Annotated in this window: 206 protein-coding genes and 2 pseudogenes (2 of these 208 running past the window's edge); 152 read left to right on the top strand and 56 right to left on the bottom strand. The window is 50.3% G+C overall.

All coding sequences use genetic code 11. The features are described 5' to 3' along the window. The 7 genes in view from ACRQU7_RS16395 to ACRQU7_RS16365 are tightly spaced (at most 59 nt apart) and all read right to left on the bottom strand, a layout consistent with a single transcriptional unit that may run on beyond the window. Positions 1-723, bottom strand: partial view of an electron transfer flavoprotein subunit beta/FixA family protein gene (locus ACRQU7_RS16395; RefSeq protein ID WP_444641910.1) — the 5' portion only. The gene continues 78 nt to the left of window position 1, outside the view; the window shows 723 of its 801 coding nt (coding positions 1-723); its start codon is at positions 721-723; its stop codon lies beyond the left edge, outside the window. A 22-nt stretch (positions 724-745) separates the two neighbouring features. Continuing rightward, positions 746-2035: an SLC13 family permease gene (locus ACRQU7_RS16390; RefSeq protein ID WP_444641908.1), complete on the bottom strand. Its 1290-nt coding sequence runs from the start codon at positions 2033-2035 to the stop codon at positions 746-748. A gap of 30 nt (positions 2036-2065) precedes the next feature. After that, on the bottom strand, positions 2066-3034 hold the full coding sequence (locus tag ACRQU7_RS16385; RefSeq protein ID WP_444641906.1) for an NAD(P)H-dependent flavin oxidoreductase: 969 nt from the start codon (positions 3032-3034) through the stop codon (positions 2066-2068). A gap of 21 nt (positions 3035-3055) precedes the next feature. Then, a complete protein-coding gene (locus ACRQU7_RS16380; protein WP_444641904.1) occupies positions 3056-4522 on the bottom strand; it encodes an SLC13 family permease in 1467 nt (488 codons plus the stop codon). Between the two features lie 59 nt (positions 4523-4581). Further along, complete coding sequence (locus tag ACRQU7_RS16375) at positions 4582-5730, bottom strand: acyl-CoA dehydrogenase family protein (RefSeq protein WP_444641902.1); 1149 nt, start codon at positions 5728-5730, stop codon at positions 4582-4584. Between the two features lie 15 nt (positions 5731-5745). Continuing rightward, positions 5746-6948 (bottom strand): CaiB/BaiF CoA transferase family protein, encoded by a 1203-nt coding sequence (locus ACRQU7_RS16370; RefSeq protein ID WP_444641900.1) that lies wholly within the window; start codon positions 6946-6948, stop codon positions 5746-5748. A gap of 52 nt (positions 6949-7000) precedes the next feature. Continuing rightward, positions 7001-7801 (bottom strand): enoyl-CoA hydratase/isomerase family protein, encoded by an 801-nt coding sequence (locus ACRQU7_RS16365; RefSeq protein ID WP_444641898.1) that lies wholly within the window; start codon positions 7799-7801, stop codon positions 7001-7003. 230 nt (positions 7802-8031) lie between these two features. Here ACRQU7_RS16365 and ACRQU7_RS16360 point away from each other — a divergent pair, with 230 nt between their 5' ends. Next, positions 8032-8937, top strand: coding sequence for a LysR family transcriptional regulator (locus tag ACRQU7_RS16360; protein WP_141826299.1), 906 nt, complete (start codon positions 8032-8034; stop codon positions 8935-8937). Between the two features lie 391 nt (positions 8938-9328). Here ACRQU7_RS16360 and ACRQU7_RS16355 read toward each other — a convergent pair whose 3' ends face one another. From ACRQU7_RS16355 to ACRQU7_RS16345, 3 genes are all read right to left on the bottom strand, one after another. Next, positions 9329-10459, bottom strand: a complete 1131-nt coding sequence (locus ACRQU7_RS16355) for a glycerate kinase family protein (RefSeq protein ID WP_444641895.1) — start codon at positions 10457-10459, stop codon at positions 9329-9331. Positions 10460-10743: 284 nt separating this feature from the next. Beyond that, on the bottom strand, positions 10744-12099 hold the full coding sequence (locus ACRQU7_RS16350) for an enolase C-terminal domain-like protein (RefSeq protein ID WP_444641893.1): 1356 nt from the start codon (positions 12097-12099) through the stop codon (positions 10744-10746). Between the two features lie 163 nt (positions 12100-12262). Then, a complete protein-coding gene (locus ACRQU7_RS16345; RefSeq protein WP_444641891.1) occupies positions 12263-13486 on the bottom strand; it encodes a mandelate racemase/muconate lactonizing enzyme family protein in 1224 nt (407 codons plus the stop codon). 486 nt (positions 13487-13972) lie between these two features. Here ACRQU7_RS16345 and garR point away from each other — a divergent pair, with 486 nt between their 5' ends. The 12 genes from garR to ACRQU7_RS16285 all read left to right on the top strand — a co-directional run bounded on the left by garR (position 13973) and on the right by ACRQU7_RS16285 (position 29760). Further along, positions 13973-14860 carry a 2-hydroxy-3-oxopropionate reductase gene (gene garR, locus ACRQU7_RS16340; RefSeq protein ID WP_038325795.1) on the top strand — a complete coding sequence of 296 codons (888 nt, stop codon included), beginning with the start codon at positions 13973-13975 and terminating at the stop codon, positions 14858-14860. Positions 14861-14928: 68 nt separating this feature from the next. Next, positions 14929-15843, top strand: coding sequence for a dihydrodipicolinate synthase family protein (locus tag ACRQU7_RS16335; RefSeq protein WP_141826281.1), 915 nt, complete (start codon positions 14929-14931; stop codon positions 15841-15843). Positions 15844-16027: 184 nt separating this feature from the next. Beyond that, positions 16028-17368: a GntP family permease gene (locus ACRQU7_RS16330; protein WP_444641889.1), complete on the top strand. Its 1341-nt coding sequence runs from the start codon at positions 16028-16030 to the stop codon at positions 17366-17368. Between the two features lie 206 nt (positions 17369-17574). Then, on the top strand, positions 17575-18750 hold the full coding sequence (locus tag ACRQU7_RS16325) for an enolase C-terminal domain-like protein (RefSeq protein WP_444641887.1): 1176 nt from the start codon (positions 17575-17577) through the stop codon (positions 18748-18750). Positions 18751-18765: 15 nt separating this feature from the next. Continuing rightward, complete coding sequence (locus ACRQU7_RS16320; protein WP_444641885.1) at positions 18766-20049, top strand: DUF362 domain-containing protein; 1284 nt, start codon at positions 18766-18768, stop codon at positions 20047-20049. Between the two features lie 59 nt (positions 20050-20108). After that, positions 20109-21422, top strand: coding sequence for a hypothetical protein (locus ACRQU7_RS16315; RefSeq protein ID WP_444641883.1), 1314 nt, complete (start codon positions 20109-20111; stop codon positions 21420-21422). 94 nt (positions 21423-21516) lie between these two features. Continuing rightward, entirely contained in the window at positions 21517-22971 is a 1455-nt protein-coding gene (locus tag ACRQU7_RS16310) for an NAD(P)/FAD-dependent oxidoreductase (protein ID WP_444641881.1), read from the top strand. Next, entirely contained in the window at positions 22971-24212 is a 1242-nt protein-coding gene (locus ACRQU7_RS16305; RefSeq protein WP_444641879.1) for an NAD(P)/FAD-dependent oxidoreductase, read from the top strand. The genes ACRQU7_RS16310 and ACRQU7_RS16305 overlap by 1 nt, the downstream gene beginning before the upstream one ends. Then, on the top strand, positions 24206-24568 hold the full coding sequence (locus ACRQU7_RS16300; protein ID WP_444641877.1) for a DUF1667 domain-containing protein: 363 nt from the start codon (positions 24206-24208) through the stop codon (positions 24566-24568). The genes ACRQU7_RS16305 and ACRQU7_RS16300 overlap by 7 nt, the downstream gene beginning before the upstream one ends. 50 nt (positions 24569-24618) lie before the next feature. Then, positions 24619-25947, top strand: a complete 1329-nt coding sequence (locus tag ACRQU7_RS16295) for an enolase C-terminal domain-like protein (RefSeq protein ID WP_444641875.1) — start codon at positions 24619-24621, stop codon at positions 25945-25947. Between the two features lie 182 nt (positions 25948-26129). After that, positions 26130-27647 carry a galactarate dehydratase gene (gene garD / locus ACRQU7_RS16290; protein ID WP_444641873.1) on the top strand — a complete coding sequence of 506 codons (1518 nt, stop codon included), beginning with the start codon at positions 26130-26132 and terminating at the stop codon, positions 27645-27647. Between the two features lie 169 nt (positions 27648-27816). Then, complete coding sequence (locus tag ACRQU7_RS16285; RefSeq protein WP_444641871.1) at positions 27817-29760, top strand: sigma 54-interacting transcriptional regulator; 1944 nt, start codon at positions 27817-27819, stop codon at positions 29758-29760. A 68-nt stretch (positions 29761-29828) separates the two neighbouring features. Here the strand turns inward: ACRQU7_RS16285 and ACRQU7_RS16280 are convergent, their stop codons facing one another. Then, the gene (locus tag ACRQU7_RS16280; protein ID WP_141826271.1) at positions 29829-30392 is read right to left on the bottom strand and encodes a TetR/AcrR family transcriptional regulator; all 564 of its coding nucleotides are present in this window, start codon (positions 30390-30392) and stop codon (positions 29829-29831) included. A gap of 177 nt (positions 30393-30569) precedes the next feature. On the opposite strand from ACRQU7_RS16280, the gene ACRQU7_RS16275 reads away from it, so the two are divergent. After that, positions 30570-32441 (top strand): heavy metal translocating P-type ATPase, encoded by a 1872-nt coding sequence (locus tag ACRQU7_RS16275; protein WP_444641868.1) that lies wholly within the window; start codon positions 30570-30572, stop codon positions 32439-32441. Between the two features lie 161 nt (positions 32442-32602). Here the strand turns inward: ACRQU7_RS16275 and ACRQU7_RS16270 are convergent, their stop codons facing one another. The 3 genes from ACRQU7_RS16270 to ACRQU7_RS16260 form a co-directional block, all read right to left on the bottom strand. Then, positions 32603-33805, bottom strand: a complete 1203-nt coding sequence (locus tag ACRQU7_RS16270) for an alpha/beta hydrolase family protein (RefSeq protein ID WP_444641866.1) — start codon at positions 33803-33805, stop codon at positions 32603-32605. After that, positions 33802-34404: a TetR family transcriptional regulator gene (locus ACRQU7_RS16265; protein WP_444641864.1), complete on the bottom strand. Its 603-nt coding sequence runs from the start codon at positions 34402-34404 to the stop codon at positions 33802-33804. Before ACRQU7_RS16265 ends, ACRQU7_RS16270 begins: the two co-directional genes overlap by 4 nt. A gap of 333 nt (positions 34405-34737) precedes the next feature. After that, positions 34738-35376, bottom strand: a complete 639-nt coding sequence (locus tag ACRQU7_RS16260; protein ID WP_444641862.1) for a YczE/YyaS/YitT family protein — start codon at positions 35374-35376, stop codon at positions 34738-34740. Positions 35377-35721: 345 nt separating this feature from the next. Between ACRQU7_RS16260 and ACRQU7_RS16255 the strand changes: the two genes are divergently transcribed. The 6 genes from ACRQU7_RS16255 (at position 35722) to udp (ending at position 41130) form a co-directional block, all read left to right on the top strand. After that, entirely contained in the window at positions 35722-36732 is a 1011-nt protein-coding gene (locus ACRQU7_RS16255) for a LacI family DNA-binding transcriptional regulator (RefSeq protein WP_444641860.1), read from the top strand. Positions 36733-36954: 222 nt separating this feature from the next. Then, positions 36955-37575: an ECF transporter S component gene (locus tag ACRQU7_RS16250; protein WP_141826263.1), complete on the top strand. Its 621-nt coding sequence runs from the start codon at positions 36955-36957 to the stop codon at positions 37573-37575. 81 nt (positions 37576-37656) lie between these two features. Further along, a complete protein-coding gene (locus ACRQU7_RS16245; protein ID WP_038325772.1) occupies positions 37657-38448 on the top strand; it encodes an energy-coupling factor transporter transmembrane component T family protein in 792 nt (263 codons plus the stop codon). After that, the gene (locus ACRQU7_RS16240) at positions 38436-39299 is read left to right on the top strand and encodes an ABC transporter ATP-binding protein (RefSeq protein ID WP_038325770.1); all 864 of its coding nucleotides are present in this window, start codon (positions 38436-38438) and stop codon (positions 39297-39299) included. Before ACRQU7_RS16245 ends, ACRQU7_RS16240 begins: the two co-directional genes overlap by 13 nt. Continuing rightward, positions 39299-40123 (top strand): energy-coupling factor ABC transporter ATP-binding protein, encoded by an 825-nt coding sequence (locus ACRQU7_RS16235; RefSeq protein ID WP_444641857.1) that lies wholly within the window; start codon positions 39299-39301, stop codon positions 40121-40123. The genes ACRQU7_RS16240 and ACRQU7_RS16235 overlap by 1 nt, the downstream gene beginning before the upstream one ends. A 236-nt stretch (positions 40124-40359) precedes the next feature. Then, positions 40360-41130 (top strand): uridine phosphorylase, encoded by a 771-nt coding sequence (udp, locus tag ACRQU7_RS16230; RefSeq protein ID WP_444641855.1) that lies wholly within the window; start codon positions 40360-40362, stop codon positions 41128-41130. Between the two features lie 73 nt (positions 41131-41203). Here the strand turns inward: udp and ACRQU7_RS16225 are convergent, their stop codons facing one another. Beyond that, on the bottom strand, positions 41204-42382 hold the full coding sequence (locus tag ACRQU7_RS16225; RefSeq protein WP_444645619.1) for a phosphopentomutase: 1179 nt from the start codon (positions 42380-42382) through the stop codon (positions 41204-41206). Between the two features lie 185 nt (positions 42383-42567). Between ACRQU7_RS16225 and ACRQU7_RS16220 the strand changes: the two genes are divergently transcribed. From ACRQU7_RS16220 to ACRQU7_RS16195, 6 genes are all read left to right on the top strand, one after another. Further along, the gene (locus ACRQU7_RS16220; RefSeq protein ID WP_444641853.1) at positions 42568-43338 is read left to right on the top strand and encodes a Crp/Fnr family transcriptional regulator; all 771 of its coding nucleotides are present in this window, start codon (positions 42568-42570) and stop codon (positions 43336-43338) included. Further along, positions 43338-44834, top strand: a complete 1497-nt coding sequence (locus ACRQU7_RS16215; protein WP_444641851.1) for a YjjI family glycine radical enzyme — start codon at positions 43338-43340, stop codon at positions 44832-44834. Before ACRQU7_RS16220 ends, ACRQU7_RS16215 begins: the two co-directional genes overlap by 1 nt. Further along, positions 44834-45670, top strand: a complete 837-nt coding sequence (locus tag ACRQU7_RS16210) for a YjjW family glycine radical enzyme activase (RefSeq protein ID WP_444641849.1) — start codon at positions 44834-44836, stop codon at positions 45668-45670. Before ACRQU7_RS16215 ends, ACRQU7_RS16210 begins: the two co-directional genes overlap by 1 nt. A gap of 739 nt (positions 45671-46409) precedes the next feature. Beyond that, entirely contained in the window at positions 46410-48143 is a 1734-nt protein-coding gene (locus ACRQU7_RS16205; protein WP_444641847.1) for a UGSC family (seleno)protein, read from the top strand. A gap of 2 nt (positions 48144-48145) precedes the next feature. Then, the gene (locus ACRQU7_RS16200; protein ID WP_444641845.1) at positions 48146-49603 is read left to right on the top strand and encodes an FAD-dependent oxidoreductase; all 1458 of its coding nucleotides are present in this window, start codon (positions 48146-48148) and stop codon (positions 49601-49603) included. A 92-nt stretch (positions 49604-49695) separates the two neighbouring features. Continuing rightward, positions 49696-50643: an AEC family transporter gene (locus ACRQU7_RS16195; RefSeq protein WP_444641843.1), complete on the top strand. Its 948-nt coding sequence runs from the start codon at positions 49696-49698 to the stop codon at positions 50641-50643. On the opposite strand, the gene ACRQU7_RS16190 is transcribed toward ACRQU7_RS16195, so the two are convergent. Then, positions 50608-52191, bottom strand: a complete 1584-nt coding sequence (locus ACRQU7_RS16190; protein WP_444641841.1) for a hypothetical protein — start codon at positions 52189-52191, stop codon at positions 50608-50610. The genes ACRQU7_RS16195 and ACRQU7_RS16190 overlap by 36 nt on opposite strands. Positions 52192-52661: 470 nt before the next feature. Between ACRQU7_RS16190 and ACRQU7_RS16185 the strand changes: the two genes are divergently transcribed. The 5 genes from ACRQU7_RS16185 (at position 52662) to ACRQU7_RS16165 (ending at position 59278) form a co-directional block, all read left to right on the top strand. Then, a complete protein-coding gene (locus ACRQU7_RS16185) occupies positions 52662-53885 on the top strand; it encodes an iron-containing alcohol dehydrogenase (RefSeq protein WP_444641839.1) in 1224 nt (407 codons plus the stop codon). A gap of 43 nt (positions 53886-53928) precedes the next feature. After that, entirely contained in the window at positions 53929-55425 is a 1497-nt protein-coding gene (locus ACRQU7_RS16180) for an aldehyde dehydrogenase family protein (RefSeq protein ID WP_444641837.1), read from the top strand. Positions 55426-55590: 165 nt separating this feature from the next. Beyond that, positions 55591-57078 carry a sugar ABC transporter ATP-binding protein gene (locus ACRQU7_RS16175; protein WP_444641835.1) on the top strand — a complete coding sequence of 496 codons (1488 nt, stop codon included), beginning with the start codon at positions 55591-55593 and terminating at the stop codon, positions 57076-57078. A 52-nt stretch (positions 57079-57130) separates the two neighbouring features. Further along, positions 57131-58108 (top strand): ABC transporter permease, encoded by a 978-nt coding sequence (locus ACRQU7_RS16170; protein WP_444641833.1) that lies wholly within the window; start codon positions 57131-57133, stop codon positions 58106-58108. A 78-nt stretch (positions 58109-58186) separates the two neighbouring features. Beyond that, positions 58187-59278 carry a substrate-binding domain-containing protein gene (locus tag ACRQU7_RS16165; RefSeq protein WP_444641831.1) on the top strand — a complete coding sequence of 364 codons (1092 nt, stop codon included), beginning with the start codon at positions 58187-58189 and terminating at the stop codon, positions 59276-59278. A gap of 450 nt (positions 59279-59728) precedes the next feature. Here ACRQU7_RS16165 and ACRQU7_RS16160 read toward each other — a convergent pair whose 3' ends face one another. After that, complete coding sequence (locus tag ACRQU7_RS16160; RefSeq protein ID WP_444641829.1) at positions 59729-60313, bottom strand: sugar O-acetyltransferase; 585 nt, start codon at positions 60311-60313, stop codon at positions 59729-59731. 273 nt (positions 60314-60586) lie between these two features. Here ACRQU7_RS16160 and ACRQU7_RS16155 point away from each other — a divergent pair, with 273 nt between their 5' ends. From ACRQU7_RS16155 to ACRQU7_RS16005, 31 genes are all read left to right on the top strand, one after another. Beyond that, positions 60587-60718 carry a hypothetical protein gene (locus ACRQU7_RS16155; protein ID WP_444641827.1) on the top strand — a complete coding sequence of 44 codons (132 nt, stop codon included), beginning with the start codon at positions 60587-60589 and terminating at the stop codon, positions 60716-60718. Between the two features lie 817 nt (positions 60719-61535). Beyond that, a complete protein-coding gene (locus ACRQU7_RS16150) occupies positions 61536-62417 on the top strand; it encodes a branched-chain amino acid ABC transporter permease (RefSeq protein WP_444641825.1) in 882 nt (293 codons plus the stop codon). Between the two features lie 9 nt (positions 62418-62426). Next, the gene (locus tag ACRQU7_RS16145; RefSeq protein WP_141826245.1) at positions 62427-63446 is read left to right on the top strand and encodes a branched-chain amino acid ABC transporter permease; all 1020 of its coding nucleotides are present in this window, start codon (positions 62427-62429) and stop codon (positions 63444-63446) included. After that, positions 63439-64206 (top strand): ABC transporter ATP-binding protein, encoded by a 768-nt coding sequence (locus ACRQU7_RS16140; protein ID WP_444641822.1) that lies wholly within the window; start codon positions 63439-63441, stop codon positions 64204-64206. Before ACRQU7_RS16145 ends, ACRQU7_RS16140 begins: the two co-directional genes overlap by 8 nt. Before the next feature lie 3 nt (positions 64207-64209). Continuing rightward, entirely contained in the window at positions 64210-64917 is a 708-nt protein-coding gene (locus tag ACRQU7_RS16135) for an ABC transporter ATP-binding protein (protein ID WP_038325758.1), read from the top strand. 52 nt (positions 64918-64969) lie between these two features. Next, entirely contained in the window at positions 64970-66172 is a 1203-nt protein-coding gene (locus tag ACRQU7_RS16130) for an ABC transporter substrate-binding protein (RefSeq protein ID WP_444641820.1), read from the top strand. A 206-nt stretch (positions 66173-66378) separates the two neighbouring features. Continuing rightward, positions 66379-66738, top strand: coding sequence for a sensory rhodopsin transducer (locus tag ACRQU7_RS16125; RefSeq protein ID WP_141826242.1), 360 nt, complete (start codon positions 66379-66381; stop codon positions 66736-66738). Positions 66739-66843: 105 nt separating this feature from the next. Continuing rightward, positions 66844-68349 carry an FGGY-family carbohydrate kinase gene (locus ACRQU7_RS16120; protein WP_444641818.1) on the top strand — a complete coding sequence of 502 codons (1506 nt, stop codon included), beginning with the start codon at positions 66844-66846 and terminating at the stop codon, positions 68347-68349. 11 nt (positions 68350-68360) lie between these two features. Next, positions 68361-69059 (top strand): L-ribulose-5-phosphate 4-epimerase, encoded by a 699-nt coding sequence (gene araD, locus ACRQU7_RS16115; RefSeq protein ID WP_141826240.1) that lies wholly within the window; start codon positions 68361-68363, stop codon positions 69057-69059. Next, complete coding sequence (locus tag ACRQU7_RS16110) at positions 69056-69910, top strand: L-ribulose-5-phosphate 3-epimerase (RefSeq protein WP_444641815.1); 855 nt, start codon at positions 69056-69058, stop codon at positions 69908-69910. Before araD ends, ACRQU7_RS16110 begins: the two co-directional genes overlap by 4 nt. Positions 69911-70053: 143 nt before the next feature. After that, positions 70054-71100 carry a LacI family DNA-binding transcriptional regulator gene (locus ACRQU7_RS16105; RefSeq protein ID WP_444641813.1) on the top strand — a complete coding sequence of 349 codons (1047 nt, stop codon included), beginning with the start codon at positions 70054-70056 and terminating at the stop codon, positions 71098-71100. 202 nt (positions 71101-71302) lie between these two features. Next, positions 71303-72475 (top strand): M24 family metallopeptidase, encoded by a 1173-nt coding sequence (locus ACRQU7_RS16100; RefSeq protein WP_038325750.1) that lies wholly within the window; start codon positions 71303-71305, stop codon positions 72473-72475. 163 nt (positions 72476-72638) lie between these two features. Then, positions 72639-73664: a proline racemase family protein gene (locus ACRQU7_RS16095; RefSeq protein WP_444641811.1), complete on the top strand. Its 1026-nt coding sequence runs from the start codon at positions 72639-72641 to the stop codon at positions 73662-73664. Between the two features lie 32 nt (positions 73665-73696). Continuing rightward, positions 73697-74011 (top strand): (2Fe-2S)-binding protein, encoded by a 315-nt coding sequence (locus ACRQU7_RS16090; RefSeq protein WP_444641809.1) that lies wholly within the window; start codon positions 73697-73699, stop codon positions 74009-74011. Next, the gene (locus ACRQU7_RS16085) at positions 74011-75120 is read left to right on the top strand and encodes an NAD(P)/FAD-dependent oxidoreductase (RefSeq protein ID WP_444641807.1); all 1110 of its coding nucleotides are present in this window, start codon (positions 74011-74013) and stop codon (positions 75118-75120) included. The genes ACRQU7_RS16090 and ACRQU7_RS16085 overlap by 1 nt, the downstream gene beginning before the upstream one ends. Beyond that, positions 75117-75944, top strand: coding sequence for a (2Fe-2S)-binding protein (locus ACRQU7_RS16080; protein WP_444641805.1), 828 nt, complete (start codon positions 75117-75119; stop codon positions 75942-75944). Before ACRQU7_RS16085 ends, ACRQU7_RS16080 begins: the two co-directional genes overlap by 4 nt. Next, complete coding sequence (locus ACRQU7_RS16075; protein WP_444641803.1) at positions 75937-77127, top strand: NAD(P)/FAD-dependent oxidoreductase; 1191 nt, start codon at positions 75937-75939, stop codon at positions 77125-77127. Before ACRQU7_RS16080 ends, ACRQU7_RS16075 begins: the two co-directional genes overlap by 8 nt. Before the next feature lie 86 nt (positions 77128-77213). Then, positions 77214-78125 (top strand): dihydrodipicolinate synthase family protein, encoded by a 912-nt coding sequence (locus tag ACRQU7_RS16070; RefSeq protein ID WP_038325744.1) that lies wholly within the window; start codon positions 77214-77216, stop codon positions 78123-78125. 412 nt (positions 78126-78537) lie between these two features. Beyond that, positions 78538-79224: a response regulator transcription factor gene (locus ACRQU7_RS16065; protein ID WP_444641800.1), complete on the top strand. Its 687-nt coding sequence runs from the start codon at positions 78538-78540 to the stop codon at positions 79222-79224. Further along, positions 79211-80200, top strand: a complete 990-nt coding sequence (locus ACRQU7_RS16060) for a sensor histidine kinase (protein ID WP_444641798.1) — start codon at positions 79211-79213, stop codon at positions 80198-80200. Before ACRQU7_RS16065 ends, ACRQU7_RS16060 begins: the two co-directional genes overlap by 14 nt. A gap of 82 nt (positions 80201-80282) precedes the next feature. Then, positions 80283-80972 (top strand): ABC transporter ATP-binding protein, encoded by a 690-nt coding sequence (locus ACRQU7_RS16055; protein WP_444641796.1) that lies wholly within the window; start codon positions 80283-80285, stop codon positions 80970-80972. Continuing rightward, positions 80969-83566 carry an ABC transporter permease gene (locus tag ACRQU7_RS16050; protein ID WP_444641794.1) on the top strand — a complete coding sequence of 866 codons (2598 nt, stop codon included), beginning with the start codon at positions 80969-80971 and terminating at the stop codon, positions 83564-83566. The genes ACRQU7_RS16055 and ACRQU7_RS16050 overlap by 4 nt, the downstream gene beginning before the upstream one ends. Before the next feature lie 350 nt (positions 83567-83916). After that, the gene (locus ACRQU7_RS16045; protein WP_038325739.1) at positions 83917-84588 is read left to right on the top strand and encodes a response regulator transcription factor; all 672 of its coding nucleotides are present in this window, start codon (positions 83917-83919) and stop codon (positions 84586-84588) included. Then, the gene (locus ACRQU7_RS16040; protein WP_444641791.1) at positions 84585-85652 is read left to right on the top strand and encodes a HAMP domain-containing sensor histidine kinase; all 1068 of its coding nucleotides are present in this window, start codon (positions 84585-84587) and stop codon (positions 85650-85652) included. Before ACRQU7_RS16045 ends, ACRQU7_RS16040 begins: the two co-directional genes overlap by 4 nt. Before the next feature lie 234 nt (positions 85653-85886). Continuing rightward, on the top strand, positions 85887-86717 hold the full coding sequence (locus ACRQU7_RS16035) for an SDR family NAD(P)-dependent oxidoreductase (protein ID WP_444641789.1): 831 nt from the start codon (positions 85887-85889) through the stop codon (positions 86715-86717). Positions 86718-86963: 246 nt separating this feature from the next. After that, positions 86964-87965: an NAD-dependent epimerase/dehydratase family protein gene (locus ACRQU7_RS16030; RefSeq protein WP_444641787.1), complete on the top strand. Its 1002-nt coding sequence runs from the start codon at positions 86964-86966 to the stop codon at positions 87963-87965. Between the two features lie 87 nt (positions 87966-88052). Continuing rightward, positions 88053-88586 carry a hypothetical protein gene (locus tag ACRQU7_RS16025; RefSeq protein ID WP_444641785.1) on the top strand — a complete coding sequence of 178 codons (534 nt, stop codon included), beginning with the start codon at positions 88053-88055 and terminating at the stop codon, positions 88584-88586. A 61-nt stretch (positions 88587-88647) separates the two neighbouring features. Beyond that, positions 88648-90033 carry a radical SAM protein gene (locus ACRQU7_RS16020; protein ID WP_444641783.1) on the top strand — a complete coding sequence of 462 codons (1386 nt, stop codon included), beginning with the start codon at positions 88648-88650 and terminating at the stop codon, positions 90031-90033. Positions 90034-90187: 154 nt separating this feature from the next. After that, positions 90188-91093, top strand: a complete 906-nt coding sequence (locus ACRQU7_RS16015) for a hypothetical protein (protein ID WP_444641781.1) — start codon at positions 90188-90190, stop codon at positions 91091-91093. Positions 91094-91244: 151 nt separating this feature from the next. Then, on the top strand, positions 91245-91613 hold the full coding sequence (locus ACRQU7_RS16010; protein WP_444641779.1) for a hypothetical protein: 369 nt from the start codon (positions 91245-91247) through the stop codon (positions 91611-91613). Positions 91614-91650: 37 nt separating this feature from the next. Further along, positions 91651-92262 carry a glycerol-3-phosphate acyltransferase gene (locus ACRQU7_RS16005; RefSeq protein ID WP_444641777.1) on the top strand — a complete coding sequence of 204 codons (612 nt, stop codon included), beginning with the start codon at positions 91651-91653 and terminating at the stop codon, positions 92260-92262. 316 nt (positions 92263-92578) lie between these two features. Here the strand turns inward: ACRQU7_RS16005 and ACRQU7_RS16000 are convergent, their stop codons facing one another. The 3 genes from ACRQU7_RS16000 to ACRQU7_RS15990 all read right to left on the bottom strand — a co-directional run bounded on the left by ACRQU7_RS16000 (position 92579) and on the right by ACRQU7_RS15990 (position 96207). Continuing rightward, positions 92579-93472 (bottom strand): amidohydrolase family protein, encoded by an 894-nt coding sequence (locus ACRQU7_RS16000; RefSeq protein ID WP_444641775.1) that lies wholly within the window; start codon positions 93470-93472, stop codon positions 92579-92581. A 49-nt stretch (positions 93473-93521) separates the two neighbouring features. Next, the gene (locus ACRQU7_RS15995; protein WP_444641773.1) at positions 93522-94925 is read right to left on the bottom strand and encodes a M24 family metallopeptidase; all 1404 of its coding nucleotides are present in this window, start codon (positions 94923-94925) and stop codon (positions 93522-93524) included. A 121-nt stretch (positions 94926-95046) separates the two neighbouring features. Next, positions 95047-96207: an ROK family transcriptional regulator gene (locus ACRQU7_RS15990; RefSeq protein WP_444641771.1), complete on the bottom strand. Its 1161-nt coding sequence runs from the start codon at positions 96205-96207 to the stop codon at positions 95047-95049. A 220-nt stretch (positions 96208-96427) separates the two neighbouring features. On the opposite strand from ACRQU7_RS15990, the gene ACRQU7_RS15985 reads away from it, so the two are divergent. The 4 genes from ACRQU7_RS15985 (at position 96428) to ACRQU7_RS15970 (ending at position 101139) form a co-directional block, all read left to right on the top strand. Then, entirely contained in the window at positions 96428-97906 is a 1479-nt protein-coding gene (locus ACRQU7_RS15985) for a sugar ABC transporter ATP-binding protein (protein ID WP_444641769.1), read from the top strand. A 19-nt stretch (positions 97907-97925) separates the two neighbouring features. Then, the gene (locus tag ACRQU7_RS15980) at positions 97926-98942 is read left to right on the top strand and encodes an ABC transporter permease (RefSeq protein ID WP_444641767.1); all 1017 of its coding nucleotides are present in this window, start codon (positions 97926-97928) and stop codon (positions 98940-98942) included. A 58-nt stretch (positions 98943-99000) separates the two neighbouring features. Next, positions 99001-100014, top strand: coding sequence for a sugar ABC transporter substrate-binding protein (locus ACRQU7_RS15975; RefSeq protein ID WP_444641765.1), 1014 nt, complete (start codon positions 99001-99003; stop codon positions 100012-100014). A gap of 714 nt (positions 100015-100728) precedes the next feature. Further along, complete coding sequence (locus ACRQU7_RS15970; protein ID WP_444641763.1) at positions 100729-101139, top strand: PaaI family thioesterase; 411 nt, start codon at positions 100729-100731, stop codon at positions 101137-101139. 127 nt (positions 101140-101266) lie between these two features. Here the strand turns inward: ACRQU7_RS15970 and ACRQU7_RS15965 are convergent, their stop codons facing one another. Then, on the bottom strand, positions 101267-103171 hold the full coding sequence (locus ACRQU7_RS15965; RefSeq protein ID WP_444641761.1) for a BglG family transcription antiterminator: 1905 nt from the start codon (positions 103169-103171) through the stop codon (positions 101267-101269). 234 nt (positions 103172-103405) lie between these two features. Here ACRQU7_RS15965 and ACRQU7_RS15960 point away from each other — a divergent pair, with 234 nt between their 5' ends. The 6 genes from ACRQU7_RS15960 (at position 103406) to ACRQU7_RS15935 (ending at position 107867) form a co-directional block, all read left to right on the top strand. Then, the gene (locus ACRQU7_RS15960; RefSeq protein ID WP_038325727.1) at positions 103406-103717 is read left to right on the top strand and encodes a PTS sugar transporter subunit IIB; all 312 of its coding nucleotides are present in this window, start codon (positions 103406-103408) and stop codon (positions 103715-103717) included. Positions 103718-103753: 36 nt separating this feature from the next. Further along, positions 103754-105046, top strand: coding sequence for a PTS sugar transporter subunit IIC (locus ACRQU7_RS15955; RefSeq protein ID WP_444641759.1), 1293 nt, complete (start codon positions 103754-103756; stop codon positions 105044-105046). Between the two features lie 31 nt (positions 105047-105077). Beyond that, the gene (locus ACRQU7_RS15950) at positions 105078-105434 is read left to right on the top strand and encodes a PTS lactose/cellobiose transporter subunit IIA (protein ID WP_081928383.1); all 357 of its coding nucleotides are present in this window, start codon (positions 105078-105080) and stop codon (positions 105432-105434) included. Between the two features lie 76 nt (positions 105435-105510). After that, positions 105511-106956: a glycoside hydrolase family 1 protein gene (locus ACRQU7_RS15945; RefSeq protein WP_444641756.1), complete on the top strand. Its 1446-nt coding sequence runs from the start codon at positions 105511-105513 to the stop codon at positions 106954-106956. Continuing rightward, positions 106946-107566, top strand: a complete 621-nt coding sequence (locus tag ACRQU7_RS15940) for a YczE/YyaS/YitT family protein (protein ID WP_444641754.1) — start codon at positions 106946-106948, stop codon at positions 107564-107566. The genes ACRQU7_RS15945 and ACRQU7_RS15940 overlap by 11 nt, the downstream gene beginning before the upstream one ends. A 40-nt stretch (positions 107567-107606) precedes the next feature. Beyond that, entirely contained in the window at positions 107607-107867 is a 261-nt protein-coding gene (locus tag ACRQU7_RS15935) for an HPr family phosphocarrier protein (protein WP_444641752.1), read from the top strand. 114 nt (positions 107868-107981) lie between these two features. Here the strand turns inward: ACRQU7_RS15935 and ACRQU7_RS15930 are convergent, their stop codons facing one another. Next, positions 107982-108857 (bottom strand): LysR family transcriptional regulator, encoded by an 876-nt coding sequence (locus ACRQU7_RS15930; protein WP_444641750.1) that lies wholly within the window; start codon positions 108855-108857, stop codon positions 107982-107984. A 330-nt stretch (positions 108858-109187) separates the two neighbouring features. On the opposite strand from ACRQU7_RS15930, the gene prdC reads away from it, so the two are divergent. From prdC to ACRQU7_RS15855, 15 genes and pseudogenes are all read left to right on the top strand, one after another. Beyond that, entirely contained in the window at positions 109188-110528 is a 1341-nt protein-coding gene (prdC, locus tag ACRQU7_RS15925; RefSeq protein WP_444641748.1) for a proline reductase-associated electron transfer protein PrdC, read from the top strand. Beyond that, complete coding sequence (gene prdA, locus ACRQU7_RS15920; protein WP_444641746.1) at positions 110512-112266, top strand: D-proline reductase (dithiol) proprotein PrdA; 1755 nt, start codon at positions 110512-110514, stop codon at positions 112264-112266. The genes prdC and prdA overlap by 17 nt, the downstream gene beginning before the upstream one ends. Before the next feature lie 33 nt (positions 112267-112299). Next, positions 112300-112515, top strand: coding sequence for a CBO2463/CBO2479 domain-containing protein (locus ACRQU7_RS15915; protein ID WP_444641744.1), 216 nt, complete (start codon positions 112300-112302; stop codon positions 112513-112515). A gap of 26 nt (positions 112516-112541) precedes the next feature. Next, the gene (gene prdB, locus ACRQU7_RS15910) at positions 112542-113270 is read left to right on the top strand and encodes a D-proline reductase (dithiol) protein PrdB (protein WP_038325717.1); all 729 of its coding nucleotides are present in this window, start codon (positions 112542-112544) and stop codon (positions 113268-113270) included. An 18-nt stretch (positions 113271-113288) separates the two neighbouring features. Then, entirely contained in the window at positions 113289-114170 is an 882-nt protein-coding gene (locus tag ACRQU7_RS15905) for a DMT family transporter (RefSeq protein ID WP_444641741.1), read from the top strand. A gap of 138 nt (positions 114171-114308) precedes the next feature. Then, positions 114309-115190 (top strand): ABC transporter substrate-binding protein, encoded by an 882-nt coding sequence (locus tag ACRQU7_RS15900; protein ID WP_444641739.1) that lies wholly within the window; start codon positions 114309-114311, stop codon positions 115188-115190. Positions 115191-115336: 146 nt separating this feature from the next. Continuing rightward, positions 115337-116005: an amino acid ABC transporter permease gene (locus ACRQU7_RS15895; RefSeq protein WP_141826200.1), complete on the top strand. Its 669-nt coding sequence runs from the start codon at positions 115337-115339 to the stop codon at positions 116003-116005. Positions 116006-116018: 13 nt separating this feature from the next. Next, positions 116019-116759, top strand: a complete 741-nt coding sequence (locus tag ACRQU7_RS15890; RefSeq protein WP_444641737.1) for an amino acid ABC transporter ATP-binding protein — start codon at positions 116019-116021, stop codon at positions 116757-116759. A gap of 51 nt (positions 116760-116810) precedes the next feature. Then, entirely contained in the window at positions 116811-117404 is a 594-nt protein-coding gene (locus ACRQU7_RS15885; RefSeq protein WP_444641735.1) for a cytidylate kinase-like family protein, read from the top strand. A gap of 36 nt (positions 117405-117440) precedes the next feature. Next, positions 117441-118460: pseudogene (locus ACRQU7_RS15880) on the top strand (proline racemase family protein); the annotation flags it as partial. Beyond that, positions 118455-119048 (top strand): TetR/AcrR family transcriptional regulator, encoded by a 594-nt coding sequence (locus tag ACRQU7_RS15875; protein ID WP_444645617.1) that lies wholly within the window; start codon positions 118455-118457, stop codon positions 119046-119048. The pseudogene ACRQU7_RS15880 and the gene ACRQU7_RS15875, both read left to right, overlap by 6 nt. 332 nt (positions 119049-119380) lie before the next feature. Then, entirely contained in the window at positions 119381-125494 is a 6114-nt protein-coding gene (locus ACRQU7_RS15870; RefSeq protein WP_444645615.1) for a glucoamylase family protein, read from the top strand. Between the two features lie 35 nt (positions 125495-125529). Then, positions 125530-127962: a GH36-type glycosyl hydrolase domain-containing protein gene (locus tag ACRQU7_RS15865; protein ID WP_444641733.1), complete on the top strand. Its 2433-nt coding sequence runs from the start codon at positions 125530-125532 to the stop codon at positions 127960-127962. 259 nt (positions 127963-128221) lie between these two features. Next, positions 128222-128725: a DsbA family protein gene (locus ACRQU7_RS15860; protein WP_444641731.1), complete on the top strand. Its 504-nt coding sequence runs from the start codon at positions 128222-128224 to the stop codon at positions 128723-128725. A gap of 10 nt (positions 128726-128735) precedes the next feature. Next, positions 128736-129008, top strand: a complete 273-nt coding sequence (locus tag ACRQU7_RS15855; RefSeq protein WP_444641729.1) for an acylphosphatase — start codon at positions 128736-128738, stop codon at positions 129006-129008. Between the two features lie 90 nt (positions 129009-129098). Here ACRQU7_RS15855 and ACRQU7_RS15850 read toward each other — a convergent pair whose 3' ends face one another. The 5 genes from ACRQU7_RS15850 to ACRQU7_RS15830 all read right to left on the bottom strand — a co-directional run bounded on the left by ACRQU7_RS15850 (position 129099) and on the right by ACRQU7_RS15830 (position 131636). Then, positions 129099-129545, bottom strand: a complete 447-nt coding sequence (locus ACRQU7_RS15850) for a Fur family transcriptional regulator (protein ID WP_444641727.1) — start codon at positions 129543-129545, stop codon at positions 129099-129101. Between the two features lie 247 nt (positions 129546-129792). Further along, positions 129793-129942, bottom strand: coding sequence for a 50S ribosomal protein L33 (rpmG, locus tag ACRQU7_RS15845; RefSeq protein WP_081928380.1), 150 nt, complete (start codon positions 129940-129942; stop codon positions 129793-129795). A 25-nt stretch (positions 129943-129967) separates the two neighbouring features. Continuing rightward, complete coding sequence (rpsN, locus tag ACRQU7_RS15840) at positions 129968-130237, bottom strand: 30S ribosomal protein S14 (protein ID WP_141826191.1); 270 nt, start codon at positions 130235-130237, stop codon at positions 129968-129970. Between the two features lie 34 nt (positions 130238-130271). Next, positions 130272-130550 carry a zinc-ribbon domain containing protein gene (locus tag ACRQU7_RS15835; protein ID WP_038325702.1) on the bottom strand — a complete coding sequence of 93 codons (279 nt, stop codon included), beginning with the start codon at positions 130548-130550 and terminating at the stop codon, positions 130272-130274. Positions 130551-130661: 111 nt separating this feature from the next. Next, entirely contained in the window at positions 130662-131636 is a 975-nt protein-coding gene (locus tag ACRQU7_RS15830; protein ID WP_444641724.1) for a metal ABC transporter substrate-binding protein, read from the bottom strand. Between the two features lie 252 nt (positions 131637-131888). Here ACRQU7_RS15830 and ACRQU7_RS15825 point away from each other — a divergent pair, with 252 nt between their 5' ends. The 5 genes from ACRQU7_RS15825 to pflB all read left to right on the top strand — a co-directional run bounded on the left by ACRQU7_RS15825 (position 131889) and on the right by pflB (position 137571). After that, the gene (locus tag ACRQU7_RS15825; RefSeq protein WP_038325700.1) at positions 131889-132572 is read left to right on the top strand and encodes a metal ABC transporter ATP-binding protein; all 684 of its coding nucleotides are present in this window, start codon (positions 131889-131891) and stop codon (positions 132570-132572) included. Then, on the top strand, positions 132559-133368 hold the full coding sequence (locus ACRQU7_RS15820) for a metal ABC transporter permease (RefSeq protein WP_038325699.1): 810 nt from the start codon (positions 132559-132561) through the stop codon (positions 133366-133368). The genes ACRQU7_RS15825 and ACRQU7_RS15820 overlap by 14 nt, the downstream gene beginning before the upstream one ends. A 107-nt stretch (positions 133369-133475) precedes the next feature. Beyond that, positions 133476-134201, top strand: coding sequence for a cyclic nucleotide-binding domain-containing protein (locus ACRQU7_RS15815; RefSeq protein ID WP_038325698.1), 726 nt, complete (start codon positions 133476-133478; stop codon positions 134199-134201). A 219-nt stretch (positions 134202-134420) separates the two neighbouring features. Beyond that, on the top strand, positions 134421-135215 hold the full coding sequence (gene pflA, locus ACRQU7_RS15810; RefSeq protein WP_444641720.1) for a pyruvate formate-lyase-activating protein: 795 nt from the start codon (positions 134421-134423) through the stop codon (positions 135213-135215). A 109-nt stretch (positions 135216-135324) separates the two neighbouring features. Further along, on the top strand, positions 135325-137571 hold the full coding sequence (pflB, locus tag ACRQU7_RS15805; protein WP_444641718.1) for a formate C-acetyltransferase: 2247 nt from the start codon (positions 135325-135327) through the stop codon (positions 137569-137571). 203 nt (positions 137572-137774) lie between these two features. Here pflB and ACRQU7_RS15800 read toward each other — a convergent pair whose 3' ends face one another. The 13 genes and pseudogenes from ACRQU7_RS15800 to ACRQU7_RS15740 all read right to left on the bottom strand — a co-directional run bounded on the left by ACRQU7_RS15800 (position 137775) and on the right by ACRQU7_RS15740 (position 150799). After that, complete coding sequence (locus ACRQU7_RS15800) at positions 137775-138407, bottom strand: class I SAM-dependent methyltransferase (RefSeq protein ID WP_444641716.1); 633 nt, start codon at positions 138405-138407, stop codon at positions 137775-137777. An 86-nt stretch (positions 138408-138493) separates the two neighbouring features. Beyond that, complete coding sequence (locus ACRQU7_RS15795) at positions 138494-140443, bottom strand: ABC transporter ATP-binding protein (protein WP_444641714.1); 1950 nt, start codon at positions 140441-140443, stop codon at positions 138494-138496. Next, positions 140436-142187 carry an ABC transporter ATP-binding protein gene (locus ACRQU7_RS15790; RefSeq protein ID WP_444641712.1) on the bottom strand — a complete coding sequence of 584 codons (1752 nt, stop codon included), beginning with the start codon at positions 142185-142187 and terminating at the stop codon, positions 140436-140438. Before ACRQU7_RS15790 ends, ACRQU7_RS15795 begins: the two co-directional genes overlap by 8 nt. 29 nt (positions 142188-142216) lie before the next feature. Continuing rightward, positions 142217-142669, bottom strand: a complete 453-nt coding sequence (locus ACRQU7_RS15785) for a MarR family winged helix-turn-helix transcriptional regulator (protein ID WP_444641710.1) — start codon at positions 142667-142669, stop codon at positions 142217-142219. Between the two features lie 232 nt (positions 142670-142901). Continuing rightward, positions 142902-143039: an XkdX family protein gene (locus ACRQU7_RS15780; protein ID WP_444641708.1), complete on the bottom strand. Its 138-nt coding sequence runs from the start codon at positions 143037-143039 to the stop codon at positions 142902-142904. Then, a complete protein-coding gene (locus ACRQU7_RS15775) occupies positions 143039-143392 on the bottom strand; it encodes a hypothetical protein (protein ID WP_444641706.1) in 354 nt (117 codons plus the stop codon). Before ACRQU7_RS15775 ends, ACRQU7_RS15780 begins: the two co-directional genes overlap by 1 nt. Before the next feature lie 13 nt (positions 143393-143405). Beyond that, positions 143406-145892, bottom strand: a complete 2487-nt coding sequence (locus ACRQU7_RS15770; RefSeq protein WP_444641705.1) for a hypothetical protein — start codon at positions 145890-145892, stop codon at positions 143406-143408. Further along, positions 145892-146944 (bottom strand): siphovirus ReqiPepy6 Gp37-like family protein, encoded by a 1053-nt coding sequence (locus tag ACRQU7_RS15765; RefSeq protein WP_444641704.1) that lies wholly within the window; start codon positions 146942-146944, stop codon positions 145892-145894. The genes ACRQU7_RS15770 and ACRQU7_RS15765 overlap by 1 nt, the downstream gene beginning before the upstream one ends. Before the next feature lie 3 nt (positions 146945-146947). Further along, complete coding sequence (locus tag ACRQU7_RS15760; protein WP_444641703.1) at positions 146948-147817, bottom strand: phage tail domain-containing protein; 870 nt, start codon at positions 147815-147817, stop codon at positions 146948-146950. Beyond that, complete coding sequence (locus ACRQU7_RS15755; protein WP_444641702.1) at positions 147818-149623, bottom strand: phage tail protein; 1806 nt, start codon at positions 149621-149623, stop codon at positions 147818-147820. Continuing rightward, positions 149616-149945: pseudogene (locus tag ACRQU7_RS15750) on the bottom strand (Gp15 family bacteriophage protein); the annotation flags it as partial. The pseudogene ACRQU7_RS15750 and the gene ACRQU7_RS15755, both read right to left, overlap by 8 nt. Before the next feature lie 10 nt (positions 149946-149955). Beyond that, positions 149956-150306 carry a hypothetical protein gene (locus tag ACRQU7_RS15745; protein WP_444641701.1) on the bottom strand — a complete coding sequence of 117 codons (351 nt, stop codon included), beginning with the start codon at positions 150304-150306 and terminating at the stop codon, positions 149956-149958. Between the two features lie 58 nt (positions 150307-150364). Then, positions 150365-150799, bottom strand: coding sequence for a phage tail tube protein (locus ACRQU7_RS15740; protein ID WP_141397627.1), 435 nt, complete (start codon positions 150797-150799; stop codon positions 150365-150367). A gap of 403 nt (positions 150800-151202) precedes the next feature. Between ACRQU7_RS15740 and ACRQU7_RS15735 the strand changes: the two genes are divergently transcribed. The 18 genes from ACRQU7_RS15735 to ACRQU7_RS15650 all read left to right on the top strand — a co-directional run bounded on the left by ACRQU7_RS15735 (position 151203) and on the right by ACRQU7_RS15650 (position 172927). Continuing rightward, positions 151203-152000, top strand: coding sequence for a DeoR/GlpR family DNA-binding transcription regulator (locus ACRQU7_RS15735; RefSeq protein ID WP_444641700.1), 798 nt, complete (start codon positions 151203-151205; stop codon positions 151998-152000). 297 nt (positions 152001-152297) lie between these two features. Then, positions 152298-153293, top strand: a complete 996-nt coding sequence (locus ACRQU7_RS15730; RefSeq protein WP_444641699.1) for a reverse transcriptase family protein — start codon at positions 152298-152300, stop codon at positions 153291-153293. A 227-nt stretch (positions 153294-153520) separates the two neighbouring features. Next, a complete protein-coding gene (locus ACRQU7_RS15725) occupies positions 153521-154246 on the top strand; it encodes a GntR family transcriptional regulator (RefSeq protein ID WP_141826174.1) in 726 nt (241 codons plus the stop codon). 89 nt (positions 154247-154335) lie between these two features. Next, complete coding sequence (locus ACRQU7_RS15720; protein WP_444641698.1) at positions 154336-155808, top strand: xylulokinase; 1473 nt, start codon at positions 154336-154338, stop codon at positions 155806-155808. Positions 155809-155937: 129 nt separating this feature from the next. Beyond that, positions 155938-156762: a CoA-transferase gene (locus ACRQU7_RS15715; RefSeq protein ID WP_444641697.1), complete on the top strand. Its 825-nt coding sequence runs from the start codon at positions 155938-155940 to the stop codon at positions 156760-156762. Between the two features lie 16 nt (positions 156763-156778). After that, positions 156779-157675, top strand: a complete 897-nt coding sequence (locus ACRQU7_RS15710; RefSeq protein WP_444641696.1) for a CoA transferase subunit A — start codon at positions 156779-156781, stop codon at positions 157673-157675. Positions 157676-157704: 29 nt separating this feature from the next. Beyond that, positions 157705-158883, top strand: coding sequence for a CaiB/BaiF CoA transferase family protein (locus ACRQU7_RS15705; protein ID WP_444641695.1), 1179 nt, complete (start codon positions 157705-157707; stop codon positions 158881-158883). 138 nt (positions 158884-159021) lie between these two features. Then, positions 159022-160200 (top strand): sugar ABC transporter substrate-binding protein, encoded by a 1179-nt coding sequence (locus tag ACRQU7_RS15700; protein ID WP_444641694.1) that lies wholly within the window; start codon positions 159022-159024, stop codon positions 160198-160200. 79 nt (positions 160201-160279) lie between these two features. Then, positions 160280-161668: a sugar ABC transporter ATP-binding protein gene (locus ACRQU7_RS15695; RefSeq protein ID WP_444641693.1), complete on the top strand. Its 1389-nt coding sequence runs from the start codon at positions 160280-160282 to the stop codon at positions 161666-161668. Then, positions 161556-162665, top strand: a complete 1110-nt coding sequence (locus ACRQU7_RS15690) for a thiamine pyrophosphate-binding protein (RefSeq protein ID WP_444645613.1) — start codon at positions 161556-161558, stop codon at positions 162663-162665. The genes ACRQU7_RS15695 and ACRQU7_RS15690 overlap by 113 nt, the downstream gene beginning before the upstream one ends. 16 nt (positions 162666-162681) lie before the next feature. After that, positions 162682-163587 carry a CoA transferase subunit A gene (locus ACRQU7_RS15685; protein ID WP_038325672.1) on the top strand — a complete coding sequence of 302 codons (906 nt, stop codon included), beginning with the start codon at positions 162682-162684 and terminating at the stop codon, positions 163585-163587. Beyond that, positions 163584-164405, top strand: a complete 822-nt coding sequence (locus tag ACRQU7_RS15680; RefSeq protein ID WP_038325671.1) for a CoA-transferase subunit beta — start codon at positions 163584-163586, stop codon at positions 164403-164405. The genes ACRQU7_RS15685 and ACRQU7_RS15680 overlap by 4 nt, the downstream gene beginning before the upstream one ends. Before the next feature lie 13 nt (positions 164406-164418). Beyond that, complete coding sequence (locus ACRQU7_RS15675; protein ID WP_444641692.1) at positions 164419-165606, top strand: CaiB/BaiF CoA transferase family protein; 1188 nt, start codon at positions 164419-164421, stop codon at positions 165604-165606. Between the two features lie 38 nt (positions 165607-165644). Beyond that, a complete protein-coding gene (locus ACRQU7_RS15670) occupies positions 165645-166763 on the top strand; it encodes a 4-hydroxybutyrate dehydrogenase (protein WP_444641691.1) in 1119 nt (372 codons plus the stop codon). 27 nt (positions 166764-166790) lie between these two features. Then, complete coding sequence (locus ACRQU7_RS15665) at positions 166791-168233, top strand: 4-hydroxyphenylacetate 3-hydroxylase family protein (protein ID WP_444645611.1); 1443 nt, start codon at positions 166791-166793, stop codon at positions 168231-168233. 106 nt (positions 168234-168339) lie between these two features. Further along, entirely contained in the window at positions 168340-169641 is a 1302-nt protein-coding gene (locus ACRQU7_RS15660) for an acetyl-CoA hydrolase/transferase family protein (RefSeq protein WP_444641690.1), read from the top strand. Between the two features lie 132 nt (positions 169642-169773). Continuing rightward, the gene (locus tag ACRQU7_RS15655) at positions 169774-170958 is read left to right on the top strand and encodes an acetyl-CoA C-acetyltransferase (protein ID WP_444641689.1); all 1185 of its coding nucleotides are present in this window, start codon (positions 169774-169776) and stop codon (positions 170956-170958) included. Positions 170959-171142: 184 nt separating this feature from the next. Continuing rightward, entirely contained in the window at positions 171143-172927 is a 1785-nt protein-coding gene (locus ACRQU7_RS15650; protein ID WP_444641688.1) for a HAMP domain-containing methyl-accepting chemotaxis protein, read from the top strand. A 133-nt stretch (positions 172928-173060) separates the two neighbouring features. On the opposite strand, the gene ACRQU7_RS15645 is transcribed toward ACRQU7_RS15650, so the two are convergent. Beyond that, positions 173061-173318, bottom strand: a complete 258-nt coding sequence (locus ACRQU7_RS15645; RefSeq protein ID WP_038325663.1) for an HPr family phosphocarrier protein — start codon at positions 173316-173318, stop codon at positions 173061-173063. 388 nt (positions 173319-173706) lie between these two features. Between ACRQU7_RS15645 and ACRQU7_RS15640 the strand changes: the two genes are divergently transcribed. From ACRQU7_RS15640 to ACRQU7_RS15605, 8 genes are all read left to right on the top strand, one after another. Then, entirely contained in the window at positions 173707-175563 is a 1857-nt protein-coding gene (locus tag ACRQU7_RS15640; RefSeq protein WP_444641687.1) for a BglG family transcription antiterminator, read from the top strand. Positions 175564-175575: 12 nt separating this feature from the next. Further along, the gene (locus ACRQU7_RS15635) at positions 175576-176037 is read left to right on the top strand and encodes a PTS sugar transporter subunit IIA (RefSeq protein WP_444641686.1); all 462 of its coding nucleotides are present in this window, start codon (positions 175576-175578) and stop codon (positions 176035-176037) included. A gap of 16 nt (positions 176038-176053) precedes the next feature. Beyond that, positions 176054-176380, top strand: coding sequence for a PTS fructose transporter subunit IIB (locus ACRQU7_RS15630; protein ID WP_141826159.1), 327 nt, complete (start codon positions 176054-176056; stop codon positions 176378-176380). A 29-nt stretch (positions 176381-176409) separates the two neighbouring features. Next, on the top strand, positions 176410-177657 hold the full coding sequence (locus ACRQU7_RS15625) for a PTS fructose transporter subunit IIC (protein WP_038325659.1): 1248 nt from the start codon (positions 176410-176412) through the stop codon (positions 177655-177657). A 65-nt stretch (positions 177658-177722) separates the two neighbouring features. Then, a complete protein-coding gene (locus tag ACRQU7_RS15620; protein ID WP_444641685.1) occupies positions 177723-178796 on the top strand; it encodes a M24 family metallopeptidase in 1074 nt (357 codons plus the stop codon). A gap of 3 nt (positions 178797-178799) precedes the next feature. After that, a complete protein-coding gene (ypdE, locus tag ACRQU7_RS15615) occupies positions 178800-179858 on the top strand; it encodes an aminopeptidase (protein WP_444641684.1) in 1059 nt (352 codons plus the stop codon). Next, on the top strand, positions 179855-181039 hold the full coding sequence (locus ACRQU7_RS15610) for a MalY/PatB family protein (RefSeq protein ID WP_444641683.1): 1185 nt from the start codon (positions 179855-179857) through the stop codon (positions 181037-181039). Before ypdE ends, ACRQU7_RS15610 begins: the two co-directional genes overlap by 4 nt. Before the next feature lie 42 nt (positions 181040-181081). Next, positions 181082-182047: a type I phosphomannose isomerase catalytic subunit gene (locus tag ACRQU7_RS15605; protein WP_444641682.1), complete on the top strand. Its 966-nt coding sequence runs from the start codon at positions 181082-181084 to the stop codon at positions 182045-182047. An 86-nt stretch (positions 182048-182133) separates the two neighbouring features. On the opposite strand, the gene ACRQU7_RS15600 is transcribed toward ACRQU7_RS15605, so the two are convergent. The 3 genes from ACRQU7_RS15600 to ACRQU7_RS15590 form a co-directional block, all read right to left on the bottom strand. Continuing rightward, positions 182134-182418 carry a helix-turn-helix domain-containing protein gene (locus tag ACRQU7_RS15600; RefSeq protein ID WP_444641681.1) on the bottom strand — a complete coding sequence of 95 codons (285 nt, stop codon included), beginning with the start codon at positions 182416-182418 and terminating at the stop codon, positions 182134-182136. A gap of 14 nt (positions 182419-182432) precedes the next feature. Beyond that, positions 182433-183425, bottom strand: a complete 993-nt coding sequence (locus ACRQU7_RS15595) for a hypothetical protein (protein WP_444641680.1) — start codon at positions 183423-183425, stop codon at positions 182433-182435. A 381-nt stretch (positions 183426-183806) separates the two neighbouring features. Continuing rightward, on the bottom strand, positions 183807-185720 hold the full coding sequence (locus tag ACRQU7_RS15590) for a methyl-accepting chemotaxis protein (protein ID WP_444641679.1): 1914 nt from the start codon (positions 185718-185720) through the stop codon (positions 183807-183809). 824 nt (positions 185721-186544) lie between these two features. On the opposite strand from ACRQU7_RS15590, the gene ACRQU7_RS15585 reads away from it, so the two are divergent. The 11 genes from ACRQU7_RS15585 to ACRQU7_RS15535 all read left to right on the top strand — a co-directional run bounded on the left by ACRQU7_RS15585 (position 186545) and on the right by ACRQU7_RS15535 (position 196524). Next, a complete protein-coding gene (locus tag ACRQU7_RS15585) occupies positions 186545-187459 on the top strand; it encodes an NAD(P)-dependent oxidoreductase (RefSeq protein ID WP_038325643.1) in 915 nt (304 codons plus the stop codon). A gap of 2 nt (positions 187460-187461) precedes the next feature. Then, positions 187462-188910 carry a lactate racemase domain-containing protein gene (locus tag ACRQU7_RS15580; protein WP_444641678.1) on the top strand — a complete coding sequence of 483 codons (1449 nt, stop codon included), beginning with the start codon at positions 187462-187464 and terminating at the stop codon, positions 188908-188910. Between the two features lie 127 nt (positions 188911-189037). Next, positions 189038-190192: an ABC transporter substrate-binding protein gene (locus ACRQU7_RS15575; RefSeq protein WP_444641677.1), complete on the top strand. Its 1155-nt coding sequence runs from the start codon at positions 189038-189040 to the stop codon at positions 190190-190192. Positions 190193-190294: 102 nt separating this feature from the next. Further along, positions 190295-191131: an ABC transporter permease gene (locus ACRQU7_RS15570; RefSeq protein WP_444641676.1), complete on the top strand. Its 837-nt coding sequence runs from the start codon at positions 190295-190297 to the stop codon at positions 191129-191131. Beyond that, the gene (locus tag ACRQU7_RS15565) at positions 191128-191940 is read left to right on the top strand and encodes an ABC transporter permease (protein WP_444641675.1); all 813 of its coding nucleotides are present in this window, start codon (positions 191128-191130) and stop codon (positions 191938-191940) included. Before ACRQU7_RS15570 ends, ACRQU7_RS15565 begins: the two co-directional genes overlap by 4 nt. Next, positions 191916-192677: an ABC transporter ATP-binding protein gene (locus tag ACRQU7_RS15560; RefSeq protein WP_444641674.1), complete on the top strand. Its 762-nt coding sequence runs from the start codon at positions 191916-191918 to the stop codon at positions 192675-192677. Before ACRQU7_RS15565 ends, ACRQU7_RS15560 begins: the two co-directional genes overlap by 25 nt. 19 nt (positions 192678-192696) lie before the next feature. Beyond that, positions 192697-193449, top strand: a complete 753-nt coding sequence (locus tag ACRQU7_RS15555; protein WP_141826146.1) for an ABC transporter ATP-binding protein — start codon at positions 192697-192699, stop codon at positions 193447-193449. Positions 193450-193565: 116 nt separating this feature from the next. Then, entirely contained in the window at positions 193566-194276 is a 711-nt protein-coding gene (locus ACRQU7_RS15550) for a GntR family transcriptional regulator (RefSeq protein ID WP_038325637.1), read from the top strand. Between the two features lie 34 nt (positions 194277-194310). Beyond that, positions 194311-195045 carry a sulfite exporter TauE/SafE family protein gene (locus tag ACRQU7_RS15545; RefSeq protein WP_444641673.1) on the top strand — a complete coding sequence of 245 codons (735 nt, stop codon included), beginning with the start codon at positions 194311-194313 and terminating at the stop codon, positions 195043-195045. Between the two features lie 130 nt (positions 195046-195175). Next, on the top strand, positions 195176-195625 hold the full coding sequence (locus ACRQU7_RS15540) for a DUF3842 family protein (RefSeq protein WP_243122505.1): 450 nt from the start codon (positions 195176-195178) through the stop codon (positions 195623-195625). Positions 195626-195735: 110 nt separating this feature from the next. Further along, on the top strand, positions 195736-196524 hold the full coding sequence (locus ACRQU7_RS15535) for a sulfite exporter TauE/SafE family protein (RefSeq protein ID WP_444641672.1): 789 nt from the start codon (positions 195736-195738) through the stop codon (positions 196522-196524). A 92-nt stretch (positions 196525-196616) separates the two neighbouring features. Here ACRQU7_RS15535 and ACRQU7_RS15530 read toward each other — a convergent pair whose 3' ends face one another. Then, on the bottom strand, positions 196617-198137 hold the full coding sequence (locus ACRQU7_RS15530; RefSeq protein ID WP_444641671.1) for a DUF4183 domain-containing protein: 1521 nt from the start codon (positions 198135-198137) through the stop codon (positions 196617-196619). 109 nt (positions 198138-198246) lie between these two features. Here ACRQU7_RS15530 and ACRQU7_RS15525 point away from each other — a divergent pair, with 109 nt between their 5' ends. From ACRQU7_RS15525 to ACRQU7_RS15460, 14 genes are all read left to right on the top strand, one after another. Next, positions 198247-199257, top strand: coding sequence for an NAD-dependent 4,6-dehydratase LegB (locus ACRQU7_RS15525; RefSeq protein ID WP_444641670.1), 1011 nt, complete (start codon positions 198247-198249; stop codon positions 199255-199257). Further along, positions 199254-200438: a LegC family aminotransferase gene (locus ACRQU7_RS15520; protein ID WP_444641669.1), complete on the top strand. Its 1185-nt coding sequence runs from the start codon at positions 199254-199256 to the stop codon at positions 200436-200438. The genes ACRQU7_RS15525 and ACRQU7_RS15520 overlap by 4 nt, the downstream gene beginning before the upstream one ends. Next, entirely contained in the window at positions 200435-201658 is a 1224-nt protein-coding gene (neuC, locus tag ACRQU7_RS15515; protein WP_444641668.1) for a UDP-N-acetylglucosamine 2-epimerase, read from the top strand. Before ACRQU7_RS15520 ends, neuC begins: the two co-directional genes overlap by 4 nt. Beyond that, complete coding sequence (locus tag ACRQU7_RS15510; RefSeq protein ID WP_444641667.1) at positions 201645-202706, top strand: GNAT family N-acetyltransferase; 1062 nt, start codon at positions 201645-201647, stop codon at positions 202704-202706. The genes neuC and ACRQU7_RS15510 overlap by 14 nt, the downstream gene beginning before the upstream one ends. 14 nt (positions 202707-202720) lie before the next feature. Continuing rightward, positions 202721-203719, top strand: a complete 999-nt coding sequence (neuB, locus tag ACRQU7_RS15505) for an N-acetylneuraminate synthase (protein ID WP_444641666.1) — start codon at positions 202721-202723, stop codon at positions 203717-203719. A gap of 44 nt (positions 203720-203763) precedes the next feature. Next, positions 203764-204753, top strand: coding sequence for a Gfo/Idh/MocA family protein (locus ACRQU7_RS15500; RefSeq protein WP_444641665.1), 990 nt, complete (start codon positions 203764-203766; stop codon positions 204751-204753). Continuing rightward, complete coding sequence (locus ACRQU7_RS15495) at positions 204750-205685, top strand: Gfo/Idh/MocA family protein (RefSeq protein ID WP_444641664.1); 936 nt, start codon at positions 204750-204752, stop codon at positions 205683-205685. The genes ACRQU7_RS15500 and ACRQU7_RS15495 overlap by 4 nt, the downstream gene beginning before the upstream one ends. Then, on the top strand, positions 205682-206431 hold the full coding sequence (locus ACRQU7_RS15490) for an acylneuraminate cytidylyltransferase family protein (RefSeq protein WP_444641663.1): 750 nt from the start codon (positions 205682-205684) through the stop codon (positions 206429-206431). Before ACRQU7_RS15495 ends, ACRQU7_RS15490 begins: the two co-directional genes overlap by 4 nt. Positions 206432-206536: 105 nt before the next feature. Further along, the gene (locus ACRQU7_RS15485) at positions 206537-207583 is read left to right on the top strand and encodes a nucleotidyltransferase family protein (protein ID WP_444641662.1); all 1047 of its coding nucleotides are present in this window, start codon (positions 206537-206539) and stop codon (positions 207581-207583) included. Positions 207584-207641: 58 nt separating this feature from the next. Beyond that, the gene (locus ACRQU7_RS15480; protein ID WP_444641661.1) at positions 207642-207956 is read left to right on the top strand and encodes a hypothetical protein; all 315 of its coding nucleotides are present in this window, start codon (positions 207642-207644) and stop codon (positions 207954-207956) included. Next, the gene (locus tag ACRQU7_RS15475) at positions 207949-208284 is read left to right on the top strand and encodes a hypothetical protein (RefSeq protein ID WP_444641660.1); all 336 of its coding nucleotides are present in this window, start codon (positions 207949-207951) and stop codon (positions 208282-208284) included. The genes ACRQU7_RS15480 and ACRQU7_RS15475 overlap by 8 nt, the downstream gene beginning before the upstream one ends. Continuing rightward, a complete protein-coding gene (locus tag ACRQU7_RS15470) occupies positions 208262-210214 on the top strand; it encodes a motility associated factor glycosyltransferase family protein (protein WP_444641659.1) in 1953 nt (650 codons plus the stop codon). Before ACRQU7_RS15475 ends, ACRQU7_RS15470 begins: the two co-directional genes overlap by 23 nt. Further along, a complete protein-coding gene (locus ACRQU7_RS15465) occupies positions 210198-210569 on the top strand; it encodes a tetratricopeptide repeat protein (RefSeq protein ID WP_444641658.1) in 372 nt (123 codons plus the stop codon). Before ACRQU7_RS15470 ends, ACRQU7_RS15465 begins: the two co-directional genes overlap by 17 nt. A gap of 2 nt (positions 210570-210571) precedes the next feature. Then, entirely contained in the window at positions 210572-213151 is a 2580-nt protein-coding gene (locus ACRQU7_RS15460; protein WP_444641657.1) for a glycosyltransferase, read from the top strand. A 74-nt stretch (positions 213152-213225) separates the two neighbouring features. On the opposite strand, the gene ACRQU7_RS15455 is transcribed toward ACRQU7_RS15460, so the two are convergent. Beyond that, a complete protein-coding gene (locus tag ACRQU7_RS15455) occupies positions 213226-213597 on the bottom strand; it encodes a DUF4183 domain-containing protein (RefSeq protein ID WP_141826128.1) in 372 nt (123 codons plus the stop codon). A gap of 233 nt (positions 213598-213830) precedes the next feature. Between ACRQU7_RS15455 and ACRQU7_RS15450 the strand changes: the two genes are divergently transcribed. Continuing rightward, positions 213831-214499: a class I SAM-dependent methyltransferase gene (locus ACRQU7_RS15450; protein WP_444641656.1), complete on the top strand. Its 669-nt coding sequence runs from the start codon at positions 213831-213833 to the stop codon at positions 214497-214499. 124 nt (positions 214500-214623) lie between these two features. Here ACRQU7_RS15450 and ACRQU7_RS15445 read toward each other — a convergent pair whose 3' ends face one another. The 8 genes from ACRQU7_RS15445 to ACRQU7_RS15410 form a co-directional block, all read right to left on the bottom strand. Next, a complete protein-coding gene (locus ACRQU7_RS15445) occupies positions 214624-215088 on the bottom strand; it encodes a hypothetical protein (RefSeq protein ID WP_444641655.1) in 465 nt (154 codons plus the stop codon). A gap of 76 nt (positions 215089-215164) precedes the next feature. Then, on the bottom strand, positions 215165-215890 hold the full coding sequence (locus tag ACRQU7_RS15440; protein ID WP_444641654.1) for a FadR/GntR family transcriptional regulator: 726 nt from the start codon (positions 215888-215890) through the stop codon (positions 215165-215167). Between the two features lie 13 nt (positions 215891-215903). Continuing rightward, entirely contained in the window at positions 215904-216689 is a 786-nt protein-coding gene (locus ACRQU7_RS15435) for a fumarylacetoacetate hydrolase family protein (protein WP_444641653.1), read from the bottom strand. 17 nt (positions 216690-216706) lie between these two features. After that, positions 216707-217417, bottom strand: coding sequence for an ABC transporter ATP-binding protein (locus ACRQU7_RS15430; protein ID WP_038325614.1), 711 nt, complete (start codon positions 217415-217417; stop codon positions 216707-216709). Positions 217418-217433: 16 nt separating this feature from the next. After that, positions 217434-218213, bottom strand: a complete 780-nt coding sequence (locus ACRQU7_RS15425) for an ABC transporter ATP-binding protein (protein WP_038325612.1) — start codon at positions 218211-218213, stop codon at positions 217434-217436. Next, on the bottom strand, positions 218210-219208 hold the full coding sequence (locus tag ACRQU7_RS15420) for a branched-chain amino acid ABC transporter permease (RefSeq protein ID WP_444641652.1): 999 nt from the start codon (positions 219206-219208) through the stop codon (positions 218210-218212). Before ACRQU7_RS15420 ends, ACRQU7_RS15425 begins: the two co-directional genes overlap by 4 nt. Before the next feature lie 17 nt (positions 219209-219225). After that, positions 219226-220134, bottom strand: a complete 909-nt coding sequence (locus tag ACRQU7_RS15415) for a branched-chain amino acid ABC transporter permease (RefSeq protein ID WP_243122504.1) — start codon at positions 220132-220134, stop codon at positions 219226-219228. A 54-nt stretch (positions 220135-220188) separates the two neighbouring features. Further along, positions 220189-221439 carry an ABC transporter substrate-binding protein gene (locus ACRQU7_RS15410; protein WP_444641651.1) on the bottom strand — a complete coding sequence of 417 codons (1251 nt, stop codon included), beginning with the start codon at positions 221437-221439 and terminating at the stop codon, positions 220189-220191. Positions 221440-221776: 337 nt separating this feature from the next. On the opposite strand from ACRQU7_RS15410, the gene ACRQU7_RS15405 reads away from it, so the two are divergent. Together ACRQU7_RS15405 and ACRQU7_RS15400 are read left to right on the top strand one after the other, a co-directional pair. Continuing rightward, positions 221777-222511, top strand: coding sequence for a FadR/GntR family transcriptional regulator (locus ACRQU7_RS15405; RefSeq protein ID WP_052010720.1), 735 nt, complete (start codon positions 221777-221779; stop codon positions 222509-222511). A gap of 141 nt (positions 222512-222652) precedes the next feature. Further along, positions 222653-223735, top strand: coding sequence for an iron-containing alcohol dehydrogenase (locus tag ACRQU7_RS15400; RefSeq protein ID WP_444641650.1), 1083 nt, complete (start codon positions 222653-222655; stop codon positions 223733-223735). A gap of 283 nt (positions 223736-224018) precedes the next feature. Here the strand turns inward: ACRQU7_RS15400 and ACRQU7_RS15395 are convergent, their stop codons facing one another. Then, on the bottom strand, positions 224019-224906 hold the full coding sequence (locus ACRQU7_RS15395) for a dihydrodipicolinate synthase family protein (protein ID WP_444641649.1): 888 nt from the start codon (positions 224904-224906) through the stop codon (positions 224019-224021). A gap of 201 nt (positions 224907-225107) precedes the next feature. Further along, a complete protein-coding gene (locus tag ACRQU7_RS15390; protein WP_185741150.1) occupies positions 225108-225812 on the bottom strand; it encodes a FadR/GntR family transcriptional regulator in 705 nt (234 codons plus the stop codon). Positions 225813-226031: 219 nt separating this feature from the next. On the opposite strand from ACRQU7_RS15390, the gene dapA reads away from it, so the two are divergent. The 6 genes from dapA to ACRQU7_RS15360 form a co-directional block, all read left to right on the top strand. Next, a complete protein-coding gene (dapA, locus tag ACRQU7_RS15385; protein WP_444641648.1) occupies positions 226032-226967 on the top strand; it encodes a 4-hydroxy-tetrahydrodipicolinate synthase in 936 nt (311 codons plus the stop codon). A gap of 49 nt (positions 226968-227016) precedes the next feature. Next, on the top strand, positions 227017-228018 hold the full coding sequence (locus tag ACRQU7_RS15380) for a ribokinase (protein ID WP_444641647.1): 1002 nt from the start codon (positions 227017-227019) through the stop codon (positions 228016-228018). Positions 228019-228039: 21 nt separating this feature from the next. Continuing rightward, complete coding sequence (locus ACRQU7_RS15375) at positions 228040-228654, top strand: KpsF/GutQ family sugar-phosphate isomerase (RefSeq protein ID WP_444641646.1); 615 nt, start codon at positions 228040-228042, stop codon at positions 228652-228654. Positions 228655-228666: 12 nt separating this feature from the next. Continuing rightward, complete coding sequence (locus ACRQU7_RS15370) at positions 228667-229071, top strand: RbsD/FucU domain-containing protein (protein ID WP_444641645.1); 405 nt, start codon at positions 228667-228669, stop codon at positions 229069-229071. Positions 229072-229247: 176 nt separating this feature from the next. Then, positions 229248-229958: a sigma factor gene (locus tag ACRQU7_RS15365; protein WP_444641644.1), complete on the top strand. Its 711-nt coding sequence runs from the start codon at positions 229248-229250 to the stop codon at positions 229956-229958. After that, on the top strand, positions 229955-230686 hold the 5' portion of the coding sequence (locus ACRQU7_RS15360) for an anti-sigma factor domain-containing protein (RefSeq protein ID WP_444641643.1). 432 nt of this gene lie beyond the right edge of the window; only the first 732 of its 1164 coding nucleotides appear in the window; the start codon lies at positions 229955-229957; its stop codon lies off the right edge, out of view. Before ACRQU7_RS15365 ends, ACRQU7_RS15360 begins: the two co-directional genes overlap by 4 nt.

The raw sequence follows: 230686 nt of genomic DNA, 5'->3' as shown, positions 1-230686 counted from the left end.
ACCACACGACTTGCACGGAGGCGTAAAGCTTTTTACAACTTTGGTGGGCGAGCCTTTCAGACCGACTCTCGCCAGGTCAATTGTAAAATCTGCGGAAGTCAGAGTAGGGATATCCGCACGATTTGCCGCCATCTTGGTCTTTACAGAAGGGTATCGGGGTTCAAAAGAAGGCTTGGTCACGGTAATTACACAAGGCATTTTCACCCCGATCATATGAAATCCTTCTTCCGCCTCCTGTTTTACCCTGACCCTGTTTTCTTCTACAACGGCTTCCACTGCACACGTAACCTGAGGATAATCCAGATGTTCTGCGATTTCGGGACCAACCTGAGCGGTGTCTCCGTCTATTGCCTGCTTCCCGCAGAAGATAATATCAAATTTTCCTTCCAGTTCCTCTACCCTGGCAATTGCCCTGGACAGAATATAACTGGTAGCCAGCGTATCGGAACCGCCGAACACACGGTCGCTTACCAGATAAGCTTTGTTCCCGCCAACCGCAAGACACTCTTTCAGAGCGGCTTTGGCCTGTTCAGGGCCCATGGACAGCACAACAATTTTGCTGTCCGGATTCACATCCTTAATCCGGGCAGCGATTTCCAGAGCATATGCGTCAAAGGGATTCACAATGCTGGGAACGCCGCTGCGGACCAGCGTATTCGTAACAGGATCGATTTTGATCTCCGTTGTATCCGGAACCTGTTTTACACAGACTAAAATATTCATATGAGTAGTCACCCTTTCATGTTCATGCGAAATATGGAAAAAACAGCGGCACTGTTAAGATGATGAGTATGCCTATCAAAATAGACAGCAGTATATTTGCCTTGAAATAATCAGCAAACGAATATCCCGCCACCATCGAAATCCCTATTTGCGCGCTTGCGATGGGAGTACACATGGCAAGGCTGCACGCATAGCAGACCGCCAAACCGAACGGCAGCGGACTGAAGCCAAAATGCGAGCATAAGGATAAAACCGGTGTCAGCACAATAATGACTGCCGTGGAACTGCTGATAAAATTACTTACCAGCATAGACAATATTACCGCCGCGATCATCAGTGTTTGCGGTGCGAAGGATTCTCCCAAGACAGAAACAAGGCCACTGGCGATCAGCTTGTCGCAGCCGCTCTGGCTGATTCCGGTCGCTAACCCCAGACAGCCGGACAAACGAATCAGAACGACCCAATCCATATTTTTAATCACCGATTTTTCTGTTGTACAGCGTGTTATAATACACAGCAGTGCGCCGATCACAGAAGCTACTCCGATCGACACGGCTTCCGTAACGAACAGCACGCATATGAAGAGCAGAATGACGAGCATAACATACTGCTTGCCCGGATGGATTCCCGCAGGCAGCTGCTCCTGGCGGGCAGAGAAATCATCCAGTTCTTCGCGATCCGCCTTGTCTTCGTCCGGCCACTTTTTGATACTTGCCGGATACCAGATCAGTTCCACATACAATAGGAAAGCGGCAGTCAGGATCAATCCCACAGGCAAATAATCGAACACACGGTATTCTATATTATAAGTGCCTTTTACCAATGCCTGTACGGCAAGCTGAGGCGTAGACCCCATCAATGTCCAGACACCGCCAAATGTTGAGCTCATCACAATAGGCATGCACAAACGCTTCATGTGCATATTGGGGGATGTTTTGACCATTGTATTGATGATCGCCATAAACATGGCAATCACCATGATATTGGACAGGAAGGAAGCCAACGCGGCTGAAATGACAATGCTTACTGCCAGGAATTTTCGTTCGCTGTTTATTCCGGATTTAATGATCCATTTGCTGACTGTGTTGGCGGCGCCGGTATCAAATAAGGCGTCGCCAACGACCAGCATTCCGGCAACCATCAGCGTTATGTCGCTGGAAAATCCGGAAAAAGCCTGGGCAGGCGTACAAACTCCTGTCACAACCAACAGTGCACATCCCAAAACTGCTGTTGCAGCACTGGGTATCCAATCGGTCAAAAACAAAAGAATGCAACCTGCAAGAATGACCAATGCAATTGTCGCTGGACTCATAGCATAATTGCCTCTTTATCGTTTAATTCATTATTTCAAGATGCTTTGCATACGGCTGAGAATCTTTTCACTGCCGTTTACGATCTCGTCGAATACTTCCTGTACGGTTTTTACGTCATGAATAATTCCGCTGCACTCGCCGATGGGGAACAGACAGCCTTCGACATTGCCGTCTTCATAGCAGGCGCGTTGAATCTTCCCGCTGATAACCGTCAGCAATTCATCGATTCCTGCCCCGCGATTTTCCATTTCCAGGGTCCTGGCGGAGGTCTCGTTCTTACTGACGCGGTTCGCGTTGCGCAAAGATTTCTGAACCAGCATGGTTCCGTTTTCCTCTGTTTCAATCAGGCGCTGTTTGAAATTTTCATGGATCGGGCATTCTTTGGTGGCGACAAAACGCGTGCCCATTACCACTCCTTCCGCACCCAGCGCCAGTGCGGCCATGAAGCCCCTGCTGTCGGCGATGCCGCCGCCGGAAATTACGGGAAGCTTTAATTCCTCGACCGCCTTGGGAATAAGCGCCATAGTGGAAACATCATCCATACCCGGGTGACCGGCGCACTCAAAGCCCACGATCGTAACCGCGTCCACGCCCGCGCGTTCAACGGTCTTCGCGTAGCGCACAGCCGGGACCTTGTGCATGATTTTGATTCCGTGATCATGGCAGGCCTGTACATACTCCGCCGGATTGCGGCCGGACGTCTCGATAATCGGTACCCCGGCCTCAAAAGCAGCGGCAAAATAATTGTCGGTATTGTCTTTATAGTCTTTGTGCGGCAGCATGGAAATGTTCACCGCAAACGGCTTGTCCGTTAGTGTTTTTGTCTTGCGGATCTCTTCTGCAAGGCCTTCTTTATCCTGAAAACGTGTGGCATTTATGATGCCAAGGCCTCCCGCGTTGGAGACTGCCGCCGCAAATTCCGCGGTGGCAAGCCACTGCATCCCTCCCTGAATAATGGGATATTGAATGCCGAACAATTCAGTAATACGAGTATTCATAAAGAAATCAATCCTTTCCATTTAGAAAACCAAACAACCGACGCCGTAGCCGACGGTAACAAGCGCAATAAATGCCGCAATCATGGGAACCCAGCCGTACCTGACCATAAACGAACCCTCCACGTCTCCGCTTCCACAGACAAAGGAGGTCGTAGTCGTGCAGCCCGGAGTCCACATTGCATAGTGAATCGCGCAGATCATGACAACGCCAAGAGCCGGCCCGTTGACCCCGGGGATCAGAAGAGTAAGAGGCGCGGCCACTTTGAAAAGAACCATTGCGATACTGTTTGAAACAAAGTTTGTCGCGAGCAGCGCGATGCCGATGCAGACAACAACAAACAGGGCCGCAGGCATCCCCTGAACGACAGGGCCGAACACACTCTGCATCCATGCGGTAATTCCAAGCTTTTCATCTGCAAAAACAGTACCGAGCAGACGGACGGTGCCAATCATCATACAGCTCTGCCACGCTATCTTTTTAGTCATTGTGTTAAAGTTCATGAGAGGTTTGCCATCGACGGGAACAACACACAGCACACAAACGCACAGAAGAATCGGTATTGCCGAACCCAGACCGCTGCAGAAAGCACCTATTGTATTGTAAAGCAGGGGAATCGGCTGGGTAATATCGCCTGCGACCCAGCAGAGCACGACCGCCGCAAAGCATCCGCCGGCAAACTTTTCGGCTTTGGACATTTTCGTCATGCTGCTTTTCAGCTCATCCATGTCCAAATTGACTAATCTGGAGGCATCCATTTTATAAATCATCTTCATGATGAGTATAAGCAGGACAATCCATACGATACCAATGGAACAGCCGATAATCGCGGACTGTGCAATGCTGATTTTAATACCGAAGGCTTCGGAAACCCACCCCATGCCGGTAATGAAGTTGCCGTGACCAATCGCGGTCATACCGTTGCCCGCAATCGTGATCCATGCAATACAGCAGAACAGGAACTGGGAAAACCGTTCCTTGCGGTCATAGCCGCAGGTATCCAGAATTTCTTTTGCCAAGGCCAAAAACATAACACAGGTCGCGGAAGAGGTCATAAACAGCCCCAACGCGAACATTGCCGTAAAAAACATTGAAATAATCAGGTAAGGCCTGCCCTTGGTAAATTTACGCGTAATGAACCAGACTGCGATACGCCGCGACAATCCGGTCTCGGAAAGGACGGCATTTACCATCATACAGCCCATTAGGAACGAGAACATCCAGTCGCCGAACGAGCCTTTGATGGCCTGTGCAGGCGTCATGTATTTGGTCATACCAAGTAAACAAACCGTAAGTATCGACGTCCAGCCGGTGCCGACGAAAATCCAGAGATAAAGCGCCATAATAAAAATACCGATGATTTCAATGCCATCTGCGGTAATAGGCGCCGGTGCCGGAACCAGAAACTTGAAAATCAGCCAAATCGCTAAAGCGAAAAGAACATGGAACACATTTTTCTGAGAAGATTTTGCGTTAACTGCGTTTGCCATATGATTCACGAACCCTCTCTCACTATATTGTTTTGGGGGGATTTATCAGATATTGCCGCTTAGTCTTTGCAGATATCGCTGTTGATAATAACGCGCTGGATCTGGTTGGTGCCCTCAAAGATCTGGTAAATTTTTGCATCACGGAAGCGCTTCTCAACCGGATACTCTCTGCTGTAGCCATAACCGCCGAGTACCTGGACCGCGTTCGTGCAGACGTTCATCCCTACGTCGGCCGCAAAACACTTTGCTGCCGAGAACAGTTTACGGTCAACGACGCCGGCATCCGCACAGCGGCAGGCATGCCAGACCATTTGTCTTGCCGCTTCCAGCTGCGTGTACATGTCGGCCAGCATAAACCCGACACCCTGAAATTTGCAGATTGGTTTTCCGCCAAACGAAGTGCGTACTTTTGCGTAGTCTACCGCGCATTCGTAGGCATACTGCGCATTGCCGATCGCACCCGCACCCGCCGTGGGCCGTGTCCGGTTCAGGCTGCGGTTCATGATTGCCATCCCTTCGCACTCCGCACCGATCAAATTGGCTTTCGGCACGCGGCAGTCTTCAAAAATGATGTCCGTCGTGGCGGAAGTACGATAGCCCAGTTTATCTTCATGCTTTCCGACAGAAACACCGGCCGATTTCGTTTCTACCAGGAAGCAGGAGATTCCCTTGTTCCCCAGACTGCGGTCTTTGGTCGCGAATACCAGCAGCAAATCGGCGACGCCGCCGTTCGAGATAAAGCATTTACGGCCGTTCATTACATAGCTGTCCCCGTCGTCTACATAAGTAGTACGCATGGACGCCGAATCCGAACCGGAGTCCGGCTCGGTAAGGCAGAACGCCATGACGCCGCCGTTGTTCAGACATTCCGCAACCAGATTTTTATGGTAATCGGTACCCGACAGCAATGCCGGCAGGCTGCCCATAAAGCACCCGGCGATCGCACCGGCAAAACCGGCGTCTCCGCGCGCGATTTCTTCTTTTAGCAGCGAATATGTAAAAATATCCAGTCCCATACCGCCATACTGTTCCGGCAAGGTCATCGTGGTAAGGCCCATATCAAACGCCTTGCGATAAAGCTTGTGCGGAAATTCACCGGCGATATCCAGGTCTTTGACACCCGGAATGATTTCTTTATCGGCAAATTCCCGGACCATCAGCCGCAGCTCCTGCTGTTCATCGGTCAGAAGATTGTAACTAGTTTTCATTTCAGCACCTCTTGTTTATTTTTGTTTTGCCCAACGGCTTTCCATTTCCTCTATTTTTTCTTTTGATAAGCCGATCCCGCTGAGGACTTCATGGTTATATTCGCCCAGCTCACTTGCGCGCCTCATCACCGCGGGCGTTTTGGAATATTTGATCCAAGGACCGCGCGCTTTATAACTGTCCGTATTTTTCATGCTGGGCATCGCTTCAATGTCGACAATTCCGCCGTGTGCAAGCAGCTGCGGGTCTTGCGCGACTTCACGGGTCGAGTTGATTTTACTTGCAACCAGCCCGAATTTCTCAACGGTCTTTACCGCATCGTCGATATTGTCGAAGGTTTTAAGCCAATCTTCAATAGCGGCAGCGATCTGGAGTTTATTTTCAATGCGGCTGTTTCCCGTTTTATATTGCGGATCATCAACCATTTCAGGCTTTTTTAGTACCTCGTTGCATAAAATCTCCCAATGCTTATCAGTGAATGCCGCCAAAACGATGCACTGGCCGTTTTTCCCTTCGAATATGCCGTAAGGCGCCAGACTGATATGATGGCGGCCCTGCCTTTGCGGGTCACGCCCCATCAACGCGTGGTCGATATACAGGTTCATACTTGAAACGCACTCCAGCATGGAAACATCAAGATACTGGCCCTCGCCGGTTTTCAGCTTATGGTACAGCGCCGCGGCAATGGCTGCGAAAGCATCCTTGGAAGACACCATGTCCGCCAGCACAATGCCGATCTTGGTCGGCATGCCGTCCGGTTCCCCGGTCAGGTCCATTATGCCGCTCCTCGCCTGCACAACGATATCAAATCCGGGCCGATATGCGTCCGGTCCATACTGTCCAAATGCGGAAATAGAGCAATAAATTATGCCCGGGGCAAATTCTTTTACCCTGTCATAGCTGATGCCGAACTTTTCCATTACGCCGGGGCGGAAGTTTTCAACAAGAACGTCGGCTGTTTTGATCAGCTCTTTGATGGCCGCAACGCCTTCGGGATCTTTCATATTAATAGTGACCGACTTTTTACCGCGATTGTTCCAGAGATAAGTAAGCGCCTGCCCATCCAAACGCGGATACAAATTTCTTGTTGCTTCGCCGGTTACCGGCGGTTCGATTTTAATTACCTCAGCCCCCAGATCGGCAAGTGTGCTCGTACAAGCCGGACCGGATACGTGCGCAGTAAAATCGATAACACGGACGCCGTCAAAAATTCCTGCCATACTATCTTCTCCTTTTTCTTTCAGCTGTATTTCCTAAATATTGCGGACAATATCAGTCTCCCTTAAACTTTGGCCTGCGCTTTTCAAAAAATGCATAAACAGATTCTTTGTGGTCGTTTGTACGCTCACAGATGGTTTGGAACTCAACTTCCATTTCCGTGCCTTCCTCAAAAGCGTGATATACTGAACGGTTAACCATCTCTTTGATATATCCGTACGCTTTGGTCGGCCCGTTGGCATATTTTTCAATATACTGTGACAATCGCTCCCCGATCTGCTCCTGGGGAACCGCTTCGGTAACAAGTCCCCACGCGGCGGCATCCTGGCCCGAAAATCGCCTGCCCGACATCAAAATATCCTTTGCACGCACCGTTCCCACCGCACGCGTAACCAAATAGGTTGCGCCGGAATCCGGGACGTAGCCGATGTTTACAAATGCGAACACCATCTTGGCATCCTCCGTAACGATTTGAAAATCGCAGGACAGCGCCATGCAGAGACCGGAACCCGCTGCAGCTCCTTCCACAACGGCCACCGTAGGTTTCTTCAGATTCAGCAATTTGAGATTCAGTTCCCCTCCCAGACGGCAGCTTTCCCAGGTACCGTATTCGCCGCGGTCCAGTCGTTCCTTCATCGCGTTCATATCGCCGCCGGCACTGAAGACACCTCCCGCGCCGCGGAGCACAACCATGCGGATCTCATCGTTCTTTTCACAGTAAGCAAGAGCATCCATTAGCTCTAATTTTACCGGATTGCCAATCGGATTTCTGATTTGCGGCTGGTTGAGCGTGACAAACCCTACTGCATTTTTAACATCCAACAGGATGTATTTGTATTCCATACTAGAATTCATTGCTGCCTTTTTTCCTTCCTGCTCTTTTGTAGTTTAAATCATTGAAATATCTCTTGGAAGACGGAAAAATTCAAGAATATTTGTTTAATTTGATCATAACACACTGCCAAATTTGATATTCATTAATCATTTTATAACACATTGTCCATTTTTTATCAATTCAGATTGTGCTATAATCTATTCCATAAATGAATACAAATCCTGTTTTGTACGATTAGGAGAGATGTTTTATGACTTTTGAACAACTGCAATATTTTATTTCTGTAGCAACCTACGAAAGTTTTTCTGAAGCCGCTGCGCATAACAATATTTCCCAGTCTTCCATTTCAAAACATATTGCCTCCATCGAAAAAGAAATAGGCTCTGCTTTATTTGACCGCAGCCGGCGGCGCATTACTTTAACTCCGGTTGGCGTTATCTTTCTGGAATACGCACAGAAATTGGTTTCTATTTACGAAAAATTACAGAATAATATAAAGGTCTGCGCCTATGAGAACGGACAGGTTCTGACCGTAGGCATGCATTGTCTGGCCATGCACTACGACGCATTGCCCGCGATTGTTGAATTCAAGAACCAATATCCGAATCTCAACCTGCGTACAAAACATCTTCCAAACTGGAACATCTGGGATACTCTGGAAAGCCATGAGTGCAATTTTGGCATTTTATATGATGACGGGATCGATTTAAGCAAATATCAGATGCTTACATTAGCGGAAGATCATCTCGTTTTTGTGGTACCGAATTCACACCCGCTGGCTTCCAGAGAAAAGGTATCGATTCTGGAACTTAAAAGCTACCCAATGGCTTTTTCCCGTTCCCGTACACAAATGTTCCGTATCGCGGACAATGCCTGTTACCGATTCGGCTTTGAACCGCAAATTTCCGTTCAGGAATCTTTTCCGGAGCCCCTTCTCTCTCTGCTCAGTATTCAGGGGCTCGGCATGCTTTTTCTCGATCATGCGCTGCGGTACTATAATCTGGAGAATCTGAAAGTGATTCCTCTCGAAGAAGAAATTAAAGTCCCCCTGGTGCTGACCCGGCAGGCGAAAATGCCAATGAACGCGACTGAAAAAATGTTCTATCATTTTATGGAGACCTATTCGGCAATCCATACCGACGATCAACACTTTTAACATCGCTTTAAGTCTGTTCCCTTTTAAAGTGAACTGCCGCCCGTATCCTTAGGTATGGATATCAGCCCCCTGCATTGAATTTTTCAGCAATTAGCTTTTTAGATAAAAACACGAAGGTGTGCCGCAATAAACGGCACACCTTCGTGTTTTTAAATGGATCATCTTCTTGTTATATTGGAATGCATGACTAGCGGTGGTTGGGGCATCTGCCATAATGTTCAGATTGCGGTTGACAGCAAGGAACATATTGTTGTAGCTTTCGATATAACTAGCGAAGCCTGAGATGATAAAGAGCAACTTTTTCACAGGTCAATAGGGCATTGCACACATGTGAACAATCATCGGCAAAGCCGGTGGTGGTTCATTACGGTCAGCATTTCCCACGGTGAAATCAGCAGCATTCCATGAGGCGCAGGATGTTTTCAAAGGTGTCCCGCAGGTCCCTGCGGCTGCGGGTTTTGGCAATGGAAAAAGGAACCGCCACGCGGTTGATGCTGAAAACGGCGGAAACGCCCTGCTCATAGACGCTTTCTATGTCGTCCGCGATGTCTCCCACTACTGCAACAAGGGGAACTCCCGCCTTTTTAGCGCGTCTTGCCACGCCGATTACGACTTTTCCGCGCAAGCTCTGAGCGTCTATTTTTCCTTCGCCGCTGAACACCATGTCCGCATCCTGCAGCAGCTCCTCGAACCTCACGGTGTCGAGCACCGTTTCTATCCCCATTTGAAGACGTGAGCGGAAAAGGGCCGCCATGCCGCCGCCCATGCCGCCTGCCGCGCCCGCGCCGGGAAGATTCGAAACATCGGCATTCAGCTCGCGGCGGATCGTTTCGGCTGCGGCGCGCAGCTGCTCATCCAGAAATACCGTCATCCGGGAATCCGCTCCTTTTTGGGGGGCGAAGACGAAGGCGGCTCCGGTTTCCCCGTACAGCGGATTGTCAATGTCGCACATTGTGATGATTTCCGCTTCCCGAAGTTCGGGCAAAAGACCGGAGCAGTCGATGTGTTGGATTTTGGAAAGGGTTCCCCCGGTAGGGACAAAGGCCGTGCCGGAGCTGTCCAGGAAACGGATTCCCGCCGCGGCGGCGGCTCCGGTGCCGAGGTCGTTTGTGGCGCTTCCTCCAAGACCCATAATGATCCTTTTACATCCGCGTTTCACGGCGTCAACCATCAGAAGGCCCACGCCGTAGGTCGTGGCTTTATCCGGCTCCAGCCGGCCGCCCGCGAGGGGAAGCCCGGCGCAGGCCGCCATTTCGATTACCGCGGTCCGACCGTTGTCTACAAGGCCGTAAAAGCTGGTGATATCCTCCATATAAGGCCCTTTTGAGGGAACCGAAATCTTTTCGCCGCCCATGGCGGCCAGAAAGGCGTCAACGCTGCCTTCGCCGCCGTCGGCGACCGGGATCGCGACGACCTGTGCCGAGGGGGCGTGCTCGTGGATGCATTGTTCCATAACAGAGCAAATTTCCAGGGAGCTGAGCGTTCCCTTAAAGGAATCCGGGACCAGAATCATTTTTTTCATAAGTATTTTCCTTTCACTTGATTACAGGATGCTCCATTGACAAAGGGTTCCAATCTATTCGCCGTTTGTGCCTTCCCAGGAAAGGACGGATTTTTAATGGCGATATACAAGAAGAAAAGCACGCGAATACTTGCTGTGTTTCGGATGCTGTCCGGACAAAGATCATAGGAATAAAAGCAGTGCCGGGTTTCCGGCACTGCTTTTAATTATAAACGGGAAAGCGAACGGGTTTCAACCCTGTCACGGGGAAGCCAGAGTCAACACCCCGCATTTAAAGGAATCGCTTACCTTACCAAAGCAGGCTTTTTGGGATCGAATTTCCAGTTAGGAATCAAATACTGCATCGCTACGGCATCGTTTCGGTCATGGAACTCGATCTTATTGTAAAGCTCATTTGCCGCCATGATTTTCTCCATGTTGGGACGAATCCCAAGGCCGGGCGCTTTTGGAACTTCCAGATATCCGTCCCTGATTTCAGGAGTATTTTCACAGAGGTTCTGTCCGTCCTGCCAGATCCAGTGCGTGTCCAGAGGAGTGGGACTTCCGGGCGCTGCAGCGGCGACATGGGCATAGACGGTCAGGGTGATGTCAAAATGGTTGTTGGAATGAGACCCCCAAGTCAGCCCCCAGTCGTTGAGAATCTGTGCCATTCTCACTGTGCCGTTAATTCCCCAGAAATGCGGGTCCGCCAGCACGATGTCAACGGATTTGAGTGCCGCCGCATGATAAAACTGCCTCCAGTCGGTCGCAATCATATTGGTTGCGACCGGAAGATGAGTCGCATTTTTAAACTCACACATAATTTCACGGCTGCTGTAGCCGTTTTCGGGGCCGCATGGATCTTCGATGTAGGTGAGGACATTCTTCATGTCACTGCACAGTCCGATCGCTTCCCGAAGGCTCCATGCACCGTTGGGATCGATATTGATTCTTGCCTCGGGGAAGTGCTTCTTCAGCGCTCGGATCGTCTCCATTTCCTTTTCCCCGCCCAGAACGCCGCCTTTCAGCTTAAAGTTCCGGAATCCGTATTTTTCCTGCAAAGCCTGAGCCTGTTCCACGACTTTGTCCGAAGTAAGCATCTCTGTCCGCCGCATCCGGTACCAGGGGTCTGTATGGCTGCTCTCATCCAGATAAGGCAGGCCTTCCGCTTTTTCTTTATTGGACACATAGAACAGATAGCCTAATGTTTCAACCCGGTCCCTTTGCTTTCCTTCTCCCAAAAGCTCGCACATTGGCAATCCCAGATATTGTCCCAGCAAATCCAGGAGGGCACATTCGATCGCCCACTCTGATTTCACAACAAATTTCAGCTTGCTGATATCCAGCATCTGGATGCCTTCACCGTCGTCTCCCTCCACCTTTTGGGTACCGGAGGCCGCTTTGTGGATGCTGTCCAGAACGGAACGATAGGTACAGATATCTTTTCCGACAACCAGTGGAATACAGCTTTCCAGAGCGGTACGGGTATACTCTCCTCCATGGATTTCTCCAATTCCGGTGTGCCCCGCGTTATCGGTCAGAATAACCAGATTTCGTGTAAAATAGGGACCATGGGCACCGCTTAAAGTCATCAGCATACTGTCATATCCCGCTACCGGTATCACTTTCATAGAAGTAACAACTGGGTTTCCGGTTTTCATTCACAATCTTCCTTTCATCTAACGAATTCACAGCAATTGTCTCTTGAACACGCAGTTCCGGAAACAGCTGGATTTTTTACCCCGATCACCAAAAACAGAAAAACATCGGCTACGGGCCGAGTTGGGATAAAGCGCCCCAAATCGTCGGAGACCCGCCTTGGCCTTAACAGGTTTCACGGATAACAGCGTCCTGGCGCTGCTTGACTTCCGGAAGCAGGCTTGCTCCGATGCCCGGTGTTTCGGGCAACTGAATCTTTCCGTCCTTTATGACGGGAAGGTCGGTTACGAGGTCTTTGTACCAGGTGGCGAGATTGGCCCGGACAACCTCTTGGAAAAGGCCCGCGGGAGAGTGCATCGAAAGCTGGATGCCGGCCCAGAGGACAATCGGTCCGGAGCAGTCATGAGGGGCAATCGGAATGGCATAGCTTTCAGCTAAAGCCGCGATTTTTCTGCCCTCGGTCAGTCCTCCGCACCATCCCAGATCGAGCATCGCGTAATCAAACGTCCCCTGCGCGAACATTTGCCTGAACGTAACGGCTCCCGCCAGTGTTTCACTTCCGCAAATCGGAACGTTTATTTTGCTCCGCAGGTAGTTGATCGATTGGATATCATCCATTTTGCAAATCGGGTCTTCGGCCCAGAAAATGTTGTATTCTTCCAGGGCCTTGCAGATACGGATCGCGGCCGGAACGCTCCAAAGGCTGTGCAGCTCGCACATGACCTCCATTCGGTCACCCACGGCCTTCCGTATCTTTCTAAACGGTTCCAAACCGGCCTTAAGGTCTTCCAGGGAAATCGTGTTTCCCTGCACCTTGGACGCAAAGGGATCAAAAGGCCAGATTTTCATGACCTTATATCCTTCGGACAGCAGGTCCTCTGCTAATTTTCCCGCATCCCGGTTGAATGCGATTTGATCGTCATATGGCCCTCTCATTTCGTCCTGCGCGCCGATTTTTCTTCGGGATGCCCCGGCGTTGTAGGCACTGCTGCTTGTGTTGAAGGAATACCCCGCACATGTATTATAGACCGGAATGGATTGCCTTGCCGCTCCTCCAAGCGCTTCATAGACGGGAATCCCCAGACGTTTTCCGAACAGATCCCAGAGGGCGATATCGATCGCGCTGGCCGCGCGTACTTCCGCGCCGGAGCTGTGGTATCCAACGTATGGGGTCGTCAGGGTACACGAGATGAACTCGATTTGGCGGGAATCCTTCCCGATCAGCCAAGGCCCAAGCTCGCCGTGAATGACCCCCTCGACTGCAGCCGTTCCCCTGAAAGCTTCTCCCAATCCAACCAGGCCCTCATCGGTTTCTATTTCTATCCAAATGATGTTAGGCATGCCTTGTAAGCGGATGGTTCTGATTTTCTTTATTGTTGATGATGACATACAGATGTACCTCCCAAACTGATCAAACAATTTCCCTTGCGACTCCGATTATTTGCTCAATTATAGATAGTATGAATATCTGATCCAGAGAATTTTTATGCCATTTGTCCAGATCACAAAACGAGTATACATTTCACTGAAGACCATGTCAAGGTTTGTTAGGAACCCAAAACCCTTTCTAATATAATAATAATTACTGATATTTATTCTAAAATACATAATAATAATGTATAAAATTTATATAAAATGCTATACGGGATAAAAGTGAAAGCAAATGAAAACAGATTGCTTTCACGAATGAAAAATGTATTTCACAAATTGAAATTTTAAGTATTTTCTATAAAGTTAAAATTTTATTGTTGGATTCCCTGTCAATGGATTTTAAAAGAGGAATGCTATAAGATACTACTTGTTGAATAATTAACAATTTCAATCGAAAAACGTGAGAATGTTCACGGAAACAACGCTGATAGGAGGTACTTAGAAATGTTTAAAGTTGGATTTATTGGCTTGGGAATCATGGGAAAACCCATGGCCCGGAATGTCCGGAAGGCGGGCTATGAACTGATTGTATTTGACCGCAATCCGGATACGTTGGAAATCTTTCGGGCAGAGGGGGCGCAGGTTGCCGCAACCGGTAAAGAGGTGGCTGAAAAATCGGATGTAATCATTACCATGCTGCCGAATTCGCCGCATGTCGCTTCCGCTCTTTTTGATAAAGACGGGATTGCGGAAGGACTCAGGGCCGGCCAGACGGTAATCGATATGAGTTCCATCAGCCCGGTGGCCAGTAAGGAATTTTATTCAAAGTTAAAGGATTTGAACGTGGATTTTCTGGACGCTCCTGTTTCCGGCGGGGAGCCGGGCGCTATTGAAGGGACCATCGCCGTCATGGTCGGCGGGGAAAAACCGGTATTCGACAAATACCGCGAGCTGCTGATGACCATGGCTTCCAGTGTGACATATGTTGGAACCGCGGGGTGTGGAAATATTACGAAGCTTGCAAACCAGATGATTGTCGCGGTCAATATTTCCATTATGAGCGAGGCTTATGTTTTTGCCAAAAAGGCCGGGGCGGATCCTCAGCTTGTTTTTGAGGCAATCCGTAAGGGCCTTGCGGGAAGCAAGGTGATGGAGCAGAAGTCGCCGAAGATTTTCAGCGACAATTACGATCCCGGTTTCCGGATCGAACTGCACATCAAGGATCTGCAAAATGTGCTGGATACGGCGCATACGGAGAACATCTCCGTTCCTTTCAGCGCAGAAGCGATGGAAATCCTTCAATCGCTGAAGGCGGATGGCCTTGAGAAGAAAGATCATTCTGCAATCGCCAAATATTTTGAGAAGATCAATAACCTGAAAATCATGGGCTGATTTTCTATTCCCTGTCCTCTGAGGGACAGCGGACACTCACTTCAACGCAGGAAGAAAGGATTACGCTTATGGATTTGGAAGACATAAAAGGAATAATCGTCCCTCTTATCACTCCGGTTGACGACAAAGAGGAAATTGACGAATCCAAACTCAGATTTATGGTAAACCGCGTCATTAACGGAGGGGTAAGAGGGATCCTTGTGTTCGGAAGCAATGGGGAATTCTACATGTTTCATGAAAAGGAGCATGAGAGAGGCCTGAAAATTGTTGTGGACGAAAACAGGGGCAGAGTTCCGGTTTATTACGGGATCGGCTCCATCGGTACGGCGCAGGGAGCTCGCGAGGCCAAAATGGCCGTTGCCGCCGGCGCGGATGGGATATCGATTCTGCAAACCATGTTTATTCAGCCGACGGAAGCGGGACTATACAAGCATTTTCGCACGATCGCGGAAGCGGTGCCGGATACGTATGTACTTCTCTACAACAACCCGGGAAGGTGCGGATTCGGCCTGACGGCGGACCTGGTCGAAAAGCTGGCCAGAAATGTAAAGAACATTGTCGGGATCAAAGATTCCAGCGGAAATTTCACCTTGCTCAGCGAGCTGATCCGCCGTACCCGCGACATAAACTTCAAGGTGTTTTCAGGGAAAGACACAATGCTTTTCGGCGGGCTTTGCATGGGCTGCGCGGGGGGCGCCTGTTCGATCGCAAACCTTTTTCCGGAACTTGTGTGCGGTATTTATGACAAATTCATGGCGGGCGATTACATAGGCGCCAGAGAGGATCAGTTCAGGCTGAATCCGGTAAGAATCTGCCAGGATGCCGTAAGCTTTCCTACCGCGACAAAAGATATGGCGAACATGCTGGGGCTCGACGTAGGAAAGCCCATTCTTCCGAGCGAGCCTTCGGAAGGTCCGGCGTGGGAAGAAATGAAGCGCAGAATAGAGGAAGCGGGTCTTTTTGAATACTATTCAAAAAAATAGCGCCCTTGTCCGGGTCCGCTGCCAAGCAGCTGTTTTATTTTCCAAATCAGCATGTTTTGTCCCGGCTTTTACTATCATTAAGGTTACAGAGAAATTTTATTTGAAATATGGAAATTGGGGTGAGAAAGAACATAACGGCTTCTTATGCGAAATTTGAAATAATGTATTGAGAAGGAGAAATTTTATGGATATGGGTGTTTTGAGCCTGTTGGGGATTTTGCTGGCTATGGCGCTTTTTATCGTCGGTGTCTACAAGGGTTTCCCGATCATGATCATCGGCCCGGTCAGTGCGGTCGTCGTACTCCTGTTTTCCGGGCTGCCGATCATCGAGAACATGGGGGAAGCCTATGCGAAAGACTTCGGTGGTTTTGCAACGGACAATTTTTTGCTGTTCTTACCCGCGTGCGTTTTGGGCGCCATGCTGGGTGACTGCGGTGCTGCGGAGGACATCGCGGTGAAAATCTCAAGTCTGACCGAAAAGATGAGTGGAAAAACGGGAAAGTACTGGGTGCTGATGGGATTGTCCCTGATCACCGCGATTCTTTCCTTCGGCGGCGTCAGCGGATTTGTTGTAATCTTTACCATCGCGCCGATCTGCTACTCGATATTTAAAAAGCTGGATATCCCCTGGCATTTTGTCATTGCAGTGGCTGTGTACGGAGGTTCCATGTGGACGGCAATTCTTCCGGGCTCTCCGGCAATACAGAACCTGATTCCTATAAAATACCTGGGTACCGACCCGAAGGCAGCCCCGGTGATCGGCATCCTTTCAGCAGTGACCTGCATCGTTTTCGGCGCTTGGTATATCTGGTTCCAGCTTGGCAGAAACGAGAAGAGAGGCGAAGGTTTTGAGGTCACCGGGGAGCTGATGGATAAAGAGGCGGGGTCCTTAAACAACGCCATTCTTGAAAAAAACTGCTCGAATCTCCAGTTTCTCAAGGCATTGGCGCCTTCCCTTGTTTTGCTGATTGCAATGAATGTGTTTAATATTACGCCCTTTGTATCTTTGACATTGGGCTGCGTCGTATGCTTCGCGCTGTATTACAGCAAATTTAAGCACATTGGCAAAACGCTGACAAACGGCTGTACCTCCACAATGAAATCGATTATGAATGTGTCTGCGGTCGTCGGCTTCGGAGCGATTGTCGAGCTTACTCCGGGATTTAAATACGTAGTTGAAAATCTGGATAAAATGCCCGGATCTCCGCTGTTCCAGTTGTGCCTGGCTACCAACATTGTGGCAGGGGTAACGGCCTCCGCTTCCGGAGGCGAGGGCATCGCGCTGAATGCGTTTGCAAATAAGTTCCTCCAGATGGGGGTCCCTGCGGATCAGCTACATAGAATTGTGAATATTTCCTGCTACGGACTCGATTCCATGCCGTATAACGGCTCGGTCATCAATCGCCTGAACTACACAAGACTGACGGTTAAAAACGGCTATTACCATGAGTTCATTCTGGGCGCCGTGTTCCCGTTCCTGAATTCGTTCTTCGCCGTGGCTTTGGCTTCCATGGGCCTTCACTAATCAAAGAAATTAAAAAAATCCCGGAAAATGAGACGAAAGGCTGCATTTGACGGGATTTTTTTAGAAAAATTTTGCGGTTAGTATAATTGCCTTACATCATAAAGCACAAGGAAAAATATCTGATCCGACTATTCCGCGCTTATGGAAAGATGGACACGATAGGGCAAGCGACGGTACGCGATAAAATACGAAAGAAGGCTGTGGAAATGAAAAATTACTTTCAATTTGATCAGAAGCTGACTTTTTCCAAGGCTGTATACTACAATCTGAACCCTGTGCCGGTGAAAAAACCGTGGCGCGACGCCACCGGCGGGTTCGGCAGCTTTGTTCCTCTTCAGGGGTGGATCGAGGTGTACGATACGGAAGGCAATTGCGGGCGTACTTTCTGCTCGTCCGGCCTGCTTTCCAACGTCCTTCCCTTGGTACTGACCGGAGAGACCCGCACCTATAACGAGTGGTACGATTATCTTTATTGGAAATTCCGGAATTTCGGTTTCCAAAGCGGCCAGATTTGCGATTTGGGGCAGTTTGACCGCATCATGCTTGAGATATTGGCTGAGCGGGAAGGGAAACCGCTGCACCGGTTTTTGGGTGCCACAAAGGATTGGGCCGCGATTTATAAGGGCGGCGGCTCTCTGCTGTCGGATGACGATGATCTTGTGGCGGATATGGTCCGTTATGTTGAGGAAGGCAATAAAACCATCAAATTCAAAGTCGGAAGCGACTGGGGAAAAAATATGGACCGCGATGTGCGGCGCGTAGAATTGGTGAGAAAGGCAGTCGGTCCGGACATCCGAATCGCTGTGGATGGCAACCAGGTGTGGGACGTCGAGGATGCTTTGCGTTTCGCCGACAGGATCCGTCCTTATTGTCCCGCATGGTTCGAGGAACCGGTGCATTCCCACGACATGAATGCCATCAGGGAATTTCGGGATCGGGCGGATATGAAAATCGGGTTTGGAGAATCCATGCGGAATTATTTTGCCTTTGAGACCTATGCCGAAAAGGGCGTGGACCATCTGATGCCGCTGCTGGGGCGCATGAGCGCAATGGGCGATCTGCTGAAAATCCGCGACCTGGCCCGGGAAAAAGGGCTGATGTTTTCTTCCGGCGGCACCGTCTGGCAGAACGCCTCGTTTGGAGCGCTGTATAACGAGAATGAGCCTCTGGAAAACCACGAACCGATGACACTCCCGATGGGAGAATGCTTAGAGGTGAAACCGACGAAAAAAGACGGCAGACTCTATCTGCTGCCCGATCTTCCCGGATCACCGGTGAGGATCGGCCTGAAGAAGCTGGAAGCAGACGGTACGCTGGAGAGTATGCAAATCTACCGCGCCAATAAAAATAATGTATCGTTTGCAGTCCGCGCCGCCTATTAAAGGGAGAGAAATGCATTGGCGAAACTGAATGAAATGCTGGAAGGCTACGAAATCCCCAAAATGGCGAAGGTCCGGCAGCTGTTTGACCGGACGCTGTTGGAAAATCCGGAAGAAAAGCTGATCGGCTTATTGCGCGGGAAGAATCTGCCGATTCAAAAAGGCGACCGTATTGCCATAACAGGGAGCAGCCGCGGCATCGCCGAATATCAGCGTATTATGCGCACAGCCGTGGCTTATGTCAAAGAGAAGGGGGGAATCCCCTTTATCGTGCCCGCTATGGGAAGCCATGGCGGCGGCACGGCGGAAGGGCAGGAAGCGATGCTTCGGGAGCTGGGAATCACAGAGGCGGCGGTGGGCGCTCCGATCATTTCCTGCATGGACGTTGCCGAGGTGGCAAGAACCGAGCTGGGGCTCCCGGTATATATCGATAAAAATGCAGTGGAAGCCGATGGGATTCTGCTACTCAACCGTGTTAAAACCCATACCTCTATTCGGGAAAAATACCAAAGCGGCCTTATCAAAATGATGGCGATCGGCCTTGCCAAGCACAAGGGCTGCGCCATGACACACAGCCTTGGGACGCCCTTTCTCGGTGAGAATATGGTGCGTGTCGGACTGACTGCGCTGAAGTATCTAAAAATCGTCGGCGGAATATCCGTTATTGAGAACGGATATGAACAACTGGCGGATGTCTATGTTTCCCGGAAAGAAGAGATACCGGAAACGGAACCGGAAATTCTGAAACGCGCCATGGGGATGATTCCCCGCATTTATCTGGATAAAATCGATGCCCTGGTCGTTTTTGAACAGGGAAAAGAGATTTCCGGGACGGGTATGGACCCGGCGATTGTGGGGCGGCCCATCAACCGCCTGCCCAATACCGGCCCTCACGTGGAGGCGCTCGGGGTGCTGCGCCTGACCGGCTTTTCCAGAGGAAACGCCAGCGGATGCGGCATGGCGGATTTTATCAGCCGCAGACTGCGTGACGCAATCGACGAGGAATATACGATCATCAATTCCCTGACGGGGATGAAGCCATTCCTTGCGAACATCCCCCCGACGCTCGCAACGGATAAACTGGTTTTTCAGGCCTGCGTCAAGGCGGCGGGACAAATCCGGCCCCAGGACCTGAAGCTGGTCGTTGTCCGCAGCACCCGGTCGCTGGAAGAAATTTGGCTCTCCAGGGCGGCGTGGGCGGCTGTATCGGAACCGGAGCGCGTGGAAAGGCTGTCCGATTTCGAAAATTTGCCCTTTGACAGCGCCGGCATGCTGCAATTATTTGAAGCTGCGATCCCGTGATTCCTGTGTCCTTTGGGTTTTGCTTATAGCGGTAATTGATGGAAGAGAGGAGCGAGAGAATGCAGATAGTAAAAGGGGGGACGGTTTCCGCTCTGCTGAAGACCGTCCCGATACCGAAAATGTTTCATGCAAAGCAGGAGTTCCCGAAAGACCGGATTGACCCCCGGGATATTCCGCCGCTGATCAGCCGCGAATTGTCTAAGCCGGAATTCGGCTCCAAAATCAGGCCCGGTATGCAGATCGCCATTACGGCGGGCAGCCGGGGAATACGCAATGTGAATATCATTACAAAGGCAATCGCCGATTTTGTCAAATTGAAAGGAGCGGTTCCTTTTATCGTTCCCGCCATGGGGAGCCATGGCGGAGCGAATGCGCAGGGTCAGAAGGATATGCTGGCCGGGTTCGGAATCACGGAGGAATCCATGGGCTGCGAGATCCGTTCCTCCATGGAAGTCGTAAAGCTGGGAGTCTCCGATGCCGGAAGGACCGTCTACATGGACAAAAATGCATATGGTGCCGACGGTGTTATCATTTCCTGCAGGCTCAAGCCGCATAATGCCTTTCGCGGAACGGTGGAGAGCGGGCCGTGCAAGATGATGACTGTGGGGCTGGGCAAGCAGAAAGGAGCGGAAGAGGTCCACAGCGATGGAATGGACCGGATTGCGCAAAACATTCCCTCCATGGCGAAGGTAGTACTGGAAAAGGCCCCGATTTTGTTCGCGGTTCCCTGTGTGGAAAACGCCTATGACGAAACCTGCCTGATTGAAGCGATTGCCCCGGAAAATATCCTGACAAGAGAAGCAGAGCTTTTACAATTTGCTTTTTCCAATATGCCGTCCATTCTGGTCGGAAGTGCCGATGTCCTTGTGGTAGACGAAATCGGTAAGAATTACAGCGGGACAGGGACCGACCCGAATATTACAGGGACATTTTCCACTCCTTATGCGACGGGAGGGCTAAAGGTTCAGAGGACCTGTTTTTTAAGACTGAGCGGGGTATCGCATGGCAACGCCCTGGGCGTCGGTCTGGCCAGCTGCATCACCAAAGAAATTTTTGAGCAGATTGATCCGGAGGCGATGTATCCGAACTGCATTACCAGCACGGTGCTTCGGTCCGCTATGATTCCGGTGGTGGTGGCGACAGAGAAAGAAGCAGTTTCGCTCTGCATCCGCACGTTGAATAAGGTGGACAAAAATCGTGTTCGGATGGTGAGAATTCCCAACAGCCTTCATATTTCAGAGATCATGCTTTCGGAAGAATATTATGAAAGGGTAAAGAATCACGAGTTTAAGGGCGTGGAGGCTTTGGATAAACCGGAGGTACTGGCGTTCGACGAACAGGAGAGGTTAACGACCCCTTATTTGACGGTATAGAACCCGTGCTGTATCGCCCGGCCGGGGCTTCTTTTCTCCATTTTCTGGGGGAAGGCGCGGCGGGAATTGCTTTTGGAGGAAGGAATGAAGATATATGACGCAGCAATTTGATGTGCTGATTATTGGCGCCGGCGCCGTGGGGAGCGCAGTTGCCAGAGAAATGGCGAGATATCAGTTGAAAATCGGTGTTCTGGAAAAGGAAATGGATGTTGCCTGTGGAAATTCGGGGAGAAACTCCGGGGTGCTGCATGGCGGATTTACTTATAAAACAGGTTCTCTGAAAGCGCAGTGCTGTGTGGAAGGAAACCGGGAATTTGACCGGGTGGCCAGGGAACTGGACGTTCCGTTTCGCCGTTGTGGAAAAGTGGTGGTCGGATTCAATGAAAAGGATATGGCCAGCCTGAAACGGTTTCAGGCGCGGGGAGAGGCAAACGGGGCCGTCGGGCTTGAGATCATCGACAAAAAAAGGCTGCAGGAGCTGGACCCCAGCGCCGGAGGAGAATTTGCGATGTATTCTCCGAATTCCGGAATTTTGGACCCGATCGCCTATAACATCGCATTGGCCGAGAATGCAAAAGCAAACGGTGTCAGTTTCTTTTTTGACCAATGTGTGACAGGGATCGGACGCACGGACGGAATCTATGCGGTCAAAACGGAGAGGGACGTTTTCAAAACGAGATGGGTCGTGAACTGCGCCGGATTATACAGCGGGGTCATTTCAAACATGCTTGGAATCGGTGGATATGTCATCCGCGGCTTCAAGGGGGAATACATCGCCCTGGATAAAAAAGCCGGGGCCTTTATCAATATGCCCGTTTATCCGGCTCCGAATGAGAACGGAGGATTCGCCACCCATGCGGTTCCAACTGTGGACGGCAATGTACTGATCGGACCGGATTCCTATATAACGGAGGATTTCGAGGATTTTGGCGTCACAAGTAAACATATTGAGGGGCTTATAGAAGACGGACGCAAAATGTTCCGGTACGTTAAGCGCGAATACTTTATCAGAAATTTTGCGGGGATCCGGGCAAAACGGGTCGATCCGGAAACCGGGGAGGTCCTTGACTTTGTATGCGAAGCCAGGGATGAGGCACCGAATACCGTTAATCTGGTGGGGATCGAGTCCCCGGGGCTTACGAGCGCGCTTCCGCTGGCCAGAAGAGCCGTCGCCCTGATGGCGGCCAGAGAGGAACTGAAGCCGAACCCGAATTTTAACCCGGTCCGGAAAGCGGTCCGCAAATTCAGCAGAATGAGCCTGGCGGAGAAAGAAGAGCTGATTAAAAAAGACCCGAATTACGGGGAAATTGTCTGCCGCTGTGAAAATGTCACCAGGTCGGAGATTTTGGCAGCGATTCACAATCCTTTGGGCGCCTGTACTGTGGAGAGTATAAAAAACAGGACGCGGGCGACCATGGGAAGATGCCAGGGCGGCTACTGTGAGATGCGGATTACAAAAATGATTGAAGAAGAGCAGCAGAAAAAAGAAACCGAAATCCTCTATTCTCGAAAAAATTCTTATATGTTTACTGGGAAGGTGAGAAAATAATGGCTGTTCAGCAGAGAGACGTCATTATTATCGGAGGTGGTCCCGCCGGGCTTGCCGCAGCGGTCGAATTATATAAAAAAGGGATTAAAAACCTCCTGATTATAGAGCGCGAAAGAAGCTTGGGGGGAATCCTGCGCCAGTGCATCCATGACGGATTCGGACTGACCCGGTTTCAACAGACCTTAAGCGGACCGGAATATGCCCAGCGCTTTATTGATGAAGTGGAAGAGCTTGGGATTCCTTACATAACCAATGCAACCGTGATTGACATTACCTGTAATAAAACGGTGCGCGCGGTATCTCCAAAGGGAATCCTTGAGTACCGGGCCAAAGCGGTTGTTCTGACCATGGGATGCAGAGAGAGGACACGGGGAGCCATCAGCATTCCGGGAACAAGACCGTCGGGCATCTACACGGCGGGCGTTGCCCAGTCCTATATCAATTTGAATAATAAAATGGTCGGCAAAGAAGTGGTCATTCTGGGGTCGGGGGACATCGGGATGATCATGGCCCGAAGACTGACGCTGGAGGGAGCGAAGGTAAAGGCGGTATTTGAAATTCAGCCTTATCCCAGCGGTTTGCCGAGAAATATCGAACAGTGCCTGAATGATTATGAAATTCCGCTCTGTTTAAGCCATACCATTACGCAGATTAAAGGAACATCCCGCCTGGAGGGCGTTACGGTCGCGAGGGTCGACGAACAAAGGAAGGTAATTCCGGGAACGGAAAAGGACTATTCCTGCGATACGTTGATTTTGTCGGTCGGGCTGATCCCTGAAAATGAATTGTCTCTGGCGGCGGGGATCGATCTTGACGGCCGTACCAAGGGCGCGGTGGTCGATGAAAATGGTCAGACGAATGTGAATGGGATTTTTGCCGCAGGGAACGTGCTGCAGGTACACGATCTGGTTGACTTTGTTTCAACGGAAGCGGAAAGAATGGCGGATGCGGCGGCACGGTACGTTTCGTGCAATTCGCTGGAGGCATGCGGGCTGAATGTCAGGACGGACGGCAACATCGTCTATACGGTTCCGCAGAAAATCAGCGGAAAAAAAGATTTTGTCCTCTCCCTGCGGGTGAAAAAGCCCATGAGAAACTGCGAGATCAGAATTTCCCAGAGCGGAGAGGTAAAAAAGACAGTGAAAATGAAAAAGGCATTGCCTGCAAGCATGATTCAGGTGCCGCTGCGAAAAGAAGCCTTAAGTGATCGGGCGGATTTGGAGGTGGCCGTGGCATGTTAAGAGAATATACGTGCATCCTTTGTCCAAACGGCTGTGAGATCAAGGTGCAGACCGAAGATGAAAAGGTGATTTCGATCGACGGGGCTTCCTGCCCGAAAGGCGAGGAGTATGTACGGCAGGAGCTGACGGATCCGCAGCGTAACATTGCTTCTTCCGTGCTTGTGGAAAACGGGGAACTGCCGCTTGCCAGCGTCCGTCTGGACAGAATGATTCCGAAGGATAAAATATTCGACGTCATGGAGGAAATCAAAAGGGTCAAGCTCAAGGCGCCGGTGAGGGCGGGGCAGGTGGCGATTCGGAACGTGCTGGATTCAGGCAGCAGCGTGATCGTTACAAAAAATATCAAAGCGATATAGTATGGGCTCATGATGGTTTTATTTAACAGAATATATGGGAGGAAAAGAGAATGAAAATAACGATTGAAAACATGGAAGTATTTCCGGTCGCGGGAAGAGATTCCATGGAACTGAATCTGAGCGGAGCGCACGCGCCTTATTTTACAAGGAACGTCGTTATTCTTACGGACAGCAGCGGTGCGACGGGTGTGGGGGAAGTCCCCGGTGGAAAGAAAATCACCGATGCGCTGGAAGAGGTAAAAGAGTTGGTCATCGGTACGAATCTGGGAGAGTATAAGAATACGTTACTGAAAGTAAAGGCTAAGCTGGGAAGCAGAAACGAGGCGGACGTAAGGGGAAACCAGACTTTTGACCAGAGGACGGGCATCCATGTCCTCACGGCGATCGAGGCACCTCTGCTCGACCTTTTGGGAAAATCTCTCGGGGTACCCGTGGCCGCGCTTTTGGGGGATGGCATGGTAAGAAATAAGGTCCCTTTCCTGGGATATCTGTTCTATATAGGTGACAGGACAAAAACGGATCTGGCATACGCTTCCGAACCGGATTCGGATTGCGGCTGGTACAGGCTCCGCCATGAAGAAGCGCTTACTCCCGAATCCATTGTCGAGCTTGCAAAGGCGGCTCAGAAAAAGTATGGTTTCAGGGATTTTAAACTGAAAGGCGGCGTGCTGGAAGGGAAGGAGGAAATCAAAGCCATCCGTGCGCTGAAACAGGCTTTTCCGGAAGCCAGGATCACTCTTGACCCCAACGGGGCCTGGAGTTTAAAAGAAGCAATCGGACTTTGCAAAGACATGCACGGTATCCTGACCTATTGTGAGGACCCGTGCGGAGCGGAAGGTGTATATTCCGGACGTGAGATACTGGCTGAGTTCCGGCGTGCTACGGGTCTTCCGACGGCGACCAACATGATTGCTACGGACTGGAGGCAGGTGAGCCATTCCGTTGTGCTTCAGTCCGTTGATATCCCGCTGGCGGACCCCCATTTCTGGACGATGCAGGGTTCTGTCCGGGTGGCCCAGCTTTGCAACGATTTCGGCCTGACCTGGGGAGCGCATTCCAACAATCATTTCGATATTTCCCTTGCGATGGTCGCCCATTGCGGCGCCGCGGCCCCCGGAAAGATCAATGCGATCGATACCCATTGGATCTGGCAGGAGGGGATCGAAAGGCTTACCAAGGAGCTGTTCCAGATCGTTGACGGATGCATAGAAATTCCGGCTAAGCCCGGACTTGGCATAGAAGTCGACAGGGAACAGGTGGAAAAAGCACATCGTGTTTACCTTGAAAATTGCCTTGGCGCGCGCGACGATGCGCTGGGAATGCAATATCTGATCCCGGGCTGGAAATACGATGCGAAAAAGCCCTGCCTGGTAAGGTGAATGCATTTGACAGCCCGCGTCGGGCCGGTTTTGCGGCAGCCTTTTTTGAGCCGTGGGGATTCTCTGTTTATCGGTTTCCAGTCCCTTCCATCTGACTGGAATCCCCGGTGGCTTTGTTGTGCCGCAAGAGCAATTGCTGACTTTTCTACGGTATATCCGGCATAGAAATGGAAGGAGGAACTATGTCTCAGAAAAGAGTAATCAAAATCAGCGACAGAGATAATGTCGCCATTGCTATCCATGAAATTCCGGCAGGAACGGAGGCGGCGGATGGCGTTTTTGCCAATCAGAATATTCCTCAGGGACACAAAATAGCGCTGTGCGATATCCCGGAAGGAGGAGAAATCCGCCGGTACGGCGTAGTGCTGGGATATGCTTTGAGCGGCATAAAAAAAGGGGATTGGATCAATGAGCATATGCTTCAGCTTCCCGTGCTGCCGGAGCTGGACGATATGGCGTTTGGAACCAATCTGGTCAGCGACCTGCCTCAAGCGCCGGTGAAAACCTTTGAGGGCTATCGGAATCCCGACGGCGGATACGCGGGTACGCGCAATATCCTTGGCATAAGCACAACGGTTCAGTGTGTAACCGGCGTCCTTAACGTTGCCGTTAAAAGAATGAGGGAGGAACTTCTTCCAAAGTACCCGAACGTGGACGGCATTGTGCCGATCAACCATGCCTATGGCTGCGGGGTGGCAATCAATGCTCCGGAAGCCAGGGTGCCGATACGGGCGCTGCGCAATCTGGTCAGGCATCCGAACTTCGGGGGAGAAGTGATGGTGGTCGCGCTGGGCTGTGAGAAACTGACTGTGGAAATGCTTTTGGACAGCGGCGACATCAAAGCGGAAAATGTTATCGTGTTGCAGGACAAATCAGGATTTCAGGCTATGATGGACGCCATTATGGAAATGGCCGAGCAAAAGCTTAAGCGACTCAACGCGCGAAAGAGAGAAACGCTGCCTTTATCCGATCTGTGCATCGGCATGCAGTGCGGGGGCAGCGATGCGTTTTCCGGCGTGACGGCAAATCCGAGCGCGGGATATGCAGCAGACCTTCTGGTCCAGGCGGGGGCGACGGTCCTGTTTTCCGAGGTGACGGAGGTAAGGGACGGCGTGCACCTGATTGCGGAGCGCTGCATTGACGACAGTGTCGGGAAAAAGCTGGCCGACGAGATGAAATGGTACGACCGGTATTTGGAAAACGGAGGAGTCGACCGTTCCGCGAACCCCACTCCCGGCAATAAAAAGGGCGGGTTATCCAATATTGTGGAAAAGGCAATGGGGTCCATTGCAAAGTCGGGGAAATCTCCGATCGTGGAGGTCCTGTCCCCTGCGGAGCGCCCGACAAAACACGGCATGATTTACGCCGCTACTCCGGCCAGCGATATTGTCTGCGGCCCCTGTCAGCTTGCGTCCGGCATCACGCTTCAGGTGTTCATGACGGGACGGGGAACTCCGTATGGCCTCGCCGCGGCGCCGGTTGTCAAGGTCTGTTCCCGGAACGACCTTAAGGATATGTGGAAAGACCTGATCGATCTTTCGGCGGGGGACATTGCGGTCGGGAATGCCACGATTCCCGAAGTCGGGACGCGGCTGTTCCATATGATTGTTGATACGGCCAGCGGAACCTATAAGCCATGGGCCGAGGTTTATGGGCTGCACAATGATCTATGCATTTTCAATCCGGCGCCAATCACCTGACGAAAGAATGAATTTGAATGCAGAAAACTCAGAAATTTTGACCATGCTTATGTTATAATAGCCTCGCGGCCGGGAGTCCTTGCGGACTTCCCAGGCGGGGCTTCGGGCGTTTCAATGGAATGTGGGAATCGGCCGGTTGAATGAAAAGTCGGATGGAGGATATTTTGCCATGGCTAAGATAATGATGCTGTTGTCCAAAAAATATATGCAGGATCAGGCTGAAAAGGTGATCCGTGAAAACCGGTTTGATGTTGACACTATCAGAATTATTGAAACAGTGGATGCGGTTGACGAAGCCAGAAGGTGCATCGAAGAGGGAGCCAATATCATAGTGGCCAGGGGCGTGCAGGCACAGCTGATTAAAACCCATACCAATATTCCGGTCGTGGAAATTTTAATGACTGCTCAGGAAATAGGCCTTCTGGTTTTGGAAAGCAAAAGAATCATTAAAAAGGAAATTCCCTGCATCGCGATCGTCTCGCTGAAAAATATGATGAGTGATATTTCCTGCTTCGACAGGCTGTTCGGCGTCAAGCTGAACTGCTATATCATCGATAGCTTTGACGAAATGGAGCAAGCCGTGGAGAATGCCGTGAAAGACGGCGCGGATATCATACTGGGCGGCGATCACGTCATCCGGAGCGTGGAAAAATACCATATCCCGACTCTTTTTCTGAAATCCACGGAAGATTCCATGCGCGGTGCCCTGCAGATAGCTTCCAAAATGGCTTATGCGATCGACATTGAAAAAAGCAGCCAGGCTCAGTTTGAAACCGTGCTTGACATTGCGTTTAACGGAATACTCAAAATTGACAGCTATCGTACCATCCTGATTGTCAACCGTGTCATGGAGGAACTGCTGGGGAAATCGGAATCGGAAATCGTCGGCAAGCAGTTGGACGATGAGCTTGCTGATATCGACATCAATGCCATAGAAAGCATATTGAAGGGGGAAAGGGATAATTATTCCACTTCGATTAGGATCCGAAGAAATCCTTTACTTCTTTGTGTTGCGCCGATCCGGTGCGACCAGGTAATTACCGGCGCGATCCTTTCCTGCAGCAAAATCAAAAATGTTTCGCAATTCACGGATAAAAATATACATAATATGTATCTGTCCGGACGGATCGCACAGCTTGATTTTGGCGCTTTAAGGACGCTGGAGCCCCAATTGAGGCAAAGCATTGAGCTGGGAAAAAAATATGCGCTGTCAAAGAACCCTGTCCTCCTTCATGGGGAAGAAGGAACGGAAAAGGAGCTTTTTGCCCAGTGCATCCACAATCACAGCGCAAGAAAGAATTTCCCGTTTTTGATGGTGAATTGCAGTTCCATGGGCAACAGAGAGCAATACGGTTATCTTTTTGGGAGTACTGCCGGTTCTGACGGCGGGGAGGGGGGCGCAAGCGGCATCCTTCAAAAATGCAATTTTGGCACGGTCTATATCGGCGAAATTGAACGGCTGGATTTTGCCAGTCAGTATGGGCTTTACAGGACAATATGTTATCAGGGGCTTATGCCGGGCAATCTGAACGGTGAAAAGAGTTATGATGTCCGCATCATTGCGGGGACACATCGGGATCTTAGCCTGCTTGTAAAAAACGGGACGTTTAGAAAGGACCTGTATTACAGTCTCAATGCGCTTACGCTGAATATTCCACCGATCCGCGAAAGAAAAGAGGATATTGAAAAAATGGTAAGACAGTATCTGAAGCAATTCACGGAGAAATATTCCACACATCTCACACTGACGGACGAAGCGATGGCCGTCATTCTGGAATACGGATGGGAAGGAAACCTGATTCAGCTGGAAAATTTTTGTGAAAGACTTTTTATTACGACTTACAAAAAAAATATCGATCAGGTTATGGTGACAGGTTTACTGGAGGAATTATATCCTGAAATAAAAGTTTCCAACGGAGAAAAGCACGTTATCGTGTACAAATATCCGGAAGTGTCCGACATCGTAGAGCTTTTGAAAAAATGCGGCGGAAACCACAAAGCGGTCGCCAGGGAGATGGGCATCAGTACCACGACACTCTGGAGAAAGATGAAGAAATACGGGATCGCCAACAATTACGAATACGAGCCACCAAATACGGAGGGAAGGCCTTGAAACCAAATAAGCAAAAGCTGAGGCAAGATTTCTTGCCTCAGCTTTTTTTTCTATAATTTTAACTTTCATTAAATGATCGGAATAATTACGGACAAAAAATATTTCGCCAACTCCTCCGGGGATTGTCTCATGTTATTCTTAAGCCACCACTGCACCATGTCGACAAAGCTGCCGGCAATGTGGTTCACAAGAAAGTCCTCCGGTATGTTTTTATTTTTTTGTTCGACGCCTATTAATAGATGCTGAATAATCAGCTCGTTGAGATACTGCTTGAAAAAGTGCAGGAAAAGCTCGCCGCTTTCAGAAGTGAGGATACCTGTAATATTCTTTTTATTATCCTTCAGATGGTACAGGATGTGAGTAATCATAGAGCCGGGATTGCCGCCGGCCAGCGAAAAGTCATGAGTTTTTTCCGTATTTAGTTTCTCGGAAAAAACATGGCTGAACAGATCGGTACACATTTCCTTGAGCAAATCATCCTTTGTCTCAAAATGGGAGTAAAACGTGCTGCGTCCGACATTCGCTTCGTCAATGATTTCCTGTATGGTAATCTTGGTATAACTTTTTGAGGACAACAGTGTGCTGAATGCCTCAAAAATCGCGTCTCTTGTTTTTTGTTGTCGTCTGTCCATAACGTCCTCCCAATGAACAAATACCTGAAATCGTTCAATACCGCACAATTCATCGAAACTGTTTCTTGTTGCGTGTCATGTAGAATCGTATAATAATAATGAACAAATAGTTCGGTATTGTATAGATAGTACCGCTTTTTTCCTAAAAAATCAAGCATGTTTTAAGGAGGTATCGTTATGTGGAAAAAAATCAAAGAATGGTTTGTCAGCGAAGAAAAGCGAAACATTCTTTTTGTGATTATTTCGGCGGTCACACTGATATTGAGCCTGACCGGAGCTCTGAAAAGTGTATTGCCGTTCGATATTGCATGGGTTGCCATCCTGCTTTGCGGCATCCCGATCGTGGTCGGCTCCGTCACCGCCTTAATTACGGAACATGACATCAAAGCGGATGTACTGGTTTCCATTGCACTGCTTGCATCTATTGGCATTGGTGAATACTTCGCTGCGGGCGAGGTCGCCATGATTATGGCGGTTGGGACGCTGCTTGAAGATGTGACCGCCCGAAAAGCGAGAAAGGGTATTGAAAAACTCATAGACCTGACACCGAAGACGGCAAGGGTCAAGAGGGACGGCAAAGAGGAAATCATCCCCGCAGACGATGTGGAAGTCGATGATGTTTTGGTCGTTTTTGCGGGCGAGACAATTGCCGTAGACGGGATCGTTACTTCCGGCGAAACATCTATCGACCAGTCCGTCATGACCGGCGAATCCATTCCTGTTGACAAAACCGTCGGCGATGAGGTCACAAGCGGAACCATCAACCAATTCGGCACTTTTGAAATGCGTGCCACAAAGGTCGGCGGCGACAGCTCGCTCCAGCGGATGATTCAGCTTGCCGAAGATGCGGACGCAAACAAAGCTCCCATCGTGAAGCTGGCGGACCGTTGGGCAACATGGCTTGTCGTTGTCGCTCTCGGTGCGGCGGGGCTGACATGGCTGTTTACAGGTGAGCTGATCCGGGCTGTCACGGTGCTGGTTGTATTCTGCCCCTGTGCGTTTATCCTTGCAACGCCGACCGCAGTGATGGCGGGCATCGGAAACGCAACGAAATTCGGTATTCTTGTCCGTTCCGGCGATGCGCTGCAGCGTTTCGCCAAAATCGACCGCGTGGCTTTTGACAAAACCGGAACACTCACACACGGCAGACCCGAAGTGGTCGGCGTAGAGAGCTGCGACTCCACCCTCAGTTCCGATGAAATGCTCAGGCTGGCCGCCCTGGCGGAACAGCATTCCGAACATCCTCTGGGCAAAGCGATTCTCAGCTATTATCTCAATCAGGGCGGCTCTCCGCAGGAGATACAGGAATTTGTTTTGGCAGCCGGCATGGGGGTCGGCGCAAAAGCAGACGGACGTAATATTCTGGCAGGGAAAGCGGAGTACCTAAAGCAGGAAGGGATTGATATTCCCGATTCGGCATTGCAGATGGCGGACGGGTATCTGCAAAAGGGAGCAACCGTTATTTATGTCTGCGTGGATGGCGGCTTTGCGGGGATTATCGCGCTGGCAGACGTTTTGAGGGAAACCGCAAAGGCCATGATCGCGGAATTGAAATCCATTGGGGTACGCCCCGTCCTGCTGACAGGAGATAACGAGGCAACCGCAAAATTTATTGCTTCACAGGTCGGAATTGAGGACGTTAAACCCAATATGCTGCCGGAAGAAAAAATGAACGCGATCAAGGAATACAGCAACAGCGGGGAAAATATCTGCATGATCGGCGACGGCATTAACGATGCCCTCGCATTGAAAACGGCCTATGCCGGGATCGCAATGGGCGGGGTCGGCAGCGATATTGCCGTGGAGGCCGCGGACGCGGTACTTGTCAGCGATAATATTGAGCGGGTTCCTTATCTTTTCTGGATGGCCCAAAAGGCAATGAAGCGCATCAATTTCAATATTACCGTTGCGATGATCTGGAACGTAATTGCAGTAATTTTATCGACAGTCGGAATGCTGAATCCCGTAACGGCGGCGCTGGTGCATAATGTCGGCTCCGTGTTTGTGGTGATTAGTTCGGCATTGCTGATAACAAATAAGGAAAAATGATAGAAGGAATCGATGAATTACCGGAACGTGTTCCCGCAACTGAAGTAGAAAGGCCCCGCCGAAGCGGGGCTCATAGGCCAAAAGCATTGGCTCTTCCAAACAGAAAAGGGTGCCTGCGACCAAATAAGCAGGCACCCTGTTTTATTTACGCATACCGATTCTTATATGGGCTTGGAAGGCAGTTGCTCATCCAACCAATCGAAAACGACCTGATGCAGCAGCGCGTGATTTCCTTCCTGACAGTGTTCCTCCGCGCCCTCTCTTTTCGTGAATATACGCACCGTGGAAGGGCAGTGCAGCCGTTTTACAAGCTCGTCAACTTGTTCCGAAGAAACAAAATGATCAGCCTCTCCAACAAGGATAAGCATAGGGCATTTGATCTGGCCAGCCACCTCCCGCAGGGTATATTGGGGAACGGCTTTCAGAAGTTCATACCGATGCTCCAGTCCGTAAACCCACAGAGCGTTTTGAACCATCCAGCGCAGAGAGGCGTTGGTTTTCATAGCCATACCCATGACAAACTCGGCGGCTGCGGGTGAAAGCCGTTCGACGATACGCAGCTTGGGATTTTTATTCAGCATCGACGTCCATACGTCGTAAAGGACGTCATAGGCGATGCAAGCGGAGATCCTTTTATCAAATGCCGCAGCCCGAGGCGCGTAATATCCCCCCATACTCATTCCCATCAGCGCGATGCGGCGTTGATCGACTTCGGGCCGTGTTTCCAGATAATCCAGTGCCCCGCCCACAGGCACTTCAAAATCAAAGCGCGTGGGCTTTTCCTGAATGCGCAAGGTCTCGCCCTGGCCGGGTCCGTCCAAAATCAGGCAATGGTATCCTCTTTTGATCGCAGCGGCCGCACCGGCAAAATAAAGCTCCTCGCAAGTGGAATCGAAGCCTCCAAGCATTACCAGAGTTGCCCTCGGGACGGAGGCGTCGTCACCGGAAGCGCGGTAAAAATAGCCGGACAGATAACTTCCTTCATAGGGGAATTTCACGGCTTCGCAGTGGAAATCCATATGGCGCATGGCCTCCCGGAAGGTGTCGGTGCTTCCCCGATACGACACCTTCCGCCGAGGATCGTCGGGGGAGAGAAAAAACTCCGCCGTCCTGTAGTAATTGGACGCACGCAGCAGAGCCTCCCGGCCACTGACCTCCCGGCCGTTCTCCAGACAGGACCTGCCAAGTTTGTGCAGGCGCTCGGCGGCCTTGTTCCACTCGACGAACCAACTGTTAAAGTCTCCCTCGCGGATATTTGCCGCAATCGCCAGACATTCTCCCAACTCCGCACCCTGATAGCCGCTGTAGGAAACTGCCCGCAGCAGCTCAAAAGAAAACGCCTGATCCTTAAAAAACAACTTCATTTTAACTCGCCTCCTTGCTCTTGCTCGACGCACCCCAAACCTCTGAGAATAAACGTTAAGGTTTCTCTGGCGACGTCCTGCGGATTTTCTCTTTCCCTCAGATAACCCCGATAAAAAGAGTGCTGTCTCGGAAAAGACGCTGCCGCCATGACAAAGGATAATGCTGTGTCCACGTGCGCTACCCGGAAAAGGCCTTGCGTCTTGCCCAACTCAATAAGCGCACGGATACGGTTCCAAGTGGGGGCCAAAAGCTCCACCAGCTTTTCCGATCTCGCACTCTGCCGATAAAGTTCCTGCTGTAAAATAGTGACCAAATCCGGTTCATTAAATCGCAACATTACAATTCCGGCAATGATACCGGACAGTTCCTCCAGAAGCCGATCGCAATTCTCTGGCATTCTGTCATATGCGGGGGCCGGGAATCCTTCAAACAGCGCAAAAAACAGATTTTCCTTGCTTCCAAAATAATACGAAATCAGCGAGATGTTTACGCCTGCAGCAGAGACAATGTCCCTTGTTGACGTACCGTCAAATCCGTTTTGTGAAAACAGTTTTTTGGCTGCCTGTATCATTTTTAGTTTTGTATCCGGTTCAGACATAAGCACCTCAGCACATATTCAATCAATCGTTTGATTTATATTATCTCATATAAGCGCAGGATGTCAAGAGGTGCACCATACAATAGCTACCCTGCCGGGTACTCCCGAAGCGCCCAGACGCCGCGATATGTGTTGCCAAATGAAAATAGTCGGTCTTGTTCAGGCTTCCCATAATGCTGATCGCGTGCAGGGAATAACGCTATAAAACCTCCTGATGAACTTCTTGCAGCAGCAATGTGCAGGAAGCCCGTAAGGAGGTTTTATTTAGATATAAAATATCTGAATAGGACAAAGGAATAAGACAAAAAAGAACGAAGGGGAGGGTTTGAAAAATCAAATATTAAGACACTTTTTTGTCAAAAAGGGTTTGGCTTTCCCGATTACGGCATCCATAACAATACCGGTGCACAGAATGGAGATCACGGTACCAACGCCGATTTTTCCGCCGAACAAAACGCCGAGAACCCCTAAAAGCGCATCAAAAATGATTTTTGCCGTTTTGTATTTTAATTTGGTGTGCCGATAAATAATATCCACGATCGCTTCAAGAGGCCCCAGACCGAATTCTACAGAGACATAAATGCCCAGCCCGATTCCCATCAGAACGGTGCCTATGGCGGATACCGCGATTTTCCCCGGTAAGGGCAAAGCTCCCAGATTCAGCGGGCTGATGATGGCGGAGGCCAGATTTACATAAAGGCCGAGTGTGAAGGTACAAAGAACGGTACCCACGCTGATGTATTTTCTTGCCAGGATCAGGAGCACGATCAGGAAAGCGGCGTTGGCAAGGATGTTCGCGTTTCCCTGCGAGATATGCAGTATATTGTGCAGCCCATCCGCGAAGGTTCCCATCGGGGAAGAGCCGAGCTCAACGGAATACAGAAAAGCAAGTCCGATCCCGTTAATGAAAAGGCCAAAGCTGATCGTCAGGATGCAGAGAATGAGATGTCTGATAGGTTTCTTTGATTTCAAAAGGTTTTCCTCACTGTCTTTATTGGGATTTGTAATCACAGCATCGATATGTTTTGATTTTTAGTTTATCGTTTTACCAATTTGTAAAAACCCTCTTTCCAGAATTTTAACGTTTGTATTTTCTATTTGAAATTGTATCAAGAATATTAGTATAAGTCAATAATATAATTTTTAATTACTATTTTTTTTGCATGTATTGACTAAATTAAAATTTGTGTTATACTGAATAGCAAGTTGATAAAACGTTTTAACAAATCGGTTAAAATTCTCGTTTCTGAAGATTCAGGCAGCTTTGTGCAAGAATGTTCGGTCCGGGATACAGTTCGATATACGGAGGCGAAAATCATGAGCGCGACCATTAAGGATGTTGCAAAAAAAGCAGGTGTTTCCACCACCACTGTTTCACTGGTTTTCAACAATCGGGAATCAAGGGTTTCCAAGGTCACACGGGAAAAAGTAATGGCTGTTGCCAAAGAGATGAATTATTATCCGAATCACTTTGCGGCAAGCCTTGTTACAAAGAAATCCCATATTATCGGTGTTGTCTCCGATTCCGTGAATATTTTCTCCGCTCAGGTCATCAGCGGGATTGTGAAGCAGGCGAAAGTAAGAGGATATCAGGTCGTTCAGGTCAGCTCCTCACAGGAAAATGAAAACGACATGGAGTACCTGAATATTTTCTTGAACCAGGGAATCGACGGTGTCATCTTTCCTCATTCCTCGATTTCCAGTCTGAAAAATCTGGAAAGCGGATTCCAGACCGTAATCCGTTCGGGTATTCCCGCAATCGCAATGGACGTCATCATTAACGGGGCTACTTCCTGCGCGGATATATGTGACCATGTTTACGGCGGATATCTTGCTACCCGCCATCTGATCGACTATGGGCATCGCAAAATCGGCGTTATTTCCGGCCCAAAGGATTACATCAGTTCCATCAAACGTCTGGAAGGCTATCGCAAAGCGCTGGACGAAGCGGGAATCCCCTTCGATCCATCGCTGGTATACATGGGAAACTACAAGCTGGAAAGCGGACAGGAGGGTCTGCCGTATCTTCTTGGAAAAGGCGTTACCTCAATTTTCGCATTCAACGATATGATCGCCCTTGGAATTTACAAGGCGATTCGCAACTACGGGCTGTCCATTCCGAAAGATCTTTCCGTGGTCGGATATGATGACATTTTTATTTCCGACGTTTTAGAGGTTCCGCTTACCACGGTGCATATCCCGATTGAGGATATCGGAAAACGCGCGGCAGAGGAGCTCATCGAACTGATCGAAAAGAAGCATCCGGCCGCGGACCTGGAGAAATGCGAACCTGTCCTGATGGTGCGAGCGAGCACCCAGAGGCTGTAACGATCGCGCAAATTTTTCTTTATATAAAGCAAAAATTGGTTTCAGAAGGAAGATAGGAGGAGATTCACCGGGCCTTTTTCGAGGCTGGAAGGGTAAGCAAGAAAATTCTGAGGAGGTGCTGTTGATTTCGTTCAGTAGGAAGCTTTGAGAACCGAACGATTGCGACTTTTGGTAGAACTACATAGTGCATTTATTGTAAACAAATATGAGGAGGAACCCCAAATGATTGAAAAGAAAAAACATTCCATAAAAGAAGATTTTTCCACGCTGGCTCTGCTGACAATGCCGATTGCCGTGGCCGTAAACTTCGTCGGCTCACAGATTCACCACGCTCTGTCCCTGCCGCTCTTCCTTGATACGATCGGCACATTCTTTGTTTCCATGCTCTGCGGACCCTGGGTAGGCGCTTTGACAGGGCTGATCGGCAGCCTTGTGAACGGCATTACCAACCCGAGCGGCATTCCGTTCGCACTTACAAGCATTTCGGTGGGCCTTGTCGCGGGCTTCCTGGCCCGTGCAAAAATGTTTGATACCTGGTGGAAGATCGTGATCTCCATTGTGCTGACATCCCTGGTATCCACCATTGTTTCGGCACCGATTGCCGTTCTGGTATACGGCGGCGTAACCAGCTCCACCGATTCCCTGTTTGCCGCTACCCTGATGGCTTCCGGCGTCAATATCTGGAAGGCGGTTATCGGTACGAGCCTGTTGTTTACGTGCATAGACCGAATCATCGCGATTGTTGTTACCCGGTTAATCATTAAAGTCATTCCCGCAAGGAACCTGATCAAATACAGTCTGGGCAACAACTACGTCAAAAACTCCACCTCAAAAACCGCATAAACCGGATACTAAAAGGCAGATACTATCTTTTCCCTTTGAACGATAAAAAAGGTGGTATCTGCTTTTATAAGGAGTCAACATATGTTCAGAGAAAAACTTAGCGCTGTTAAGGAAAACCCGATAGCCGCCTTGTATCCCACAACAAAAGGCTGGATCGTCATTTTGTACTGCATATGCGTAACTGCTCTTTCGACCGTTAAGGTAAACGGTTATGCGTTGTATCTGATTCCGCTTTTTCTGATGATCCCTGTCCTTTTCGCTGTCAGCGGCATATGGGAAAAGTTTTTTGGCTTTTTCAAAAGTATATTTATCTTTGTCGCCTTTATCTTTATCGTGCAGACGCTGCTGATCCGCAGCGACGCGGTCCTGTTCCGCTTCGGATTCCTCAGTATTTATGAGGATGGGCTTCAGCATGCGATTTTTCTGTGCTTCATCATTTTAAACATCGCGGGCATCCTTCTGTGGCTGTTCCAGACGACTGAGACCAAGGAAATGACTTATGCCCTTGAAAAAATGGGAATGAGCTATAAGGCTTCCTTCGTTTTTCTTTCGACCTTTCAGATGATCGAAGTTCTGGGAAAAAGCTCTAAAACCATTATGAATGCGCAGAGGGCGCGCGGGATTGAGACAGAAGGAAATATCATAGTCCGCTGCAAAGCGTTTTTTCCAATGATTGTTCCTTTGGTTGTCAGTTCCATCATGAATACGGAAGAACGCGTACTGACCCTTGAATGCAGGGGCTTTGATACGAAATGTCCAAAGACGCGCCTGCTGGAACTGAAAAAGTCAGGGAATGAGGCCAAAGCGATTGTGATTTCCGTAATCGTAACGGCGGCTGTATTGATAGGGAGGATATTGCTGTGGGTACTGTAGTTGAATTCAAGAATGTAACGTATACATATCCTCTGTCCGAGAAACCTGCCATTAAAAACATGAGCTTCAAAATTGAAGAGGGAAAGTTTTACGGCGTAATTGGAGAAAACGGATCAGGAAAGACGACGCTCTGTTCGCTGGTGCGCGGTTTTGCACCGGATTTTTACAAGGGCACGCTGGAAGGCGAGGTCCTGGTTGACGGAAAGCCGACCACAGAGTATGGCCCGGGTGAGCTTGCCCTGAAATTCGGATATGTGTTCCAGAATCCTTTTAATCAGATCAGCGGGGTAAAAGACACCGTTTTTGAAGAAGTGGCTTTTGGACTTGAAAATTTTGGCTTCGATCCCGATGAGATCGAGCAGCGCGTGACAGATGTCATGGAATTGACGGATATTACGGCCATTGCGCTGAAAAATCCCTTTGAGCTTTCGGGCGGCCAGCAGCAGCGGGTGGCACTGGCTTCCACAATCGTGCTGAAGCCGGATATTCTGGTTATCGACGAACCCACTTCCCAGCTGGACCCGGAGGGAACGGAAAGCGTATTTAAAATCATCAGCGAAATGAAAAATGAACATAAGACCATTCTATTGGTCGAGCATAAGGTGGACCTTCTTGCGGAATACGCTGACGAAATTCTTGTTCTCAAAGACAGTGAATTGATAAAAGCGGGACCGAAGCAGGAGATTCTGTCGGACATCTCTCTTCTGAAGAAAAATGTGCAGCTTCCCCAAATGTCCATTCTGGGCAATGAATTGAGAAAACTCGGACTGCCGATTAAGAATATACCGATTACGGAAGATCAGGCTGTAGACATCGTCAAAAGCCACCTTGCAAAGGGAGGAAAAAGCTAATGACCTATATAACGCTGGATCATGTCAGTTTTGAATACCCCGGTGGATTTCTGGCGGTGGACGATATCAGCATGGAGATCGAAAAAGGCGAATGCATTGCCATTATAGGCCAGAACGGAGCCGGAAAAACCACAACCGTAAAAATGCTCAACGGACTTTTGCGCCCCACCAAGGGGGATGTCATCATAGGCGATATGAACAGTAAAGATCATACCATTGCCCAGATGAGCCGCAATGTCGGCTATGTGTTTCAGAACCCGGACGATCAGATTTTCCATTCGACCATTTACGATGAAGTCGCCTTTGGAACGAAGGTGCTGAACAAAACGGAGCAGGAAACCAAAGAACTGGTCGATTACGCGCTGGAAATCACCAATCTGGCTCAATACAGAGATGTCAATCCGTTTAACCTTCCGTTTTCCATCAGAAAATTCATCTCCATTGCCGCGATTATCGCAATGGACACGCAGGTTATGATTTTTGACGAACCGACCGCCGGGCAGGATCTGACGGGAAATCTCCGCCTTTCTTCCATTTTGGGGCATCTGCACAAAGAAGGAAAAACACTGATCACAATCTCCCACGACATGGAATTTGTGGTAAATAACTTTGATCGTGTCATTGTTATGGCCAATAAAAAGGTGGTCACCAGCGGTGCGCCGTCTGAAATATTCTGGAATTTTGAGGCGCTGGAAAAATCGATGCTGAAACAGCCCTATGTCAGCCGGCTTTGCAAAACACTTAACTTAGGCGGGAATATTGTCACGATGGAGGAAACATCACAGGCAATTTTAAAAGCGGTCAATGCAAAGACGGTTTCCTGAAAACAGTCTGACCGGTTACATTTCCGACCTACAGCAATTCCATTTCAGTTTGCGAGACAAAACACGTTTCTCCCCCGCCGAAGGCGGGGGAGAAACACAAACTTGTTGCATAATCAACTGGAAATGCTGTAAATCAAATTTAAAAATAAAGCAATTGAATTGGGCGTTCCGGATTTTGCTTAAGAAACGTTCCGATTGATTCTATAGAAATCACTGAAATAAGGAGAAACGCTTAAATGGAACAACAGCTAACTCATCACTTGAAATGTGCGGTGGGTGACGTCGGAAAATATGTGATCCTTCCGGGGGACCCCGGCCGCGTACCCAAAATCGCAGCTTATCTGGACAACGCCGTACATATCAAAACATATCGGGAATACGTCACCTATACCGGGACGCTGGAAGGCGAAAGGGTCAGTGTCACTTCGACCGGAATCGGCGGGCCGTCCGCTTCGATCGCCATGGAAGAGCTGGTTCAGCTCGGCGCCGATACGTTTATCCGCGTCGGCACCTGCGGCGGGATCGACAGCAGCCTGGTGCCCGGGGACCTGATTATTCCGACCGGCGCAATCCGAAAAGACGGTACCGGCCGCGAATATGTTCCCATTGAATATCCGGCCATAGCCGATCACGGTCTGGTGCGCGAACTCGACGAGGCGGCGGCAAGGCTCGGAAAGCGCCATCATCTTGGCGTGGTGGAATGCAAGGACTCCTATTACGGTCAGCACGACCCCGACCGTATGCCTGTCAGCTACGAGCTTCACCAGAAATGGGAGGCCTGGAAAAAAGCAGGTGCGCTCGGTTCGGAAATGGAATCATCCACCCTGTTTATCGTAGCGTCCACGCTGCGTGTCCGGTGTGCCACCGTGCTTTTGCTGTGCCGCAATCTTGAGCGTGAGGCTCTTCAAAACAGCGGGGAAGTCGGTGTCTGGGAGACGGCTCCGGCGATTGAAACTGCGGTTGAGGCGCTGCGCAGCCTCATCAAGAAAGAGAAGTCCAAGGCATAATCCCCGTCACAAAGCAGAAAATAAAGAGCCTCCCTTTGACAATGTCCAAGGGAGGCTCTTTTGGGTTCCTGCTCTACCGGGCGTTCCGAAGAAGGTCCTGGAGGCGGGAGGTCCCGTACACAGAAGGTTCCAGACCAAAAAAGTCAAGAACAGTCGCGGCGATATCCCCGAAAGTGGGCGAGGTGCCCAGATTGGCGCCGGGTTTTACGCCGGGGCCCGCAATGACCCACGGCGTACATTCCCGCGAGTGGTCCGTTGACGGCGTCGAAGGGTCGCACCCGTGGTCGGCGGTGATCATTACCAAATCGTCCTCTTTCAGGCCGGCAAGAATTTCGGGAAGCTTTTGATCGAATTCCGTCAGCGCCTTCGCGTAGCCGTCCACGTCGTTCCTGTGGCCGTACAGCATATCGAAATCAACCAGATTTGTAAAGCAAAGCCCGTCAAAATCGCGGTGTGTCAGCCGGATGGTTTCTTCGATTCCCTGCTGGTTTCCCGATGTCCGCATAAATTCGGTGATACCCCGTCCCGCGAAAATATCGTTGATTTTTCCAACGGCAATCACGTCCTTTTTTGCTGCGGAGAGCCGGTCGAGCATGGTGTCGGCCGGCGGCTCGAGTGAAAAATCATGACGGTTCGATGTACGCACGAAATTCGGGGATTCCCCGGTGAAGGGACGGGCGATCACTCTTCCGACCGCATGTTCCCCCCTGAGAATCCCGCGTGCTTCACGGCAGCAGCGGTAAAGCTCCTCCGGCGGAACGATCTGCTCATGCGCGGCAATCTGGAAGACGCTGTCGGCGGAGGTATACACAATCAGAGCGCCCGTTTCCACGTGCTCCTGCCCGTAATCACGGATGACATCGGTTCCCGAGTACGGCTTGTTGCACAATACTTTGCGGCCTGTGCGGCGTGAAAATTCGTCCGGAATCTCCTGCGGAAATCCATTCGGATAAGTCGGCAGCGGAGCGGGGGAATCGATTCCCGCGATCTCCCAGTGGCCAATGGTGGTATCCTTGCCTTTTGAGTGCTCGGCCATCCGGGCAAAAGCTCCCTCCGGTGCCTTTTCCTCGGGGCGGCAGGAGACTCCGTTTATATTAAACAGGCCCAGCTTTCCCATGTTGGGCATATTGAAATAGGGGCTCCGGGCAGCGGCCGCGAGCGTGTCGCTTCCGGTATCCCCGTATTCGGCGGCGTCGGGCGCGCCTCCAATGCCGCAGCTGTCAAGCACAATTAAAAAGATCCTTTTCGTAATCTATCATCCTTTCTGTATTTTGTATTGTTTTATGAATTCATTATAGTTCACACAGCAATGATCGGAAAGGACAAGTGTACCAAAGCGTCCGGTTTTTTAAAATTTATATAGAAATTTTGGAAAATGGACAAATGACCTTGCTCAATTTTGCCAAAAGAGTTAATTTTTGAACAGGAGGATTTCCCATGGCCGATATTCTGCAATATCTTCATTCTCTGGATGAACCGGTAAAGGAAAAACTGCTTAAGCTGTTTGCCTCCATGCCGGGTCCTCTCAGGGAGCGCTGTGCGGTACAGAACCTGAAAAAGGGCGATATTCTTGCCAGCCCGCTCGACCCCGCCGATTTTGTATATGTTCTTGTGCACGGAAGTATACAGACGGCGAATCAGGATTCTTCGGGCAATATCTACGTAGTCGCCGAATTTACGGCCCCCTCGCTGTTCGGGGAATTCGAACTGATTGCCGGGTATCCTTTTTACCGAGGAACGCTGACCGCTACAAGCGATTGCCGGATCATCACCATCGGACAGGAAGCCTATCTTGCATGGGTCCAGGGCAACGGGGAGGTGCTGTTTCAAAGGGCCCGCGCAGTCACGCGGCGCCTTCTGGAGCAGTCCAGCAATGAAAGGAATTTTCTGTCTTTGCGCGCAACGGAAAGACTGATGTTTCTGCTCTGCCGGTACTACGAGAGGGACGCAAAGGAAGGGACCGTGCGCATTTGCGCCACAAGGCAGAAAATGGCCGACGAAATCAATACCAGCTTGAAGACGGTTATCCGTGGGATTCAGCAGTTGAAAAAATGGGGTCTGGTTTGTATGGAGGGCCGTGGGATTTCTGTTCGCAGGGAAGGTTATCAGAGGATGAAAATGCTTCTGGAAAAAGAGTATCTTTCCTGTCCCCCTGGAAACAATCATTTGGATTTTAATGAAATTGAGATGGAGAGAAGGAGTACGTAATGGATCAGGTAATGGATATTATCACAGCGCAAAACCTCACTTACGATCAAAAGCTGCTGCAGCTTGCCCAGGCCGCGGAAAATTCCGTGGACCCTCTGCATGTTTCGGATAAATTCCGATACTATTTTGAAAAAGGCGCTCTGTGTGATATGAACGAGGGGAAAGCCCCCTACCGGCCGCGCTACATTCTGGCCGATTTTCAGAAATTTGTTCAAAACGGCAGTGAATTTCTTCGACTGAAGCCGCCGGAGGATCTTGACGATCTGCTGACCTCCCTCTGCATCCTGTACGGTCATATCCCCTCCGTGACAGGCCGTCCGGTGTATGTAGGCAATCTGGATAAGCTGATCGATCCGTTTCTGGAGGGCGTTTCCGATCAGGAGGCATCCAAAAAGATCAAACGCTTCCTCAATTTTATCGACCGTACGGTCGCGAATGGTTACTGTCATGCGAACCTCGGCCCGGAAGCGACTCGCGCAGGCCGGCTCATTCTGGACGCGGAGAAAGAATTACAAAACGCCGTACCGAATTTTACCTTGAAATACGATCCGGATATTACGCCCGACGATTTCGGAGAACAGGCTGTTCTGACCGCGCTTTCCTGTGCCAGCCCGGCGTTTTGCAACCACCGTATCCACAGGCAGACCTACAGCGGCGATTATGGAATTGTCAGCTGCTTCAACATCCTGCCGGTGCGGGGAGGCGGATACTGCCTGTCCCGCGTTGTGCTGCCCAGGTTGGCGGACCTTGCTTCCGGAGTGGAACAGTTCATGGAAGAGCTTTTGCCCGAAGCTTTGCAGGCGCTGGGAGAGTATATGAATGAGCGCGTTCGCTTTATGGTGGAAGAGTCCCATTTCTTCGACACTTCCTTCCTGGTGAAAGAGGGCCTTGTGGACCCGGACCGCTTTGTCGGTATGTTCGGTGTGGCTGGATTGTGCGAATGCGTCAATACGCTGCTGAAAGATCGCGGCGGCTTCCGCTATGGCCGCGATGAGGAGGCAAATGATCTCGGTGATCGTATCATGTGCAAAATACACGGGTTTGCAGAAGAGTTTCCCGCCGTATACTCAAAGCTGACCGGAGACCGCTATCTTCTGCACGCGCAGGCCGGACTGGCGCCGCAAAAAGGTGTGACTCCGGGCGTGCGCATCGTAGTCGGCGACGAACCGGACAACATTATGGACCATATCCGCCACAGCGCCCGGTTCCACCGCTTTTTCCCCACCGGGGTCTCCGACATTTTTCCGGTGGAAACCACGGCCCGCAACAATCCGGCGGCCATTCTGGATCTGGTAAAGGGAGCATTCAGCATTGACGACAAATATTTAAGCTTCTATATCGAAGACGGTGACTTGATCCGGATCACAGGCTATCTGGCCAAACGCAGTGAAATGGAGAAATTCAGCAAAGGAGTGCCTGTTTTGCAGGACACCTCCCATGGTGCGGTAAACAATTACAGAAATAACCATGTTGCTGATAGAAAGGTGCGGTTTTAATGGCCTCGGCCCCGGTCAACAAAATCATTCCCTTTAGTTTGGTGGATGGTCCGGGAAGCAGGACTTCCGTGTTTTTGCAGGGCTGCAATATCCGCTGTGCCTACTGTCATAATCCGGAAACCCAGCAGATATGCTGTAATTGCAGAATCTGTGTCGGCGGCTGCCCTGCGAAAGCTCTTTTCGTACAGGACGGCCGGGTAGTCTGGGACGATCGGAAATGCGTATCGTGCGACCGCTGCATCAAGGTTTGTCCGCACTGTGCTTCTCCGCGTGTTCATATGCTCGACGCTCAGGAGGTTTTTCTGCGCATACAAAAGAATATTCCGTTTATCCGGGGCATTACGGTTTCCGGAGGTGAGTGCATGCTGTACCCGGAATTTTTGCTGGAGCTTTTCACGGAGGTAAAAAAAGTTGGGCTGACTGCGCTGATCGACAGCAACGGCACCGTGGATTTCAGCCTTTATCCCGAGCTGACCGCTCTGTGTGACGGCGTCATGCTGGACGTCAAAAGCTGGGAGCCACAGGTTTTCAGCGCTCTGACCGGCGGCAGCAATGAAATCGTCAAAAGCAATCTCCGCTATCTCGCGGATAGGAACCGCCTGGAAGAAATCCGTATTGTCTGCCTGGATGGCAGGGTGGACGCTGAAGCCGTCATTCGCGGAGCGGCGGAAATACTGGCGGAAAAAACAGCTCTGCAAAAACTAAAGCTGATCCGTTTTCGTCGTTTTGGCGTGCGCGGAAGTCTGGAAAACGCTCCTTCCCCGACGGAAGAAACGATGCTGGATTTATATGAACTGGCACAGAAACACGGATTTCGTAAAATAAGTATTACATGAATAAGAAATGATATATAGTATCCGGTTCGGATGTCCACGCCGGCCGTGATCTGCAACGCCAACACCCGGGTCCTCAATGGTTCACAAAAAATAAACCCGCATGGTACTGAGAAAATCAGATTTCCATGCGGGCTTTCTTTGTCTTTATCCACATTCCGATGCTGGAATACAATCTAATAATGGACATTGAATGGACAGTGGACAGAATGAACATGAATTCAGGTCGTTGTTTCATTACCGGATTCCAAATGATTGACTGTACGGTGGTCAACGGTAAATGAATCGACGCAGATTCCGTTGCAGCGAATGAAAGAATTGGAAGGGAGGCCGTCGCTTGCGAATATTCCCATTGCTCGAAGTTTTCACGAACGGAACGGCAAAAGGGAATCACTGACCGGCATGTTATGCGGCAGCTTCGAATTGGTCAAAAAAACAGTCAACCGTATTGTCAATCATGCAATCTTGACAAATAATCATGATGTATTGACTGTAATTTATACATTTGCAATAATAAAGGTGGCGCAAAGCAGAGGGAAATCTAATTCAAACTTAAAACTGCAGATTTACGGCAAGAGGGATTTCCATGTATGCCGAAGGTTATTTTGCCACATCAAAATATTTTTTAATACGCGGAGGTGAATTTATCCATGTGAGATATCTTGCACATCGCGGCCTGATTTACCCGGACGCCGGATGTAAGGTCTTTTAAATGAAATCATTGAGAAGGAGAGATACGAAGATGGTAAAACTGCATCCATTGCTGGACCCGAGAGGTATTCAGAAACGCACTGTGATCAAGCTGGCGCACCGTCCCACAATTGAGGAACTGGGAAAAGGGAAAATCCTATTCTACAACAACACCAAGCTGGGCTTCTGCAATTATTATACGGTCTTTGACCGAATAAAAGAGCATTTTACGGAGCTTGGCATTACGAATTGGGTAGAGTATACGGAAACGGTCCGCGGAAAAGATGCCGCGATGCTCGAGGATTACGCCGCGATGCTTTCGAAGAAAAAACCGGCTGCGGCGATCGTTGCCTTCGGGGATATGGGAACGTCATCTTCGACGACCGTCATCGCCATAGAACTGGAAAAGCTGGGGATCCCCACCGTCTACATGACGGCGCCTCCCGGAACGGGAATCACGGAAGGGGTGGGGCTTTACCGGGCCGGAAACTTGTGCATGTGCTCCGTAGACGTCATGCAGGCCAGCACGGCGGAGGAGATCGCGGAACAGGTCGATCGGAAATGGGACTATATCCTCGGTTCTCTGACGGAAAACGGGGAAAAGCTCGAAAAGCTGGCGAAAATCCCCGCAAAAATGGATTTGATTCCTCCGGCGGAGGACGGGCTGCTGCCGATCATCAATAAGATTGAGGTGGAAGAGGATCAGCTGCTGGAACCCGGATGCTATATGGAAGAGATCAACGAATTTTTTAACCGGGAGCATATCAGCGACGGCTTGCCCATCATTCCGCCCACAAAGGCGCGTTATGAGAAGATGCTGGAGTACTGCCCGTTCGACGAATCCTTTAAGCTCTGTGACCCGAGCGGCCCGAGCGGCAAAATCGTTACCGTGAAGGATGTTGCAATCGCGGCAGTGATGGCAGGCTGCGTCCCGCAGGCGATGCCGATTTTGATTGCGGCATTTAAGGCGCTAAACAATAAGAATTATAATTTGAACCAGTCTGTCACGACGTCCCACCCGGGCGGTAATATGCTGATCGTATCCGGGCCGATTGCGCAGGAGATCGGAATTTCCGGGAAGCAGGGCTGTCAGGGACCGGGCTGGCCGATGAACGCGACGATCGGCCGTGCGGTCAACCTGGTGGTTATGAACATCTTCCGTTCGGTTCCCGGCATCTGTGATCTGGACTGCATCGCCTCCCAGGCGGAATTTACATACTGTTTCGCGGAAGAACCAGAGCTCGCATGCTGGAACATGCTTAACGAAGACCGTTACGATGCAAGGACGACCACCGTGTATGTGCTGAAGGCCGAACCGATCCATGATATTATCGACTTCCTCAGTCTGGACGGCTATGATCTTCTGGACACCATCACGGCGTGCTGCACGACGCTGGGCTCAAATAATGCTTATATGCCGGGACCGATGATCGTCTGTCTGACCCCGGACCACGGTCAGATGCTGAAAAAGGCGGGCTTCACAAAGGAAATGATTCAGGAGCACATTCATACCTATGCTTACCACGAGGTGCCGATGGTACGCAACCGGGGGCTGGTGCCCGTGCGTCCGGCCAGTTTTGCGAACCGCCACCCAATGCCGGTTACACGTTCCCCGAAAGATGTCGAAGTGGTCGTGATCGGCGGAAGAGGCGGGCACTCCGGCGTTATTCTTCCGTGGGCGCTGCACAGTGAAGGCTGCGTGGAGCCGGTTGCGCTGCCGGACGGAAAAGCCGCACTGAGCATCAGCGAGTTCAAAACGCATGAAAGAGAAAAGAGGGAGTATTGAAAATGCCGAACTATCATGAGGAATATGACGTTATCATTTGCGGAGGCGGCACGTCGGGGGTCGCGGCGGCAATCGCAGCGGCAAGGATAGGCGCAAATACGCTGCTCGTCGAACGGATGGGAGCGTTGGGCGGCCAGCTGAGCGTTTCCGGACCTCCCGGCTTTGCGTTCGCGCACTTGTTTAATCCGTGCGGCGAGCAGGATGCCGCGGGCATTGTTGAGGAGATTCACCGCCGCCTGCTCGAGGAGGGGCACGCCCTGCCCCATTTGAAACCGGCGATCCGGCTGAGGGCGGGCTATACGTTCTCTTATATCGACCCGGACTGGTTCAATCTGGTTATTTTTGACATGATGGAAGAAAACAAAGTAAACCTCCTGCTCCACACGCTGGTTGTGGACGTGATGAAGGAGGGAAACAGAGTTACGGGCATCGTTGTCGAAAATGCAGACGGACGCAGGGAGATCAAAGGAAAAATCGTGGTCGACTGTACAGGAGAAGGCGATATTGCGTCCCGCGCGGGTGCGCCCTATGAGATCGTTTCTCAGGAGGAGATCCAGCCGCAGAGCCTCGCGTTTACGGCGGACGGCGTTGACTGGAAAGAGCTTCTCGCGTATATTCACACAAATCCGGACCAGTTCACCTATTTTGAGCTGACTCTTCCCGAAATGACCAAGGAGGAGATCGAAGAAGTCCGCAAGGAAGCCGAGAAATACTACGGCAGCGTTACGGACGTGACGCAGCTCGGAGAAATCATGGGCTTCTATAAACTGCGCGACCACGGGCTGGAGACGGGAGAATGGCATCAATACGCGGGGGTCGGGTTCTTCCTCACGCCGCGTGAGGGAGGACATATTCAGGCGCATTTCCAGCATTCGGCACAGGTGCCGGGCATCATGCCGACGGACGCATGGAGTCTTTCCAAGGGTGAAGCGGAATGCAGAAAGCAGATTCAGATTGCATGGAGATTCTTTAAAAAGTACGTTCCCGGCTTTAAAAACGCATACATCACCAGAATCTGCCCCGAGATGAGAATCCGCGAAGGCCGCCGCATTATGGGAGATTACAAGCTGACCCGCGACGATGTTGCGGAAGGAAGAAAATTCCGCGATGTAATCGGCAAAAGTCATTTTAAGGCGGGCGCCCATCATGCCGCAAACAGCAATACCATTGTTTTGACAAACAAATGCGCACCGAAGGACGGGGGTTCACACGACATTCCCTACCGCTGCCTCGTACCCCTCGGCGTTGAGAATCTGCTGGTCGCAGGCAAAATGATTTCGACCGACAGAGACGCTTATCAGCGCTATGTCCAGCAGACGATGATCACCGGCCAGGCGGCCGGCGCGGCGGCGGCGCTGTGCGCCAAGCACGGCGTATCCCCGCGGATGCTCGAACAGGATGTTTCCGAGCTGCAGCGGATCTTAAAAAATCAGGGAGCGGTTCTGGACGGAACCCATTGACACAAACGGACGAGGCTTTAAAAAGGCGGGCGAAGATTTTTTGTCCGCCTTTTGTATCAAGAGTCCGGCAAAGGGCGGGGAGGAGAGCTTGTATGGCTGAGATCGGGATAGTTGCTAATCAGGTGACGGAATTTTTTCTTCTTATGTCGGTGGGGTTCGCCGCGGCAAAAGGCGGGATATTGACCCGAGAGATACTGGAAGGACTTATGAAGCTGATCGTCAAAATCCTGCTGCCGTGCCTGATCCTGAAGGTGGTTGCGGGGAGCGGGACGACAGTGGCGGATTATACCGAAAACGCGGGCTTTGCCGTGGCGATTCTGGCGTGCTACGCGCTGCTGTTCGTCGTGGGAACGGGTGCGGGAAAACTGCTTTGCAGGAAAGGGCCCACTTACAATGTCTTCGTTGCGGAGTTTACCTTCGGGGATATGGGATTTATCGGGATTCCCCTCCTGACGGCTGTGCTCGGAGGGACTGGGACTTCCGTCGCGGTCTCCGTATACACCGTTATTGACATGGCGCTTTTATGGACACTTGGCGTTTATCTGTGCAGCAGGCACAACAAGGGGGCGTCCGACAAACCGAACGTCTGGAAAAATATGATAAGTCCAACAAGCGCGGCGCTTTTGGCGGGCGTCGCGCTTGTGTGCTGTGCCGTCCGTTTGCCGGACGTTTTGATGGGTCCTATCGCATCGATCGGCAGCATGAGTTCGCCGCTCGCTCTGATCTATATTGGAGGGATGCTGTCTTTCATGCCTGTAAAAAGTCTGCTCCGGAAAAAGAGCATATTAGGGATCGTGGGGATCAAAATGGTCGTTTTGCCGCTTATTGTGTTCGCGGTTTCCGGCTCGTTTTTCGACATGCGGGAGCGCATGATGCTCATGTACATGGTTGGACTGCCCGCCATGACGACGATCTCCATGCTCGCACAGCTTTATTCCTCGGATCAGGAATACGCGACAACCACCGTCTTTCTCACAACGCTTGCCAGTGTCGGGACGCTTCCGCTAATCACCTGGCTGTCCGGCCTCATGCTCGCATGACGGGGCACTGTCGTCGGGAAATATGGTTTCCGTCAGGATGCGCAGCTGGCGTGAGACATAGTTTCTGTCCCGTCTTTGCGTAAGCGTATTGTACCAGAGTTTGTCGCAGAAGCGAAAAAGCGACAGAATGACGGACGATTCACAGGTGGTAAGGAGAAACGAGTCGCGGAGCAACAGGGAGTCGCAGTGATCGGGGGAATTGAATACGGAAATACAGGTATCCTTTTTCACAAACATATTCAAGGTGGCAGGCGGCCCCACATAGCCGTCCTCCAGAAGTGCCATTTCGTACGTTGACTCTGATGGGAGCAGATCGGACAGTTTTCTCAGCAGCCGCCGAAAGGCGTCGTTTGAAATATAAAGTGGCTTGCCCGAAAAAAAAGAAGGAGTATCCAGCATGATCTTTCTTTTGGTGAGAAGGCTCTCGATTTGCTTTTGCGGGATAAGATACCGAAAAAAATTGCCCGAGTTCTTCTTTGCGTCCCTTTTCAGGGAACGGTAGGCGCCGAGCGCGACTTCCTTGGTGTCGCTCGTTATTCCGTTGCTGTCCAGGATGTCCTCAATTTCTTCCATGGACAGGACATTCACAAAAGGAAAGCGCATCAGTACATATTGCTGTTCATCCAGATTGACCATTTTAGATAAGAATTTTGCATATTTGTAATAATCTTTTAAAAAATATTTTTCAAAAATAGGCGAGGCATAGCGAAAGGTCCTCTGCAGGATTCGGTAGGCCTCGTTCAGAATCGACGGGGAGGTGAAAGCCAGCACGGTGGCGTCTGGGGAAGCCTCATCGACGGAAAGGCCGTAAAGGAGAAGTTTGTCTTTCAGGAGGAGCGCGACGTGCTTGACGTCATAACCGTCGACGTTTGGCGCGTAGTAGGGCGTAACCCGTCCGGTCAGATAGAGGGGGATCCAGCGCAGAAGGGATTCCGCAAGGGACTTGTACTGCCGGTCGTTCGCATGGATGATCTTGATGGTATTGCCCCGCTGCAGATACTCCAGATTGGCCTGTTCCCATATTTGCTGATAGTCATCATTTTCGGTGAACCAGTTCTGGGTGTCCCACATCAGGCCCCAGATTTCCTGGCCGGGCTGCAGCAAAGCGGCCGTTTTCAACAGCCTTAGAACGGCATCGCGTTTTCCTTCGTTTCCTCTAAACTGAAGGCAGGGGCATTCTCTCCCATGCTTGCTGTTGTGCATGAAATTATAAAGCGCGGCGTCGTCCGCAGACGTATCCGTGCTTTCGAGCAGCCAGCGCTTCAGGGCTAAAGACAGTTCCACAGGGGAGTTGAGATCCAAATTCTCGAAGTCCTGGCCCAACAGGGATTTGATGGTGCTATAGCCCGACAGGGAATCAAGCGAGACGAAATGCTGCACGATGTTGTTCAGATGCATAGAATTTTCTTTGAGACTGCGTTTGCTGTTCTTCCATTTGCTCACGAGGGAAGAGTCGATATGTAGGAGATCAGCGAGTTCTTTCCCCGATATGCCAAAGGCGCTCATCAGCAGATTAAAGTGTGATTGATAGGATTGAACAGTCGACATAAGCGGCTCCTTAGGAATAGAAATGAGTGGCATTTTCCGCGGCGGACGAGGCGGTTCCGTCATCCTGACAGCGTAAAGATGCGGCTATCCTGAGGCAAAACAAAACTGATTGCACAAAAAATCATGACCGTATATAGAATTTTTTATACAAACGATCCTGTTTCCTACTTTATCAAACTCCCTCCGGCCTGTCAATAGGAGAAAAGGAGGACGCGTAAAGATTTCCTTCAAACTGTCAACAATAATGTCAACATGTCTGCTTTGACAAGTTGTCGATTGATATTGACAATGGAAATGTCAAAACAGATAATATGAATATAATAAAAAAACAATTAAATAAATGATTTTTTTGTGTTATTTTTACAATGATTCTGACGGAAATATGTATTTTGGGAGCGATCGCGTTTCCGCAAGGCTAAGTTTCATCCATCCAACGAAAACCCAATAGTAAGGAAAAGGAGAGAACGATCATGGCAAGAGTAAAAAACCACCTCCAGTTTGGCATTATGCAGAAATTGTATCAGGGCTCGGGCTGCATATCCGTACTTCCTCAGATACTGAAAAAGGAGGGATGGAAAAGAGTCATGCTGATTGCCGATCCCGGCCTGTATCAGGCGGGGGTGATCAAGCCCGTCGAGGATCTTCTGGAAAGCGCCGAGAATGTTGAATATATTTTATTTAAGAATATACGTCCGAATCCGGAAGCGGTTACAATCGAAACGGAAGCGCTTCCCGCCGCTCATGAATTCAAAGCGGATGTGCTGCTCGCCGTGGGCGGAGGAAGCACGATAGACACGGCCAAGGGCGTGTCTATCGTCGGCGACACGGATGCGCATGTCATGGACTTCAGCGGATGGCCGCCGAGCAAGCCGATCCCCCATAAGACGTATCCGATTATCGCCGTGCCCACCACGGCCGGGACGGGCAGCGAGGTGTGCCGCAATGCCGTTATCTGCGATCGGGACGGATTTAAGCTCGTACTGATGCACGATTCCATTCTGCCTGCCTACGCGCTGATGGATCCGGACTTTTTGGCGGGCCTTCCCTTTCCCATAGCGGCGGCGACGGCCATGGACGCATTTACCCACGCGCTGGAATCCTATACAAATATGAATGCAAACGATTTTACGGAAATGTTTTCCCTGCGTGCGTTGGAACTGATCGGCGAAGCAATTCGTCCGTTTGTGGCCAACCCCGCCGTTGACAAATGGGCGGACATGATGAGCCGGGGTTGCACGTATGCGGGATTTTCGCTCGGTATCGCCAGCATTGGACAGGATCACGTGATCACCCACCCGATGTCCGAAGAGCCGTTCCATATGCCGCATGGGGACGCGTGCGGGATGGTACTGCCTGCGGTCGTCGAGTGGAACGGGCTTGGCTGCAGGGAAAAATACAGAAGGGCTTACAACGCGATTACGAAAAAAAATATCTCCGAAGGAGATTTCGATGTGCAGATGCTGGTCGACTGGGTGGCCGAACTGAATCGCGATTTACATATTGCCGGAGATAAGAGCTTTGAGGATTGGGGTTACAACGATGGCGAAGTATTACAGCTGATGCTGAGGCATCCGATTTTCAACAATAAGGATGCGACGCCCAATGCGGCATGCAGCTACCCCAGAGTGACCAGAATGAAGGACTTTGAATATCTGATCCGGCTTACGAACGAGTATTCGAAAAGAGAGCGTTGAAACCACGCAGGGAAATCCATCTCAATGAAAGGAGAATGCGATTATGAAGATGCTGATTGGCGGGAAAAAAGTAGATTCCCGGGACAAAAGGACAATCGATGTCATCAATCCGGCGACAGGTGCATTTTTGGATACAATTCCTATGGCGACCAGGGAGGATGTCGACGAAGCGGTAGAAAATTCAAAAAAAGGTCAGAAAGAGTGGGCGGCAATCCCTCTTTTGCAGAGAGAAAAAATCATCCATCAGTTTCTGAGGCTTTTGGAAGAGCACAAACGTGAGATCATCTCTGTCTGCACACGGGAATGCGGCAAGCATGTCGGCACGACAATTTTTGAGTTCAATCAGACGCCCACACTGTTTTCAGGCTATATGGAATCCGCGAAACGCATGGACGGCAAGCTGCTGGTACCGGGCACGGAGCTCGGCCACGACGGAAAAACGGCGCAGGATCTGATCATGGTCCTGCATGAGCCGCTCGGCACGGTCGCGGCGATCGTACCTTTCAACGCGCCGATGCTGCTGTATTCCTTTAAAGTGGCTCCGGCGCTTGCAGCGGGCAATTCTGTTATCGTCAAACCGCCGACGGATAATCCGCTTACGGATATTATGATTACGGAGCTCCTGCTGGAAGCGGGCGTCCCGGGAAATACGGTGCAGATCGTCACGGGGAGCGGTTCGAAGGTGGGCAACTGGCTCGTTCAGAATCCGGGTGTTGACGCGGTGAGCATGACCGGCAGCACGGAGGTGGGCGTTGGCATTGCCGGGATTATGGCAAAACGGCTGGCGCCGTATACGCTGGAGCTCGGCGGGAACGATCCGTTTATCGTGCTTGACGATGTGGATGTCGGCAAGGTCGCAAAACAGGCATGCGGCTCCCGGAAGGGAAACACCGGACAGATCTGCATCGCTTCGAAGCGCTTTCTCGTACAGAACAGCATCCGCGAGGAATTTACGGAAAAGCTGCTTGCAAATGTACGTCGGATCGAATGCGGATTTGACGATGATTTTGAGCAGACGATGGAGCAGTATTTCAGCAATGTCGACCGAACGAACACCGCAAATGAAAAAATCGGAAGCTTGATCAGTGTGGAAGCCGCCAAACGGGTCGAGGAGCAGGTCAGGCACACGATCGAGCAGGGAGCGAATCTCGAATGCGGAGGCGTGCGTAACGGCGCATTCTTTGAACCGACCGTGCTGACGAATGTGACCAAAGACATGGATGTGGCCAGGGACATGGAGATTTTCGGACCCGTGTGGCCAATCATCGGGTTTGACACGGTGGATGAGGCTGTAGAGATCGCAAACGCAAGTTCCTTCGGACTTTCGGGCTGCGTCATGACAAACGACTGGAAGCTGGGAATGTACGTGGCGCAGAGAGTGCAGTCCGGAGGAGTGGTGGTGAACGGGTCCTCGGTATACAGGAACCAGATGCAGCCGTTCGGCGGACAGAAGATGAGTGGGATCGGAAATGAAGGTTTTACGACGCTGGAAGAACTGACAAAGGTCAAAAATATCGTACTGAAAGGATTTCTTGCGTAGAGCGGCATATGAGCGGGACCGGAATCACTGGAAAACGCAGGAAATCGGTACTGTCCGGACGATGCCATTTACAGATCAGGCAGTACATCATGGAATCGAATGCACAGACTTTCATCAAGGTCCGGAAGCAGGAAAACTCTATTTTCCTGAAAGGTGGGAAATTCCATGGAAAATTCGATTGCTTTTGAACATATCAGCAAAAGATTTTCGGGTGTTCAGGCACTGAAAGACATCAGTTTCCAAGCCAGCGGCGGAGAGGTCTGCGCACTGTTGGGCGAAAACGGAGCGGGAAAAAGCACGCTGCTGAAGATACTGAGCGGTACCCTTCGCGCGGATTCGGGAAAGTACTTTATTAATGGCAAGGAGGCCGCGTTTGCCTCGCCGACCGAGGCGATCCGATCCGGCGTAAGCATCATCTACCAGGAAAGGCAGCTGGTGGGCGAGCTTTCCGTAACGGAGAATGTATTCATGGAGGACCTTTACAAAAGCGGTCTGGGAATCGTGGACTTTCAGAAATCCCACGCCGAAATGAAGAAGATCATAGACTTGTTCCGGCTGCCTTTTTTACCCCAGACAAAAGTGAACCGGCTTTCCGTGGCACATCAGCAGATGGTGGAGATCATGAAAGCCTACCGGCGCAACAGCAAGATCATTGCGTTTGACGAACCGACGGCGAGCCTTTCGGACGAGGAAATCAATGTGTTGTTCGGCCTGATCGAACGGCTGCGTGAAGAAGGAAAAGTCATTCTGTATGTATCGCACAGGCTGAAAGAGCTTTTCCAGATTTCGGATAAGATTGTGATTCTGAAGGACGGCTGCTTTGTGGCGGAAGTGGCGACAAAGGAGGCGACGGAACAACGGCTTGTTTCCATGATGGTCGGCCGCGATATCGGGGATATTTACAACGGACTCAGCCGCAATGACCAAATCGGAGACATCGTGCTGGAGGCAAAGGAGCTTACGAACGATCATATCCATGATGTGAGCTTCCGTCTGCACAAAGGGCAGGTGCTGGGCTTTGCGGGCCTTGTGGGGGCCGGGCGCTCGGAAACGATGCGCGCGATCTTCGGGGCGGACCGGCTTTTTTCCGGTGAAGTGTATGTGAAGGGGCAAAAGTGCAGGATCCGGTGTCCGCGCGACGCAATCAGAGCGGGAATCGGCCTGTGCCCTGAAGACCGGAAGGAGCAGGGGCTGGTTCTGACAAGATCGGTCAAAGACAATCTGACGATCCCGATCCTGCGCATGCTTACAAATAAGGGTGTGATCGATGCCGATAAGGAAAGAACCGTTTCCGAACAGGCGGTTCAAACCTACGGAATCAAGACGCATTCCATCGAAAAAGCGGTTGTTGAACTTTCCGGCGGGAATCAGCAGAAAGTGATCCTTGGACGCTGGCTGCTCGCGAATCTGAAAATTTTGATCCTGGATGAGCCTACCAAGGGCATTGACGTCGGCGCAAAGGCAGAAATTTATCAAATGATATGCGATCTTGCCAAATGCGGAATGGGCGTCATCTTCATCTCCTCGGAGCTGCCCGAGATCCTGAACATATGCGATGATGTCATCGTCATGAACAGCGGAAGGGTGAGAGGAGAATTGACGAAAAGGGAGTTTTCGGAAGAGCGGGTCCTTCAATTGGCAATGCAGGAATAGAATCAATACAGTTTCCGTAAGGTACAAATGTTGCAGCGTTGGAGGGATAAAAGTGAGAAACGGAGAACAAACAAGATCGAATAGAGCAGCCGGTGCGATGGTTTTTCAATCGAATGCCGTCATGCTGTTGCTTGTACTGGCGGTCGTCATCGCATTTTTTTCGATCACGAATAAAAACTATTTTTCCTATACGAATATAACTAATATTCTGTTGGGCGCATCGACGGTCGGACTGCTTGCCATCGGGGAGACATATCTGATTATCGCGGGACATATCGACCTCTCGAGCGCGCATACGGCGGCGCTGTTCGGCGTGTGGACGGCCATTTTGATCAATAGCGGAATGCCATGGGGATTTGCAATTCTGGTCGTCATTGCGGTCAGTCCTCTCGTGGGCTTCGCAAACGCGGGGCTTGTCAACATCTTTGGACTGCAGCCTTTCATTGCAACGCTGGCAATTGCGCAGGTATGCCAGGGGGTCGGATTCCTGATCTGTAATGGCAAATCCATCCCGATAAACGAGAAGACGTTTGTGATGATAGGCTCGATGAAGCTGTTGGGTATTTCCTTTCCGGCACTGCTGATGATCATACTGTTTTTCGTATATGGGTTCATTCTCTCGAAAACGGTGTTCGGCCGCAGCGTGTACATGATTGGAGGAAATCAGACCGCGGCACACCTTGCCGGCTTAAACCCCAAAAGAATCAGCACGATCCTGTACGTGATGAGCGCCATGATTGCCGCCGTGGCGGGCGTATTGATGACGGCGAAGATGCATTCGGGGCAGCCGGCCAGCGCAACGGGGTCGGAATTTGACGCAATCACGGCCGCGATCCTGGGCGGTGTTGCGTTCAGCGGTGGCAAAGGGAATCTATTGGGGTGCTTTATCGGCCTTCTGATTATTGAATGCTTTGGCAACGGATTAACTGTGCTCAATGTTTCGTCTTTCTGGCAGATGGTCGCGAAGGGACTGCTGCTGATTGCGGCGCTGATTTTTGATTATGTTCGCAGAAAAAAACTGGCTGTTTGACAGAAAATGGAAAGTTATTCCGGTTTCCAAGCCCTATGGCCCATCAATCTACCGTGAAATAAAAGGAGGAGCGAAAGTATGAAGAAACCGGTGAGAGTCCTGTTGGCAATTGCAATGGTGCTGTGCATAACGCTTGGCGGCTGTACGGATGCTGGAACCGTCTCCGGGAGCCAGGCTCCCCCAGAAATATCGAGCGGATCCGTCGGGGAAAAGAAGCTGACCCTTGAGTATTTTGCCACTTCCATGACGGTGGAATGGATACAGCAGGTGGAAGCCGCGCTTAAAAAGCTTGGGGAAGAAGAGAATTTCGAGCTGCTGTCCGCGGATGCAAATCGTGATATCAATGCGCAGCTTTCGCAGATCGACACGGCAATCCAACAGAAAATCGACGGTGCAATCCTGTTTGTGGTTGATGAGAACAGTGCGCCTGCGGCGGTTGAGAAACTGAACGCAGCAAAGATCCCCGTGATCGGCGAGAGTATGAAGCTTCAGGATGGCGGCGGAAGCAACATTGCGCCTTACGTCGAGCTTGATTCCTATAACGTGGGAGTCAGGTGCGCGGACTGGGTAAGCCAAAATTACAAGAGCTGCGGCGCTGATTTCTCTGATTTATCGAAGGTGGGGCTTATTTCAAACACGAACAGCAAATACCGGCCCGACGTGCTGCGGACGGACGGTTTCCGCGAAGCGTTTGTCAAAGCGTTTCCGGGGCTCCCTAAAAGCAATATCTTTATGGCGGATTGTGCGGCGGAAGCAACGAGCAACGATAATACGGAAGCTTCCTATAAGCAGGTATCCACCGTCATTTCTTCTCATCCGGATATCGAATACTGGGTCATCATGGGTGCGGTTGACAACTACGCCATGGGCGCATGCCGTGCGGTAGAAGCGGCGGGCGTCGAGGATCGTACGATCCTCGTATCCGCGGGCGGCGAGCTGGCGGTCAAGGAGTGGGCAAACGGCACCGGAAAAGCCTGGCGGGCAGTGTGCTATTATGATGCGATGAATTTTGCAAAAGTAATTGTTGACGGGATGGTGGGGATCCTGCGCGACGGGAAATCCCCTGAAGAAATTTACCCTGACTATAAGCAGGCCGGCCAGAAGTACGCGGCGGTCAAAATAACAGGCAATATGTGTACATCGGAAGACTATAAGCAGTATGTTCACTGAGGAAAACGGAAGGTTTCCCCGCGGAAATTTTAAAGATGCAGAAAAGGGTTCCCGCTGGAGTGTACACGGCCCCAAGGTAGCTGGACAGAGCAAAAAGTCACCGGACGTAGAATATCTTCAAATCACACGGACTGACGTCGTTTTTCGAGCGGCGTCAGTTTTTTGTCATATGCCCCCCGGCTATGCCGGGGTGTTCAGAAAAAGCTTTAGCGATGAGTATAACAAAAACCTTCTTAATGAGCAAAAGAATCCCTGGTTTAGTTTTGACGTGGCGAAGGTTGCCGTCCAAATAAGTCATGACCGGCTGATACAGAACAGCAAAAGGAAATTGACGAACTAGAAAGGTTATTTAAAAAAGCTGTAAGTGATAGGCTAAACCAGTTTTTATCTACCATCGGGTGGTTATAATTTCAGGACGATGTTTTTTAAGAACATGAACGCCGCTCTGATCTATTTTTTATATTTTTCTTTGTCACTCTCAATGATCTTCCGGATAACTTTGCAAGGATTTCCTGCGGCCAGCACATTGGATGGAATGCTTTTAACTACCACGCTTCCTGCGCCAAGGACTGTGTTGTTTCCAATGGTCACCCCGGGTAGGACCGAGGTACCAGCGCCAACCCATACATTGCTTCCGATATTAACAGGAAATGCATATTCCAGCCCAATATTGCGCTGCGGCACGTCTAAAGGGTGACCGGCGGTGTAAATTCCCACATTGGGCGCGAGAAATACGTTATCTCCGATGGAGACTTTTGCACCGTCCAAAATGACACAATTTACGTTGGAGAAAAAGTTTTCGCCAATATGAATATTGTATCCGTAGTCACAATAAAAAGGCTGCTCAATACAGAATCTTTCTCCGATTGTTCCCAAAAGCCTTTTTATAAGTTCTTCTCTCATAGCGTAGTCTGAGGGATTTAAACGGTTGTATTCTAAGAGAATCTGTCTTGCTTTATTTCGTTCAGAAATTAATTCTTTATCGTAATTTGCATCATACAACAGTCCTGCGGCTGCTTTTTCTTTTTCAGTCATATTATTTCACCTATCCTATTATTTGATTTGGAATGTCATGCTAAATTTTGCATGATCGGTTATAAAATCTGCAAATTTTTATAAATTATCAATTAAATATTCAAAATATAAAAAAATTATGAATAATTAAGCAAATAATATTGCAAATTTTATTTTTTATTATATTGACATTGGACTCTGGGTGCTCTATAATAACACCAACAACAAAGGCGCTGTAGGGATTGCCCTATGGTGCCTTCTTCTTATTCAAAATTAATATAGGGGGTGATTCAAATGAACGATATCCTAAAAGTGGATTCATCAAAGAAGGCTTTGCCTGTCTTCCCATATAGACCATTGACGGCGGGGCTTCTGCATTTTGTTTTAAGGCTTGAACCAATTGCTTTTTTATTTATTTCTATATGACAACGTTATCATTATACACCTAAAATAATGATTAGCAATCACTTTTCTGAAAAACACATAATCTATAAAATTGTTATATATTATGCTTGACAACTCGTATAATAATAGTTATTATGTAGTAAAGAACACCGCGAACACATTTTGTATAGAATCAATTCGTCATTAAAAGTCTGCAAACGATTGCAAAAAATTATTTAATTGCACAACCTTCATTATGGTTGGATTTGGTTCCGGAATCTGCCGATCTGGAAACGGCGAAGGGATCATAGCGGTATGGGAAATGGCCTTGAAGCAGACGCAGGGGACCAAGCCTGCGGGAAGGATGCCAGATTCGGAACGTCTTCGCCGGGATAATGAAGCAGGAAAAGTCGTATCCGGAGACAGCTGAAGTGCTGGACGTTAGTGAAAGGCTGTCCGGGCAGAAAAGAAAGAGCCAACAGGAAAAACGGAATGGCTGGAATCACCTAAAAACAGCACGACGGCGTGACGGAAAGAGCTTTCTGCTGGATAAATATGAGGATAGTTGGTGATAAAGACGACAGACAGTAAAACCGCGAATACTTGGAGGAATGAAAATGGAAAATTCTAAAGAAGCGGAAAATTATTATAAAGGTGGAAATAAGTGAACATCAATTTTAATTGATAATAAGAGAACAGAAATAAAACGGGGAGGCGTTTTATGAATACCGCATAAAAATAATTTCATGTGTTAAGCAGCATGCCCCAAAATGTGGGACGAGGAAACAGGAGTAAGCAAAAGATGCTTAAAAGAGAACAGCAAATTTGAGCATGGTCACTTAAAAAGGGGGAGAAAAAATTGTTTTTTCAGGTGTTGATAAATGCAATAAGCGTTGGCAGCGTGTATGCGCTGATTGCACTGGGCTATAATTTCGTCTACGGTATTTTGGAGCAGCTGAATTTTGCGCATGGCGATGTTTATGCAGTGGGCTGCTTTGTTACATATACGGTTTATCTGGCTGCGGGAAATGTGTTTGTGGCAATGATTGCCGGTATTGCGTCTGCCGTTCTAATCAATCTGATCGTGGAGCGCTTTGCTTACAGGCCGTTGCGAATAAAAGGTGCGAACCGCATTGCACCGACTATTTCGGCGGTAGGCATTGCATATATCATGCGGAATGGGATTCAACTGATTTGGGGTCCGCAGACATATCGCTTTGATCTTAATATGGGCGGTGACCGCAGCTTCCAGGTCGGCGGTTTATACATCGGCATATTACAGATTTGGATTCTGGCAATTGCTATTGCAGTTATGGTCTGTGTAAGCATTTTACTCAAAAAAACCAAGTGGGGGCAGGCGATCATCGGCGTATCCCAAAGCCTCCCGACCTCAGAGCTGATGGGTATTGATGTGAATAGAAATATTGCCTTGGTATATGCACTCGGCGGGGCAGTCGGTGCCATCGGCGGCATCCTGTTCTGCAGCTACTACGGCTTTATCTATATGGGCATAGGCTTTGCCTATGGCACAATGAAGGCTTGGATGGCGACCGTTCTGGGGGGGATCGGCAGCACAAAGGGCGCAATTATAGGCGCTATGTCCTTAGGTATTTTAGAAACCTTTGTCTCGGCTTTTATTTCCACAGCTAATAAGGATATTATTGTTTGGGGAATTTTTATCCTTTTCATTCTGGTTAGGCCTAAAGGGCTGTTCCCTGCTGAAATCGCAGAAAAGGTGTGAGGAGTAAAAATGAAAACAATAAAAAGAATGAATATAAAGCTGAAAACTCCCCTTTTAATCGTATTTTTGCTTGTATACGCCTGCACACCGCTTATCATTACGAATAATTATGTGCTTAGAATCATCAACAACATCATGCTGTACAGCATAATGGCGCTTTCGGTGAATTTGATCATGGGCTTTTGCGGTATGCTGGATTTTGGCAGATCTGCGTTTGTGGGCATCGGTACTTACTTTTATGCTCTTGTGATGACTAGAACCCATGTCCCGTTTCTCGTAGGCTTTCTGGGTGCCGCTCTGTTTTCAGCCATTATTGGCTATATATTGGGCGCGTTTCTGCAGAGAACTTCATTCGACTATTTTACGCTCATCACGTGTGGATTTGTTATCATTTTTCAGACATTTTTGATCAATGCACCAAGTGTTACCGGCGGCCCGATCGGTATTATGGGAGTGCCGGCACCGGAAATCTTTGGTTTTCAATTCTCCACACCCCAACGCTTTTTCTACTTTGTATTTGCCTTGCTGGTGATTGTATACATAATAATCAGAAATATTACGAGATCACATTCCGGACGGGCGCTGGAGGCAATCCGTGATGATGAGATTGCGGCATCGTATTCGGCAATCAATATCCCGAAATATAAGGCTCTTTGTTTTGGAATAGGGTCCTTTATTACAGGACTTGCCGGTGCCGCCATGGTAAGCTATACCGGCTATGCGTCTCCGGATAATTTCACTCTCGACGAGGGCCTGATCCTATGCCAGATGGCGATTCTCGGTGGTTTAGGCAGCCTGCCCGGCTCAATATTAGGTGCGGCAATTCTGATTGTTGTTCCCGAATTATCCAGAACTGCGTATGAATACAGACTGCTGATTATGGGATTAATGATGGTCATCCTGATGCTGTTTTGTCCGAATGGCTTGCTCGGAAAAAACGGCCTGATGGATATCATTGTTCACTCGATTAACAAGTTAAGACATAAAAGCCATCATGAAGCTATGGAAGGGTGTGATGAGAATGACTGAATTGCTGAAAGCCGAACATCTTTCTAAGAATTTTGGAGGCCTGAAAGCGTTAAGCGACATTAATATTACAGTCTTTGACAACGAGATATTCGGGATTATCGGTCCCAACGGCGCAGGTAAAACGACCTTGTTTAACAATATAACAGGTTTCGATATCCCGTCGGAAGGCAAGGTATATCTCGAGGGGAAAGACATGACCGAAAAAAATGTCACGCTGTTCTGTAAAGAAGGGATTGCGCGAACCTTCCAGAATATTCGGGTGTTCTCACAGATGACGGTATTGGGGAACGTGCTGGTCGGCATGCACAAGAATATGACCAGCAGCATGCTCCAAACTATCCTGAGAACGCCAAGTCAGCGCAGGGAAGAACGGGAGGCTTACGATAAGGCCCATGAAGTTTTAAAAATCCTTGGGATCGATAATGTTGCCGACAAACTGGCAAATTGCCTGCCTTATGGTACGCAGCGGAAAGTTGAAATCGCGCGTGCATTGATTAGCCGCCCTAAGGTGTTGCTGCTGGATGAACCGACGGCCGGTATGAATCCTCAGGAAACGGATGATTTGATGCATTTGATTGCCAAAATCCGTGATTTGAACATTACGGTTATCGTCATTGAACACAACATTAAGTTTATGTTGAACCTCTGTAACAGAATTGCCGTTTTGAATTTCGGTCAGCTTTTAGCTTTGGATGTACCGGAAAAAGTCAAGGTGAATCCTGAGGTTATCAAGGCATATATCGGCGAGGGGGAGGAATAAACCATGCTTCTTGATGTGAAGGATCTTGTTGTCAAATACAATCAGATTCCTGCCCTGAAGGGGATATCCCTTTCTGTAGAGGAAGGCAAGGTGACGACCCTCCTCGGTTCCAATGGTGCAGGAAAATCCACGCTCTTAAAAACTATTTCTGGCGTACTAAAGCCAAGTGAAGGCGAAATTATTTATCTCGGGCGCAGGATCAATAACGAGTCGGGCCATGACATTGTAAAAATGGGCATTGCGCAGTGTCCGGAAGGCCGTAAAGTGTTCCCCAGGCAGACGGTTTATGAAAATTTGAAAATGGGCGCCTATATCAGAAAGGATAAAGAGGTTGAGTCGGATATCGAAAAGTATTTCAAGCAGTTCCCGATACTGCAAGAGCGCCGGAATCAGAAGGCGGGCTTTCTTTCCGGAGGGGAACAGCAGATGCTGGTGATCTGCAGAGCACTGATGTCCAGACCTAAACTGCTGATGCTGGACGAACCGTCCATGGGTCTGGCGCCGATCATTGTAAAAGAAGTGTTTAACGCGATTCGTATGGTAAAGGAATCCGGAACAACCATTCTCCTGATTGAACAGAACGCAAAGCAGGCATTGCAAGTGGCTGATTATGGCTACATTCTAGAGGTTGGCCGTATTACGATCGCCGATGATGCGGATGCTCTGCTGCATAGCGACACGGTTCAGAAAGCATATCTGGGCGGGGCATAACAAAATGCAGAATTTCCGTAAGGAAAAATAAATATGAAAAGAGGAAAATGAAATGAAAAAGAGACCCGCAGTAATTTTGGTGCTCCTTGGTATAGTGTTCTCCATGGCAGCCTGCTCGTCAACCGGAACGTCCCAGACAACTCAGTCGGCGGCAAGCACACAGGCGTCTGCCGCGCAGGCATCCGCAGCAGGAAATGAGATCAAGTTCGCAGTAGCCGTTCCGCTGACTGGCGACCAGTCTGAACAGGGCTTACAGTACCAGAAAGCCTGCCAGCTGGCAGTGGAAGAAATCAATGCTGCAGGTGGTATCAATGGGAAGAAGCTGGTAGAAGAATCCTTTGACGACCAGGCTTCCCCGAATCAGGCAGTCGTTGTCGCAGCAAAAATCGTCGCGGACCCCAGCATAGAATTCGTCATTGGCCATTTGAACTCCGGCTGTACAATGGCGGCCATGCCTACCTACATTAACGCAGGATTGGCTATAGTTTCTCCCACCAACAGTATGGACGAATTGTCCACCCAGCCTTGGAAAAATTACTTCCGTGCCTCCCTGTCAGACGGTATCTCCGCAAAACGTTTAGTTGACGCTATATATGCCGCCGGCGCTACCAAACTGGGTATATTCTATGGAAATATTACAAACGACCTGTCGGCTAAAGAAGTCTTTGCCAACTACATACAAAAAGAGTTAGGTAAAAAAGTTTACGCTGAAGCAACGTACAACCCCAGCACTGACCGTGACTTTTCCTCTCAGGTTGAGGCTTTTAAAGCTGCAGGATGTGACGGCATCGTTTTCACCGGCGAATATACACCCGCCGCGCTGTTTGCGACCCAGGCGCATTCAAAAGGCTATACTCCCATTATGGGTGGCCTGTCTGCCAACAACCCTGCAATCCTTCCGCTTGGCGGCAAAAATGTAGAGGGACTGTTGACTGTGTGCGGCTTTGATGTGACTAATACGGATCCAAAGGTTCAGAAGTTTGTCAAAGATTACAAAGCAGCTTATGGTTCCAATCCGAACGATACTGGTTCCAGATCCTATGACTGCATTTATATGATTGCAGACGCATACAAAAATGGTGCTACAAAGGATACGCTGGCCAACTACATTTCCAATAAGACCAATTACCAAGGTGCTACCATGAACTTTAAGTTCGACGGTCAAATCGACAATAAGGAAGCGGATGTCTATATCTTGAAGATTCAAGATGGTGCGTTTGTAAAAGTCGCCCGTTATACTTATAGCGGCCAATAAAAATTCGCTTTTCTGAATGGTTCTGCAATTTTGTGGTATGGGCTGTACGGAGGCCCATACCGCAAAACCGAATAACTGATCTGAACGATGGCCCGGCTCGCATATAGGCGCTAATGTACAAAGAAAATTTCAGAATTTTCAAGCTGGTTATTTGATGGAACAAATGTCCTTTCAGAGACGCATCTTAAAGACAAGGAGCTTCTAAAATGGAAATAGGAAAAAAGTATTGGGTATTTGCAGATGGGGATCTTCCTCCGCATGGCGACAGCGAGCCTCTGGGCCATGAAGCGCTCATGATTACAAATGCGGGTGATCAGGACGCCGTGATTGACATGGAGGTTTTATTCTCTGATAAAGAGCCGAAAAGCAGCGTTATTTTAAAGGTTCCCGCAAAGCGCGTGATTGGCTTTCGCCTGGACTATCCGATCGGCGAGGAAAATTATCAGATCCCGTTTGGCCAGTATGCACTGGTGCTTAAAAGCAGTGTGCCGGTTGTGATGGTGTTCGGCCGGCTCGACCGCCGCAAGGACTGCGCTTACTACGAAATGGATGGTTACAGCATGTAACTGTTTTTATATGAAAACGTTGTCAATATTTTACTTTAATAGGCCTTTGCTTCCGCTTTTTAGCAAGTAGCTGTTGGCAATCCGGAAAGGAGGAAATTCATTTCAATGAAGTATTTTTTAGGAATCGACAATGGCGGAACCTATACTAAATCGGTTGTTTTTGATCAGAATGGTAAAGAGGTCGGAAGTGCTTCAGGCCAGATCCCGATGATTACGCCGAAGGCACAGTATACGGAACGCGACATGGATTATCTGTGGCAGGAAAATGTGCGCAGCATAAAAAATGCTGTTTTGAACGCGGGGATCGATTCCGCCGATATCAAAGGTATTTCTTTCTCCGGCCATGGCAAGGGCATTTATTTGTGGGGGAAAGACGGAAAACCTGCCTACAACGGCATTATGTCGACCGACGGGCGTGCTTATGAATACCCCGTCCGCTGGGAGAAGGACGGGACCGCTGACAAGCTTTTTAAAAAAACGTATCAAAAAATCCTGACATGCCAGCCCATTTCCCTCCTCAAATGGTTTCAGGAGAACGATCCGTCTGTGTTGGAAAACACCCGGTGGATTTTCGGCAGTAAAGATTATATCCGGTTCCGTCTTACAGGTGAAGCAAATGCCGAGATGACAGATTTTTCAGGTTCAAACCTGGTGAATTTGAAGACGGCTTCGTACGACTACGAAATCTTAAAATTCCTCGGTTTGGAAGAGGTGCGGGACAAACTCCCGCCGCTAAAATATTCTACGGAATTGTGCGGCCGTGTAACAGAAAAGGCAAGCCGCGAGACCGGGCTAGCCGCGGGTACTCCGTGCGCTGCCGGTATGTTCGATATCGACGCGTGTGCTATTGCAATGGGTATTACGAACAGCGATAATCTTGCGGTAATCGCCGGAACCTGGAGTATTAATGAATATATTTCAAAGACTCCTATTCTGGACAAATCAGTTATGATGAACTCGCTGTACTGTATGCCGGGTTATTACCTCATCGAAGAGAGCAGTCCAACTTCCGCGTCCAACCATGAGTGGTATATCAATATGTTTATGAAGCATGAGAAGGCCGAATGTAAAGAGAAGGGCGAAAGTGTTTACAAGCTGGCAGATAAAATGGTGGCGGCGATCGCTCCGGAAGAACAGGATATCATCTTTCTCCCATACATCTATGGTTCCAACTATAATTCCCGCGGGAAAGCAGCCCTTGTGGGAATGGACAGCCACCATACCGACGCACATATTTTAAGAAGTGTATATGAAGGAATCGTGTTCTGTCACAAGGTACATCTTGAAAAGCTCCTGAAAAATTGCGACCAGGCGAGGGCTGTTCGTCTGGCGGGCGGTGTGTGTAACGCTCCGGTATGGATTCAGATATTTGCCGATGTATTCAATTTGCCTGTTGAATTAATCGATACCAGGGAGCTGGGCGCGTTTGGCGCGGCCATGGCGGCGAGCGTTGTCAGCGGGGAATATGAAAATTTGGAAAAGGCCGCAAAGGACATGGTGAAACTGAAAGATACGGTTTATCCGCTTGCAGAAAATGTTCCTGTTTATCAAAAAAAATATGAGCGTTATTTAAAAGTGTCCAATGCGTTGGAAGACTATTGGAATGATTAAGGAGGATTTACATGCTTGAAGAGCTGAAGCAGAAAGTGTTTGAAGCGAATCAGTTACTTCCAAGATATCATTTGGTCACATTTACTTGGGGAAATGTTTCCGGAATCGACCGGGAAAAGGGACTGATTGTAATAAAACCTTCCGGGGTTGAATATGACACCATGGCGGCTGATGACATGGTGGTTATGGATTTAAACGGAAAAAGCGTGGAGGGGAGGCTCAGCCCTTCTTCCGACGCGCCGACACATATTGAGCTGTATAAAGCGTTCCCGAACATTGGCGGTGTGGTACATACTCATTCCCGCTGGGCTACTATTTTTGCGCAAAGGGGCATAGGCATCCCGGCGCTGGGGACCACCCACGGCGACTACTTTTATGGAGAGATTCCCTGCACCCGGCGCATGACGCCTGATGAGATCGCCGATGGGTACGAAAAGGAGACAGGTACGGTTATCGTTGAGCGCTTTACCGGAATGAATCCCGACGATATTCCGGCGGTACTAGTGCACAGCCATGGGCCCTTTACCTGGGGGACCGACCCTTTTAACGCGGTGCATAATGCGGTGGTGCTGGAGGAAGTGGCCATGATGGCGTGGCATGATCTTTTGCTGAGCGGCGCCGTGGCTGAACCAATGCAGCAAGAACTGCTTAATAAGCATTACTTACGCAAACACGGTGCGAACGCCTATTATGGGCAGGCGGGAAGATGAACGCGCACAGCTACAGCCTTGGGCTGTATGAAAAATCAATGCCCAACACGCTTTCATTGGCAGAAAAACTGCGAACCGCCAAAGAAACCGGCTTCGATTTTGTAGAGATCAGTATTGACGAGACGGATGAAAAGCTTGTTCGTCTGGATATGTCCCCACAGGAACGCTGTGACATAGTGGATCTGATGTATCAAGAAGGGATTCGCTTCGAAACGATGTGCCTGTCCGGCCATAGAAAATATCCGCTCGGTAGTCCGGATCCGGCCATCCGCGCGCTCGGACTGGAGATCATGGAGAAAGCGATCCTGTTCGCACGCGACCTTGGAATCCGCGTTATCCAGATTGCAGGATACGACGTCTATTATGGAGAGTCCACGGATGAAACACGGCGCTTATTTGCGGAAGCCCTGGCTGCCAGTGTGAAGTCCGCGGCAAAGTACGGTGTCCTGCTGGCCTTTGAAACCATGGAAACAGAATTTCTTAACACCGTGGAGAAAGCAATGGGGTGGGTGGACAGAATCAGTTCGCCATATCTTGCCGTTTACCCGGATGCGGGCAACCTCACAAATGCCGCCAAACAATATGACAGGGATGTATTAAATGATATTGAGTTAGGGCATGGTCATATTGCTGCGCTGCATCTGAAAGAGACAGTTCCAGGAAAGTATCGTGAAATTCAGTTTGGCAGCGGTCACGTAAATTTTACCTCCATCATCCGCAAAACATACGGAATGGGAAATCGTCGCTATACGGCAGAATTCTGGTATAACGGACAGGAAGATTGGAAAAAAGATATTTTCCATGCGAATGACTTTCTTAGAAAGAAATTTATGGACGTCGGTGTTCATTAGCGATTTGCAGCGATCAATGGCTTCTTCTTTCACAGAAGAAGTAAGGTTGACAAAATTTTGTATCAAAGATATAATGAATAATGTTTTAAAACAAACAAAAAATTGGTTAAAAACAATAGTAAATTTATGCTTGGAGTGAAGGTATGGCGGATAATCTTAAAGACATTGCGAATGAAGTAGGCTTGTCTGTATCTACAATTTCACGTGTTGTAAATGGAAAAAGCTATGTTGCTCCGGCAACTAAAAGACGTGTCATGAAAGCTTTGGAAAAACATAAATATGCACCAAATCAGATTGCCCGTTCTTTAAAAATGCAGTCTACGAATACAGTAGGAATCATAGTGCCTGATATCAGAGACTATTTTGCAAACGTTATTAAAGGGGCGGACACCATTTTCTCAGAGGCGGGTTATTCTATTATTCTTGCTGATTCCAACGAGAGCGATGAAAAAGAAGAAAAATATTTGAAGCTGCTTTACGAAAAACGGATTGACGGCCTTGTTCTGGCCACTGTTTCACAGAACAGCAAAGCGCTCCAGATGTATTTTGAAAATGATATTCCAGTGGTTTTTATTGACAATCTGCCCAATCTTAATACCAGCTATGATGCCGTTCTTCTTGATAACGTTAAGGCCAGTATGATGGCGGTAAACCATATAGTGGACTGTGGCTACAATAAAATTGCAATCATTTCCGGAAAGCCGGCAGAGACAACTGCAGTGGAACGCGTCGATGGATATAAGCATGCACTCATGCACCATAATCTTTCGGTGGATCCGGCACTGATTATGTCCGGTGATTATACTGCCGAAGACGGATACCGCTGTATGATGAAATTGTTGGAAAACAAAGCTGAACACGAATTTGAAGCGGTTTTTGCCACATCTTATAAAATGACGTGTGGTGCAATGAAAGCGATAAAGGAGAAAGGGCTCAAGTACCCGGACGATATTGCACTGGTTGGGTTTGATTTCGCCGATGAGTCCGATCTTTTTACTCCGAAGATCACTTCTATTCTGCAACCGATTGACAGTATTGGAAAACTGGTTGCAGAGCGTCTGATTTCTCAAATGAAAGACACTAACAGAGACAGTAAACATAATTTTGTTAATACAATCCCAAGGCGCATCCTGCTGGATCCTATCTTAAAAATGGGTGAAAGCTGTGGCTGCAGAAACAGGAATCAGTAAGCCTGCTTCTGAATTTTCATAGCATTGATAGGGGCAAATTTTTTGTAATTTTTTTGAAAACGTTTGCAGAAATACCGTTGGTAAGATTACACGGGAAATTGTAATCTTGACCTGCTTATGGAGCAGCAGGCAAATTATGATGCAGCGTGTATGGAATACAAAGTAATATGAGAAGAAATAAAATTTGGAAGGAGAATAAAATATGTCATATTACAACATGGAAGAAACTAAAAACAGGATCGAAAAGATCCGTAAAATCCTTCAAGAGAAGAAACTTGATGCGGCTTTAATTTATTATGATGAGATCAACATTGCAGACGGCTGGTATCTCACTGGCTGGTGCCCCCAGTTTGAAAAAGGTGCTGTGCTCCTCCCCGTAAACGGCGACCCGCTTCTTCTGGGCGGTCCTGAAAGCGAACCTTTTGCAAAGATGAGCAGTGCTATCACTGATACACGCTGCTTTTCTACCTTTATGGTCCCGGATGAGGAGTATCCGAATGCGACGATCAGCACATTTGAGACGCTTGCCGCAGAAATGGCGCAACGGGGATTGCATTTCAGAAGAGTCGGCATCGTTGGAACAAGCTACTTTCCGCATGCTCTGTATACCCAGTTCGAACAGGGCTTCAAGGGTGCCGAGCTGATCGACATCACGAATGAGTATGAAGCGCTCCGCTACGTCAAATCGCCGTGGGAAATTGAGAATATCCGGAAGGCGTTTTCCTTTACATATGCATCCTTCGAGGCAATGGCAGCCAAGGTCCGCCCCGGTGCGACCGAAATAGAAATTGCGGCGGAAGGCGAATATGTTTCCCGTAAAATGAATGCAAACGGTTTCGCATTTGCGTGCATGGTGGGCAGCGGAAGCCAGTCAAACGCTGTCGTTCCGACCGCCACTAACCGCGTTATGCAGGACGGCGAGCTCGTAATGCTGGGTTTGGCTCCCCGCTACAACGGTTATGCCGGGGTGTTCGGCGAAACGCTCCCGGTCAACGGTGTTTATACCCAGTCGCAGAAAGATATTCTGAATATCATCAGGGAAGCCTACCGCCTTACAAAGGACATGATTAAACCGGGTAACAGCGGAAAGGAAATTGATGTTCCGGCCCGTAAATTGTATGAGAAACACGGTCTGTTCGACTACATCGTATGCCCGTTCATGCACACCATTGGGCTGATGGAGGCGGAGCGTCCGTTCTTTGGCCCTAACAGTGAAGATATTCTTGTTCCTGGTATGACAATTTCCATCGACATCAGTCTCTTCGGACATCCGGAGCATCATGGCCTCAGAATCGAGAGCGGATTTGTTGTTACGGAAAATGGTTACGAATCTCTCTCCCCTGAAATGGATGCCCGTCTCAGTGCGGAACTTTAATTCAATTCATTCGGCTTTCTCAACGTCATTTGCCCATAAAGCCCGTTTGGCGCAGCCGGTGTACGATGCCGGTTAAATAGATCGGGTTTACAGTGTTTTACGTGTCCGGCCGTGAGTGGCGAACGCGAAGGAAATAGGGAAAATAAATAAAGAAGGTGCTAAGTTGAATACAAGTTGCATGCTTAAGGTCATTGAAACTCACACGGCGGGCAATCCCACCAGACATATTGTTTCCGGCGTTCCGCGCATTTCCGGGGAAACGATGGGTGAGAAAATGCAGTACGTGATGGATCATCTGGACTGGGTGCGCAGAGTTACGATGATGGAGCCCAGGGGCCGCAACGGAATGTCCGGCTGTATTTACACAGAGCCCTGCAATCCGGAAGCAGATATGGGCATCGTCTATTTTGATGCTGCGGGCTATCTGACCATGTGCGGCCATAGTACCATTGCGATTTCCACCGTCCTGGTGGAAACAGGCATCGTCAGGATGACGGAACCTGTTACGACCGTTAAACTCGATACGCCCGCGGGCTTGATCGTTGCAAAGGTTTTCGTGAAGGACCGCCAGGTGGAAAAGGTCACTTTCCGTAATATTCCGGCGTTTCTGTATGACGCCAGGGAGATTGATATCGGAGCTCTCGGCAAGGTAAGAGTGGAAGTCGACTACGGCGGCGTCGCATATGCGGTCGTCAATGCAAAGGATATCGGTATTGAGGAGATTTCTCCGAAGAATCTGAGGGAGATCGTAGAGAAGGCCCATCTCGTATATGCGGCGGCAAGCAGGGAGATCGGCTTTCAGCATCCCGAGAAGCCGTTCATTAACCGGATCACCAGCGTCATGATCGTCGGTGATCCGGATATTCAAGGCGCCGATAATAAGGAAGTCGTTGTGATCATGCCCCTTACGGAGGGGGATACCACGGCGGTCGACCGTTCCCCCTGCGGTACGGGTACATCGGCCCGGGTGGGCAGCCTGTTTGTCCAGGGCAAACTTAAAGAGAACACCCCGTTTGTACATGAGAGCATTATTGGGACCTGTTTCACTGCGGAGATTGTAGGAAAAGCCAAGGTGGGAGATTTCCCCGCAGGGATCCCGGAGATTACCGGATCGGCTTATTTTACTGCAAGCACGGATTTCTTTATAGATCCCAGAGATCCCCTGAAGAATGGGTTCAGTATGGATTGAGAAACAGGATGCTGGGATAAGGAGGAAATATGATGAATAATATTTTGGAACACCCTATTTTAGGAACAGACACCAATGAAAAGTATGTCAGCATTACGGTTGATGGGAAACCGCTGAGCGTGAAAAAAGATTCTATGATCGCCGCAGCGCTTCTGGCACAGGGGATCCGCATCAACCGTTACACAGGCAAAAACCATGAACCCCGCGGCGTATTTTGCGGGATCGGCCAATGTACCGACTGCGTTATGGTTGTCAATGGTTTGCCGAATGTGCGTACCTGCATCACACCGGTTGAAGAGGGAATGGTTATTGAGACCCAAAACAAGGACAAGGAAGGGAAATCGTGATGGAGAAACGCGAAATAGCGATTATCGGCGGTGGCCCGGCCGGCCTGGCGGCTTCGATCGAAGCTGCCAGAGCCGGTGCCCACGTGTTGTTGATCGATGAAAACGCAAGTCCCGGGGGGCAGTTGTTTAAACAGATTCATAAATTCTTTGGCTCTAAAGCACACAGTGCAGGGATCAGAGGGATTGATATAGGCAAAAAGCTGCTGAAGGAAACCGAAGAAGCGGGTGTTGAGGTTTGGCTGAACAGCAGTGTCATCGGCTTATATGAAGGAAACAATCTGTCGGTTGTTCGATCCACTGCCGAAGGGAAGAAAATAGTCACTGTTCAGGCTGATAAAATACTGATTTGCACAGGCGGTCAGGAAAATGCCATTAACTTTGAAGGCTGGACTATCCCGGGTGTGATGGGTGCGGGCTGTGCCCAGACTATGGTAAATGTCAACCGTGTGCTTCCCGGAAAACGTGTTCTGATGATCGGTTCCGGAAATGTCGGCTTGATCGTCAGCTATCAGCTGATGCAGGCGGGCGCAGACGTGGTCGCTATTGTTGAGGCTGCCGATCACATCGGCGGCTACGGAGTACATGCTGCCAAAGTCCGCCGGGCGGGAGTCCCGTTTTACCTCAGGCATACCATTGTACGCGCAGTCGCGGGTGAGAATCAGGAAGTTTGCGCGGCGGTCATCGGGCAATTGGATGACCAATGGAACATTATCCCCGGTACTGAGAAGACCATCGACGTAGATACCGTCTGCATCGCCGCGGGTCTGCGGCCGCTTGCCAAAATCGCCCAGATGTACGGCGTGAAGCATGCCTTTATTCCTGAAATGGGCGGTTGGATGCCGATGCATGACGAAAACATGGAAACCTCCGTTCACGGGGTATATGTTGCCGGCGATACAGCAGGCGTTGAAGAGGCTAATACGGCAATGGACGAGGGCCGTCTGGCGGGTATTGCCATGGCCGAGGCCCTCGGATATATCTCCGGGGAGAAAGCGGAGCAACGCAAAAACGATATTCGTAAAAGCCTTGAGTCCTTAAGGCTTGGGCCATTCGGCGAAAGACGTCTGAAAGCAAAAGAAAGAATCATCGCAAGGGGGGTAGCGGAATGAACGACAATATTTTGCAAAACGGCTATCCCTCTTGGGAAGAACTGAAAAAGTTCAACCGGATCCCTTCAGATGAAAGATTTGCGAAGGGACCCGTCGCGGTTATTGAGTGCATCCAGGCCATCCCCTGCAATCCCTGCGAAGGCGCATGCAAATTCGGCGCGATCTGTGTTGGCGAGCCGATTATCAACCTCCCGCAGCTGGAGGAAGAAAAATGCACTGGCTGCGGCATGTGTGTAGCGCAGTGCTCCGGCCTGGCCATCTTTGTGGTTGATAAGACTTATAGTGAAACGCAGGCAACAGTAAGCTTCCCGCACGAATACCTTCCTCTCCCTGAAAAAGGGCAGACGGTCACAGCGGTAAACCGCGCCGGCGAGCCCGTATGCGAGGCGGTCGTCGTGCGTGTGGTGAATCCTGAAAGAAACGACCATACTCCGGTTGTAACAGTTGCCATTCCCAAAGAATTTGCCGATGTTGTCAGAGGTATGGTTCGCCTTGGAATGGAGAAGCCGGCAGATCACAGCTGCTGTAAGGATTATGTATATAAGGAAAACGATCCGGACGATCTGATCGTATGCCGCTGCGAGGAAGTCACGGTCGGCGACATTCGCAAGGCGATCGCGGAGGGTGCCGCATCCATTACCGGCGTAAAGCGGAGGACCCGGGCCGGTATGGGTTTGTGCCAGGGCAGGACCTGCTCCAAGATTGTAACGAAGATGCTTTCCGACGCGACTGGCAAAAGAGGTATTGATATCCCCCTCGATACTGCGCGGCCGCCAATGAAGCCTGTAACTATGAAAATTCTCGGAGGTGACGATGATGTCTAAAACTGCTGACGTAGTAGTGATCGGAGGCGGTATGCAGGGCACCTGCGCCGCCTACTATCTGGCGAAAGCCGGACAGAAGGTTATCCTCGTTGAGCGCGGAGACCTTGCAAGCGGAACGACTTCTCGCTCTGACGGTGACTCCTTTATCAACGACGTACCTCCCGGATACATGACGGAGTTTGCTGAGGCGACCATCAAAGAGTTTATCAAGATGGATAAGAAAATCGACGGTGATTTTGAATGGGTACACCGGGGCTGCGTGCTTCTGATGGAGACCGAAGAAGAGGTCGAATTTGCGAAGGAACTTGCAAAAGCGAAGCAGGCTACCGGTTCCCAGGTCCGCTTCATGGATCGGAAGGAAGTTCATGACGACGAGCCGAATACCGCCCCCGATATCCCGGGCGGGCTGGAATTTACCGCCGGTGGTGCGCTCAACCCCATGCAGCTCGCTTATGGCCTTGGCCGTGAGATCGAAAAATGCGGCGGCGAACTGATGCGCTATACCGAGGTGACCGGCTTTGAGAAGAATGCTGACGGCAGAGTCTGCAAGGTTATCACAAATGAGGGTGAAATCATTACGGACAATGTTGTCATTGCGTGCGGTATTTGGTCGCAGAGCATAGCCGAAAAGGCCGGAATATATCTTCCGATCCATATCATGAAAGGCGACCTGCTTGTTATTGAGAGGGATGCTTACATTACGCGCCGCAAGACCATGGAGTTCGGATACAACCTCGTCCGCAATGAAAATCACACCTATAAACGAAAGGTCAGTCCGTTCATGGAAAAGTATGGCATTGGTTTTCTGTTTGAGCCGACAAACAGCACCAATGGTCTGGTCGGTTTCAGCAAGTATGCCGCAACCGACACGGTAAGCAACAACCTTGTGACAAGGGCGATTGCTAAACGTGCTATCCGATTTTTTCCCAAGTTCGCCGATGTAAGTGTCATTCACTGTTATGCGGGCCTGCGTCCGCAGTCTCCGGACGGCGAGCCGATTGTGTCCAGGACAAACGTACCCGGCGTATTCGTATCTGCCGGGCATGGCGGTAACGGCATCATGTTTGCGCCGATCAGCGGCAAACTGGTCAGTCAGATGGTGTGCGGACAGAAGACGGATATGGAGATGGGGCCGCTGAGCCTCAACCGCTTTCAACGGGTGGAGCCGTCCGTAACAAGGTAAAAAATCTTTAATCACTTTATTTGGAAACATAAACGGCGCTGAGTACATAAATTGATACTTTTTTGATAATTAAAGGAGGAAATGAAATGAAAAACTATGTCGAGGCCTTAAAGACGATTACTCCTGCTCTTATTACTCCATTAAAGAAAGACGGAACTTTTGACGAAGCCGGTATGAAGAGGCTTGTAACCCGTCTGGTAAGCAAGGGAGCCACTACCCTTCTTCCGCTTGGCTATTCCGGGGAGGTTCGTGCCTTTAATAAGGCCGAACGCAGAAGAATCATCGAAGTAGTCCGCGAGGCCGCGGGTGACGATGTGGTCGTGATTGCAGGCGCGCTGGGGGACAGCACTCAGCTTATTAAAGAGTACAGCGACGATGCGGCGGCGGCCGGCGCGGATATGACCCTGATTACTCCGACCGATTTCTTCTTCCTCACAGACGAAGAACTGAAGGACCTGTTTGTTCGTCTGAGCGAAATCGTAAAGATCCCATTCATGATTTACAACTGTCCCGAGAATCATCATTACTGCAGCCCAGAACTGATGGCAGAGCTCGCAAAGCTTCCAAACATCAAGGCGCTGAAGCAGAGCACGACAACCGACAAAATTCAAAGCATCCTGCAGGCGGTCGATCCGAAGAATGATTTTATCATGGTTTCCGGCGATGAATTTGAATTCTTCCCGGCAATGTGTCTCGGCGTTGACGGCTTTGTCATGGGAGGCCCCGGAAATATTTGTCCCGAAATGTGCTCCGACATTTGGAACAGCTACAAGGCCGGAAAACTGGACGCTGCACGCGAAGAGTTCCTGAGATTGGTTTCTTTCTTTGACGAGCTCTACCACTCTCTGCCTTATCCGATGGTTATTTCTCAGATTAAGGGCGTTATGGAAATTGCGGGCGTTTGCGACCGCTGGATGAGGCATCCTGTCAAGGAAGTATCCAATTCCGATATGCATGTGATCGAGGACATGCTCAAACGCCACAATATTAATCTTTAATACTTGTGATATCGCCCGCAGGAATGCTGCTTTCTCTCAGACGCAGTAGAAATATCCTGGACGAGTAAATGAACATATTATCAGAAGCTTGAACATCCATCCCGGAAAAGATGAATCCTGCGCCGGACGGCGTGAAAATAACGAATCAAGGAATCTGTCATTAGAAAGACAGGTTCCTTGATTTTTTCTTACCCTCAAACGTGCCGCGGACAGAAAACGAAGGTGTGCCAGCAATCAGGACCTCTTGTATATTTCCATCAAAAGAAATACAATAAAACTATAGAGTGGTATGCATGGATTGTATCACAACAAAAAAGCAGCGAAAAATTGGAAACACGGTTTGCTCCGGCTGACGGTGAAAAACCGGCCGGCGGACGATAGGGAACAGGAAAGTAAAGAATGGTGAAAATAAATGAAACGGATATTTTTGGTTGAGGATGATAAGGAAATCGCCAAGAACCTTGTACTTTTGCTCCGCTCGGAGGGGTTTACAGTCACCTACGCCTCTACGCGGGGGGAAGCCCTTTCCGCACTGGCCGGGAATAAATTTGACCTGGCGCTGATCGATATTTCTTTGCCTGACGGAAATGGCTTTACGGTTTGCACGGAGATCAAAGAAGCGCAGGATGTTCCTGTGATTTTTCTGACGGCTTCCGACGATGAGGCGAGTGTTGTTACCGGGCTGAACATGGGTGCGGACGACTATATCACCAAGCCTTTTCGTCCCCGTGAACTGATCGCAAGAATTGGCACCGCCCTGCGAAAAAGCGGACGTTCTCCATCGGCTTTTGAACTTTCCGGGCTTCATGTCGATACGGCAAGCGGCGTTGTAAAAAAGGACGGCGTCGAGGTTTTTCTTTCGGCTTTAGAATACCGGTTGCTGCTGGTGTTTCTTAACAATCCCAAAAGGATTATCACAAGGAACAGGCTGCTTGACGAATTGTGGGATGCTGCGGGCGAGTTTGTCAATGACAATACGCTGACGGTGTACATCAAACGCCTGCGGGAGAAGATCGAGCACGACCCGGCAAACCCGCAAATCATTCTGACCGTTCGCGGGACAGGATATCGATTGGGGGACGGGTATGCTTCGGAATAAAGAGTTTCGGCAGTTTGCTATTTTGTTCTCCTTAATAGCTGTCGCCGCCGTGCTGCTGGGATTTGCAGTCAATACCGCGGCTGGGATCCTTGCCATTGCATCTGCCGCCGCTTTTGGCGCAGTGTTTTTCGCATTTACCAAAGCCCGATATCGGAGCATTGCGCAGATCGCAGATCAAATCGATCTCGTGCTTCATAACGCGGACCATTTGTATATCGGTGAATCGGATGAGGGGGAACTTTCCATTCTGCAAAGCGAGATCACTAAAATGACGCTGCGTATTCGGGAACAAAACGATGCATTGAAAAAAGAAAAAGAACATCTTGCCGATTCGCTGGCCGACATCGCTCACCAGCTCCGCACCCCGCTCACATCCGTAAACCTCATTCTGTCGTTGTTAGAGAATAACCCTGACGAAGAGGAACGGAAAGCATTGATACGGGAAACGAAGGGACTATTTGTACAGATGGATTGGCTGCTTACCTCCCTGCTGAAATTATCGCGCCTGGACGCGGGCATTGTGGTGTTCCAAAGAGGGCAGATCGATATCAACGCTTTGATAAGTGCTGCAGTTCACCCGCTTTTGATTCCGATGGAACTGCACGGGATTGCTTTGCAAACAGACGTGCCGAAGGGGATCGTCATTCAGGGCGATTTCGGCTGGCTTTCGGAAGCAATTCAAAACATCCTCAAAAATTGTATGGAAAGCGCAGGCGATAACGGGAAGATCGAGATTGTTTGTGAAGACAATTTACTGTTTACCGGGATTGCTGTCCGCGACAACGGCGCTGGCTTTGAAAAAGAAGATTTACCCAACCTGTTTCACCGGTTTTATCGCGGGAAGAATGCAGGCGCGACGGGATACGGGGTTGGGCTCGCTCTCTGCAAGATGATTATCACCCGGCAGGGCGGGACGATTACCGCCAAAAATCATCCGCAGGGCGGCGCAATATTTGCGATTCGTTTCCCAAAGTGACGGATCTCTCACCGGAAAGTCACCGAGATGTAAGCTGAAAGTTCTATTATATGGGTAAAACATGAGAAAGGAACCTCACATAATGGAGTTTTTGAAAATTGAAGACCTATGCAAGGTCTACGGCAAGGACGAAAATCGGGTTACCGCGCTTGACCATGTTTCCCTTACCATCGAAAAAGGGGAATTTACCGCAATCATCGGTTCCTCCGGCTCCGGTAAATCCACATTGCTTCACATCATCGCCGGCGTGGACGTGCCGACAAGCGGAAAGGTATATCTGGACGGGGAGGATGTGTATGCCCAAAGCAATGAAAAACTCGCCATCTTCCGCAGGCGGCAGGTCGGACTGATTTACCAGTTTCATAACCTCATTCCCACTCTGAATGTGGTGGAAAACATCACCCTGCCGATCCTGATGGACAAGCGGAAGGTCAACGGGGAACGGCTGAACGATCTGCTGGAACTGCTTGGGCTGCAAGACCGCAAAACGCATCTGCCCAATCAGCTTTCGGGCGGTCAGCAGCAGCGTGTGGCCATCGGCCGCGCGTTGATGAACGCCCCGGCCGTCATGCTGGCCGATGAGCCTACCGGCAGTCTGGACAGCCGCAACGGCCAGGAAATCATCAAGCTGCTGAAAGAAAGCAATCAAAAATATGGGCAGACCCTGCTGCTCGTCACCCACGATGAAAATATTGCTTTGCAGGCCGACCGTATTATTACGATCGCAGACGGAAAAGTCGTGCGGGATGAGAGGCAGGCGGCACGGTTATGAATATTTTTAACAAAATCGCACTGCAAAGCCTGCGGAAAAACCGCACACGAACGCTTGTAACAATTATCGGTGTTGTTCTGTCCGCTGCCATGATTATGGCGGTCGCTACCTTTGGCGTTTCCCTGCTGGACTATATGGCGGGGGGCGCAGCCGCAAAATACGGCGATTGGCACGTCGCGTTTCTGGATGTTGGTTCCTCCTTTGTGAAGGAACGGGCCGGCGACAAGGAAGCTGCAAAAACAGTAACCTTTGAAAACGTCGGCTATGCAGCGCTTGACAGCGGGAAAAACCCCAGTAAACCGTATCTCTTTATCGCCGGATTCAGCAAGAAAACCTTTGATGCCTTGCCCGTGACCTTGCTTTCCGGCAGGCTGCCGAAAACCAGCGGCGAGATTCTTGTTTCGGGAAAAACTGCGACAGACGGCGGCGTTTCCTATGCGGTGGGCGATACGGTTTCCCTGTCTGTGGGAAGCCGCATGAACGGAAACAAGAAACTCGGTCAGAATGATCCATACACATCAGGGGCTGAAACGCTTGTATCACAGGGCGAGAAAACCTACACGGTTGTCGGAATTTGTGGGACGCCCGTTTTTGAGGAGGACTCCGCGCCGGGCTATACCTTGATCACAATGTCGGATACCGCAGAAACGGCGGACGATCTCAGCTTGTTTGTCACTTTGAAGAATCCCCGCCGGGTTCATTCCTACGCGAGCGATGAGGCGGGGGGCCATGCTTACATCCTGAATCATGATGTGCTGCGTTTCATGGGCCTCGATTCATCCGATAAGATTTTTAACACGCTTCTGTACGCAGTGGGCGGCATCGTAATTGCCATTATCATGATTGGCTCGGTCTTTCTGATTCACAATTCCTTCAGCATCTCATTGAACGAGCGTACACGGCAGATCGGGATTCTTGCCTCTGTGGGGGCCACGGCAAAGCAACTGCGCCATTCGGTGCTGTTTGAGGGGCTCTGCATCGGTGCGGTCGGCATCCCAATCGGAATCCTCGCAGGCTTGGGCGGTATTCAGCTTGTGATTTTCGTTGTGGCGGGGAACTTTGGGAGCATTCTCTACTCCGGTGTTCCTTTGACCCTTCATGTGTCGGCTCTCGCACTCGCCGGTGCAGCGGCGGTCAGCCTGGTTACGATTTTGATTTCGGCCTATATCCCGGCAAAAAAAGCCGCCAATACGCCGGTGATGGAGTGTATCCGCCAGACAAACGAAGTGAAGGTGGAAGCGGGAGCCGTAGAGACATCAAAGCTGGTGCAGCGCATATGCGGTCTGGAGGGGACTCTTGCGCTGAAGAATTTCAAGAGGAACAAAAAACGTTACCGTAGTATTGTGCTGTCACTTGTTTTAAGCGTCGTGCTGTTTATATCGACCAGTGCTTTTGTAAAAGATTTGAAACAGACAATGGCACAGGCATTGTCGTTTACCACTTATGACATCGGTTTTGGAACGACGGATATGGACGATGGCGAAATGCTTAGGCTTTATGATCGGCTGAAAACCGCCGGAGGTGTTACCCAAAGCTCCTATCAGGCTGCTATGAAGTATTCCTGCGTTGTTCAGGCAAAAGAACTCTCAGACGATTACTGGGAATCCGCAGGGGAATCTTCGCCGGACGAAACGGCAGAGCTGCCGATAGAAATCCAATTCCTTGATGACAGCACCTATCTGAACCTCATCAGGAGCGCAGGTTTGTCCGCAGAGGACTATACCGGGGAAAACGCAAAAATGATTGCTGTTGCCAAAATACAGACCGGAAGCAATGAGAAGAAGGGTGAAAAAGAAGTCGGTGAGTTTCGTAATATGTTCAAGGGGTCTTCTGTGGAGGCTGCCCTGATTCCCGAAACAAATGGCGAGCCGAATTGGGGACATGGGCAAAGCGCGAGCATTACCTGTGTGGAAGTCGTATCTCCGGACACCCCTCCGACGACAGCGGTCTCCGACCAGCAGACATACTTCTTTCAGGTGATGGCGCCTTGGTCGCTGAAGGAGAAAATTGCCCCTTCCGATGCCTCTGTGGATGTCAGAGTCAAAGGCTTGACTTTTCAGTCTGAGAACCCGTCACAGTCTGTTGCTGAAATGAAAACGATGATACAGGGTGCGGGGATTACCTCCGCGTATCTGCTTCTGAATACGTCTGAAGTGATGGATGAAAACCGGAACTATATCTTCATTTCCAACGTGTTTGCCTATACGTTTATCGTCATGATTTCGCTGATTGCGGTTGCCAATGTGTTCAACACGATTTCCACGAACATCCGACTGCGCCGTCGGGAGCTTGCCATGCTCCAGTCCGTGGGTATGTCCGAACGTTCTTTCAATAAAATGATGCGTTATGAGTGTGCCTTTTATGGTGTGAGGGCGCTGCTTGTCGGGCTTCCCCTGGCAATCATTTTCTCCTGGCTGATCTACAAGGGAATGTTCATCGGCGGCGCGGACGGTATCAAGTTTGTGCTGCCGTGGGCCAGTATCGGAATCAGCGTGTTCAGCGTGCTTCTTGTCATCTTTGTCACCATGACGTATGCTGTCGGCAAGATCAGGAAAGAAAACATCATCGACGCGCTGCGGGATGACACCGATTGAGTTTGGCAGCTTCAACAGCAATATCCGGGAATTTGGGAATCAACAGCCAATTATGAATAGCTGCCAAAACATATCACAAATACCGAAGCAAGCTATAAAGACAGAGGGACCAGTATTCCATGAACCAACAAGCCGGCAAAGAATAAATCCAGACCCTGGGGACCTCTCTTTTCAAAAACCGCTTCCTGCTGATTTTTCAGTGGGAAGCCTTTTTTGTGTATCGTTCTGCTGCGGTTCCGGCACTGATATCTAAGAGCAGCGAAGGTCTGTGATTAAAATTTGAAAGTTGATATCTACTTTAACAATTCTTAAACAATTATCTGGTATAATACACAAAAAGGGGGGATTTCATGGTTAATATCCTCGTAGTTGAAGACGATATCAAACTTAATCAGATTGTGTGCACATCCCTGAATGACAGTGGATATGCCTCTAAGGGCTGTCTGAATCCAAGGGAAGCTTACGACCTGATGTATAACAATCCTTATGATCTCATTATTTCTGACATCATGATGCCTGAAATCGACGGCTTTGAATTTGCTAAAACGGTACGCGAAATCAATAAAACGATTCCCATCCTGTTTATGACCGCCCGCGACGATATGTCCTCTAAGCGAAAGGGCTTCGGGGCCGGAGTAGACGATTATATGGTAAAACCCATCAACATGGACGAACTTGTTCTTCGGGTTGGTGCTTTGCTTCGCCGTGCAAATATCTTCAATGAGAAGAAGCTGACGGTGGGGAGCCTTATCATGGATGCGGACGAAATGACGGTGAAGGTCAGCGGTGAGGAAATTTCAGTGACTTTGCGGGAGTTCAATATCCTGTATAAAATGCTTTCCTATCCGAAGCACACCTTTTCCCGTGCGCAGCTGATGGACGAGTTCTGGGGCGTAGACAGTGACACCAGTCTGCGCGCGGTAGACGTGTATGTCACAAAGCTGCGGGACAAATTTTCTTCCTGTGAGGATTTCAAAATCGTTACGGTGCATGGATTGGGATATAAGGCGGTGTTGTCTTGAAAAAGAAACAGGTTGAAGATGACAGCCGGGTCAAGGCAAAGCACTTTACGTGGAAAGAATATGCGCTGACCTATTTTGTGCTGCTGACTCTTTCCGCAGGACAGTGGATGATCTACGATCAATATGTGAATTATGGCAGCATGCCGCCGGAATTCATCTGGGGGATGCTTGGATACTGGGCGATTGTGACCGCCATTTTTTGTCTTGTTACCGCCCGCCAAAAGGTCCGCGCCTTTGACAGGCCAATGCGAAGGATCAGTGAGGCGGCAAAAGATGTGGCCGGGGGGGACTTCTCGGTTTACCTGGAGCCGGTCCACAGAGCCGACAAACATGACTATGTGGACGTAATGTTCGAGGACTTTAATAAGATGGTAGAAGAGCTGGGAAGTATCGAGACGCTGAAAGACGATTTTATCGGCAATGTGTCCCACGAGATCAAAACGCCGCTTTCGGTGATTCAGAGCTACGCCATGGCGCTTCAAAAAGAGAACCTGTCGGCTGAGCAGCGCAAGGAATACACCGCTACGATCATTACGGCGTCCCAGAAGCTCACGGCGCTGGTCACCAATATTCTGAAGCTCAACAAGCTGGAAAATCAGGAGATCAAGCCTTCCGTCGAGCCTTACGATCTGTGCCGGCAGCTCAGCGAATGCGCTCTCGCTTTCGAAGATTTGTGGGAACAAAAGGATATTGAATTTATTGCGGATATCGAAGATCGCGCCGTGATCCGCGCGGATGAAAGCATGATGGAGATCGTATGGAACAACCTGCTTTCCAACGCGCTGAAATTCACAGATTCAGGCGGGACGGTGACACTGACCCAGACTTCGGATGAGGATACTGTAATGGTCACAATATCTGATACCGGCTGCGGCATGAGCAAGGAAACCATGGAACACATTTTTGACAAATTCTATCAGGCCGATACTTCCCATTCGCAGGAAGGCAACGGCCTTGGGCTTGCCATGACGCTTAAAGCAATCGAACTGTCGGGCGGCGCAATAACGGCTAAAAGCGAGCCGGGAAAAGGGACTGCCTTTATCGTGAGATTAAAAACACATTGATTCAAGAGGAATACAAAACAGCTTTCCACTTCGGAAGGCTGTTTTTTTGTTTTAATATTTCTCAAACATTTCGTAAGCAATTCATAAACATTTCTCCAGTAAGATAAACCTGTCAAATAAACCACGGCGAACGGAATTAAGAGGTTTTCATACGTGTCTTTTGCTGACTCTATCGCGGATACCATCGAATGGCTGAAGCATGAAAATAAAAATTCAAATCGGAAGGAAAGCGTCATGAAAAAAGTGTGTGTTATTACGGGAGGCGGAAGCGGCATGGGTTTTGCCACCGCCAAAATCATAGGCAGTCAGGGCTACTACATGATTCTGGCAGGCCGCACTGCAAAGAAACTAGAAAATGCCGTTGCTGAACTGCAGGCCTCTGGGATCGAAGCCGAAGCCTTTAGCTGTGATATCTCCGACCGCAGGAGCACACAGTCCTTAGCAGAGACGGCGCTTGCGCGGGGCGAAGTGAAAATCGTGATCCATGCGGCGGGAATGTCCCCTCATATGGGCGATGCACAGAAGATCATGGAAGTGAATGCACTCGGCACCATCAATGTCAACGATGCCTTTTATGAGGTGATGCACGACGGCGGGTGTGTCATCGACACGTCTTCCATGTCCGCTTATCTTACGCCAAAATTTATTATGCCAAGGCGAAGCTACAAGCTCAGCCGGATTGATCGCGGCAAATTTATGAGGAAAATGATGCGCCGTGTCAATCTGTTTCCCGGAAAGGTCCGCGCCGGGGTGGCATACGGAATCAGCAAGAATTTCGTGATCTGGTTCGCCAAAACCGATGCCGCGCGGTTCGGGCAAAAGGGCGTGCGCGTTCTTTCCATTACGCCCGGTAATTTTGAAACGCCGATGGGCGAGCTGGAAAAGGATGAGGCGATGACATATATGAAATACAACGCTATCAAACGCCTGGGGCACCCAGAGGAAATCGCTCAGCTCTATGCCACCGCTGCCGATGAGCGTATCGGTTATTTGACCGGTACGGATATCCTTTGTGACGGCGGCTGCGTCGCCAGCGGCTGCAATCCGTTGAGACGCTCGCAATAATTGGCGCTGCACTCCCAACATACTAAAAAAATATAAGCGAAGCGGAGATAAAAATGAAATGGTTTTGTAATCTATCAATATTCGGAAAACTGATCATAGGTTTTATCTGTATTGCATTTACGGCTTTGATTGTCCGAGGGAATCCCCGGAAACGATCATCTAATTTTTTCGATAGATCTCAGGGTGCTGTGACAACGCCCGCAGATTATATAAAATTCAGAAACAGGAAACAGAAAGGAACTCAAAATGAAAGACACAATCTATTTATTAACAGGCGCAGCAGGATTTTTAGGCAACAATATTTCTCACAAACTGGTCTCGCAAGGGAAAAAGGCACGGGTGCTGGTGCTGAACGGTGATCCTGCCGTCAAATATGTACCGAAAGAGGCGGAGGTGTGTTTTGGAGATCTGACAGACCTGGATTCACTGAAACCCTTCTTTGCGGTACCTGAAGGCCACGATGCAGTCGTGATCCATTGCGCAAGCATCGTGACGACGTCTCCAAAGCCCAACCCAAAAGTTTATGATGTCAATGTCACGGGAACAGAAAATATTGTTGACTTATGTGTTGCCCATCACGTAAAAAAGCTGGTGCATGTAAGCTCCACCGGGGCGATCCTTGAAGCGCCGAAAGGCCGGATCATCCGGGAACCGGAAGAATTTTTTCCCGATCAGGTAGTCGGCTATTATGCGAAAACAAAAGCAATCGCTACCCAATATGTTCTGGAAGCGGTGCGCAGCAAGGGCTTGGATGCCTCCATTGTCTATCCTTCCGGAATATGTGGTCCGGACGACAGCGCTTTCGGACTGTTTGCCAGTTTTCTAATCCGCTATTGTCAGGGGCAAATGCCCGTGGGTGTGGACGGTACCTTCAATTCCGTGGATGTTCGCGATCTTGCTGACGGCGTGATTGCCTGTGTGGAAAAAGGCCGGAAGGGCGAGGGATACATCATGAGCAATGAGATGGTCTCGATGCGAAAGATGTTCGATCTGATCAGCGAGGCAAGCGGGGCGAAGCGTGTGGAGACGATTCTGACTCCTGAGCAGATGCAGGCATCGCAGAGCAGTATCGTTGGGTCTGAAGACAAAGAAAATATGGAAGCACTGAAATTTGAACTCTACAATTTGATCCGCAACAATGACTTTTCTTCCGAGAAGGCGGAGAAAGAGCTCGGATTCCACACACGGCCGTTTTCCCAAACGATTGCCGATACCGTGAAATGGCTGCGCAGCGAAGGGAAAATCTAAGCAATTCACAAACATTCCATAGGTAAAATAAGCATGTCAAATGGCTGGAGTCAGTTTAAAAACAAATCAGAAAAGGAGCTGTTGATGATGTCTGAGATTACAAAGAACGAAAATAATTTTATCGGCTATGAGTACAAAGAGGTCACGGTTAACCGCGGCATGGAATCCGTATATACCGACGGTTATGCTAATTTTGGCTGGGAGCTCGATGGAACTGCGCCTTCCCAGCAGGGGATTTCCGCCATTACGCTGAAATTAAAGCGCGATCGCAAAATTCGCAATAAGGCGGAATTGACAAGGCTTCAGCGTCAGTTTGAATCCTGCGCCGCCGAGATCGATGCTCTGGAGCGCTCCAAGACCACCGGAGCAATGATTGCCGCATTCAGCATCGGCCTTTTCGGAACCGCATTCATGGCAGGCTCCGTGTTTGCTTACCTTGCCGGTATGCTGCCGCTCTGCATTATTCTGGCGATTCCTGCTTTCATCGGCTGGATTCTGCCGTATTTTAGCTATCATAACATTCAGCGGAAAAAGACCGCTAAGGTAACTCCGATGATTGAAAATCAGTATGATGCAATTTATGAGGTATGCGAAAAAGCGAACGCTTTACTTTCAAAGTGAGCAGCTGCCGGGAATAAATATTACGCAAATATTCAACTAAAACTCAAGGGGGAATAAAACTATGAATTTAAAAGAAAAAGCGGAGTCCTTTGCATTGGACCAGGCTATGAACTACCTTTCGGGCGATCCGGAAAAAAACCTGCCGAAACTTCTGGAATGGGTCGACCGCATTGGTTGGGGAAAGGATTTTTCCGGCCCGGACGGGCCGAAAGAAACGATCCATAAAATTGTGGATGACCCGGAGAACATCTGGTACCAGTTTATCATGAAGCTCTGGAAGGACATTGACAACGACATCCTGAAAACCACGTTCCACAATTTTGTGCTGAATGCCGCACTGCTTGGTTTCCCGAAGCAGGAGGCCCTTTCAGAGGATTACGGATGCAACATCCCATGGGCGATCCTGATGGACCCGACCTCTGCCTGCAACCTGCACTGCACCGGCTGTTGGGCGGCTGAATACGGCAACAAGCTGAATATGTCCTACGAAACGCTCGACAGCATTATCCGGCAGGGAACGAAGCTCGGCACTTATTTCTATCTGTACTCGGGAGGGGAGCCTCTGGTGCGGAAAGCGGACATCATCCGTCTTTGCGAAGCGCACCCCGACTGCCAGTTTACCGCCTTCACCAACGGCACTCTCATCGATGAGGCTTTTGCCGACGATATGCTGCGGGTTAAAAACTTCATCCCCGCCATCAGCGTCGAAGGCTTCGAAGCTGATACCGACTTCCGCCGCGGAGAAGGGACTTTCAGAAAGGTGGAAAAGGCTATGGCGCTCCTGAAAGCGAAACGCCTGCCTTTCGGCATCTCCTGCTGTTACACGAGCAAAAATTGTCAGATGATCGGCTCCGAGGAATACTTCGACCAGATGATTGACTGGGGAGCCAAATTCTGCTGGTTCTTTACATATATGCCCGTCGGGGAAGCTGCCGTGCCCGAATTGATGGTCAGCGCCGAACAGCGGAAGTTTATGTACGAACAGGTGAGGAAATTCAGGGAAACCAAGCCGATCTTTACTCTGGATTTCTGGAACGACGGCGAATATGCCGGCGGATGCATCGCGGGCGGCAGGCGGTACTTCCACATCAACGCGGGCGGCGATATGGAACCCTGTGCGTTTATCCATTATTCCGATTCAAATATCCATCAAAAAACGCTGCTCGAAGCCCTGCGGTCGCCCCTGTTCATGGCCTATCGAAAAGGGCAGCCTTTCAATGAAAACCACTTGCGTCCCTGTCCTCTGCTGGATAACCCCGGTGCACTGGCGTCTATGGTGGAAACGTCCGCCGCCCGTTCCACCGATCTGGAAAGCCCTGAAAATGTGCTTGACCTTTCCGAAAAGTGTAAAACACCCGCTGAACATTGGGCGCCCGTAGCGGATGACCTGTGGGAATGCTCCGGGCACTGCACAGGATGCAAAGCGAGCGCCGAAAAGTTTTCATAATTTCTGCCGCGCGGAAAGGTTTTATCATAACGATTTGAGGTGCTGCTGCACGTGAAGTGTAAATCATGGTGGACAGCTGCTGCGATATGACGCCGCAGCTCAAAGAACGTGCACTTTGTGTCAAGATAAATCCAGGAATGGGAGTGAGAAAACCGTGAAGAAGCTGAAAAAATGGATCTCCGGTTTTCACCCCAGGGCCGTGCCGTCCAGTGTCGCCGCCGTTGTTTTCTCGGCGGCGGCCCTTGTGATCGTTGCCAGGGAGAATGACCATGGCCTTCCTGAAGCCGCGGTATCTATCGTCTACGTTTGCGCCGCCGTATCGCTCACATTTGCGGTTTGGTCAATTACCCTTGCGGTCAGGAGCGCGTCGCTGAAAGAGCGCCTGCACAGCGCGGCGCAGAAGACGGGCTTTACCTCTAAGCTCATGGCGGATTATTCCTTTCGCACGATCACCATGACTTACGGGACACTTGTCACGGATATTCTGCTGGCGCTCATGAAAGCCGTAGCAGGCTGGTATTTCGTTTCCACATGGCTGATGGTGCTCGCCGGCTATTACGCTGTTCTGTGTGTCGCACGATTCCTGCTTTTGCGCAATAACCGCAGGCTCGCGGCTTTGAGCGACGAAAGAGACCGCCGCCGTCATGAGTTCAGGGCTTACCGTATCAGCGGTGTGCTGCTTATTGTTATGACTGCGGCATTACAAGGAGTAGTCGTCCTCATCGTCCGAGAGGGAAAGGGCTTTTTCTATCATGGGACGCTTGTTTTCGCTGTGGCCCTGTACGACTTTTACTGTTTGACCCGCGCCGTTGTCTACATGGCCGGAACGCGGAAAATACACAGCCCTGTTCTTATCTCCATCAAAACCTTTAGTTTTGCCTCTGCGCTCGTTGCCATGCTGTCCCTGCAGACCGCTATGTTCGCCTCTTTCGGAAGCGATATTGAACTGAGTATCCGGCGACTCATGAACGCGCTCACCGGTTCGGCGGTCTGTCTGATATTGCTTGCGACCGGTGTTTGCATGGTAATCAGGGCGAACAGGCAGCTTCGCCGTATGTAGGATAAAAATATCGACGCCCCGTCCGCATTTTTGTACGGACGGGGCATTTTAATATTTCTCAAACATTTTATAAGCAAATCATAAACATTCGGGAAGTAAGATTAGGTCATCAAATGGATGAGAATCATCCGATAATATGGAGGAATATTTTATGAAGAGAAGCAATTTCGTTACTCTGGTTATGTCAACCGTCGGAGGAATTCTGCTGGCAATCGGCATGTGCATGTGCCTGCTTCCCGAATGGAACGCGTTTGAACCCGGAATAGTGATGGGTTCGGTCGGCCTTGTGGTTCTTCTTGTAATGGTCGCAGTCCGCCGCAAAATGGAAAATAAAGCGCCTATCAGGTGGAATGCCAAAACCGTTCTGACCGTATTTATAGGAGTAGTCGGCGCTCTGGCACTGGGCATTGGTATGTGCATGACGATGGTCTGGGGAATGATGGTCGAAGGTATTATCGTCGGTGTTGTGGGTATCGTTATCTTATTGGCACTCATCCCCATTTGCAAAGGGATCAAATAAATGAGGCGACTCTTTTTTAGGAGGTCATCGGTCGAATATGCAATTTATATGTATCAACATCGGATATCTTTGCGGCTGTTTTCTGACGGCCGATGTCGTTGCCCGCCGTAAAACGGGCAAAAGCGTCTTTGCAATCGGCACAGGGAATCCGGGCATGGCGAATATTCTGGAGCAGTTTGGGTTTAAGTGTGCCGCTGTCACGCTGCTCGGAGATGTTGTTAAGACAGTATTGCCATGCGTTCTCTGCCGCCTTTTGTTTGGGTCACTGGGACCGTCCGCTACCCTTTATGCGGGATTGGGCGCCGCCGCCGGTCACGCGTTTCCTTTCTGGCACAGATTTCGGGGTGGCAGGAGCGTTGCCGTAACCTGCACTTATCTTGTGCTGCTTTCCCCTCTGTGGGGACTGCTTGTGAATCTGGCCGGACTCTGTGCCGTCCTTGCGACGGGATATCTGGCAGTCGGCGCTCTGGTGATCCCAATCCTGTTTCTGATTCCAGTTTTCCTGAATTTTGGGCTGGAGGCGGGTCTCGTCAGTTTAGCCGGCACCGCGCTCATCTTTTTTCTTCATCGGGATTCTATGCTAAGAATCATAGCCGGAACGGAAAGAAAAGTCGATCTGCCGGCCAAATTCAAGGGCCGTCGATTATGAGCTTGCATTTGTTCATACCCCATGCTCCGCGTGGAGTCCTGATCAGGTTAACTTGGTCTGACAAGTTATGTAAATATAGATGCCGGAGACGTTTATGTACGGTCGCACAGGTCAATCATCCGGAGCGTCTGATGATTACACATTTCTTCAAATCCGCCATATTTTATGCCGTTTGTGGAATTCGCTAGCCAAGAGATTAGCTCCTTCGTTTCTTTGATTTGAAGCTGCAAAACAACAATCAAGCCAGTCAACTGTAGCTGTTGACTGGCTTGATTCACATTTTTACGTTAAATTGTTACACGAATTATCAGAAGTCTTAGCAGTTATATAATTTTGCTGCGTTCTCATATAGAATGCCATTGATTTCGGATTCAGTAAACAAAGGCCACCCGCTCTTTTCACAGATTTTATTCATTCCTGTACGGACAAACTCTATCCATTCAATAAAATCATTGGTTGGATTTTCCGAGAACAGATCATTATTGGCCGCAACAAAATCCGATGCGAACATTACCCGGTCAATAACGCCGGTTTCCTTCGCCATCACCATGTTCCAGGTAAGCCAGTACGGACGCTTATAGAGCATGGCCAAATCGGTGTATAGATTCTTATCATTGACCATGAGAGTAAACAGATATTCGCTCCACGGATATCCGATATGTTCAACGACTACCTTTAAATTCGGAAAATCAAAGATAACGTCGTTGAGATTTACCATCTGAGCATATTTTGTATGCGCAAGAACTGTTGGGCCACCGGCCGCAGAATGATGATACTGAACGACGATATCTTGCTTCTGGGCATATTCATAGAAAGGATATAAGGATTTGTCGTTTGACATAAACTGGCCATATGGCGGTGTTATTAAAACCCCTCTATAGTTGTGGTCCTCAATCATGGATTTAAAGTAATCAAATTTTTCCTGACAGAAGCGCCCGGCTTTATCCAAGGGCTCAACGCTGCAGAACGGAATAAAAAAGTCGGGATACTTTTTGAAAGCTTCGGCGACAGCAACTTCGCCAAATTCAGAATTCCAGATGCGCGACATGTCCTGGGCCATACACACAGCTTTAACGATCCCAGCTTTTTTCATCCAATTTACGAGATCGTCAATATTTGTGTCACTGGGAATGCTCTGGCCCAACCAGTCATAAGTTGGTTTATCAAAACATTTGCTGCGAATTAAATGCATATGAGAATCAATAATCATAATTCCTCTCCTTTAAGTTCTACAAATTATTTTGACATATAAATTCTTATTAATTCTTTCCCTGAACCTTAAACGCTAATGTTTTATTTAAGAAATAGGGGCGGTAGTAGCCTGCGATATTGGACATCGGGAGAATCTCCCGCTTCAGATTAATTCCTATCTCGTGAATCATATATTCACGTCTCAGCTGCATACGCTTCCACATGTCGGGATATTTATTCTGAATTTCTGTCCGGAGGATTTCATCGGCAATGCAGAATCCATCCTCGCAATTCGGAGATACATATCCTTCCACGGAAGGGATAAAATCCAGTTGAATCAGCATCCCGCTTTTGAACGAAACGGTCGAGCCCGGGTAGACAGGAGAGCAGAGCCATTCTTCATCAGCAATGGAATGTCCGGGGTTTAAAACCCATCCGTACTTTTCTTTTGGAATGATATTGTTGACAAGATCAAATAATTCACCTCCTGTAACTCCGATACCGATTGTTTCCAGCCATGCAACAACCGCAGTGAAATAGGGGAGCCCCGCTTTTTCCACAAACCCGGTTGCATCGGCAGATACATTGTCGGCATCTCCGTCAATATAGCCGTTTCTGACACTCAAGCCGCCACGCAGGCCCACCGATTGGGTAATTGGATCACCGTGTCTGGCGACGTCCGTGGTAGGACTTACCAATCCTCTGAAAACATTTTTTCCCACGGATAACATGGAATGGCAGGATGCTGGAAGTCCGCAAGTTACCTGACGGGCAGCAATTTCTGTCTCTTTCAGCCCGGCAAGCGGGCCGTCTACAACATCCTGTACACACTTTGAAGCAATAGCCGCACCAAACTCATAATAGGCGATTTCTTCTGCCTGGTTGATCATTCGTATCCCTTTACCAGGATCAATGAAAAGCGGAGTGGCATTGCTCAGATTGCTTTTTCCGGCAATGCTGGCAAGTGCGTCTACAATAAAGGAAGGGACGCAAAATTGTTCTTCAGACTCCTCTTTGCAAGTAAACAGTTTCCAGCCGGCAACACCGATTTTCATATTTTCTCTTATGCCGGCATCGCGAAGAGTTTCGCGAACAGCTTTTGATTCCTCATTGGGCTGATTTGGTAAAGATAATTGCTGGCATAGCAAAGGAGATACTTTAACACGCGAAAGCTTATGTAAACTAAAACATTCATTGCCAAGCAGTACAAAAGCGCTTTTATCTTTGTGCACCACCAGAACGCCTTCCTCAAATCTGGGGTCAAAGCCTACAATGTAGTTAAAATTGGAAAAATGTTCGCGGTCACTATATATCACAACGGCATCCAGACTATTCTCCTGCATCTTGTCGATTAATAAGTCCAAATGTTTTGAATAAATATGATCCGGAATAACAGGCAATTGATCGGGTAAAGAAACTTTCGGGGGATTGACATTTCCTAAAACGATGTTCCTCACAGTATAATTCGGCAATTCGGTTCTTCCTTTCAATTTTTATTTATCTTCCTTATTTTTTATTATAATTGAAAAGAAGGCAAAGTCAAGTTATTTTTTTCAGTGATATTAATAAATAAATTAATATCGTACTTCCAAATTATGGTATTGTAAAAAATTGCTGAAATACGATAGATGCGGCTGATAAAATAGAGCTGTCAGCATAGTTGATGCTACAATTTTTAATCAACGGGGGCTTTTTCAGGTTTTTCCACATATAAGATTTAGATTTACTGATAACGTCATTCGCTATAAATTCATATTGATCAAGCATTTCTCCCGACAGCAATATTAAAGGCGGATCATACATATTCACAATATTACTGATCAGCATAGAAATTTGATTGGTCGCTTCTGTTAATAAGGAAGAGCAATAGCTGTCCCCGTTTTTTGCATTTTCTATAATCTCCGGAAAAGGAATTTCTGCCATTTCTTCCAGCGCCGCCATGCAGGCAACGGATTGAAGGCACCCATGCCGTCCACAGCTGCAGAGTCTGCCGGTAGGCTGTATTGTCATATGTCCGATTTCACCGAAAAGGCCGTTGCTCCCCCGGCAAATATCATTGTTCATGATCACAGCAGACCCGATTCCACTGCCTACGTGCAATATAACAAAATTGGGATAACTTTTTCCGTACCCATATAAAATTTCTGCGGCAGCAGTAGCTTTTACGTTATTGTCAATATAAATATTTCTGTTGGAATAGTGATTAAGATAGGATTTTAAATCAACATTTTCCCAGCCAAACTGCGGCGATAAATTAATGATTCCCTCCGGCCACTGAACGTTTCCCGGAATACTAATTCCTACTCCGATCACTTTATTAGGAGTATTTGTCAGTGTATAAATAGAACTGATAGCTGTATTTATTAATTCCGATATCGATTCAATTGTTATAGAGTCAGGCATCGGAAAGGTTTCTTTCGCAATGACATTCCCCTTTAGGTCAACCAGACCGGCAGAAATTCGGTAGAGATCCACATCAATACCAATGGAATATCTTCCATCGCCATTAATATTGAGTAATTTCGCCTTACGGCCTATAGCGGGGTCACTTGTACCCACTTCTATCACTAACTGTTCTTCTATAAGGGAGCCTATAATACGCCCGACTGTTGTAGGGCTTAATTTTGTGATTTTTGTAAGATCTGCCCTGGAAATAGGTCCTCTGGTATAGATCAGCTTAATTAATAAACCGCGGTTATATTCCAGCATTAAGGCGGAACTATGTTTTGTATTGATAGTATCCAAATTAATCATCGTTTCTCTCCAAAAAAATAATTCTAACTTATAATTTCATACCTATTTTACTGTATCTTGTAGTTTTGTGCAAGTATTCTAGATAATTATTTATTAATTTCATAGGAAAAAGTATATTGACAATCAATTATGTTTTGATATATTATATTTATAAAGCAGGGAAGTCCTGATGTGTTTACAGTAATTTTTAGTAAGTCTCTACTAAAGGAGTTGATTGAAAATGAGTGAATATGTCCTTGAAATGAAAAATATCTATAAAAGCTTTGGCGGAATCCATGCGTTAACCGATGTGACCCTCCAGTTAAAAAGGGGAGAAGTGTTGTGTTTATGCGGCGAAAACGGGGCAGGCAAATCTACGCTGATGAAAATACTGTCCGGCGTTGAGATGCCAACAAAAGGCCAAATATTTATTAATGACAAAGAAGTAAATATTACACGCCCAATTGAAGCATTTGAAGCCGGGGTCAGTATAGTACATCAAGAATTGATACAAATTCCTCAAATGACCGTAGCGGAAAATATATTTTTGGGCAGGCTAAAGAGCAAAACCGGGTTTGTAGACTACGCTGATCTGAGAAAGAAAACTTTAGAATTAATGGAACGGCTGAATATCCATTACGACCCGGACTCATTAATCAAGAATTACAGTGTTGCACAAAGACAGCTCATCGAAATTATGAAAGCCCTGTCATATAATTCTTCAATCATTGTTTTTGATGAACCGACCGCAGCATTGACTCAGGATGAGACAAATGTCCTGTATGGGATTATTAAACAGTTAAAAGCGGATGGAATCTCTATTATCTTTATTTCTCACAGAATGGATGATATTTTTGCAGTAGGAGACAGAATTCAGGTGCTCCGGGACGGTACCTCCACAGGTACCGCTGACCTGTCCGATATTTCTGTGGATGATATTGTAAAAATGATGATTGGCCGCCAGATGAAACAGCAGTTTCCGGAGAAAACAAACCGTGTCGGCGATGTTATCTTTAAGGCAGAACATCTGACGAATGAAAGAATAAAAGATGTATCGATGGAACTGCGAAAAGGTGAAATTTTGGGAATAGGCGGCCTGGTGGGGTCGGGAAGGACGGAACTTTTACGGGCTATTTTTGGTGCGGATACTTTTGAAGGCGAAATGATGATGGATGGCGAAAAAATAGTAAATGATACTCCCGCCGTAGCTATTCGCAGGGGATTCGCATTAGTCCCTGAGGACCGTAAAGATCAGGGACTAATTCTGACGCAATCCATCTTGCAAAATGTGATACTCAGCATCTTATCGGGGCTCTCTAAATTCGGAATTCAGAACAGAGAGGAAGAAAGAAAGGTTACCGATAAATATATCAAGGAACTCAGGATAAAGACGCCAAATTCTTCACTGAAGGTTAACATGCTCAGCGGGGGAAATCAGCAAAAAGTGGTTCTTGGAAAATGTTTAGCATCAAATCCCAAAATATTGCTGCTTGATGAGCCTACAAGAGGGGTCGACGTTGGCGCCAAAGCGGAAATATATAAAATTATCAATGATATTGCAAGCTTAGGCGTTTCGATTGTCGTGGTTTCCTCTGAGATGGAGGAATTAATCGGAATCAGCGACCGGATCATTGTTATGCATGAAGGGCATATTTCAGGGGAAATAGGTGCAGAAGATGCCTGCGAAGAATCAATCATGAAATTAGCTATCACACACTAAGCGAAAAGAGGATAAAGAGATGGAAAATAATGTAGATGGCAGAAAACAAAGAGCTCTTTTTGAAAAACTCAGAAGCTCGAAATCACTGGAGCTGTCAGGTATTATTTGCCTGATTATTGTTTATGCGATCCTTGTGCAATCAATGACCGGAACATTTTTGTCTAGCTCAAATATCGAAAATATTCTTAAGCAGATTGTTGTTTATGGAATTTTATCCTGTGCTTTAACTTTTCCATTGATTAATGGTACCTTCGATCTTTCCATTGATTCCATATGTGCTCTTGGCGGGACATGCTGCGCCTTGCTTACGACCTCCGGTCTGTACGGCCTTAAATTACCGCTGGTGGCTGCTGTTCCGGTAACGATCGTGATTTGCTGTCTCGTTGGAATCGTAAACGGCCTGATCGTATCCAGAACGAAAATCGATCCGTTTGTCGTAACTCTGGGTACGCAAACAGCGGTTCGCGGCGCTGTATACATAGTAAGCAACAATACCTCCGTAAGTTCCCTCCCCGATGAATTCAAGTTTCTCGGTTCAGGTTCTGTTGGGGGAATTCCGATTTCAATCATCATTTTGATTACAATTTTTGTGATTGTCGCCATTATACTTAGTAAAACGACCTTCGGCAGACAGGTGTATGCAAACGGAGGGAATTATACAGCGGCATTTTTATCGGGGATAAATGTAAAATCCGTTCGTTTCACTACTTATGTTATCAGTGCCGGGCTATCTGCAATAGCTGGTATTTTATCTACGGCCCGTGTTGGATCGGCAACTCCGAATGCGGCGACAGGATATGCTACTATTGCAATTTCCGCCTGTGCAATCGGTGGAATCTCTCTGTCCGGCGGCAGCGGACTGGTCTCAGGAGTATTCCTTGGCGCTTTGATGATGGGAATGATAACAAACGGTATGAATCTCATGTATATCGGCTCAAACTGGCAATTGGTTGTCAGCGGGCTGCTGATGGTCGCCGCTGTATTTTATTCGCAATGGTTTAACAAGTTTTCGAGCAAGAGAAGCACACAAAAATGATATAGAATATGGCCCGGGTTATATTTTATATAGACTAAAATTAAAAGGAGAAAAAAGTATGAAGAGGTTGTTAAGCTTACTACTGGCAGGAACATTGTTTTTTTCTGTATTGACCGGCTGCGGCTCATCAAGCGTTTCCAGCTCAGCTTCCGGTAATCAGGCGCAGTCCAGTGGAGAAACGGCGAGCGGAGGCCAAAAAACCATTGCGGTAGTTCCGTGGGATATGTCACAGTCATTTGCAAGTTCTTTTGCCAAGGCGGCACAGTCTAAAATTGAATCATATGGCTGGAAAGCGGTTATTCTTGATCCCGCGGGCGACTGGAATAAATGCGTCCAGATTCTTGACGATCTGGTTATTAAAAAGGTCGATGGTATTATCTATACTGCCATTGATACAAATGGTGCAAGCGATGCAGTCGATAAGGTCAAGGCTGCCGGCATCCCCATTATTGATTATGACTGCTTAGCCGCAGCGGGAAATGCAGACGCTTCTGTCCGCTATGACGACTATAAAGGCGGAGAAATGGCGGCGGAACAGGTGATGAAAGCTTTAGGCGGCAAAAAGGATGCTACGGTTATTGCTTTTGAAGAGGAGCCCTCCATTGCCTCCAGCGGTAAAAGGCTTTCCGGTTTTGCAGATTATTTAAAAAAGAACTATCCGGATGTCAACCTCATTAAAAATCGTTCATCTAACAGGACCGCTGAAGGTTGCTATAGCTGGGCAACAGATATGATTACAGCTCATCCCAAGGCGGATGCTTTCTTCTGCTACTGGGGCGATTGTACAATGGCTACCTATAATGCGCTGCAGGCAGCAGGTGCTGAAAACGTGTATGTTGTTGGGTATGATGCCACGACTGAGCAACAGGAAACCATGAAAAAAGTAGGGAAAGATTGCAAATTGTTTGCCAGCGTTGGTATGTCGCCCGTTAAGATGGCGGTAAAGAGCGTAGATTTCATGAAAGAGATTTTTGACGGTTCCTATAAAAGAAGCGGACCGGACGATATTTATTCCTTTACCCCGGAACTGCTCACAGTTGACAATGCTGCTACTTTTAATATAGACAAATAAATTTCCACTTTCGCAGGATAAGTATATTGCTGACACAAGTAGATTTTGGATTGATGTTTACAGTTTTCTGCAAGAGAAAGACAGAGGGACCGTTTTGAAACGGTCCCTCTGTCTGTTTTGTCAGATTTAATTTTGCATTTGTTGTTTTATGGCCGGGTTGATCTGTATAAATTTGTTCAATCCAAATCGTAGTTCTCGCACCGGCAGACGACGAAAAAATTGTAATAGAATGCAGTGACCATAGGGAAGTTCCCGGGTCCTGCTGGCGAAGCATTGTAACGTTAGTCTCATTCAATGAATCAAATATCAAACCATGCATCCTGCTAAGCTCTCTGATAAATAGAGATAGCAGCTTTGATTTATGGACACTGCCCGTTACCCTAATTAGCCGGAAGACTTCCCCGCCGGGGAAGGTTTTTACGACCAAATTCTAGGTGTGAAATCTGCATTCTTGTTCAATGCGGTTCCTTCGCTTAAATTTAATGCTTGCAAAAGGCCACGGTTTCAGTAATAATATTATTGTTATAAAAGCAGGTGTGGATAATTAAAAAATGGCCTTCTCTGTGCGCAGCGGCAGCATGCCCATTTTATCATGAGCTGTGTGGAGCAAAAAAAGAAACACCATTTTGAGCAGCCATGCGACGGAACCGAATACATAAAAAAGAAGACAATCATGTCTATGTGACATGGGATGTTTTACCCGGAGGGAAATAAGTGGATAAAGAAACCTTGATTAGATTTAAAAACGATGGAAACGACTTTATGAGGCATAACGGTATATCTGTAAAGTCATATCAAAGAGATTGTGTGGAGGTGGAATTGAGGATTGGGGCGTGCTCACTCAATCCATTCGGCATCCTTCACGGCGGTGCTTATTATACCATGGCAGACTGTGCGGCGGGTGCTGCGGCAAGAAGCAACGGCGGACGCTATGTAACACTGAGCGGAGGGCTGAATTACATCAAGTCTGTTTCTCAGGGAACGGTTACTGCGAAAGGATCGGTGATTCACCGCGGATCCACCACCTGTATTCTCCATGTGGATATTACGGATGAAGAGAGCGCTGTGTTAGCCGAGGGAGACTTCACCATGTTTTGTATTGAACCCCCGCCGGCGGATGACTAACAAAAAAATGTGGCAGCAGAATTAAGTATTCTGCTGCCACATTTTTTTGTAATAGAGACCTGCGTCCATCCAGATCGCACATGGCAAAAAAGCGAGTATTAGGGGCGGACTTTCAAGCTCTAAATATCTATTCCGTCATCATATTCGTAAGCGCCTTGACAAAATCGTCATAATCCGTACAGCGGACAAGTTCACTGACATGAATGGGCTCGCTGAGTATGTTAATCAGATCGTCAAACAGCTCCCGAAAAGCGGGCCTGTCTTCTTTATTAATTCCAATAAGAACAATAATATTTACCGAATAATTTCCCCATTGCATCGGCTTTTCATTGATGACCACTGAAAGAAAGGAATGCAGCGCGTTCTGTTTCAGGGAATGCGGCACCGCGACCATATTGGCAAACGAAGTCGACGAAAGGCTTTCCCTCTCGGTAACCTCATCCCGAAAGGAAGAATCGCAAAGTCCGAGCTCATGGCATTCGGTGGTAAGCAGATCGATCATTTCAAATTCATCTTTTGCGTAAAACTCTTTTTTAAATAACCGGCGGCCAAGAAATCGCTTAATGTTCGATGAAGTAAGGCGGTTGCGCTTTTCGGTTTTGATTTTTTCAATTTCTGTCCGGATGTGTTCGATATCCTGCCGTGTCAGAAAGGGATTGATACGGACGATTTTTCCATCCGTCTGAAAATCCCCGTTTACAGAAGTAATAATTAAATCGGCGGAAACTTTCAGAGTTTCCATGTCTGTGACAGAGGCCACTTTGATGAGCGTAATATCATCCCGAAAAGCCTCTTTGATCTGATCGAGTGCGGCCTGATGCATATTGTAATATTTAGCATAAACAAAAATGCAGGTTACTTTGTTTCGAATCATCTTGTTATTTTCCAAATAGGAACCAATGTGAAACGCCAGAAAAGCAATTTCATCCTCGTTCAAATAGAGGGCCTCCTGATCGCGCAGTTCATTTGCGACGAAAACTGCCATGTCGTAGATGAGCGGATAGGCGGCCTTCATTTTTTCTGTCAGCGGATTGCGGACGAAAATGCCGTTTGTCGCGCGCTGAAACAAATTATGAATATGAATTGTGACCTTGAGCAGAAAATCATCGTCAAACGGCTCAAGGTAATAGGTCTCTTCCAGTCGGCGTATGACATCCCTGGTAATGCGGATATATTTTTCATGAATGTATTCGGTGATATTGTCCCGCGTGACGAAGGAATAGTCCAGCGTATTGCTGTTGCTTGAAATAATTAAAGTCAGATAATAAAGCTCTGCGTCACTGATGGGAATATGGTAAATATCTTCCATCAGCTTTTTAATTTCAACGGCAACAAAATAATCCTTTGTTTCCTGCACTTTGGCAAGGGCGACCTTTTCGGAAACGTTCTGCCCTTTTTTAATCCGGTCAACGGTCACGATGATATGAAGAATAATATTGTTGAGCCCGTAATCATTGATGTAAAGATTATGCTGGCGAAAAACCTCCGAAATTTTATTGCCGAGGCGGGTTGACTGATAGTCCCCGGAAAGAATGTTTGAATGTGCAAAGGCCATAAAATTTTCCGGATTTTCCACCGCGATTAAATGATTGATCAGCTTTCGTTTATTTACCTCTTCCCCGGAGATCATGATTGTATCGCGCGTGCGTATTATCTGCAGTCCGAAATATTTTATGGAATTCCTCGCGCGCTTAATATCGCTTTCCAACGTGGAATCACTGATAAATAGTTCATCAGCAAGGTCGTACACATTAACGGGCTCTGTAGCGCCGATCAGGCGGCGTACAACATAATTTGTGCGGTTCTCGGATTTCTCCGGAACCGCGCTGTTCCTATTTTCAGCCTCGGAAATGAAACGGTACCCATGATAAGAGGATTCAATTAGCGGCCTCTGTGATTCCGCATTAAGCCGATTGACATAGTTTCGAATCGTACGGGAAGTGACGCGAAAGGTGTCGGCAAGATACTTTGATTCTACCCAGCCGGTATGCTGCTTTAGTATGCTGAGTAAAGCATCTGTATTGATTTTCATCCCTTCCCCTCCCCAATTTTTATATTATTATAACATATCGCCTATTCAATTAATCGGGTGAATATTTTCCTAAGGTTAGGAAAAAGCAATTCGCACAAATGTTTTCCACTCCTGCGGAAAGAAATTGATTTGAAGTACAACTTAGAAGAATGCAATAATAGTGTTGCAGGAAAGCCAGTTGCTTCAAATGGCGGCAGTGCGTTTCTAAAATAATTAAGGAAGGGGGAAACTAATATGAAGGACTTAAATGTTCTTTTGATGTGTGCGTTGGGTGCAAGCAGCGGTTTTATGGCGGCTCACATACGGAAGGCGGCTGTCAAGCGCGGCTTGAATGTTAAAGTGACTGCACGAAGCGAATCAGAACTCGAGGATTATATCGATGGATGTGATGCGGTGATGATCGGGCCACATTTAAAATATGCGGCAGATGAAATAACGGAGAAAGTGAAGAATTCCGAAACCAAGGTCATTGTAATGAAACCGGAATATTATTCTACGCTCAATGGTGACCAAGCATTGGATCATTTGCTCTCTTATTTCGAATAATGAGGATTTCGAACAGAAGACGGGGAGGTAAGTATTATGGATAAATTGGAAAAGTGGCTGGAAAATAATTTTGCTCCACGCGTAATGAAAATCAGCAGCAATACTGAGATAACGGCTATTAAGAATTCAGTGATGCAGGTTCTGCCGCTCATCTTTTTGGGGTCAGTTTTCTGCTTGTTGGCGATTCCATGTGATTTTATCAAATGGTGGCCGAATTTCTTTACAGGATACAACTGGACTTTTGGTTTGGTTTCGATATTTATTGCATTTTTAATTCCCTTTAATTTGATGGAATTAAAGAAAAAGAGAAAGAGCCGCCTCAATGGCGGCATATCAGGATTGATTTTGTTTCTGCTTTCTATCAATCCACAGTTTATGGCCGATCAAAATACTGCGTTGACGACGGGAAAAGCCGCATTTTCCAGTCTTTCCGGGATTGGCGGCTTTGGTGCAGGCGGAATGTTTGTGGCAATCATATGCGGACTTTTAGCTGGTTTTGTGGTGAATCTTTTTAGCAATTTTTCTTTTTTCAAAGAAGATTCTGTGATTCCGGATTTTGTCCAAGCGTGGTTCGATTCCATGCTGCCGATTGGCATTGTGACTTTGGCTGGCTGGTTATTAACGGATGCATCTTTCCTGAATCTGAACTTGTATCAGATCATTGTCGCTGTTTTCATGCCATTGCAAAATTTCGCTCAACAACCGTGGGGATTTATACTGATTCTATTTCTTGACTGCTTTATCTATTCAATGGGGATTTCCGGCTGGGTACTGGCACCGCTTGAAACGCCGATCATATATGGAGCTGCCGCGGCAAATGTGGCAATGGTACAAGCTGGGACTGCCACGGCTGCAACCTTAAATTTCTATACATATCCGCTTGTTTACTGCACTTATCTTTGGATAGGAGGAATCGGATGTACACTTCCTCTCGTTCTCCTTCTCATGAGAGCAAAATCAAAGCAGTTGAAAGCGTTGGGAAAAGCTTGCATTGTGCCGGCTATTTTCAATATTAATGAACCGGTTGTATTCGGGAGCATCGTATGGAATCCTCTTTTGATGGTTCCGTTCTGGCTGCAGGGGATTATTCTACCAACGATCACCTACCTCTTTACAAAAGTGATCATGTTCGCTCCCGTCCCTGCCATAATGTTTAATCTGTGGTACTGCCCGTACCCCATCTCCACTTGGCTGGTGACACGTTCTGTCCAGGCAATTTTATTGGTAATTATCAATTTTGTTGTTTCTGGGATTATCTGGATGCCTTTCGTGAGGGCATATGACAAGCAGGTAGATGAAAAAGAAAGGGCGGAAGCCACTGGGGTTTAAGAATAATCAAATAGAAAAAGAGGCGATCTTAATGAATGATGAAAATGATATGGATATAGTCTCCGCGAATGCGATGCAAATTATTATGTTCTCTGGGGATGCCAGGGAAAGCTGTAAACTTGCTCTGGATGCGATCTCCGAGCAGGACCTAAAGAAAGCGACAGAAATGCTCGAAGACGCAGAAAAAAAGATGGTAAAAGCGCATCACATCCAGACAGACGCAATTCAGGGTGCCATCCGCGGGGAAAAACAGGATTATAATTTGCTATTTGCCCATGCGCAGGATACGCTGATGGCAGTCTACAGTGAAATTCATCTTACGAAACAGTTGATTAAAATTTTCAGCAGCTTGGACAAACGGTTTTCTGATTTAGAAAAAAAGTATTAATTTTTTTGCTTCGGAACCTGCCCTGTTGTTTCGGGGCAGGTTCCGAATCTGTTGCACTTGAAAGGGGAATACAATTATGAGTAAAGTACCACTGGGATTTCCCAAAGATTTTCTGTGGGGCGGGGCCGTGGCGGCTAACCAACTGGAAGGGGCTTATGATATCGGAGGAAAAGGTCTTTGTGTATCCGATTTGAATGAATATCAAAAAGATATCCCCCTGGACAGGAAACACAACGGCGAGGTCACAACGAGAAGTATTTTGGATACGATGGCAAGCACTGACCGCGTTTTTCCTAAACGATGGGGAATCGATTTTTACCATACTTATAAAGAGGATTTGAAGTTATTACGGGAACTTGGTCTAAAGACTTTCCGTACATCGATCAACTGGGCGAGGATATTTCCAAACGGGGATGAAACAAAACCCAATGAAGAAGGGCTGAAATTTTACGACGCGCTGATTGATGAGATCCTTGCAAACGGTATGGAACCGATGATTACCGTTTCCCATTATGAAATGCCGCTGAATCTCACGCTGAACTATACCGGATGGTATTCCCGTGAGGTAATTGACTTTTTTGTCCGCTACTGCAAAGTGCTTTTTGACCGGTACCATCAAAAGGTGAAATATTGGATTCTTGTAAACCAAATCAATCTGATTACGCATGAGTCCTTTAATCACTTGGGGGTCGCGGAGGATAAGGTAAGCAATATAGAGGAAGCAAAATATCAGGCTGTTCACAACGAAATGGTCGCTTGTGCAAAGGCGACGAAATATGCCCATCATCTTTATTCCGATCTTCAAATTGGCGTAATGCTGTGTGGAGGACCCGCCTATCCCGCAAGCTGTAAGCCGGAAGATAATCTTGCCTGCCTGCGGCATAACCAGATGGAATTCTTTTTTGCGGATGTCCTGCTCCGAGGGAAATATCCGGGGTATGCTTACCGCTTTTTCGAAGAACGCGGGTATCACATTGTCTTTGGAGACGGCGATGAGGAGGTGCTGAAAAACACCGCTGATTTTGTATCCTTTTCTTATTACTACACTACGGTGTGCGATGAAGACAGCTTCAATAAAGACAATTCAGACTATCGGAACAAAGAACTTCCAGCAAATCCTTGGGGCTGGTCGATTGATCCCATCGGGCTGAGATACATGCTGAATGTGTTCTATGATCGCTACCAATGTCCGATTTATATCACGGAAAACGGGATCGGTTATTTCGATAAGCTGGAGGAGAATGGAACGATCCACGACCCATACCGGATTGAATATTTTAAGATGCACATTGAGCAGATGAGAGAGGCGATCAAGGATGGAGTTGATCTGCGCGGCTACTACGCTTGGGGCCCGATTGACATCGTCAGCTGCTCCTCTTCCGAAATGAGCAAGCGCTACGGTTTTATTTATGTCGATCTGGATGATTATGGACATGGCAGCGGGAAACGCATCAAAAAAGACAGCTTTAAATGGTATCAGCATGTCATCGAAACGAATGGCGAAAGTCTTTATGAGCAATAAGGCCGGAAGATTTCAGTCCGTAAAAAATATTTTTTTAATCCTTCTGGCAACCAATATCGTCGCGTTGGGGGTTGCCCTGTTGTTAAAAGCTGGGATGGGAACAGATCCTTTAACAGTACTGCAGGATGGCCTCCATGTAAAGCTTCATATCACCGTTGGCGAAGCAGCTTTACTTTATAATGTTTCTGTTTTGTTTGTAGCCTTTCTGCTCGCGCGAGAAAAGCTGGGACTTGGGAGCGCCATCTTTTCTCTGTCTTTCGGTCCTTTTATTGATATGCACTTTAATACTGTGGCGCTTATCCCTTTACATGGAATCCCATGTCTGATACTTGGGCTGATAATAATGTGCTTTGGATCCTCATTTGTAATCAGCTTAAATTTTGGCATGAGCGGACTGGATGCCCTTCTATTAACGCTTCAGGATGAGAAGGGCGTCCGCTATGCCATATTACGGACCATAAGCGACGCTTTGTGTACGATTGCCGGTTGGTTTATGGGAGGAACTGTAGGATGGGGAACTTTACTGGTTATTCTCCTTTCCGGTTTTCTGATTGACAACTTTCGTAAAATTCCTTTTAAAAAATACATATCACAGGAATCTATATTATAAATTTTAAAAAAAATAAACCTTTTTCAAAGGGAGAAAACATATGCAAACATTTCAATATTCCATTAAGGAACCTCTGGGCATCCATGCCCGTCCTGCCGGACTGGTAGTGAAGGTTGCTTCTGCTTATCAAAGTTCAATAGAAATGAAGACGGCGGATGGACGTACCGCTAATTTAAAAAAATTGTTTTCCGTAATGGCTCTTGGTGTAAAATGCGGTGACCAAATCACAATCAGTATCGACGGACCGGACGAAGGGACGGCCGCTGCGGCATTAAAGAAGTTTTTTCTGGAAAATCTTTGAGAACATTTCCACTTACTAATGAGCGTTTATGAAACGGCAAAACAATATATAAATTCAGCCCCTGAAACAACTCGTTTCAGGGGCGTTTTTGTGTCAAAATCCATCCCAAATTATCTACTCGCCCGTTCTCAGCTTTTGCTTTGCAAAATCGGCGAATTTCCGGGCGGCCGGCGGCAGTTCCGCATAGGAACGCATGGCTATGCCGAGCTCACGGCAGAAAAAGGGCTTCAGCGGCAGCGCCGTGATCCGCTCCGTATAATCCGTCAGGATCAGTTCGGACAGGATACTGATGCCGAGATGATGAATGACCATAGAGATGATCGCGCGGTCGTCCATAGAGGAATATTTCATGTCCGGATGAACCTTGCAGGTTTCCAGGGCATGGTGTATATCGTAGTCCGTCCCCACAGCCGAAATGATAAACGATTTCCCCTCAAATTCTCCCATGGGAAACGCGTCGCGCGATGCGAGCGGATAATCCTTTGGCAAAACCGCCATAAGCGGGTCGCTGGCGAGCGGAATCCAGTCCAGCCCGCAGGGGCGCGGCAGGCTCAAAAACCCGAGATCGACAATATTTTCCTGAATCCACTGCAGAATGTCATCGGCTCCGCCCTCCTTTAATATAATGTCAATATGAGGATACCGCTCTTTGAACTGATGCAAAAGAGGGGGAAGCCAGTGGACGGATATGCTGGAATACGTCGCGATGGTCAGCTCTCCTGCTTCCAGACCCTGAATTGCATGGATGGTCTGCTCCAGCTTTTCGGTTTCGGAAAGAACATTGCGGATTAGCGGGAGCAAAAGCTCCGCGTTGGGCGTGGGGGTCACTCCCCGCTTGGAACGCACAAACAGGGGGAAACCGAGCTCCGCCTCCAGACCTTTCAGAATATGGCTGACGCCGGACTGAGAATAGCCGAGGCGCTCCGCGCTTTTCGTAAAGCTCCCCGTCTCCGCGACATCCTCAAACAGCTTGTATTTACTGATAACCATCCTGCACGGCGATCTCATAAAAACAGGAATTCTGCCCGGCGGCTCTCCAAAATGTCAGGAATGACTTTGCCGCGCAGACTGGTTTTTATGGCGGATTGCCGAATCCACCCCCCTTTTTTTCCAGTATAAGGAGAAATGACACCTGTGTCAATGTAATACATGAAAATAACTAATGGATAACATTCAAAATGTGAGCTTTACTAATCGATAAAGTGCATGTATAATACAAGACATAATCTATTCAGGGTTCTTTTATCATACGTGTCAAGGGCGACAGAACGCGAAAGCGTCTGCCGCCCTTTTTGATTTTTTTAACAGGGAATGAGTGCGGTGACTGCGGAATATCGTTTTTATCTGAAACAGAATATCGGTGTCCGGTCGGAACCGGCCGTCCGGCAGGGCGACCGGGTGGAGCGCGGCGGACGGATCGCCGCAAAGCCGGAGGGCCTCGGCGCTGCCCTCCACAGCAGCGTGACCGGGACCGTCGTGCTGGTGACGGAGGATGAGATCGTCATCCGGGATACGGGCACCGACTTTTCCTCCTACAGAAGGCTTACGGGAAAAACCCCATGGGAAAGGGTAGAGGAAGCCGGGCTTGTCGGGCTGGGAGGGGCCGGGTTCCCGACCGCCGAAAAGCTGCGGAGTCGGCTCGGCGTGAACGCGACGGTTATCGTAAACGCGGTGGAATGTGAGCCGATCCTGTGCCACAATATTGCGCGGATCGAAGAAGAGGAGGGTAACCTGCTGGATGCGCTGCAGATCGTCATGGACCTGATGAATGCCCCTAACGGGATCGTAGCGGTCAAGCGCAGGCATACGAAGGCGGTCGCCGCGCTGCGCGCCGCGGACCGCGGCGGCAGATACCGTATCGCGACGCTGGAGGACCTGTATCCGATGGGAGAAGAAAGAGCCGTTGTCCGTGAAACCATGGGAGTCCTGCTTCCCCCCGATTCACTTCCTTCTGAAGCTAACGCCGTGGTAATCAACGCGGAAACGGCGCTGCGTATCCGCGAGGCGGTCGTTCTGCAAAAACCGATGATCGACAAGGATATCACCGTGGCCGGAAAACTCAGGGAAAACGCCGGAGTGAAGGTTTTGAGGGACGTTCCCGTCGGCAGGAGGGTTTCCGACGTGTTTGAGATGGCCGGCGGCCTTGGAAACGAATACGGCGAGCTGATCATGGGCGGGCCGTTTACCGGAAGCCGCACGACTCCGGCGGAGGCGATCCGCAAGACGACCGGCGGCCTGATCGCGGCGGAATGTTTTCCCAAAGGGCCGGAAAAAATCGGGCTTCTCGTATGCGCCTGCGGCGCAAACGAAAACAGGATGCGTGAAATTGCGCGCGGTCTGGGAAGCAGCGTCTGCGGTGTGGCCTGCTGCAAGCAGGCGGTTAAGGTCAAAAGCGCGTATAAATGTGAGAACCCGGGACATTGTCCCGGTCAGATACAAAAGGTGATGGAGCTGAAAAAGCAGGGGGCACAGGCGCTGCTGATCGGCAACTGCACGGATTGTTCCAATACCGTGATGGCCTGCGCGCCAAAGCTGAACCTGAAAGTATACCATACCACCGACCAGGTGCTGCGTGCGGTCAATCATCCGCTGGTACGCAGAATGCATCCGGATGAAAAAAATGGAAAGAACAGGAGCGAAGCCAATGTCTATGACGACTGAAACGCTGAAAGCCAATTTGAAGGAACCGGCCATTTTCTGCTGCAGACGCCGCAGGGGGACCGTAATCAGTGCCGCGGATCTGGAAGACCCCAGCCTGTTTGACGACATGGCCGAAGCGGGGCTTCTGACGCTGAGCGGCGATGCGCTGACCGTAGAAGAGGCCCTGGGCGCCACGCTGCTTGCGGACTGCGAAGCCCTGACCCCGATCCTGCCGTCCATGGTGGAGGGCGCGCGCAAAACCGAAAAGGAAAAGGCGGAGCGGCCCGCCCCCGTGGAAACCGGAGAGCCCGCAGGCACATCATTTGCGAAAGGAGCGTCGGGTATGATGCATATCGAAATCAAAAGTCTGGAAGGGTTGTCCCTTGATCTGCCGTGGCCCGGCCTTTTCCCCTCGGAGGCTGTGGCAGCCGCTGCGCCGGCTGCTTTATCCGCCGCTGTGCCGTCCGCCGCGCAGGGGGAAGACAAAACGCTGCGGACGCTGACAAAAAAATATTTTCAGGCGGCCGACGTGGTCATCGGGGAAAAGACCTCGTTTGAAGACGGTGTCCTGACACTGGACCGGGGGCTGCTGGAGAAAGCGCTTCTGGCGGACCCGCTTGTAAAAGAGATCAAAATGGACGTCATCAAGCCCGCCGACCGCCATATTTACACCGACACGATCATGGACGTATGCCCGATCGCCGCCAAGGTGAGCGGTACGCTCGGCGAAGGGGTTACCCATGTGATGGAGGGCGCCGTTTTCATGCTGACCGGCGTGGACGAGGACGGCACTCAGGTGCATGAATTCGGTTCCTCGGAAGGGTATCTGGATGAAAAGATGGCGTTCGGCAACCCCGGCTGCGCGGACGAGAACGATATCATTATCCGCGTGGAAACGATCATTCAGCGCCATACCGGGATGGAACGCCGCGGGCCGCTGGCGGCGCACAAATGTGAGGACGTCATTATTCAGGCGGCGCGCGACGTGTTAAAGACGGCAAATCAGGCCCCGCTGCGCGAAGAAATCTGCCGCGACGTAAAAAAATACGGCAGGCCGCGCGTGATTTTGGTAAAGGAAATCATGGGCCAGGGCGCAATGCATGATAATATCCTCTGCCCGAACGAGCCGTGCGGCGTGACGGGCGGGCAGAAAAACGTGGATCTCGGGAACGTACCAGTCATGCTTTCCCCCAACGAGGTGCTGGACGGCGGCATTCACGCGCTGACGTGCATCGGCCCGTCCACCAAGGAAATGACGCGCCACTATTTCCGCGAGCCGCTGGTCAGGGCGCTGGCGGCGGATGAGGAACTGAATCTTCTCGGCGTCGTCTTTGTGGGCAGCCCCCAGGTGAATGACGAAAAAACCTTTGTATCCGAACGGTTGGGCGCGTGGATGGAAGCGCTCGGGGCCGAAGGCGCCATCGTTACAACCGAAGGCTTCGGCAACAACCACATCGATTTCATTTCCCATATCGAGCAGATCGGCAAACGGGGCATCCCCGTCGTCGGCGTTTCCTTCTGTGCCTATCAGGGCCAGCTGGTGGTCGGCAACCGGTATGCGGACGCGATGATCGAGCTCAACAAGGATCAAAAGGGCTTTGAGAACGAGGTCGCCGGCTGCTCGGAAATCTGCCCGAAGGACGCGCTGCGCGCCGTCCAGATGCTGAAAAACAAGATGATGGGCGTCGAAATCAAGCCGGCTCCCAAAAAATGGTCGCAGCAGGTCGTCGACGGAAACAATCTTCTTCTGGGCCTGTAAAAACAGTCTGTGAAGAAATAGGAGGGCCGCCCGATGCAATACGAACTGAACCCGATCCTGATGGAGGGAAAAGTGGTGGAGGTCAACGATACGGCTGTCAAGGTCGATATTCAGGGAAGGCTGGGGGTCATCACGGTCCCGAAGCGCTGGGTCCTGACGGATTTTCCGCTGCAGCTCGGCCTGAAGGTGGAATTTTATTTCAGCTATCTGCAGGTGACCGAACCAAAGCAGGTGCCGCACGGCGCCTGAAACGAAATTTTGAACGGAGGCAAGCCATGAAACTGACGGTAGTAGAAGGGATGCAGTCTGAAATTTTTGTGCCGATCACGCCGAACCCGGTCTGGTCGGAGCTGAAAAAGCCGCTGAACGAATGCAGGGTGGCGTTTATCACGGCGGGCGGCATCCACCAGAAAACCCAGACACCCTACGACACTTCCGGGGATTACACCTATCGCGTGATTCCGTCCGATATCCCCACTTCCGAGCTGATGGTCACCCACGGGGGATTCGACAACTCGGATATCAACAAGGATGTGAACGCCATGTTTCCGCTGGACCGCCTGCGGGAGCTGGTCGCGGAGGGCTTTATCGGAAGCCTTGCCGATGAGATGTACGGCTTTATGGGCGGCGGCGGAAACGTCGATAAATTCCGCACGGAAACCGGCCCGGAAATCGCGGCAAAACTGAAAGCGCAGGGGGTCGACATCGTGCTTTGCACCGGCGGATGCGGCACGTGTCACCGTTCGGCGACGATCGTCACCAGATGCTGCGAGGCGGCGGGCATGTCCTGCTGCGTGATCGCGGCGCTGCCGCCCATTGCCAAGCAGCAGGGGGCTCCGCGGATCACCGCGCCGCACGTGCCGATCGGTTCCAACGCGGGCGAGCCGAACAATCCGGGGATGCAGACGGCGATCCTGAAGGATACGCTGAATTTCATCGCCCACGAGGCGGACCGCTACGGCATGTGCAAGGTGCTGCCGTACGAATACAGGCATAATGTCTGACGGTCCCGGGAACGGAGCATGAAAAAGCTGATTGTGGTTTTGGGCGTGGCCGGGTCGTCCCTGTCCGCTGTTTTCGTCAGGGTCGCGGACGCGCCGCCGATGGTGCTGGTTCTGTACCGGGTCGGGTTTGCGGCGGTGTTTCTTCTGCCGGTTCTGGTTCTCCGCTGCAGGGCTGAAATCAGGGGAGTACCCCCGAAATATTTCATATGCGCCGCCATCAGCGGCATGTTTTTAAGCTTTCATTTCACCGCTTACTTCCAGTCGCTGAGCTATACGAGCATTGCCTCTTCGGTCGCGCTGGTCGACACGGAAGTGTTCTTTATCGCTCTGGCAACGTTTCTGCTGTTCCGGGAAAAACTGGGAGCCAAGCACTGGGCCGCGATCCTGGTCACCTTTTCAGGCACCGTCGTCATCGCCCTGGCGGACGCGGGCAGCGGAAACAACGTTTTGCTGGGGGATTTCCTCGCACTGACCGGCGCGTGCTTTCTGTCCGTTTATACGATGCTCGGCGTGTTCTGCAGAAAGAAAATGTCCACCACGGTCTACACCTTCACGGTGTATTTCTCTGCGGCGCTGACTTTGCTCTTGATTTTATGCGTGCAGCATGTTAAAATAACTCAATATCCCAGAGTCAACGTCCTGTCCGGCATCGGCCTTGCGGTGTTCTGTACGCTTCTGGGGCACAGCCTGTTCAGCTGGGTCCTGAAGTATGAAAAACCGGCGTATGTGTCGGCCTCAAAGATGCTGGAGCCGGTTTTTGCCACGGGACTGGGGATCGCTTTTTTTCGGGAATTTCCTTCCGCCTATGTGGCGGCGGGCGGCGCCCTCGTTGTTTTGGGCATCGTCTGCTATACTCTTTTCAACTCCGAGGCCCGGCCGGCGGATTCCCCGGACGGTTAACAGGCCGGTTTTACATTTTAATATAGGATCAGAGCAAAATGAATGGACAATGGTGTTTATTTTATAACATCCTTGTCTTTTTTTTATTCATTTTTTCTGTTCATATAAATTCAAAGTATCATCAAAGGAGGATTCAACATGAAGAAAAAACTTTTGTCCTTGATTTCCGTAGCGCTGACGTTTGCAATGACGGCGGTTATGCTGACGGGCTGCACAGGCGGCACCGAAGCTGCTTCCCAGCCGGAGAGCAGCACGGCCCCGGCAGCGTCCTCGCAGGCGGCCGGTGAAAGCGCACCGTCCTTTCAGGGAGCGCTGAAAGGGGTCACGCTGGCTGTCGGCACCTCCGGCACCTACGCGCCGTTCTCCTATTTTAAGGAGGATGGAACAACCCTGCAGGGCTTCGATGTGGAATTTCTGAATGAACTGCAGAAGCTCCTTGGATTCTCCATCAAATCCGATAAACTGCAGGATATGGACTACGGCCCGCTGACCACCTCCGTGTCCCAGGGCCAGCTGGATGTTGTGGCGGCCGCCCTCTGCGCCACGGATGAGCGCAAAAAGACCATGAACTTCACCGATACCTATTATGACGCGGGCATCGTGGTCGTCGTGGGCGAGAACAACAGCGACATCAAAAGCGTGGACGATCTGAAGGACGGCAAATATACCGTGGCCGTGCAGGCCGGCACCATCGCCTATGAATACGCCGCCGCGAATCTGCCGGAAAAATGCCTGAAAACCTTCGACTCCCAGTCTCTCGCCTATAAAGCCGTGGAGGGCGGGCAGGCGGACGCCACTATCTACGACGCGCCCGGCACGGCCTATTCCATCAAAACCGGCGAGATCAAGCTGAAAATCGTCGGGGATGAATTCTACAACGGGCAGGCGCCTTACGCCATCGCTCTTTCTTTCAACATCTGCAAGGCGAATCCCGATATTGTCCAGAATTTCAACGACGCCATTGCTTACCTCCAGTCAAACGGAACCATCGATCAGCTGAAGGAAAAATGGTGTGAATAAGCAATGAACCGGCGCGGCCGGCCGCAGATCCGCTTTTTTAACGTCTTTTTCCGGCGGATTTCCTCCCGCTTTGCGTACAAACGGGCTTTTCGCCCCCTTGTACGCGGGCTGCGGCGGAGAAGCCCACATTGAAAGGAGGTGTTCCAATGGATTTGGAATCCGTCAAGAATATTGCTCCCATGCTGCTCCGCGGGCTGAAGCTGACAATGGAAATTTCCGTAGTCGGCATCCTGATAGGCTTTCTGATCGGATCGGTTTCCGGGTATGCCCTGCACGGGCATTTCAAGGCGGGCAGACGCATAGCCGGCGTTTATATCTGGCTGATTCGCGGCACACCGCTGGTGGTGCAGGCGCTGTATGTCTATTTTGTGGTCCCCCTGCTGATTTCCGCGGCCACGGGAACGAATTTTACGTTGGAAAGCACGGCGGCGGGCATCATCGTCATCTCCCTGAATTCCGGCGCGTTTATCTCCACCATCGTAAAGGGTGCCCTGGACGGTGTGGAGATCGGCCAGACCGAGGCGGGGAAATCCCTTGGGCTGACAAACAGGCAGATCATGTGGCATCTGATCGTCCCACCGGCGTTTCAATCCATGCTGCCCGCGCTGTTCAACCAGTTTATCATTTCCGTGAAGGATACGGCCCTGTTGTCCATCATATCGGTCAATGAAATGACCAGGCAGACCCAGAATTATATTGCGCGGACCTTTCAGACTGTTCCGGCCTACACGGTCTGCGCTCTGTTTTACTTAGTATTGCTGTCCATACTCATGGTACTGCAAAAATTTATCGAAAAAAAATTCAGTTTGAAATAGGCGGGTGACGAAAATGAGCAGCCCACTTTTGCAGATCAGCCATCTATCCAAAATTTTTGGCGATCTGGTGGTTTTGAAAGATATCAACATCGAAGTTTCCGAGGGAGAGGTGGTATGCATCATCGGTCCCTCCGGCTCGGGGAAAAGCACGCTGTTAAGATGCATCAATCAACTGGAGATTCCTACCTCCGGCGATGTTTTTTATAAAGACCAGAACATGTGTGATAAAAAGGCCGATATCCGGAAATTCCGGGAGGAAGTCGGCATGGTGTTCCAGCGCTTCAATCTTTTCCCAATGAGAACCGTCCTGGGAAACGTCACGCTGGCGCCGGTGCTGACAAAGCGCAGGAACAAGCAGGAGGCCCGCGGTAAGGCCGCACAGCTTCTGGAGCGGGTGGGCCTGGAAAACAAAAAGGACGCTCTGCCGTCCACCCTCTCGGGCGGGCAGCAGCAGCGGGTAGCCATTGCGCGGGCACTGGCCATGGACCCTGTCGCACTGCTTTTTGACGAACCGACGTCGGCTCTGGACCCGGAGCTTGTGGGCGAGGTCCTGAGCGTGATGCGTCAGCTTGCCGCGGACGGCATGACAATGGTCGTGGTCACCCACGAGATGGCGTTCGCAAAAGACGTCGCGGACCGCGTCATTTTTATGGATAACGGCTATATTGTGGAGGAAGGGACTCCGCAGGAGGTACTGGAAAGCCCGCGGGAAGAACGGACGAAGGCTTTTCTGTCCAGATTCCTGGCGTCTTAGCGGTCCGCGTCAGCAGGCCGCCTGCGGCAAAGAAAGACAGGGGGGAAAGGTTTGGAAAAATATGTGGTCACCATAACAAGAGATTTTGGAAGCCTTGGGCGTCCGGTCGCCAGACGATTATCCGAACTGCTGAACATCGAATATTACGACCGCGACATTGTGGAAGCGACCTCGGAAAAAATGGGAATGCCGGTTTCGGTGATCAGCGACGAGGAGGAGAGGGGCTCTAACTTTTTCCGGATGCTGTTTCCGCTTGGAACGGAGTCGATGGAGCGGCAGGCGCGTATCTTTCAGACGCAGAAGGACATCATCGCCGGCCTGGCGGAAAAAGGCTCCTGCATTATCGTCGGCCGCTGCGCCGACTATATTCTCGCTGAGGAAAAGAACGCGATGCACGTTTATATCTATGCGCCGTATAGGATCCGGTACGACAACTGCCTGAACACGCTGGAAATGAAGCCGTACGAGGCAAAACGGATGATCGAGGCGGTGGACAAAGCGCGCGGCAATTATCACAAGCAGTATGCCAAATATGCCCCGGATGATCCTAATCACAAGGACCTGATGGTAAACAGCGGGCTGCTGGGTGTTGAGGGAACCGCGAGGCTGCTGGCGGAGGCCGTCAGGCTGAATTTCGGCGGATAAGGAACAGGATAAATCCATATTTGCGGGAGGAACGGCATGGATATCAGGCCCAAAACGGGCAGTTACGCGCACTGCTTCAAAACCATCGATTCCCACACCGTGGGAGAAGCGACGCGGATCATTTACGAGGGGTTTCCGGAGCTGCCCGGAAGCACGATGATGGAAAAGAAAAAATATCTGGAAAAGAATTACGACCATTACCGCACGGCGCTGATGCTGGAGCCGAGAGGGCACCGCGACATGTTCGGGGCACTGATTACCGAACCGGTGAACCCGGAAGCGGATTTGGGCGTGGTTTTCATGGACAGCGGCGGCTACCTGAATATGTGCGGCCACGGCAGCATCGGGACCGCCTCCATGGCGGTTGAAACCGGACTGGTGGCGGTGACCGAACCGTATACCGAGGTCGTGCTGGATACGCCTTCCGGCATTATCCGCGCGAAGGTGCGCGTGGAGGGCGGCAAAGCGGTGGAGGTCAGCATTCTGAACGTGCCTTCTTTTCTGTACCGGGAAAACCTGAAAACCGAAATTCCCGGGTACGGGGTGATCCCCTACGATATCTCCTTTGGAGGCTCCTTTTTTGCGCTGGTCGATGCCGAAGCCATCGGCCTGGACCTGAAGGCCAAGTATATCGAGGAAATCACCGAGTTGGGAATGAAGCTCCGGAACCGAATCAATAAAGAAGTGAACATCCGGCATCCTTATCTGGATATCACCACCGTCGATCTGGTGGAATTCTATGCACGTGCCGATCATCCGCAGGCCGATCTGAAAAACTGTGTCATCTTCGGGCAGGCGCAGGCCGACCGTTCTCCGTGCGGGACCGGAACGAGCGCCAAAATAGCGGCTTTATACGCAAAAGGGAAACTGGGCTTGAACCAGAAATTCGTTTACGAGAGCATGATCGGTTCGATATTCAAAGGCGAGGCCGTTCAGGAGCTGGAAATCAGCGGCATGAAGGCGATTGTTCCACAGATCACCGGCAGCGCGTATATCACCGGCATGAACCAATGGATTCTGGACGATGACGATCCGCTGGAAGACGGTTTTTTGCTGGGGAACGTAAAAAAGGCGGAGCCGGAAAGCATCCGGACCAGGATCGTCCGGGCGGCGTGGAAGCTGTTCCGGGAAAAGGGCTTCCCCGAGACCCTGACAACTGACGTAATCGGGCTGGCCGGCGTATCCGCCGACGAATTCCACAGCGCTTTTGAAAAAAAGGAGGATCTGCTGGATACGCTTGGAGATTTTTTCGATCAGAAATACGCTGAGCTGATGCTGGAAATGAACCCCAGGTTAAACCATTACGAGCAGCTGCTTTATCTGAACAGGGAGCTGTTTCAGCTGATTGAAACACAGGTGCCCTTTAACCTGGTTGTGTTTCTTTACACGCAGGATGTTGAAAAAAAGAAAAAGAGCCTTTTCAATGAGGAACGGCTCTACTTTAAGCTGATTATGCGCATCCTGCAGGAAGGACGGAAGACCGGGGAATTTAAAAATTCGGATTCCGTGCAAAACATGGCGGAAATATATGCCTCTCTGGAAAGGGGAATGATCTACAACTGGTGTGTGGCGGGCGGCGCTTACAGCCTGACAGAGAACAGCCACAGCCTTTTACCCATCTATCTGAAAGAATTTTTAAGATAAAGCTTTATAAAAACTGCAGAAATTTACAGCAATTCCATTTCAGCCTGCGAGACACGCAAACCTGTTGCAGAATCAACTGGAAATGCTGTAGTACAGGAAAGAAACGGTATTTTTAACTTTTGAATAGAAGCTCCATATCAGGGCATCCCTTTGTTTAGGGATGCCCTTTTTAAAGTGCTGCCGGGACCCTGTTCAAGATTGATGAATTTTTTTCGAATCCGAAATATGCAATGAGTTGCTATTTTTTATGGAAAAACAGACAAACTATCCATAAAGAGATCCTGTCTTAGCCGAAGGGTCTCTTAAATAAGGAGGAGCTTCCATTGCAGATCGTGTTGAAAAAAATTGACTTTTATATAGATTCCCCCTTTCTGCCGGTTGTTTTGCTGATCCTGATTTCATTGTTCTGTTTTGTTTTGTTTATGCTGTACCGCAGACTGAACCATTTTGGCAGGAAAGTAAATTTTTCGGTTTGTTCCCCGGCAGAAGGAGAGAAACCGGGTCCGAGCGAGTGGGAGAAGCAGATGCTTGATCTGGCGGAAAGCCACAGTCAGGTCAGACTGACCGGATATAGCTTTGTTCTGAATGACTATAATCAGGCCGCCTATAAAGAACTGAATAAAATCAGAGACAGCATCTCCGCCGTATCCGCCGATATGATTTCCCTGATTCCGGCGGCGCGCTGGCTTTTTGACAACTTCCAGATGCTGTACCGGGAAATTAAAAAAGTGCGTACCTCGGGAACGGACTATGCCGTATTGCCGGTTCTGAAAGGGAAGGAATACCGTAATTTTCCCCGTGTTTATGTTGTGGCAAAAAAGATGGTGGCTCTTTCCGGGGGACATCTGAGTGAAGAAAATATTTCCGTGATGCTGAAAGCATATCAGCAAAAGATACCGCTTACGGACAAGGAAATCTGGGTTTTACCGGAAGTGCTGGGCTTTTGCCTTCTGGAAGAGATCATTGCAGCCGCGGATGAAATCCTTCAGATGATCGATGTGAAGTCGAAGGCGGAAAAATTTCTGCAGGACAGGCTGACGGATCAGCAGGGGCCGGCCGATCTGTCAGCACTGCTGTGCAAAATAGAAGAGGATTCCTTAAAGCGGAACTGCTCGTTCCATGCCCACGTCGTCTATCTGCTGAAAAACATGTCCTTTGACGAGGCTTCCATTCAAAGCTATCTGGAATATCATTTGGCTTCCCCGGAAAAACAGGTGAAGACCTCCGGCATCTTTCTGGAGGAAGGAAAGATCGAATCGTTTCTTGAGACAAATATCCGGACTCTGATTGTCAGCCTGAGGGATATCAATGAAGTGGACGAGGAAAAATTCTTTGAGGAATATTCCTGCCTGGAGCAGATTTTATCACAGGACCCGGACGGTATCTATCAGAAGATGGATTTGGAGTCCAGGGGCATGTACCGCGGAGTCATTGTGAAATTATCGCTCCGTTATCATCTGATGGAAGAAAAGATAGCCAGGGACTGCCTGGAGCTGGCGGTCCGGGGAAGGGAGGACCTTCATTGTTCCCATCATGTGGGGGCCTATCTTTTGGGGAAAGGCTATCCGGTTCTGAAAGCGAAGGTGTTGGGAGAACCGATTCCCCAAAAAATCAGGAAAACGAGGAATGGAATGGGCTTCCTTTATTTCCTTACCCTGTTCCTGATCACTCTGGGACTGGGTGCCTGCCTGTTCCAGGCTTTCGGGGTCCTTGGCGGGCTGCAGGATACCGGACGGCAAGTGATCGTCCTTCTGGCTGCCATGCCGCTTCTGATCGGTATTTCCATAGAGATTACAAATTTTATATTCACCAGAAAAATCAAGGTCAAGAAGATTCCTTCGCTGAACTATCTGGAGGAAATACCGGAGGAAGCAAGGACCTTTGTGGTCATGCCGGTCATTGTCTCCTCGAAGGAACAGGGCCTGGAGTACATGGACCGTCTTCAAAAGCATTATCTGGCAAACCGGCAGCCGAACCTTTTCTTTGCGTTGCTGCTTGATTTTGAGGATTCTCAGGACCAGTTCCTGCCGAAGGACGAGGTGATTGAAAACGCTCTTGCCGCGCGCAGGAGGGAACTGAACGAACTCTATCCATCGGAGTACCCGCGGTTTTCCCTGTTCTTCCGCTGCCGCAAATGGAATCAGGCGGAAAACTGTTATATGTGCTGGGAGCGTAAGCGGGGAAAGCTGGAAGAATTCAATAACCTTTTAAATGGAGAGGAAAAGGAGAACACCACCTTCTCTTCTGTTTACTGCGACCAGAAGCTTCTTACCACCTTCCGGTATGTGATTACACTGGATGCGGATACCAACCTGATCCGCGACAACGCCGCGAAACTGGTCGGACTGATCGATCATCCTTTGAATCAACCGATTCTCGATCTTGCCAATCAAAAGGTGGAGGAAGGCTATGTCATCATACAGCCCTCGGTAAGAAATCATATCGCGGATAAGAACGGCAGCAGGTTTACGAAAATCTTCGGGGGAGAATCGGGCCTTGCCCATTACGGGACCGTGATCTCGGATATCTACCAGGATATTTTTAACGAAGGAATCTATACCGGAAAGGGTATTTATGATATCAAAGCCTTCCGTAAGGTGCTTCAAAATAAGGTGCCGGAAAACCGGATTCTCAGTCATGACCTTTTTGAGAGCTGCTATGCACGGACGGCTTTTTCCAGCACGGCCAAGATCATGGACAGTTTTCCGAACAGCGTTTTGTCCTTTACCAAAAGGGAACACCGGTGGCTGCGCGGGGACTGGCAGCTGCTGCCCTGGCTGTTTGTGAAGAAGGCCGCGGATGGGAGAAGCTTGTGCGCCCTGTCAAAATGGAAAATCTTTGACAACCTGAGAAGAAGTCTGGTTCCTCTGAGCAAGATTCTGCTTCTGCTGTTGAATCTGGCATGGATGCCGCAGGCATATTATCTTTGGCTGCCCCTGATTTTCTTTAACGACCTTTTTTCCACGGTGATTCTTCTGCTTGCGGTGATTAACCAGAAGCTGATCCGGCCGAAGCTGGCCGTTATTTATAAAAGCTTCCTAAAGGAACTTGCCGTGATGCTGGAAAGAGCGTTTCTGGAGTTTACGATCACGCCGTACCGGGCGTATGTCGCATGCGACGCCATTGTCAGAACGCTGTACCGGCTCTTCGTCAGCAAAAAAAATCTGCTTCGCTGGAATACGGCGGAAGCGGTGGATGCCTCCATTGTCAATACGAGAAAAGGGTATTTTCTTACCATGTGGAGCTCTTTTCTTCCGGCGTGTGCGCTTGCGTTCCTTTTATTTATGGGATCTTTGAACCCCGCGGGAATGATTCTGACGGCAGTCATCCTCGCTGACTGGAGCTTTGCCTTTGAAATCGCGTACCGGATCAGTCAGCCGGAAAACAAGCTTCATCCGGGGGACAAAGCACAGGACAGCGGGCTGCTTCTGGATACCGCGCGCAGAACCTGGCTGTTTTTCAAGGAGTTTTCCACGAAGGAAAACAACTGGCTCTGCCCGGATAATTATCAGATTTCCATAGCTGAAAAAGTCAGCGATAAAACATCGCCAACCAATATCGGACTTCAGTTTCTGGCGATTCTGTCGGCCAGGGACCTGGGATTTGAAACTTTGAGCGCTACGGTCGAAGCCGCGGAAAACCTGATGGATACGGTTCAGAAAATGCCGAAATGGAAGGGACATCTCTATAACTGGTATCATATTCAATCTCTCGAGGTGCTCAACCCCGCCTATATCTCCACCGTGGACAGCGGCAATTTTCTGGGTCATCTGGTCGTGCTGAAAAACGGCCTTTTAGAGCAGATCGACAAGCCGGTTTATCCGGACAATTTTCTGTCCGAGCTCAGGATTGCGGTTCAGAACAGCAATGAGGAAATTCTGCTGAGAATAGGCGATTCTGCCGGAAATAAGCTCAGGGCCGGGTACCAAAGCATCGGGGAGCTGATCGAGGATATCGCGGATATCTGGGAAAACTTAAACGGGAGGGAGCTCAGACCGGCTGCGGATTACCGCTGGACCAGACATCTGATGGAACTGATTGACAGTACCGTCAATGAAGCCGGGGCCTTAAAGCTGAAAAAAGAGAGCTTTTCTTCTTATCCTGTGCTTCGCCGTATTGCAGCGGAGGATCATCCGTTTGCAAACAGCATGATTCATCGGATCAAAGAACTCTGCAATCAAATAGACCGCCTTTTGGCAAATGTTGATTTCCGCTTTCTATTTAACGAAAAGAGAATGCTGTTCCATATCGGGTATCATGTATCCTCACACACACTGGACGACGGCTGCTACGACCTGATGGCGTCGGAATCGGCGCTCACAAGCTTTCTTGCGATCTCCATGGGCCAGGTGCCGTTAAAGCATTGGTATAAACTGGGGAGGCCCCTGACTATGGTCAGCGGCATTCCGTGTTTTGTATCCTGGAGCGGTACGATGTTTGAATATCTGATGCCGAATCTGGTATTCAAGGAATATGAGGGCTCCGTCTACGAACAGACTTCCAGGGCGGCGGTGCTTCAGCAAATCCAGTATGCACAGGAGGCGGGAATCCCCTGGGGGATATCCGAATCCCAGTATTACCGTTTTGACCTGAACTCAAATTACCAGTACAAAGCCTTTGGGGTCCCAAAGATAAGACTCCAGCCGGTCCGCAGGAATTCCCTTGTGGTCGCTCCCTATGCAACGATGCTGGCACTGGATATCGCGGAAGAGGAATGCATGAAAAATCTGAAGCGGCTGAAGAAATTAGGCGCCTTCGGCGATTACGGCTTCTATGAGTCGGTTGATTTTAACCTGCCGAATTCTGTGGAGCTGACGCCTTATTGCATTGTAAAATCCTATATGGCACATCATCAGGGAATGAATCTGGCCGCCATTAATAATTATCTGAATGAGGGCGTCCTTCGGGAGCGGTTTCATGCGGAGATGATGATCAAGGCCTCGGAAGTCCTGCTCGAAGAAAAGCGCCAGTCTTATTTGATTTCGATTGCCCGGCAGGGATATACGATCAGAATCGGGAAGTCCCTTTTTAGAGAAGACAGCTACAGTAACCGGTATGTCAACAGCACGGGCGTAAATTCGCCGGTCGTGGATTATCTGTCAAACGGCAAGTATTCCCTGATGATCACTTCGGACGGCGACGGCTTCAGTAAATATGAGGACCGGATGCTTTACCGCTGGCGGTCGGATATTTACGAAAATACAGGCAATTATATCTATATTAAGGACATGGAACGGGGAAAGCTCTGGAGTGCCGCTTATCATCCTACAAGAACGGAGCCGGAGGATTACCAGGTGGTCTTCTGCCCGCACCAGGCGGAATTCAAACGCAGGGACGGGGATATCTCGTCGGACATGATCGTCAGCCTGGATGCGGACCACAACTTCGAGATACGCAAGGTTACCTTTACCAATCACGGGAGTCGGGAAAAGCGGCTGGAGGTAACCAGCTATCTGGAGGTGGTGGACGACACCTATCCGGCAGAGCTGAGCCATCCCGCGTTCAATAAGCTCTTTCTGGAAAGCGAGTATCTGGAAGAGCAGGAAATCTTCCTCGCGAAAAGGCGAAGGAAGACGGAGGAAGATCATCCTTATGTGATGCACATGCTGAGAACGGGAACGAAACTATGCAAGAAACTGGAATATGAAAATGACAGAAAACGCTTTATCGGAAGAAACAATACTCTCGAAAATCCGGATTCTGTGGTGAACAGCAGTGCCTTTTTCAATCATTCGGGCTTTTGCAATGATCCGATTATGAGCCTGCGGGCACAATTCTGCATAGGCGCGGGGGAAACCGCCTGCGTTTCTTTTATTACCGGAGTATGCGGCAGTAAGGAGGAAGCAATCAAAATAGCGGGGGAATTGAATGTCAGCTACCGGATCGACGATATTCTGGAGAAATTCAGGCTTCAAAAGAACCTGGAGTTAAAGTATCTGGAAATTACCAGAGCCCAGCTGAACGCCTTCCAGGATCTGGTCAGCCCGGTCTATTATCCTGCGGGTATTTACCGGGGGCCGCATGAAAATATAAGACGGAACTTTATGAACCAGAGCTTTTTGTGGAAATTCGGCGTATCCGGCGATCATCCCATTCTGCTTTTGACGGTTCGGTCCATTGCGGAGGAAAGAACCGTGAAGGACGTGTTAAAGGCTTACGAATATCTGAAGATCAACCGTGTTGCGGTGGACCTGATTATCCTGATCGATTCCAAGCACGGCTACCTTCAGGAGGTGGATGAATTAATCAACGACATGACAAGCTCTCTTCGGATTTATGATTCCGGAAACGAGAAGCCAAGCTTTTTTACCCTGCATACGTATGAGATGAAACCGGCGGAGATCGATCTGCTGTATACGGCAGCGCGGGTTGTATTTTCAGAGAAAGCGGGGATTTATTTTAACAATGTAAAAGAAAATCCGTATGAGTTACTTGAGAAATATTAGGCCTTCGAGGCCCAGCCTTTAAGGAGGAAGAGGCTTTGGACACAGCATATGCGCCAACAGCACAGGAGAAAGAAACAGAGAATCATGAATTTTTTAACGGCTTCGGGGCATTTGCCTGTGGGGGCAGAGAATATGAAATCCTGCTGGAGGGTGATAACAGGCCGCCGGCACCCTGGATTAACGTTGTCTCAAACAAGAACTTCGGATTCCAGATATCGGAATCGGGCGCGGGCTCTACCTGGAGTGTCAACAGCAGGGAAAATAAGCTTACTCCCTGGTCCAACGATCCCGTAAGCGACAGAGCCTCCGAGGCGATCTATATTTTGGATGAAATCACCGGAGAGGTCATGACTCCCATGTCCCTCGGAAGGTCCGACCGGGGCGTTTACCGGGTAAGGCATGGCTTTGGATACAGCAGGTTCCTGCATGAGGAAGCGCTCGTTGATCAGGAGCTGACGGTTTTTACCCCTTTGGAGGAATCATTGAAGCTATGGAACCTGAAGCTGACGAACCGCTCGGATAAAGTGAAGTATCTGAGCCTGACCTATTATGTGGAATGGGTGATGGGCACGCACTGGGAGCAGACCAATCCCTATCTTCTGACCTCTTATGACAATGAGCACGAATGTCTCTGTGCGAAGAACATCTATACCATGAACTTTCCAAACGTCTATTCCTATCTGTTCTCCAGCGAGACAATCGTCGGCTATACCGGCGACAGGCAGGAGTTTCTGGGGAAAAGGGGCGGCATCCGGGAACCGCGGGGAGCGGAAGTCAAGCTGTCCTGCCATACGGGGGTATGCTACGATCCCTGCGGAGCAATTCAGGTATCCGTCGCAATCCAGCCGCAGGAGAGCAGGACGGTGCTGTTCGGGCTCGGGCAGGGCGGCAGCCTGAACGGGATATACGAAATCAGAAACAAGTACAGGGACACCGCCGCCGCCATCAAGGAGCTTGACCGGGTGAAAGCCTATTGGGACGGGTTGTTGGGGACCGTGCAGGTGAAGACGAAAGACAGGGCGGTCGATATCCTGGTGAACGGCTGGCTGCTCTATCAAACGCTGTCCTGCCGCATTCAAGCGAGAGCGGGCTTTTATCAGTGCGGGGGAGCCTATGGATTCCGGGACCAGCTTCAGGATTCCCTTTCGCTTCTTTTGGCCGATCCCGGTATTCTGCGCAGGCAGATTCTGATTGCCTGCAGCAGGCAGTTTGAAGAAGGGGATGTCCAGCACTGGTGGCATCCTCCGATGGGGATCGGGGTAAGAACGAGAATCACCGACGATCTGCTGTGGCTGCCCTATTGCACCGCCGCCTATGTCCGAAGTACCGGAGACGCCTCGATTTTAAACGAGCAGGTACCTTACATCAGGGGCCCGGCGCTTCGGGAGGGCCAGCAGGATGCCATGTTTACCCCTGAAATATCCGAACGTTCCGGAAGTGTTTATGAGCATTGCAAAAGGGCCGTTGAGCGGACCCGATTCGGGGAACACGGGCTTCCTCTCATGGGGGGAGGCGACTGGAACGACGGCATGAACGAGGTCGGAGCGCAGGGGAAAGGGGAAAGCGTCTGGCTGGCGTGGTTTTTGTATACCGTGCTGGGGGACTTCCTTCCTTTGTGCGGCCAGACAGGCGACGGGGCCTACGGCCGGGAATTGGAGCAGAAACGGGAAAGGCTGCTGCAAAGCATTGAAGAGCACGCTTGGGATGGGGAGTGGTATCTTCGGGCCTTTTACGACGACGGCACGAAGCTGGGCTCCAAGGAAAACGACGAGTGCAGGATCGATTCCATCAGCCAGTCCTGGAGCGTGATATCCAAGGGCGCGAAAAAAGAACGCGCGAAAACAGCGATGCAGTCGGCATGGCGTTATCTGGTACGGGAGGAGGAAGCCCTTTCCCTGCTTCTGGCGCCTCCCTTTAACAAGACGGCCAAAAACCCGGGCTATATCAAAAATTATATCCCCGGCATACGGGAAAACGGGGGCCAGTACACCCATGCGGCGGTCTGGCTGGCGATCGCCGCGTCGATGCTGCCCGACTGTAACATGGCGAAAACCCTGTTCACCATGCTCAACCCGATTTACGTTACGCAAAACAGGAAGGACGCGCTCAGGTACGAGAAGGAACCGTATGTCATGACGGCGGATATCTCCCTCAGCCCGCCCTATACCGGAAGAGGCGGGTGGAGCTGGTATACCGGTTCCGCTGGATGGATGTATCAGGGGTTGTTAAACTGGTTTCTGGGCATCCGGAAAGAAGGAAATGAGCTGGTGATTGATCCGGCGACACCCGCAGGTTTCGGGGACTTTTCCGTTGAATACAAATATGGGAGGTCCCTCTATGAAATCAGGGTGGAAAGCAGAAGCAAGGGAACGCTGACAACGGAAGCCGTCACCGTGGACGGCAGGCTGATTCAGGGAAACAGAGTCCTGTTAGTGGACGACGGAGAAAAGCACTGCGTTGTTGTATAGCTGTCCGGACTGTTCCGGGACAGCAGAAACGAAGCCTCTTCATCAATGTCAACGTTTCACAGCCGGAGAATACGGACTCTCCCTTCGCAGGGGAATCAGTAATAGGAATGAGCCTGTGGATTCATAAAAGACCGCAAGCTCATTTTTTATCCATCTGTTTATTGTTTATATTCGGTATCTGCAGTATAATAGAGTCAAATTATGTCAGATAGAATCCTTGTTTATCTGCAACAGGAAAGATTCAGATATGGTGATCAAAATGAAACAGGAATTAGAAGTCTTTTTTGATTATGCCTGCCCTTATTGTCTTCAAGCGCACGGGTATTTGACCGAACTCATGCCGGATTATCCGGATGTCGACATAGTTTGGCGTCCCTGTGAATCTCACCCCAGACCGGACCGGTACGGCCCGCATAGCGATCTGTGCATACAAGGCTATTTCTTTGCCGTGGAAAACGGCGTTGACGTTTGGGCCTATCATGACCGTATGTACCGGGCCGCTCTGAAAGAGCATGTCGATGTCGAAAGCATTGACGCGCTTTCTGACTTTGTGCGTGATTTAGTGGATGCCGATGCTTTTCAGCTGGCGCTGCGCCAGGGGATTTACCGCAGGGCGCTGGCGGAGGCAAATGAACTTGCCTTCGAACGTTCCGGCGTATGGGTTGTTCCGGCGTACCGGATGGAAAGCCGGAAAATTGACGCTGTTGAGAATGTCGGCGTTTCCAAAGAACAGCTTCGGCATTTTCTGGATGATGCTCGTTAAAGAGGTCCGTATGAAAATAAGAGTGCGATACGCTTTTACCGGATGCGTACAGGGGGTCGGCTTCCGTTTCAGAGCCTGTCAGGCGGCACAGCTGCTCGGGCTTACCGGATGGGTGCGCAATGAATTCGACGGCAGCGTGACTGCAGAGGTTCAGGGGGAACGGCATGAAGTCAACGCCATGCTGAAAATGCTGCAAAAAGGTTATTATATTACCATTGATCATATCGATTCTAAGGATCTTCCGACTGAGCCGGAGGAGAAGTCTTTCAGAATCCTCCGCTGAGGGCGGACTCCATTGAATAGAAACACCGCCCTTCCCCGTTGTGGTGGGATAAGGCGGCGTTTTTTATCATCCGCATATTGAGGACGGAATTTAAGCTTTTGGGGGCAGCCCTTTCGCCTGACATTCAGGGCAATAGCCGTATATATTCAGCTTGTGATCGGTAATGATAAAATGGGTTTGCTCCTGCAGCTTTTCCTCATAGGTCTTCAGGGGACACATATCAAGAGAAATCATTTTTTTACAGCCCAGGCACACTAAATAATGCTTGTGTATCATCCTGTTATATTCATAAAGCGCTTTGTTGCTTTCGTTTATCTTTATTTTGAGGGCTAAATTGTTGTTCACTAAACTGTCCAGTTCCCTGTAAACCGTCGACATGCTGGTCGAAAGGTCGTAACGGTTCAACTCCATAAATATTTGTTCCGCTGCCACAGGCTGGGTCTGTTTTTCTAATATTTCCAGAATAGCCATCCTGCGCTTCGTGTTTTTTAATCCCTTTTGCCTGAGATCCGCGCGGTGATCAGTATTATTTTTCATAATATCACTCCTGATTCATGCAAATGATCCTAATTCGCATAGGTTATATGACAGCAGATTGCTCCGGCCAACCAATTATCAAAAGGCCTAAGGGACCGCCGACGGAGTTGTAAGGGGAGAGGGGTCCTGGCAACTTTATTATAGCACAATTTGTAAAGAAGGAAAGCGTTCGTTTTGCTTGGGATAAGACCTGCCCCCTGCCGTAGCTCAATATCCTACGATAGGGGGCAGGTTCGATGTTATCCTTTTATTTTGTTTCCCTGTGCAGTGTATGCTTGCGCAGCCGGGGACAATACTTCATCATTTCCATTCGTTCCGGGTGGGTCTTCTTGTTTTTTGTTGTCGTGTAGTTCCGATCCCCTGTTTCCGTACAGGCTAATGTGATTTTTACCCGCATGTTTTTTCACCGTCTTTCCCAACCTCTACCAGCTTGCTTTCCTGACGCCGGGAATTTGCCCGCGGTGCGCCAGTTCACGAAATACAATACGGGACACTCCGAATTTCCGCAGATAGCCGTGCGGACGGCCGGTCAGGGAACAGCGGTTATGAACCCGTGTCGGAGATGCGTCGCGCGGCAGCTCGCCTAACGCAGCGCGGTCTCCTTTTTCAATCAGTTCCCTGCGCAGCGCAGCGTATTTCTGCACCATTTGCTGCTGCCGCCGATGTTTGATTACAATCGCTTTTTTAGCCAATTCAAACCTCCCTGATATTGAAATCCAAAAAGCTTCACGCCTGTTCTCTCATTTTTGCAAAGCATTCGCTGCAATATACGGGACGCCCCTCGGTTGGCTTAAAGGGGACTTTGCAAGGCTTTCCGCAAGACGCACATACGGCGTCATACATTGCCCTTTCCGGTTTCTGCCCCTCCTTGCGTTTTTTCCTGCATTCGGGGCAGCGCCTCGGCTCGTTTACAAAACCTTTAGCGGCATAAAATTCCTGTTCCCCGGCTGTCCAGGTAAACTCTTTCCCACAATCCTGACAAACCAGCACCTTGTCTTCGTACATACTGTTTTCCTCACTTTACATGTTTTTGCCCTGGGACGGAGTTCAACCGACACCTTTGGAAATACCAAAAACTCTTGCGTTAAGCTACGAGGGCATATAACCTTCCCGAAATCAGGCTTTGCTTTCCAGACTGGAATAGATTTTACTCAGATTGCTTTCGATCCGCTCCAGATACGTTTTGTTGTCTTCGCCGCCCTCAATGGTATAAATGGTTTCGACATTCGCCCCAACTTCCTTGGCCAACGTTTTTGAAACGTCCGGACTTGCCATTTCTTCCGCAAAAATGGTCGTCACCTTGTTATCTTTGCAGTATTTGACAAGCTCCGTCAACTGCTGTGCGCTGGGTTCTCCCTCAGCGAAGACGTCTTCCACGCTGTTTTGCTCCAGCCCGAAATCACGGCAGAGGTAACCGAAAGCGGCATGACCCGTAACAAAGCTCTTTTTTTCCGCGGATTGGAATTTTTTATTGTATTCTGTATAAAGACTTTCCAATTGGGAAATAAAATCATCATAATTTTTCTCATAATATTGTTGGTTGGCTCCGTCGGCCTTGACCAGCGCGTCTTTAATGTTTTTCACTTCCACTTCGGCGCCTTTCAGGCCCAGCCAAATATGGGGATCGTACTGTCCGTGTTCCTCAATTTCTTCCGGATCCGTGTTTTTGATCGCATCCGCGCCCTTTGAAGCTTCCACGGTGATCAGATTCGGATTGTTTGCGGATTTGACCGCATCCTCCGCCCAGGCCTCCATGCCCAGTCCGCTGTATACAAAAACCTGTGCTGTGCTGAGGGCGACAAGGTCCTGTGCTTTCGGCTCAAAATCATGCGGCTCTGTTCCGTCCGGGATAATCGTGGCGACGTCCACCTTGTCTTTGCCGACTGCTTCCGTAAACTCTTTCATGGCGTTAAAAGTTACGGAAACCTTTATTTTGCCGTCTGTGCCCTTGTTTTCTTCCGCGGCCGTACTGGAAGCCGGGGCTGCGCCGGACGCCCCCGCGCTCGCCGGATTGTTGCTGGCGCACGCCGAAAGGCCTACGCTCATAACGGCTGCTGCACTGAGCAGGAGCGCCGTATACCGTTTAAACATTTTTGTTACCTCCAAAAAATAATACTTGCAAATGCGACTCATTTGTATTTATAATATAATCCGGAAGAAAATACTTGTCAAGCAATTCCTTGAAAATATTTCTACAGCATTTCCAGTTGATTCTGCAACAAGGCTGCGTTCCTCCCCCGCCGAAGGCGGGGGAGGAAAACGCGTTTTGTTTCGCAAACGAAAATGAAATTGCTGTAATGTAAATTTTAATTGATACGCTGAATAGGAAGTAAGGGGATTATTATGATCAAAGCAGAGAACTTGTCTTTTTCGTATACGGGGGCCGCGCCTTTTGTGCTCAAGGGGATCGACCTGAATATACGGCAGGGGGAATATGTTTCCGTAGTGGGAGAAAACGGCTGCGGGAAGAGCACGCTGATGCGGCTGATTTTGAAATTCATAAAACCGACGGAAGGAACCATTACCTCGGAAGCCAGGAGAATTGGATATGTGCCGCAGAAAAATGATTTTTCAAACTCCAATTTTCCGATTACCGTTTATGAGATGTTGAATTCCTACCGTAAGCTTTTGAAAATAAAAAACAAAGATATCCTTACGGAGAATCTGGAGAAAGTTGGAATGTCCGGGTTTTCCGGCGCTTTAATGGGAACGCTGTCCGGCGGACAAACTCAGAAGATCCTGATTGCCAGAGCCTTAATAGGCGATCCCGATTTACTGATTCTGGACGAGCCTTCCACCGGAGTGGATATTGGCAGCCAAAAAGAAATTTATGGCTTTTTGAGGGAAATGAACCGGGAGAATCAAATAACGATTGTTTCGGTAGAACACAATCTGGATGCCGCCGTTTCCAATTCCACGCTGATTTACCATCTGGTCAACGGCCAGGGGCATCTTTGTTCCCCGAAACAGTATGCCGATGAATATTTAAAGAGAAATGATAAGGATGATGCAGATGTTAAATTATAGTTTTATGCAAAACGCATTGTTTGTTTCGGTATTTATTTCCGTTTTATGCCCCTGTATCGGAATTTTTCTGGTCCTCCGGCGCTACTCCATGATCGGGGACACCTTGTCCCATGCTTCGCTGGCCGGGATTACGATCGGGCTGATGTTTAACCAGAATCCCGTTCTGGGAGCGTTTGTTTTTACTTCCATCTGCGGCGCGCTGATCGAATTTCTGAGAACCTATTTTAAAAAATATACGGATTTGATCCTGAGCATTGTGCTTGCGTTAAGCGTAGGCACCGCGATCACCATCATCAGTTCCGGAAAGCTTCATGCCAACGCGGATTCCTTTATGTTCGGCAGTATTCTTACCGTTACCCGGTTCGATATGATCATGGTGGTCGTGCTCAGTGTCATTTCCGTTCTGGCCCTTATTTTTCTGTATCATCAGATGCTTTACATCGCATACGACGAGGAAGCCGCAAAAGTTGCGGGGGTCAGGGTGAAGCTGATCAATTATGTGTTTTCGATCCTTGTGGCCTCCGCAATTTCCGTTTCTATCCGGATCGTGGGCGTTCTGGTGCTCAGCTCCATGATCGCGCTTCCGGTTGCCACCGCTCTGCAGCTGGGGAAAGGGTTTAAAGCGACCCTGCTGTTTTCCATTCTTTTCAGCGTGATCGATATTATGCTGGGGCTGTTTGTCTCTTTTTACCTGAATGTGGCTCCGGGCGGTTTTACCGCCCTCGTTTCCGTTGCCGTCCTTGTTTTGGTCCTTCTGGCAAAAAGAATTCAGGCCGGGATTCGGGAAATTCACTGACCACGCCCGGGTATCTTCTTTCTTTGCCCTTTCCCTTATGATCGGGTTATGATAAAATATAGAAAAAGATACTTGAAAGATTGAAATGGATGGGAGAGGGTATTGTCATGGAAAAAGGGGATCAAAAAACGCTGCCCGGATGCTTAAACTGTAAAAACGGTCTTTTATGTACGGCGACGATCCCACTGTTCAGTACGCTCCCGAAAGACATACAGAAAAACCTTACGGAGCACTCCGTGCAGACGACCAAAGCAAAGGGAAGCTTCCTGTTTCGGGCGGGGGAGAAAGTCGACTCTGTTTTGATCATCCGGAAAGGAAGGATTAAGCTCTGTAAATATGACGCTGACGGAAACGAATACATCCTTGATATCATTCACGATGGGGACGCCGTATGGGAAAATCTTTTTCTCGAAAATGCCGTTTTTCCGTATTCGGCGGTGTGCCTGTCAAAGGTGGAACTGTGTGAGATCAGAAAGAGTGAATTTATACAGCTTCTCGCCGATCGCCCGGGGATTGCGATGAACCTGATTTCCCTTCTCTCCCTCCGGTTAAAGGACGCCAATGAAAAGGCGCTGCTGCTTTCCATCCGTGACCCGAAGGTGCGGCTGGCGGGATTTTTGCTGGACAGGGACATTCGATGCGTCGGACCGGAGATCAAGCTGAAGCTGGAGGATATCGCCGCCAGCATTGGACTGCGTCCGGAGACGGTCAGCAGGAACCTGAGCCGGTTTGAAAAGGAGGGTCTTATTCAAAGGCTCGGTCAGGGGAAGATTCTGGTCACGGACCGCAGCGGACTGAAGAAGATTTACGAAGCCAGCCAGTCGGTGAAGTGACCCCCAAAACCCAGCCGGATATTCCACAGAAAATTCCGGATATTTTATGATGCTCCCTCCCCGCCGCAGGCGGGGAGGGAGCATCATAATTTTTTATTCTATAAGAAGGTGAAAAATCGGGTCCCTGATTGAGGAATCCACTCGTTGGAAACTTGATTCTGGTCAAAGAAAAAGAACATAAGCGGGAGTATACTGAAAGCACCAGAAAGGAAGAGGCATATGATCAGAGGAGCAATCCATTCCACAGAATCCTTCGGTTCCGTCGACGGCCCGGGAGTCCGTTTTCTTATCTTTTTAAAGGGATGTATGATGCGCTGCCGCTATTGCCATAACGTCGATACATGGGACCCTTGTTCCAACGACCTGCGCACGGCGGACGAGCTGCTGGATCAGGCGGAGCGGTACCGCAGCTATTGGGGCAAGGAAGGCGGGATTACCGTCAGCGGCGGGGAACCCTTTTTGCAGATCGATTTTCTTCTCGAGCTGTTTCAGAAGGCCAAAGCGCGCGGAATCCATACCGTAATCGATACGGCGGGGCAGCCTTTTACGAGAGAGGAACCGTTTTTTTCAAAATTCCGGGAGCTGATGCGGTATACAGACCTTCTTTTAATGGATATCAAGCATATCGACCCGGTGGAGCATCGAAAGCTGACGGGACAGCCGAACGGGAATATCCTGGATCTGTTCCGGTATCTGTCCGATATCGGCAAGCCTGTCTGGATCCGGTATGTGCTTGTTCCGGGAATTACGGACGATGACGGTTATCTGCGCAGAACACGGGAATTCATCGCTTCGCTTAAAAATGTGGAGAAGATCGAGGTGCTTCCTTACCATGCCATGGGCCAATACAAATGGAAAGAGCTTGGCATTCCGTATTCTCTGGAAGGGGTGGAATCGCCCGGCGCGGAGCGCGTGAAAAATGCCGAACGGATTCTTCGCGGGGAAAGCGGTGCTTCGGATGCGCAGGGAAACGCTGCGCCGCAAGCGGATGAACCCGACAGCATGAAATGCTGAATTGTTGATTACAATCAAGGAATCGGCAGAGCAAATCAGCTAAACTATAGTCAGAACATCGGAGCAGCAGAAGAAAAGACTGCGCGTTATCTCAGAAAGGAGTCATACGATGAGACAGGAATGGAGAAGCTTTAAAGGCTCGCATTGGACGGACGACGTCAATGTGAGAGATTTCATTCAGGACAATTACACACAATATGACGGAGACCAGAGTTTTCTGGCAGAACCGACGGATGCGACGAACAAGCTCTGGGGCAAGGTACAGGAGCTGCAGAAGCAGGAGAGGGCGAACAACGGCGTACTGGATATGGAGACGAAGGTCGTCTCCGGTATCACCGCTTACGGTGCGGCCTACATCGACAGCGGGGACAAGAGCCTTGAAAAGGTCGTGGGACTGCAGACGGACAAACCCCTGAAGAGGGCGTTCATGCCCTACGGCGGAATCAAGATGGCGGAGGAAGCCTGCACCACCTACGGCTATACACCCGCTCCCGAACTGCATAAGATTTTCACGGATTACCATAAGACGCACAATCAGGCGGTTTTCGACGCGTACACGCCCGAAATGAAAAAGGCCCGCCACAATAAAATCATCACGGGGCTTCCGGATACCTACGGGCGCGGGCGCATCGTCGGCGACTACCGCCGCGTTGCCCTTTATGGCATCGATCACCTGATTGAAAAGAAGAAAGAGGATCTTTCTTACTGCGGGTCCGGTATCATGACGGACGACATTATCCGCCAGAGAGAGGAACTCTCCGACCAGATCAGAGCCTTAAAGGACATGAAGGAAATGGCGGCGGCCTACGGCTTCGATATTTCAAAGCCGGCCGGTAACGCGAAAGAAGCCGTCCAGTGGCTGTACTTCGGGTATCTGGCGGCAATCAGGAGCCAGAACGGCGCGGCGATGAGCGTCGGCCGCGTGTCCACGTTCCTTGACATCTATATCCATCGCGATATGGAGGAAGGAACGCTGACCGAGGCGGAGGCGCAGGAGCTGATCGACCATCTGGTGTTAAAGCTCAGAATGGTGAAGTTCGCCCGCATTCCCTCTTACAACCAGCTGTTCTCCGGGGACCCCGTCTGGGCTACGCTGGAAACGGCGGGGCTTGGAATGGACGGCCGCCACATGGTGACCAAAAACGATTATCGGTTCCTTCACACGCTGGAGAATATGGGACCCGCGCCGGAACCGAACCTGACCGTCCTGTATTCTTCCAAGATGCCGGAAAGCTATAAGAAATACGCGGCTTATATCTCTGTAAAGACAAGCTCCATCCAATATGAAAACGACGATGTGATGCGCCCGATCTGGGGAGACGACTACAGCATCTGCTGCTGCGTATCCGCGACACAGACCGGTAAGGAAATGCAGTTCTTCGGCGCGCGCGCAAACCTTGCCAAGTGTCTGCTGTACGCCATTAACGGAGGCGTGGATGAAAAGAGCGGCATGCAGGTGGGACCCGCTTACAAGCCCGTCACCTCCGCGGTCCTCGAGTACGAGGACGTAATGGCGAAGTACGACGTCATGATGGATTGGCTTGCGGGGCTTTACGTCAATGTCCTGAACCTGATTCAGTATATGCATGACAAGTATTACTACGAAGCGGCGGAAATGGCGCTGATCGATACCGACGTGAGAAGAACCTTCGCAACCGGTATTGCTGGCTTCTCCCACGTGGTCGATTCCCTGTCCGCCGTGAAATACGCAAAGGTAACCCCTGTGCGCAACGAGCACGGCGTGGCCGTGGACTTTCAGATCGAAGGCGATTTCCCGCGTTACGGAAACGACGACGACCGCGCGGACGACATTGCCGTATGGCTTTTAAAGACCTTCATGAAGAAGCTGACAAAATATCACACCTATCGTGATTCGGAGCCTACGACATCGATTCTTACGATTACATCCAATGTTGTTTACGGCAAGAATACCGGCACGCTTCCGGACGGAAGACAGGCGTGGACGCCGCTGGCGCCGGGCGCGAATCCGTCCTACGGCGCGGAGAAGAACGGGCTTCTCGCTTCCCTGAACTCCGTCGCAAAGCTGCCTTACGAGTATGCGCTCGACGGCATTTCCAATACGCAGACCATCAGTCCGGGTGCTCTTGGGCATACCGAGGGAGAGCAGAGCGAAACTCTCGCGCATGTTCTTGACGGATATTTCGACCGCGGCGCCCATCATCTGAACGTCAACGTCTTCGGCACCGAAAAGCTGAAAGACGCGATGGAACATCCTGAGAAACCGGAGTACGCAAACTTTACGATCCGTGTGTCGGGATACGCGGTAAAATTCATCGACCTGACGAGAGAGCAGCAGCTCGACGTCATCGCGAGAACCTGCCACGACAAAATGTAATCTTTATAAGAGCGCAAACAGCCGCCGTCACCTGTGTACACAGGTGACGGCGGCTGTCGTTTCACGGGCTTTCCTTTCTGCAGGAGCAACGATAGCAATTCCATTTCAGTTTTCGAGACAAAACACGTTCCTCCCCCGCCGAAGGCGGGGAGGAACACGACCTTGTTGCAAAATTAACTGGAAATGCTGTAGGCAAAGGGAAATCAAACATTTTTCTGAATTTCTATAATACCCGAACAAAATGAGAGTTTATGAAAATTTAGGCTGCAGACCGTGCTAAGCTGATCTTTCAATTCCGAAAATACAAAATAGATTTCTTCATCGTCCCAATCGTCGCCATAAGACTCTTTGCACAGAAGCAGGTCGTTTCTTGTGTAAAAGCAAACGTCCCCAATGAGAATGGAGGCCTGAGTATCCAGTAAATCAAGGAGTTCGGCAATGAAATTGACCTTGGCTTCGTCCGTAAGGTGATGCAGGGCATACGTAGCAACGATAAAATCAAACTTCTGATGATTGAGAGCAGGCGGAACCCCATGTGTAAAGTCCCACTGAAATAAATCTGCGTCCGGCATCCGGGACTGAGCAATTTTCAGCATCTCGGCTGAAAAATCGATTCCCGTTATGATGTTGCCGTGATCGTACAGTTTTGAAGTCAGCGCGGCGGTTCCGAAGCCGATGTCCAACACCCTGGCAGTGGCTTGATTCATGATCGTTCCATAGATCGCGTTCATTAGGGCCGTATACCCGGCAAAAGGATACCGGTTGCTTTCCTCTGCGCTCTTTACAGAATCATCGTAACGATTCGACCAAAGGTCAAATCCGTGATTGCTGAGCATGTGCAATCCTCCAGTTTTACGGTTGTTTCAGCGATATTGGTATGGCTTGACCGGTGCGCTCTGCCGGCCAAGCCGGACGGCCGGGTTTATTCCAGTTCAAACGCGCCGGTGTAGAGCTGATAGTATTTCCCCTTTTCGCTGATCAGCTGTTCGTGGCTGCCGCGCTCAATGATGCGGCCGTGTTCCAGCACCATAATGACGTCGGAATTCTGCACGGTGGAAAGGCGGTGCGCAATGACAAACACCGTTCTGCCTTTCATCAGCGCATCCATGCCTTTTTGTACGATGGCTTCGGTTCTGGTGTCGATGGAGGAGGTCGCCTCGTCAAGAATCATGACGGGCGGGTCGGCCACCGCCGCGCGGGCAATGGAAATCAGCTGTCGCTGCCCCTGCGAAAGGCCGCTGCCGTCGCCTTCCAGCACGGTATGATACCCTTGCGGAAGCATGCGGATAAATCCGTCGGCGTTTGAAAGCTTTGCGGCTGCGATGCATTCCTCGTCCGTCGCGTCCAGCTTGCCGTAACGGATATTATCCATTACCGTTCCCGTAAAGAGGTTCACGTCCTGCAAAACGATGCCGAGCGACCGGCGGAGATCGGCTTTCCTGATTTTGTTGATATTGATTCCGTCATACCGGATTTTCCCGTCGGCAATGTCGTAGAACCGGTTGATTAGGTTGGTGATCGTCGTTTTTCCGGCGCCGGTCGCTCCTACAAAGGCGACCTTTTGGCCCGGCTCCGCGTAAAGCGTGATGTTGTGCAGGACGACGTTGTTTTCGTCGTAGCCGAAGTCCACGTCATTGAAGCGGATGTCTCCCTGCAGCGGCGTATAGGTCACCGCTCCGTCGCTGTGCGGATGCTTCCAGGCCCATGTGTCCGTCCGTTCCCTGCATTCTTTTATTTCGCCGTTTTCTATTTTCGCATTGACCAGGGTAACGTATCCGTCGTCCTGTTCGCTTTCCTCGTCCATCAGGTCAAAGATTCTTGACGCGCCAGCGAGCGCCATGATCACCATGTTGAACTGCATGGAAATCTGGCCGATCGGGTTGATAAAGCTGCGGGAAAGGGTAAGGAAGGATACGATCGTACCGATCGTCAGGGCCTGGACCCCGGTGAGGCTAAGGTTGGGAATCCCCGCGATGCCCGCCGCACCCCCGATGACGGCAAGAAGCACATAGAGTATATATCCCATATTGCCGACTACCGGCATGGTAATGTTTCCGTACTTGTTCGCCTCGGTCGCGCAGTAGCAGAGGTCCTCATTCTTTTTATCGAAATCTTCCTCGGTTTTTTCTTCGTGACAGAAGACCTTTACGACTTTCTGGCCGTTGATCATTTCTTCAATATAGCCGTTGACGTCGCCCAGGGACTGCTGCTGCTTCATGAAAAAGGCTCCGCTTCTTCCCACCAGGGCTTTGATTACCTTCAGCAGAATCACGGCGAACACGGCGACAAAAGCGGTAAGGCCGACGCTGAGATAAAGCATGGAGAAAAACGCCGCCGCCACGGAGACGAGGGACGCAAACATCTGCGGCAGGCTTTGGGAGATCGCCTGGCGCAGCGTGTCGGTATCGTTGGTATAACGGCTCATGATATCACCGTGCGTATGCGTGTCAAAATATCGGATCGGCAGGCTCTGCATATGCGTGAACATTTCATCGCGGATTCTTTTCAGCGTGCCCTGCTCAATGATGACCATCATCCGGTTGTAGAATAATGTGGACAGCACGCCGATGATGTAAATCGATCCCATTAAGAGAATCGCTTTGAAAAGGCCCGTGAAGAAAGGGGACGCCTGGCCCAGCAAAGGGATAATGTACTTGTCGATCAGCGTCTGAAGGAACAAAGAGGATGCTGCGCCCGCGGCCGCGCTGATCAGGATACAGACAAAAACGAGAATCAGCTGAATCCGGTAGCCGGCCATATAGGTGAACAGTCTTTTGATCGTACCCGGCTTAAAACGCTGCATCGGGGGCCTTCCGCCCGCCGCCGCTTTGCCGTGTGCCTGCGGATTTTCTTTCGACGGCATTTTACTCATGGAGAGCACCTCCTCTGTTCTGAGACTCGTAGACTTCCCTGTAAATGGCACAGGTCCCGAGCAGTTCCTCGTGCGTCCCGACCGCATTGATTTTGCCGTCGTCGAGCACAATGATCTTGTCGGCGTCCTGAACAGAGGAAACACGCTGTGCGATGATAATTTTCGTCGTGTTCGGGATGTCCTGCCGAAATGCCTGACGGATCAATTCGTCGGTCTTGGTGTCGACCGCGCTGGTGGAATCGTCCAGAATCAGAATTTTGGGCTTTTTCAGCAGTGCCCGCGCAATGCACAACCGCTGCTTCTGTCCGCCGGACACATTGGTGCCGCCCTGCTCGATATAGGTGTCGTACTGATCCGGAAATTCCCGGATGAAGCCGTCGGCCTGGGCAAGACTGCAGGCATGGATCATTTCTTCCTCTGTGGCGTCTGCATTGCCCCAGCGAAGGTTCTCTTTGATCGTGCCGGAGAAAAGCACGTTTTTCTGCAGCACCATCGCCACCTGATTGCGGAGCGATTCAATATTGTAATCCCGCACGTCGACGCCGCCGACGGTTACTTTCCCGGCCGTGACATCATAAAGGCGCGGAATCAGCTGAACGAGGCTCGATTTTGAAGAACCGGTTCCGCCGAGAATACCGACCGTTTCTCCCGATGCGATGGACAGGTTGATATCGTCAAGGACCGGCTTGTCGGCCTTTCTGGAATAAGTAAAAGTGACGTTTTCAAAGACGATGGAACCGTCCTGTACGGTGTACAACGGGTTTTTCCCGTTTTTCAGATCGCTTTCCTCATTCAGCACTTCCACAATACGTTCCGCCGACGCGCGGGCAATGATGATCATGACAAACACCATGGAAAGCATCATCAGGCTCATCAGTATCTGCAGGGCGTAGGTGATCAGGCTGGCCAGTTCTCCCGTCGAAAGCCCGATTACGGGATTGTTGCCGCTGGCGATGATTTCTTTGGCGCCAAACCAGGAAAGCAAGAGCATACTGGCATAAAGACAAAGCTGCATCAGCGGCATATTGAACGCAATTCTTTTTTCCGCCTTGGTGAAATCCTGAAAAATCGACTGGGAAATGTCCGCGAATTTCTCCTCTTCATGATCCTCGCGGATATAGGATTTGACGACCCGGATGCCGAGCAGATTTTCCTGAACAATGCGGTTCAGCTTGTCGTAGGTGTTGAATACCCGCACGAAAACCGGGTGAACATGCGAGATGATCAGCCAGAGTCCTACGCCGAGCACGGGGATCGTCGCAAGAAAGATCAGGGAAAGGCGAACGTCGATCCGGAAAGAAAAAATCAACGCGAACACGATCATCATGGGCGCGCGGACCCCGAGACGGACCAGCATCTGATAAGCGTTCTGTACATTGGTAACGTCGGTGGTGAGCCGTGTGATGATACTGGCGGTTGAAAATTTATCAATATTGGAAAAAGAAAATTTCTGCACGTTATAGAACATGTCGCGGCGTAAATTTTTTGCAAAGCCTGCAGAAGCGACCGCCGCACTGCGGCCGGCAAGAACGCCGGTCAGCAGCGAGATCATCGCGCAGACAATCAGTGCAAGCCCTATCCACAGGACATTGGGCATGTTTTTCTGATTGATTCCGTAGTCGATCAGATACGCCATCAGCGTAGGGATGACGATTTCAAGGATCGACTCGAAGGTCACATATACCGGGGCAAGCAGGGTATTCTTCTTATATTCTCTCACGCTGGAGAGAAGCTTTTTCATCATATAAAATCTCCTTAACGTTTACTGAAATGTCAGGAAAGAGCAGGATTCATATTGGATATATTTGTCCTCATCCTCTGCAGGTAAGAGTACAGCGTTTCCACTTCTTCCTCCGTAAATCCGTTTGTCAGTGTCCGTTCCATCCTCTCTGCATCCTCCCGCATGAGCCCTTTGATTTTCCATGCTTTTTCCGTGAGGACAAGCTTTTTCAGGCGCGCGTCCTGCGCGACCGCCTGCCTTTGAATCAGCCCCTTTTGTTCCATCAGGCTGAGTACCTTCGACGCTGTGGAACGGGTGATGGTAAAGTGATCCTCCAAATCCTTCTGATAGATATCTTTGTCTGGATTATCGGCAAGATAGCCGATAATCCACCCGTTGTTTCCGGTGATGGTTTCGATTTCATTTTTATGGGAAGAAAATTCAAAATAGCGCCGGATCATATTGTTCAGCGAGCGAAGTTCCAGCCCAATCCTCATCTTTTCCATACAGCACTTCCTTTCTATAACTTAATATGATTTGAATCATATGTTTTATATCATACAGTTCTATGTAAAACATTATAACGATCGACTTGCGATCCGTCAATATTAGCTTTGGTTAATTTCAGCAAAAAAATGGAAGCTGAAACTGGTAAAATTGCTGACCTTGCAGGGGATTCTATAGGCGTAATAAAGCGACCGGGGAGGAAACAATTTATTTCCTCCCCGGTCGCTTTATTCAAAATTCCTCTTCTGTAATCGCCCGAAATTCTTCCGGCGTAATCTGCCCGTAAGGATTACTGTCCGTCTTCACGGCCTGCCGGAGCTGTTCGATCGTTACCCACTTGCGGGTAAAAGCAAGTGACCAAAATGCCATCAGGATGCACCTCCTTTCAAGCCCATAATATCAAGCTGGGATTGCGCGGCCATTGCGCCCAGCGTGTCCACTGTGGCGTTAAGCTGCATATTGTCCAGTTGGAGTTGTGCGGAAGTCTGGCCTAAGATATCATTCTCGGACTGTAAATTCCCGATGATATACAGCAGCTGAGATACTGGCTTTATTTTTTGCATGTAGTAAAGAATCTTATGATCACTATCTACGGATGAGACAGTGTATTCATAATAACCGGTTAAATCAAGGTCCATGTCAGATATCCCATAGTTTTCAATCTCCGGAATTGTCTCGGATTTTGACACTATGACACTATTTTGGTCATAAATATAATACATTAAAGAACCTCCTTTATAAGATTGCTATTTGGGAAGCATAATTCCCTGCATTAGAGATATCTATAGATTGGATAAGTGTCATTGTATTTCCGCTGATTGAATAAATATCTAAATAATAAGAAGAAAGGGAAAACGCATATTTTTCATCTGGTGTAACTTCTAAAGCCCTAGCTCCATTATGAGAATTTGGTGATTGACCAGCATTTGTAAGGGTAGAAGTTGTGTAAGTATATCGACATGTATATCCAGCACCAGACATAACAAAGATCCTATTTCCAGATAGTATTACAGGATTTGTGCCGATACTTGGTTGATTTGTTGGAGCATCTGCTGTTATTACGGTTGCGCTTGTATTAGAAGATAGTACCAATAGATATACATATGGTGCTGTATTTGAAACTACAGCAATAATATTATCTTTCCAATCTAAACCCCAAATGCTATTCCCAGGAACACTAAGATTTGCTTGATATGTAAATGTATCTATGCTTCTTGTATATAATCTAACACGCACAGTTGAACTGTTTAGTGTCCAAGCAATAATTAATCTTGATCCTATGTTATCCCATGAACAGGCATATATATTATAATTGTCTGGATTCCCAAGCTGAGTCAACGTGGCCCATGTTCCATCTGCTTGCTTTTTGCAAATCATGCAATAATAGTCCCAACAGATCGCAGCATAATTACTGTCGGGAGAAATTTTAATGTTAAAAACATGATTAAGATTAGCTGTGATAGTAGTGTTTAAATCAAACATATCACCATTTCTTTTAAAAACTAAAACTTTCTGGGCCTTTCCGACAAACAGATAATTTCCATCAGGACTAAATACACAAGCTTGTTCATAAGATGAAGTTACAGAAGATATACTTGAATGTTGTGATAGTAGACCATCAGTTCTATTATATAAAAATGTATTTTGGGCAGCAGGTGAAAAAGCTAGGTAATGCCCTTTTTGGCTTAACCATTGCCATGCAGAGCCGTCCCATCTCTGGGCATCTTCCATGTCCACCACGCCGTTGACTCTTGAGTAAATACGAGGCCATTTTGACCAGTTATCCGCATAATAACCAATACCATTTTTCTTAGCAAATTGAAAATTGCTTGATACATGCCAAGGTGTAATATCCCGGGACATATGCCTGTTAACAGCGGCAATTTTTGTTCCGTCCGTTAAAGTCTTTAATGATTGGGCGAACAAATAGTTGCTATCTGTAGTATCCACAATCCCAAAATACCGATTATCATTACTCCAATCACCTACACGAACTGCCTCATCAATAACAAATGGCAACTTATCATCTCTATGAATCCAAATATGACTTGCATTAATTGGTGTCGGCGCAGCAGTTTGAACGGAAAATGGAAAGTCATACATCTCTCCTATAGACCCCGCGCCGCCTTTAAAAAAAGCTGTACTATCCGATTGTCCGGTTCCGTTTGGAATATTCACAGTAGATAAAGTTACTGTTACAGAAGTATCGGCTACCCATTCGTCACCGGACAAATTTTCATGAGACAAGTTTCGAAGAAGATAGAGAGCTTGACCATTGACTACAATACCCAACCATGGATTATTAGTGGCCGTTGCAACTGGTGCTTTAAAGGTGACGGAGCAGCCCTCCGAAAATATAAAGTTTGGTATGGTAAGAAAGAAACGAAGATTATCGCTGCTCGTTGCTACCTCAGTAGCGACCCAAGCCTTTGTATTACCCTGAACACATGCTGGAAACTGCAATTCCGTTCCGCTCTTAGTCACCGCCGCGCCGCCGAGGGTGGCGGACTGAACAGCCCCGCTGATCTTATCATGATCTTCCTGGGTGACGTGTGCTACCGTGTCGGCTTCGTGCGTCTGAATCATGTTGAGGAGATTGCCTGCCGTGCTTTCGTCAAGGACGTCACGGATACTTTGAAACCAGGTTGTAAACTCTGCTTGATTTTTTGCTTTGAACTGTGCCAGATCGGACTGAATCTGATTGTAGAAAGTGGATGTGTCCACCTGTGTTACAATGCTTGTCACGATCCCGCAAACCGCGCTGTCCAATCGCGTGTCCGTTATGACCGCCTGGGTGATTGCCGTCGCACCGGGTGCAATGTAAATTTCGGCCAGCTTCAGGTCGTACTGCTCTGCGGTACGTGAAATGGCGGGGGCAACCGGATTGCTGGAAAATTCGCCGGTCAGCACCTGTGCCGTAATGGAACGCTCATTGACGTCCCAGCGCAGAACAACGGTATCCTTTCTGGCCAGTACGCCATCGGCGTTGGCAATGGGAAGCGCTTTATCGCTGTCGTTTTCGTATTTGTACCGTTCGCCGTTCGGTCCCAACCACGCCCGGCCGGCCGGGACGACGACCTGCATGTTTTCACCGGCAGTAACGGCCAGCTCACCGTTATAAACGCCGTTTGAAACAAAGCATCCGGCCCATTTCGCCAAAAAGCTTACGGAATATTTCCGGTCGCCGTTTACACTTCGAAAAAATCCACTGTTTTCAGCCATTATGTATCACTCCCTAAATTTAATGTTTCCGGCAGCGGAGTTCCGCAAACCGGAGTAATCGTTTCGACTCCGTTTTCATAGACTTCTTCAACCTCGGTAATTCTCTGGTCAAGGCGCAGTTCCCATTTTTCAAAGCTCACGATATCGCCAAGGTCCCAGTCGGTCAGGTATTGAAAGTTTTCCGTGTTGACGGCCGCGGCCTCAAAGCTTTCCGTTTTTGCGGTTTCAGCCAGCTGAACCAGTCCCCGCTGTATGAGCTGTGTCCTGTATTCATCGTCCGTCAGATCGCTTTTTTGAATGTCGCCGGCATCTACCCACAGTTCCCGCCGGGTTTCTCCGCCCGTCTGGTCCACCTCAACAATCGTGCGGGCGTCGTCGCTTTCTGCGACTACATAGGCGAAGTTTCTGTATCCGGTCGTGTCCAATGTGTAGCCTGGCTCCCGGATGTTTCCGAATCCGTCGCTGAAAAGAACATAAGGGTTATCCAGTTGTCCTACGGTATGATCTTTTCCGTCATAGGTTTCAAACACCCACTTTTGATCCGGAATATCCAGCCTGACCCGGAAGCCGAGCGGAGCCGACTTTGACAGAGCCTTCAGCGCGGAGAGAACATTTTTACCGCTGACCTGAAAACTGCACGAGGAAGGAAAGCTCTGCTGCGCTCCAAGCGTAAGGAATGGAATCGGGCGCGCGGCAATCGCATTTTCCGAAACGAGCTTCCTCATGGCGTCCTCCACTGTGCCGGAAAAGCTGATTGCCGGAAGGATGATTCGCTGATCCAGCAGAGAGGAACCCATTCGTCCGGCGGCCTCTATCTCGCTGCCTCCATCCCTGCTTTCCGAAATTTTTACACTCTCAATGATTCCCGCTTCCTGTCGGTCAAGATGGTGCAAAACATTGCCCGCACGCAGGAGAGAAAGGTTCTCCTGCGTGGCCGGGACATGCAGCTCGAATTCTCCCGGTTCAAAAAAGCGGCGGCGCCAGCGCAGGGAAGAGAAGCTGTCAATTACACCCTGCTGCTCCAGCGTTTCGCTGTAAATATACAGTTCCAATTCCTACGCCCCCCAATACGCCTGAGTGCTTAAAATGGACACGCTTAGGCTGTCGATGCCGGAATCGGCATCATACCGGAACAGGTTATCCCCTTCGTATGCCATCAGCCATTTGGGCGGGTATGCCATGAGATTATTGATATTGAAGGTTCTGCCACCTGAAATCAGCTGGACATTTTTGTTTCCGGTGCCGGTGGTAATGAGAATCTTATCGCCGATGTGCATCGTCGTATTTATTTTCATCAGTTCATGCCGGTTAATGTCGTACAGCGAGGGGTTGACTACCTCACCGGAAGCCGTAAACGCCACAGTCAAACCCATTGGAACGGAGCTGTCGTTATGGACGTTTCCGATGAGGGTGTTTACCTTTTCCGTCAAAGCAAACGGCTCTTCCCTGATTTCCACGTCCCATTCAATCAAACCGTCCCACGCGGCAAGCTGAGTCAGGCTGTCCTGAGCGGAATAAAATCTGGGATCGGGGCAAATGAGCGAAATTGTGACGCTCCGCGTTTCATACGGCGAGCTGCCCGCGGGGGAGAAGCTTTCCGCCTCAGGATCGACTTTTTCCACGTAATAACCGATTCTTTTAGGTGTGCCGCCTTCAAGGGTAAGCGTTCCGGGTGAGTTTTTCTGAAAAAAACGATAGAGACGTCCAACCTGTTTTTCAAAATCCCCGCGGCTGATCTCCAGATTGAAAACAATGTTGCGCTTCTGTGCGTCGGAGCCGTTGTAGTTTTCTCCATCCTGTCCGCTGGTTTTCGCAGTATAAACGTTAAAGGAAGAGCCGAGACCGTCTACGGAGACCAGCCAGCAGGGAGCGAAAGCTCCAAACGACATCGTTGCTCCGCGGGTGTTATTGCATATCAGTTTCATTCAGCGCCTCCGAAGAAATAGTGATAGTCTTTGTGCGTTCTGCCTCTCCTGCCGCGCGATTTCCACAGGACTGAGCGCCTTGGGACTCTGGAACGTCGGGTGATAGTCAATCACCGGGCGGGAAATGCCGGCTGCAAACAAAGAGCCTTGCTGCTGCGCTGCAAAAGCAGAGCCGCCGCCTGACACGGCGAGAGCCGGGGTCACACTCAGCCCCACGGACATTGCTCCGGCGAGGTCCATCAGTGCGGCAGTGACCAGTGATTTATTTTCAAGGATACCCGAAGCAAGCCCTTTCATCATATCCGGCATCCAGGTCGGAAAATCTACGAGGGGACCTTCGTCGGGTACGCTGAAATGCAGAAATTTCCGAATATCCTGCGCGATTCCATTCACGGCGTTGCCGACCGCATCCGCGGCAGATTTAATTCCGTCCACAATGCCGCCAATGATGTCTTTTCCCCATTGGAGCGCCTGGTGGGGCAGATCCTTAATCCAGTCGATTGCCTGCCCGATTCCCGTCTGAACAGCACTTACAACCGTATGGATCGTGCTGTCTATACCGCTTTTCATCGATTCAAACATTTTTGCACCGATCTGCATCAGGGTCGCAGGCAGGGAGCGGAACCAGCTGATAATCGAGTCCCACAGCGTTGTGATTCCGGTTTTAATCTTTGTACCGGTTGTTGTGACAATGGAAACAAAACCGTTCCATGTGCTGGTAAAGATGGTTCCGATAACGGTGAACACACCGCGGAAATACTGCTGAATGCCGGTCCAGATTTGCTTGAGCGCATTCTGAATATTTGTGAAAATCTTTATCAGGTCCGGAAGAATTTTTCCAAAGTTCCCGGATATCAGATCACAGATCAGCAGTATCGGACCCAGAATGATGTTCTTCAGAAGAGTAAAGGTGCCGGTGAAGATATTCTGTACTCCGGTCAGGATTTGCTTAAAGGTCGTCTGAAGGCCGGTGAATGGTGTCAAAATGGACTGAACGAGAGGCTGAACCATCTTTTTAACAACCGCGGATATGGTGTTCCAAAGATTCGTCATCCCTCCGGTCAGCACGCTCCATAGATTGGTAAAGTAAGCCGGTATCCCGACGACAAACGCTTTAATGTTGTTCCAGGTATCCTGAAAATAATGCAGAAAGGTACCGGTGAACCAGGTCCCCAGCACTTTTGCTCCTGCTTGCAGCGTATTCCAAAGATTCTGAAAGAACGCGCTGATCGGTCCCCAGTTTTTGAATATAACTACTGCCAAAGTGGCAATTGCCGCAATGGCGAGAAAAACAAGCTGTTGCGGACCGAGTGAGAAGACGCTTTGCAGAGCCTTTGAGACTCCTTCAAGTCCGCCGCCAGCCGCTTTAAATGTCTGTAACCCCTGACTGACGCCTGACAGCGCCGTACGCATATTTCCCATCTGGTCAATTGCAGCACCGAAAAAGTTTGCCGCATTGGTCGCTGTATCGACTGTAGCCCCGACTTTGCTGGCAAAGTCCTGAATCATCTGTGCCTGTGACGGTCCCAGATTTGCGGCAAGTTTTTCCGCAAAATCCTGAAAATCAGAGTTTGTACTGCTCAGCGATTCGGAAATCTTTTTAAACCCTTCGGAAATTCCCGGAAGCGCAGTATCGAGGGCGTATTCAAATTTGGCGGATATACGATCGCCCAGATCGGAAAGAGAATCCGATATTGCTTCTTTAAGGAGCTCCCCGGTTTCTTTTCCGTATTCGACCGCTTGGTTCAACAGTTCTTTCACATCCAGCTCATAGGACAGTGATATTTCTTCCTTGCTATCAGCCATCCTGATCCCTCCTTTCATAAAACATGGATTTTAAGCTTTCACGCAGCTGCTCGCTGTCTTCAAGCTTCTTTTCAGGCGTCGTCCGGCTGTTCAGCCAAACGTACCAATCGTTCCGCAGCTTTTTCTGCGCAGGGGATAATGAATTCAATTCGTCCCCCTCTGCCGTGCGGACCGAGATGATGCGGGCAAGCTGACTTTCTCCCGGAAGGTTGGCCAGAAAAGCGCTGAATTCCCGCCAGCTCATGCGGGTTTCCGCAAGCCTCAGGCGGATGCCGTAGGACGCTGCGAACGACGCGCAGATAAGGTCGTAATCGTATTCGGGATCGAACCCGTTATTTTGTACGGCGTTCCGGCTCCCGAAAGGAAGATGGGGATGCTTTTCCCATCTGTTCTTCCAGTTCGCTCATCTCTTTGCCGGTCATCGCGGCCATAACAGCTATTTCCAGCTTCTGAAGAAGGGAAAAAGGGATACTGTGGGAAAGAATTTCGTCTGCCGCAGCCTCGCCGCCGGTCAGCGAAAAAGAAAGGAAACTGCGAATGGAATCTGCGTCGCCTTTCAGGTCCGAAGCAAAACGCTGCATGCTCAGCACTTTTTTAAAGTCGCTGTCCACCTCGTAGGACTTTCCGAAAATCGTTACGGCGGGCCGGGTCTGATCGGTATAACGGTCAAGATCAATGTTCAAATTTTTCATCCTTTCAAAAAGCAGGTCGGGCATAAAGCCCGACTTGTTTCTTCATTTTTTACGCATGTACCGCTTCCAGATATTCCGGCTTTCCGTCGACGGTATAGGTCCATTCCATGGAATCCATATCCGTTGAGGCGCCGCCGAACGACGAGGTAATGTCGACAAGCCCGTCGCAGGAAAGGGCGTCGCCGTTCGGGAAAGTGATTTTCAATACGGCCGCACAGTCGCTTCCGATGGACAGCAGCTTATTTGCAACGAAATCGTTGCCGGCGTCGCCGTAGCACCGCTTTCCTTTAAAAGTCAGGGACAAGGTTTTCCCGGTTACCATGTTTCGGGCCCAGCCCTTTAACTCCATCGGGTTCCAGGCTTTTGTGGTTCCTTTCAACTTCATCTCCATACTTTCCACGTTGGAGACCGTGCTGAGCTGCGGTTCCCCTGTTTCTACGGGTGTACCAATTTCAATTTTGTAGTCGCTTACTGAATAAACCATTCTTTTCCGTCCTTTCAAAATTTAGTTGCGGTCTGAAAACCTCCTTCGATCGTTTATCACATGTTTTGCCAATGCTGAGGGAGGTATTTCTCTCAACTACCCCTGCTAAACAATGAGAAATTGCCTTGAACAGGCTAATTAAAAAAGAAATGATAAAAAATATTTAGATGGATATCATGCGATCCCCTTAAAAACTGTTGGAATTAAGATATGTTTCTGACAGACAGTGCCCCCGGCTTTGCCGGGGGCACTGTCTGTTTATACGAAAAATGAATCAATTGACGTTTTTTCTTCATTATGGTAAAATGATCCTAAATACAACAAAAGAAAACAAATTTTCCTGTTTGATAATGAATGGTTCGGATACCCAAAATGTCTTTATAAAAAAGGGGAGGTTTGGACAATGGAAATGAGTGCCGCACGACGCAGAATGGAAATTTATCAGCTTCTGCAAAAGGAGAGCTCCGTGGCGGTCAACGATCTGGCGGAGCGGTTCCACGTTTCCGCCATGACGATTCGCAGGGACCTTCTTTTCTTTGAAAAACAGGGCTTTGTGACAACCAGCTACGGGGGAGCGTACTTAAATACCCGCACGGCGATCGAACCGAGCTTTTCCGTGAAATCCGGCCAGATGACCGATCGAAAGAGGGATATCGGGTACGAAGCGTCCCAACTGATCGAGGACGGCGATACCGTGATTATCGACTGCGGAACCACAACTTTGCAAATCGCCAGATACATCCAGGAAAAAAAGCTGACCGTTATTACCAACTCTTGGCCGGTGGTCCAGTATTTGGGGAGCCGTCCGAAAATCCGGCTGATTCTTGCCCCGGGGGAATACAACGAGGTTTCCGCGGGAACCATCAGCGGAATGACCGCCGAGTTTTTTCAGAATCTCCGGGCCGACAAGGTGTTTTCCGGTACGCACGGGTGCAGTCTGGAGTACGGCGCAACAGTGCCGGAACCGGAGGATGCTCTGGTAAAGAAGGCTCTGCTCCACGCCGGAAACCGGAAATACCTTCTGGCGGACCATACCAAATTCGGACAGACGTATCTGACCCGGTACGCCGACCTTTCCGAATTTGACTGCGTCATCACCGACGGCGGCATTCCGCAGACATATTACTCCAAGCTGGAGAAGGTGTGTAAAAAAATCATGACCGCAAGGCAGAACGCGGCAAGACGGGAACAGAAGGATTAAGAACTGCTGCGGCAAAAAAGCTGGGGGTGGGCTGGATTATTTCGGCCCGATGTGGTAAAGTACATGATAAGCGGAAACGGCAGCAGATTCTGCGGATTTTTTTCGCAGGAGGACGGCGAGTCGCCGCCCCCGAAAGGGTAAAAGGACCTGCGCTGCGCGCGCAGAAAGCAATCCTCACCGTGTAACCATACACTTCATGTATTTTAAAACACGGCTGCGGTTGCATTCCGAAGGAAGATTTTGTGCCTTTTCCGCTTATTAAAAAATCAGCCGGGTCTGCGGCAGGAGGCAATGGCCATGCTTCATACGCTTGAAGACTTTTGCAGATATCTTTACCATAACCGGGACGAGCGGAAGTTTTACCGGTGCTATTACCAGCTTTTGCGCCTCTCCCGTGAAAAATACCGGTGCGGCTGTTACACCCTTCGTGAGCTGCCGAAAGGAGAATCCGGCACGCGGCTGCTCTGTGTTCCGAACCGCGCGCTCAGAAGGGTCCAGAAAGGCATTTTAGGGCTGCTGCCCGCCGCCGGGCCGTGCTGTGTGACCGCTTATTTGCCGGGGAAATCCGTACTGGACAACGCGCGCCCCCATCTGGGGCAGCCTTTGGTGGTCAAGCTGGACATCCGTGCTTTTTTCGACAGCATTTCTTTCGCGCAGGTATTCCGCGCCATTGACCATGCGCTGGAGGCTTCTCCTTACGTGGGGTGCCATTATCTGAATGCGGATGACCGCTCTTCTTTGGAAAATCGGAATTACAACAGCGTTCTCAGCTTCTATTTTGCGCGTTTTTGCACCCGGGGCGGCTCGCTTCCCCAGGGTGCGCCGACCAGTCCCCTTCTTTCCAATCTGGTTTTTGGGCCGATCGACGGCCAAATCAGCGCGTATTGCGGCAGGCGCGGGATCGCCTATACCCGTTACAGCGACGATATGACTTTTTCCGGTACCTTCAATCCGCTGGCACTCATCGATTTTGTGCGGCGCGTTCTGGCGGAAAACGGGTTCACCCTAAACGACCGGAAAACGCGGATTTTAAATCGCGGACAGCGGAGAAAGATTACCGGGGTAGTGGCAAATCAAAAGCTTCAGGCCCCCAGGGAATACCGCCGCGATATCCGCAAGGAGCTGTACTATATCCGAAAATACGGATGGGAGTCCCATCTTTCTCATGAGCATATAGCGCAGGGGCCGGAGGAGTACCGGCGCGGCCTGCTTGGGCGCGTCGGCTTTGTGCTGCAGCTCTGTCCTGCGGACGGCGAATTTCAGCAGTACAGGCAGTGGCTTTTGGAAAATTGAAAGGCGCGCCGCGGCCGGTCATTGTATAATTTTTTTATGATCCTTCGGGCATCTCTTCGGAGATGCTTTTTTTATTTCCAGTTTTTTCTTTAGACAAATTCGCTAAATATGGGCGCGTATTATCTACCGGAACTGTTATTTTTTGATTGACGCGGAGGAAAAGATTGTGATATAATAAATACACAATAACAATAATAATACAATATTGCGCAGCAGGGGGCAAAGAAATGATTGATAAAACAAAACCAATACCGTTATATTATCAGATTAAGGAGCAAATCAAGGAACAGATCAAATCCGGGGAACTGGTCCCCGGGGACAAGCTGCCTACCGAACAGTGGTACAGCCAGTATTACGGCGTAAGCCGGGTCACCGTTCGCAAAACGTTGGGCGAGCTGATTTCGGAAGGAATTATTGAGCGGATGAGAGGACAGGGGCCCGTGGTGTCCGCTCCCAAATTCAACCGCCAGTTGGGAAGGCTGACCGGCCTGCATGAAGACCTGACCAGCAGCGGGATCAGTGCGACTTCCCGAATATTGAGCGTGAAAATGATTCAGGCGAACGATGTCTTGGCTGAGCGGATGGGAATCAAAGAAAATGAGGATATCATTTCGATTTACAGGGTGCGGTACGCGAATAAACAGCCTTTCGCAGAGCAGAAAATTTATCTGCGCGACCGGTTCTGTCACGGACTTGATGCCTATCAGCTCGAAACCAATTCCCTGCTAAAAACTCTGGAAGGTACATTTCAATTAAAGATAGCGCATGCTGAACAGGTGATTGACGCGGTGCTGCCAACGAAAAAGCAGTGTGAAAATCTGGATATTTCTGACAAAACGCCGCTGGTTAGAATGAAACGAACCACTTTTCTGCAGAATGGGGACGCGGTGGAATATACAGAAATCTATTACGTTTCCGACCGTTATAATTTCTCGATGAAGCTGTACAGGTAGCGTATAATTACTTAAATAAATAATAAGGGTGGCTTTTCTGTGAAACCGCTCTTTTTATTTTACTATTTTTTAGACGGAGGATATTGAAAATGGGAAAAAAAGCGTATCTGACGATCGATGTAGGGTCAAGTTCCATACGGGTGTCTCTGTTTGACAATAGTCTGGAATTTTTGCTGGCGAAATCCAAAAAAATTCTGGCTTCGCCTTCCATAGACGTCAATCTGTATTTTAACGAAATCAAGGGATTAATTAGGCAGGTCATGGAGAAAACGGATTATGAAATATGTGCTGTCGGGGCAAGCTCTCTGGTTGGCTGGGTTGCCCTGTCACAGGACGGGACCCCGCTGGCTCCGGCACTGACATGGATGGATCAGAAAAAGGAAGAGCAGGAGGAATTTTCCCGCTCCTTTGACCCGAATGAATTTTATGAGCGCAACGGCAGAAAGCTCAGCCCGGAGCTGGGGGGCCTGAAGCTGAGGCACTTTAAAAATGCCGACCCGGCTCTTTACTCCAAAATCAGCATCTTTTTTACGATCAAGGATTTTATCAACTACCGGCTGACCGGAAACGCCTGCATCGACTACACCTCGGCGTGCTATACGATGCTGTTGAACGTCAGAGAGATGGACTGGGACGAGAGGCTGATCGACGCTTTGGGGGTCGACGGCAGTAAACTGCCCCGACTGAAAGCAAGCTGGGAGGCGGCGGGGTCGCTGACGAAGGAGATGGCGGAGGAACTCGGTTTGCCGGCGGGAATCCCTGTAGCGGTCAGCGGGCCGGACGGGTCGGTGGGCGTGCTTGGCGCCGGAGGAGTGAAAGGCGGCGTGGCGGTAAGCGTCATGGGCACGACGGACGTAACCTTCGCGGTTAGCGACCGGTGGGCCGTGGACCCGGAAAATCGGGTGATGACGAATCCCCACGTCCTTCCGGGACTGTGGCTGGTAGGCGGTTCGCTCGGACTCTCCGGGGGAACGCTTGACTGGATGAGCAATGCTCTGCTTGAGGGGCGGCACAGCCTGAAAGAGCTGGACGATATGAGCTCTAAGGTGGCCCCCGGGGCGGAAGGCGTTCTTTTTATTCCCAGCCTGACCGGTGAGCGCACCCCCTTCTGGAACGCCAATGTCAGGGGAACCGTTACGGGTCTGACGCCCTCGCACGGGCCGCGGCACCTGTTCCGGGCATTGCTGGAAGCCAATGGGTATACTATTCGAAATGTGATGGAGATCATTGAAAACGCAGGAATCCCGGTCTGCCGTATTATTTCCATCGGGGGCGGCGCCAGAAGCGATCTGTGGATGCAGATCAAATCCAGCATCACCGGAAAAACGGTTGTCGTGCCGCGTATTCTGGAAGCAACCACCAGAGGCTGTGTGATTCTCGCGGCGCTTGCGGCGGGGGAGCAGTTTTCAAAGGAGCAGCTGGAAAATCCCGTCGACCGGATTTTTGAACCCCGCCTGCCGGATAAGGAGCAGTACGATGCACTGTATCCGGAATATTTGTCCCTGATGAAGCTGGCCTGTCAATTTTATGATTTGGTACAGGAGAACAAAGCCGACTCTTAAATTTAGCAATTTGCATAAATAGTGTTTTGGTTATTTAGAGATTTAATTGATTGACACCATATGAAAATATATGATAACATATATACACTAAGACAATATAAATACAATATTAGAAAAAAGGTGCTAACATTGAAAACGGCAAAAGACTATACCCTTTATGAATTATTGGCCGTGAACATTTCCAAGATGTTCAGAGATGACGACGTTGGGTTTACCGGGCTTGTCACCGGCGACCAGACCGCCGTGATGGCCTCCATGGTTCCGTTGGCGGCTATGTCGCTTGCCCAGCATACTCACGCACCGAACATGACGGTGCTTCTGGCGGGAATGCTCCACAATCCGGACCTCTCCAAGCTGACCACGGTGCCGAATTCCGAGTTTGAGCCGACGTCCGTGGACGTGGACAGCGAAGCGATGATGCTGGGTTTCCCCGCTCCATGGTGCGTAAACAGAGGGGACATTACGGTAGGGTTTTCTTCCGGCGCGCAGATCGATGCTTACGGTAATATGAACAGCGTCTGCATCGGCGATCACGATCATCCGAAGGTACGTCTGGTAGGCGCAATTTTCCAGACGGAGCATCTGGCGCTTTTCGGGCGCGAAATCATTACCATGAAGCTTGAAAAAAGAAAATTTGTCGAAAAGGTGGACTTCGTTTCCGCCGTGGGTTACCCGGGCGGCCGCGAAGGCAGGGCAAAGCTGGGACTGAGCGGTGCGGGACCGGAATATGTGGTAACGGATAAATGTATTTTCAGTTTCCATGAGGTCACGGGGCGCATGCAGCTCTACTCCATCCACCCAGGATATACTCCGGAGGATATCCGGAACGAGACGGGTTTCGCCATTGAAAATCTATACGATGCAAAAGAAACACCCGCTCCCACAGAGGAAGAGCTTTATCTGCTGAGAAACATCATTGATCCCAAAGGCCTGCTCCTTCCGAGATCAATATAATTTAGAGGTGTAGAAATTGGAACTGAAAGAAAAATTAATATCCATGAAAGAGGCTGCTTCGCTGGTATCCGACGGGGACCGGCTTGCAATCGGCGGATGTGCTATTCACGCCCATCCGATGGCTTTTCTGAGAGAGCTGGTCAGGCAGAAGAAAAAGGATCTGACCGTTGTCGGTTCTTTGAACGGACTTGACGTTGACCTTCTGGCAGGAGCCGGAATGCTGAAGAAAGTGGAGACCTCCTATGTGGGGCTTGAGCGCTACGGGCTTGCGAAAAATTTCCGAAGGGGAGTCGAGCAGGGCGAGTTTCAGATGGTGGACTATTCCGATTATCTGGCCTTCAACCGTTTTCACGCCAGCCTCGAGAAGCTCAGCTTCTGGCCGTGTTCCTATCTGGGGGGAAGCGATATCCTTGCCAAGAACCCCGATATCAAAGAATTCAACTGCCCGCTGACCGGGAAGAAATACTACGCGGTGCCCCCGGCGGACCCGGATGTGGCAATTATCCATGCGGCTGCCGCCGATGTTTACGGAAATGTTCTGATGCCGCAGAAGCGCTTGGTTCCGCAGGGAGTGGACGTGCTGATGGCGCGTTCCTGCGACAAGGTGATCGTCACCGTCGAGCGTATTGTGAGCAACGATCTGATCCGCCGCCACAACGATCTTTGCTTTATTCCGAAATACAGGGTTACGGCGGTTGTACACGCCCCGTACGGTGCGCATCCCTGCTCCATGCCGCAGTTCTACAATGTGGACGAAGGGCATTTTCAGGAGTATGTGGACGCAAGCTCCGACAAGGAGAACTTCTCCAAATACCTCGACGCCTATGTCACCGGGGTGGAAGATCAGGAAGAATATCTGGAAAAAGTAGGGGTGAAGAAACTGCTTTCTCTTGATTTGCCGACATTTATCTAAGCAATATTGGAAAACCGGGGAGAGAATGTATGAAAGCATTAGAAGGTATCAAGGTAATCGACTTATCGCGATATATATCAGGCCCCTATTGCGCTCAGCTTCTGGGCGACATGGGGGCGGAAGTCATCAAGGTGGAATCACCCGGCGGCGAAATCGTCCGCCAATATGAGCCGGCGATAGACGGTAACGGTTTCTATTTCATGGTCTTCAACAGGAATAAGAAGGGGATCACGGTCAATTCCCGCACGGAAAAGGGAAAGGAAATCCTCAGAAAGCTGTTTCAGGAAGCGGACGTCGTTATTCAGAACTTCAAGCCGGGTACCATGGAGGCTATGGGCTTCGGCTGGGAAACGTTACACAAATTAAATCCACGACTGATTCTGGCTTCCATTTCCGGCTTTGGCAGTACGGGACCCATGGCGGAGTATCCTGGCTTTGATTCCGTCCTGCAGGCCATGGGCGGCCTGATGAGCATGACGGGCTCGCCGGATTCGGAACCGTATCTGGCCGGCACCTATGTTATAGACTACAATACGGCGAGCAACACCGCCTTCGGAATCCTGTCCGCCTTATACAGCCGCGAAAGGACCGGAGAAGGTCAGCACGTGCAGACTTCCCTGCTCAACACGGCCGCGTCCCTGCTGATCGAAGCGATCCCACAGGATTTGCTGCTGCACCAGCAGAGGAACAGAATCGGCAACAAGGATAAAAACACAGCTCCTGTGGGATGCTTTAAGGCGAAGGACGACTATGTCTATATCATCGCGGCGCCTCAGGCGCACTGGGAAAAGCTGGCGGCCGTAATTGGAAGGCCCGAGCTGATCACAGATCCGAAATTCCTGACGGTGGCCTCCCGGTACCAGAACGCCGACGAACTGAACGAATATGTCGCACAGTGGGCGGCTGCCCTCAACCGCGACGAAATCGTCGAAATACTGAATCAACAGGGAATTCCGGCGGCTCCGGTGCTTTCCATTTCCGAATTTATCCGTCTGCCGCAGGTGAAGCATAATCAGCAGATTATTGAAGTGCCCTATCAGGGCGTAGGAAATATTCCCATGCAGGGATTCCCCGTGCAGTTGTCCAAGACACCGCCTCAAATCACAATGGGCCCTCCGAATTTGGGGGAACATTCGGTTGAAATACTGAAAAGTTTGGGCTACACCGAAGAGCAAATCAATGAAATGTCCGAAAAGGGAGATATTTAAACGCGGAAAAGCAATGACTTTCGGCGGGATTTCAACAGGGAGGTGAGGGAATCAAGAGAGCTGTTTTTACCATCATTGCAAAGGGTAAACGAGATTTTGAGACGTATTGAAAAGAAAGAATTTTTGGGAGGTTTATTCATGAAAAAAAGAATCTTAGCGATCCTTACTTGTATGGCAATTTTATTTTCCCTGTCCACCGGCTGCAGCTCCAATCAGGCAGCTTCAGAGGATGCCGCCGCTTCCCAGCCGGCCGCTTCCGACACTCAGAGCAAAGCCGAGACCCCGAAATTTGATTTCAGCTCCGTTCCCGTTCAAAAGCAGGATCCCAACTTCAAAAACGGGGCAGTACTCTATTCGGATCTCAGCAAAGTGCTGGGCTCCATTTCCGTTCCCGATAAAGAAGTAAAAATCGGATTTATTATGAAATCTCTTGAAAATGAATACTGGTCCATGATGGCCAACGGCATCAGAGAGGAAATCGACCGCATGAAGGCCGCGGGCTGCAATGTCACCGTCGACATCCGTTCCGGCCAGACCGACCAGGATCAGGAAGGCCAGCTTTCCATCATGAGAGACATGATCAACAAAAAATACGACTGCATTATCGCGTTCCCCATCTCCGACGCGAACCTGGTTCCCGGAATTGAGGACGCTCAGAAGGCGGGTATCCCGATCGTGACCGGTTCCGTCGCTTATGACGACGAACCCCACGTCCCCTACTACATAGGCCTGAGCTCTTACGAGTCCGGCAGACAGGTAGCGGAAGCGTTCTCCAAGAAGATCGGCGCCGAGGGCGGCGAGGTCTCCATCATTATGGGTATCCCGAACAACCCGTCCGCCCGTGACCGCACCGCCGGCTTCAAGGCATGGATCGACGAAAATCCGGAGTGCAAGCTGAAGATCGTTGATACACAGAACGCCGACTGGGACAGAATGAAAGCAAAGGACATCGCGGATATTCAGATCAAAAAATACCCCAACCTGAAAGCAATCTTCTGCAATAACGACGTAATGGCTCTCGGCGCGGTGGAGTCCGTAAAAGCCGCCGATAAGCTGGGGAAAATCTATGTAGCAGGCACGGACGGAACCAACGAGGCAATCAAGTCGATCAAGGAAGGCGAGCTCACCCTGACCGCCGGCCAGTTCTCCTACTATCTGGGCAAAATGGCTCTCGATATCGCTTTCAGAGCAATGGACGGCATTGTTCTTCCGGAGCGCATCTGGGGCTCCATCGGAATCATCGACAGCAGCAACGCGGATCAGAATATGGGAGAGGTTATCAACTGGAAAGATCTGGATTACCAAGTGCAGAAATAAGCAATTGATTCTGTGAATAGCAGGGGACAGAGACACGGCACCCTGTCCCCCGATTTCACAAAGGAGGAAAAAGCATACTATGGCAAATGACAATTACATTGAATTCAAGCATGTTTCCAAGTCCTTTCCAGGCTGCAAAGCACTTGATGACGTCAGCTTTACCATAAAAAAAGGGGAAATCCATGCTTTGCTCGGAGAGAACGGCGCCGGAAAGAGTACGCTGCTCAACATCCTGCACGGCGTTTTCCAGCCCACTGAGGGCGAAGTGTTTATCGACGGAGAAAAGGTGAACTTCAATCTGGCCTATGACGCGATCAAATACGGAATCGTTAAGGTGCATCAGGAAGTCAACATGGTTGCGGACATGACCGTCGCCCAGAATATCATGCTCGGCAGCGAGCCGAAAAAGCACGGCCTGCTCGACTGGAAAAAGATGAACCGGCAGGCACAGGAGCTTCTCGATAAGGTTCAGGCAGATATGAAGCCGACGGACAAAATCAGAAGTCTGAGCGTCGGGCAGATGCAGGTTCTGCAAATTGCAAAAGCGCTTTTCCTGGACGCGAAAATCGTGTCCTTCGACGAACCCACGGCTTCTCTCAGCAGCAGAGAAACAGAAATCCTTTTCAATATCATGCATGAAATGCAGGACAAGGGCATTACCATTCTCTATGTTTCTCACAGGCTGGATGAGGTTTTCAAAATGACCCAGCGTGCGACCGTGCTGCGCGATGGAAAATACATCAACACCTTTAACACACAGGATATGACAAAAGAAGAACTGATCCGCAGCATGGTCGGGCGTGACGTGTCCATGTTTGCAAGACGGATGAAGCCCCGCTGTGTCCAGAGCGGCGACACGGTCCTTGAGGTAAAAAATCTTTCGGTGAACAACATATTTGAAAACATTAATTTCAAGCTGAACAAGGGTGAAATACTGGGCTTTTACGGACTGGTCGGCGCCAAGAGGACCGACGTCATGCGTGCGATTTTCGGTGCTGATAAAATCAGCGACGGAGAAATCGCTATCAACGGTAAAAAGGTAAATAATTCATCTCCCGCCGTGGCAATCAGCAACGGGGTGGGACTGATTCCAGAAAATAGAAAAACAGAGGGTTTTATCAGGGAATTCAGCAATTCCGACAACATTGCGCTTCCGGCGCTGGACCATTTCAAGACGCGCGGCCTGCAGGACTTTGGAAAGAAGAAGAAGAACGGCATAAAATACGCGGATATGGTCAACTTAAAGCCCCGCGATCCAGACTTTAAAACCTTCGATCTTTCCGGCGGAAACCAGCAGAAGGTCGTTCTTGCAAAAGTACGAATACAAGGATCCCAAATCCTACTGTTTCCAGCCCATTGTTCCCCCAAATCAGGAGAACCTGACCAAGGCGGCAGACTTCCTCGCAAAAACCGCGAAGGTCTGTATCCTGTGCGGCAACGGCGTAAAGCTGTCCCACGCTTCCGATAAGGTGCTAAAGCTGGCTGAAAAGCTGAACGCTCCCATGGTCACCACTTTTAACGGTATCGGCAGCGTTCCGACCACCCATCCGCTGGTTTACGGCGCAAGGACAAGACACGGCAGCGCCTTTACAAAATCCATTCTGGAAAGTGCCAATTCCGTTCTGGTTCTTGGTTCCAGCATGAGTGCGGTCGGCACGAATAGATGGGGCTTAAAGCTGAACAATATTATCCAGGTGGATTTTGATTCCAAGAACATCGGCCGCCATTATCCGGTAGAGTGCGGCATCGTCGGCGATATCGGACTGACGATCGACGCGCTGCTCAATACCCTTCCTTCCGCCTCAGAGGAAAATAAGAAGATCAGCAGCGAGTGGGTCACAGGGATCGACAAAGACTTCGATGCATGGAAGAAGAAGGTCTATTCCGGTTCAATCAATGATTCCAAAGCAGTTCCCGCCCCTCCGGTCGCTGTGATGAGGGAGCTGTCGGAGCTTTTAAAGGAGGACGAAATCGTCTGTATCGACGCCGGTAATCCGGGCGCCTGGTCACATCTGCTTACCCTGAAGGAAAAAGTCAGCTATATGAAGCCCGTCAACTACGGCAACATGGCTTTTGCGGTACCGGCCGGTATGGCGAGCAGCCTGGCCGAGCCCGGCAGAGAAGTCATCTCAATTCTGGGCGACGGCTCCATGGGCATGTGTCTCGGCGAACTGGAAAGTGTTGCGCGCTCCGGATCCAAACAGATCGTCATCGTTCTGAACGACGGCGCGTACGGGAATATCCGTCAGGAAGAAAATTTCAAGTTCGGCCCCCGTTACACCGGCGTGGATCTGACACAGCTCGACTTCGCGGAGATCGCGAGAAATGCGGGCATGGGTGGAGAAACCATTCAGAAAGCAGAAGACCTGAAGGCGGCGATCGAGCGTGCCAGAGAGCATGAGGGCAACTATCTGATCAATATCCTTTTTGACGGCAGCTATTCCGTCTGGCCGGAAGCATTTTAAGAAAAGAGGCAGTAAAATGCAGGAAAGAAGAACAAAGCTGGTTCCTATTGCAGAAGCCATAGCCAAAATTCCGGATGGAGCAAAAGTGGCGATAGGAGGTTCGCTGATCCGAAAAGCCCCCATGGCGCTTATTCGTGAAATTGTTCGCCAGAAAAAGAAGGACCTTACCCTTTATTCCTGGAGCGCGGGAATGGACTTCGATATGCTGATCGGCGCGGGCTGCGTTAAGGAAGCATGGTCGTCCTATGTAGGAATGTTCAACGTCGGCATGGCGAAAAACTTTCGCCGCGCCGTCGAAAAGCACCGGATTCGCTTCGTGGATATGAGCGAAACCTGCGGAATGGATAAATTCCGTGCGGCGGCCTTCGGCCTGCCGTTCGCCATCAGCAAAACGCCGCTGAATTCCGGCCTGCTCAAAAATCCCGAGTTCAAAGAGATCATCTGTCCGTTTACCGGTGAAAAACTGATTGCGATGGAGGCATTCCATCCCGACTTTGCCATTGTGCATGCCCACAGGGCCGACAAATACGGCAACGTTCAGTTTGACACCGTCCGCATGATGGACAACGAGATGGATCTGTATATTGCAAGGTGCGCCGGGAAGTCGATTCTGTCGGTGGAGGAGATTGTTCCGGAGGAAGAGATTATCCGTACCCCCACCATGACTATGCTGCCGAAGCTGTATGTTGACAGCGTCTGCTGCGCGCCCTGCGGCGCACATCCCAATTCCTGCGATACCCGTTATGATTTCGATCTGGAGCATTCCCATCTTTATCAGGAATGTTCTGAAACGGAAGAAGGGTTCCAAAAATATCTGGACGAATATGTTTACGGAACGAAGGATGAAGAAGAGTACCTCAAAAAGGTCGGCGGGCTGGAATCGCTTCGGAACAGATTGGGGCATGGAGGGGAAGCAGAGTGAAGAATTATACGCTGGAAGAATTACTGACGGTAGAGGTCTCCAAAAGGATCATCGACGACGAGATGAATTTTACAGGCATCGGCACCGGCGGCAAGGCTTATATCCGGGCGTGCGGAATTCCGCTGGTCGCCGTCCGGCTGGCCCAGATGAAGCACGCGCCAAATGCGGTGTGCATGATGGGCCCGGTGCTTGACCCGCTTCTCGACAGAGATTCCGTTCCCGATTCCAACTGGGAATACGACCTGATTCAATGGCCGTGCAGAAGCCAGATTCCGCTGGAAGACGCGCTGGGACTTTTCCGTCTGGGAAAGGTCGGGCTGGCGTTTGCCTCCGGCGCTCAGGTGGACCAGTACGGCAATCTCAACATTGCCTGCATCGGCGACTATGCAAACCCGAAGGTACGCCTTCCCGGCGTGCTGGCGCAGACCGACCTTGCGGCCTTTGCCAAACGCGTGTGCATCATCGTCAACCACGAAAAACGCATTCTGGTGGAAAATGTCGACTTTGTATCGGGCGCCTCCGGACACAATAACCGCGAAGGCCTGCCCGGCGGCGGAGCCACTTATGTAATGACCAATCTTTGTATTATGGACTTCAACCCGGAAACGGGCAAAATGAGGGTCCACAGCATCCACCCCGGCGTTACAAAGGAAATGATCCGCGAAAATACTGGCTTCAATATAGAAATTCCGGACGACGTACCGTTTACTCCGGAGCCGTGCGCACAGGACCTTCGCCTGATCCGTGAGGAAATCGATCCGAAGAAAAAATTCCTCAACGCAGCGATCACCAACGAACCTGCAACGCTGGAAAACTGAGGGGGCAAAACAGATGAGCGGACCTTTACAGGGCGTGCGGGTGCTGGATTTATCAAGATATATCTCCGGTCCGTACTGCTCCATGCTTTTAGGGGACCTGGGCGCGGAAGTCATTAAGATCGAAAAGCCCGTTGTGGGGGAGGAATCCCGCACAATGGGCCCTTACGCAGGCGATGTCAGCCTGTATTTCACCCAGTACAACAAAAATAAGCGAAGCGTTACCCTGAACCTGCGCAGCGAGCAGGGACAGGAAATCCTGCGCGGACTGATTCAGCAGTCGGACGTGCTGGTCGAAAATTTCCGTCCCGGTACGCTGGACGAGATGGGCCTGACGCAGAAAGTGCTGGACGAACTGAATCCCGAGCTGGTGGTTACGTCCATTTCCGGTTTCGGCCAGGACGGTCCTTACCGCGACCGCGTGGCCTTTGACTGCATTGCGCAGGCGATGTCCGGCCTGATGAGCCTGACGGGGGAAGAGGAAGGAACCCCTCTTTTGACCGGAACATGGGTCGTCGATTTTGTTTCCGCAATCTACGCCGCGCTGGGAACCGTTTCCGCCCTTTATTCCAGAAGAAACACCGGGGAAGGGCAGCGGATCGACGTATCCCTGCTGGACTGCATTTCTTCGCTGCTGGCGACGACCGTTCCGCTTTACACGACCAGCGGCGTAGTGGAAAAACGCTGGAAGAACAGGGACAAAGTGACGGCTCCGGCCAACGCATTCAAGACCAGGGACGGATATATCTATATTCACGCGGGTACACAGCCGCTCTTTTCGCGTATTGTCAAAATCATCGGGCAGCCCGAACTGATCGACGACCCGCGGTTTGATACGGTGTCGCACAGAATGGAAAATATCGAAGCTGTGGAAAAAGCGGTGCAGAAATGGGCGCAGGAACTGACGACGGCAGAGATCGATTCTCTTCTTTCAAAGTCCGGAATTCCCGTCGCGCCGATTTCGGGCATTCCGGGCGTCGTAAACAACCCGCAGATTCAGCACAGAAAAGTGTTTGAATATATGGATTACCCTGGGGCAGGAAAAATCTCAATCAACGGCATCACGCTGAAAATGTCTAAGACGCCGGGTAAAATCGAGCTGCGTCCGCCGCTGCTGGGCGAACACAACGACGAAGTCTACAATGGCCTGCTGGGACTGAAAGCGGATGAGATTCAACGGCTGCAGGAGCAGGGTGTTATTTAGTCCTAAATATTCGCTTGGATTTTTTGGGGGGAATCATCATGAAACAATTCGCATTGAAAACGCAGATATACCGGTTTGACCGGTTTGCAGAATTTGCGAAGGATTTCGCAATCAAGGAAGACGACCTGCTGATTACGCAGCAGTTTATTTACGATCCCTTTATCAAGGCTCTCGGGTTGCCCTGCCATGTGCTTTTTCAGGAAAAATACGGCGGCGGGGAGCCGACTGACGAAATGACGGACGCCATTGTGGCAGATTTAAGCAACACCTCCTACAGCCGTGTCATCGCGGTGGGCGGAGGTACGGTCATCGACATCGGCAAGGTGCTGTCGCTGAAAAAATTCGATCGGCTGACGCAGCTGTACGACGAGCCGGAGCGGCTGGTGCGGGACAAAGAGCTGATCATCGTGCCGACTACCTGCGGAACGGGGAGCGAGGTCACCAATATTTCGATTTTCGCGCTGCTTCAGCGCGGGACCAAGATGGGAATTGCCAACGACGCCCTTTATGCCGATTACGCTGTCATGATTCCGGAGCTGATTTCCACACTGCCCTACCGCTTTTTCCTGTACAGCTCCATCGACGCGCTGGTGCATTCGCTGGAATCCTTTCTCTCGCCGAAGTCCACCGGATATACGGAGCTTTTCGCGGTGGAAGCCTTTACTACCATCCTCAATTCCTACCGGAAACTGGCCGAAAGAGGCGAGGCGGCCCGCGGCGAAATTGAAAAGGATGTGCTCATCGCCAGTAACTTCGCCGGTATTGCGTTCGGAAACAGCGGCGTGGGAGCGGTACACGCCATGTCCTATCCGCTCGGCGGCAACTATCATGTGGCGCACGGCGAGAGCAATTATCAGTTCCTCTGCGCGGTGTTCGAGGCATATTACTCCAAAAAAAGCGACGGAAAGATACAGGACCTGTGCCGGTATCTGTCCCGGCTCCTGGACTGTCCTGCCGACTCCGCAGTATTCGCGCGGCTGGATGAGCTGCTGGGCGGCCTGATCGCGAAAAAGCGGCTGCGGGAATACGGGATGAAGGAAGCGGAAATTGCCGCTTTTGCTCAGGCTGTGATCGACGGGCAGCAGCGCCTTCTTGCCAATAACTATGTTCCTCTTTCCCAAAAGGAAATAGAAGAAATCTATCGGAAACTATATTAAAAGAATGGGTGGGATTCAAACGTGTTAATGACAAAAGAACAGTATGAAGAAAGCCTCCGCAAGCTGAATCTGGAAGTTTATATGTTTGGCAAAAGAGTGGAATGTCCGGTGGACGACCCGATCATCCGCCCTTCTTTTCAGTCGGTCTGTATGACCTATGAGCTGGCGCAGGACCCCCGGTATCAGGATTTAATGCTTGCGAAATCCAATCTGACGGGGGAAACCATCAACCGATTTACACACCTTCATCAAAGCAGTGAAGATCTGGTAAAAAAGGTTAAGATGCAGCGCCTTTGCGGCCAGAAGACCGCATCATGTTTTCAGAGATGCGTCGGCATGGACGCCGCAAACGCCATTTACAGCACGACTTTTGAAATCGACGCCGCCCACGGTACCCATTATCATGAGAATTTTATAAAATACTGGAGCATGGTCCAGACCGAAGATATGGTCGTGGACGGCGCCATGACCGACACCAAAGGCGACCGCAGCCGTTCCCCAAGCCAGCAGGCAGACCCCGACCAGTACCTGCACGTTGTGGAGCGCCGCCCGGACGGTATTGTGGTGCGCGGCTGCAAGGCGCATCAGACCGGTATCGTAAATTCCCATGAAATTATCGTGATGCCTACGGTTTCCATGAAGCCGGAGGATAAGGATTACGCGGTTTCCTTCGCGATTCCCTCCGACGAGAAAGGCATTTTGATCATTTACGGCCGCCAGTCCTGCGACACCCGCAAGCTGGAAGGCGGACAGTTCGATATGGGCAACAAGAAATTCGGCGGCCACGAGGCGCTGATTATTTTCGAGGATGTCTTTATCCCGAACGACCGGGTTTTCATGGACGGAGAAACAGAATTTTCCGGCATGCTGGTGGAGCGCTTCGCGGGCTACCACCGTCAAAGCTATGGTGGGTGCAAGGTCGGCGTGGGCGATGTCCTGATTGGCGCCACAGCGCTGGCCGCGGACTATAACGGTGTGCAGAAGGCCTCCCATGTCAAGGATAAGATCATCGAGATGACGCACCTGAACGAGTCTCTTTACAGCTGCGGCATCGCCTGTTCCTGCGAAGGCTGCAAAACGGCGGCCGGCAACTATCAGATCGATATGCTGCTCGCGAATGTGTGCAAACAGAACGTGACGCGTTTCCCTTATGAAATCTGCCGTCTGGCCGAGGATATCGCGGGCGGGATCATGGTCACGATGCCCTCCGAACAGGATTTCAACGACGAAAAGCTGCATCCCTACATAGATAAATACCTGCGCGGTGTGGACAGTGTGCCGACGGAAAACAGGATGAGGATTTTACGGCTGATCGAAAACATGACTCTTGGCAGCGCGGCCGTAGGTTACCGCACCGAGTCCCTGCACGGAGCCGGTTCTCCCCAGGCGCAGAGAATCATGATCGCCCGCCAGAGCAATCTCGGTGAAAAGAAAGAGCTTGCAAAAGAAATTGCGGGCATTCAGGAATAACGGATCAGAATGAGAAACAGGCGTGGAGCAAAAACCGCGCCTGTACATTTACCGGGGAAAATACGGGGAAGCGTATGAGAAATATTACGGATAAGAAGGGCTGCAGATGAATTGGAAGGAGCTTTACCGCAATAAGCTGACTACCGCCGACGAAGCGGTCAGGCATATCGGGTCAAACAGCCGCGTGGTCATCGGCCATGCGGTCAGCGAGCCTACCGCAGTCATCAACGCGATGGTAAAAAATGCGGAGCAGTATGAAAATGTGGAAATCGTACATATGGTGTCCATGGGGCAGTCCCCGTACTGCCTGCCGGGGATGGAGAAGCATTTCCGCCACAACAGCCTGTTCCTTGGCGCCAGCACAAGACAGGCGGCGGCGGAAGGCCGGGCCGACGTAACGCCGGTGTTTTTTTCAGAAATCCCCCGGCTTTTCCGAACGACCCTGCCGGTGGATGTGGCGCTGATCCATGTTTCCGAGCCGGATCAGCACGGCTACTGCAGCTTCGGCGTGGCGGTGGATTACACCAAGCCGGCGGCGGAGTGCGCCAAAACGGTCATTGCGCAGGTCAACCGCAATATGCCGCGCACGCTGGGCGATTCCTTTATCCATGTAAGTAACATCGACTATCTTGTGGAATCGGACGACCCTATCATTGAGCTTTCTCCGCCGAAAATCGGGGAGGTCGAATGCGCCATCGGCAAAAACTGCGCTTCCCTGATTCAGGACGGCGATACGCTTCAGCTGGGGATCGGGGCTATTCCGGACGCGGTGCTGCTGTTTTTGAAAGACAAGCACGACCTCGGCATCCATTCGGAAATGTTCTCCGACGGTGTGGTGGAGCTGGTGGAAGCCGGGGTCATTACCAATAAGAAAAAGAATTTTCATCCGGGCAAAAGCGTGGTGACCTTTCTGATGGGAACCCGCCGACTGTATGATTACGTGGACAATAACCCCGAGGTGGAAATGTATCCCGTGGATTATGTCAACGACCCCTGCGTCATTGCCCGGAACGACAACCTGATCTCCATCAATTCCTGCGTACAGGTGGATTTGATGGGGCAGGTGGTTTCTACCTCCGTAGGCCTGAAGCAGATCAGCGGCGTGGGGGGACAGGTGGACTTTGTCAGGGGCGCGAACATGAGCCGGGGCGGAAAAACCATCATGGCAATGCCCTCCACCGCGGCAAAGGGGAAGGTTTCCAAAATCGTTCCGCTGATTGATGAGGGCGCCTCGGTCACCACTTCCCGCTACGACGTGAATTACGTTGTGACGGAGTACGGAATTGCGCAGCTGAAGGGAAAGACCCTGCGCGAAAGGGCCCAAGCGCTGATCACCATCGCGCACCCGGATTTCCGCCCGGAACTGGTTCAGGCGTTTGAAGAGCGTTTTCACTCCAAATTTTCATAAGACACGGGAAAGGTGTTGTGTACGCAGCATCTTTTTTGTGTTTCTCTGGACGGCGGGCATAGTCACGGTAAATAACGGAATAATGATTGACGAAAAGCTCATTTTTAGTCTTAGCAACAGGAGGAGAAACAAATGAAAAAAATCGTATTGGCAGGCGCTGTCCGTACGGCAATCGGAAAAATGGGGGGCGCGCTGACCGGAGTTCCGGCGTCGAAGCTCGGCTCCATCGTCATTGATGAGGCGTTAAAGCGGGCAAACATTTCCCCGGATAGGGTGGATGAGGTCCTGATGGGGTGCGTGCTTCAGGCCGGACTCGGCCAGAGCGTGGCGCGCCAGGCGTCTGTGAACGCCGGTATCCCGCATGACGTCCCGGCAATTACCCTGAACAACGTCTGCGGCTCCGGACTGAAAGCCGTCAACATGGCGGCCGCGCTGATCGAGGCCGGCGAGGCAGAGATTATTGTGGCCGGCGGGATGGAGAATATGTCCTCCGCCCCGTATGTGCTGAATCAGGCGCGCTTCGGCTACCGCATGAACGACGGAAAGCTGATCGACTCCATGGTAAAGGATGCCTTATGGGACGCTTTCAACGATTATCACATGGGAATCACCGCTGAAAATGTTGCCGAAAAATACGGTATTACCCGGGAAATGCAGGATGAATTTGCCGCGTTCAGCCAGCAGAAGTGCGAAAAAGCACAGTCCGAAGGGAAATTTAAGGAAGAAATTGTTCCGGTCCCGGTGAAGGTGAAAAAGGAAACCGTTCTGTTCGATACGGACGAGGGGCCCCGAGCCGGCGTTACCGCACAGAGCATTGCAAAGCTGAAACCCGCGTTTAAGCCGGATGGAACCGTCACTGCCGCAAATGCTTCCGGTATTAATGACGGCGCGGCCGCGGTGGTCGTCATGAGCGAGGAAAAAGCGAAGGAACTGGGCGTAACGCCGATGGCCGTCTGGGTCGCCGGCCAGTCCGCCGGGGTTGATCCGGCCATTATGGGCGTAGGCCCTGCATTCAGCACCAAAAAGATCATGGAGAAAACGGGCCTGACCGTGGACGACATGGATCTGATCGAAGCGAACGAGGCTTTTGCCGCGCAGTCGCTGGCAGTCGTCCGGCTGCTTGGCCTTGACCCCGCAAAAGTCAACGTCAATGGCGGCGCAATTGCGTTGGGGCATCCGGTGGGCGCTTCCGGCTGCCGAATTCTGGTTTCCCTGCTTTACGAAATGAAGCGCAGAAACTCCGTATACGGCCTTGCAACGCTCTGTGTCGGCGGCGGGATGGGGGTTTCCTCCATTGTCAGAAAATATGAGCCGTGAACCGTTAAGATAAAGAGTAAGCCACTGAAGAAAAGCATGGAAAGTCAAAAGCACGAAGAATAATCAAAATCAGAAGGCGGGGAAGCGTACGGCGCGGCTGCCGCTCGCTTTCCCGGCGAATGATAGGAAAAACGATCCTGCAGATGGGTAGATCTCAGAAATCAATTAGGAAATGGGGATCTATATGTTAAAAAATATGAAGATCGGCAAAAAGCTAATTTTAACGTTTGCTCTGGTAACCATTATTTCCAGCATAGGGGGCATTGTCGGACTCACCGTCATGACGAATATGAACGCTACATACGGCAAAGCGTTACAGGATTACGGCTTTGCTCAGGGGGATATCGGGCTTTTCAACACGGAATTCAATAACACGAATTCCATTATTCGCGACATTGTGTTTACGACCGACCCAAAGGTGACCAAAGAGTGTCTGGCGGAATTGGAAGAGTCCACCGCGAAGGTGAACACATATTTTGTGAACATGAAAAAAGGTATGGTTACGAAGGAAGACCTGAACTACTATAATAACATCAAAGCCAATCTGGACAGGTTCGCAACCATCAGGGGACAGGTGGTCGACTATGCCTCGCAGGGCCTAAACTCCGTCGGACAGTCCCTTCTGTCCGGGCAGGGCGAGCCGCTTTCCCAAAAAATCAGGGAATCCACCAATGCCTTAATCAGCGAGAAAACAACCATGGGCAATCAGGTTGCCGCAAAGCTTTCCGCGCAGGGCCGCACGGCGAGTGTCAGCATTTTTCTGGTAATCTTTCTTTCTCTGGTTATTTCAATTTTTATTTCCATCAGCATTTCCAGGAGTATCAGCAAACCCGTCGGCGAAATGGCCGCCGCGGCTCAAAAGATGGCGGAGGGCGACCTGAGCGTTCAGATCGCCACGGATTCCGGCAATGAAATCGGACAGCTGGGAGCCGCCTTTGCAAAATCAACCGATACCATTCAATCGTACATAGACGATATCAGAAACAGCCTTGCCGGGGTGGAGCAGGGAGATTTGACCGTCGTTTCCCAGCTGGAGTACAAGGGGGATTTTATTGAGCTAAAGAAATCTATCAACGGTATTGTACTCTCCCTGAACGAGATCCTGGCGCAGATCAGCCGCACGGCGGAGCAGGTGTCGAGCGGCGCAGAGCAGGTGTCAAACGGAGCGCAGGCGCTGGCGCAGGGGGCAACCGAACAGGCGAGCTCGGTTGAAGAGCTTTCTGCAACCATTACGGAAATTTCCGCTCATGTCAGGAATAATGCCGATTACGCCGGACTTGCGAGCGAAAACGTGGATCATGTTCGTGAGGAAATAGAAATCTGCAATCGCCATATGGCGGAAATGGTAACAGCTATGTCCAAAATCAACGATTCCTCCGGAAAAATCGGTAAAATCATCAAAACGATCGAGGACATTGCGTTCCAGACAAACATTCTTGCCCTGAACGCGGCTGTGGAAGCGGCCAGAGCGGGCGCGGCGGGCAAAGGCTTTGCCGTTGTGGCGGACGAAGTCCGGAATCTGGCCAGCAAAAGCGCGGCGGCGGCAAAAAACACCACCGCCCTGATTGAGGATTCCATGACCCAGGTGGAAAGCGGAACGAAGATTGCCGATCAAACCGCGCAGTCCCTTCTGCAGGTAGTGGAGGGAGCACGGGTCGTTTCCGAAACGGTCGAAAAAATTTCGCAGGCATCCAATCTCCAGTCCGGCGCCATCGTTCAGGTAACGCGGGGCGTTGACCAGATTTCCGGCGTCGTTCAGACCAATTCCGCTACAGCGGAAGAAAGCGCCGCGGCAAGCGAGGAGCTTTCCGGACAGGCGCAGGCATTGAACACTCTTGTGAAAAGATTTAAACTGAAGGAAGAGACGGAGCAGGGTCCCGAACCGGAAGTCCGGGACGAGCCTGAGCGGGGGTCCGAAGCGGAAGAGGAGACAGAAAATAAATATCAATGGCCGCAGACAGCGAACTGACGGGTACGGAAGGCCATATTGAAACCAATTTGTACATAAAAAGCGCAGGGAAATGATTCCCTGCGCTTTTTTGACCGCTTTTCAGCCGTGTGCGGATTCCGGAATTCGTTTTTCCTGTTCCGGAAAAAATGGCTTATAAGTTGGCCTTGAAAAAAGCCTGCAGCGTTTCAAAGGCTTTTGCCTCGTCGCTGCCTTCCGCAGTAACGGTTACCGTCTCGCCCTTTTTGGCGGCCAGGCCCATGACTGCGAAAATCTTTTTGGCGTTTGCCGCGTTTCCGTCCTTGACGACCTTAATGTCCGAAGCAAACGCCGCCGCTGTTTTTACAAGCAGCCCGGCCGGACGGGCATGGATTCCCTCGGCATCCGTAATGGTATAAGTAAACTGCTTCATAGAAATACTCCCTTTGATGATTTACGCCGTGGCGCTGATTTTTTATTGATTACTATGATAGCATACTGACAATAAAATGCAATATCCGCTGTTTCCGGCGAAGCCGCGTTTCGTGCGCGGACAGGTTGAAATATTATTATATGGAATGATATCCTCCGTATTCCTGCTTGTACGGTTCTGTTTTTTCTTGCTTGCGATCGGATGACACACAGACGAAAAAAGCCTTGAGGCCGCCGGAAATTCAAGAATCGGACACATAAATTATACAAGATAGACAGTAATTTATTTTCAGTGGCACCATCCCATGTCAAAGATTATAAGGAAATTCCTGAATAAAAAGTTATAATAGAATTGACCGGTGAGATCAAAATAAAAGCGAGGTGATTGGATGCTGACGAAAATTCAAATCAAACTGATACAACATCTCAGCGAGACGCAGACTCCCCTGACGGCGGAGGACATTGCCAAGCTGATCGATATTTCTTCCCGTACCGCCAAACGGTATGTTGAAATCATCAATGAGGAAATCAAGGAAGACGGGCTGGAAATCGTTTCAAAGCGCGGCGTGGGCTACGAGCTGAAAGGCGACCTCAGGGCGGTGAAAAAGCTGCTGAGCGGCGAATCCTACGAAGACAGTGCCGAACGTGTCAGAAGCATTCTTCTGACGATCATCCAGTCACAGCCCGTCACAATAGAAACGCTTTCCGGCTGTGTGCATTTAAGCCCTTCCACCGTAAACAAGATGATGCCGTCCATTAAGGACTATCTTCACAAATACAGTCTGGAGCTGTCTTCAAAGCCCTATTACGGACTGCTGATAGACGGCGGGGAAATCAACATCCGCGCACTGCTGACGGATATCGGATTCAACAACGAGCAGAGCAGCTTTCAGGTCAATCTGCCGAATTTGAGCGAAGACGAGTATAAGCAGATTGACGGTACCGTGCTGGAGCACTTGAAAAAGATTCACGTCGTCGCCGCGGACAGGGATATTCAGAACCTGTCCATGCGCATCGCCGTTTCCTTTTCCCGCGCAAGACAGGGCTGCCGTCTGACCGATCTTTCGCTGCCGAAAAACGTGCGTCGGTATCACCTGCAGGTGATCCGTCAGATGATGGACCCGCTTGCAAAATCCTTTGGCATTGCGCTGAACGACGAGGAAGTTCAATATATTGCCGCGCTTTCCGGTCCCGTGATCCAGAGCTTTGAAGCGGATAAGGTGAATGTGGAAGACCATATCCACAACTTTGTGAAGGACCGGATCAGGGAAATCTCCCTGATTTCCGGCTCCGATTATTCCGCAGACGAAAAAGTGATCGAATCCCTGTCCGTGCACATCAAAATTCTTCTGGAGCGGATGGAGAGCCAGATTCCGGTGAAAAACCCCCTGCTCAGCCAGATCAAAAAGAAGTATCCGATTGAAATGAACTATGCGATCTTTCTGGCGCAGAAGATTGAAAAGGAATACGGCGTAACCATAGGCGAAGACGAACTGGGGTATCTTGCCATGCATTTCGGCGCGTTCCATGAAAGAATGAACAGCCGGAAAAAGGCAGTCGTTCTGTGCAGCTACGGAATCGGCACAAGCCAGCTGGTTACCGAGCGGATCAGCAGGGAAATCCCGGAGCTTGAAATTGCCGGCGTGTACCCGATCCACTATCTGGAAAGCGCGCTTGCACACGATCCCGATATTGTTATTTCCACCGTCGATATCGACGGCTACCACAGTGATATTCCGCTGGTGGTCATCGAGGATTTTCTGGGCAGCGACTGTATTGTCCGGATCAAGGACGCCCTTTATCACAGCGGGGAAGAAAAGCCCAGCCTCGCCGCCATGTTCCGCCCGGAAGCGTTTTTCCGGTTTCAGGCGCAGACGCGGGAAGAGGCGATTGAAGAAATTGGGAAAAGAATGCTGGCGATGGGCCTCATTCAAAAAAGTACGCTGGATTCCGTTAAGATGAGGGAGAAGAAATCCTCCACGGACATCGGCAATCTGGTGGCCGTTCCGCACACCATCTTTCAGGGGGATTTGCCTTCCGTGGTGGGGATCGGTATTTTGCAGCAGCCGATTAAATGGGGGGAAGAGAACGTTCAGCTGCTGTTCTTTATCAGCTTCAACAGTGCCGACAGCGCCAACGCGTCCATGTTTCGGCAGCTGTACGGATGCGTAAAGGATATCAGACGGGTGAACCAGCTGATTGCTTCCTCTTCTTACGACCAATTTATTAAAAATTTTTCTTTTTGAAGGAGAACACATATGCAGGAAGATAGCGTTTTTAAGAAGGAGTATGTGCTGCTGGATGCGGACGTTTCCACGAAAGAGGAATGCCTGGCCTTCATCGCCGAAAAGGCGGTGGAGTTCGGTATCAGCTCCGGCGTACAGGCGACCGTCGACGGCTTTATGGAGCGTGAAAACGTGGACAGCACCGGCTTCAGCGACGGGTTTGCCATTCCGCACACGCGCTGCGACGCGATCCTGAAGCCCTCAGTGCTTGTGGTCAAGACAAAGCACGGGATTGACTGGCCGTCCATGGACGGCGAACCGACCGTGGTGGTCCTTGCTCTGCTGGTTCCAAAGGAAGTGGGGGGCACGGTGCACTTGAAGCTTCTTTCCGCGCTTTCGCGCAAGCTGGTCAACGCGGAGTTTCAGAAATCACTGCTCAATTCAGATGATCCCGATGAAATATTCGGTATTATAAATCAAGCGATTCAAAGTTAAGAAGGAGGAACAGAATATGGCAAAGAAACTGGTGGCTCTGTGCGCCTGCACAATGGGTCTGGCCCATACCTTCATGGCCGCGCAGTCCCTGGAGGAAGCGGCGAAGGAGCTGGGGTATGAGGTAAAGATCGAAACGCAGGGCGCGGACGGGATCCAGAATGCGCTTACCCCCAAGGATCTTGCAGAAGCCGACATTATTATTCAGGCCGTGGCGATCACGCCGGAAAACAACGACCGTTTCGACGACTATGACGTGTATGAAATCAGCCTGCAGGATGCCATCAAAAACGCAAAAGGCATCATTAAGGAAATCGAGGAAATGATTTCCGCAGAAGCACAATAATTACATAATCTATTTGAGGAGGAGTTAAAATGGCAATTACCAAAAAGAGCGCAGTCAACGGCGGAGCCAACCGCCCGAAATTGAACATCGGTTCCACTGCCCCCGCACCGGAAAAAAAGAGTATCTGGGCAGAGCTTTCCAAACATGTTATGACCGGTATTTCCAACATGATTCCGTTCCTGATCATGGGCGGACTGATCCTGGCACTTTCCCAGCTGATTCCTTACGTCATCCTCGGTGTCGATCCCTCCATGGGCATTGTTGACGCGATGAACTCCGGAAAATACACGGGGTCGTCCATCGGCCTGCTGAAATTTGCCAACCTGACCGCGGAATTCGGCGGAACCCTGTTCGGCTTTGCCATTCCGATGTTCGCGGCCTTCATGGCGAACTCCATCGGCGGCAAGCTCGCTTTCCCGGCCGGCTTTATCGGCGGCCTGATGGCTACGAAGCCGACTTCCATCCTGAGCCTTGTGGACGGCAAATGGGAAGCCAATTCCCCGGTCGCTTCCACCTTCCTGGGCGCTATCCTGATTGCGATCGCAGCCGGTTATTTTGTGAAATGGCTGAATAAATCCATTAAAGTAAGCCACAACATGCTTGCTTTCAAAACCACTTTTCTGATTCCGATTATCGCGGCCGCCGGCGTAATGCTGGGTATGCACTATGTCGTTACCCCGTTCGGCGGACTGATCAACTCCTGGATCAAAGGGGCTCTGGGCGCGGCAGGCGCGGCAGGCGGCTACGGCTACGCCATCGCGCTTTCCGCGGCGACCGCCATCGACCTTGGCGGCCCGATCAACAAGGCTGCGGGATTTGTGGCGCTGAGCTTTACGACCGACAAGCTGCTGCCGATTACGGCCCGCTGCATCGCCATTGTCGTTCCGTCCATCGGCCTCGGCCTTGCGACGATCATCGACAAACTGGTTGTCGGCAGACATGTCTTTGACAAGCAGTTCTATCCCCAGGGAAAAACCGCCATGTTCCTTGCCTTCATGGGCATCAGCGAAGGCTCCATCCCGTTTGCCCTTGAGAAACCCTCCATCACGATTCCGGCTTATATGATCGGCGCGATCGTCGGCGGTACCTCCGCCGTCGCCATGGGTGCTGTCCAGTGGTTCCCGGAATCCGCTGTCTGGGCATGGCCGCTGATCTCCAATATCGCCGCTTATATTGCGGGCATCGTCATTGGAGCGGTCATCACCGCGCTGATCGTTATTTTCGCACGGAACAATCTGATTAAAAAAGGCAAGCTGGAAGTAGACTCCAACGACTGATTACATAGTAGCTGAGAGAAAGGGGTACGTTTCGTACTCCTTTCTTAAATCATATAGGAGAAAACATGAACAGACTTGAAAACTGCCGCGCGCTTCTGGCGGGCTGCGACGCACAGGCAATGCTGTGCACCTCTTACCACAACAAATTTTATCTTTCCGGGCTGTACAGCTCCTCGGGCTATGTGCTGATTACGCAGAAGCAGAAATATGTGATTGTGGATTCGCGCTATTACGAGGAAGTACGGCAGAACAACCGGGACGCACAGGTTCTTCTGATGACCGGGGAAAAGACCTATGACCTGCTCATCAACAGAATTATTGAAGAAGAAAATATCCGTACCGTCGGTTTTGAAGGCGACGATCTGTCCTACGACCGGTACCGGTCGCTGGAAAAGAAGCTCCGCGCTTCGCTGGTTCCCGTCAATATCAATCCGATCCGGGCGGTCAAAGACGCTCAGGAAATTGAGACGATACAGAAAGCCTGCGCCATTGCGGACCGCGCCTACGCGCACATTCTCGGCTTTGTCAGGGCCGGAATGCGCGAGGACGAGGTCGCAAACGAACTGGTTTACTTTATGAAGCAAAACGGCGCGATGAAGGAATCCTTCGACACCATTGTCGCCAGCGGCGTAAGGGGTTCCATGCCGCACGCCAAGGCCGGCGCCAAACAGTTGGAAGCCGGCGACCTTGTCACCCTTGACTTTGGGGCAAAGGTCGGTCAGTACTGCTCCGATATCACCCGCACGTTCGCGGTCGGAAAAACGCCGGTACCCGAATTGCAGAAAATCTATGAAACCGTCCGGGAAGCTCAGCAGAAGGGAATAGAGGCCGTTTGCGCCGGAACCCGCTTCTGCGACGCGGACCGTGCGGCCAGGTCGGTGATTGAAAAAGCCGGGTACGGCGAGTATTTCGGCCACAATCTGGGTCATTCGCTGGGCATCAACGACCACGAGGACCCGCGCCTTTCCCCCACGGAGGAAGCGCGCATGGAGGCCGGGATGGTCGTGACCGTAGAGCCGGGCATCTATGTGCCGGGATTGGGCGGCGTGCGGATCGAAGACGATGTGCTCGTAACGGAAAACGGCTCCCGGGTGCTGACCCGCTCGCCTAAGCAGCTGATTGTTGCAGATAAGGAGTAACCAATGAATATTGAACTGGTAAAAAAACTGAGCAACGCGGACGCGGTCGCCTCGCACGAGGACGAGGTCAGAAGCATCCTGCTGGAAGAGCTGGAGGGTGTTTCGGACGAAGTCGATTTCGACAGGCTGGGTTCCGCCATCTTCCATAAAGAGGGGGATGTGCAGGGCCCGCGCGTCATGGTGTGCGCCCATATGGACGAGGTCGGCTTTCTCGTCAGAAGCGTCAGCAAAATCGGTATGCTCCATGTCATTCCGGTCGGGAGCGTCCGCACCTTCTCCAAATTTATGCAGGGAGTCCGGGTCACAACGGAATCCGGGCGTAAAATCCCCGGCGTTTTGAATTCCGTGTACGCGGACGGCGACGTGAAGGATCTGGTCGTCGATATCGGCGCCGTTTCCGATGAAGAAGCCCTTTCTCTTGGTATCCGCACAGGGGACATGGTGACCTTCAGCAGCGAATGTCAGGAATACGGAATCGACGGTACCTTTGCGGGAAAGGCCTTTGACGACCGGCTCGGCTGCTACGTGATGGCGGAAACGCTCAAGCGCTTGGCAGGCACCCCGCTTCCGAACCAGCTGTATATGGCGGCGACCTCCAGCGAAGAGGTGGGGCTGAGGGGCGGAAAGACCTCCGCGTACAGGATTCAGCCCGACATCGTGATCGTGCTGGACGTCGCCTGCTGGGGAAACGAGCTGGTCAGGGACCATACCAATAACCGGCAGATCGGGCACGGTCCCATGCTGCTGCATTACGATAAGACCATGGTGCCTTCCTCCCGCCTTCTGAGCCATATTCAGAAGATCGCCGATCAAAACGGCGTTGCGCTGCAGCAGGATATGTTCAGCAACGGCGGTACGGACGGCGGCCAGGCGCACCTGACCCGCGACGGCGCGGTGTGCGCCGTGCTCGGCATCCCGCTTCGCTACGGCCACAGCCCGTGGTCCATCGGCAGCTGTGCCGATGTGGACAACGCGGTGTTTCTGCTGACGGAGCTGATGAAAAGCCTGGACCGGACCGCTTACCTTTCTACCGTGGATTTTGCACACAGGAGGCAGCCATGACGGATTTTGACCTTTTCCCCGACCGCTATGCGGAAAAATGCCGCAAATGGGACAGAGCGAAAATCGAAGAGCACTTCGGCCCGGTCGGCGACGATTATATTCCCATGTGGATTGCCGATATGGACTTCCGCGCGCCGGAGCCGCTGCTGAACAGGCTGCATCAGGCCGTGGATATCGGCGTTTTCGGCTATACCTACGTTTATGAGGAATTCTACGACGCGGTGATCCGTTACTTTGAACGGCATCACCACGTTTCCCCGAAAAAGGAATGGCTGACCCTGTGCTACGGCACGGTTTCCACTCTGCACTATACGGTGCAGGCCTTCTGCCAGAAGGGCGATTCCGTTATGCTCAGCACGCCGGTCTACGATCCCTTTGCGCGGGCGGCGACCGCGTTTGGCGCACAGGTGATCGAAAATGAATTGGTCGTGGAAAACAACCGTTACCGGATGGATTTTGAAAAAATGGAAGAGCAGCTCAAACAATACCGTCCGAAGCTGTACCTGCTCTGCAATCCTCACAACCCCTCCGGCAGGATCTGGAGCCGGGAAGAGCTGGTCACGCTGATTTCCCTGTGCCGGAAATACGGAACCATTGTCGTCGCCGACGAGGTACACAGCGGTCTGATTTTTGACGGAGTTTATACCTCCACCGTTGAAACCGGGGAACTTTTTCAAAATGTTATCCTTTTATCTTCACCGAATAAGCAGTATAATTTAGGTGGCCTGAAAACCTCTTACGCCATCATTGAGAATGACGAGCTGCGCAAAACCTTCCGCGGCCGGCTGACGAAAAATTCCATCACTTCGCCGACGGTGTTCGGTATCATCGCGCTCATTGCCTGTTACAACGAGGGCGAGGAATACACCCGTGCGCTGATGGGCTACCTTGGGGAAAATTATCGTTACGCCCGCGAGTCCATCGGGACCCGGATTCCCCGGCTGTCCTGCATGGAGATGGAATCCTCCTATCTGCTGTGGGTGAATATTCAGAAAACGGGGATGGACAGCGATACCTTTACGCGCCGCCTTGCAAAAGAAACAGGCGTGCTGGTGGAAAGCGGGAACAATTTCGTCGGCAACGGCGAAGGGTATATCCGTATCAATCTGGGAACGCAGTTCCGAAACGTAAAGGAAGCGTTTGCGCGGATGGAAAGATTTGTTGACAGGGCTTCTCTTTAGTGCGTAAAAGGCCGGGACAACAACGGAAAGGGGTTCATTGATTTGGGACCGCTGAAACTCATTGCTCCCTGCAAGGATTATCTTTGGGGAGGAACAAAGCTCAGGACGGAGTACCGTCAGCAGAGCGCCGCGCAGAAGCTGGCGGAAAGCTGGATGCTCTCCTGCCATCCGGACGGGCTGTCCGTGATTTCCGGGGGAATCTTCGACGGAATGACGCTGAAAGACCTGATTGCCCAGGAGGGACGGGGGGTTCTGGGGACAAACTGCGACCGTTTTGAGCAGTTCCCGGTGCTGGTTAAGCTGATCGACGCACAGGACCGTCTGTCCATACAGGTCCATCCCAACAACGAATACGCTCTGGAGCACGAAGGCGAATACGGCAAGACGGAAATGTGGTATATTCTGGAGAACGAGCCGGGCGCCTATCTTTACTACGGTTTCCAGAAGGAAATCAGCAAAGAGGAATTCGCCGAGCGAATTCGCAATCAGACATTGACGGAAGTATTAAACAAAGTGGAAGTTCACCCCGGCGACGTGTTCTTTATCGACGCGGGAACGCTTCACGCGATCGGCGCGGGGATCGTCCTTGCCGAAATCCAGCAGAATTCCAACACGACCTACCGCATTTACGATTATGGAAGGGTCGGCGCGGACGGAAAACTGCGCGCGCTGCACGTGGACAAAGCGCTGGATGTCACGCAGCTGAAACAGCCCGTCCGCTCGGCAAAGCCGCAGGGCGAACCGGTGAAGGAAGGGGACTGTGTCAGAACGCTGCTCGCGTCCTGCCCGTATTTTACCGTATCCCGGATTGTGCTTTCCGGCGAAACGGCAATGACGGCCGACGCTTCCAGCTTTCAGTCGCTGCTGTGCGTTTCCGGCGAAGGAACGCTTTGCCGCGGGAAAGAAGCGCCGGTTCCGCTTCAAAAGGGAGACAGCCTCTTTATCCCCGCGGGAATGGGCGGCTATACGCTGAAAGGCAGTCTGGAATTTTTACTTACCTCGCTCTGAGATATTTCTGAACTACATGGGAAACCGCCGTCGGGATTTGCTCCCCACGGCGGCTTTTGTATGCTCCGAAAACTCCTGTACGGCGGTCAACTCGGGTCGCTTTCTTTTTTCGGGGCTGTCTGCAAAACATTCTTAATTTGCGGAATACTGAGTCCGTTCTCTTTCAATTTTTTAATCCATTGGATTCTTTCCACGGTTTCTTCTCGTCGATACCTTCGGGTCAGGTTTTGCTCAGCCTGTTCAAACGGCAGCATATTTTCTTCCGTATAAAACTTGAGCGTACTGTAGCGGCACCCGGTAATACGCACCAGTTCACCGATGGAGACATATTCGGAGGCCAGGATAGCATCCATAGTACGTTGTCTCGACATGATTTTTTACTCCTTCAAAAAGGGAGGCGGGGCATCAGGCGGACTCCGTGAATCGGAACCCTCCCGTAAATCGCCTGCGGAACTGCCTTATAAACCAGATTGTCTATTTTAATGATCGGAACCGCCCCGGTCTGCAGTACCGTGAATGTATGACCGTATAATTTCAGCCGGTTTTTAACGTCCTCCAGCCTTTTGTCCGAATTGGAAAACCAGGCCTCCGTATCAATAAAAACCGATTGTGAGCGCTCAAGAACAGGGTAAACAAAATTGATGCCCGCAGCGAAAGGCCTTTTAAAAACTCTTTTTTTCCAATGCAGGAACTGCTTGACCGCCAGCTCTGTACCGCGGCGGATGCGGATAGGGTATAGGGCTTTCGCGAGAGGATTTTGGTGATAAAGCCCGTTCATTCTGACGGCGACCGTTTCCAGGTCATTGAAGGAAAAGAAGTCGCTGAAACAGCCGCTTTCACGCAAAAGCCAGAGCATACAGACGGTTTCATCCGTTACAGGACCGTTTTCCAGAATTTCCGCCTTTACGTTTTCTGTAATTGCCGCGTATTCCGGAATGTTGCTGCGATATTCCATATACGGGACCCCGGCAGAATCGAAATACAGGTCGCAGCCCAGCAGATTCGGGATTTCTTCGATCAGGTCCTGACTTCTCAGGGAATCGGCGACGCTCTTCTCCAGCTTTTTTAACCTCTTGCCGGACAGCGCGGAAGCTGATTTCAGGCACTGTTTCAGGCTGAGAGGCCGTGAGGCATTGACTTTTTTATGCTGAATCGGTTCCAGGACAGCTTGACAGTATTCTTCCGAATCGGGGAAAGCGATATTCCGTAAATCCACCGTATTCCAGCCCTTGCCCGTGTGATTGTCCAGAAGCACCTCCAGAATTACGGAAGCAGCCATGCATCGGAGGGCCACCTTTTTTACAGTAGTCAGGTAAAGGCTGTTCTGTGCATTCAGTGCGATCATCGAAAAGCTCTGCGTTAACTTCAAATCCTTCACAAGAAATCCCCCTGTTTGTAAAATAGCTGAGTTTACTTATTACTTACTACTTACGATTTATAATGCTATCTTATTCCGGTTTTTCGAATTTGTCAATCTTATCTTTTAACATATTTTACTTGATCGGAAAAACTTTTCGTATGGCCGGTGATTTTCGCCCATGAAATTTTAAAAATGATGTCCGCATAAAAACATTCCCGCAACTGCCGAAATGGGGACAAGATTCCATCGGGAAAAAGCGACACTCCATTTGCTCCGCGCAAATGGAGTGTCATACGTGACGGGCAATTTAATTTTTTAATCCATTGGATACATATTCGGAGGCCAGGATAGCATCCATGGTACATTGTCTTGATATGGCCAGATAAACAGAAAATGCAGTTAAAACTGAAACTGCTCAATAAGTGTTTTAAGCAATTGGGCCTGGTGATTCAATTCTTCACTGGCGGCGGCGCTTTCTTCCGAAGTCGCCGAATTGGTTTGTACAACCGATGAAATCTGGTCGACGCCCATAGTTACCTGGTTGATCGATACCATCTGTTCATTAGTCGCTTTGGATATTTCCCCGATTAATTCAGAAGTTGTGTTGACTCCGTTGATAATTATGTTCAGGGACTGTGCCGTTTCATTGGCGATCGAAGTTCCCTTTTTAACGCAGGCGACGGAATTCTCAATCAGAGCGGTTGTGTTTTTTGCCGCCTCTGCGCTTTTTCCGGCCAAATTTCTTACTTCGTCGGCCACTACGGCAAACCCTTTGCCCGCCGAACCCGCGCGTGCGGCCTCGACCGCCGCATTCAGTGCAAGAATGTTGGTCTGGAATGCAATATCCTCGATTGTTTTGATAATATTACCGATTTGATGGGAAGATTCGCTGATTTCCTCCATCGCGGAAATCAATTTCCGCATCGATTCGTTGCCGCGTCCTACTTCGCAGGAAGCCTTATCCGCCGATTGGTTCGCGTCGGCAGCGTTAGCTGCATTTTGAGTAACCTGATTTGCAATTTCGATAATGGATGCAGACAGCTGTTCAATGGAACTTGCCTGTTCTGCGGCACCTTGGGCAAGAGCTTGTGAAGTATCTGCAACCTGATCGGAACCGCTTGCGACCTGATCGGCGGTGGCTGTAATATCGGAAAATGTTTTTACCAGGGTGGATTTAATGTTTTCCAATGATGTTTTGATCTTTGAAAATTCGCCCACATAGTCGCAATGAAGGTCAAAAACCAAATTTCCCAAAGCAATCTGATCGAGTACGGCGGAAATTTCATGGATATAGTCAATGTACTGCTTCAGCCTTTCCACTGTCTTTGAAAGAGCCGAGGCTACCTGTCCTGTTTCGTCCTTTGATTTTGTATCGACCTGAACGTCAAGGTCGCCGTCTGCGATTTTCTGTGCAGCGAGAGTTAATTTCTTCAAAGGGTTAATAATGCCCTTTGATATCAGAGAAATCAGCGTGATTAGAAGCAACAGTGCAATCATAAAAACCGTGAAAACCGCATACCGTACGGTGTTATAGGTCCCGTTAAATTCTTTTTCCGGCATACCGGTTGTTATGGTCCAGCCGGTGCTTCCGACAGGGGATAAGAATCCCACATTTGTTGTATTTATGGCTGTGTATGTAATGGTCCCTGCCGTTTTTCTGGTGATGGCGTCAATAATATTTTTAGACATTTTGGATTCTGATACATTTTTGCCTTTTAAATCTGCATCCGGATAATAAACAAGCTGTCCGCCACCGGTAGTAAGAATATAGAAACCTGTTTGTCCAAGACGGTAATTCTTTACCATGCTGTACAGATGGTTAATGGAAATGTCAATTCCCACAAAGCCGATCAAGTCCGTTGCCCCGGCCTTATATACGGGGGCGACCATACTTACAACTGAAGAACCGGTCGTCTGATCCTTATATGGCTCGGTTGTTACAATATCTTTTTTCTCCACGACGGACTTGTACCACGATTTTTCCGTAAGATTCATCTCATACGGTTCGTCGCTGCTCGATATGACAATCGTGTTTGTGGCGCAGTCTGCAATCCAAACCGATGAGTAATTGTCGGGATCGGTCTGAAGAATATTGTCAACCGTTCTTTTTGCGCTTGCGGAGTATGATTCGCTGTTGGATTTTTTCTCATCCGAAGTCTGCTCAAAGTATTGCTGAAACGAATCGTTCGCCATCATCTGCCTGACAGTATTCGTATATTTTGAAAAATACTCATTGATTTGATAAGACGCTGCCTGAGACTTCGCAGTAAGCTCACTTGTTGTCAGCGCAGATACCGACTGCTTCACAGTCATTAATACGATTAACGCCGTAATACAAAAAATAGCCGCAACAGGGACACCAATCAATAATAGCAGTTTTGATAACAGGCCCCTTTTGCAGGAAATTTTCCGCAGCTTTTTGCGGAAGATTTTTTGAGGCATCCTAATTCACTCCGTTTTATTATTAAGAAATACATGGCTGGTCAAGTATTCCTCCTATTATTATCGGCTGTGATTTGTTGTAACATTTGCCTGAAACCGCAACTAAAAAACATTTGGATCATTCCATATTTACACGCTAGAATTCATGAAATCCTTTGGCTAATTGGAAGAATACCAGTGAAGAATTGTAGTTATGCTAAAGATAAAATTATCTATATTGCAATAATAACAATTGCAAAACTGGTATGGATTATCGTTTCGTTTGCAGGAATTGGACGTAACGTGACAGGGGCTGGCTATAAATAAAAAGAGAGGTCGGAATGAATAAAACAGAGAGATTTATGGCAGTTTTAGTCAACTTTTGTTAAATTAAATACTTTTAGAATACATATTGACATCTGCATAAAATAGTTTTATTATTTAGATGTTATTTGGTAAGTTTCACTTTGTGACGACTGGTATGGTATCTTGGGAGATTCTTTTATAGGTTTCTGCAAGTTATTTTTTTGGTCTAACTGGTATTAATATTAATACCAGTTAGACCAAAAAATCACTTATATTCTGTAATGATGATAAAGATATCTTATGCATATTGATAAAATGATAACAGAATTACAAAATTATCTAAAAAAAGATGCCAAAATCTGTGGCCCTGAAACTTCCAAAATGACAAGGATGCAAAAGGAGGAATTCTCATGACAAGTTGGACAGAACCCGATAAGCCCATTGAGAAAATAGGCTTAATCGGTGTCGGGACAATGGGGAAATGTATGCTGGACAGCTTATTAAAGGCCGGATGGACTGTGGTTGCCTATGACAAGTTCCCTGCAGCGGCGGAGTATGCAAGATCTGCGGGGTGTGAAGTTGCCGACACACCGAAAACATTGACTAAAAGCTGCAAAGTGGTATTAATGTCTTTACCTGGACCGGTACAGATTGAAGAAGTGGTTTTTGGTACGGATGGTGTGTCCGAAGCGCTGAGCGGCGACCATGTTGTTATTGATACCAGCACCGTCGACCCCAATACCACAAAATCGGTTGCAAAGCGGATAGCGCAGCGCGGAGCCGCCTATCTGGACTGCTCGATTCTCGGCAGGCCCTCGGCGGTCGGAAAGTGGATGCTGCCGACCGGTGGAAGCGCTGAGGCGCTGGAATATGTGCGTCCGGTACTGTCGGCTTTCGCGGGGAATGCGATTCATGTTGGCGAATCAGGCGCCGGCAATGCACTCAAACTACTTAATCAGATGATGTTTTCCACGATCAATGCCATTTCTTCGGAAGTGATGGCAATCGCGGATAAGGTCGGGATAGATAAGAAAGTTTTCTTTGACACAGTGGCCTGCAGCGGGGCCGCGACCGTTAGCGGGCTGTTCAAGGAAGTAGGACAAAACATTGTCGCAGACGACTATAATCACCCCACCTTTACCGTTGACTTGCTGATCAAGGACACGAAGCTCGCCCTTCAGATGGCCAAGGACGCGAAGGCGCCTTCCGTCATTGCGGGAACCGTGCAGATCTATAATGAAATCGCAAGTGCAAATGGATTGGGTGGAAAAGATACCAGCGCGTTGTACAAAGTGTATGACCGCCATTACAAGAAGGAGAAATAATTATGAAGCAGCTGTCCTTTGAATATGGTCAGGGCCTTATGAACGCAAATCTGCCGGATAACACGGACGTATTTATCCCGGGTACGACCGTACCTGATCCGGCGTGTCTTCCGCAGGACTGGGATACTCTGTACAAGGCGACTCTCGATTCCATCCGTAACCCGATTGGAATGCAGACTTTGACAGAACTGGCACATAAAGGAAGTACGGTCGTCATTGTTATTCCGGATATCGTTAAGGGGGGCAACCAGCCAACGAGTCACCGCAAGGTCTCTGTCCGTGCCTGCCTTGACGAGCTGTATTCCGCGGGTGTGGAGAAAAAAGACATCCTGCTGCTGTTCTCCAACGGCCTTCATCCCCGTACGACCGTACAGGAAATGAAAACGATTCTTGGTGACGACCTGTTCCACGAGTTTTATTTTTCCGGTCAGATTACAAGCCATGACAGTGAAGATTATGACCATCTGGTCGATTTGGGATTCACGGAGCACGGCGACCATGTCATTATGAACAAATATGTATATGACGCGGATGTCGCGATCTTGATCGGTCATACTCAGGGGAATCCGTACGGGGCCTACTCCGGCGGCTATAAACACTGCGCGACGGGCATCAGCCATTGGAGAAGCATCTCAGCGCATCACGTGCCGGAAGTAATGCACCGGCCCGACTTCGTCCCTGTTTCGACACACAGTGAGATGCGCCATAAGTTCGACCAGCAGGGGATGCTCATGGAAGAAAAAATGGGCAAAAAGTTTTTCTGCTGTGACGCGGTGCTGGATACGTACTCCCGCCAGATTGAGATCAACAGCGGCTGGGCAAAAGAAATGCAGCCCGTGAGCTGGAAAACAGCGGACAAGCGCACGTTTGTTAAATGGGCGGATAAGAAATATGATGTAGTTGTGTTCGGTATGCCTACGGATTTCCACTATGGAAACGGTATGGGCACCAACCCGATTCAGATGATGCAGGCGCTGTCCGCTCAGGTCATCCGTCATAAACGGATTATGTCGGACCATTGTGTATTTATTGTTTCCAGTATCTGCGACGGCTATTTTCATGAAGAAAGATGGCCTTATCTGCGTGAGCTGCATGAGATGTTCCAGCATGATTACAATCAGGTACTGCCGGATATGAATCATTATGGAGAGTATTTCGCCACAAAGGAAGAGTACATTCGCCAGTATCGTTTTGCGAATGCGTTCCATCCGTTCCACGGGTTCAGCATGATGAGCTGCGGTCATATTGCGGAGATGGATACGAGTGCCATCTATATTGTGGGAGCCAGAGAGCCGGGAATCGCAAGAAGTATGGGCCTGAAAACCCGTGCGACATTTGAGGAAGCACTGGCCGATGCTGAGAAGAAGTTTGTCGGACCGAACCCGAATATTCTTGCCCTGCCGCAGACCTATAAGCTCGGCGCTGTTCATCTCTGTATGAAGGACGACTGATCTGTTCCCCAGCTCTTTGAAAATCCCTAAAGCATTTCGATAAAGGTTCAGGGCCAAAATATGGGCGTTCAAGAAGCTGGAATATTGAATTCCCATATTGACAATAAAATATCTGGGAGGTTTAAGTATGAAAAGGAAATTACTGAGCGCACTACTGATTTTGACATTGTGTACATCCCTTTTAAGCGGCTGCGGACAGGCACAGAACAGTTCGGAAGCCACATCCGGAGAAAAAAGCTCAACGGGAGGCAAGACAACTTTTGGCATTGAACCTTTTAAAGACACTCAAACACTGCGCGTGGGATATTTTGCCGGTTCCGCTCTTTCCATTCCGTTCTATATTGCGGATAAGGAAGGATTTTTCAAAGAACTCAATATTGAAGTCGATTACCAGACCTTTACCAATGGTCCGGCCATGATGGAAGCAAACGCCGACTGGGACATCGCCGGTGCGGGTTCTGCGGGCGTTTTGGTCGGACAGATCGGACACGACACACCGATGATCGGCATTGCCGACTATGAAGATAATCAGGGACTGTTTGTAAGAAAAGACAGTAAGATCGCACAGGATCCTACCAATCCCGACAACTGGAAGGGTACCACGTGGCTGTATCCCGTCGGAACGACTGCTCACTTTACGCTTGCGACACAGCTTGAAAAGCTTGGATTGAGTATGTCGGACATCAAATCGGTCAATATGGACGTATCAAGTGCGTTGAATGCATTTAACGGGGGACAGGGAGACGGTCTTGCAGTATGGAATGCATTTGCCTGCAACGCTGAAGATCAGGGTTATGTAAGAATCAACGATGCCGGGAAACTGGGTATCACCAATACCAGCGGCCTTGTATCCACACGGGAGGCGTTGAAAGACAAAAGGGAGCTTCTGACAAAGACCTGGGCCGTTTTTTACAAAACAGTGGACTGGATCAATGCCAGCGAAGAAAATAAGAACAAGGCGATTGCGTACTATAAAGATTCCTGCGACGAAGAGGGCATCAAAGTCGACGAAAGCCTTGCGAAACGTATTATGGATTACTTTAAATGCCCTTCCTTTGACAAGTCGATTGAGCTTATGACAAAAACGGTAGAAGACCCGAAAGGCCTGTATACGAAGAGACCTTTGCTGCAGGCGGAAAATGACCTTCTGGTGACAATGGATTTCTTTGTCAAGCAGGGAAAATACAAGGCTGAGGACAGGGTGAAATTATTGGATGACGGATTAATTGACCCCTCCATTGCCAAAGAAGCGAAAGCATTGGTGGAATCGGCAGCAAAATAATTTTCGGTAGATCCATCTATAAAGTTTTGATGTGCTTTTCCCCCGCGATTGCGGGGGAAAAGACAAAAGATATTTCTGAAAACGGGGAAGGGATGGAATAAAATGGACCAACCCAAGAAAAAATTCAGCAACGAGGAACGAATCGCATTTGTACAAAATCAAAAGAGAAAAAGTCAGTATTTTTTAGCAATGCTATCTGTAATAGGAGTGCTCGGTTTCTTTCTTATATGGCAGATAAGTGTTTCCACCGGATTGCTCTCCGAAAAATTTTTGGCGTCACCGTTAGCTATATTCAATCTGTTTGTTGTGAAGCTTACGGATCCGGCGCCGGACGGAGCGGTTCTGGGCGTAAATGTGTTAGCCAGTCTGCAGGTATCTTTGACGGGGTTTCTTCTGGCAATCCTTATTGGAATTCCGTTGGGCCTTTTTATGGGATGGTACAGAGGGTTCGACAGCTTTATGCGCCCTGTTTTTGAAATTATTCGTCCAATCCCTCCAATATCGTGGATCCCGCTTACAATCGTCTGGCTCGGCATTGGGTTACAGGCAAAAGCGTTCATCGTATTCTTTTCGGCGTTTGTCCCCTGTGTTATCAATGCATATACCGGTATTAAGCAGACCAACCCCGTCCTGATAAATGTTGCAAAGACATGCGGCGCCTCGAATTTTACAATTTTCCGGAAAATCGGCATTCCTTCATCCATGACAATGACCTTTGCCGGAATAAAGGTGGCGCTGGGGAATGCATGGGCCACACTGGTAGCAGCGGAGATGCTGTCTGCGTCGGCGGGCCTTGGCTATATGATATTGATGGGCAGACAGTTTGCGCGGCCTGACATTATTATTCTGGGGATTGTTGTTATAGGAATCATTGGCACATTGTTTACGGCCATTTTGAATATGGTAGAAAATAAGGTGTTAGGATGGAAAAAACTATGAAGAAACATATTGTATTAAGCGAATCGGAAAAAAAGGAATTAAGAAGGAAACAGATTTATAAGGTCCTTCCCGTGGTCTCCATTGTTCTGTTAATCGCCCTCTGGCTTTTCGCATCCAGCTTTGGAAATGCTCAGTTCCCATCCCCGATAGCAACGTGGGACCGGCTTCTTGAACTGCTGAGAAAACCAATCAAAAACCTGAGCCTGTGGGGACATATTCTGATCAGCTTACAGAGAGTGTTTACAGCGCTGCTGTTATCGTGGGTCATTGGAGTTTCTTTCGGTATCGTGCTGGGTTGGAGCAAAAAGTGCAACGCGCTGTTCGGGCCTATTTTTACCGCCTTCAGGGCAGTGCCTCCGTTAGCGTGGATTCCCCTGATTACAATCTGGTTTGGTACCGGGGAAGGGTCCAAAGTCCTGATCGTTTTTATCGGCGCATTGATGCCAGTTGTTGTCAATACACAGGCTGGTATGAGCAATGTCAATAAACTGTATCTGGATGTTGGAACAATCTTTAATGCGAACAGCAGGCAAATGCTGTTCCAGATTGCGATTCCCTCCGCATTGGATGCTATTTTCGCAGGCATACGTACTTCGGCAAGCGCAGGCTGGATGGTCGTTTTGGCGGCTGAAATGCTTGGCGCGAAAGCCGGAGTAGGATTTTTGATTACAAGAGGTATGGATTCGGGAGATCAAGCCTTAGTTCTCCTGTCTATGATTTGCATTGGCATTGTTGGGGCAATCCTTGCGATTGTCACACAGATTGCAGAAGGAGTGATATGTCCATGGACAAGAAAAAGGTCAAATTAAGGCTGGAGAACATATCTCAAAGCTATGTGGTAAATAACAAGGTGTTTGATGCGGTTTCCGATATCTCTCTGGATGTATACGATAATGAATTCTTAGTTATCCTCGGGCCGGGCCACTGCGGTAAAAGTGTGCTGCTCAATATTATCGGCGGCCTGGAAAAATCCGTGGAGGGAAATACCTATCTCGACGGAGAAAAGCTGGTTGGGAGCGATAAGCGCATTGGCATGGTGTTTCAGAAATTGGCGCTTATGCCTTGGAAAACAGTTATGGGCAATGTGGAGTTCGGGCTGCAGATGGCCGGAGTGAATAAGGACATACGCCGGGAAACCGTCCAGAAATACATTGATCTTGTTGGTCTGAAGGGATTCGAAAAGTCGTATCCCAATCAGCTGTCCGGCGGAATGAAACAGAGAGTAGGCATCGCCAGAGCGTATACCAATAATCCGGAAATACTTGTGATGGATGAGCCCTTTGGACAGTTGGATGCCCAGACAAGATATTCCATGGAAGAGGAAGTTCAGAGAATTTGGCAGCAGGAAAAAAGAACCGTTATCTTCGTAACCAACAATATTGAGGAAGCGGTTTATTTGGGCGACAGAATTGTCTTGTTGAGTGAATGTCCGGCAACAGTAAAGGAAATCTATGATATTGATTTGCCGAGACCTCGTGATACGATTGATCCAAAGTTTTTATCCATCCGTAAGGAAATATCTGAAAATACGGATCTTGCATTATAAATGCCGGGAGGAAAATGTCATGAGCGAGAGCAATCAGGACTATAAAATTGAAGTAAAGAACCTGACAAAATATTTTGGAAACCTCCATGTGTTGAATGATATTTCGTTCAATATTAAAAAGGGAGAATTCGTTTGCGTAGTAGGTCCGACCGGCTGCGGAAAAACCACGTTTCTAAACCTGCTGACCAGGATATACATGCCGTCCAAAGGCGATCTGTTCATTGACGGAGAGTCTGCAGACCCCAGAAAACATAATTTAGCCTTTGTGTTTCAGGAACCATCCGCCATACCGTGGCTTACGGTGGAAAAAAATCTTCGGTTTGGACTGGAACTGAAGAAACTGGATAAAAAGGTAATCGACGAGCGGGTCGAAAATATCATTTCCCTGCTGGGACTCGAAAAATTCAGAAATTCCTATCCCCATCAATTGTCCGTAAGTTCCGAGCAGAGGATCATCATCGGGAGAGCGTTTGCAATGAATCCCGACCTGCTGCTGATGGACGAGCCCTATGGGCAAATGGACGTAAAGTTAAGATTTTATCTTGAAGATGAAGTAATTCGTTTGTGGAAAGAACTGGGAAGTACCGTCGTATTTATCACCCATAATATAGAAGAAGCGGTTTACCTTGCAGAGCGGATCCTGATTATGTCGAATAAGCCTACAACGATTAAAGAAGAAGTGGTCGTTGATCTGCCGAGACCAAGAGATGTTACGGATCCTGAATTTATCAAAATAAGGAAATATGTAACGGATCAGATCAAATGGTGGTGAGGAGAGCATGCAGAGCCGGATTGCTTGTATAATGCTCGAAACCGTATTATAATAAAATTCATAAATTTATTCGGAAATTGGGTGTTTACATGTTATATCCAGGAAACGGAAAACCTTTGTTTATACAGCTTAAAGACACGATCCTTCAAAAAATTTCTGAAGGCGAGTATAAGGGTGGGGATAAACTCCCCAGCGAGCGGGAGCTTTCAGAGATGTATGGAATCAGCCGTGTTACTGTACGGCAAACACTCAACGAGTTGGTAAAAGACGGCGTACTTGTCAAAAAACAGGGTAAGGGAAACTACGTTGCGATTAAAGTAATCGATCATAAGCTGGACAGTCTCATGGGCTTTGTAGAGGAATTTGCCATCAAGCAAATGAAATGCGAAGTCGTTGTTCGAAAACAGGAGTATGTTGTGGCCCCGCCGGAAGTGTGCGCCGCTATGCACATTGAGCAGGACTTTAAAATGCTGATGATTATACGTCAGATTTATGTTGACGGGAAGACTCTCGGTATTGATTATACATATCTGCCGATGAATGTGGCATATCTGCTTGAAGGCTTGGATTTCCACAATGATATTGTCTACCCGGTTTTGGAGAAAAACGGGTATAAAATCACTACCGCCGATCAGGCCATCACGGCGGAAACCCCCACTCTGGAGGAAGCCGCCCTGCTGAATCAAAAGGTGACCACTCCGGTACTGGCGATACAGCGCGTCACCTATGTTGAGGGCGACCGTGCGATCATGTTCAATCGTACGGTTTATCTGGCGGATCGATATCGTTATACTCTGACGCTCAAACGGTATCACACAACCTTTTAATGTATGGCGGCCGTGAAGCCGCCTGGGAGGTACTATGTTTGAATTTCAGATGACCAATCTGTTATGGATTGTCGTCATCAACTTTCTTGCTGCCTTTTTGCAGGCGTCTGTTGGTTTCGGATATGGTATTCTTGCGATGGCCCTGATGCCGCTGGTGCTGCCGATGCGTTTATGTTCGGCAATTTCAGCAATTACTGTAGTCGCTATCGGCCTGCAGATGGTTGCGATACTGCATAAGAATCTATCTTTGCGTACCGTCCTTGTCCCGGTGCTTTGCTGCCTGCTCACGACTCCTTTGGGGATGTATATTTTAATGCACAACTCTGAAAGGATGTTACGCATTATTCTGGCGGTTTTTATCCTGCTGCTGACAGTATATTTCATTATCTCTCAGAAACATAGGCTGGTGATCAAAAAGTCGTTAAAAAATGCGGTCCTGTTTGGGTTGGTGACGGGAATCTCCACCGGAATGTTTAATATTGTAGGCCCGTTTTTTATGATCTATTATTTCAGCATCTGTGACGACCATCTGAACTTTAAAGCAAACATAGAATTTAGCTTCATTATTGCAGGCCTGTATTCTACATTACTGCATTACCTTTATGGGAATATTACGCTGGATGCAGCACCCTACATCGTGTCTGCGTCGGCAGCGGCGATAGCCGCGGGCTTCCTTGGGCTTTATTTTTTTCGCCGGCTCGACAGGGGGAAGATCTGTAAGATCATCTATGTCGCTTTGCCTGTAATGGCATTTTTATTGATAAAATAAAACTGTAAATAAATTACGGACCTGTCGGTCAGCCCGCTTCCACAGCGGAAGAAACGCTTACCGTACCGGCTGCTTCATTTTTATTGGTTGCTGAGACCCTCAGAAAGTGAATGCATGAAAGGAATACATTATGTCAAAAAAAGAAATCTTGATATCTGTTGTAGACGGGCAAGGCGGAGGTATCGGTAAATCTCTTATGATAAAGCTGAGAGAAAACTTTCTCAAGGGGAACGGTGTGACTCTGTGTGCACTGGGTACAAACTCCATAGCCACAAACTGCATGATGAAAGGTGGGGCTGATATCGGCGCTACCGGGCAAAATGCGATTGTTCAAACGGCTAAACAATCAGACATTATTTTGGGCCCTTTGGCAATTATTTCAGCAAATTCGATGCTGGGGGAGTTAACTCCGGCTATGGCTTTTGCGATCAGCTCTTCTTCCGCTCAAAAAATACTGGTTCCTCTTAACCGATGCAGGATTATGATTGCATCGGAAGTCAGCTCTACTACAGATTCTTATATTAACCACTGCGTTATGCTGGTAAAACAGTACATAAAAGAATTATCCATAGAAAAATAATATTGATTTGGTAATGGAGGTTTATGAAATAAGGCAGCCTAAGCAATTGCCATGACTGGCTGCGGTTTCAACAGATTCCTTCATATTTGATAAAACAATGGGGGCAGCTTATGCTTTGGCTGTTTTTTTTAGTCAGTCTGTCGGCTTCGGTTATCGGCGGAATCTGCGGCGTAGGCGGCGGCGTAATTATCAAGCCTGTGCTTGACGCCGCCGGCGTTATGAGCGTCAGCAGCATCAGCTTTCTTTCAGGCTGCACGGTGCTTTCCATGTCTGTTATCTCCGTGCTGAGAAATTCCAGAAATCGCGGGATGATCGATGTCAGGACAAGCACGCCGCTTGCTGTTGGTTCCGTTTTCGGCGGGATTATTGGGAAATCGTTGTTCGATATTCTGAAATCCCTGCTCCAAAATGAAAACCACCTGGGCTCGGTACAGGCGGGCCTGCTGTTAATTGTTACACTGGGTGCACTTCTGTACAGCGCTTATTCCGGCAGAATTCGTACCTGCCATGTGAGCAGTCTGGCGGGATGTGTCCTGATCGGTTTAGCACTGGGGGCTATTTCTTCCTTCCTTGGTATTGGAGGGGGACCTATCAATCTGACGGTTCTGTTCTTCTTTTTTTCCATGGACATCAAGAAGGCTGCCGCCAATTCTCTGTATATCATCATGTTTTCGCAGCTCGCAAGCCTTTTGCAGACTTTGATCAACGGTTCCGTCCCGCCGATCAGTGTGCTGATCCTTGTTTTTATGGTTGTGGCGGGGGTGACCGGCGGTATGATCGGCGGCCATTTAAACCAGAAAATTTCAGAGGAAACAGTGGACCGTTTGTTTATCGGCTTTATGGCTGTGATTATTGTCATCAATCTTTATAACATCGTTAAATTTACCGTGCTGAGCTAATCTGATCCGCCTGTTTGAACCGGCGGCGAAAAACAAACAGAGCGTACGACCTTGTGTCATACGCTCTGTTTGTTTTTTGGAGGATATGCTTATTACAAAGAGGGGCGTTCCTGTTTCGGAATGCTTCCGTTTTTTTCTGATGCTTCGAACTGCTTTTGGACCGTTCCGAACTCCCGCAGGGAAGCAAGCTCTTTTTCCGGCACTTCCGAGTATCTTCTGATCCACCTGCGGAAGGCGCAATCGGAGATATCGCATCCGCACACGGGCCCTTCGGGGTGGTGGTTGACATACTGCAGGGAAATGGGGGCCCCCTCTATGGGGGCGTCCTGCGTTTTCAGAATGAGATAGCCCTTTTGAACCGCGTAATTGACGCCCGGCTGAATGACGCCGTTGACAAACAGATTCAGATAGGCGCTTTGCTTCGGGTCCGGAATGCCTTTGTCGCCGTACATCAGCAGCTGATCCTGATCGGTATAGACTTTTTCCTCGTTGGAGCGGGCGTTGAACTGATACGTTTCCGTCTTGAAAAGATGGCCGTCCGGGTCCCTGATGACCAGCGCCTCCAGAATGACCAGCTGATTTTTTTCGGGAACGTCCGTCGTGGTCAGCTCCAGAAGCCCTTTGCGGACGATATGGTTTCTGGTCGGCTGCAGCACACCGTTGACATAGAGATTGAAGTACGAGACCTCTTTCGGGTCTGGGATGCCCCGGCCGCCGTATTTTTTCAGTTCGTCTTCATTCGTAAAGACCCTTTTCGTGCCGTCGGAAACGGCGTTGTACTGATCGTTGATCACCCGCATCTTCTGATTGGAGTCATTCCGGAGGGTGACGAACAAAATCATCACCGCCTGCCCCGCGGCAGGCGCGTTTTTTGTTGTCAGCTGCAGAAGGCCTTTTGTGATTACATAGTTTTTCTTCGGCTGCAGAACCCCGTTCACAAACACATTGCAGTAGGAGACCTCCCGTGGGGACAGAATCCCTCTGTCACCGTATTGGGTGAGTTCGTCCTGATTGGTGTATGCTTTTTTGACTCCGTCCGATAAAGCGTTGTACTGGTAAATCTCCGCTTTTAAGGTCATGCTCTGATAGTACAGGGAGGTTCCGCTTTTGAAAAGGACGGAATCGTAGATTCTGTCAGCATGGATGCAAACCGCATTTTTTACCGTAAGGGAAGAATCCACCTCCGGAATCCGGAGGTTTACTTTTAATCTGGAATCGACGGCGGTGTCGACATTGATAAAAATTTTGACCCGGTCGGTACCGGTATCGCTTTTGGGATAAACCGGCACGGCACAGCAATGAAAGCTGCTTACCGCAAAATGGAGCAGAGTCCCCCGGGGCGCGTAAAGGGAAATACACCGGATGATGCTGAACGGAAGAGGGGCCGACATCGTGCTCCCGTCCAGAGACACAGTGACGAAGCCCTCCAGCAGAACGGTCGCGATGCTTTGGACGGCTGTTTTCCCGTCCGGGAGCCTGATCTGCTCCTGAGGACGGTCCTTTTGGGACGATAGCTCCGTATAGCGAACCGCGCCCGGTTCGCATGGGTTTAAGGCGTTGCCGTTTTGATCTGTTAAACGGCAGGTAATCAGGGGGAATTTACTTTTTAACATAAGATTCACTCCATTTTGCAAACGCCGACATTCTCCAGGGGAATTACTTCTATTTTTTACATGGCGGAATATATTATAGAATAGCGGAAACTTTGTCAGGAGGAATAAGATGAACTTCGATGGGAAAAGAATTCTGGTTACCGGCGCGGACGGTTTTATCGGTTCCCACTTGACGGAAGGTTTGGTCAGAAAAGGAACCAGTGTCCGCGCCTTTGTCTGTTACAATTCGTTTAACTCCTGGGGCTGGCTCGACCAGTCCCCGGCTGAGATTAAAAGCAGTCTGGAAGTGCTGGAAGGGGACATCAGGGATCCTTACCGGGTAAAAAAAGCAATGGAAGGCTGCGATGTTGTTTTTCACCTGGCCGCTTTGGTGGCGATCCCTTATTCATATTATTCTCCCGGTGCATATATTGACACGAATATGAAGGGAACCTTTCACGTTTTGCAGGCGGCGCGGGAGCTTGGGACGGAAAAGATCATCCACACGTCGACCAGTGAGGTCTACGGGACGGCCCGGGCGGTTCCCATACCGGAAACCCATCCTTTGCACGCGCAGTCCCCCTACGCCGCGTCAAAGACCGGAGCCGACCAGCTGGCTCTTTCTTTTTATGATTCCTTTCACACGCCGGTCGCCGTCGTCCGTCCGTTCAACACCTACGGACCCAGACAGTCGGCCCGGGCGGTCATCCCGACCGTCATTACCCAGATCGCCGCGGGCAAACGGAAAATCCGACTCGGTTCCCTGACTCCCACCCGGGATTTCAATTATGTCCGGGATACGGTACGGGGATTGATAGAAGCCGCCGGGTGTGACGCAACAGTCGGCGAGGTCGTCAATATCGGCAGCAATTATGAGGTTTCCATAGGAGAAACAGCACAGCTCATCGCGGAGGTGATGGGGGCCGAAATCGAGATAGAAACCGACCCCGAGCGGGTGCGTCCCCCCAAAAGCGAGGTGGAGCGCCTTTGCGCGGATACCGCCAAAGCTTCCGGCCTGTTCGGCTGGAAGCCGGAGTACGCGGGCAGGGAGGGGCTGAAACGGGGACTGAAAGAGACCGCGGAATGGTTCAGCGATCCCGAACATCTGAAGCTGTATAAGACCGACAGGTATAATCTATGAGTACGGCAAAAAACGAGGATATTTCAAATATCCTTTCCGCGCTGAAAGAAGTGCTGAACGGGGCGGAGAAGCCCGTTCCGCTGCACGAACCCTGCTTTCGCGGCAGGGAATGGGAATATGTGCGGGACTGCCTCGACTCGGGCTTTGTGTCGTCCGTGGGAAGCTATGTGGACCGGTTTGAGGAGCAGCTCGCTCAGTTTACGGGAGTGAAGCGCGCTGTGGCGGTAGTCAACGGGACGGCCGCTTTGTATCTGTGCCTCAGGCTGGCAGGGATCGGGCGGGACGACGAGGTGCTTGTCCCCGCGCTGACCTTTGTCGCCACGGCGAACGCGGTGTGCTACTGCGGAGCCATCCCTCATTTTACAGACAGCGATCCGGATACGCTGGGGGCCGACCCTGAGAAGCTGGACGCCTATCTTGCAAAAATAACCGACCAGCAGGACGGCTGCTGCCGCAATCGGATCACCGGGCGGCCGATCCGGGCTGTGATCGCCGTGCACACGTTCGGTCATCCCGCCGACCTCGACCCGCTTCTGGAAGTATGCAAAAAATATGGGCTGGAGCTGATCGAAGACGCCGCGGAGTCTCTGGGCAGCTATTATAAGGGCGTCCACACCGGGAATTTCGGAAAGCTTTCCTCCCTCAGCTTCAACGGCAATAAAATCGTCACCACCGGTGGGGGCGGGGCCGTCCTCACGAACGACGAAGAGCTTGCCGGATTGGCCAAACATATCAGCACCACCGCAAAACTGCCGCACCAGTGGGCTTTTCTCCATGACTGCGTCGGGTATAATTTTCGGATGCCGAACATCAACGCCGCGCTCGGATGCGCCCAGCTGGAGCAGCTGGATGGGTTTATCCGAAAGAAACGGGCTCTTGCCGAAAAATATCGGCAGGCCTTCGCGGATGTCCCCGGAATTTCTTTTTTCCGCGAACCGTCCTGCGCGAAAAGCAATTACTGGCTGAACGTCCTGCTTCTTGACCGGGAGGATACGGCCCTGCGCGACCGTATCCTTTCCGAAACCAACCGGCAGGGGATTCTGACCCGCCCGGCCTGGACTTTAATGAGTGAATTGCCAATGTTCCGGGACTGTCCCCATATGGATTTGTCCGCGGCGGAAAGTCTGGAACAGCGGATCATCAACGTTCCCAGCAGCGCCCATCTGGGGGAAAGCCCATGAGCGCCGCAGTACGAAAAATCTGTGTTGTTACGGGAACGCGGGCGGAATACGGGCTGCTGAATCCCCTTTTAAAGGAACTGGAACAAGCGCCGGAATTTCAGGTGCAGCTGATCGCGACGGGCATGCACCTGTCGCCGGAATTCGGGCTGACGTACCGGGAAATCGAAGAGGACGGCTTTCCCATCGATAAAAAAGTGGAGACGCTTCTGTCGAGCGATACCCCGGTAGGAATCGCCAAGTCCGTGGGGCTAGGCGTGATCGGCTTCGCGGACGCTTTCTCGGAGCTGAAGCCAGACCTGCTGGTGGCGACGGGCGACCGGTACGAAATGCTGGCGGCTGCCCAGGCCGCGCTCTTTGCAAAAATTCCCATCGCCCATATCGGCGGAGGGGATACGACGGAGGGTGCCTTTGACGAGGCCATCCGGCACAGTATTACAAAGATGTCCCAGCTTCATTTTGTGACCAACACGGAAGCTGACCGGAGGGTCAGGCAGCTGGGCGAGAACCCGTCCCATATTTACAACGTCGGCAGCCTTGGAATCGACCGGATTCTTTCCCTGCCCGGAATGAGCCGCACCGAGCTGGAAAAATCGCTTCCCTTCCGGTTTCTGGAAAGGAATCTGCTGATTACGTTCCACCCCGTCACGCTGGACGCCAAGGACTCCGGGGAGCAATTCCGGGAGCTGACGGCGGCCCTGCACAGCCTGGGCCCCGACGTGGGGCTGATCTTCACAAAGCCGAACGCCGACCCGCAGGGGCGGGAAATCATCCGCCTGCTGGACGGTTTTGCGGCCTGCCATCCGAATGCCGCCGTGTTTCCGTCCCTGGGTCAGCCGCGCTATTTCAGCCTGATCGCTCAGGCGGACGCGGTGGTGGGGAACTCCTCCAGCGGGATTTACGAGGTCCCTTCCTTCCATAAGCCGACGGTCGACATCGGCGACCGTCAAAAGGGCAGGCTTTTTGCTTCTTCCGTTATTCACTGCGCTGCGAAAAGGCAGGAAATAGAAAAAGCGGTTCGGGCCGCGTTTACTAAAGACTGCTCGGACGCGGTCAATCCGTACGGAATGGGCGGAAGCGCGCAAAAAATCGTCAGGGCGCTCCGGTCTGTTCCGGACTATCGACGTTTGCTGAAAAAGCATTTCTATCAGGCGGGGTGTGCGGAAATCCGGCACGGGGAATCCGGGCTTTCCAGAGTGGGGGAGAACAATGGGAACTCTTGAGATCATTCCTTTTGAAAAGCGGGAAAACTGGGACGCAATCGTCCGTTCTTTCCCCCGGTACGACGTGTACTATCTCAGCGGATATGTTTCCGCTTTCCGCTATACGGGGGACGGCGACCCGCTTTTGCTTTCTTATCGCGGGGAAAAGCTGCGGCTTTGCTACGTTGTGCAGCAGAACGATATCGCCGATTTTCCCCCTTACGGCGGAATTCTGGAGCGGGGGCGGTATTTTGACTGGTCAACACCCTACGGCTACGGCGGACCGCTGACAGACGGCTTTGATGGGCGGGAGGTCGGGGATTTTTTCAGACAGCTCAACGACTACTGCCGTTCGGCCCGGATCGTGTCGCAGTTCATTCGCTTCCATCCTCTCCTTCAGAATCACAAGGTTTTTGAGGGAAGCTGCGAGCTGTGGAAAAACAGGCAGACCGTTTTTATCGATACCGCCGATCAGGCCGTGATCAACGCCAATCTGGAATCGAGGTGCCGGGGCGCTGTCCGTAAAGCGCTGAAAAATCATATCCGGATTGAAAACGGCCAGAGTGAGGAAGCCCGGCGGACCTTTGTCCGGCTGTACTACGATACCATGCACAGAAGAAACGCCGCCGACTATTATTATTTCAGCGAGGAATTCTTCAACGATTTTTTTGCCAATACGGCTGACTGCTGCCGCCTGTTTTACGCGGTGTTGGACGATGAAACCATCTGTTCCGCAATCATCCTGTACTGCAACGGACGGATGCACTATCATCTTTCCGCGGCGCAGAGGGACTCCTTTTCTTTGTCGCCCAATAACCTGCTGCTTTACACGGCGGCGTGCTGGGGGGCCGAAAACGGATACCGGCAGTTTCACCTCGGCGGCGGTGTGGAGGCGCAGGATAGTCTGTTTCTATTCAAGAGATCCTTTCATAAAAAAGGCCTGGCGGATTATTATATCGGGCGAAATATCTTTTGGGAAGAAGCCTATCGGGAGCTGCTGGATATCCGCGCGGCTTCGGACAAAGACTTCCGCCCGGACAACGGCCGACTGATCCAGTACCGGGCGTAACGGGGGCAGGGCAAATGAAAAAAACACTGATCGTGGCGGAAGCGGGCGTAAACCATAACGGCAGAATCGATCTGGCCTACCGGCTGATTGACGCCGCCGCGGAGGCCGGAGCGGACTATGTGAAATTCCAGACCTGGAAAAGCGAAGCGATCATATCAAAATACGCAAAGAAAGCGGCGTATCAGAAAGAGACCACCGGACCGGAAGAGTCCATGCTGGACATGGTCAGAAAGCTGGAACTGTCCTTTGAGGATTTCCGGCGGCTGAAGGACCACTGCGACGCGGCGGGAATCGGGTTCCTGTCCACTCCGTTTGACACGGAAAGCGCCCGGTTTTTATCCTCTCTGGGCATAAAAATCCTCAAGGTCCCTTCGGGCGAAATCACGAATCTGCCGCTGCTGGAAACCGTCGCCGGGCTGCCCGGCTCTGTTTTTCTGTCGACCGGCATGAGCGAGCTCTGGGAAATCCGGGACGCCGTCTCCGTCCTGCAAAAGAACGCGAAGAAAGACGTTACGGTGCTGCACTGCAACACGCAGTATCCGACGCCCATGCGGGACGTCAACCTGCGCGCCATGCAGACCCTGAAAGAACAGCTGGGGCTGCCGGTAGGCCTGTCGGACCATTCGCAGGGAATCGAGGTTCCGATTGCCGCCGCGGCGCTCGGGGCCCGGGTCATCGAAAAGCATTTTACGCTGAGCCGCGGGATGGAGGGCCCCGACCACCGGGCGAGCATAGAGCCGGATGAACTCTGCAGGATGGTCACGGACATCCGCAATGTCGAGCAGGCACTCGGCAGCGGGGAAAAGCATGTAACGGATTCCGAAAGGGAAAACCGCAGCATTGTCAGGAAAAGCATCGTCGCGTCCCGAAAGATTTTCAAGGGCGAGGTGTTTACGGCGGACAATATTACGTCGAAAAGGCCGGGGACGGGGATTTCCCCGATGCGCTGGTACGACGTTCTGGGAGCGCGGGCCGTCCGGGATTTTGAGGAAGACGAAGGGATTGAGTTTTAGGCGGGAGCGGATTTTACGGCCGGTGTTCAGAAAGGAAATTTGCGATGAAGCTTCTGGTGATTGGTCTGGGCTCCATGGGCAGAAGGCGGATTGGACTGCTCTTAAACCACTTTGACGGCATTGCGGTATGCGGGGCCGACCTCCGGGAAGAGAGAAGGGCACGGGCACAGGCGCTTTTCGGCATCCCCGTTTACGCGGATGCAAACACGGCGGTCGAACGGGAAAAACCGTTTGCCGCTTTGGTCTGTACTCCCCCGGCCAGCCACGGCGCCGTCATTCTGGACTGCATGGAAAAGGGGCTGCACATTTTCAGTGAAATCAACCTGCTTTCAGACCGGTATGAGGAGATTTTACGTGCCGCCGAAGAGCACCGGGTCAAACTGTTTTTGTCCTCCACCCTGCTTTACCGCGGAGAGATCGAAAAGATCAGGGACTGTGTTCTGGGGCAGCGGGAAAGGGTGAATTACCGGTACCACGTCGGCCAGTACCTGCCGGATTGGCATCCGTGGGAAAACTACCGCGATTTTTTTGTGAGCGACCCGCGCACCAACGCCTGCCGGGAGATTTTTGCGATTGAACTGCCGTGGATTCTGCATACCTTTGGGAAGATAAGGCGGCTTACGGTTTTCAAAGACCACCTTTCTTCGCTGGAGCTCGGGTACCCCGATAATTATTTCGTTGTGCTGGAACATAAAAACGGGAACAAGGGAATCTGGATCGTAGATGTCGTCTCCAGAAAAGCCGAACGGAACCTTCTTGTCTATTCGGAAAAGCTGCACCTTGCCTGGGATGGAACGCCGGATAGCCTGTACCGATACAATATAGAGGAAGAAAGGACGGAAAGAATAGAAACGGATTCCAACGTGCTCAGGGATGAAAAGTATGCGGAGACGATCACGGAAAACGCTTATCTGAAAGAGCTCAGGATATTTGTCGACAAAATAACCGGCGGAAAAAACAGGGAACGGTATACCTTTGAGGAGGACCGGAAAACCCTGCGGCTGATCGACAAAATCGAGGGGAGGGAGCCTTGAAGGTCTGTTTCTGCGGGCTGGGCTCCATAGGGAAACGCCACCTCCGGAATTTGACCGCCGTTGCCCGCGGGCGGAACCTACCATTGGAAATCTACGCGCTGAGAAAAACCGGCGCGGCGCTGGATACGGAAACGGAAGCGCTTCTTGCCGGGCAGCTTTTTGGCGAAGAGGAGCTCGGCAGCGATTATGACATCGCCTTTATTACCAACCCCACCAGCCTGCATTATGCCGCAATCCGGACAATGGCGGGCAGGGCAAAGCATCTGTTCATTGAAAAGCCGCTGTTTGACGGCGGGGATTACCGGCTGGAAGCCCTGCACCTGAACCCCCAAGGCGTGTATTATGTCGCGGGGCCGCTGCGGTTTTCGCCCGTGATTCAAAAGCTCGGGGAAATTCTACCCGGGGAACCGGTTTACAGTGTCAGGGTCATCTGTTCCAGCTATCTGCCGGACTGGCGGCCGGGCGCCGACTACCGGCTGGTGTACAGCGCCAGAAAGGAGCTGGGCGGCGGCGTCGCGCTGGACCTGATTCATGAGTGGGATTATCTGGTCGCTCTGTTTGGCTTTCCGCAAACGGTTTCCAGTGTCTTGGGGAGATATTCGCGCCTTGAAATCTCCAGCGAGGACCTGGCGGTCTACCTTGCCCGGTACCCGGATAAAGCGGTCGAGGTGCATCTGGATTATTTCGGCAGGGTGCCGAGGCGGGAAATAGAAATTTTTACTGAAAACGGCACCATTACCGGCGATCTTCTGTCAAACACCCTTTCGTTTACGGACGGCAGGGAACAGCTTCGCTTTGAGGAAGAGGAAAATGAAAGCTATCTCAGGGAAATGCGCTTTTTTATCGATCATATTTGCGACAGAATTCCGTACAGCAATCTTCGCCGCTGTCAGGCAATTTTAAATATTGCTTTGGGAAAGGAGGTCCCATGAACATTCTGATTACGATCTGCGGCAGAGCCGGTTCCAAAGGAATTCCAAATAAAAACATGCGGCTCTTTTTCGGGAAACCGCTGATCGATTATTCCATAGCGGCGGCCTGTCTTTTTAAAAGAAAGCACCGTTTTGATACGGTGGACGTCTGTGTCAACAGCGACAGCGACCAGCTTTTGAAAATGGCCGAACCTTACGGCCCGATCTGCATCAAAAGACCGGAGGAGCTTGCCCTGGATGTGTCCCCCAAGCTTCCGGCCATCCGGCACTCGCTTCACGAGATGGAGCAGGAATTCGGCAGGCAGTACGATTATGTCGTCGATCTGGATATCACGTCGCCCTTGCGCAAGACCACGGACATCGAATCGGCGCTTGAGAAAGCCATAAAAAATCCGGATACGGATGTCGTCTTTTCCGCAGTCCCCTCCAGAAGAAACCCCTATTTCAATATGGTGGAACAAAGGGAAGGGGAAATGAGGAAGGTGCTGGACGGCGGCTTTACGGCTCGGCAGCAGGCGCCGAAGGTCTACGACATGAATGCGTCGATCTACTGCTACCGCAGAAACAGCCTGTACAGCAAGCTGAAACAGTCCCCCCTTGACGGCAAATTCGATATTTTCCTGATGCGGGACACCGCGGTGCTGGACCTTGACTGCGAGGACGATTTCAATCTTCTGGAAATACTGGCGTGCTATTTCTTTCAGGAGGAATTCAAAGAGCTGTACGACTATGTCAGCAGGATGTAAGGCGGCGCAGGAGCTGACGGCGGGCCCGGACGGAGCCGGAACAGAGATTCCGGCATATAATGAACAACCGTTTATTAAAAATACTGCATGGAACAGGGGCACGCCATGAACGACTGGGAAAAAATCCTGATATCACCGGATACAAAAATTCAGAAAGCCATTGAGATCATTGATGCGAGCTCCCAGCAGATCGCCGTGGTAACGGACCGGGACGGAAAATTGCTGGGTACGGTTACGGACGGGGACGTCCGCCGTGGAATCCTGAAGGGCATTCCGCTGAGCTGTCCGGTGGAAGACATTATGAACCCCCATCCGGTTACGATTCCCGAAATGAAGGATCAAACGAGCATCCTGAATATTCTGAAAGTCAATAAGCTCCGGCATCTTCCCGTGGTGGACGGCACGGGCCGCGTAACGGGAGTCGAGTGGATCGACGACCTGATCCAGCTGTCCAGAAATGACAACTGGGTCGTGATCATGGCGGGGGGAGAGGGGAAACGGCTCAGCCCGCTGACGGACGGCTGCCCGAAACCGATGCTGAAAATCGGCGGCAAACCCGTATTGGAAACGATTTTAAACCAGTTTATCAAGCAGGGCTTTTATCAGTTCTGCTTTTCGGTCAACTACCTGTCGGAACAGATCCGGGATTATTTCGGCGACGGCTCCAAATGGGGCGCGGAGATCCGGTATATTATGGAGAAGGACGTGATGGGAACGGCGGGTTCTTTGAGCCTGTTTCCGGTAAAAACAGACCGGCCGGTCATTGTCATTAACGGGGATATCCTGACAAAGCTGAGCTTTGAGCAGCTGCTCAATTTTCACCTGAGCCGTCAGGCGCGGGCAACCGTTGCTGTGACTACTTATGATTTTCAGGTCCCGTACGGGGTGGTAAAAGTCAATAAAGACACGCTGATCGGGTTTGACGAAAAGCCCGTTTACGCCAGCTTTATCAACGCGGGGATTTATGTGCTGAATCCGGATGTTTTGAGCGATATTCCGAACTCCTATTTTGACATGAACCGTCTGCTGGAAAATATGCTGAAAAACAAGGAACCGGTCTGCATCTTCCCAATTCGGGAATATTGGATCGATATTGGAAAGCCGGAGGATTATCATCAGGCAAGTCTGGATTTTCCCGGGGTGTTCCTGTGAACTGCGGCCGGGCCGCAAAGGGACGCCCCCGGTTACGGAAACAACGGGGAGGGAGCATATGAGAATCAGGGAAAATTTTCACGATGGCTGTGAGCTTTATACGGAGGAACTGCGCAAACGGGCTGCGGACATATTTCGGCAAGCGTTTCAGATTACGGAAATGAAGCGGCTGCTGGCTGAAATACGGAAGCAGTCCGTTTTGCTGCGGGAGGTCTTTCTGACAGAGGAGCAAATGGAGGAGGAACAGAAAACGGCGGATGATTTCGACGCCAAAATGCGGGGGACGGTCTCTTTTACCCTGAACAATCTGGAAACGTACCAGCAATCCGCATGGAAAGAATTGATTTACAAAGGAGATGCCGGCCATGAATGAATCGACCCGGCTCCGTGAGCGAAACGACCGCTTCCGGGAAGCCCTGCGTTCCTCCGTCGGGCATTTCAGAAGGGGAGAGGACCACTCCGGGCTTGACGAATTCCTGAACAGCCTGGATGACCTGGAGAGCATCCTCGATTATTTACAATGTGTGGAAGAACCCGAAATAGAACTTGAGGAAATGCTGGAGGCACTGAAAGAGCTGCCAGCGTATCTGCGCGGACAGGATGTGACCGCCCTGACCGACGCGCTGGAATTCGCGGTTTATCCGCTGGCTGAGAAATGGATTGGGGGTGTGACGGAAAATGACGATAGCCCCAAAGGATAAAACAAGGGAGACGTATGAGAAAAACCTGCGGCTCCTGGCTCCGTGGATACAGGACTCCCTGGAGAAAATAGAGGAAGAAGAGCTGTGGCGGAAAATAGAGGTTCGCTATAACGGGGAGGGACTCCCCGTCTGCCGGTATCATCAGGGGGAGAAAAGCTTCCGGATCACGGGCGCGCGGCCCGCTGAGGAAGCGCGGCAGTGGTACGCACCCATCCGGGAGCGCGAAACGGGATGCATTTTCCTTTACGGCAGCGGCTTCGGCTATCCGCTGTTTGAGGTGTTCGCGCAAAAAAAGCCCGATACGCTGGTGATCCTGTTCGAGGAAGACCTGTGCCTTTTTAAAGCGATGCTGTATTATTTTGACCTGACGCCGATCATCGAGACGCGCAAAATCATGATGTTCATCGGTGACAGCGGGCATTTCGCCAAGGCCTTCGACCAGCTGTTCCTCAGCATTGCTTTTTACAGCTGTACTTATCCCACCCTTGCCTTTACCCTTGCCGCAAGGCGGAATTTCAGGGAGCAGTATCTGAAAATCCACAGGTATGTCTATGCGAGGCTGTCCCTGTTTACGTTCTATACGGGAAACGACCATATGGACAATCTGATCGGGTTCTGCAATCTGCTGGGAAATGTTGGGGAAGTGCTGCGCAGCCCGTATTTAAGCTGTCTGAAGGATCGGTACAAAAATGTTCCCGCGTTCATTGTCGCAAACGGTCCGTCGCTGGATAAAAATATGAGGCAGCTGAAAAAGATTCAGGGGAAAGGGCTGGTCATCTCGGTGGAGTCCGCCATTGTTCCTCTGATCAAAAATCACATTGAACCGGATATCCTGACCATCATTGAGCGCACTCCGGAAACCTATACCTATCACTTTGAAAACAGGGATTACCCAAAGGACATGGCCCTGATCTGCCTCGCGCTGGTCGATCAAAGGGTTTTCCCCTCCTTCCCCGGCCCCCGGATTCCCGTGTTCCGTAAAAGAGAGGCTTTAAACGACTGGTTCAACCGGCACCTTGGGGACGAAAGCGGGCTGGAAGCGGGCGCCAATGTGTCTCACCTTGCTTTGGAGCTCGCCGCGTATCTGGGCGCGAACCCCATTGTGTTCGTGGGGCAGGATTTTGCCTACGGCCCCAGGGGCGCTACCCACAGCAAGGGTGCGGCCTACAATGAGGAGAAGGGGAAGAAAGCGAAGGAAATCTTACAGGCGCTGCCCGTCGTCTATGTGGAGGGAAACAACGGCAGGAAGCTTCCCTCCAACTGGCTGTGGTCGGATTTCAAACTGGGGCTGGAAATAAAAATCGCCGCCCATCCGGAAATCCGCTTTCTCAACGCCACGGAGGGCGGGGCCAAAATAGAGGGAACTACCTGCGAAAAGCTGAGCCAGGTGATTCAGGAATACTGCACGCAGCCCATTCCCTGCCGTGTGAATGAATTTATTTTGGAGAATAAGGAAAAACTGTCTCTCCCCGAAAGGCGGGAGCGTCTTGCGCAGTTTATCACGGCAGTGGAAACCTATGCGGGCCTGTACGGAAATCTGGTCCAAGAGGCGGTCGGGGCCCGGCTGGACTGCAAAAGGATGGTCCGGCTGAACGAAGGGGAGGACAGCGAAAAATACCGCGCGCTGCTTGACCGGACATACCGGAAAAATTGGGAGCGGTATCAGCTCTTTCTTTCGGACGCTATGTATCGCTGCTTCCTGCAGCAGGTTTTCTTTGTCTATTATTATCTGATGAACCGGCTGGGACCGCCGGATACGCCGGAGAAGATCACAGAGGTTTTCAAGCTGCAGTATAATTTTTTCAGCCATCTGCAGGTTGTCTGCCAGAGTATCTCGGTCCATCTGGAAAATGCTGTGGAGGAACTGAACAGGGTGCTGGATGAACTGGAAAACGAAACGGAGGGGGCGGAAAATGAACAGCCTGAATGACCTACGGCGGAAACTCGGCCTTTTCCTGAAGGACCCGGAAAATCCCCGGCTCCTCAACGGGATCGGGGTGCTGCTCTATCAGATGGAGGATTGGGAAAATGCCGGAAGGTATTTGAAAAAGGCATATGAGCTGGATCCGTCCGATCAGGATATCCTTTATAATTACGCAGCCCTGCTGGGTACCCGGTTCCGGTGGAAGGAAGCCGCCGCCGTTTATGGGGTGTATCTTGCGCTTTGCCCTCATGATGAAGAGGCGATCGAAAAGATGGGGGATTCCTTCTATCAGCTCGGCGAGTACGATTCGGCGGCCCGGACATATGAGCTGCTCCGGGAAGCGCAGAAAGGAGCGTCTTGATCATGGAGGAAGGAAAACGGCTGAGCCTGTGCATGGTTACAAAAGACGATGAGGAATTCCTTTCCGCGTGCTTTGGAGAGCTGCGGGGGATCGCCGACGAAACCATTGTCGTCGATCTCGGTTCCCGCGACGGGACGGCCGCGCTTGCCCAAAAGCTCGGCGCGAGGGTTTATCAGATGAAATGGGGGGACAGCTGCAGCGAAGCGAAAAATTTCTGCCTTGATCACGCAAACGGAAGATGGGTCCTGTTCCTGCAGCCGGGCGAAAAGATCCGAGAAGAGCATGTGGAAAGAATCCTTCCGCTTCTGGACAATCCGAACGTGGAAGGGTATCTGTTTCATGTAAACAATCCCTCGGAGGAGCATTCCGTTTCTTCCCCCGTACAGTCGCTCCGCTTGTTTCGGAACCGTGGGAAATACCGCTTCCGGTACCGGTCGTTCGAGCGCATTCCGGATGAGCTGCTCGGCGCGCTGGAACTGGCTCCCGTTACGGTTGTACACAGGGATGATTCCGTGCTTTCCCGGGAACTCGATATGCGGGTCCCTCTCCTTCCGAAGGATTTGGAGGAGCATCTGCAGGACGGCTATGTACAGTATCTGGTTGGCATCGAGCTTCTGAACCGCCGGCAGTACGGGGAAAGCCTCCCGTATTTACAGGCGGCGTACGCCGGTGCGAGCTTTGGGGAGCTCTTCGCCCCCCATTTGTTGAAATGCCTGGGCTGGGCTTATCTTTGCCTGCAGCGGTATGAGGAAGCACTGGAAATACTGAATGAGGGCGTTGAAAGCTTCCCCTTTTACTCGGATTTTTTGATCCTGCGCGCGGAACTGCACAAACAGCGGGAACGGTATGGGGAAGCGTTTCAGGATTTGAAAGACTGTATCAAAATCAGGGAGAAGCCCGATACCTGTGCGCCGGGGCCGGAGATCGGCAGCGCCGTTCTGTTTGAAACGCTGGGGGAGCTCCATGAGCAGCTGTGCAACGACCGTCGGGCGCTGCGCTGTTACTGCAGGGCCTGTGAGCAGGACGGTGCGGATGACAGCCTTCTGTATTCCATCGGGCGGCTGGCCCAAAAGACCGGCCTGCCGGAAATGATGGAAAACCTGTGGGCGCAGTCCGTACGGCAAAAAAATCCGCAGCGGCTGATGATACTGACGGATATCCTTTTCCAGCAGCGGGAGTATCCGAAGATTCTGGAAAATCTGGGATGCCTGGAATCGTTCCTGGGAAAAGGGGAGCAGACGGAAAGCATCCGCCTTTCCTGCAGCCTGATGCTGGGGGACGCTGTGGAGGATTTTTCGGCTATTGACCGGGGCAGCTCTTTTTACAGCCAGCTTTTGCTGCAGCGAATAGAAAACTGCTGGTTTCGCGACGATTGGCCGCAGGCACAGCAGCTGCTTCTGGAAATGGACGGCGTACAGGAGATCGACGCGCCGTTAAAGTCCCTGTTCCGGCTGATTCAGGACCTGTTTACCGGAAGGCAGACGGGGACCCAAGCGCTTGGGCAACCGGAGGCTGAAACGGCGGTCCAGCTTCACAACCATCTTCTCTGGCTGGGCCGGCAGGGAAAAGCGTCGGTCCTTCTGCCGCTTTTGCTTGCGTCGGCGGACGGGGAAGGCGCGGTGAGCCTTGCGCAGGAATGGGCGCGGCACGACCGGTTCCCAATGCTCCGGACGATTTTCGGGCATATTTCCGGTGAAGAACAGCAGGTCGCGTTCAAGCAGCGGATCATAGAGCAGCTGCTGTCCGACGGCCTTCTGGAAACGGCGAAAAGGGTAATGCAGCTGGGCGAACCGCAGTCCATAGGGGATTTGGAATATGTGCTGTGGGCCAGATTCTTTATGGAAAAGCTGGGGAAATGGATACGCAGCTTGCGGGGAGGGACGCAGGAGAATGAAAAGGAAGAAACTTTCCCCGCATCGGGCCGGCCGGACGATGCGCTGTTACGGCTTTATCACAGCCTGAATCCGGGGACGGAAGCGGGCGAAGACGCTGCCGGTGAGGATGATGCAAACCTTGCAAACGGGGAGATACAGAATTGTATCGGGGATTTTTATGAAAGGCAAAAGAAAAAGGAAATGGCCCTGTGCGCTTATCTGCGGGCGCTGCAATGGGATTTCCTGAACGAATACGCACAGAAAAAGGTGAAGGCGCTGTTTAAAGAAGCGCCGGATGGCTTCCGTGACTTTCTGGAACAGACGGAATGGGTGCCGGAAGGAGAATGGTTCTGCCACAGGGAGGAGTTTGTCTACTTCGTTTACGGGTTGATCCATTTCCAGAGCTGCCTGTTTGAGCAGTCCTATGCCTTCTTTTCCCAGACGGCTGTGGGGGAAAAGAGTTATCCCGCCGCGTTCGCCTATAGGGTCGGGATTCTGTGGCTGGAAGGAAAGGAAACGGAAGCCGCAGCCCTGCTGGATCAGCAGGGGAAAACGGCGGAGCTGATTCTGCTGCTCGACCGGATATGCAGAAGCTATGTTTTGTGCAGGCTGGAGGAAGGACGCCAGAAATACCCGTACAGCGAACGGATATCCAGAGAGAGAAAACAGATACGCAATGGAGCGGATAACGAAAAGGATGCGCGGTAAAGCGCATCCTCTTCATGCCTGCGAAAGCGGAACAAGGGGGGCGGCTGTTCGGTGGGGAAAGCCGTGCACTCCGTTTATCCGGTGATGGAAGTGACCGGTGCGAAGTTGGTTACACCCAAAGTAATGGGGGAACTGGCCAGAATAGTGACCGGTGCGGTGAGCGCGGCGTTGCCGATGGTAATGCCTGCCGCAGAATCGACGGTGTACATACCGGACTGAGTCAGTGTGCCGTTGATGAACAACATATAGAAACCGTTGTTATCGGTTGCGGTCGTTATCTCGGCTACCGTGGCGCCGTCGTCATCTACCAGACTGTCAGGCGCTATGGTGTAGGAAACAGTGGAGGTAATGGTGATATCCGCGGAGGTTGTTCCAAAATACCTTGACTGTGTCGGCACCGTTTCGGTTGCACCGGCCATAACCAGCTTGAATAACTGTAATGCCATTGATATCCTTCTTTCTTTTTTCAGTGTCAATTTCCCATTTTCGGGCAGTATCCCGTGTCAACGACTGCGGGACAGGGCGGGGGCTTGGGCTTTCCATGCGGTTGGGCAGAAAATATCCCGCTTAATTCCTGCCGCCCGTGTTTCAGGGTACATGACACTAAGCTAATAGTATAGTATGCGGCGGGCTTTTTGTAGGGAACCGCAAGATGATTTCGACGATAGGGGGAACGAAAATGGACAGCTTTGACCCGGCATGGGAAGAGATTTTTCAAAATCAGGAATGGGGCAGGTACCCCGGCGAAGAAGTCATCCGCTTTGTCGCGAGGAATTTTTACAAAGGCGACCGGGCTCGGATAAAACTGCTGGATGTTGGCTGCGGAACGGGGGCCGTCACCTGGTACATGGCCAGAGAGGGCTTTGACGTTTACGCTTTTGACGGTTCGGAAACGGCTGTCCGCAAAGCCAGGGAAAGAATGCGGGAGGAGGGACTGCGCGCCCGTATCTGCGTCAGCGATGCCGCCGGTATGCCCTATTCCGATCATTTTTTCGACGGTTTGGTGGACTCGGCAATGATCAACGGCAATACGGTCCAAAACATAAAAACCATTTTACAGGAATGCTTCCGTGTGCTGAAGCCGGGCGGCAAATTCTTCTCCACCGGACTGTTCAAGGCGGGAATGACCGGCTACGGTACGGGGGAGAGACTGGAAGAAAATACTTACCGCGAAATTACCGTGGGGAATCTGGCCCACAGGGGCACGGTCCATTTTTTCGGGGAGCAGGAGATTCAGGCTCTCTGGTCGGAAGCCGGATTCCGGAACATTGTCATTGATTCCATCGAAAGAACCGAGCAGGGCGGGCAAAACAGGATATCGTATTATCTGGCGGAGGCTGAAAAATAACCGCTCCGGCGGCAAAGAAATGACCCCCTCTGCGGACAGTGGCTGTCTGTCCGCTTTGGGGGTCATTCCTTATTTGCCTGGAAGAGTTTATGACTTCAATTTATGTCATGAATGATTGGAGCTTTCAGATTTCGAGAATCCCCTCCAGCGGCTCCGCGGGGCTGAGGCGGGGGGCGTCCATTGCGGGGCTGGCCACAATGATCGTAACCGGCGTGTCGTCCTGCGCCACGGCGACAAAATGGGCCTTGCCGGGATGGATGACGATTTGCGTGCCGGCGGGGACTCTGACGAGCTGGACGCTGTCCATATCGATCTTTCCGTCCTTTATGTCCGCAAACGGCATAATGGCGGTCCCCTGCACAAAATAGAACATTTCGCAGTCCTCATGGTACTCCAGCTCTGCAAAAACCGGCGTATGCTTCCAGATGTTCAGCACGCCGCCCGCCAGTGTGCTCTGCTTCATGCCGGCGCGCAGGGTCGTTGCTCTCCACTCAAACCAGTTTTCCCTGTAAACCTGTGCGGCCCCGGGCATCTGGACATCTACGCCCCCGATCAGGCCGGGGGCAATATCCTGTATTTCCTTTTTCATTGCGAAACTCTCCTTTTTATTTCATCCGGCCTTCTGCCGAAAGCCGGATGAGTTCAATCTGTATAAGGCTTTTCTGTCACAGCGTTTTTTTCATACTTTCGGGCTGCAGATTCTTCAGCATTTTCAGATAATTGATGCGTGAATTGGCAACGTGGACTCTCATCTCTTCCACAGCGGCTTCCACCTGCTTGGTTACCATTGCGTCGTACATTTTGCGGTGTCCTTCCTGCGCGTTCAGGCCTTCCCTGTGGCTTTTGAAGGACTCGCAGCGCAGCTCCCGCTGCAGCCAGTTGATATTGTCCATGATGTTCAGGATAAACTGGTTCCGGCTCGTCTCCAAAATTGCCTTGTGAAATTCATAATCGGTTGTTTCCATGACGCTTGGGTCGCCCGATTCCACCGCCTGCTCAAACGCCAGCAGCTTCTCGTGTATCTTCTCCATGTCCGCGGGAGTCGCCCGTTCCATCGCCAGCTTGATCGCCAGCGGCTCCATTGCGCCTCTCACGTTGACAAAGTCGGTGATTCTCGTTTTATTCTGCTCATACCAATCCTCGGCGTTCTGCTTTTCATTGCCGACGGGATTGATGATGAACACGCCTTTGCCGCACAGTACCTCTACGACCCCTTCCGCTTCCAGCACGCGGATCGCTTCCCGGACCGCAGAGCGGCCGATGTTCAGAATCAGGCCGATTTCAGCCTGTGTCGGCAGCCGGTCGCCGATCTGATAGCCTTCGGTCTGGATCAGCTCTTTCAGCTTTTCTACTGTCTGGTCAGTTACAGACACCTTATGAATTGGTTTCATATCCTCACTCCCTTTACTGCAAAGCTTCCCTCGATCGTATTTGGGCGGCTCTCACTGTGTTGGTCAGCCGTCCGATCTGTTCGATTTCCACATCCACCGCGTCGCCGGGATGAATGGGCCCTACGCCGGAAGGGGTTCCGGTCAGAATGACGTCCCCCGGCTCCAGAGTCATGACCTGCGAAAGGTAGCTGACGAGCTCGTAAGGCTGAAACAGCAGCTGGGACGTGTTGGAGTGCTGGACCAGCCGGCCGTTCAGATAGGTTCGTATTTCCAGATTTGCGGGGTCGGCCTGCGTCTGAATGCAGGGGCCCAGCGGCAGAAAGGTGTCAAACCCTTTTGCGATGGTCCACTGCCCGTCCGTCGGCTGATAGTCGCGCGCGCTGACGTCGTTTGCGCAGGTGTATCCCAATACGTATTCCGCCGCGTTTTCCCTTTCGACCTGTTTGGCCCTTTTCCCGATCACGATCGCCAGCTCGCCTTCGTAATCCACGTGGGAGGAAATGGCGGGATACTCAATTTCCTGCTGCGGAGCGATCACCGCTGTGCTCGGTTTCAGGAATACGACCGGCGATTCCGGCGTTTTTGCCCCGGATTCCGCAATGTGGTCCTTGTAGTTCAGCCCGATGCAGACCGCCTTTCCGGGCATGACCGGGCTTAAAAGCCGGACCCGGCGAAGCGGAACCGTTTCCCCGGTTTCGGAAAAGCCGCTCCCGATATCGCCCTTCAGGCGGCGGACGGTCTGTTCTTCCAGACTTCCGAATTCCATTTTTTCTTCAAACTGGTAACGGATCAGTTTCATAATGCACCATCTTTCCTTTATCCGCCAAGATACGCTTTTTTGATTGTCGGGCTGTTCAGCAGTTCCTGGCTGTTTCCGCACTGCACCATGTGGCCCACTTCCATGACATAGGTCCTGTCGGAAATGGACATGGCCATAAATGCGTTCTGTTCTACGATGATGACGGGGATTTTGCGAACCTCGTGGATTTTTACGATCGCGTCGAACATTTCGCTGACGGTAACCGGGGCAAGACCCAGAGAAGGCTCGTCAAACATAATGAGCTTCGGGTCGGACATCATTCCTCTGCAAATGGCAAGCATCTGCTGTTCGCCGCCGCTGAGGGTGCCCGCCAGCTGCTTGGAGCGTTCCTTCAGGCGGGGGAAGAGGGCGTAGGATTCCTCGATGTTTTTGTTCAGCTCCGCTTTGGAGAACTTCCTGTTAAATGCACCCATTTCCAGATTTTCAAGCACGGACATTTCGGGAAATACCTCGCGGCCTTCCGGCACATAAACGATTCCCCTGTGAACGATCTTGTGTGCGCGGACATTGCCGATCTCTTCGCCCATGAATTCGATGGTGCCGCTGCTTGCTTTGTTCAGCCCGGCAATCGCTTTCATCAGCGTGGACTTTCCCGCGCCGTTGGCGCCGATAATGGACACGATCTCTTTGTCGTTGATCTCCATGGAAACGTCGAAGAGGGCTTGCACTTTTCCGTAGAATACGTCAATCTTATTAATCTTTAGCACGGTTCAACCTCCTCCTTTAGGCTTTCTCGGCCTGGTATCTGTTGCCCAGATATGCCTTGATGACTTCCTCGTTGTTCTTAATTTCATCCGGCGTACCCTCTGCGATTTTTGCACCGAAGTTCAGAACGGTGATCCGGCTGCAAATGTTCATGACGACGTCCATGTTGTGTTCAATCAGGAACAGGTCGATTCCAAGGTCAAAGGTCTTCAGCATGATATTGACGAACTCCACACGCTCGGAAGGGTTCAGTCCGGCCGCGGGCTCGTCAAGGAAAAGCAGCTTGGGGTCCATCATCAGCGCGCGGCCCAGCTCGGTCATTTTCTGGCGTCCGTACGGCAGCGACGAGACTTTTTCGTCCTTCAGGTCGTACATGCCGATAAAATCCAGAACCTGCTTTGCCTTTTCCTCCACCTGCTTTTCTTCCTGTCTGCTTTTGGCGGGGTCCACCAGAAAGCGGAAAATGCCGGCGGGCATCATCTGGTGGCCGCCTACCATCAGGTTTTCCATCACCGTCATGGAATGGAACAGCTTCAGGTTCTGGAACGTCCTTCCGATCCCCAGCCGGGCGATCTGATAAGTGGGCATTCCGCTGATTTCGGTATCCCCGTAGAAAATCCGGCCGCTCGTTACCGGAAAAGCGCCGGTAATCATGTTGATGGTCGTGGTTTTCCCGGACCCGTTCGGCCCGATCAGCGCGTGGATGTTCCGTTCAGCCATTTCGAAGGACAAATCGCGTACCGCGACCAGCCCGGAAAAGTTTTTTACAACATTTTCAGTTCTTAATATTGTCTTCATTTGGCGATCCTTCCTCCCCATATTTCCCGGGCTTTCTTAATGGAATGGAATATATCGAAATGCCTTTCCTGCCTTTCCGATTTCTTGAAAAGGGACACAATGCCGTACGGCAGGAACACTGCGAAAATCAGCGTGATAATACTGAAAATCAGCCAGTAGTAATTCTGCATAAAGCGCAGGATTTCCGGTAAAAGGGTTACCATGACGGCGCCCAGTACGTTTCCCGCTACGGAGCCGATACCGCCGATCATCATCATAACAAGGTAGTTTACCGACAGGTCCTGATTGAACGCCGTCGGGTTGATGTAGCCCATCATGTGGGTATACAGGAAACCGCCGATGCAGCCGTAAACGGCCGCCATAGTAAAGGCCAGGATTTTCAGGTTCGCGACGTCGATTCCGCACGCCTCCACCGCGTCGCTGTTGTCGCGGATGGCTTTGAAGACCCTTCCCCATTTGGAGGAGACGATTCTCGCCGCCGCAATGGCCATAATGATTGTGAGCGCGAAATAGAGATAGTAGATTTTAAACGGTGTGTTGAATTCAAACCCGAACAGATTCAGGAAAGGGATGTTCTGGACGCCCTGGGAACCTCCCGTGAAATCGATGGCGTTGGTGAGAATCAGCCTGACGACCTCGCTGAAGCCGATCGTGGTCAGCGACAGATAGACGCCCTTCACACGCAGGCTGGGGTAGCCGAGCCCTCTTCCGATCAGGAAGCCGATCACAATGGCAATCGGGAAGCCGAGCCAGACCGGGGTGCCCAGCTTGGTGCACGTCAGCGCGGAGCCGTAGGCGCCCAGCGCGAAAATACCCGCCGTGCCCAGATTCATCTGGCCGGTCAGGCCGGTTATAAAGTTCAGGCCCATGACCACAATGATATTGACAAATACCTGATTCATCAGCTGCTGGTGATAAAGATTGCTGTCAAACAGAGGGAACGCGACCAGCAAAACGAGAACCAGAGCCATCAGTGCAATTTTAACTTTTTTCATATCCGGCATTCTCCTTTCTAACGCAGGTTTTTCCGGTGTCCCAAGATGCCGGACGGACGGACCAGCAGGAAGATGATCATGAGCACGAATCCGACACAGTCCTTATAAACGGCAGGAAGCACAAGGGTGCTGAAATTTTCCAGCACGCCGAGGAAAACGCCGCCCGCGATGACGCCGGGCAGGTAGCCGAAGCCGCCGATGACGCCGGAGGAAAAGCCCTTGAGCCCAATCATATTTGCCATGGCGGTATCCACTGTGAACAGCGGGATGACCAGCATGCCGATGACCGTACAAACCAGGGAACTGAGCACGATGGTGAACACGATGTTTCTGCTGACGTCAATTCCCATCAGCGTGGCGGCTTTTTTGTTCTGCTGTACGCACCGCATGGCTTTTCCCGTTTTGGTCGTCTTGAAAAAGATCTGCAATGCGGCGACCAGCAAAGAGGATATGACGATAATCCAGATATTGACGCGGCCGATCACTATATTTCCAACCTGATAGGTCCCCGTCAGATAATTCGGAAGGGTGAAGGGAATGGGCCCCCAGATCAGGCGCACCATTTCCGAGAGAATCCGTCCAAGCACCACGGTGCCCATAACGGCGAAAATAGGGGAGGCCATGCTGCGCAGGGGATTGAAGATCCCGACCGCCACCAGCACGCCGAAAAGAAACATCACCAGAAGGGATGCGATGACTCCGATCGCGGGGGGAAGGCCCATTCTGATTACGAAGGTACCCGCAAAGATATAGGCGCTCAGCATAATGAATTTGTCATGGCTGAAATTCAAAAGGCCAGTTGAATTCCACACCAGAGTGTATTCAATGCCGACCAGGGCATAGATAAAGCCCATGGCAATGCCGCTGACGATTAATTGCAAGACGCTTTCCAGCATTGTTTTTTCATCTTCTTTCCATATTGTCATAAAAAAGCCGCCTGTTGCTGCGGCGCAAGATGCAACAACAGGCGGGAAGTGCACTTACTTTACGTCAACAGAAATCGTCTTGATAACCTGAGGAACCTTGCTCTTGATCTGAACCAGCTTGCACTCGTGGATCAGTTCGTTGTTGCTGTCGTTTGTATATGTACCGGATAATCCCGAAACGCCTTTGGTGCTGGCCAGAGCTTCGCGGATGGCTTCCCTGTCGGCTTTTCCGGCGCGGGTGATCGCGTCCGCAATCAGGTAAGTGACGCTGTAGTTATTGCCCGCGTACTGATCCGGGGCAATCCCGTATTTCTCTTTAAAGCGTTTTGCAAAGTCCTGCACTTCTGCGGACGGGTCGGTAATTACGAAATCGCATACGCTGTAGAAACCTTCGACGGCCTTTTCATCGATCAGGTCAAGCACCTGCTGTGTGGAGGTGGCGGTGGAGGTGATGACAGGCTTGTTCAGGTTAAGCTCATAGAACTGACGCGCTGTCAGTGCGGATTCCGCGTCGTCCGTCCAGGAAATCACGGCGTCGACATTTTCGTTTTTCAGCTTCATGATCTGACCGGTCAGGTCCTTGTCGCCGGAGTTGTGTCCTTCGGAAACAAAGGGGACGCCGACCTTGGTAAGGTATTCTTCGATAACGCCCTTGCCGCCAACGCCGAAGTCGTTATTGTTGTAGGAGATGCCGACCTTCTTGGCGCCCAGATCCTCCACCGCGTATTTGGCGGCGACTTCCGCGGAAATCGCGTCGCAGGGTCTGATTTTAAACAGATACTCGTTGCCGATCTTCCTCAGTTTCGGGCTGGTTCCCTGTGACAGGAACGGAACCTTCGCTTTTTTCAAAGTGTCGCTGGCCGCCATGACGCTGCCGCTCAGGTGGGGCCCGATAATGGCGACTACGTCGGGGTTGCTGGCCAATTTGTTGACTGCGTTGATAACGACGCTCTGATTGGACTGGTCGTCCGCGACTTCAATCACCAGTTCCTTGCCCAGCACGCCGCCCTTGGCGTTGATTTCCTCAACCGCCATTTTTACACCCTGCAGCGTTCTTTCGCCGGCCATCGGGATGCTTCCGGTAATACCTGCGGAAACGCCGATGGTGATTTTACCGTCAAACTTCTGCTCTGCAGCGGAATTTGCCGCGCTCGGACTGCCGGAAGCGTCCGACGACTGTGAATTGCCCGCGCACCCATAGGAAAATGTCAAACATAATGCCATTACCAAAGCCGTGATCTTCCTGAACCAACTTTTGCTGATAGTGGTTGCGCCGTGTGCACTCATAGTTTCGACCTTTTTCATTGTTTTTTTCTCCTCCTAAAATAATACTGAATGGGATACGCGAAGACCTTCACGCCGATTTGTAAGATCATAAAATCATATGATTGTCTGATAACATACGTAAATTATACGAGAGTAAATTCCATCTGTCAATAGTGTTTTTAAGTTAATTATATATTTATTTTTAATCTTTTAATTTTTTTATGTGCAATATTTAAAAATGATCTGTAAGGAGATCTGACAAAAACTGCGGATTTGGGCTTAAATTATGAAGTTCTTAGTTGCTTTTTTCTTTCAAACATTTTATAATTATTTTTAACGATACGTTTCCTGTATATTGAGAGGGGTGTTCTGCTGTATGCAGCCAATCACAAAGGTTTCCATCACGGACAAAGTGGTCGAGGCCATTAAAGAATATATTATTACCGGGAACTATTCTTCCGGGGATAAGCTTCCTTCCGAAAACGGACTGAGCCAGCAGCTTCAGGTGGGCCGTTCCACCATTCGCGAAGCCCTTCGCATTTTGCAGGCGATGGGGTATGTGGATATTCAGCACGGAAGAGGTGCGTTTGTCGCCCAGCCGCGCGACATTACGGCCAGCATTGCGAAGAACTGGTTTTCCGTGAACAATTATAAAATTGCGGACATCATGGAAGTACGCCTCGCGGTGGAGCAGATGATGGCGAAGCTCTGCGCCACAAACATGACGGACAACGAGCTGGCCAGCCTGATGGAAATCCACGAGAATTTTGTGCAGGCCATTCATACCGGACAGATCAACCAGATCATTATGTACGACGAATATTTTCACGCCGGTATCGCGAAGGGGTCGCATAATCCGCTGTTTATGACCATCAACGCGCAGATTTCCGATGCGCTCAGGTCCTATCGCGCCCACTCGTACTCCATTCCGGAAAACCGCACGCATGCCGTGAAGCCTCACCAGGATATCATCCAGGCGCTGGTCAGGCACGATCCCGCCGAAGCCTCCGAAGCAATGGAAGCGCACATCCTGATCGCGCTGGAAGACATGTCTCTGCTGGTGCAGGGGCAGGACGATACACAGACCGCGCCCGAGGCTTTCAACAAATAAATCCGAATTTTATCCATCCTGTTTTCACAAAAGGGTTGTAATTTCCCGATATTGATGGTATTATTTTTACAATCATAGATTGTCTGATATCAGTCAGTATGCTCAACGAACAATGTTACAATACAGAAGGAGTACGGATTTATGAATAATCGGGAAGCGATCCAACTTGGTGCGGGGCGGTACATACAGTATTACGGCGCTTTGGACGAAATCGGCGCCGAAGCTTCGTCCATCGGTCGGAAAGCCTACATTTTAGGCGATGAAACCACACTGGCCAAAGTAATGAAGAAAATGGGAATAAAGCTGCAGCAGGCCGGGGTGGACTATGCAGTAAGGGCATTTGACGAGCCGGCAGTGGATGCAAGCTTTGAACAGATCGCTCAGGAGGTCCGCGAGAGCGGCGCTGACGTGATCATCGGTGTGGGCGGCGGCAAAACCATAGACATTGCAAAAGCCGCCAGCGACCTGACGGACGTGAAGATCATTACGGTCCCCACTTCCTCCGCCACCTGTGCCTCCTACGCCGTCCTTTATGTCGCTTACAATGAAAACGGGTCGGTTAACGGAAGCCGGTTTATGCACCACGAGGTCAGTGCGGTCATTGTCGATCTGGAGATCGTCCAGGACGACTGCCCGCCGCGCTACTTTGCCTCCGGCATTGCGGACGCGATGGCAAAGAACCCGGAGATCATGTTTACCATGATCCGGCTGGGAACCGCCAACAACCGCGCCAATACCGACGCCGCGACGGTCGTTGCGAAATACACCTACGACAACTATCTGGAAAAGGCGCAGAAGGCCTATGAAGCCTTTGTAAACGGGGAACACTGCGATCTGGTGGAGGATATCATTTGCTGCAACATCATGCTTACCGGCCTGGTTTCCAACCTTTCCACCGGCGGCAAGCAGCTGGCCCTTGCCCATAACTTTTACGACGCGGTCTGCTGTATGTACAAGGAGGTCCGCCGTCAGTATCTGCACGGAGAGCTGGTCGGCCTGGGAATCCCCCTTCAGCTGGGAGTCAACGGGGTTCCGCAGGAAGAGATCGAAGCAATCAAAAAATTCCTGGCAAGTATCCATGTTCCGGTCACTTTGGAAGAAATCGGAATTTCCACGGACGACGCGACTTTGGAAAAGCTGACGGACTATATCCTGAACGCTACCGACAAAGACGATCTGAAGCTCCGCAAGGCGATCCGCGCCAACCTGAAATATATGCTGTGACCCGGTTCCCTTTATGAGGGGAAAAGTTTTTCAAAGTTTTCAGCATCCCTTCCGTTTCGGAAGGGATGCTTTGCTTTTGGCATGGGAAGAGCAGGGGGCCGATGGATACTGCCTGCTGCACGGCGGGAAAAATAAAAAAGCTCACCTCCCGCATAGAATGACGGGTGGCTGAAGCGGTCGTCACAGTATGCGAAAGGTGAGTTTTATGAATAAAATCAGGAACATATCGGTTCGGGGATAAAAATAGAAAGGGGAATTATGTAAGGATTGTGCTGAAGAAGAATTATTGAATGAAACCGGCGTCTCTGAGAGCGGTTTCAATTCTTTTCTGATCCTGCTCCGCAATATGGGTGATCGGGGAACGGGGATAGCCGGGGTTCCTGCCCAGCAGATGGAGGGCGTGTTTAATCCGGATGGGGAACTGGTTTCCGGCGATTGCCTGCCAGGTGGCGTACATCCTGTTCTGCAGCTCCAGAGCATGGGCGCTGTTTTTATTCTGCACGTCGTTCCACATTTCTACACAGATCTCGGGGAATACGGTCAAAATAGCGGAAATAGCCCCGTCCGCGCCGAGTTCATAGGTGGAATACAGCATGTCGTCCGTCGCGCTGAATATTTTGCCGCGGCTGCCGTTTACCATCTTCATTTCGTAAAACGCCATAATGCCGCCGCAGCTCTGCTTAATGCCGATCACATTCTCAATATTGAGCAGACGGCTGAACAGAGGGGCGGAAATGGTATTCTGGGGAACAACGTTGTAAATGACGATCGGTAAATCCGTCGCCTTGGAAATAGCCTCGTAAAAGCTGTAGTTGCCTTCGTCGTCCGGGACAAGAACGTTATAGGAAACCGGAGTAACCATCAGCGCGTCCGCGCCCGCAGCCTTTGCGGCCAGCGCGCCTGCAACGGCCGCCCTGGTGCTGTTGCGGATAATTCCGGCTACAATCGGAATGTCCCTGTCGATCGAGCGGATCAGTTTGATCATGCGGACCAGTTCCTCGTCGGTCACAGCGGCTCCTTCGCCGGTGCTGCCGCCGGGGCTGATTCCGTGAACGCCCGATTTCAGTAAATATTTGATTTCCTTTTCAACAAGTGCCTCATCCAGATCCCCGTCTTTTGTAAAGGGAGTGATGAGAGGAGCGATAATGCCATAGAGCTTCTTCTCTGCCACTGGAACTTCCTCCTAATATCATAATCACATGACATCGGACGAATCTGGCCCGCTTTATGCCGAAAGCGGCGGCCAACAAGCATAACAATATGATTGTAATATTGTCTGACAATTAATCTTGTGGTTATTATACTTTACTCTGCGGAATCTGTCAATAGAGAAAATCGCGCGGCGTAAAAATAATTTCCAGCGGGCCGTAACCTATTCCGACATCATCGTTCCCAAAAGCGAGTGCATGTCCGACTCGATCGTCTGCAGATGCCTGATCAGGGTATTGACGCTTCCCTCGACATTCCTTTCCTTCATCTGCCTGAGGATTTCGGTGTGGTAGGGAAGGGCGTTGCTGTAGACTCCGCTGTCGGAGAAGGTGTAAGCGCGGAACTGGCGAAACAGGTTGACCAGGCCTTTGCTGATATTGATGAGCAGTTTATTGCCCGACAGCTTCATGATCTCTTCGTGAAAAGCCTCGTCCAGCAGCAATAGCTGAGCCGCGTCCTTTTTGGTGACAGCCTTGACGAACGCGGAGTGAATCGCTTCCAATTCCGCGTATTTCTCATCCGTCAGCTTTTCCACCGCAAGGCGCATGGCAATGGGCTCAATGCCCTGACGGACCTGGATATATTCCTGAAAGGTGGCGCGGTTGGCGACAAACAGCGGCTTGCTGTTTTCGATCTTCTTTTTCCAGTCGGCGACAAAGGAACCCTTGCCGGATTTCAACTCCACGTAGCCCATGGCTTCCAGCACTTTAAACGCTTCGCGCAGGGTCGGGCGGCTGACGTCCAGTTCCTTGCACAGCACTGCTTCGGGCGCAAATTTTTCTCCCGCTTTGAAAGTTCCCATGATAATCTGTTCTTTGATGGTGTCCACAACGGTGTCCGTCAGTGAAATTCTTTTGATTTGTTCCATTTGCTGCATCTCCGTATAATTAGCTTCGAATATGCAACAAGTATACAAATTGCTCAAAAATCTGTCAAGCTAATTATTTTTTTGAAATAATGATTGACATTTTTATTTTCTTGTATATACTGAAATTATGACGTCAGACAATCTTACAAGCTGATGATTTATCGAAACGGTCTCCATGCCGGAAGACTGTTCAATAAAACAAAAAAGGAGTTATTCAAAATGACAAGAAAAGAGTTTACAGCGAAATATGGCCAGATTCTTCTTCCCCTGGTAACCCCTTATGATGAGAACGAAGAAATCAACTATGGCAGATATGCCGAGCTGATTGAATACCTTATCGCCAACGACCTCTGCGATTCCTTTATCGTAACCGGCACTACCGGAGAAGCTTCCCTTCTGACCTTTGACGAGCGCGTCAAGCTGATGGAGACGGCGGTGAAGACCGTCGCCGGCAGAAAGCCCGTCATCGCCGGTACCGGCTGCGCTTCCACCAAGGAAACGATTGCTCTGACAAAGAAAGCGGTTGAATGCGGCATCGACCTGTGTATGGTAGTCGCTCCTTTCTACAATAAGCCCACACAGGAAGGCATCTACAACCATTACAAAGCGGTTGCGGAAAGCACAACGGCGAATATCCTGCTCTACAATATCCCGATTTTCGTAGGAGTCAACATTGAAGCGGAAACCGTCTCAAGACTGGCGAATTTCGATAACATCATCGGCATCAAGGACGAGGCCGGCATCAATCCCACCCAGATCACGGACTACTTTATCGCTACCGAGAAGATCGATCCCAATTTCGTTATCTTCAATGGCGACGACATCATGCTGCTCCCCACCATCGTACAGGGCGCAATGGGCGTTGTCAGCGGCGGCGCGCATATTTTCGGCCACGAAATCAGAACCATTATCAAAGCGTTTGAAGCGGGCGATCATGAAAAGGCCAAAGACCTGTTCGTGCCCCTTTATAAATTCTGCAAATCCTGCGGCCAGAACGGAAGAATCCTCCCCAACTCCATTATGCGTCCCGCCATTGAGCTGGTTACCGGCATCAAGGTCGGCCCGGCCAGAAAACCCCTCGCTCCCATCACGGAAGAGGAGAAGAAGGTTCTCATCGACACCCTCACTTCCATCGGTGTAAAAGTGAAAGCGTAATGTTTTACAGCCGGTTCGCGATGACCGTTCAGCTGTAGGGAGGAGAAATATGAAAAGGAAACCCAAAATTTTGGTGGTTGGCAGTTTCGTCATGGACCTGATTGTCAGCACGGAAAAATTCCCGAATTCCGGAGAGACGGTTCTGGGAAAAAGCTTTCGCACCGCTCCCGGCGGAAAGGGCGCGAACCAGGCGGTGCAGGCGGCCCGGCTGGGCGCCGAGGTCACTATGGTGGGCAAGGTGGGGAACGACGATTTCGGGAAACGGCTGATCGGCTCCTGCAAGGAGTCCGGCATCCATACCGGATTTGTGGCGACCAACCCGGAAGTATCCTCCGCGGTTGGAAATGTACTGCTGGAAGTCGGTGACGGCCGGGCGGCAAAAAACAGGATTATCGTCGTTCCGGGCGCCAATATGACCATTGCTCCTGAGGAAATCGACTTTCTCAGGGAAGCCGTCGGCCAGTACGACATGGTTGTCCTGCAGCTGGAAATTCCGATGAGCATCAATGAGATGGTGGCGAAATATGCCTTTGAAAAGGGCGTGCCCGTGATGCTGAATTCGGCTCCGTCTGCTCCGCTGTCTGAAAAACTGCTTTCCCATCTGGCGTATATCTCTCCGAATGAACACGAGGCGGCCGACCTTACGGGCATTCAGATCCGCAGGGAAGGCTGCCGGGTGAATCAGGACGACCTGAAAGCGGCGGTTGGTTCCCTGCTTTCCAGGGGCGTGAAAAATGTGGTGATCACGCTCGGCAGTGCGGGTGCCGTGGTTGCCAATCAGAACGAATTTATCTATGAACCGTGTGCCGACGTGGTGGAAGTAAAGGATCCGACCGCCGCGGGGGACTCCTTTGTAAGTGCCTTTATCACCGGCGTCTGCGCGGGATTGAAGCATTGGCAGGCGCTTCATTTCGCGAACTATACTGCGGCGCTGACCGTTTCCAGAATGGGTGCTCAGCCTTCCCTGCCGCACCTTTCGGAGGTTGTTGAACTGATGAAGCGGGAAGATCGGACGGATTTTGATTTTTCCCTGCTGGAAGTCCTTAAATAAACCCAAAGGAGCGAGATACCTATGATTAAAAAAGAAAGCCGGGAGGCTTTGCAGGCTTTTGTCAGTGTGGCGAAAGAGGAATTTAACGGGTTTGCCGGGACGATTACAAGCGATGGATATGAAAAAGCGGTGGAATTGATTCTGGATGCGGAAAAGAGCGGGAACCGCGTACATATCACGGGAATCGGCAAGCCGTCCCATGTCGCGGCATATATGGCTTCCCTGCTGTCGTCCACCGGTACGCCCACCTATTTCCTGCACGGCACCGAAGCCGTGCACGGCTCCTGCGGCCAGCTGATTGCCGGGGATGTGGTAATCTGCATTTCCAACAGCGGCGAAACCGGGGAACTGAAATCCACGGTCACAGCCATCAAAAATAACGGCTGCAAGGTGATTTCCGTAACGGGGAATCCGGAATCCTGGCTCGCTAAAATGGGCGACGCCTGCCTGTTTGCCGGAATAGGCCAGGAGGGCGGGCCGCTGAACCGCGCGCCTCGCCTTTCGATCCTTGCGGAAATGGTAACCCTTCAGGGCCTGAGCGTGGTGCTCCAGGTCAACCGCGGAATCACGCCCAAGGATTATGTGAAGTGGCACCCGGGCGGAACTCTGGGCAGCCTGAGAGAAAACGAGAAGTAGGAGGGGACAGCTATGTTAAAAACAGCCTGTATTCATCCGGAAATTATGCGCCTTCTTTCTCTGTGCGGCCACGGCGACAAGATTTTGATTGCCGACGGCAACTATCCGCTCGATTCGAAAAGCGGAAGTGCGGCCAAGGTTTATCTGGGTCTTACCAGCGGGATGCCGGAGGTAACTCAGGTGCTGAAGGTGCTGGGGGAAGTCGTCAATTTTGAAGAAGCGGAAGTCATGACCCCCGAGGGGGAACAGCCGCCGATTTTCGGGGAATTCAAAGAGCTTCTCGGCGGAATGGAACTAAGCGGCCTGGAGCGGCACGCGTTTTATAGCGCCTGCTGCCAGCCCGATGTCCGCCTTGCCATATTCACGGGAGAAAAAAGGACGTTTGCCAATATTCTTCTTACAATCAATGTTGCTTAAATCCCATAAAAAGAAGATGCCTGTCGCGGGTTGTTCCCCGCGGCGGGCATTTTGCTTTATATTCCTGAACTGCGTTGCAATCCAAAAGTTCATGCGGTAGAATATACAAATACCTTTTGGTACGACAAAATTATCCATTTTAAATGATAAGAATGGAGGGGACATCCTTGCAAGAGATGGACAGAAAAGCAGTGCAGGCGGCCAATGATGAATGCCTGATGGATGATTTTGTCCGGCAGAACGAATCGTTTATCCTGAGATGTGCCTCCTTTACCGTTCACCGCTATGTTTCCAAGAGTGATGATGAATGGTCCGTCGCTCTTTTGGCTTTTTCCCAGGCGGTTCAGGATTATTCGCTGGATAAAGGCGGCTTTGTCGGGTTTGCAAGGATGGTGATCCGCCGAAGGCTGATCGACTACCTGCGTACGCAGTCCAGACACAGCGCCGAAACCACAGTCAGCCTCTCTGTTCTCGATTCCGACCCGGATGATGAGAATGAGGAATCTGCGGTCGGGAAAGCTGTTTTACAGCGGGCCGGACAGCTGCCGGATGATTCTCTGAAACTGGAAATTGAAGCCGCCAATCAGGTCTTTTCTTCCTACGGCTTTTCCTTTTATGATTTGATTTCGTGTTCTCCCAAGGCGGAGAAGACAAAAAAATCCTGCGCGAAAGCGATCGCGTATCTGATACGCAGCCCCCTGCTGACGAACGATCTGAGAAATTCAAAATACCTGCCTTTGAAATCAATTGAAAAGGATACAAAGGTGCCCCGAAAAATATTGGAACGCCACCGAAAGTATATAATAGCGGCGGTAGAGATCATGACCGGTGATTATCCCTTCCTCGCAGAATATATGCGGTTCGTTCGAGAGGAGCTGGACAGATGAAAGCGGTTGTTGTGGAAATCAGGGAACCTTATGCCGCTGCTCTGACGGACGACGGCAGTATCATCAAAGTGAAAAATCGTGAATACGCGATTGGGCAAGAGATCGAGATGAAAAGGCGGGGATTGAGGAAACCGGGAAAAATCGCCGCGCTGGCATCGGCGGCAGCGGCTGTTGTCATTGTGTCCGGAGCGGGCGCATGGGCTTATTGCACGCCGTATTCCTATGTCAGTCTGGATGTAAATCCGTCCATAGAATATTCTGTCAACAGGTTTAACAGGGTGCTGAGCGTAGGGGCGGTCAACGGCGACGGCGAGGAGATTATTAAGAAACTGGATTTAAAGAATAAAACGATTGATGAAGCAATCCGGGATACGGTCGGGGAAATTGACAGGACCGGTTATTTCAGCGCCGAGGATCCGGATGAAATCCTGATTGCGGCCTCCTGCGAAAACGAACAGAATTCCAAAAAGCTGGCGGACGGCCTGCAGAGTTCTGCTAAACAGGCGGTAGAAAATACGAGCGCGCAGGTCGAGGTGGAAACCGTCAGCGTTGGGTATGGGCAGGTGCAGGAAGCCCGGTCCCTGGGGACAACTCCCGGAAAATTGAATTTGGTACAAAAGCTGCAGACAAGCGTGAACAGCCCCGAAAGCGTGGATATACAGGAATGGCTGAAAAAACCGGTAAAGGATATCAGAAAGGCGATCGAAACGGCGGAACAGGAATCCAAA

It is taken from the genome of Caproiciproducens puteiluti (assembly GCF_052442865.1).
GTDB lineage: Bacteria > Bacillota > Clostridia > Oscillospirales > Acutalibacteraceae > Caproiciproducens.
This window is presented reverse-complemented; position numbering and strand designations above follow the sequence as displayed.

Excerpts from the sequence above, each read along its gene's own strand:
- ACRQU7_RS15960 (WP_038325727.1), top strand. The coding sequence starts at position 103,406 with ATGAAGGACTTAAATGTTCTTTTGATGTGTGCGTTGGGTGCAAGCAGC.
- ACRQU7_RS15530 (WP_444641671.1), bottom strand. The coding sequence starts at position 198,137 with ATGTTAAAAAGTAAATTCCCCCTGATTACCTGCCGTTTAACAGATCAA.
- ACRQU7_RS16305 (WP_444641879.1), top strand. The coding sequence starts at position 22,971 with ATGGCTGTTCAGCAGAGAGACGTCATTATTATCGGAGGTGGTCCCGCC.
- ACRQU7_RS15640 (WP_444641687.1), top strand. The coding sequence starts at position 173,707 with ATGCTGACGAAAATTCAAATCAAACTGATACAACATCTCAGCGAGACG.
- ACRQU7_RS16020 (WP_444641783.1), top strand. The coding sequence starts at position 88,648 with ATGAATTTAAAAGAAAAAGCGGAGTCCTTTGCATTGGACCAGGCTATG.
- garR (WP_038325795.1), top strand. The coding sequence starts at position 13,973 with ATGTTTAAAGTTGGATTTATTGGCTTGGGAATCATGGGAAAACCCATG.
- ACRQU7_RS16360 (WP_141826299.1), top strand. The coding sequence starts at position 8,032 with ATGACTTTTGAACAACTGCAATATTTTATTTCTGTAGCAACCTACGAA.
- ACRQU7_RS15670 (WP_444641691.1), top strand. The coding sequence starts at position 165,645 with ATGAAACAATTCGCATTGAAAACGCAGATATACCGGTTTGACCGGTTT.
- ACRQU7_RS15980 (WP_444641767.1), top strand. The coding sequence starts at position 97,926 with ATGGAAAATAATGTAGATGGCAGAAAACAAAGAGCTCTTTTTGAAAAA.
- ACRQU7_RS15405 (WP_052010720.1), top strand. The coding sequence starts at position 221,777 with ATGCAGCCAATCACAAAGGTTTCCATCACGGACAAAGTGGTCGAGGCC.
- ACRQU7_RS15705 (WP_444641695.1), top strand. The coding sequence starts at position 157,705 with ATGAAAGCATTAGAAGGTATCAAGGTAATCGACTTATCGCGATATATA.
- ACRQU7_RS15535 (WP_444641672.1), top strand. The coding sequence starts at position 195,736 with ATGCTTTGGCTGTTTTTTTTAGTCAGTCTGTCGGCTTCGGTTATCGGC.
- ACRQU7_RS15700 (WP_444641694.1), top strand. The coding sequence starts at position 159,022 with ATGAAAAAAAGAATCTTAGCGATCCTTACTTGTATGGCAATTTTATTT.
- ACRQU7_RS15665 (WP_444645611.1), top strand. The coding sequence starts at position 166,791 with ATGACAAAAGAACAGTATGAAGAAAGCCTCCGCAAGCTGAATCTGGAA.
- ACRQU7_RS15740 (WP_141397627.1), bottom strand. The coding sequence starts at position 150,799 with ATGGTTTATTCAGTAAGCGACTACAAAATTGAAATTGGTACACCCGTA.
- ACRQU7_RS16365 (WP_444641898.1), bottom strand. The coding sequence starts at position 7,801 with ATGAATTCTAGTATGGAATACAAATACATCCTGTTGGATGTTAAAAAT.
- prdA (WP_444641746.1), top strand. The coding sequence starts at position 110,512 with ATGTCTATGACGACTGAAACGCTGAAAGCCAATTTGAAGGAACCGGCC.
- ACRQU7_RS16380 (WP_444641904.1), bottom strand. The coding sequence starts at position 4,522 with ATGGCAAACGCAGTTAACGCAAAATCTTCTCAGAAAAATGTGTTCCAT.
- ACRQU7_RS15520 (WP_444641669.1), top strand. The coding sequence starts at position 199,254 with ATGAGTACGGCAAAAAACGAGGATATTTCAAATATCCTTTCCGCGCTG.
- ACRQU7_RS15400 (WP_444641650.1), top strand. The coding sequence starts at position 222,653 with ATGAATAATCGGGAAGCGATCCAACTTGGTGCGGGGCGGTACATACAG.
- ACRQU7_RS16345 (WP_444641891.1), bottom strand. The coding sequence starts at position 13,486 with ATGTCATCATCAACAATAAAGAAAATCAGAACCATCCGCTTACAAGGC.
- ACRQU7_RS15370 (WP_444641645.1), top strand. The coding sequence starts at position 228,667 with ATGTTAAAAACAGCCTGTATTCATCCGGAAATTATGCGCCTTCTTTCT.
- ACRQU7_RS16175 (WP_444641835.1), top strand. The coding sequence starts at position 55,591 with ATGGAAAATTCGATTGCTTTTGAACATATCAGCAAAAGATTTTCGGGT.
- ACRQU7_RS16030 (WP_444641787.1), top strand. The coding sequence starts at position 86,964 with ATGAAAGACACAATCTATTTATTAACAGGCGCAGCAGGATTTTTAGGC.
- ACRQU7_RS15620 (WP_444641685.1), top strand. The coding sequence starts at position 177,723 with ATGAACAGACTTGAAAACTGCCGCGCGCTTCTGGCGGGCTGCGACGCA.
- ACRQU7_RS15985 (WP_444641769.1), top strand. The coding sequence starts at position 96,428 with ATGAGTGAATATGTCCTTGAAATGAAAAATATCTATAAAAGCTTTGGC.
- ACRQU7_RS15625 (WP_038325659.1), top strand. The coding sequence starts at position 176,410 with ATGGCAATTACCAAAAAGAGCGCAGTCAACGGCGGAGCCAACCGCCCG.
- ACRQU7_RS15965 (WP_444641761.1), bottom strand. The coding sequence starts at position 103,171 with ATGAAAATCAATACAGATGCTTTACTCAGCATACTAAAGCAGCATACC.
- ACRQU7_RS16270 (WP_444641866.1), bottom strand. The coding sequence starts at position 33,805 with ATGAAGTTGTTTTTTAAGGATCAGGCGTTTTCTTTTGAGCTGCTGCGG.
- ACRQU7_RS16080 (WP_444641805.1), top strand. The coding sequence starts at position 75,117 with ATGAACGACAATATTTTGCAAAACGGCTATCCCTCTTGGGAAGAACTG.
- ACRQU7_RS16190 (WP_444641841.1), bottom strand. The coding sequence starts at position 52,191 with ATGTCGACTGTTCAATCCTATCAATCACACTTTAATCTGCTGATGAGC.
- ACRQU7_RS16060 (WP_444641798.1), top strand. The coding sequence starts at position 79,211 with ATGCTTCGGAATAAAGAGTTTCGGCAGTTTGCTATTTTGTTCTCCTTA.
- ACRQU7_RS15780 (WP_444641708.1), bottom strand. The coding sequence starts at position 143,039 with ATGGCATTTTGGTCACTTGCTTTTACCCGCAAGTGGGTAACGATCGAA.
- ACRQU7_RS15420 (WP_444641652.1), bottom strand. The coding sequence starts at position 219,208 with ATGAAAAAAGTTAAAATTGCACTGATGGCTCTGGTTCTCGTTTTGCTG.
- ACRQU7_RS15630 (WP_141826159.1), top strand. The coding sequence starts at position 176,054 with ATGGCAAAGAAACTGGTGGCTCTGTGCGCCTGCACAATGGGTCTGGCC.
- ACRQU7_RS15790 (WP_444641712.1), bottom strand. The coding sequence starts at position 142,187 with ATGATGAAAAAGCTTCTCTCCAGCGTGAGAGAATATAAGAAGAATACC.
- ACRQU7_RS16045 (WP_038325739.1), top strand. The coding sequence starts at position 83,917 with ATGGTTAATATCCTCGTAGTTGAAGACGATATCAAACTTAATCAGATT.
- dapA (WP_444641648.1), top strand. The coding sequence starts at position 226,032 with ATGACAAGAAAAGAGTTTACAGCGAAATATGGCCAGATTCTTCTTCCC.
- ACRQU7_RS16385 (WP_444641906.1), bottom strand. The coding sequence starts at position 3,034 with ATGAATACTCGTATTACTGAATTGTTCGGCATTCAATATCCCATTATT.
- ACRQU7_RS15645 (WP_038325663.1), bottom strand. The coding sequence starts at position 173,318 with ATGAAGCAGTTTACTTATACCATTACGGATGCCGAGGGAATCCATGCC.
- ACRQU7_RS16155 (WP_444641827.1), top strand. The coding sequence starts at position 60,587 with ATGAACGATATCCTAAAAGTGGATTCATCAAAGAAGGCTTTGCCTGTC.
- rpmG (WP_081928380.1), bottom strand. The coding sequence starts at position 129,942 with ATGCGGGTAAAAATCACATTAGCCTGTACGGAAACAGGGGATCGGAAC.
- ACRQU7_RS16000 (WP_444641775.1), bottom strand. The coding sequence starts at position 93,472 with ATGATTATTGATTCTCATATGCATTTAATTCGCAGCAAATGTTTTGAT.
- ACRQU7_RS15855 (WP_444641729.1), top strand. The coding sequence starts at position 128,736 with ATGAAAATAAGAGTGCGATACGCTTTTACCGGATGCGTACAGGGGGTC.
- ACRQU7_RS15365 (WP_444641644.1), top strand. The coding sequence starts at position 229,248 with ATGGACAGAAAAGCAGTGCAGGCGGCCAATGATGAATGCCTGATGGAT.
- ACRQU7_RS15525 (WP_444641670.1), top strand. The coding sequence starts at position 198,247 with ATGAACTTCGATGGGAAAAGAATTCTGGTTACCGGCGCGGACGGTTTT.
- ACRQU7_RS15380 (WP_444641647.1), top strand. The coding sequence starts at position 227,017 with ATGAAAAGGAAACCCAAAATTTTGGTGGTTGGCAGTTTCGTCATGGAC.
- ACRQU7_RS16220 (WP_444641853.1), top strand. The coding sequence starts at position 42,568 with ATGGCCGATATTCTGCAATATCTTCATTCTCTGGATGAACCGGTAAAG.
- ACRQU7_RS16370 (WP_444641900.1), bottom strand. The coding sequence starts at position 6,948 with ATGGCAGGAATTTTTGACGGCGTCCGTGTTATCGATTTTACTGCGCAC.
- pflA (WP_444641720.1), top strand. The coding sequence starts at position 134,421 with ATGATCAGAGGAGCAATCCATTCCACAGAATCCTTCGGTTCCGTCGAC.
- ACRQU7_RS16285 (WP_444641871.1), top strand. The coding sequence starts at position 27,817 with ATGGCTAAGATAATGATGCTGTTGTCCAAAAAATATATGCAGGATCAG.
- ACRQU7_RS15915 (WP_444641744.1), top strand. The coding sequence starts at position 112,300 with ATGCAATACGAACTGAACCCGATCCTGATGGAGGGAAAAGTGGTGGAG.
- ACRQU7_RS15415 (WP_243122504.1), bottom strand. The coding sequence starts at position 220,134 with ATGACAATATGGAAAGAAGATGAAAAAACAATGCTGGAAAGCGTCTTG.
- pflB (WP_444641718.1), top strand. The coding sequence starts at position 135,325 with ATGAGACAGGAATGGAGAAGCTTTAAAGGCTCGCATTGGACGGACGAC.
- ACRQU7_RS15940 (WP_444641754.1), top strand. The coding sequence starts at position 106,946 with ATGAGCAATAAGGCCGGAAGATTTCAGTCCGTAAAAAATATTTTTTTA.
- ACRQU7_RS16235 (WP_444641857.1), top strand. The coding sequence starts at position 39,299 with ATGACCTATATAACGCTGGATCATGTCAGTTTTGAATACCCCGGTGGA.
- ACRQU7_RS16210 (WP_444641849.1), top strand. The coding sequence starts at position 44,834 with ATGGCCTCGGCCCCGGTCAACAAAATCATTCCCTTTAGTTTGGTGGAT.
- ACRQU7_RS16325 (WP_444641887.1), top strand. The coding sequence starts at position 17,575 with ATGAAAAATTACTTTCAATTTGATCAGAAGCTGACTTTTTCCAAGGCT.
- ACRQU7_RS15770 (WP_444641705.1), bottom strand. The coding sequence starts at position 145,892 with ATGGCTGAAAACAGTGGATTTTTTCGAAGTGTAAACGGCGACCGGAAA.
- ACRQU7_RS15440 (WP_444641654.1), bottom strand. The coding sequence starts at position 215,890 with ATGAAACCAATTCATAAGGTGTCTGTAACTGACCAGACAGTAGAAAAG.
- ACRQU7_RS16085 (WP_444641807.1), top strand. The coding sequence starts at position 74,011 with ATGGAGAAACGCGAAATAGCGATTATCGGCGGTGGCCCGGCCGGCCTG.
- ACRQU7_RS15600 (WP_444641681.1), bottom strand. The coding sequence starts at position 182,418 with ATGTCGAGACAACGTACTATGGATGCTATCCTGGCCTCCGAATATGTC.
- ACRQU7_RS16275 (WP_444641868.1), top strand. The coding sequence starts at position 30,570 with ATGTGGAAAAAAATCAAAGAATGGTTTGTCAGCGAAGAAAAGCGAAAC.
- ACRQU7_RS15935 (WP_444641752.1), top strand. The coding sequence starts at position 107,607 with ATGCAAACATTTCAATATTCCATTAAGGAACCTCTGGGCATCCATGCC.
- ACRQU7_RS16120 (WP_444641818.1), top strand. The coding sequence starts at position 66,844 with ATGAAGTATTTTTTAGGAATCGACAATGGCGGAACCTATACTAAATCG.
- ACRQU7_RS15990 (WP_444641771.1), bottom strand. The coding sequence starts at position 96,207 with ATGATTAATTTGGATACTATCAATACAAAACATAGTTCCGCCTTAATG.
- prdB (WP_038325717.1), top strand. The coding sequence starts at position 112,542 with ATGAAACTGACGGTAGTAGAAGGGATGCAGTCTGAAATTTTTGTGCCG.
- ACRQU7_RS16185 (WP_444641839.1), top strand. The coding sequence starts at position 52,662 with ATGGCAAGAGTAAAAAACCACCTCCAGTTTGGCATTATGCAGAAATTG.
- ACRQU7_RS15460 (WP_444641657.1), top strand. The coding sequence starts at position 210,572 with ATGGAGGAAGGAAAACGGCTGAGCCTGTGCATGGTTACAAAAGACGAT.
- ACRQU7_RS16160 (WP_444641829.1), bottom strand. The coding sequence starts at position 60,313 with ATGACTGAAAAAGAAAAAGCAGCCGCAGGACTGTTGTATGATGCAAAT.
- ACRQU7_RS15725 (WP_141826174.1), top strand. The coding sequence starts at position 153,521 with ATGATTGATAAAACAAAACCAATACCGTTATATTATCAGATTAAGGAG.
- ACRQU7_RS16145 (WP_141826245.1), top strand. The coding sequence starts at position 62,427 with ATGAAAACAATAAAAAGAATGAATATAAAGCTGAAAACTCCCCTTTTA.
- ACRQU7_RS16250 (WP_141826263.1), top strand. The coding sequence starts at position 36,955 with ATGATTGAAAAGAAAAAACATTCCATAAAAGAAGATTTTTCCACGCTG.
- ACRQU7_RS15695 (WP_444641693.1), top strand. The coding sequence starts at position 160,280 with ATGGCAAATGACAATTACATTGAATTCAAGCATGTTTCCAAGTCCTTT.
- ACRQU7_RS16135 (WP_038325758.1), top strand. The coding sequence starts at position 64,210 with ATGCTTCTTGATGTGAAGGATCTTGTTGTCAAATACAATCAGATTCCT.
- ACRQU7_RS16100 (WP_038325750.1), top strand. The coding sequence starts at position 71,303 with ATGTCATATTACAACATGGAAGAAACTAAAAACAGGATCGAAAAGATC.
- udp (WP_444641855.1), top strand. The coding sequence starts at position 40,360 with ATGGAACAACAGCTAACTCATCACTTGAAATGTGCGGTGGGTGACGTC.
- ACRQU7_RS15800 (WP_444641716.1), bottom strand. The coding sequence starts at position 138,407 with ATGCTCAGCAATCACGGATTTGACCTTTGGTCGAATCGTTACGATGAT.
- ACRQU7_RS15685 (WP_038325672.1), top strand. The coding sequence starts at position 162,682 with ATGCAGGAAAGAAGAACAAAGCTGGTTCCTATTGCAGAAGCCATAGCC.
- ACRQU7_RS16050 (WP_444641794.1), top strand. The coding sequence starts at position 80,969 with ATGAATATTTTTAACAAAATCGCACTGCAAAGCCTGCGGAAAAACCGC.
- ACRQU7_RS16130 (WP_444641820.1), top strand. The coding sequence starts at position 64,970 with ATGAAAAAGAGACCCGCAGTAATTTTGGTGCTCCTTGGTATAGTGTTC.
- ACRQU7_RS16265 (WP_444641864.1), bottom strand. The coding sequence starts at position 34,404 with ATGTCTGAACCGGATACAAAACTAAAAATGATACAGGCAGCCAAAAAA.
- ACRQU7_RS16300 (WP_444641877.1), top strand. The coding sequence starts at position 24,206 with ATGTTAAGAGAATATACGTGCATCCTTTGTCCAAACGGCTGTGAGATC.
- ACRQU7_RS15905 (WP_444641741.1), top strand. The coding sequence starts at position 113,289 with ATGAAAAAGCTGATTGTGGTTTTGGGCGTGGCCGGGTCGTCCCTGTCC.
- ACRQU7_RS15560 (WP_444641674.1), top strand. The coding sequence starts at position 191,916 with ATGGACAAGAAAAAGGTCAAATTAAGGCTGGAGAACATATCTCAAAGC.
- ACRQU7_RS15545 (WP_444641673.1), top strand. The coding sequence starts at position 194,311 with ATGTTTGAATTTCAGATGACCAATCTGTTATGGATTGTCGTCATCAAC.
- ACRQU7_RS16090 (WP_444641809.1), top strand. The coding sequence starts at position 73,697 with ATGAATAATATTTTGGAACACCCTATTTTAGGAACAGACACCAATGAA.
- ACRQU7_RS16390 (WP_444641908.1), bottom strand. The coding sequence starts at position 2,035 with ATGAGTCCAGCGACAATTGCATTGGTCATTCTTGCAGGTTGCATTCTT.
- ACRQU7_RS15435 (WP_444641653.1), bottom strand. The coding sequence starts at position 216,689 with ATGAAACTGATCCGTTACCAGTTTGAAGAAAAAATGGAATTCGGAAGT.
- ACRQU7_RS15730 (WP_444641699.1), top strand. The coding sequence starts at position 152,298 with ATGCTTCATACGCTTGAAGACTTTTGCAGATATCTTTACCATAACCGG.
- ACRQU7_RS15760 (WP_444641703.1), bottom strand. The coding sequence starts at position 147,817 with ATGAAACTGATATGCAATAACACCCGCGGAGCAACGATGTCGTTTGGA.
- ACRQU7_RS16205 (WP_444641847.1), top strand. The coding sequence starts at position 46,410 with ATGGTAAAACTGCATCCATTGCTGGACCCGAGAGGTATTCAGAAACGC.
- ACRQU7_RS16355 (WP_444641895.1), bottom strand. The coding sequence starts at position 10,459 with ATGAAAAAAATGATTCTGGTCCCGGATTCCTTTAAGGGAACGCTCAGC.
- ACRQU7_RS16215 (WP_444641851.1), top strand. The coding sequence starts at position 43,338 with ATGGATCAGGTAATGGATATTATCACAGCGCAAAACCTCACTTACGAT.
- ACRQU7_RS15540 (WP_243122505.1), top strand. The coding sequence starts at position 195,176 with ATGTCAAAAAAAGAAATCTTGATATCTGTTGTAGACGGGCAAGGCGGA.
- ACRQU7_RS15445 (WP_444641655.1), bottom strand. The coding sequence starts at position 215,088 with ATGAAAAAGGAAATACAGGATATTGCCCCCGGCCTGATCGGGGGCGTA.
- ACRQU7_RS15775 (WP_444641706.1), bottom strand. The coding sequence starts at position 143,392 with ATGTATTATATTTATGACCAAAATAGTGTCATAGTGTCAAAATCCGAG.
- ACRQU7_RS16010 (WP_444641779.1), top strand. The coding sequence starts at position 91,245 with ATGAAGAGAAGCAATTTCGTTACTCTGGTTATGTCAACCGTCGGAGGA.
- ACRQU7_RS15635 (WP_444641686.1), top strand. The coding sequence starts at position 175,576 with ATGCAGGAAGATAGCGTTTTTAAGAAGGAGTATGTGCTGCTGGATGCG.
- ACRQU7_RS15390 (WP_185741150.1), bottom strand. The coding sequence starts at position 225,812 with ATGGAACAAATCAAAAGAATTTCACTGACGGACACCGTTGTGGACACC.
- ACRQU7_RS16165 (WP_444641831.1), top strand. The coding sequence starts at position 58,187 with ATGAAGAAACCGGTGAGAGTCCTGTTGGCAATTGCAATGGTGCTGTGC.
- ACRQU7_RS15465 (WP_444641658.1), top strand. The coding sequence starts at position 210,198 with ATGAACAGCCTGAATGACCTACGGCGGAAACTCGGCCTTTTCCTGAAG.
- ACRQU7_RS15450 (WP_444641656.1), top strand. The coding sequence starts at position 213,831 with ATGGACAGCTTTGACCCGGCATGGGAAGAGATTTTTCAAAATCAGGAA.
- neuB (WP_444641666.1), top strand. The coding sequence starts at position 202,721 with ATGAAAAAAACACTGATCGTGGCGGAAGCGGGCGTAAACCATAACGGC.
- ACRQU7_RS16035 (WP_444641789.1), top strand. The coding sequence starts at position 85,887 with ATGAAAAAAGTGTGTGTTATTACGGGAGGCGGAAGCGGCATGGGTTTT.
- ACRQU7_RS16140 (WP_444641822.1), top strand. The coding sequence starts at position 63,439 with ATGACTGAATTGCTGAAAGCCGAACATCTTTCTAAGAATTTTGGAGGC.
- ACRQU7_RS15485 (WP_444641662.1), top strand. The coding sequence starts at position 206,537 with ATGAACGACTGGGAAAAAATCCTGATATCACCGGATACAAAAATTCAG.
- ACRQU7_RS16025 (WP_444641785.1), top strand. The coding sequence starts at position 88,053 with ATGTCTGAGATTACAAAGAACGAAAATAATTTTATCGGCTATGAGTAC.
- ACRQU7_RS15410 (WP_444641651.1), bottom strand. The coding sequence starts at position 221,439 with ATGAAAAAGGTCGAAACTATGAGTGCACACGGCGCAACCACTATCAGC.
- ACRQU7_RS16180 (WP_444641837.1), top strand. The coding sequence starts at position 53,929 with ATGAAGATGCTGATTGGCGGGAAAAAAGTAGATTCCCGGGACAAAAGG.
- ACRQU7_RS16310 (WP_444641881.1), top strand. The coding sequence starts at position 21,517 with ATGACGCAGCAATTTGATGTGCTGATTATTGGCGCCGGCGCCGTGGGG.
- ACRQU7_RS16350 (WP_444641893.1), bottom strand. The coding sequence starts at position 12,099 with ATGAAAACCGGAAACCCAGTTGTTACTTCTATGAAAGTGATACCGGTA.
- ACRQU7_RS15675 (WP_444641692.1), top strand. The coding sequence starts at position 164,419 with ATGAGCGGACCTTTACAGGGCGTGCGGGTGCTGGATTTATCAAGATAT.
- ACRQU7_RS15785 (WP_444641710.1), bottom strand. The coding sequence starts at position 142,669 with ATGGAAAAGATGAGGATTGGGCTGGAACTTCGCTCGCTGAACAATATG.
- ACRQU7_RS15890 (WP_444641737.1), top strand. The coding sequence starts at position 116,019 with ATGAGCAGCCCACTTTTGCAGATCAGCCATCTATCCAAAATTTTTGGC.
- ACRQU7_RS15820 (WP_038325699.1), top strand. The coding sequence starts at position 132,559 with ATGTTAAATTATAGTTTTATGCAAAACGCATTGTTTGTTTCGGTATTT.
- araD (WP_141826240.1), top strand. The coding sequence starts at position 68,361 with ATGCTTGAAGAGCTGAAGCAGAAAGTGTTTGAAGCGAATCAGTTACTT.
- ACRQU7_RS15815 (WP_038325698.1), top strand. The coding sequence starts at position 133,476 with ATGGAAAAAGGGGATCAAAAAACGCTGCCCGGATGCTTAAACTGTAAA.
- ACRQU7_RS16335 (WP_141826281.1), top strand. The coding sequence starts at position 14,929 with ATGGATTTGGAAGACATAAAAGGAATAATCGTCCCTCTTATCACTCCG.
- ACRQU7_RS15735 (WP_444641700.1), top strand. The coding sequence starts at position 151,203 with ATGGAAATGAGTGCCGCACGACGCAGAATGGAAATTTATCAGCTTCTG.
- ACRQU7_RS16195 (WP_444641843.1), top strand. The coding sequence starts at position 49,696 with ATGGCTGAGATCGGGATAGTTGCTAATCAGGTGACGGAATTTTTTCTT.
- ACRQU7_RS16110 (WP_444641815.1), top strand. The coding sequence starts at position 69,056 with ATGAACGCGCACAGCTACAGCCTTGGGCTGTATGAAAAATCAATGCCC.
- ACRQU7_RS15580 (WP_444641678.1), top strand. The coding sequence starts at position 187,462 with ATGAAGCAGCTGTCCTTTGAATATGGTCAGGGCCTTATGAACGCAAAT.
- ACRQU7_RS15375 (WP_444641646.1), top strand. The coding sequence starts at position 228,040 with ATGATTAAAAAAGAAAGCCGGGAGGCTTTGCAGGCTTTTGTCAGTGTG.
- ACRQU7_RS16245 (WP_038325772.1), top strand. The coding sequence starts at position 37,657 with ATGTTCAGAGAAAAACTTAGCGCTGTTAAGGAAAACCCGATAGCCGCC.
- ACRQU7_RS16055 (WP_444641796.1), top strand. The coding sequence starts at position 80,283 with ATGGAGTTTTTGAAAATTGAAGACCTATGCAAGGTCTACGGCAAGGAC.
- ACRQU7_RS15655 (WP_444641689.1), top strand. The coding sequence starts at position 169,774 with ATGAAAAAAATCGTATTGGCAGGCGCTGTCCGTACGGCAATCGGAAAA.
- garD (WP_444641873.1), top strand. The coding sequence starts at position 26,130 with ATGTCTCAGAAAAGAGTAATCAAAATCAGCGACAGAGATAATGTCGCC.
- ACRQU7_RS16075 (WP_444641803.1), top strand. The coding sequence starts at position 75,937 with ATGTCTAAAACTGCTGACGTAGTAGTGATCGGAGGCGGTATGCAGGGC.
- ACRQU7_RS15475 (WP_444641660.1), top strand. The coding sequence starts at position 207,949 with ATGAATGAATCGACCCGGCTCCGTGAGCGAAACGACCGCTTCCGGGAA.
- ACRQU7_RS16295 (WP_444641875.1), top strand. The coding sequence starts at position 24,619 with ATGAAAATAACGATTGAAAACATGGAAGTATTTCCGGTCGCGGGAAGA.
- ACRQU7_RS16200 (WP_444641845.1), top strand. The coding sequence starts at position 48,146 with ATGCCGAACTATCATGAGGAATATGACGTTATCATTTGCGGAGGCGGC.
- ACRQU7_RS15850 (WP_444641727.1), bottom strand. The coding sequence starts at position 129,545 with ATGAAAAATAATACTGATCACCGCGCGGATCTCAGGCAAAAGGGATTA.
- neuC (WP_444641668.1), top strand. The coding sequence starts at position 200,435 with ATGAGCGCCGCAGTACGAAAAATCTGTGTTGTTACGGGAACGCGGGCG.
- ACRQU7_RS15830 (WP_444641724.1), bottom strand. The coding sequence starts at position 131,636 with ATGTTTAAACGGTATACGGCGCTCCTGCTCAGTGCAGCAGCCGTTATG.
- ACRQU7_RS16105 (WP_444641813.1), top strand. The coding sequence starts at position 70,054 with ATGGCGGATAATCTTAAAGACATTGCGAATGAAGTAGGCTTGTCTGTA.
- ACRQU7_RS15555 (WP_141826146.1), top strand. The coding sequence starts at position 192,697 with ATGAGCGAGAGCAATCAGGACTATAAAATTGAAGTAAAGAACCTGACA.
- ACRQU7_RS16255 (WP_444641860.1), top strand. The coding sequence starts at position 35,722 with ATGAGCGCGACCATTAAGGATGTTGCAAAAAAAGCAGGTGTTTCCACC.
- ACRQU7_RS15660 (WP_444641690.1), top strand. The coding sequence starts at position 168,340 with ATGAATTGGAAGGAGCTTTACCGCAATAAGCTGACTACCGCCGACGAA.
- ACRQU7_RS15650 (WP_444641688.1), top strand. The coding sequence starts at position 171,143 with ATGTTAAAAAATATGAAGATCGGCAAAAAGCTAATTTTAACGTTTGCT.
- ACRQU7_RS15470 (WP_444641659.1), top strand. The coding sequence starts at position 208,262 with ATGACGATAGCCCCAAAGGATAAAACAAGGGAGACGTATGAGAAAAAC.
- ACRQU7_RS15835 (WP_038325702.1), bottom strand. The coding sequence starts at position 130,550 with ATGTACGAAGACAAGGTGCTGGTTTGTCAGGATTGTGGGAAAGAGTTT.
- ACRQU7_RS16330 (WP_444641889.1), top strand. The coding sequence starts at position 16,028 with ATGGATATGGGTGTTTTGAGCCTGTTGGGGATTTTGCTGGCTATGGCG.
- ACRQU7_RS15795 (WP_444641714.1), bottom strand. The coding sequence starts at position 140,443 with ATGAGTAAAATGCCGTCGAAAGAAAATCCGCAGGCACACGGCAAAGCG.
- ACRQU7_RS15860 (WP_444641731.1), top strand. The coding sequence starts at position 128,222 with ATGAAACAGGAATTAGAAGTCTTTTTTGATTATGCCTGCCCTTATTGT.
- ACRQU7_RS15590 (WP_444641679.1), bottom strand. The coding sequence starts at position 185,720 with ATGACTGTGAAGCAGTCGGTATCTGCGCTGACAACAAGTGAGCTTACT.
- ACRQU7_RS15570 (WP_444641676.1), top strand. The coding sequence starts at position 190,295 with ATGGACCAACCCAAGAAAAAATTCAGCAACGAGGAACGAATCGCATTT.
- ACRQU7_RS15510 (WP_444641667.1), top strand. The coding sequence starts at position 201,645 with ATGGGAACTCTTGAGATCATTCCTTTTGAAAAGCGGGAAAACTGGGAC.
- ACRQU7_RS15425 (WP_038325612.1), bottom strand. The coding sequence starts at position 218,213 with ATGAAGACAATATTAAGAACTGAAAATGTTGTAAAAAACTTTTCCGGG.
- ACRQU7_RS15825 (WP_038325700.1), top strand. The coding sequence starts at position 131,889 with ATGATCAAAGCAGAGAACTTGTCTTTTTCGTATACGGGGGCCGCGCCT.
- ACRQU7_RS16315 (WP_444641883.1), top strand. The coding sequence starts at position 20,109 with ATGCAGATAGTAAAAGGGGGGACGGTTTCCGCTCTGCTGAAGACCGTC.
- ACRQU7_RS15480 (WP_444641661.1), top strand. The coding sequence starts at position 207,642 with ATGAGAATCAGGGAAAATTTTCACGATGGCTGTGAGCTTTATACGGAG.
- ACRQU7_RS16280 (WP_141826271.1), bottom strand. The coding sequence starts at position 30,392 with ATGGACAGACGACAACAAAAAACAAGAGACGCGATTTTTGAGGCATTC.
- ACRQU7_RS15930 (WP_444641750.1), bottom strand. The coding sequence starts at position 108,857 with ATGGTTATCAGTAAATACAAGCTGTTTGAGGATGTCGCGGAGACGGGG.
- ACRQU7_RS15500 (WP_444641665.1), top strand. The coding sequence starts at position 203,764 with ATGAAGCTTCTGGTGATTGGTCTGGGCTCCATGGGCAGAAGGCGGATT.
- ACRQU7_RS15975 (WP_444641765.1), top strand. The coding sequence starts at position 99,001 with ATGAAGAGGTTGTTAAGCTTACTACTGGCAGGAACATTGTTTTTTTCT.
- ACRQU7_RS16070 (WP_038325744.1), top strand. The coding sequence starts at position 77,214 with ATGAAAAACTATGTCGAGGCCTTAAAGACGATTACTCCTGCTCTTATT.
- ACRQU7_RS15455 (WP_141826128.1), bottom strand. The coding sequence starts at position 213,597 with ATGGCATTACAGTTATTCAAGCTGGTTATGGCCGGTGCAACCGAAACG.
- ACRQU7_RS15755 (WP_444641702.1), bottom strand. The coding sequence starts at position 149,623 with ATGGCTGATAGCAAGGAAGAAATATCACTGTCCTATGAGCTGGATGTG.
- ACRQU7_RS15950 (WP_081928383.1), top strand. The coding sequence starts at position 105,078 with ATGAATGATGAAAATGATATGGATATAGTCTCCGCGAATGCGATGCAA.
- ACRQU7_RS15585 (WP_038325643.1), top strand. The coding sequence starts at position 186,545 with ATGACAAGTTGGACAGAACCCGATAAGCCCATTGAGAAAATAGGCTTA.
- ACRQU7_RS15945 (WP_444641756.1), top strand. The coding sequence starts at position 105,511 with ATGAGTAAAGTACCACTGGGATTTCCCAAAGATTTTCTGTGGGGCGGG.
- ACRQU7_RS15900 (WP_444641739.1), top strand. The coding sequence starts at position 114,309 with ATGAAGAAAAAACTTTTGTCCTTGATTTCCGTAGCGCTGACGTTTGCA.
- ACRQU7_RS15610 (WP_444641683.1), top strand. The coding sequence starts at position 179,855 with ATGACGGATTTTGACCTTTTCCCCGACCGCTATGCGGAAAAATGCCGC.
- ypdE (WP_444641684.1), top strand. The coding sequence starts at position 178,800 with ATGAATATTGAACTGGTAAAAAAACTGAGCAACGCGGACGCGGTCGCC.
- ACRQU7_RS15490 (WP_444641663.1), top strand. The coding sequence starts at position 205,682 with ATGAACATTCTGATTACGATCTGCGGCAGAGCCGGTTCCAAAGGAATT.
- ACRQU7_RS15895 (WP_141826200.1), top strand. The coding sequence starts at position 115,337 with ATGGATTTGGAATCCGTCAAGAATATTGCTCCCATGCTGCTCCGCGGG.
- ACRQU7_RS16125 (WP_141826242.1), top strand. The coding sequence starts at position 66,379 with ATGGAAATAGGAAAAAAGTATTGGGTATTTGCAGATGGGGATCTTCCT.
- ACRQU7_RS16005 (WP_444641777.1), top strand. The coding sequence starts at position 91,651 with ATGCAATTTATATGTATCAACATCGGATATCTTTGCGGCTGTTTTCTG.
- ACRQU7_RS16375 (WP_444641902.1), bottom strand. The coding sequence starts at position 5,730 with ATGAAAACTAGTTACAATCTTCTGACCGATGAACAGCAGGAGCTGCGG.
- ACRQU7_RS16065 (WP_444641800.1), top strand. The coding sequence starts at position 78,538 with ATGAAACGGATATTTTTGGTTGAGGATGATAAGGAAATCGCCAAGAAC.
- ACRQU7_RS15575 (WP_444641677.1), top strand. The coding sequence starts at position 189,038 with ATGAAAAGGAAATTACTGAGCGCACTACTGATTTTGACATTGTGTACA.
- ACRQU7_RS15955 (WP_444641759.1), top strand. The coding sequence starts at position 103,754 with ATGGATAAATTGGAAAAGTGGCTGGAAAATAATTTTGCTCCACGCGTA.
- ACRQU7_RS15720 (WP_444641698.1), top strand. The coding sequence starts at position 154,336 with ATGGGAAAAAAAGCGTATCTGACGATCGATGTAGGGTCAAGTTCCATA.
- ACRQU7_RS15565 (WP_444641675.1), top strand. The coding sequence starts at position 191,128 with ATGAAGAAACATATTGTATTAAGCGAATCGGAAAAAAAGGAATTAAGA.